At 69.7% G+C, this 230,686-nt stretch carries 199 protein-coding genes, 1 pseudogene and 1 riboswitch; of the genes and pseudogenes, 98 read left to right on the top strand and 102 right to left on the bottom strand.

Going from position 1 to position 230,686, the window contains the following annotated elements:
* Positions 1–77: 77 nt before the first annotated feature.
* Positions 78–1,010, top strand: a complete 933-nt coding sequence (locus tag Pka01_RS12395; RefSeq protein WP_239114927.1) for a potassium-transporting ATPase subunit C — start codon at positions 78–80, stop codon at positions 1,008–1,010.
* Positions 1,011–1,086: 76 nt separating this feature from the next.
* On the opposite strand, the gene Pka01_RS12400 is transcribed toward Pka01_RS12395, so the two are convergent.
* Positions 1,087–1,290 carry a cold-shock protein gene (locus Pka01_RS12400; RefSeq protein WP_203882851.1) on the bottom strand — a complete coding sequence of 68 codons (204 nt, stop codon included), beginning with the start codon at positions 1,288–1,290 and terminating at the stop codon, positions 1,087–1,089.
* Positions 1,291–1,670: 380 nt separating this feature from the next.
* Between Pka01_RS12400 and Pka01_RS12405 the strand changes: the two genes are divergently transcribed.
* Positions 1,671–2,453, top strand: a complete 783-nt coding sequence (locus Pka01_RS12405) for a DUF899 domain-containing protein (RefSeq protein ID WP_203882852.1) — start codon at positions 1,671–1,673, stop codon at positions 2,451–2,453.
* A 139-nt stretch (positions 2,454–2,592) separates the two neighbouring features.
* On the opposite strand, the gene Pka01_RS12410 is transcribed toward Pka01_RS12405, so the two are convergent.
* Positions 2,593–3,753, bottom strand: a complete 1,161-nt coding sequence (locus Pka01_RS12410) for a serine hydrolase domain-containing protein (protein ID WP_203882853.1) — start codon at positions 3,751–3,753, stop codon at positions 2,593–2,595.
* A 170-nt stretch (positions 3,754–3,923) separates the two neighbouring features.
* Between Pka01_RS12410 and Pka01_RS12415 the strand changes: the two genes are divergently transcribed.
* Together Pka01_RS12415 and Pka01_RS12420 are read left to right on the top strand one after the other, a co-directional pair.
* Positions 3,924–4,412, top strand: a complete 489-nt coding sequence (locus Pka01_RS12415; protein WP_203882854.1) for a hypothetical protein — start codon at positions 3,924–3,926, stop codon at positions 4,410–4,412.
* 172 nt (positions 4,413–4,584) lie between these two features.
* Positions 4,585–4,983, top strand: coding sequence for a hypothetical protein (locus tag Pka01_RS12420; protein WP_203882855.1), 399 nt, complete (start codon positions 4,585–4,587; stop codon positions 4,981–4,983).
* Between the two features lie 123 nt (positions 4,984–5,106).
* Here Pka01_RS12420 and fusA read toward each other — a convergent pair whose 3' ends face one another.
* Positions 5,107–7,233, bottom strand: coding sequence for an elongation factor G (fusA, locus tag Pka01_RS12425; protein ID WP_239114928.1), 2,127 nt, complete (start codon positions 7,231–7,233; stop codon positions 5,107–5,109).
* 393 nt (positions 7,234–7,626) lie between these two features.
* Positions 7,627–8,211 (bottom strand): GNAT family N-acetyltransferase, encoded by a 585-nt coding sequence (locus Pka01_RS12430; RefSeq protein ID WP_275414448.1) that lies wholly within the window; start codon positions 8,209–8,211, stop codon positions 7,627–7,629.
* A gap of 205 nt (positions 8,212–8,416) precedes the next feature.
* Between Pka01_RS12430 and Pka01_RS12435 the strand changes: the two genes are divergently transcribed.
* Positions 8,417–10,495 carry a phosphocholine-specific phospholipase C gene (locus tag Pka01_RS12435; protein ID WP_203882857.1) on the top strand — a complete coding sequence of 693 codons (2,079 nt, stop codon included), beginning with the start codon at positions 8,417–8,419 and terminating at the stop codon, positions 10,493–10,495.
* Positions 10,496–10,593: 98 nt separating this feature from the next.
* Here the strand turns inward: Pka01_RS12435 and Pka01_RS12440 are convergent, their stop codons facing one another.
* Positions 10,594–10,800, bottom strand: a complete 207-nt coding sequence (locus tag Pka01_RS12440) for an EF-hand domain-containing protein (protein WP_203882858.1) — start codon at positions 10,798–10,800, stop codon at positions 10,594–10,596.
* 124 nt (positions 10,801–10,924) lie between these two features.
* Positions 10,925–12,196: an APC family permease gene (locus Pka01_RS12445; RefSeq protein ID WP_203882859.1), complete on the bottom strand. Its 1,272-nt coding sequence runs from the start codon at positions 12,194–12,196 to the stop codon at positions 10,925–10,927.
* 233 nt (positions 12,197–12,429) lie between these two features.
* Here Pka01_RS12445 and Pka01_RS12450 point away from each other — a divergent pair, with 233 nt between their 5' ends.
* Together Pka01_RS12450 and helR are read left to right on the top strand one after the other, a co-directional pair.
* Positions 12,430–13,110 (top strand): pyridoxine/pyridoxamine 5'-phosphate oxidase, encoded by a 681-nt coding sequence (locus tag Pka01_RS12450; RefSeq protein ID WP_203882860.1) that lies wholly within the window; start codon positions 12,430–12,432, stop codon positions 13,108–13,110.
* Between the two features lie 227 nt (positions 13,111–13,337).
* On the top strand, positions 13,338–15,485 hold the full coding sequence (helR, locus tag Pka01_RS12455) for an RNA polymerase recycling motor ATPase HelR (protein WP_203882861.1): 2,148 nt from the start codon (positions 13,338–13,340) through the stop codon (positions 15,483–15,485).
* A 23-nt stretch (positions 15,486–15,508) separates the two neighbouring features.
* On the opposite strand, the gene Pka01_RS12460 is transcribed toward helR, so the two are convergent.
* The 3 genes from Pka01_RS12460 to Pka01_RS12470 all read right to left on the bottom strand — a co-directional run bounded on the left by Pka01_RS12460 (position 15,509) and on the right by Pka01_RS12470 (position 18,276).
* Positions 15,509–16,147 carry an MBL fold metallo-hydrolase gene (locus Pka01_RS12460; RefSeq protein WP_203882862.1) on the bottom strand — a complete coding sequence of 213 codons (639 nt, stop codon included), beginning with the start codon at positions 16,145–16,147 and terminating at the stop codon, positions 15,509–15,511.
* Positions 16,148–16,236: 89 nt separating this feature from the next.
* Complete coding sequence (locus Pka01_RS12465) at positions 16,237–16,656, bottom strand: YchJ family protein (protein ID WP_239114930.1); 420 nt, start codon at positions 16,654–16,656, stop codon at positions 16,237–16,239.
* Positions 16,657–16,740: 84 nt separating this feature from the next.
* Positions 16,741–18,276: a Na+/H+ antiporter gene (locus Pka01_RS12470; RefSeq protein ID WP_203882863.1), complete on the bottom strand. Its 1,536-nt coding sequence runs from the start codon at positions 18,274–18,276 to the stop codon at positions 16,741–16,743.
* A gap of 188 nt (positions 18,277–18,464) precedes the next feature.
* Here Pka01_RS12470 and Pka01_RS12475 point away from each other — a divergent pair, with 188 nt between their 5' ends.
* A complete protein-coding gene (locus Pka01_RS12475) occupies positions 18,465–19,292 on the top strand; it encodes a helix-turn-helix transcriptional regulator (RefSeq protein ID WP_203882864.1) in 828 nt (275 codons plus the stop codon).
* 34 nt (positions 19,293–19,326) lie between these two features.
* Here the strand turns inward: Pka01_RS12475 and Pka01_RS12480 are convergent, their stop codons facing one another.
* The gene (locus Pka01_RS12480) at positions 19,327–21,345 is read right to left on the bottom strand and encodes a WD40 repeat domain-containing serine/threonine protein kinase (RefSeq protein ID WP_239114931.1); all 2,019 of its coding nucleotides are present in this window, start codon (positions 21,343–21,345) and stop codon (positions 19,327–19,329) included.
* A gap of 115 nt (positions 21,346–21,460) precedes the next feature.
* A complete protein-coding gene (locus Pka01_RS12485; protein WP_203882865.1) occupies positions 21,461–22,342 on the bottom strand; it encodes a GNAT family N-acetyltransferase in 882 nt (293 codons plus the stop codon).
* Between the two features lie 284 nt (positions 22,343–22,626).
* Between Pka01_RS12485 and mdcA the strand changes: the two genes are divergently transcribed.
* The 7 genes from mdcA to Pka01_RS12520 are packed head-to-tail and all read left to right on the top strand — an operon-like array spanning position 22,627 to position 28,748.
* Positions 22,627–24,291: a malonate decarboxylase subunit alpha gene (gene mdcA, locus Pka01_RS12490; RefSeq protein ID WP_203882866.1), complete on the top strand. Its 1,665-nt coding sequence runs from the start codon at positions 22,627–22,629 to the stop codon at positions 24,289–24,291.
* Positions 24,260–25,177: a triphosphoribosyl-dephospho-CoA synthase gene (locus Pka01_RS12495; protein ID WP_203882867.1), complete on the top strand. Its 918-nt coding sequence runs from the start codon at positions 24,260–24,262 to the stop codon at positions 25,175–25,177. The genes mdcA and Pka01_RS12495 overlap by 32 nt, the downstream gene beginning before the upstream one ends.
* A complete protein-coding gene (locus Pka01_RS12500) occupies positions 25,165–25,458 on the top strand; it encodes a malonate decarboxylase subunit delta (protein WP_203882868.1) in 294 nt (97 codons plus the stop codon). Before Pka01_RS12495 ends, Pka01_RS12500 begins: the two co-directional genes overlap by 13 nt.
* The gene (locus Pka01_RS12505) at positions 25,455–26,378 is read left to right on the top strand and encodes a biotin-independent malonate decarboxylase subunit beta (protein WP_203882869.1); all 924 of its coding nucleotides are present in this window, start codon (positions 25,455–25,457) and stop codon (positions 26,376–26,378) included. The genes Pka01_RS12500 and Pka01_RS12505 overlap by 4 nt, the downstream gene beginning before the upstream one ends.
* Positions 26,375–27,181 carry a biotin-independent malonate decarboxylase subunit gamma gene (gene mdcE, locus Pka01_RS12510; protein WP_203882870.1) on the top strand — a complete coding sequence of 269 codons (807 nt, stop codon included), beginning with the start codon at positions 26,375–26,377 and terminating at the stop codon, positions 27,179–27,181. Before Pka01_RS12505 ends, mdcE begins: the two co-directional genes overlap by 4 nt.
* On the top strand, positions 27,172–27,804 hold the full coding sequence (locus Pka01_RS12515) for a malonate decarboxylase holo-ACP synthase (protein WP_203882871.1): 633 nt from the start codon (positions 27,172–27,174) through the stop codon (positions 27,802–27,804). The genes mdcE and Pka01_RS12515 overlap by 10 nt, the downstream gene beginning before the upstream one ends.
* Complete coding sequence (locus Pka01_RS12520; protein ID WP_203882872.1) at positions 27,789–28,748, top strand: acyltransferase domain-containing protein; 960 nt, start codon at positions 27,789–27,791, stop codon at positions 28,746–28,748. Before Pka01_RS12515 ends, Pka01_RS12520 begins: the two co-directional genes overlap by 16 nt.
* 19 nt (positions 28,749–28,767) lie before the next feature.
* Here the strand turns inward: Pka01_RS12520 and Pka01_RS12525 are convergent, their stop codons facing one another.
* Positions 28,768–29,217 (bottom strand): carboxymuconolactone decarboxylase family protein, encoded by a 450-nt coding sequence (locus Pka01_RS12525; RefSeq protein WP_203882873.1) that lies wholly within the window; start codon positions 29,215–29,217, stop codon positions 28,768–28,770.
* An 83-nt stretch (positions 29,218–29,300) separates the two neighbouring features.
* Between Pka01_RS12525 and Pka01_RS12530 the strand changes: the two genes are divergently transcribed.
* The 5 genes from Pka01_RS12530 (at position 29,301) to Pka01_RS12550 (ending at position 37,453) form a co-directional block, all read left to right on the top strand.
* Positions 29,301–30,185 (top strand): sigma-70 family RNA polymerase sigma factor, encoded by an 885-nt coding sequence (locus Pka01_RS12530; RefSeq protein ID WP_203882874.1) that lies wholly within the window; start codon positions 29,301–29,303, stop codon positions 30,183–30,185.
* Positions 30,186–30,600: 415 nt separating this feature from the next.
* Complete coding sequence (locus Pka01_RS12535; RefSeq protein ID WP_203882875.1) at positions 30,601–33,204, top strand: family 20 glycosylhydrolase; 2,604 nt, start codon at positions 30,601–30,603, stop codon at positions 33,202–33,204.
* A 695-nt stretch (positions 33,205–33,899) separates the two neighbouring features.
* Positions 33,900–35,570, top strand: a complete 1,671-nt coding sequence (locus Pka01_RS12540) for a flavin-containing monooxygenase (RefSeq protein WP_275414449.1) — start codon at positions 33,900–33,902, stop codon at positions 35,568–35,570.
* Positions 35,571–35,670: 100 nt separating this feature from the next.
* Positions 35,671–36,621, top strand: a complete 951-nt coding sequence (locus Pka01_RS12545; RefSeq protein WP_203882877.1) for an alpha/beta hydrolase — start codon at positions 35,671–35,673, stop codon at positions 36,619–36,621.
* Between the two features lie 166 nt (positions 36,622–36,787).
* The gene (locus Pka01_RS12550) at positions 36,788–37,453 is read left to right on the top strand and encodes a GntR family transcriptional regulator (protein WP_203882878.1); all 666 of its coding nucleotides are present in this window, start codon (positions 36,788–36,790) and stop codon (positions 37,451–37,453) included.
* A gap of 22 nt (positions 37,454–37,475) precedes the next feature.
* Here Pka01_RS12550 and Pka01_RS12555 read toward each other — a convergent pair whose 3' ends face one another.
* Complete coding sequence (locus tag Pka01_RS12555) at positions 37,476–38,198, bottom strand: glycoside hydrolase family 25 protein (RefSeq protein WP_203882879.1); 723 nt, start codon at positions 38,196–38,198, stop codon at positions 37,476–37,478.
* Between the two features lie 12 nt (positions 38,199–38,210).
* Positions 38,211–38,357, bottom strand: a riboswitch (cyclic di-AMP (ydaO/yuaA leader).
* Positions 38,358–38,645: 288 nt separating this feature from the next.
* On the opposite strand from Pka01_RS12555, the gene Pka01_RS12560 reads away from it, so the two are divergent.
* Positions 38,646–40,652 carry a hypothetical protein gene (locus Pka01_RS12560; protein ID WP_239114932.1) on the top strand — a complete coding sequence of 669 codons (2,007 nt, stop codon included), beginning with the start codon at positions 38,646–38,648 and terminating at the stop codon, positions 40,650–40,652.
* A gap of 208 nt (positions 40,653–40,860) precedes the next feature.
* Entirely contained in the window at positions 40,861–41,850 is a 990-nt protein-coding gene (hemC, locus tag Pka01_RS12565) for a hydroxymethylbilane synthase (RefSeq protein ID WP_203882881.1), read from the top strand.
* 33 nt (positions 41,851–41,883) lie between these two features.
* On the opposite strand, the gene Pka01_RS12570 is transcribed toward hemC, so the two are convergent.
* Entirely contained in the window at positions 41,884–43,068 is a 1,185-nt protein-coding gene (locus Pka01_RS12570; RefSeq protein ID WP_203882882.1) for an AI-2E family transporter, read from the bottom strand.
* A 274-nt stretch (positions 43,069–43,342) separates the two neighbouring features.
* Between Pka01_RS12570 and Pka01_RS12575 the strand changes: the two genes are divergently transcribed.
* Together Pka01_RS12575 and Pka01_RS12580 are read left to right on the top strand one after the other, a co-directional pair.
* Complete coding sequence (locus Pka01_RS12575) at positions 43,343–44,932, top strand: alkaline phosphatase D family protein (RefSeq protein ID WP_203882883.1); 1,590 nt, start codon at positions 43,343–43,345, stop codon at positions 44,930–44,932.
* A 233-nt stretch (positions 44,933–45,165) separates the two neighbouring features.
* Positions 45,166–46,155, top strand: a complete 990-nt coding sequence (locus Pka01_RS12580; RefSeq protein WP_203882884.1) for a PP2C family protein-serine/threonine phosphatase — start codon at positions 45,166–45,168, stop codon at positions 46,153–46,155.
* Positions 46,156–46,257: 102 nt separating this feature from the next.
* Here the strand turns inward: Pka01_RS12580 and Pka01_RS12585 are convergent, their stop codons facing one another.
* Positions 46,258–47,337: a phosphotransferase gene (locus tag Pka01_RS12585; protein ID WP_203882885.1), complete on the bottom strand. Its 1,080-nt coding sequence runs from the start codon at positions 47,335–47,337 to the stop codon at positions 46,258–46,260.
* 82 nt (positions 47,338–47,419) lie between these two features.
* Between Pka01_RS12585 and Pka01_RS12590 the strand changes: the two genes are divergently transcribed.
* A complete protein-coding gene (locus Pka01_RS12590; RefSeq protein WP_203882886.1) occupies positions 47,420–50,077 on the top strand; it encodes a LuxR C-terminal-related transcriptional regulator in 2,658 nt (885 codons plus the stop codon).
* Positions 50,078–50,165: 88 nt separating this feature from the next.
* Here the strand turns inward: Pka01_RS12590 and Pka01_RS12595 are convergent, their stop codons facing one another.
* Together Pka01_RS12595 and Pka01_RS12600 are read right to left on the bottom strand one after the other, a co-directional pair.
* Positions 50,166–54,158: an Ig-like domain-containing protein gene (locus Pka01_RS12595; RefSeq protein WP_203882887.1), complete on the bottom strand. Its 3,993-nt coding sequence runs from the start codon at positions 54,156–54,158 to the stop codon at positions 50,166–50,168.
* A gap of 286 nt (positions 54,159–54,444) precedes the next feature.
* Positions 54,445–55,659, bottom strand: coding sequence for a threonine synthase (locus Pka01_RS12600; RefSeq protein ID WP_203882888.1), 1,215 nt, complete (start codon positions 55,657–55,659; stop codon positions 54,445–54,447).
* A 242-nt stretch (positions 55,660–55,901) separates the two neighbouring features.
* Here Pka01_RS12600 and Pka01_RS12605 point away from each other — a divergent pair, with 242 nt between their 5' ends.
* From Pka01_RS12605 to Pka01_RS12615, 3 genes are all read left to right on the top strand, one after another.
* On the top strand, positions 55,902–59,252 hold the full coding sequence (locus Pka01_RS12605) for a S8 family peptidase (RefSeq protein ID WP_203882889.1): 3,351 nt from the start codon (positions 55,902–55,904) through the stop codon (positions 59,250–59,252).
* Positions 59,253–59,414: 162 nt separating this feature from the next.
* Positions 59,415–61,211 (top strand): HEAT repeat domain-containing protein, encoded by a 1,797-nt coding sequence (locus Pka01_RS41455; protein WP_308442239.1) that lies wholly within the window; start codon positions 59,415–59,417, stop codon positions 61,209–61,211.
* Positions 61,212–61,345: 134 nt separating this feature from the next.
* Entirely contained in the window at positions 61,346–62,317 is a 972-nt protein-coding gene (locus Pka01_RS12615; RefSeq protein WP_203882890.1) for an acyl-CoA desaturase, read from the top strand.
* Positions 62,318–62,337: 20 nt separating this feature from the next.
* Here Pka01_RS12615 and Pka01_RS41220 read toward each other — a convergent pair whose 3' ends face one another.
* On the bottom strand, positions 62,338–62,463 hold the full coding sequence (locus Pka01_RS41220) for a hypothetical protein (RefSeq protein ID WP_275414450.1): 126 nt from the start codon (positions 62,461–62,463) through the stop codon (positions 62,338–62,340).
* Positions 62,464–62,624: 161 nt separating this feature from the next.
* Here Pka01_RS41220 and Pka01_RS12620 point away from each other — a divergent pair, with 161 nt between their 5' ends.
* The gene (locus tag Pka01_RS12620; protein ID WP_203882891.1) at positions 62,625–63,602 is read left to right on the top strand and encodes an aldo/keto reductase; all 978 of its coding nucleotides are present in this window, start codon (positions 62,625–62,627) and stop codon (positions 63,600–63,602) included.
* Positions 63,603–63,632: 30 nt separating this feature from the next.
* Here Pka01_RS12620 and Pka01_RS12625 read toward each other — a convergent pair whose 3' ends face one another.
* The gene (locus Pka01_RS12625) at positions 63,633–64,862 is read right to left on the bottom strand and encodes an MFS transporter (protein WP_203882892.1); all 1,230 of its coding nucleotides are present in this window, start codon (positions 64,860–64,862) and stop codon (positions 63,633–63,635) included.
* Between the two features lie 169 nt (positions 64,863–65,031).
* Between Pka01_RS12625 and Pka01_RS12630 the strand changes: the two genes are divergently transcribed.
* Positions 65,032–65,841, top strand: coding sequence for a site-specific integrase (locus Pka01_RS12630; protein ID WP_203882893.1), 810 nt, complete (start codon positions 65,032–65,034; stop codon positions 65,839–65,841).
* Positions 65,842–65,849: 8 nt separating this feature from the next.
* On the opposite strand, the gene Pka01_RS12635 is transcribed toward Pka01_RS12630, so the two are convergent.
* Positions 65,850–67,028: an acyltransferase family protein gene (locus Pka01_RS12635; protein WP_203882894.1), complete on the bottom strand. Its 1,179-nt coding sequence runs from the start codon at positions 67,026–67,028 to the stop codon at positions 65,850–65,852.
* A gap of 150 nt (positions 67,029–67,178) precedes the next feature.
* Here Pka01_RS12635 and Pka01_RS12640 point away from each other — a divergent pair, with 150 nt between their 5' ends.
* Positions 67,179–68,369 carry a sensor histidine kinase gene (locus tag Pka01_RS12640; RefSeq protein WP_239114946.1) on the top strand — a complete coding sequence of 397 codons (1,191 nt, stop codon included), beginning with the start codon at positions 67,179–67,181 and terminating at the stop codon, positions 68,367–68,369.
* Positions 68,366–69,010 (top strand): response regulator, encoded by a 645-nt coding sequence (locus Pka01_RS12645; protein WP_275414451.1) that lies wholly within the window; start codon positions 68,366–68,368, stop codon positions 69,008–69,010. Before Pka01_RS12640 ends, Pka01_RS12645 begins: the two co-directional genes overlap by 4 nt.
* Positions 69,011–69,021: 11 nt before the next feature.
* Here Pka01_RS12645 and Pka01_RS12650 read toward each other — a convergent pair whose 3' ends face one another.
* Complete coding sequence (locus Pka01_RS12650) at positions 69,022–70,494, bottom strand: M1 family metallopeptidase (protein ID WP_203882896.1); 1,473 nt, start codon at positions 70,492–70,494, stop codon at positions 69,022–69,024.
* 506 nt (positions 70,495–71,000) lie between these two features.
* Between Pka01_RS12650 and Pka01_RS12655 the strand changes: the two genes are divergently transcribed.
* From Pka01_RS12655 to Pka01_RS12680, 6 genes are all read left to right on the top strand, one after another.
* Positions 71,001–72,767, top strand: a complete 1,767-nt coding sequence (locus tag Pka01_RS12655) for an ABC transporter ATP-binding protein (RefSeq protein ID WP_203882897.1) — start codon at positions 71,001–71,003, stop codon at positions 72,765–72,767.
* Between the two features lie 596 nt (positions 72,768–73,363).
* On the top strand, positions 73,364–74,437 hold the full coding sequence (locus Pka01_RS12660) for a hypothetical protein (RefSeq protein ID WP_203882898.1): 1,074 nt from the start codon (positions 73,364–73,366) through the stop codon (positions 74,435–74,437).
* A gap of 10 nt (positions 74,438–74,447) precedes the next feature.
* Positions 74,448–75,614 carry a transglycosylase SLT domain-containing protein gene (locus Pka01_RS12665; protein WP_203882899.1) on the top strand — a complete coding sequence of 389 codons (1,167 nt, stop codon included), beginning with the start codon at positions 74,448–74,450 and terminating at the stop codon, positions 75,612–75,614.
* Positions 75,615–75,618: 4 nt separating this feature from the next.
* On the top strand, positions 75,619–75,918 hold the full coding sequence (locus tag Pka01_RS12670; protein ID WP_203882900.1) for a hypothetical protein: 300 nt from the start codon (positions 75,619–75,621) through the stop codon (positions 75,916–75,918).
* Positions 75,915–78,050, top strand: coding sequence for a hypothetical protein (locus tag Pka01_RS12675; RefSeq protein WP_203882901.1), 2,136 nt, complete (start codon positions 75,915–75,917; stop codon positions 78,048–78,050). Before Pka01_RS12670 ends, Pka01_RS12675 begins: the two co-directional genes overlap by 4 nt.
* The gene (locus Pka01_RS12680; RefSeq protein ID WP_203882902.1) at positions 78,031–78,750 is read left to right on the top strand and encodes a C1 family peptidase; all 720 of its coding nucleotides are present in this window, start codon (positions 78,031–78,033) and stop codon (positions 78,748–78,750) included. The genes Pka01_RS12675 and Pka01_RS12680 overlap by 20 nt, the downstream gene beginning before the upstream one ends.
* Positions 78,751–78,840: 90 nt before the next feature.
* Here Pka01_RS12680 and Pka01_RS12685 read toward each other — a convergent pair whose 3' ends face one another.
* Genes Pka01_RS12685 through Pka01_RS12695 form a run of 3 tightly spaced genes read right to left on the bottom strand, consistent with a single transcriptional unit; the run spans position 78,841 to position 81,237 of the window.
* Complete coding sequence (locus tag Pka01_RS12685; protein WP_203882903.1) at positions 78,841–79,308, bottom strand: peptidase associated/transthyretin-like domain-containing protein; 468 nt, start codon at positions 79,306–79,308, stop codon at positions 78,841–78,843.
* Entirely contained in the window at positions 79,301–79,903 is a 603-nt protein-coding gene (locus Pka01_RS12690; RefSeq protein WP_203882904.1) for an RNA polymerase sigma factor, read from the bottom strand. Before Pka01_RS12690 ends, Pka01_RS12685 begins: the two co-directional genes overlap by 8 nt.
* 20 nt (positions 79,904–79,923) lie before the next feature.
* On the bottom strand, positions 79,924–81,237 hold the full coding sequence (locus Pka01_RS12695; protein WP_203882905.1) for a S8 family peptidase: 1,314 nt from the start codon (positions 81,235–81,237) through the stop codon (positions 79,924–79,926).
* Between the two features lie 104 nt (positions 81,238–81,341).
* Between Pka01_RS12695 and Pka01_RS12700 the strand changes: the two genes are divergently transcribed.
* Genes Pka01_RS12700 through Pka01_RS12710 form a run of 3 tightly spaced genes read left to right on the top strand, consistent with a single transcriptional unit; the run spans position 81,342 to position 87,294 of the window.
* Positions 81,342–84,011, top strand: coding sequence for a CHAT domain-containing protein (locus Pka01_RS12700; RefSeq protein ID WP_203882906.1), 2,670 nt, complete (start codon positions 81,342–81,344; stop codon positions 84,009–84,011).
* 11 nt (positions 84,012–84,022) lie between these two features.
* Positions 84,023–85,543 carry an ABC transporter transmembrane domain-containing protein gene (locus Pka01_RS12705; protein ID WP_203882907.1) on the top strand — a complete coding sequence of 507 codons (1,521 nt, stop codon included), beginning with the start codon at positions 84,023–84,025 and terminating at the stop codon, positions 85,541–85,543.
* Entirely contained in the window at positions 85,540–87,294 is a 1,755-nt protein-coding gene (locus tag Pka01_RS12710; protein ID WP_203882908.1) for an ABC transporter ATP-binding protein, read from the top strand. Before Pka01_RS12705 ends, Pka01_RS12710 begins: the two co-directional genes overlap by 4 nt.
* Before the next feature lie 50 nt (positions 87,295–87,344).
* On the opposite strand, the gene Pka01_RS12715 is transcribed toward Pka01_RS12710, so the two are convergent.
* The 3 genes from Pka01_RS12715 to Pka01_RS12725 all read right to left on the bottom strand — a co-directional run bounded on the left by Pka01_RS12715 (position 87,345) and on the right by Pka01_RS12725 (position 90,023).
* Entirely contained in the window at positions 87,345–88,106 is a 762-nt protein-coding gene (locus Pka01_RS12715; RefSeq protein WP_203882909.1) for an SDR family NAD(P)-dependent oxidoreductase, read from the bottom strand.
* 183 nt (positions 88,107–88,289) lie between these two features.
* Positions 88,290–89,189, bottom strand: coding sequence for a LysR family transcriptional regulator (locus Pka01_RS12720; protein ID WP_203882910.1), 900 nt, complete (start codon positions 89,187–89,189; stop codon positions 88,290–88,292).
* Positions 89,190–89,282: 93 nt separating this feature from the next.
* The gene (locus tag Pka01_RS12725; RefSeq protein WP_203882911.1) at positions 89,283–90,023 is read right to left on the bottom strand and encodes a haloacid dehalogenase type II; all 741 of its coding nucleotides are present in this window, start codon (positions 90,021–90,023) and stop codon (positions 89,283–89,285) included.
* Positions 90,024–90,361: 338 nt separating this feature from the next.
* Here Pka01_RS12725 and Pka01_RS12730 point away from each other — a divergent pair, with 338 nt between their 5' ends.
* Positions 90,362–92,308, top strand: a complete 1,947-nt coding sequence (locus Pka01_RS12730) for a Xaa-Pro dipeptidyl-peptidase (protein WP_203882912.1) — start codon at positions 90,362–90,364, stop codon at positions 92,306–92,308.
* Positions 92,309–92,435: 127 nt separating this feature from the next.
* Here the strand turns inward: Pka01_RS12730 and Pka01_RS12735 are convergent, their stop codons facing one another.
* Together Pka01_RS12735 and Pka01_RS12740 are read right to left on the bottom strand one after the other, a co-directional pair.
* Entirely contained in the window at positions 92,436–93,182 is a 747-nt protein-coding gene (locus Pka01_RS12735) for an SDR family oxidoreductase (protein ID WP_203882913.1), read from the bottom strand.
* A gap of 189 nt (positions 93,183–93,371) precedes the next feature.
* Positions 93,372–94,154: a thioesterase family protein gene (locus tag Pka01_RS12740; RefSeq protein ID WP_239114933.1), complete on the bottom strand. Its 783-nt coding sequence runs from the start codon at positions 94,152–94,154 to the stop codon at positions 93,372–93,374.
* A gap of 432 nt (positions 94,155–94,586) precedes the next feature.
* On the opposite strand from Pka01_RS12740, the gene Pka01_RS12745 reads away from it, so the two are divergent.
* Complete coding sequence (locus tag Pka01_RS12745) at positions 94,587–95,498, top strand: LysR family transcriptional regulator (protein WP_203882915.1); 912 nt, start codon at positions 94,587–94,589, stop codon at positions 95,496–95,498.
* A gap of 73 nt (positions 95,499–95,571) precedes the next feature.
* On the opposite strand, the gene Pka01_RS12750 is transcribed toward Pka01_RS12745, so the two are convergent.
* On the bottom strand, positions 95,572–96,093 hold the full coding sequence (locus tag Pka01_RS12750; RefSeq protein ID WP_203882916.1) for a cupin domain-containing protein: 522 nt from the start codon (positions 96,091–96,093) through the stop codon (positions 95,572–95,574).
* Between the two features lie 351 nt (positions 96,094–96,444).
* Here Pka01_RS12750 and Pka01_RS12755 point away from each other — a divergent pair, with 351 nt between their 5' ends.
* A complete protein-coding gene (locus Pka01_RS12755; protein ID WP_203882917.1) occupies positions 96,445–97,227 on the top strand; it encodes a GNAT family N-acetyltransferase in 783 nt (260 codons plus the stop codon).
* 225 nt (positions 97,228–97,452) lie between these two features.
* Positions 97,453–98,577, top strand: coding sequence for a uroporphyrinogen decarboxylase (gene hemE / locus Pka01_RS12760; RefSeq protein ID WP_275414452.1), 1,125 nt, complete (start codon positions 97,453–97,455; stop codon positions 98,575–98,577).
* 130 nt (positions 98,578–98,707) lie between these two features.
* Here the strand turns inward: hemE and pip are convergent, their stop codons facing one another.
* On the bottom strand, positions 98,708–99,682 hold the full coding sequence (gene pip, locus Pka01_RS12765) for a prolyl aminopeptidase (RefSeq protein ID WP_203882919.1): 975 nt from the start codon (positions 99,680–99,682) through the stop codon (positions 98,708–98,710).
* Positions 99,683–99,798: 116 nt separating this feature from the next.
* On the opposite strand from pip, the gene Pka01_RS12770 reads away from it, so the two are divergent.
* The gene (locus Pka01_RS12770) at positions 99,799–100,338 is read left to right on the top strand and encodes a GNAT family N-acetyltransferase (protein ID WP_203882920.1); all 540 of its coding nucleotides are present in this window, start codon (positions 99,799–99,801) and stop codon (positions 100,336–100,338) included.
* Positions 100,339–100,535: 197 nt separating this feature from the next.
* On the opposite strand, the gene Pka01_RS12775 is transcribed toward Pka01_RS12770, so the two are convergent.
* Positions 100,536–100,688 carry a hypothetical protein gene (locus Pka01_RS12775; RefSeq protein WP_203882921.1) on the bottom strand — a complete coding sequence of 51 codons (153 nt, stop codon included), beginning with the start codon at positions 100,686–100,688 and terminating at the stop codon, positions 100,536–100,538.
* A complete protein-coding gene (locus Pka01_RS12780) occupies positions 100,670–101,044 on the bottom strand; it encodes a hypothetical protein (protein ID WP_203882922.1) in 375 nt (124 codons plus the stop codon). Before Pka01_RS12780 ends, Pka01_RS12775 begins: the two co-directional genes overlap by 19 nt.
* Before the next feature lie 59 nt (positions 101,045–101,103).
* Between Pka01_RS12780 and Pka01_RS12785 the strand changes: the two genes are divergently transcribed.
* Together Pka01_RS12785 and Pka01_RS12790 are read left to right on the top strand one after the other, a co-directional pair.
* The gene (locus Pka01_RS12785; protein ID WP_239114934.1) at positions 101,104–101,550 is read left to right on the top strand and encodes a MarR family winged helix-turn-helix transcriptional regulator; all 447 of its coding nucleotides are present in this window, start codon (positions 101,104–101,106) and stop codon (positions 101,548–101,550) included.
* A 67-nt stretch (positions 101,551–101,617) separates the two neighbouring features.
* A complete protein-coding gene (locus Pka01_RS12790) occupies positions 101,618–102,454 on the top strand; it encodes a helix-turn-helix transcriptional regulator (RefSeq protein ID WP_203882923.1) in 837 nt (278 codons plus the stop codon).
* Positions 102,455–102,593: 139 nt separating this feature from the next.
* Here Pka01_RS12790 and Pka01_RS12795 read toward each other — a convergent pair whose 3' ends face one another.
* The 4 genes from Pka01_RS12795 to Pka01_RS12810 form a co-directional block, all read right to left on the bottom strand.
* Entirely contained in the window at positions 102,594–103,427 is an 834-nt protein-coding gene (locus Pka01_RS12795; protein WP_239114935.1) for an oxidoreductase, read from the bottom strand.
* A 127-nt stretch (positions 103,428–103,554) separates the two neighbouring features.
* A complete protein-coding gene (locus Pka01_RS12800; protein ID WP_203882924.1) occupies positions 103,555–104,640 on the bottom strand; it encodes an acetamidase/formamidase family protein in 1,086 nt (361 codons plus the stop codon).
* Between the two features lie 257 nt (positions 104,641–104,897).
* Positions 104,898–107,084, bottom strand: a complete 2,187-nt coding sequence (locus Pka01_RS12805) for a phosphocholine-specific phospholipase C (protein ID WP_203882925.1) — start codon at positions 107,082–107,084, stop codon at positions 104,898–104,900.
* A 186-nt stretch (positions 107,085–107,270) separates the two neighbouring features.
* Positions 107,271–107,573: a hypothetical protein gene (locus Pka01_RS12810; protein ID WP_203882926.1), complete on the bottom strand. Its 303-nt coding sequence runs from the start codon at positions 107,571–107,573 to the stop codon at positions 107,271–107,273.
* A 125-nt stretch (positions 107,574–107,698) separates the two neighbouring features.
* On the opposite strand from Pka01_RS12810, the gene Pka01_RS12815 reads away from it, so the two are divergent.
* Genes Pka01_RS12815 through Pka01_RS12825 form a run of 3 tightly spaced genes read left to right on the top strand, consistent with a single transcriptional unit; the run spans position 107,699 to position 110,497 of the window.
* The gene (locus tag Pka01_RS12815) at positions 107,699–109,123 is read left to right on the top strand and encodes a DHA2 family efflux MFS transporter permease subunit (protein WP_203882927.1); all 1,425 of its coding nucleotides are present in this window, start codon (positions 107,699–107,701) and stop codon (positions 109,121–109,123) included.
* Positions 109,120–110,106: a sigma-70 family RNA polymerase sigma factor gene (locus tag Pka01_RS12820; protein WP_203882928.1), complete on the top strand. Its 987-nt coding sequence runs from the start codon at positions 109,120–109,122 to the stop codon at positions 110,104–110,106. The genes Pka01_RS12815 and Pka01_RS12820 overlap by 4 nt, the downstream gene beginning before the upstream one ends.
* 28 nt (positions 110,107–110,134) lie before the next feature.
* Positions 110,135–110,497, top strand: a complete 363-nt coding sequence (locus Pka01_RS12825; RefSeq protein ID WP_203882929.1) for a nuclear transport factor 2 family protein — start codon at positions 110,135–110,137, stop codon at positions 110,495–110,497.
* Here the strand turns inward: Pka01_RS12825 and Pka01_RS12830 are convergent, their stop codons facing one another.
* From Pka01_RS12830 to Pka01_RS12875, 10 genes are all read right to left on the bottom strand, one after another.
* Complete coding sequence (locus Pka01_RS12830; protein ID WP_203882930.1) at positions 110,498–112,357, bottom strand: ABC transporter permease; 1,860 nt, start codon at positions 112,355–112,357, stop codon at positions 110,498–110,500.
* Between the two features lie 5 nt (positions 112,358–112,362).
* A complete protein-coding gene (locus tag Pka01_RS12835; RefSeq protein WP_203882931.1) occupies positions 112,363–113,109 on the bottom strand; it encodes an ABC transporter ATP-binding protein in 747 nt (248 codons plus the stop codon).
* A complete protein-coding gene (locus tag Pka01_RS12840; RefSeq protein ID WP_203882932.1) occupies positions 113,106–113,633 on the bottom strand; it encodes a PadR family transcriptional regulator in 528 nt (175 codons plus the stop codon). The genes Pka01_RS12835 and Pka01_RS12840 overlap by 4 nt, the downstream gene beginning before the upstream one ends.
* 117 nt (positions 113,634–113,750) lie before the next feature.
* Entirely contained in the window at positions 113,751–114,443 is a 693-nt protein-coding gene (locus Pka01_RS12845) for a 3-oxoacid CoA-transferase subunit B (protein WP_203882933.1), read from the bottom strand.
* Positions 114,440–115,117, bottom strand: a complete 678-nt coding sequence (locus tag Pka01_RS12850) for a 3-oxoacid CoA-transferase subunit A (protein ID WP_203882934.1) — start codon at positions 115,115–115,117, stop codon at positions 114,440–114,442. Before Pka01_RS12850 ends, Pka01_RS12845 begins: the two co-directional genes overlap by 4 nt.
* Entirely contained in the window at positions 115,114–116,301 is a 1,188-nt protein-coding gene (locus tag Pka01_RS12855; protein ID WP_203882935.1) for a thiolase family protein, read from the bottom strand. The genes Pka01_RS12850 and Pka01_RS12855 overlap by 4 nt, the downstream gene beginning before the upstream one ends.
* A gap of 120 nt (positions 116,302–116,421) precedes the next feature.
* Positions 116,422–117,225, bottom strand: coding sequence for an ABC transporter ATP-binding protein (locus tag Pka01_RS12860; protein ID WP_203882936.1), 804 nt, complete (start codon positions 117,223–117,225; stop codon positions 116,422–116,424).
* A gap of 36 nt (positions 117,226–117,261) precedes the next feature.
* The gene (locus Pka01_RS12865) at positions 117,262–118,035 is read right to left on the bottom strand and encodes an ABC transporter permease (RefSeq protein WP_203882937.1); all 774 of its coding nucleotides are present in this window, start codon (positions 118,033–118,035) and stop codon (positions 117,262–117,264) included.
* Positions 118,032–118,880, bottom strand: a complete 849-nt coding sequence (locus Pka01_RS12870) for an ABC transporter permease (protein WP_203882938.1) — start codon at positions 118,878–118,880, stop codon at positions 118,032–118,034. The genes Pka01_RS12865 and Pka01_RS12870 overlap by 4 nt, the downstream gene beginning before the upstream one ends.
* Positions 118,877–119,842, bottom strand: a complete 966-nt coding sequence (locus tag Pka01_RS12875) for an ABC transporter substrate-binding protein (RefSeq protein WP_203882939.1) — start codon at positions 119,840–119,842, stop codon at positions 118,877–118,879. Before Pka01_RS12875 ends, Pka01_RS12870 begins: the two co-directional genes overlap by 4 nt.
* Before the next feature lie 340 nt (positions 119,843–120,182).
* Between Pka01_RS12875 and Pka01_RS12880 the strand changes: the two genes are divergently transcribed.
* Positions 120,183–120,968 (top strand): IclR family transcriptional regulator domain-containing protein, encoded by a 786-nt coding sequence (locus Pka01_RS12880; protein WP_203882940.1) that lies wholly within the window; start codon positions 120,183–120,185, stop codon positions 120,966–120,968.
* A 45-nt stretch (positions 120,969–121,013) separates the two neighbouring features.
* On the opposite strand, the gene Pka01_RS12885 is transcribed toward Pka01_RS12880, so the two are convergent.
* Positions 121,014–121,769, bottom strand: coding sequence for an IclR family transcriptional regulator (locus tag Pka01_RS12885; RefSeq protein WP_203882941.1), 756 nt, complete (start codon positions 121,767–121,769; stop codon positions 121,014–121,016).
* A 197-nt stretch (positions 121,770–121,966) separates the two neighbouring features.
* Between Pka01_RS12885 and Pka01_RS12890 the strand changes: the two genes are divergently transcribed.
* Complete coding sequence (locus tag Pka01_RS12890) at positions 121,967–123,511, top strand: tannase/feruloyl esterase family alpha/beta hydrolase (protein WP_203882942.1); 1,545 nt, start codon at positions 121,967–121,969, stop codon at positions 123,509–123,511.
* A 45-nt stretch (positions 123,512–123,556) separates the two neighbouring features.
* On the opposite strand, the gene Pka01_RS12895 is transcribed toward Pka01_RS12890, so the two are convergent.
* The 11 genes from Pka01_RS12895 to Pka01_RS12940 form a co-directional block, all read right to left on the bottom strand.
* Positions 123,557–126,697: a glycosyl hydrolase 2 galactose-binding domain-containing protein gene (locus Pka01_RS12895; protein ID WP_203882943.1), complete on the bottom strand. Its 3,141-nt coding sequence runs from the start codon at positions 126,695–126,697 to the stop codon at positions 123,557–123,559.
* Positions 126,698–126,737: 40 nt separating this feature from the next.
* A complete protein-coding gene (locus Pka01_RS12900) occupies positions 126,738–128,504 on the bottom strand; it encodes a right-handed parallel beta-helix repeat-containing protein (protein ID WP_203882944.1) in 1,767 nt (588 codons plus the stop codon).
* A gap of 151 nt (positions 128,505–128,655) precedes the next feature.
* Complete coding sequence (locus Pka01_RS12905) at positions 128,656–130,320, bottom strand: type 2 periplasmic-binding domain-containing protein (RefSeq protein ID WP_203882945.1); 1,665 nt, start codon at positions 130,318–130,320, stop codon at positions 128,656–128,658.
* Positions 130,321–130,343: 23 nt separating this feature from the next.
* Positions 130,344–131,282: a carbohydrate ABC transporter permease gene (locus Pka01_RS12910; protein WP_203882946.1), complete on the bottom strand. Its 939-nt coding sequence runs from the start codon at positions 131,280–131,282 to the stop codon at positions 130,344–130,346.
* Positions 131,279–132,304: an ABC transporter permease gene (locus Pka01_RS12915; protein WP_203882947.1), complete on the bottom strand. Its 1,026-nt coding sequence runs from the start codon at positions 132,302–132,304 to the stop codon at positions 131,279–131,281. Before Pka01_RS12915 ends, Pka01_RS12910 begins: the two co-directional genes overlap by 4 nt.
* Positions 132,304–132,507, bottom strand: coding sequence for a hypothetical protein (locus Pka01_RS12920; protein WP_203882948.1), 204 nt, complete (start codon positions 132,505–132,507; stop codon positions 132,304–132,306). The genes Pka01_RS12915 and Pka01_RS12920 overlap by 1 nt, the downstream gene beginning before the upstream one ends.
* A 73-nt stretch (positions 132,508–132,580) precedes the next feature.
* A complete protein-coding gene (locus Pka01_RS41225; RefSeq protein ID WP_275414453.1) occupies positions 132,581–132,715 on the bottom strand; it encodes a hypothetical protein in 135 nt (44 codons plus the stop codon).
* Between the two features lie 252 nt (positions 132,716–132,967).
* Positions 132,968–133,108, bottom strand: a complete 141-nt coding sequence (locus Pka01_RS12925; RefSeq protein WP_203882949.1) for a hypothetical protein — start codon at positions 133,106–133,108, stop codon at positions 132,968–132,970.
* Between the two features lie 60 nt (positions 133,109–133,168).
* Positions 133,169–133,666, bottom strand: coding sequence for a winged helix-turn-helix transcriptional regulator (locus Pka01_RS12930; RefSeq protein WP_203882950.1), 498 nt, complete (start codon positions 133,664–133,666; stop codon positions 133,169–133,171).
* 17 nt (positions 133,667–133,683) lie between these two features.
* Complete coding sequence (locus tag Pka01_RS12935; protein ID WP_203882951.1) at positions 133,684–134,265, bottom strand: NAD-dependent epimerase/dehydratase family protein; 582 nt, start codon at positions 134,263–134,265, stop codon at positions 133,684–133,686.
* An 82-nt stretch (positions 134,266–134,347) separates the two neighbouring features.
* Positions 134,348–135,103 carry an SDR family NAD(P)-dependent oxidoreductase gene (locus tag Pka01_RS12940; protein WP_203882952.1) on the bottom strand — a complete coding sequence of 252 codons (756 nt, stop codon included), beginning with the start codon at positions 135,101–135,103 and terminating at the stop codon, positions 134,348–134,350.
* A gap of 130 nt (positions 135,104–135,233) precedes the next feature.
* On the opposite strand from Pka01_RS12940, the gene Pka01_RS12945 reads away from it, so the two are divergent.
* Positions 135,234–135,668 carry an Rrf2 family transcriptional regulator gene (locus tag Pka01_RS12945; RefSeq protein ID WP_203882953.1) on the top strand — a complete coding sequence of 145 codons (435 nt, stop codon included), beginning with the start codon at positions 135,234–135,236 and terminating at the stop codon, positions 135,666–135,668.
* A gap of 63 nt (positions 135,669–135,731) precedes the next feature.
* Here Pka01_RS12945 and sigJ read toward each other — a convergent pair whose 3' ends face one another.
* Entirely contained in the window at positions 135,732–136,658 is a 927-nt protein-coding gene (gene sigJ, locus Pka01_RS12950) for an RNA polymerase sigma factor SigJ (RefSeq protein WP_203882954.1), read from the bottom strand.
* A gap of 173 nt (positions 136,659–136,831) precedes the next feature.
* Here sigJ and Pka01_RS12955 point away from each other — a divergent pair, with 173 nt between their 5' ends.
* Positions 136,832–137,230, top strand: a complete 399-nt coding sequence (locus tag Pka01_RS12955) for a hypothetical protein (RefSeq protein WP_203882955.1) — start codon at positions 136,832–136,834, stop codon at positions 137,228–137,230.
* Between the two features lie 34 nt (positions 137,231–137,264).
* Entirely contained in the window at positions 137,265–137,612 is a 348-nt protein-coding gene (locus Pka01_RS12960) for a VOC family protein (protein ID WP_203882956.1), read from the top strand.
* Between the two features lie 36 nt (positions 137,613–137,648).
* On the opposite strand, the gene murD is transcribed toward Pka01_RS12960, so the two are convergent.
* Positions 137,649–139,055 carry a UDP-N-acetylmuramoyl-L-alanine--D-glutamate ligase gene (murD, locus tag Pka01_RS12965; protein ID WP_203882957.1) on the bottom strand — a complete coding sequence of 469 codons (1,407 nt, stop codon included), beginning with the start codon at positions 139,053–139,055 and terminating at the stop codon, positions 137,649–137,651.
* Positions 139,056–139,392: 337 nt separating this feature from the next.
* On the opposite strand from murD, the gene Pka01_RS12970 reads away from it, so the two are divergent.
* The 3 genes from Pka01_RS12970 (at position 139,393) to Pka01_RS12980 (ending at position 143,104) form a co-directional block, all read left to right on the top strand.
* Entirely contained in the window at positions 139,393–140,508 is a 1,116-nt protein-coding gene (locus Pka01_RS12970; protein WP_203882958.1) for a branched-chain amino acid aminotransferase, read from the top strand.
* A gap of 77 nt (positions 140,509–140,585) precedes the next feature.
* A complete protein-coding gene (gene murC / locus Pka01_RS12975; protein ID WP_203882959.1) occupies positions 140,586–142,019 on the top strand; it encodes a UDP-N-acetylmuramate--L-alanine ligase in 1,434 nt (477 codons plus the stop codon).
* Entirely contained in the window at positions 142,016–143,104 is a 1,089-nt protein-coding gene (locus tag Pka01_RS12980) for a serine hydrolase domain-containing protein (RefSeq protein WP_203882960.1), read from the top strand. Before murC ends, Pka01_RS12980 begins: the two co-directional genes overlap by 4 nt.
* Positions 143,105–143,130: 26 nt before the next feature.
* On the opposite strand, the gene Pka01_RS12985 is transcribed toward Pka01_RS12980, so the two are convergent.
* Both Pka01_RS12985 and Pka01_RS12990 read right to left on the bottom strand, forming a co-directional pair.
* Positions 143,131–143,772 (bottom strand): nitroreductase family protein, encoded by a 642-nt coding sequence (locus Pka01_RS12985; RefSeq protein WP_203882961.1) that lies wholly within the window; start codon positions 143,770–143,772, stop codon positions 143,131–143,133.
* Positions 143,773–143,837: 65 nt separating this feature from the next.
* Positions 143,838–144,089: a hypothetical protein gene (locus Pka01_RS12990; RefSeq protein WP_203882962.1), complete on the bottom strand. Its 252-nt coding sequence runs from the start codon at positions 144,087–144,089 to the stop codon at positions 143,838–143,840.
* 221 nt (positions 144,090–144,310) lie between these two features.
* Between Pka01_RS12990 and Pka01_RS12995 the strand changes: the two genes are divergently transcribed.
* Together Pka01_RS12995 and Pka01_RS13000 are read left to right on the top strand one after the other, a co-directional pair.
* Positions 144,311–144,940, top strand: a complete 630-nt coding sequence (locus tag Pka01_RS12995; protein WP_203882963.1) for an HNH endonuclease family protein — start codon at positions 144,311–144,313, stop codon at positions 144,938–144,940.
* 247 nt (positions 144,941–145,187) lie between these two features.
* Positions 145,188–145,697, top strand: a complete 510-nt coding sequence (locus tag Pka01_RS13000; RefSeq protein WP_203882964.1) for an NUDIX hydrolase — start codon at positions 145,188–145,190, stop codon at positions 145,695–145,697.
* 143 nt (positions 145,698–145,840) lie between these two features.
* On the opposite strand, the pseudogene Pka01_RS41740 reads toward Pka01_RS13000, so the two are convergent.
* Both Pka01_RS41740 and Pka01_RS13005 read right to left on the bottom strand, forming a co-directional pair.
* Positions 145,841–145,996 (bottom strand): annotated as a pseudogene (locus Pka01_RS41740) (IS701 family transposase); the annotation flags it as partial.
* 95 nt (positions 145,997–146,091) lie between these two features.
* Positions 146,092–147,405 carry an alpha/beta fold hydrolase gene (locus Pka01_RS13005; protein ID WP_203882965.1) on the bottom strand — a complete coding sequence of 438 codons (1,314 nt, stop codon included), beginning with the start codon at positions 147,403–147,405 and terminating at the stop codon, positions 146,092–146,094.
* Between the two features lie 114 nt (positions 147,406–147,519).
* Between Pka01_RS13005 and Pka01_RS13010 the strand changes: the two genes are divergently transcribed.
* On the top strand, positions 147,520–147,885 hold the full coding sequence (locus Pka01_RS13010) for a MerR family transcriptional regulator (protein ID WP_203882966.1): 366 nt from the start codon (positions 147,520–147,522) through the stop codon (positions 147,883–147,885).
* Between the two features lie 63 nt (positions 147,886–147,948).
* On the opposite strand, the gene Pka01_RS13015 is transcribed toward Pka01_RS13010, so the two are convergent.
* Positions 147,949–148,398 (bottom strand): MarR family winged helix-turn-helix transcriptional regulator, encoded by a 450-nt coding sequence (locus tag Pka01_RS13015; RefSeq protein ID WP_203882967.1) that lies wholly within the window; start codon positions 148,396–148,398, stop codon positions 147,949–147,951.
* A gap of 57 nt (positions 148,399–148,455) precedes the next feature.
* On the opposite strand from Pka01_RS13015, the gene Pka01_RS13020 reads away from it, so the two are divergent.
* On the top strand, positions 148,456–148,863 hold the full coding sequence (locus tag Pka01_RS13020) for a VOC family protein (protein ID WP_239114936.1): 408 nt from the start codon (positions 148,456–148,458) through the stop codon (positions 148,861–148,863).
* Positions 148,864–148,905: 42 nt separating this feature from the next.
* Positions 148,906–149,331, top strand: coding sequence for a hypothetical protein (locus Pka01_RS13025; RefSeq protein WP_203882968.1), 426 nt, complete (start codon positions 148,906–148,908; stop codon positions 149,329–149,331).
* A gap of 263 nt (positions 149,332–149,594) precedes the next feature.
* On the opposite strand, the gene Pka01_RS13030 is transcribed toward Pka01_RS13025, so the two are convergent.
* Positions 149,595–153,737 (bottom strand): hypothetical protein, encoded by a 4,143-nt coding sequence (locus tag Pka01_RS13030; protein ID WP_203882969.1) that lies wholly within the window; start codon positions 153,735–153,737, stop codon positions 149,595–149,597.
* 829 nt (positions 153,738–154,566) lie between these two features.
* Here Pka01_RS13030 and Pka01_RS13035 point away from each other — a divergent pair.
* Positions 154,567–155,208, top strand: a complete 642-nt coding sequence (locus Pka01_RS13035) for a protein-L-isoaspartate(D-aspartate) O-methyltransferase (RefSeq protein ID WP_203882970.1) — start codon at positions 154,567–154,569, stop codon at positions 155,206–155,208.
* 42 nt (positions 155,209–155,250) lie between these two features.
* Here Pka01_RS13035 and Pka01_RS13040 read toward each other — a convergent pair whose 3' ends face one another.
* The 3 genes from Pka01_RS13040 to Pka01_RS13050 form a co-directional block, all read right to left on the bottom strand.
* Positions 155,251–155,565: a hypothetical protein gene (locus Pka01_RS13040; protein WP_203882971.1), complete on the bottom strand. Its 315-nt coding sequence runs from the start codon at positions 155,563–155,565 to the stop codon at positions 155,251–155,253.
* A 172-nt stretch (positions 155,566–155,737) separates the two neighbouring features.
* Positions 155,738–156,574, bottom strand: coding sequence for a carbohydrate deacetylase (locus Pka01_RS13045; protein ID WP_203882972.1), 837 nt, complete (start codon positions 156,572–156,574; stop codon positions 155,738–155,740).
* Positions 156,574–157,962: an MFS transporter gene (locus tag Pka01_RS13050; RefSeq protein WP_239114937.1), complete on the bottom strand. Its 1,389-nt coding sequence runs from the start codon at positions 157,960–157,962 to the stop codon at positions 156,574–156,576. Before Pka01_RS13050 ends, Pka01_RS13045 begins: the two co-directional genes overlap by 1 nt.
* Positions 157,963–158,228: 266 nt before the next feature.
* On the opposite strand from Pka01_RS13050, the gene Pka01_RS13055 reads away from it, so the two are divergent.
* On the top strand, positions 158,229–158,465 hold the full coding sequence (locus Pka01_RS13055) for a hypothetical protein (protein WP_203882973.1): 237 nt from the start codon (positions 158,229–158,231) through the stop codon (positions 158,463–158,465).
* 47 nt (positions 158,466–158,512) lie between these two features.
* On the opposite strand, the gene Pka01_RS13060 is transcribed toward Pka01_RS13055, so the two are convergent.
* Both Pka01_RS13060 and Pka01_RS13065 read right to left on the bottom strand, forming a co-directional pair.
* Positions 158,513–159,343, bottom strand: a complete 831-nt coding sequence (locus Pka01_RS13060) for an ABC transporter permease (RefSeq protein WP_203882974.1) — start codon at positions 159,341–159,343, stop codon at positions 158,513–158,515.
* Positions 159,340–160,278: an ABC transporter ATP-binding protein gene (locus Pka01_RS13065; RefSeq protein ID WP_203882975.1), complete on the bottom strand. Its 939-nt coding sequence runs from the start codon at positions 160,276–160,278 to the stop codon at positions 159,340–159,342. Before Pka01_RS13065 ends, Pka01_RS13060 begins: the two co-directional genes overlap by 4 nt.
* Before the next feature lie 225 nt (positions 160,279–160,503).
* Here Pka01_RS13065 and Pka01_RS13070 point away from each other — a divergent pair, with 225 nt between their 5' ends.
* From Pka01_RS13070 to Pka01_RS13095, 6 genes are all read left to right on the top strand, one after another.
* Positions 160,504–161,703 carry a sensor histidine kinase gene (locus Pka01_RS13070; protein ID WP_203882976.1) on the top strand — a complete coding sequence of 400 codons (1,200 nt, stop codon included), beginning with the start codon at positions 160,504–160,506 and terminating at the stop codon, positions 161,701–161,703.
* A complete protein-coding gene (locus Pka01_RS13075; protein ID WP_203882977.1) occupies positions 161,700–162,401 on the top strand; it encodes a response regulator in 702 nt (233 codons plus the stop codon). Before Pka01_RS13070 ends, Pka01_RS13075 begins: the two co-directional genes overlap by 4 nt.
* A gap of 197 nt (positions 162,402–162,598) precedes the next feature.
* The gene (locus Pka01_RS13080) at positions 162,599–163,552 is read left to right on the top strand and encodes an ABC transporter ATP-binding protein (RefSeq protein ID WP_203882978.1); all 954 of its coding nucleotides are present in this window, start codon (positions 162,599–162,601) and stop codon (positions 163,550–163,552) included.
* 26 nt (positions 163,553–163,578) lie between these two features.
* On the top strand, positions 163,579–164,373 hold the full coding sequence (locus tag Pka01_RS13085; protein WP_203882979.1) for an ABC transporter permease: 795 nt from the start codon (positions 163,579–163,581) through the stop codon (positions 164,371–164,373).
* A 41-nt stretch (positions 164,374–164,414) separates the two neighbouring features.
* Complete coding sequence (locus tag Pka01_RS13090; protein WP_239114948.1) at positions 164,415–165,209, top strand: ABC transporter permease; 795 nt, start codon at positions 164,415–164,417, stop codon at positions 165,207–165,209.
* 209 nt (positions 165,210–165,418) lie between these two features.
* Positions 165,419–165,865 (top strand): hypothetical protein, encoded by a 447-nt coding sequence (locus tag Pka01_RS13095; RefSeq protein WP_203882981.1) that lies wholly within the window; start codon positions 165,419–165,421, stop codon positions 165,863–165,865.
* A 95-nt stretch (positions 165,866–165,960) separates the two neighbouring features.
* On the opposite strand, the gene Pka01_RS13100 is transcribed toward Pka01_RS13095, so the two are convergent.
* On the bottom strand, positions 165,961–166,128 hold the full coding sequence (locus tag Pka01_RS13100; protein ID WP_203882982.1) for a hypothetical protein: 168 nt from the start codon (positions 166,126–166,128) through the stop codon (positions 165,961–165,963).
* A gap of 141 nt (positions 166,129–166,269) precedes the next feature.
* On the opposite strand from Pka01_RS13100, the gene Pka01_RS13105 reads away from it, so the two are divergent.
* Positions 166,270–167,874, top strand: coding sequence for a pentapeptide repeat-containing protein (locus Pka01_RS13105; RefSeq protein ID WP_203882983.1), 1,605 nt, complete (start codon positions 166,270–166,272; stop codon positions 167,872–167,874).
* Positions 167,875–167,903: 29 nt separating this feature from the next.
* Here Pka01_RS13105 and Pka01_RS13110 read toward each other — a convergent pair whose 3' ends face one another.
* Positions 167,904–169,868 (bottom strand): CHASE3 domain-containing protein, encoded by a 1,965-nt coding sequence (locus Pka01_RS13110; RefSeq protein ID WP_203882984.1) that lies wholly within the window; start codon positions 169,866–169,868, stop codon positions 167,904–167,906.
* Between the two features lie 127 nt (positions 169,869–169,995).
* On the opposite strand from Pka01_RS13110, the gene Pka01_RS13115 reads away from it, so the two are divergent.
* Together Pka01_RS13115 and Pka01_RS13120 are read left to right on the top strand one after the other, a co-directional pair.
* The gene (locus tag Pka01_RS13115) at positions 169,996–171,009 is read left to right on the top strand and encodes a sensor histidine kinase (RefSeq protein WP_203882985.1); all 1,014 of its coding nucleotides are present in this window, start codon (positions 169,996–169,998) and stop codon (positions 171,007–171,009) included.
* 165 nt (positions 171,010–171,174) lie between these two features.
* Positions 171,175–172,929 (top strand): glycoside hydrolase family 15 protein, encoded by a 1,755-nt coding sequence (locus tag Pka01_RS13120; protein WP_203882986.1) that lies wholly within the window; start codon positions 171,175–171,177, stop codon positions 172,927–172,929.
* Between the two features lie 144 nt (positions 172,930–173,073).
* Here the strand turns inward: Pka01_RS13120 and Pka01_RS13125 are convergent, their stop codons facing one another.
* From Pka01_RS13125 to Pka01_RS13160, 8 genes are all read right to left on the bottom strand, one after another.
* On the bottom strand, positions 173,074–174,783 hold the full coding sequence (locus Pka01_RS13125) for a serine/threonine-protein kinase (RefSeq protein WP_203882987.1): 1,710 nt from the start codon (positions 174,781–174,783) through the stop codon (positions 173,074–173,076).
* Positions 174,784–175,807: 1,024 nt separating this feature from the next.
* Positions 175,808–176,797 (bottom strand): CE1 family esterase, encoded by a 990-nt coding sequence (locus Pka01_RS13130; protein WP_203882988.1) that lies wholly within the window; start codon positions 176,795–176,797, stop codon positions 175,808–175,810.
* Positions 176,798–176,857: 60 nt separating this feature from the next.
* Positions 176,858–177,625, bottom strand: a complete 768-nt coding sequence (locus Pka01_RS13135; RefSeq protein WP_203882989.1) for an amino acid ABC transporter ATP-binding protein — start codon at positions 177,623–177,625, stop codon at positions 176,858–176,860.
* Positions 177,626–177,629: 4 nt separating this feature from the next.
* Entirely contained in the window at positions 177,630–178,412 is a 783-nt protein-coding gene (locus tag Pka01_RS13140) for an amino acid ABC transporter permease (RefSeq protein WP_203882990.1), read from the bottom strand.
* A 10-nt stretch (positions 178,413–178,422) separates the two neighbouring features.
* Positions 178,423–179,328 (bottom strand): substrate-binding periplasmic protein, encoded by a 906-nt coding sequence (locus tag Pka01_RS13145; RefSeq protein ID WP_203882991.1) that lies wholly within the window; start codon positions 179,326–179,328, stop codon positions 178,423–178,425.
* A gap of 53 nt (positions 179,329–179,381) precedes the next feature.
* Positions 179,382–180,164 carry a creatininase family protein gene (locus tag Pka01_RS13150; RefSeq protein WP_203882992.1) on the bottom strand — a complete coding sequence of 261 codons (783 nt, stop codon included), beginning with the start codon at positions 180,162–180,164 and terminating at the stop codon, positions 179,382–179,384.
* Between the two features lie 132 nt (positions 180,165–180,296).
* Positions 180,297–180,995 (bottom strand): FadR/GntR family transcriptional regulator, encoded by a 699-nt coding sequence (locus Pka01_RS13155; protein WP_239114938.1) that lies wholly within the window; start codon positions 180,993–180,995, stop codon positions 180,297–180,299.
* A 278-nt stretch (positions 180,996–181,273) separates the two neighbouring features.
* Entirely contained in the window at positions 181,274–181,894 is a 621-nt protein-coding gene (locus Pka01_RS13160) for a TetR/AcrR family transcriptional regulator (RefSeq protein ID WP_203882993.1), read from the bottom strand.
* A gap of 82 nt (positions 181,895–181,976) precedes the next feature.
* Between Pka01_RS13160 and Pka01_RS13165 the strand changes: the two genes are divergently transcribed.
* The 4 genes from Pka01_RS13165 to Pka01_RS13180 all read left to right on the top strand — a co-directional run bounded on the left by Pka01_RS13165 (position 181,977) and on the right by Pka01_RS13180 (position 186,859).
* Positions 181,977–182,930, top strand: a complete 954-nt coding sequence (locus Pka01_RS13165; protein WP_275414454.1) for an NAD(P)-dependent oxidoreductase — start codon at positions 181,977–181,979, stop codon at positions 182,928–182,930.
* 592 nt (positions 182,931–183,522) lie between these two features.
* Positions 183,523–184,560 (top strand): TerC family protein, encoded by a 1,038-nt coding sequence (locus Pka01_RS13170; RefSeq protein WP_203882995.1) that lies wholly within the window; start codon positions 183,523–183,525, stop codon positions 184,558–184,560.
* A gap of 125 nt (positions 184,561–184,685) precedes the next feature.
* The gene (locus Pka01_RS13175; protein ID WP_239114940.1) at positions 184,686–185,438 is read left to right on the top strand and encodes an MBL fold metallo-hydrolase; all 753 of its coding nucleotides are present in this window, start codon (positions 184,686–184,688) and stop codon (positions 185,436–185,438) included.
* 317 nt (positions 185,439–185,755) lie between these two features.
* The gene (locus tag Pka01_RS13180; protein ID WP_203882996.1) at positions 185,756–186,859 is read left to right on the top strand and encodes a pentapeptide repeat-containing protein; all 1,104 of its coding nucleotides are present in this window, start codon (positions 185,756–185,758) and stop codon (positions 186,857–186,859) included.
* Between the two features lie 578 nt (positions 186,860–187,437).
* On the opposite strand, the gene Pka01_RS13185 is transcribed toward Pka01_RS13180, so the two are convergent.
* Positions 187,438–190,842 (bottom strand): GH92 family glycosyl hydrolase, encoded by a 3,405-nt coding sequence (locus Pka01_RS13185; RefSeq protein ID WP_203882997.1) that lies wholly within the window; start codon positions 190,840–190,842, stop codon positions 187,438–187,440.
* A 388-nt stretch (positions 190,843–191,230) separates the two neighbouring features.
* On the opposite strand from Pka01_RS13185, the gene Pka01_RS13190 reads away from it, so the two are divergent.
* The gene (locus tag Pka01_RS13190; RefSeq protein ID WP_203882998.1) at positions 191,231–191,473 is read left to right on the top strand and encodes an AAA family ATPase; all 243 of its coding nucleotides are present in this window, start codon (positions 191,231–191,233) and stop codon (positions 191,471–191,473) included.
* Between the two features lie 55 nt (positions 191,474–191,528).
* Here the strand turns inward: Pka01_RS13190 and Pka01_RS13195 are convergent, their stop codons facing one another.
* The gene (locus Pka01_RS13195) at positions 191,529–191,915 is read right to left on the bottom strand and encodes a hypothetical protein (RefSeq protein ID WP_203882999.1); all 387 of its coding nucleotides are present in this window, start codon (positions 191,913–191,915) and stop codon (positions 191,529–191,531) included.
* Between the two features lie 416 nt (positions 191,916–192,331).
* On the opposite strand from Pka01_RS13195, the gene Pka01_RS13200 reads away from it, so the two are divergent.
* Complete coding sequence (locus tag Pka01_RS13200) at positions 192,332–192,793, top strand: hypothetical protein (RefSeq protein ID WP_203883000.1); 462 nt, start codon at positions 192,332–192,334, stop codon at positions 192,791–192,793.
* Positions 192,794–192,939: 146 nt separating this feature from the next.
* Here Pka01_RS13200 and Pka01_RS41565 read toward each other — a convergent pair whose 3' ends face one another.
* From Pka01_RS41565 to Pka01_RS13215, 3 genes are all read right to left on the bottom strand, one after another.
* Positions 192,940–193,347 (bottom strand): NUDIX hydrolase, encoded by a 408-nt coding sequence (locus Pka01_RS41565; RefSeq protein WP_373318130.1) that lies wholly within the window; start codon positions 193,345–193,347, stop codon positions 192,940–192,942.
* 218 nt (positions 193,348–193,565) lie between these two features.
* The gene (locus Pka01_RS13210) at positions 193,566–194,831 is read right to left on the bottom strand and encodes a hypothetical protein (protein ID WP_203883001.1); all 1,266 of its coding nucleotides are present in this window, start codon (positions 194,829–194,831) and stop codon (positions 193,566–193,568) included.
* The gene (locus Pka01_RS13215) at positions 194,831–195,346 is read right to left on the bottom strand and encodes a SigE family RNA polymerase sigma factor (protein ID WP_203883002.1); all 516 of its coding nucleotides are present in this window, start codon (positions 195,344–195,346) and stop codon (positions 194,831–194,833) included. Before Pka01_RS13215 ends, Pka01_RS13210 begins: the two co-directional genes overlap by 1 nt.
* A gap of 385 nt (positions 195,347–195,731) precedes the next feature.
* On the opposite strand from Pka01_RS13215, the gene Pka01_RS13220 reads away from it, so the two are divergent.
* Together Pka01_RS13220 and Pka01_RS13225 are read left to right on the top strand one after the other, a co-directional pair.
* Positions 195,732–195,887 carry a hypothetical protein gene (locus Pka01_RS13220; protein WP_203883003.1) on the top strand — a complete coding sequence of 52 codons (156 nt, stop codon included), beginning with the start codon at positions 195,732–195,734 and terminating at the stop codon, positions 195,885–195,887.
* Positions 195,888–195,891: 4 nt separating this feature from the next.
* Positions 195,892–196,911 carry a COG1361 family protein gene (locus Pka01_RS13225; RefSeq protein ID WP_239114941.1) on the top strand — a complete coding sequence of 340 codons (1,020 nt, stop codon included), beginning with the start codon at positions 195,892–195,894 and terminating at the stop codon, positions 196,909–196,911.
* A 469-nt stretch (positions 196,912–197,380) separates the two neighbouring features.
* On the opposite strand, the gene Pka01_RS13230 is transcribed toward Pka01_RS13225, so the two are convergent.
* Complete coding sequence (locus Pka01_RS13230) at positions 197,381–197,866, bottom strand: hypothetical protein (protein ID WP_203883004.1); 486 nt, start codon at positions 197,864–197,866, stop codon at positions 197,381–197,383.
* A 148-nt stretch (positions 197,867–198,014) separates the two neighbouring features.
* On the opposite strand from Pka01_RS13230, the gene Pka01_RS13235 reads away from it, so the two are divergent.
* Positions 198,015–198,164, top strand: coding sequence for a hypothetical protein (locus Pka01_RS13235; RefSeq protein WP_203883005.1), 150 nt, complete (start codon positions 198,015–198,017; stop codon positions 198,162–198,164).
* Complete coding sequence (locus Pka01_RS13240) at positions 198,161–198,367, top strand: hypothetical protein (protein ID WP_203883006.1); 207 nt, start codon at positions 198,161–198,163, stop codon at positions 198,365–198,367. The genes Pka01_RS13235 and Pka01_RS13240 overlap by 4 nt, the downstream gene beginning before the upstream one ends.
* On the opposite strand, the gene Pka01_RS13245 is transcribed toward Pka01_RS13240, so the two are convergent.
* On the bottom strand, positions 198,360–198,677 hold the full coding sequence (locus tag Pka01_RS13245) for a hypothetical protein (protein ID WP_203883007.1): 318 nt from the start codon (positions 198,675–198,677) through the stop codon (positions 198,360–198,362). The two genes, Pka01_RS13240 and Pka01_RS13245, sit on opposite strands and share 8 nt — an antisense overlap.
* 162 nt (positions 198,678–198,839) lie before the next feature.
* Positions 198,840–199,094, bottom strand: coding sequence for a hypothetical protein (locus Pka01_RS13250; protein ID WP_203883008.1), 255 nt, complete (start codon positions 199,092–199,094; stop codon positions 198,840–198,842).
* A 33-nt stretch (positions 199,095–199,127) separates the two neighbouring features.
* Between Pka01_RS13250 and Pka01_RS13255 the strand changes: the two genes are divergently transcribed.
* Positions 199,128–199,679 (top strand): NUDIX domain-containing protein, encoded by a 552-nt coding sequence (locus tag Pka01_RS13255; RefSeq protein WP_275414458.1) that lies wholly within the window; start codon positions 199,128–199,130, stop codon positions 199,677–199,679.
* Between the two features lie 173 nt (positions 199,680–199,852).
* Here the strand turns inward: Pka01_RS13255 and Pka01_RS13260 are convergent, their stop codons facing one another.
* Positions 199,853–201,742, bottom strand: a complete 1,890-nt coding sequence (locus Pka01_RS13260) for a polysaccharide deacetylase family protein (protein ID WP_203883010.1) — start codon at positions 201,740–201,742, stop codon at positions 199,853–199,855.
* 193 nt (positions 201,743–201,935) lie between these two features.
* Positions 201,936–204,581 (bottom strand): glycoside hydrolase family 2 protein, encoded by a 2,646-nt coding sequence (locus Pka01_RS13265; protein ID WP_203883011.1) that lies wholly within the window; start codon positions 204,579–204,581, stop codon positions 201,936–201,938.
* Between the two features lie 620 nt (positions 204,582–205,201).
* Here Pka01_RS13265 and Pka01_RS13270 point away from each other — a divergent pair.
* Complete coding sequence (locus Pka01_RS13270) at positions 205,202–205,870, top strand: alpha/beta hydrolase (RefSeq protein ID WP_203883012.1); 669 nt, start codon at positions 205,202–205,204, stop codon at positions 205,868–205,870.
* Between the two features lie 752 nt (positions 205,871–206,622).
* Positions 206,623–207,054 (top strand): hypothetical protein, encoded by a 432-nt coding sequence (locus Pka01_RS13275; protein WP_203883013.1) that lies wholly within the window; start codon positions 206,623–206,625, stop codon positions 207,052–207,054.
* A gap of 166 nt (positions 207,055–207,220) precedes the next feature.
* Here the strand turns inward: Pka01_RS13275 and Pka01_RS13280 are convergent, their stop codons facing one another.
* The 3 genes from Pka01_RS13280 to Pka01_RS13290 form a co-directional block, all read right to left on the bottom strand.
* Positions 207,221–208,081, bottom strand: a complete 861-nt coding sequence (locus Pka01_RS13280) for a class II glutamine amidotransferase (protein WP_203883014.1) — start codon at positions 208,079–208,081, stop codon at positions 207,221–207,223.
* Between the two features lie 627 nt (positions 208,082–208,708).
* On the bottom strand, positions 208,709–211,321 hold the full coding sequence (locus Pka01_RS13285; protein ID WP_203883015.1) for a glycoside hydrolase family 2 protein: 2,613 nt from the start codon (positions 211,319–211,321) through the stop codon (positions 208,709–208,711).
* Positions 211,321–212,883 carry a beta-N-acetylhexosaminidase gene (locus Pka01_RS13290; RefSeq protein ID WP_275414455.1) on the bottom strand — a complete coding sequence of 521 codons (1,563 nt, stop codon included), beginning with the start codon at positions 212,881–212,883 and terminating at the stop codon, positions 211,321–211,323. The genes Pka01_RS13285 and Pka01_RS13290 overlap by 1 nt, the downstream gene beginning before the upstream one ends.
* A gap of 217 nt (positions 212,884–213,100) precedes the next feature.
* Between Pka01_RS13290 and Pka01_RS13295 the strand changes: the two genes are divergently transcribed.
* Positions 213,101–214,126 carry a M36 family metallopeptidase gene (locus Pka01_RS13295; RefSeq protein ID WP_203883016.1) on the top strand — a complete coding sequence of 342 codons (1,026 nt, stop codon included), beginning with the start codon at positions 213,101–213,103 and terminating at the stop codon, positions 214,124–214,126.
* A gap of 89 nt (positions 214,127–214,215) precedes the next feature.
* Here Pka01_RS13295 and Pka01_RS13300 read toward each other — a convergent pair whose 3' ends face one another.
* From Pka01_RS13300 to Pka01_RS13310, 3 genes are all read right to left on the bottom strand, one after another.
* Positions 214,216–215,286 carry a glycosyl hydrolase family 18 protein gene (locus Pka01_RS13300; RefSeq protein ID WP_203883017.1) on the bottom strand — a complete coding sequence of 357 codons (1,071 nt, stop codon included), beginning with the start codon at positions 215,284–215,286 and terminating at the stop codon, positions 214,216–214,218.
* A 592-nt stretch (positions 215,287–215,878) separates the two neighbouring features.
* Positions 215,879–216,022 (bottom strand): hypothetical protein, encoded by a 144-nt coding sequence (locus Pka01_RS13305; RefSeq protein WP_203883018.1) that lies wholly within the window; start codon positions 216,020–216,022, stop codon positions 215,879–215,881.
* A 182-nt stretch (positions 216,023–216,204) separates the two neighbouring features.
* On the bottom strand, positions 216,205–216,885 hold the full coding sequence (locus Pka01_RS13310; protein WP_203883019.1) for a hypothetical protein: 681 nt from the start codon (positions 216,883–216,885) through the stop codon (positions 216,205–216,207).
* A gap of 965 nt (positions 216,886–217,850) precedes the next feature.
* On the opposite strand from Pka01_RS13310, the gene Pka01_RS13315 reads away from it, so the two are divergent.
* The 3 genes from Pka01_RS13315 (at position 217,851) to Pka01_RS41230 (ending at position 219,492) form a co-directional block, all read left to right on the top strand.
* Positions 217,851–218,027 carry a hypothetical protein gene (locus Pka01_RS13315; RefSeq protein ID WP_203883020.1) on the top strand — a complete coding sequence of 59 codons (177 nt, stop codon included), beginning with the start codon at positions 217,851–217,853 and terminating at the stop codon, positions 218,025–218,027.
* 470 nt (positions 218,028–218,497) lie between these two features.
* Positions 218,498–219,244, top strand: coding sequence for an SDR family oxidoreductase (locus Pka01_RS13320; RefSeq protein WP_203883076.1), 747 nt, complete (start codon positions 218,498–218,500; stop codon positions 219,242–219,244).
* 125 nt (positions 219,245–219,369) lie between these two features.
* On the top strand, positions 219,370–219,492 hold the full coding sequence (locus Pka01_RS41230; RefSeq protein WP_275414456.1) for a hypothetical protein: 123 nt from the start codon (positions 219,370–219,372) through the stop codon (positions 219,490–219,492).
* 790 nt (positions 219,493–220,282) lie between these two features.
* On the opposite strand, the gene Pka01_RS13325 is transcribed toward Pka01_RS41230, so the two are convergent.
* Together Pka01_RS13325 and Pka01_RS13330 are read right to left on the bottom strand one after the other, a co-directional pair.
* Positions 220,283–221,578, bottom strand: coding sequence for an MFS transporter (locus Pka01_RS13325; protein WP_203883021.1), 1,296 nt, complete (start codon positions 221,576–221,578; stop codon positions 220,283–220,285).
* Between the two features lie 372 nt (positions 221,579–221,950).
* A complete protein-coding gene (locus Pka01_RS13330) occupies positions 221,951–222,256 on the bottom strand; it encodes a DUF427 domain-containing protein (RefSeq protein WP_203883022.1) in 306 nt (101 codons plus the stop codon).
* A 1,530-nt stretch (positions 222,257–223,786) separates the two neighbouring features.
* On the opposite strand from Pka01_RS13330, the gene Pka01_RS13335 reads away from it, so the two are divergent.
* The 4 genes from Pka01_RS13335 (at position 223,787) to Pka01_RS13355 (ending at position 227,614) form a co-directional block, all read left to right on the top strand.
* Positions 223,787–224,341 carry a carboxymuconolactone decarboxylase family protein gene (locus tag Pka01_RS13335; RefSeq protein WP_203883023.1) on the top strand — a complete coding sequence of 185 codons (555 nt, stop codon included), beginning with the start codon at positions 223,787–223,789 and terminating at the stop codon, positions 224,339–224,341.
* A gap of 546 nt (positions 224,342–224,887) precedes the next feature.
* Positions 224,888–225,715 (top strand): isocitrate lyase/PEP mutase family protein, encoded by an 828-nt coding sequence (locus Pka01_RS13345; RefSeq protein ID WP_203883025.1) that lies wholly within the window; start codon positions 224,888–224,890, stop codon positions 225,713–225,715.
* Between the two features lie 60 nt (positions 225,716–225,775).
* Positions 225,776–226,423 carry a nitroreductase family protein gene (locus tag Pka01_RS13350; protein ID WP_203883026.1) on the top strand — a complete coding sequence of 216 codons (648 nt, stop codon included), beginning with the start codon at positions 225,776–225,778 and terminating at the stop codon, positions 226,421–226,423.
* A 621-nt stretch (positions 226,424–227,044) separates the two neighbouring features.
* On the top strand, positions 227,045–227,614 hold the full coding sequence (locus Pka01_RS13355; RefSeq protein WP_239114258.1) for an MmcQ/YjbR family DNA-binding protein: 570 nt from the start codon (positions 227,045–227,047) through the stop codon (positions 227,612–227,614).
* Between the two features lie 467 nt (positions 227,615–228,081).
* Here the strand turns inward: Pka01_RS13355 and Pka01_RS13360 are convergent, their stop codons facing one another.
* Complete coding sequence (locus Pka01_RS13360) at positions 228,082–228,627, bottom strand: DUF6247 family protein (RefSeq protein WP_203883027.1); 546 nt, start codon at positions 228,625–228,627, stop codon at positions 228,082–228,084.
* Positions 228,628–228,712: 85 nt separating this feature from the next.
* On the opposite strand from Pka01_RS13360, the gene Pka01_RS13365 reads away from it, so the two are divergent.
* Entirely contained in the window at positions 228,713–229,309 is a 597-nt protein-coding gene (locus tag Pka01_RS13365; RefSeq protein WP_203883028.1) for a hypothetical protein, read from the top strand.
* Positions 229,310–229,437: 128 nt separating this feature from the next.
* On the opposite strand, the gene Pka01_RS13370 is transcribed toward Pka01_RS13365, so the two are convergent.
* Entirely contained in the window at positions 229,438–229,815 is a 378-nt protein-coding gene (locus Pka01_RS13370) for a hypothetical protein (RefSeq protein WP_203883029.1), read from the bottom strand.
* A 466-nt stretch (positions 229,816–230,281) separates the two neighbouring features.
* Between Pka01_RS13370 and Pka01_RS13375 the strand changes: the two genes are divergently transcribed.
* Positions 230,282–230,500 carry a hypothetical protein gene (locus Pka01_RS13375; protein WP_203883030.1) on the top strand — a complete coding sequence of 73 codons (219 nt, stop codon included), beginning with the start codon at positions 230,282–230,284 and terminating at the stop codon, positions 230,498–230,500.
* The last annotated feature ends 186 nt before the right edge of the window (positions 230,501–230,686 follow it).

The raw sequence follows: 230,686 nt of genomic DNA on the forward strand, positions 1-230,686 counted from the left end.
GCCGGTTCAGTTCCTTCCGGGGATGTCATGAGGACGCCCCGGGAGATCCCGCAGGACGATGCCGAAGGCGGACGCCGATGGCGCCCATGACCCGCGCGCCCGGCTGGCTGGTGCGACTGCTGGCCGCGGTCCGCGCCCTCCTCGTGATCACGGCGCTGACCGGAGTGATCTATCCGATCGCCGTCTGGAGCGTCGCGCTCCTTCCCGGCCTCCACGACAGGGCCCAAGGCTCAATGGTCACGAGCGGCGGCCGTACCGTCGGCAGCGAGATCATCGGCCAGTCGTTCGCCGGCAGGAGCGGCGACCCGCTCAGGCGGTATTTCCAGAGCCGCCCGTCGAACGCCGGAGCCGGCTATGACCCCACCTCGACCGGAGCCGGCAACCTGGGCCCGGAGGACATCGTCGACACGCTGCCGGAGAACCCGGCGAGGAAGGCCGCGGAGATCGTCGCCCACAGGGCCAGGGACAGTCTGCTCACGCAGGTGTGCGCCCGCAGCAGGGCGGTGGGCGCACTGGAGGGCGTGGACGGCTCCCGGCCGTTCTGCACCCCCGGAGGCGCAGGCGCGGTCCTGTCACTCATCGGACCCCGCGACCGGACCGGGCACGTGACCAGGCCGACGCGCGTGGTCAGCGTGAACGAGCAGTGCGGCGTCGTGGCCAGGCCGTTCATCGCGTCCTACGCCGGCCGCCCGGTGGAATGCGCCCGGCATGGCGGTGACTACCGGACGGGCGAGATCGTGCCGATCCGCGGCGGCGCCCCGGCCACGCCCGTCGTGCCTGCGGACGCGGTGACGGCGAGCGGAAGCGGCCTCGATCCACACATCTCCCCGGCGTACGCGCGACTGCAGGCCCCGCGCGTCGCCAGAGAGCGTGGCATCCCGGAAGCCGAGGTGCTGAAGGCGATCGCCGCCGTCGAGGAGGGCCGGGTGCTGGGCTTCATCGGCACGCCCCGCGTCAACGTCCTGCGGCTCAACATCGAGCTCGACCGGCGGCATCCCATCCGCGGGTGACGTCCCGGCCTGAAACCAGGCGTGAACGCGGAAGGGCCCGCGCCTCAGCGGCGCGGGCCCTTCCGGGACAGGCTTGTCAGGCGGGGACGATGTTCTCCGCCTGCGGGCCCTTCTGGCCCTGGGTGACGTCGAACGACACCTTCTGGCCTTCCTGGAGCTCGCGGTAGCCCGACGAAGCGATGTTCGAGTAGTGAGCGAAGACGTCGGGGCCGCCGCCGTCCTGCTCGATGAAGCCGAAGCCCTTTTCCGAGTTGAACCACTTCACGGTTCCGGTTGCCATGTCTGATCTCCTTCGATGAGGGGGCAGATCCGAAATCCGCACCTTACGGATTCCGCGTCGCCGCAATGAGCCCATCCGGAGATGACCGGCCAAACAGAAGTGCACCCCCGGAGTCCTGCCCCGTAGGTGCACATAGCGTTCTATGGGTACCACAATTGCAACTGGCCATAGCCTAGCAGGCCTCCAGGCCATTGCGACATAGACCCGTTCGATCATTTAGAGCGCCTCTGTGAACCCGCCGGCGACGTGGCCGATTCCCCGGCTCGGCCGAGGGCAGTCCCCCCTGCCGCGATGAGTTCCGGCCGGGTCACGGGTCTTACCGGTGACCGCCGTACGAGCGTCGTACGACGCCGCCGGCACGAGACACCACGGAGGACACCATGACGACCACGCCGAGTGACCCGACCACCGCGCTGCCCGGCCGCCCGCCTATCGTCGACCTGGCCACCTGGCAGGCCGCCCGTGACGATCTTCTGATCCGCGAGAAGGCCCACACCCGCCAGGGCGACGCCCTCGCCGCGGCCCGCCGCCGGCTGCCGATGGTGGAGTTCGACGGGACGGTCGAGATCGTCGGGCCCGACGGCCCGGTCCCGTTCCTGGACCTGTTCCAGGGTCGCGAGGAGCTCGTGGTCTACAAGCACATGTGGCACGACGGCGCGCCGCACCAGGGGCAGTGCGAGGGCTGCACCACCGCGGCCTGGCATCTGAAGGACGCCGTCTACCTCAACGCGCGAGGCGTCTCGTTCGCGATCCTGACCACGGGCCGGTGGGACGAGGTGGCCTCCTTCGTCGAGTTCATGGGTTACACCCAGCCCTGGTACTCGGTGCGCGGGGTGGAGGCACCGGTCGGCGACAGCATGGGTTCCGTCACCTGCTTCCTGCGCGACGGCGACCGCGTGTTCCTCACCTACTCCACGACGGGCCGCGGCAACGAGCCGGTCAACGGGACCTTCGCCCTGCTCGACATGACGCCATACGGCCGCGGCGAGGCGTGGGAGGACAAGCCCGAGGGCCGGCCCGAGGGGGGCCACCCGTGCTGGTACTGGCGCTCTGACGCGGACGGGACCGCCACCTGGGGCCCGACCAGCCGCCCGGTGCCGCAGTGGACCCGCCCCGGCGCGACTCCCGTGGAGACCCTCGGCCGGCACGGCCACCACCACTGACAGGCCTTCGCCGCCGGCGTCGGGCGGCCGGCCACCCTCTGCCCCGCATGAGCAGATGATCATGGTTGCCAAGGGGGACGTCGTCTGCGGCGTCGCGGACGTCGGTCCTGCGACGCGGGCTGGGCTCAGGGTCCGGGGATCAGGTCCTGTCTCCCCAGCCGGCGGCGTACCGCCAGAAGTCGCGCATCAGGGCGGGCGCGGTCGGCCCGCCCGTCTCCTTCTGGCTGAGCAGGATGGCGACCAGGCCGGTGGACGGGGTGACGTGCGCCGCCGTCCCGGTACCGCCGACCCAGCCGTAGCGGCCAGGAGCGTTCCAGGGATCGATGTCCTCGATGTCGACCGATCCGCCGAATCCCCAGCCCTGGCCTTCCAGGAAGAGCACGGCGGCGTCACGCTGGGACGCGGTGAGGTGGTCGGTGGTCATCTGCCGGACCGAGGCGGGTGACAACAATGAGCGCCCGCCGACGGAGCCGCCGGCGAGCAGCATCCGGGCGAAGGAGTGCCAGTCGTCGGCGGTCGAGACCAGCCCGCCCGCGCCGGAGGGGAACAGCGGAGGGCGGCTCCACTGCCCGTCTGGGGCGTCGACCAGCTCGAGACCGCCCGCCGGATCGGTGCGGTAGTAGCCGGTGAACCTGCCGAGCTTGGCGACCGGCACCTCGAACCCGGTGTCGGCCATGCCGAGCGGCTCGAACAGCCGCTCGGCCAGGAACTCGGGCAACGGGCGTCCGGAGACCCGGGCGATCAGCACGCCCTGGATGTCGGAACAGGTGTTGTACAGCCAGGCGTCACCCGGCTGGTGCAGCAGGGGGATGTGGGAGAGCGCCGCCGTCCACTCGTCCGGTGCGGCGACGTGCTGCGGCTGCGGTGGCCCCTGTCCCAGCTCGCTGAACAGCAGCCCGACCGCCGGAAGGGAGAAGTCGGATGGGAAGCCGTACCCGGCTCGGAAGGTGAGCAGGTCGTACACCGTGATCGGCCTGCCCGCCGGTACCACGTCGTCGACGGGCGACTTGGGCGTGCGGACGACGACGGGTGCGGCCAGTTCCGGCAGCCACCGCCCGACCGGGTCGTCCAGCGCGATTCCGCCGTCCTCGACCAGCATCATGACCGCGGCGGCGATGATCGGTTTGGTGATCGAGGCGACGCGGAAGATCGAATCCCTGGCCATCGGGGCGCCGCCGCCGGCGTCGGCGGAGCCGACGGCCGCCACCTCGACCCGGTCGCCGCGGGCCACCAGGCCCACCGCTCCCGGCGCCGATCCTTCGCCGACGTGTCGCCTCAGGACGTCGTGCAGGCCGCTCATCGCTTCACCTTTCGCGTACGCGGTCGAAGGTGGGACTCCCCCGACACGCTAGCCGTAGGTCGCGGGAGCCCGCCCGCCGAACTCTTCGGAGAGGTACCGGGAGAGCCGGTTGGCGCACCTGCCAAGTGACCCGTGGCGAACCTTTCCGTACCGATGGTCGTCTCAATTACGTGGGCGCCTGGTTTCCTGCCGGGTATTTCCGGCGCCATGTCCTGCTCCTGCTGGGCATCGCAATCGTGTCACTCGCGTTCGCGACCTGGTCCTACGCCGACGCCACAGCGTTCGCCCGCCGCGCCCTGATCACGACGGCGACGATAGAAGAGGTGCTGCGCAGGCCTGCCTACGGCGTCGACGGGCTGACGGGCACGGCGATCTCCGCCCGGGTCCGCTACACGGCGGGCGGCGAAGAGATCGTCAAGGTGATCCCGCTGAGCCATTGCGACGGAGCCGGGCAGGTGTGCTTCCTGGACAAGCCAGGAGACATGATCCGGCTGGCCTACGATCCGGGCGACGTCGGCCGCACCGCGCTCGCCCCGCGAGGCGAGCCGCCCGCGTGGCCGTGGCCCGGCCTCCGGACCGGGATCGGGCTCCTCGTCGGTGTCGTCTGCCTGGTCGCCGCCGTGATCAACGTCGTGACGATGAGGCCGATCCGGCGCTGACGCCGGCCCGCCCGGCCTGCCCGCCCGGCCTGCCCGCCCGATTCCTGCGAGGCGGGATTCCGCGATCTCATGGCGACGAGAAGCACCAGCGGCGATCATGCTGGAGTTACAACTCGACGCCGGTCACTGGAGGATGTCGGTGCGACTCCCGCGCTCCCTTTCGGGATGGACCATGGCGGTGTTCGGCGCCATGGCCTTCGTGCTCGGCCTGGTCGGGCTGGTGGCGCCCGACGCGCAACTGGCCATGCTCGACTTCGTGGCCGTCGACCCGGGGCAGCGCGCCTCGGGCGACTACACGAGGGTCTTCATGACCGCCTCGTCGATGGCGTCGGTGAACATGGGCGTCTACTACGTCCTGGCCGCGGCCGTCGACTTCCGGGCGTTCTTCTTCTGGACCGTCCCCTTCCGGCTGGTCACCTTCACGGTCTTCACCACGCTCGTGCTGACGGACGTGGCGCCGGGCAGCTTCATCGGCGTGGGGCTCTGGGAGGGCGTGGGCGCGCTGGTCACCGGCGCGGCCCTGTGGCGGGAACGCCGGGCCAGGGCCGCCGGCGACGCGGCCCTCGCCTGACCGCCGGCACTCGCTGACCGCCCACGCTCGCTCACCGCGGGCGCTCTGACCCCGGGCGCTCTGACCCCGGGCGCTCTGACGGCGGAGCGGTCCCGCCCGCGAATGGGCGGGACCGCCGTCGTGCTACCGCCGCGCCGTCCCTTCGGACACGGCGCCGGGCGCCAGGGCGTACCCGGCGGGCCGGCTGGTGAAGGTTCCCCTGCCGTGGGTCCTGCTGCGCAACCGGGTCGCGTAGCCGAACAGCTCGGCGAGCGGGACGGTCGCGGTGATCACCACCGTGCCCGCCCGCACGACCGAGCCCGAGACGTGCCCGCGCCGCGCCGACAGATCGCCGAGCACCGCGCCGACGGCGTCGTCGGGCACGGTGACCGTGACCTCGGCCACCGGCTCGAGCAGCGCCATCGTGGCGGCGCGCAGCGCCTCCCTCAGCGCGAGCCGGCCTGCCGTCCGGAACGCCGTCTCCGAGGAGTCCTTGGGATGGGTGGCTCCGTCGGTCAGCGTGACCAGCAGACCCGTCACCGGGTGCCCGCCGAGAGGCCCGTCGGCCAGGGCGTCCCGGCATCCGGCCTCCACCGCCCGGACGTACTCCCTCGGCACCCTTCCGCCGGCGACGGCAGAGCGGAACACGAACTCCGCCGCCCCTTCGCCGCGGACCGCGTCCGGTGCGCCGTCCAGCGGCGCCACGTCGAGGACCACGTGGGCGAACTGGCCGGCCCCGCCGTCCTGCTTGACGTGCCGGTAGAGCAGGCCGGACACCCCGCGGACGACCGTCTCCCGGTAGGCCGCGCGCGGCCGGCCGACGGCGACGTCGAGTCCGCCGGCGCGGCGGATCTTCTCCACCGCGACCTCGAGGTGCAGCTCACCCATCCCCGACAGCACCGTCTGACCGGTCTCGGGGTCGGTCCGCACCGCGAGCGAGGGATCCTCCTCCACCAGCCGGGCCAGCGCCGACGCCAACCGGTCGGCGTCGGTGCTCCTGCGGGCCCCGACCGCCACCGACACCACCGGGTCGGCCGCGGCCGGAGGCTCGAAGACCAACGGCGCCGAGGGGGCGCACAGAGTGGCACCGGTGCGGGCGGCCTTGAGCCCGACGACCGCGACGATGTCGCCCGCCACCGCCCGGTCCACCTCCGTGTGCCGGTCGGCCTGCACCCGCAGGATCCGGCCGATCCGCTCGGCACGCCGCGCGCCGCCGTCCAGCACCGTGTCTCCTCTCTCGACCGTGCCCGAATACACGCGCAGGTAGGTCAGCCGCCCGGTGGCGCTCGAACTCACCTTGAAGACCAGCGCGGCGAACGGCGCCGCCGGGTCGGCGACCCGCTCCCGCACCACGCCGTCATGGACGCCGCGTACGGCCGGCACGTCCAGCGGCGAGGGCAGATAGGCGACGACGGCGTCCAGCAGCGGCTCGATCCCGCGGTCGCGGTAGGCGGAGCCGCACAGCACCACCAGACCCTCGCCGCTGAGGGTCAGGTCGCGCAGGGCGCCGGCGAGGGTCCGCGCGGACATCGCCTCTCCCGCGCAGAACTCCTCGAGCGCGGCCGGATGGAGCTCGGCCACCGCCTCCTCGAGCAGCCGCCGGCGCCGGTGCGCCTCGTCCCACAGGACGTCGGGCACCGGCCCCTCGGCGACCGTGTCGTCGCCGTCCGCCCAGACCAGCGACCGCATGCGCAGGAGGTCCACCACGCCGGTGAATCCCCGCTCCCGCCCGATGGGCAGCTGGACGACCAGCGGGACCGCCCCCAGCCGCTCGCGGATCGACTCGACCGCCGCGTCGAGGTCGGCGCCGGAGCGGTCCAGCTTGTTGACGAAGGCGATCCTCGGCACGCCGTACCTGTCGGCCTGCCGCCACACCGATTCGCTCTGCGGTTCGACTCCCGCGACGGCGTCGAAGACGGCGACGGCGCCGTCGAGCACCCGCAGCGAGCGCTCCACCTCGTCGGAGAAGTCCACATGGCCCGGGGTGTCGATCAGGTTGATCCGATGGCCGTCCCACGCGCAGCTCACGGCCGCGGCGAAGATGGTGATGCCGCGATCGCGCTCCTGGGAGTCGAAGTCGGTGACGGTCGTCCCGTCGTGGACCTCGCCGCGCCTGTAGGTGGCGCCCGTCACGTACAGCATGCGTTCGGTGACGGTGGTCTTGCCCGCGTCGACGTGGGCGAGGATGCCCAGGTTGCGGACGCCGCTCAGCGGGTCAGTGAAATGGTCGGCGTGATGGTCGGGGAGATGGCGGTGCAGGTCGGTGCGCACGGTCCGTGGCCCTTCGGGGATATCCGAACAGGACAGCGCAATTCCTGACAAAACGCCCACACTTCGGCCGTGCTGTCACCACCCTGGTGGCACGCGCCGGGACACGCCCGGTCGACTGCCGGGCGGACGGGGTCAGGCGTTCGTCATGAACGGCCGATGCCGGCCGCGCGGCCGGCGTCGGTCAGCGACGAAGACACCAGAATCACCTCATAACGGGACGAGGGAACGACGACGACGATGCGGTGACGCATGGCCGGCCCCCCTCCGTCGTCAAGGTGCGCGCTGCACAATCGGCAACGCGTGATTCGTGGCGAATGTACCGAAACGAGGGTGGCTGAGAAACCGATTTATCTCCGCGGTGAGCCCGCCCGGGCGGGCTCGCCGGCCGATCCGTCAGCGGACGGGCAGCGTCGGATGCGGATCACCCGCGAAACCTTCGATCATGGACGTGGTGATGGCCCAGCGTTCGTGATCCCGCCACGCGCCGTCGATGAACAGCAACTCGGGCGAGTTCCCCTCGTATCGGAACCCGAGGCGTTGCACGAGCTTCAGGGAGGCGTGGTTGCCGGGCTGGATCTGGGCTTCCAGCCGGTGCAGCCGCAACTCCTCGAACGCGTGGCGCAGCACGAGACCGAGGCCTTCCGACATGTATCCCTGACCTGCGGACGGGGCGAACGCCGCGTAGCCGATCGAGGCCGACTGGAAGCGTCCGCGGATGATGCTGTTGACGGCCACATAGCCGACGATGGCGCCGGTGTCCCGTCTGCAGACGAACAGGCCCTCCGCCGACTGACCATCGAACCGGCCGAGATGGTCCTGGAAGTCCTCCGGCGTGACCGGCAGGGACATCCACGGCTGGTGCAGGTCGGCGCTGGCGCGGACCAGCTCGATGAACTCCTCCTGGTCGTGGGTGGCCATCTGCCGCAGGGTCACGCGGGAGGAGTCGCCCGATTGCCCAGTAAGGAAGCCGTCTGTCACCGTCGCCGTCCGTTCTGTCGTCGTGTCGTACGGCGTCCAAGTGTGGCACCGGCACCTGTGCATGATCAGCCCGGGCCGCCGGCGAAGCCGTTCAGACGGCCTTCCGAATGATGTTCCGTTCTGGTCCCGAGGCGTTCGTCATCGCCTGATGACCATTGGTGCGGCCGGCTGTCAACGCTGAACCCCCTCACAGGAGAGGCCTGCTATGACCGGAATTGGTCGTCGTCGCTTCCTCCAGCTCGCGGGCGGCACCGCCGCCTTCTCGCTGCTCCCCCAGACCATCGCCCGTGCCGCCGCCGTCGCCCCCGCCGTACGAACCGGCACCCTGCAGGACGTCGAGCACATCGTCGTCCTGATGCAGGAGAACCGCTCCTTCGACCACTACTTCGGCACGCTCCGCGGCGTACGCGGCTTCGGCGACCCGCGCCCGGTCGTGCTGCCCAGCGGCAAGCCGGTCTGGTACCAGTCCAACGGCACGAAGGACGTGCTGCCGTTCCATCCCACCGCCTCCAACCTGGGCATGCAGTTCCTGCAGGACCTCAACCACGACTGGAACGGCGGCCACAAGGCCTGGAACCAGGGCAGGTACGACCAGTGGATCCCCGCGAAGACGGCCACGACCATGGCCTATCTCACGCGGGCCGACATCCCCTTCCACTACGCGCTGGCCGACGCCTTCACGATCTGCGACGCCTACCACTGCTCGTTCATCGGGGCCACCGACCCCAACCGCTACTACATGTGGACCGGGCACACCGGCAACGACGGCACCGGCGGAGGCCCGGTGCTCGGCAACGACGAGGCCGGCTACGGCTGGACGACCTACCCCGAACGGCTCGAGCAGGCCGGGGTCTCCTGGAAGATCTACCAGGACGTCGGCGACGGGCTGAACGCCGCCGGATCCTGGGGATGGGCCGGCGATCCCTACATCGGCAACTACGGCGACAACTCGCTGCTGTACTTCACCAGGTACCGCAACGCCCAGCCGGGCAGCCCGCTCTACGACAAGGCCCGGACCGGTACGAACATCAAGGCGGGCGGCGGGCTGTTCGACGTCCTCAAGGCCGACGTCCTCGGCGGCAGGCTCCCGCAGGTGTCCTGGATCGCCGCGCCCGAGGCCTACACCGAGCACCCGAACTGGCCGGTGAACTACGGCGCCTGGTACATCGCCGGCGTGCTGGCCGCGCTGACGGCCGATCCCGACGTGTGGAGCAAGACCGCCCTGTTCATCACCTACGACGAGAACGACGGCTTCTTCGACCACGTCGTGCCGCCGTACGCTCCGGGCTCCGCCGCCCAGGGCCGGTCGACCGCGGACGTCAGCAAGGAGATCTACACGAATGCGGGCAGTTATGTGGCCGGGCCGTACGGCCTCGGCCAGCGCGTTCCGATGATCGTCGTGTCGCCGTGGAGCAAGGGCGGCTGGGTCTGCTCCCAGACCTTCGACCACACCTCGATCATCCAGTTCGTCGAGAAGCGGTTCGGCGTGCACGAGCCGAACATCTCACCCTGGCGGCGCGCCGTCTGCGGCGACCTCACGAGTGCCTTCGACTTCGCGCAGACGGACACCACCCAGACGTCGCTGCCCGACACCTCCGGCTACGCTCCCCCGGACCGTAAGCGGCACGCCGACTACGTCCCCACACCGCCCGCCACTCCCGTCCTGCCGAAGCAGGAGGCCGGGCTGCGCCACACGCGGCCCCTGCCGTACGACCTGAGGGCCGACGGCAGGACCGACGCCGCCGGCGGGACGTTCGCGGTCGACTTCGCCAGCCGGGGCGCGGCGGGCGCGACGCTCTACGTGACCTCCGCCAACGGACTGGGCGGACCCTGGACGTACACGGTGGAGGCGGGCAAGACCCTGACGGGCTCCTGGACTCCGCCCAAGAAGAACCAGGGCGCCTACGACCTGTCGGTGTACGGGCCCAACGGCTTCCTGCGCACCTTCACCGGGCGCGTCCCGGCGAAGGGAACCAGCCCGGCGGCCCCCGAAGTCGCCGTCGACCACGACGCCGCCCTCGGGAACGTCACGCTGACCCTCACCAACCGCGGGGGCGCGTCCTGCCGGGTCACCGTCACCGACGCGTACGGCAACGCCTCCCCGGCGACGTACCAGGTGCCGGCCGACGGCACCGTGGTCCACACCGCCGTGTTGAGCGGCAGCTACAGCTGGTACGACCTCAAGGTCACCTCCGACGCCGACGCCGCGTTCGTCCGCCGGGTCGCCGGGCACGTGGAGACCGGCAGGCCCGGCATGAGCGACCCCAAGACGAGCACCGTCTGATCGTTGCCTTCCTGGCGGATGCCCACGGGTGACACCCGCGGGCATCCGTCACCGGATGCCGGGCCGGCGGGCGCAGGCCGCCCGCCGTTCGGCGGCCGTCAGGCGTTCCACGCCTCCGTGAACTCCGCCAGGTTGATGCGCCCGTCCTGGTCGTCGTCGGTGTGCGCGAAGATCGACTCGAGGTCGTCGCCGCTGACCTCCTCGCGACGGGCGTTCATCGCGAGCTTGAACTCCTCCGCGGTGATGTATCCGTCGTCGTCGCCGTCGAATTCCTCGAACGTCCGTGTGGCCTCGTCGTCGGCCATATTTCACCCCTCCTGATGACGTCGTTGATCTCAGGACAGCATGAAAGCAGACATGTACGACTCTTGTGGGACAACACCTGAGTTGAAGGGGAATCGGCGGGTCTTCGTGACACGACTGTCCTGATCACGCCCGGCGCTTGGCGACCGCTCGGCGCACGCCGTACGCCGCGGCGCCCACGGCCAGGACAGCGGCCCCGGCCACCACCGAGGAGAGCGGCAGGGCGAAGGCCAGCACGAGGCAGCCCACGCCACCGAGCACGGGCACGATCCGGGGCGGCCGGCCCTCCGCCGGGGCGAGGGTCCACGCGGCGGCGTTGGCGACGGCGTAGTAGACCAGCACACCGAACGAGGAGAAGCCGATCGCGCCGCGCAGGTCCACCGTCGCCGCCAGCACGGCGACGACGCCGCCGACGGCGAGTCCGGCGCGGTGCGGCACCTTGAACCGCGGATGGACGGCGGCCAGGGCTCCCGGCAGGTGACGGTCGCGAGCCATGGCCAGCGTCGTGCGCGAGACGCCGAGGATGAGCGCCAGCAGTGACCCGAGCGCCGCCACCGCCGCGCCGAAACGCACCACCGGCCCCAGGCCGGGCAGCCCGGCGGCGTCGACCGCGTCGGCGAGCGGCGCGGCCGCCCCGCTCAGCCCGGCCTCGCCGAGCACGGCCAGCGCCGCGACCGCGACCGCCGCGTAGACGGCCAGCGTGACGCCCAGGGCGAGCGGAACGGCCAGCGGAATGGTGCGGGCCGGGTCGCGGACCTCCTCACCGAGTGTGGCGATGCGGGCGTATCCGGCGAAGGCGAAGAACAGCAGGCCCGCCGCCTGCAGCACGCCGCCGACCCCGGCGTCCGAGCCGACCGCCAGGCGCGCGGTGTCCGCCTCGCCGGATGTGAGACAGGCGGCCACCACCGCGACGAGGACGGCCAGCACCACGGCGACGATCACCCGGGTCAGCCAGGCGGACTTCTGCACCCCGGCGTAGTCGACCGCGGTCAGCGCCACCACCGCCGCGACCGCGACCGCGTGGGCCTGGCCCGGCCACACGTACGAACCGACGGTGAGCGCCATGGCGGCGCAGGATGCGGTCTTCCCCACCACGAAGGCCCACCCGGCGAGGTAGCCCCAGAAGTCGCCGAGCCGTTCGCGTCCGTAGACGTACGTGCCGCCTGACGCGGGATGGCGGGCGGCCAGCCGGGCGGAGGAGGTCGCGTTGCAGTAGGCGACCACGGCAGCGAGCGCGAGGCCGAGCAGCAGCCCGGAGCCGGCCACGTGCGCCGCCGGCCCGAGTGCGGCGAAGATCCCGGCGCCGATCATCGCGCCCAGGCCGATCACCACGGCGTCGGTCAGGCCCAGGCGACGTTCCAGCCGCGGCTGCCCGGCTCCGGTCGGGGTCCCGGCCATGTGGCAGGCCCTCCGTTCGTACGAGGTCTTCGACAGTCGGCGACGATACCCAGACCACCGACCACGGGAACCGGTCACCCCCGCCCGTGGGAGGACACGCACGGGGGCGAGAATCAGCGCAGGCGTCCGCCGGCCCGGTCGCGACGGCAGCGCCGCCGCGGACACGGCCGCGGCGGACGCCACGGACGAAGACAGACCGCGCGCGGTCGCGACGGTCAGAAAGGGGCCACCCCATGCCTCAGGAGAGCCCGGCGGAGCCGGGCGGCGTCAGGCGCCTGTTGCGTTCGCTGCCGGTCTTCGCCTTCGACCTGCCGGATTTCCGTCCCGGGACCGCGCCGGATGAACCCGTCTCGCTGTTCGTCGAGTGGCTGATGTCGGCGATAGAGGGCGGGGTCTTCGAGCCGCACGCGATGACGCTGTCCACGGCCGACGAGGGCGGACGGCCGTCGGCGCGCGTGCTGATCTGCAAGGACGTCGACGACGAAGGGAACTGGTACTTCGCGTCCAGCGCGGCCGGGAGGAAGGGGCACGAACTGGAGGCCAACCCGCATGCGGCGCTGACCTTCTACTGGCCGCAGCAGGGCCGCCAGATCCGCGTCCGAGGACCCGTCACCACGGCCGGCGCCGAACGAAGCGCGGCCGACTTCCTGGCGCGCTCCCCCGGCGCACGGGCCGAAGCGCTCAGCAGCCGCCAGTCGCAGGTCCTCGACGACCCCGCCGAGGCGGAGGCCGCGCTGAGGACGGCTCTGGACAGGATCAACGCCGAACCTGACCTGGTCGCCGCCGACTGGACGCTCTACGCCCTGGCCGCGTCGGAGGTGGAGTTCTGGCAGGCCGACGCACAACGCCGTCACACCCGCCTGCGATATGAGCGAACCGGCGGAGACTGGATTCGTCACCTGCTCTGGCCGTAGGCACCCGGCATCAGGGACGACGCTCTCGCGGGGCGGGGAGGGAAAGAGGAGGATCCACTCCTTTCCACTCCCAACGTATAGCGCGCCCGGGGGCTTGCGGCAAGACCCCGGTCGTGCCGCACAATCGTCGGCCGAGGTCACAACCTGCGGAAACCGGGGGATGCGAAATGGGTGTGTTGTCGTCGACGCATGGGTCGGGCGGGGACGGTCAGACCGGAGCCGATGGCGTGGGCCCTCTGTTCACCAGCGCTTTCGACCTTCCCGACCGCCTGTCGGCCAAGGCCGACCCGAAGCTGATCGCAGGCGACGAGCGGCACTTCGCGGCCATCGCCGAGAGCCTCGAGCGGTCGATCGCCGAGCTGTCCGACCGCCTCGACGCCGAGCGCAGGGCGCCGGGCGGCCAGGGCCGGCAGGCGTTGGACCGGGATCTGGAGGTCCACCGGCTGACCGCCCGCCTGCGCGCGCTGCGCCGTTTCGGGCTGGACCTGTGCCTCGGGCACATGGTCGGCGCGGACGACCCGGAGCCCCTGTACATCGGAAGGCTCGGCCTCACGGACAGCGCGGGCCGCCGGCCGCTGCTCGACTGGCGCTCCCCCGCGGCCGAGCCGTTCTTCGGGGCCACCCACGCCAACCCGATGGGACTGGCGAGCCGCCGCAGGTATCGCTGGACCCGCGGCCGGATCAGCGACTACTGGGACGAGGTGTTCACCTCGGACGGGTTCGAAGGGCACGCCGCGCTCGACGACCAGTCGGCGTTCATCGCCAGCCTGGGCGGCGACCGGTCGCCCCGGATGCGAGACGTGCTGGGCACCATCCAGGCCGACCAGGACGCCATCATCCGCGCGGGATCCCGCGGCGCTCTCGTCGTCGACGGCGGGCCGGGGACGGGGAAGACCGTCGTCGCTCTGCACCGCGCCGCCTATCTCCTCTACTCCGACCCCCGCCTCGGTCACCACAGGGGCGGCGTGCTGTTCGTCGGCCCGCACCAGCCCTACCTGGCCTACGTCGCCGACGTCCTCCCCAGCCTCGGAGAGGAGGGCGTGCAGACCTGCACCCTGCGGGACCTCGTCGCCGAGGGGGCAGCGGCGGCGGTCGAGACCGACCCGGACGTGGCGCGCCTCAAGTCGGCCGCGGACATGGTGAAGGCGATCGAGCCTGCCGTCAGGTTCTACGAGAACCCGCCCGCCAAGGGGATGACGGTCACGACCCACTGGTCCGACGTCTGGCTGAGCCCCGAGGACTGGGCCGAGGCGTTCGAGGCGCCGGAACCCGGCACTCCGCACAACGAGGCGCGCGACCAGATCTGGGAGGAACTGCTCACGATCCTGGCGGACAGGCACGACGCAGACGTCTCGGCCGAACTGCTGCGCAGGTCGCTGCTCCAGGACAGGGAGCTCCTCACGACCTTCAACCGCGCGTGGCCGCTGATAGAGGCGGCCGACCTCGTCGGGGACCTGTGGTCGGTGCCCGCCTACCTGCGGCTGTGCGCCCCCTGGCTCAGTCCCGACGAGGTCCGGAGGCTGCAGCGCGCGGACGCCCAGGCCTGGACGGTGTCCGACCTGCCGCTCCTGGACGCGGCACGGCAGCGGCTCGGCGATCCTGAGGCGTCACGGCGCACGCGCAGGCGGGAGGCCGCTCTCGCCGCCCAGCGCGAGCGCATGGCCCAGGTCGTCGACGACCTGATCGAGGCCGATGACGACGGCGAAGGCCTCGTGACGCAGCTGCGCCGGGAGGACCTCCAGCGGAACCTGGTCGACGAGTCCGAACTGCCCACCCTGGACCCGGACCTGCTCGCCGGCCCGTTCGCGCACGTCGTCGTGGACGAGGCGCAGGAACTCACCGACGCGCAGTGGCAGATGTTGCTGGCCCGCTGCCCGTCCAGGAGCTTCACCGTCGTCGGGGACCGCGCCCAGGCCAGGCACGGGTTCACGGAGTCGTGGCAGGAGCGGCTCGAGCGGGTCGGGCTCGACCGGATCGACCTGGCCACCCTGAGCGTCAACTACCGGACGCCGAAGGAAATCATGGCGGAGGCCGAGCCGGTCATCCGGGCCGTGCTCCCGGACGCCAACGTGCCGACCTCCATCCGCGGCGGCGGCCTCCCCGTCGTCCACGGATCCGCTTCGGATCTGGGCTCGATCCTCGGCGCCTGGCAGGCCGCGCATGCCGAGGGGATCGCCTGCGTGATCGGCGATCCCGCGTTCCAGACGACGTCCCGCGTCCGGTCGCTGACCCCGGAGCTGGCGAAGGGGCTCGAGTTCGACCTGGTCGTCCTCATCGATCCGCAGGCGTTCGGCGAGGGAGTCGAGGGAGCGGTCGACCGCTACGTCGCCATGACCCGGGCGACCCGGCAGCTCGTCGTCCTCACGACCTCGTGACGCCGGCCGGACGGCGGGCCGGCTCAGTGGCCGCGCGCGATCCACTCCTCCAGGTGGGGAGCCTCGGCGGCGATGGTGGTCGACTCGCCGTGACCGGTGCGCACGCGCGTGTGCGGCGGAAGGGCCAGGAGGCGGTCACGGATCGAGTCGATGATCGTGGGGAAGTCGGAGAACGACCTGCCGGTGGCGCCCGGTCCCCCGTGGAACAGGGTGTCTCCGGTGAACACGGTGCCGTGCTCGTCGAGGTCGGGCGCGTGCAGGCAGACGGCGCCGGGAGCGTGGCCGGGGGTGTGCAGCACGGTGAGGCCGACGCCCGCCACCGACAGCACCTGCCCGTCGGCCAGGTCGGCGTCGGGCAGCCGGTCCGCGTGGGTCTGCTTCCACAACGGCAGGTCGCCCGGGTGCAGGAGGATGGGGGCGCCCGTGCGGGCGGCCAGCGCCGGAGCGGCGTCGATGTGGTCGTTGTGCGCGTGCGTGCACACGATCGCGCGGAGGGTCCGCCCGCCGAGCGCCTCGGCGATGGCGTCCGCGTCGTGTGCGGCGTCGATCACGATCGCCTCGGTGTCGTCTCCGACGATCCAGACGTTGTTCTCGACGTCCCAGACGCCTCCGTCGAGCGAAAAGACGCCCGCGGTGACCAGGTGCTCGATACGGGCCGCCATCGCTGTTCTCCTCGTGCTGCGGGTGCGCTGCGTACGGCTCCTGATCATATGAGCCCGGGCCCCGGCGCCGGGCCGGCGGCTCCCCCGGCTCAGGCCGTGACGACGGCGTCGAGGTAGACCCAGGCGCCCTCGTGCCGGGTGAACCTGCTCTGCTCGCGCTGCTCACCGGGCTGCCCGCGATGGGTGTAGGCGGCGCGGAAGGTGACGGTGCCCGTGGTGTGGAAGGGGCTTCCCCCGGAGACCTCCTCGATCTCGAGCCCGGTCCACCGAAGGCCCCGCTCGAAGTCGACGCGCGCCGGCCTGGTGCTGGGATGCCACGTGCGCAGCAGGTAGGCCTCGTCCTCGACCGCGAAGGCGGCGTAGCGCGAGCGCATGAGCGCCTCCGCCGACGGCGCGGCCTGACCGGCGTGGAACCGGCCACAACACTCGTCGTAGGCGGCGGGCAGGCCGCAGGGACAGGGCGCGGCGGCGCGGGCGGGCCGGCGACCGGGACGCGATGTGCCGTTCACCCCGCGAGGTTATCCGGTTCACGGGCACGCGGGGCGGGCCGTCCTCACGATCATCACCCCGGGAGGGAGCCGTGAACCGGAGTGTCAGGGGTCGGTGAAGCGCTGGTCCTGCCGGTCGAAGTGGCGCTGGAGCCGGCGGTGCGTCTCCGGCCCGATCTCGCCGTCGGCGTACATGCGCGTGAGCGCGTCGCTCTGCACGGCGAGCACGTCGCGGCGCATCCGGCCGTAGGCGCCGGTGAGGTCCTCGGACTCCTGGTCGAGATCCATCTGCGCCTGCAGCGAGCGCCGGACGTGTGCCAGCACCGCCGGAGGAGCGGCCTCGAGGTCCTCGATCTGCTCGATGTAACCGGCGGCGATCTCGGTGAGCCGCCGCCGCGCCCGGACGTACTCGGCCTGGGTGTGGTCAGGGCTGACCGCCAGGCCGGAGAGCCTGACCAGGGGCGCGAGCGTGAATCCCTGCGCGATCAGGGACACGACGATGACGCCGGTCGCCAGGACCATCAGCAGGCTGCGATGAGGCAGCGGCAGTCCGGAGGCGGTGGTCAGTGGGATGGACAGGGCCGCGGCGAGCGGCACCACGCCGCGGGCGCCCGCCCAGGAGACCACCGCGGGCACCTGCCAGGACGGGCGCAGGCGTCCTCCCGAGCGCCACTGCTGGAACGCCGCCAGGGGCAACATCCAGGCCACCCGGACCACGACCAGCGTCAACGCGATGGCGAGGACGGCGGGGGCCCATGACTGCTCGGCCGCGGACAGATCGCGGATCTGGCCGGGCAACTGCAGTCCGATGAGGCTGAAGACGACGCTTTCCAGCAGGAAGATCAGCGTGCCGTACACGGCGGACAACTGGAGCCGGGTGCCGGGGTTGGTCAGCTCGTGCTGCCGGATGCCGAGGATGACGGCGGCCACGATCACCGCGGTCACCCCGGAGGCGTGGACGGCCTCGGCCGACACGTAGGCCAGATAGGGGACGATGAGGGCGATCACGCTCTCCACGATCGGATCCTCCGTGCGGCGCCGCACCCACCCGACGCCTGCGGCGACCACCGCTCCGGCCAGCACCCCGCCACCGGCCAGCCGGACGAAGTCGACGGCGACGCCGGTCCAGCCGACCGCGCCGCCGGCCACCGCGGCCGCGGTGGCGATCCGGAACAGGATGAGGCTGGTGGCGTCGTTGAACAGGCTTTCCGCCTGGACGAGGGTCTGCAGCCGGGGCGGCAGCGCGAGCCTGCGGCCCAGCGCGGTGACGGCCACCGGGTCGGTGCTCGCCAGGACCGCGCCGAGCACGAATCCCAGCGCCGGCGAGAGCGGAGTCAGCATCGCTGTGACGAACCCCACAGCGGCGGCGGAGACCAGGACGAGCCCGACCGCGAGCAGGGTGACCGGCCGCCAGAGCCGCTTCAGCTCCCGCCAGGACAGCTCCTCTCCCGCCGCGTAGAGCAGCGGGGGCAGGACCACCAGGCTGACGAGCTCCGGAGTGACGTGAATCCGCCCGGCGATGGGGAAGAGCCCGACGATCAGGCCCGCGACGACCAGTAGCGACGGGGCGGGAACGCTGACGCGCTCGGCGAACGTCGCGACGACCGTCGCCACCGCCACCAGGAAAAGGACGATCTGCACGCCTTGCACGACGTCTCCTCGGAAGTCCCGATGCCGACCAGACTTCCCGGCGAACCCGGCACCAAAGTACAGGAATGGCGCAAACCCCCGCTCTGAAGTGACCGCCGTCACCGTCCGGAAGGCAATCTGAACCTGCGCCTACCAACCTTTTGCCCTGGTTTGAGATGAATGTTTCTAGCCTGTCCGGTATGAGGAACCATCTTGGTGAGTTCCTCCGCGCTCGGCGGCAACTCATGACCCCTGACCAGGTCGGGCTGCCGCCTACCGGCGACCACCGCAGGACACCCGGACTGCGCCGCGACGAGGTGGCCATGCTGGCCGGCGTCAGCACCGACTACTACGTCAGGCTCGAGCAGGGCAGGGACCGCCATCCGTCGGACCAGGTGCTCGACGCACTCGCGCGCGTCCTGCGACTCGACCGCGAAACGAGCGAGCACATGTTCGAGCTCGCGCGCCCCCGGAGCCGGGTCCCGATCCCCGGGCCTGAGGACCGGGTCGATATCGAGGTGGCCCGGCTCATCGAGCGGTGCGAGCACGCGCTCGCGTTCGTGGTGAACCGCTGGGGGGACGTCCTGGCCGTCAATTCACTGACCACCGCCTTCTACGCGGGGATGGACGGCAGCGACAACCTGCTGCGGATGACCTTCCTCAACCCCGCGTCACGCCAGTTCTACCGCGACTGGGAGCAGGAGGCCCGCGCCAAGGTCGCCCACCTGCACGCCGTGGCGGGGTCGGACTACGACGACCCGGACCTGGTCGAACTGGTCGAGGAACTCTCGGAAGCCAGTGACGACTTCCGCCGGATGTGGGCCCGCCATGAGGTGCGCGCCAAGACCAACCCCTCGATCCGCTTCCGCCATCCCGAAGTGGGCGCCGTGACGATTCACTTCCAGATCTTCGACATCCCCAGCGACCCCGGCCAGAAGCTCATCGTGGGTCAGGCCACCCCCGGGAGCCCCTCCGACCACGCGCTGGCCCGGCTGCGAGTGCCCGTCGACGACCACGCGGAGGCGTGACACGACGCGGTGGTCCGGCGCACCGGGGCCGACGTCACTGCCGCACGTCCCACAGGCGCACGGTCAGGTCGCCGCTTCCGCTGGCCAGGGTTCCTCCGTCGGGGCTGAACTCCACCGACAGGACGACGTCGGTGTGTCCGTTCAGAACCCGGGTGGGCCGGCTGAAGGTCATGTCCCACAGGCGGACGGAGGTGTCGAAGGAACTGCTGGCGAGCGTGCCACCGTCCGGGCTGAACTCCACCGAGGTGACGCTGTCGGTGTGTCCGAACAGGGTGCCGATGACGCGCCTGGTGCCGACGTCCCATAACACGACCTCGTCGCCGCTGGCGCCGGCGAGCGTCCTGCCGTCCGGGCTGAAGGCGATGTCGTCGACCGTGTCCGCTTCTTCGGGGAACACGGCCACCGGGCGGCCCGTCGATGCGTCCCACAGCCGTACGGTCGCGTCGTCGCTGCTGGCGATGATCTCGCCGTCGGGGCTGAAGGCGGTTCCGAAGGCGCTGGTGTCGGTGGTGAGCACGTCGACGGTGCGCCCCGTCGCGACGTCCCACAAACGGACGCTGTCGTCCCATCCCGCGCTCGCCAGCGTCTTGCCGTCGGGGCTGAACACCACCGTCCAGACGTAGTCGAGGTGCTCGTCGAGGACGGAAGTGGTGCGCCTGGAGGCCACGTCCCACAGCCGGATGGTCCCGTCGAGGCCGCCGCTGGCGAGCGTCCTGCCGTCCGGGCTGAACGCCACGGATCTGACGGCGTCGTCGTGGCCCTCCAGGTCGCCGAGGGACCGCCGGGCGGCCACGTCCCACAGGCGGACGTCGCCCGAGCCGTTCCCGCAGGCGAGGATCTTGCCGTCGGGGCTGAAGTCCATCTGGGTGACGGAGGGGTCGCCGGGCGAGCCTTCGTAGGTGAGGACCGCGGCGGGCGGGCTCACGACGACCTCGGTCTGGGTGGCGAACTCGGCCCGGGCGGTGATCTTCGGTGTCGCGGAACGGCTCGGCGCGGCGCCGGCCGCCCCTGGATCGCCGGAGTTCGCGAGCACGACGACCACGGGCACGGTGACCGCGGCCGCGGCGGCGAGCCCGCCGACAAGGAAGGCACGACGCCTGATCAGCGAGGGAGCGCGCTGCGGCTGCGGCGGCGGCTCCAGGTGCTCCGTCGCCGCATGGCCGCCGGACCCCTCGAGGGCGGCGCGGGACTGCGACTCCTTCGAGGTGATCATGTCGACGACGGTGGGCGGCAGGTCTCCCGCGCCGGGTTCGCTCAGCCGCATCAGGACGTCGCCCATGGACGGCCTGCCCGCCGGGGCCTTGGCCAGGCAGGCTTCGATCAGATCGCGCAGCCCGTGGTCGGCGGGCACGCCCTCGAGGTCGGGCGCCTCACTGGTGACGCGGTGCACGACGGCGGCGATGGACCCCGCGTCGAAGGGGCTGTGACCCGTCGCGGCGAAGGCCAGGACGCACCCCAGGGAGAAGGCGTCGCCGGCCGGGCCCACCGGTTCCGCCCGCACCTGCTCGGGCGACATGTAGGCGAAGGTCCCGACGACGGCGCCGGTGTGCGTGACGCCGCCGGCGCCGTCCAGGGCGCGGGCGATGCCGAAGTCGATCACGCGTGGGCCGTCGGAGGCCAGGATCACGTTGGCGGGTTTCAGGTCCCGGTGTACGAGCCCGGCCCTGTGGATGGCGGCCAGGCCCTCGGCCAGTCCCGCGCCCAGGGACCGGATCGCCTCCGGCGGCAGGGCGCCGTACCGGACGACGGCCTCCTGCAGCGAGGGCCCCGGAATGTAGGCCGTCACCATCCACGGCGGGTCGGCGGCCGGGTCGGCGTCGACGACCGGCGCTGTGTGGAATCCGCCCACGCTCCGGGCGGCCTCGACCTCGCGGGCGAACCGGGTGCGGAACTGCTCGTTGCCGGCGTGCTCGGGACGGATGAGCTTGACGGCGACCGGGCGTCCCCCCGGTGAGCGGCCGAAGAAGACCTGCCCCATTCCCCCCGCGCCGAGACGTCCCAAGAGCCGGTACGAACCGACCTGTGCCGGATCGCCCGGCTGGAGAGGATCCATCCGCGCTCGCCCATCTTCGGAAACGAACAGAGGTCACCGATGACCGCCCATGTTGGATCTTGTCAGGAAACCGGCTTTCCCGGAAGCGCTCCCGGCACGATCCAGGCGGCACTTTCTAGAGATCGAGTTGGTACTCGAACGTCGTGTGCGTCGGCGTGTAACCGAACTCGTCGTTGATCCTTCTCATGGGGGCGTTGCCGTCGGCGGTGTCGGCCAGCAGGCCGCCGAGGTCGGGGTGCCGCACACGGGCCAGCCGGATCGCCTCGGCCTTCATCCACCGGCCGAGGCCGCGCCCGCGGTGCTCGGGGAGCACGCCGGTGCCGTAGTGCTGCGCGTCGCCCCTGCCGTCGCCCGGCACGACCAGTTCGGTGAACCCCGCGATCGTGCCGTCGGACTCGTCGACGGCGGCGACGGTGTGCAGGAGGTCACCGCGCTTTTCGACGGCGTGCGCCGCGTCCCGGACCCGCTCGACGTCCCAGACCACCGTCCCGTAGTCGGTCTCGTCCATGGGCATGTCGTCCATGGCCCGGCGCGAGGCGGTGAAGGTCTCCGCGAGGTCGTCGGGGACGACCCCGTCCCAGGCGGCCAGCCTGTAACCGGGATGCGGACGCTCGACGATCTCGGTCAGGGCCGCGAGGTCCACGGTCGCCAGCGGCAGCCGGGTGAACCTGAGGGTGAGGACCCTGCGGAACCCTCTGGCCGCCAGGAACAGGTCGCCGGGCGAGCCGGCCTCGGCCTGGGTGATGACGCAGCGCCTGCCCTCGCCGCGGGCCGCGGCCACCGCCGCGTCCAGGAGGAGCGAGCCGACGCCCCTGCGCCGCTCGGCAGGGTGGACGCGCAGGTCCAGCTCGGCCCGGTGGCTCTCGCCGTCCCGGGTGAACAGACGCAGGAACGCCGCCCCCAGCGGGATCGCGTCGGCGTCGGACGCGAGCCAGGCCAGGCGGTGGCCGTTCGGGGTGCGGTCGGGGTCGGTCAGCGGGGTGACGCGGATCGGCACGATGTCTCCACGGTGAAGGGGATGATGTCGGGACCTGGCCTCGGCCGCCGGGCGCTTCCGCGCATGCTCCGCCCACCTCCTCATCCACGGCGCCGGTCCAGAACGATGGACGGCCCGGGGACGATATCGGCCTCGCAAAGCGGGTCGCAAAGGGTTTACTCCACTTCTGAAAGCTTTCTGATCAGCTGCTTCCGGAACCGCGCGTCCAGCGCCGTCCCACCCACAGCGGGGACGTTTTAACCCCATTTGAGTTAATCGCGACGCCGTTCGAGCATCACGGACGGATGACGGCATCGCGCGGTCCCACCAGGGCGGCAGCCCGCGACTGGACCCGGCGGCGCACGGCGAAACGGGAGCGGCTGGAGGCCGTGCGGCCCTTCGTCTCAGGCCGGGTGCTGGACGCCGGGCGGATGCGCGACGCCCTCCACGCGTTGCTGCGGCCGGGCGACCGGGTCGCGCTCGAAGGCGACAACCAGAAACAGGCGGACTTCCTCGCCGGGGCGCTCGCCGACTGCGATCCGGACGTGGTGCACGACCTGCATCTGCTGATCTCCTCGATCAGCCTGCGTGAGCACCTGGACGTCTTCGAGCGCGGCGTGGCCCGGCGCCTCGACTTCGCCTACGCCGGCCCGCAGAGCGTCCGCATGGCGCAACTGCTCGCCGACGGCACGGTCGACGTGGGCGCGATCCACACCTATGTCGAGTTGTACGCGCGGATGTTCGTCGACCTCACGCCCGACGTCGCGCTGCTGTGCGCCGAACAGGCCGACCACGAGGGGAACCTCTACACCGGCCCGGGCACGGAGGACACCCCCACCATCGCCGAGGCCGCGGCGTTCCGCGGCGGTGTGGTGCTGGTCCAGGTCAACCGGCTGGTGGACAGGGTGCCCCGGGTGGACATCCCCGGCGACTGGGTGGACCTGGTCGTGGAGAGCCCCCGGCCGTACGCACTGGAGCCGCTGTTCACCCGGGATCCCCGCCACATCGGGCAGGTGGACATCCTGATGGCCATGCTGGCCCTGCGCGGGATCTACGAGCGGCACGGGGTGACGACGCTGAATCACGGGATCGGCTACGACACCGCGGCGATCGAACTCATCCTGCCCACCTACGGCGAGCGGCTGGGACTGCGCGGGAAGATCTGCAGGCACTGGACGCTCAACCCGCATCCGACGCTCATCCCCGCCATCGAGAGCGGCTGGGTCGAGTCGGTGCACTGTTTCGGCGGGGAGCCGGGGACGGAGCGGTACGTGGCCGCCCGCCCGGACGTGTTCTTCACCGGCCCCGACGGATCGCTGCGGTCGAACCGGGTGTTGTGCCAACTGGCCGGCCAGTACGCCGTGGACATGTTCATCGGATCGTCCCTGCAGATCGACGCCGACGCGAACTCCTCAACCGTCACCGAGGGCCGTCTGACCGGCTTCGGCGGAGCACCCAACATGGGCCACGACCCGCACGGCCGCAGGCACGCCTCCCCCGCGTGGTTGAGCCTGCTGACCGGTGAGGCACCCGCGCTGCGGGGACGCAAGCTCGTCGTGCAGATCACGCAGACGTTCCGCTCAGGTGGCACTCCGGCGTTCGTCGAGTCGCTGGACGCGGTCCAGGTGGCCGAGGACGCGGGCATGCCGATCCCGCCGATCATGATCTACGGCGACGACGTCAGCCACGTGGTGACCGAGGAGGGCGTGGCCTACCTCCACAAGGCCACCAGCCTGGCCGACCGGCGCGAGGCGCTGGCCGCCGTCGCGGGCGCCACCCCGATCGGCAGTCACATGAAGGAACGGCACGTCGAAGCGTTGCGCCGCGACGGTCTGGTCGCGCTGCCCGAGGACCTGGGGGTCGACGTCCGGGCGGCGAAGCGCTCCCTGCTGGCGGCGCGCAGCGTCGAAGACCTCGTCGCCTGGTCTGGAGGCCTCTATGACCCGCCCGCCCGGTTCCGGACCTGGTGACGAGCCGATGATCGCGGGCGGAGCTCCGGCGCCGTCCGCGGCCCTGCTGGCCGAGACGGCGGTGCGGGCGCTCCGTGCGGAGGCCCGGCTGGGTCCCAAGCCCGGCCTGGTCGACCACCGTGGCGGCGGCGCGCACGACGACATGGATCTGCCGCTCCTCCTGGCCTCCGCCGAGGCGCTGCGCCCGGTCTTCCTGGCGGTCGCGGACGCCTCGGAGCGTACGGCCGTGGGCGTCGAACTCCGCGAGGAACTCGGCAGGCTCGGCCGTGCGGGCGACCGGGCCATGCTCCGGGCCACTCGGGGGGTGAACACGCACCGCGGGGCGCTGTGGGCGCTCGGGCTCCTGGTCGCGGGCGCGGCCGGCGCCCGCGACGAGCGGGAGGGCGTCCGCCGTGCGGCCCGGCTGGCCGCCCTCCCCGACCGGCACGTGCCGGCGGGCGCCCCGTCCAACGGAGAACGGGCACGGCGGCGTCACGGGGTGCGCGGGGCTCGGGGCGAGGCGGCGGCCGGCTTCCCGCACGTCACGATGGTCGCCCTGCCGCGGCTTCGCCGGGCCGCGGCGGCGGGGACCGGCCGCGACGTGGCCCGGTTGGACGCGTTGCTCGAGGTGATGAGCCTCCTGGACGACACCTGCGTCCTGCACCGCGGCGGGGCCGAGGGCCTGCGCATGGTCAGGCGCGGCGCCTCACACGTGCTCGCCGAGGGAGGCGCGGGCACGGACTCCGGCCGTGCGGCGCTCATGGATCTGGACGGGCGGCTCCGGGCGGGCCGGCTGTCACCGGGCGGGAGCGGCGACCTGCTCGCCGCCGCTCTCTTCCTCGACATGGTGCCGTGGCCGGAACCGTCGGCCGGAACCGGACGAGGGGAGGTCGCGTGCAGACGCTGAACTTCGAGTTTCCCGCCGACCGGCCGGCCGCCCGGCGGGCGCACGTCGGGGTGGTCGGCTCAGGGGATCTGGAGGTGCTGATGACGCCCCAGACGACGGGCACGGCCCGGGTGCGCGTGCGCACCAGCGTCGACGGGTTCGACACGGTGTGGCGGATCGTGCTGGAGCGGTTCTTCGCCCGCCACCGCGTCGCCGGCGCCTTCGAGCTCAACGACTCCGGAGCCACCCCGGGCGTGGTCACCCTGCGCCTGCGTCAGGCCATCGAGGAGGGCAGGTCATGACGTCGCCGGCGCCCACGGGAAACGGGCACACGAACGGGCAGACGAACGGGCAGACGGGGTGGAACGCGATGCTGGCGCGCGTCGGCTTCATAGAGCTCGACGCCCGGGCCCGCGCCGCCGCTCTGCTCGACGACGGCACCGCGCGCGAGCTGTGCGGGCCCTTCGACCGCATCGAGTCGCCCTGGCTGGAACCCCAGGATGTCGTCCCGGCGTCCGACGACGGTGTCGTCGTGGTCAGGGGACGCCTCGACGGACGGCCGGCGGTCGTGATCGCCATCGAGCAGGCGTTCCAGGGCGGCGGCATTGGCGAGGTATCCGGCGTGAAGATCGCCGCCTCGCTGTCCCTGGCCGCCCGGGACACCCGCGAGGGCGCACCGACCGTCGCGGTCCTGCTCCTGGAGACCGGAGGCGTCCGCCTTCAGGAGGCCAACCTCGGCCTGGCCACGGTCGCGGAGGTCTGCTCCGCGCTGCTGGAGTTACGCGCCCTTCAGCCCGTCGTCGGCGTCATCGCGGGAAGCATGGGCTGCTTCGGCGGAATGAGCATCGCCGCCGGGCTGTGCTCCACATTGATCATGACCAGAGAGGGCCGTCTCGGGCTCAACGGTCCCCAGGTGATCGAGTCCGAGGCCGGCGTCGCCGAGTTCGACGCCTCCGACCCCACGCTGATCTGGGCGATCGACGGCGGCGCGCAACGCACAGGGACCGGTCTGGCGGACGTGCTGGTCCTCGACGACGTCGCCGCCGTACGGTCCGCCGTGATCGAGGCGGCGGGGCGCGGCGCGCCGGGTGAGCACCGCTCCCGGCGGCTCCGCGAGTCGCGGACGCGCCTCGACGCCGTCGACCCGGCCGATCCGCCGGAGCCGGCCGATCTCGCCGCCGTCTGGGCGCGAGCCGTACCGGCGGAGGGTGACAGGCGATGAGCCGCGGCAGGAACTGGACCCGTGCCCTCGCCGACGGCGACGTGACCGCCGTGGTGCCCTCGGTCGTCACGGGCGACGTCACGCTCGGGGCGGACACCGGGCGCCTGGTCGCGGTCGTGCCGGACCCGCACAGCCCCTATCCCCGGGCGCGGAGAGGCGAGGTCGGTCTCCGTGAAGGGCTCGCCCTGGCGGAGACGGTGACCGAGGCCCTCACGGAGGACGCGCATTTGCCCGACGGACACCGCCGCCCGATCATCGCGGTCGTCGACCTGCCCAGCCAGGCATACGGACGGCTCGAGGAGCTGCTCGGCATCCACCACGCGCTGGCCGCCGCCGTGGACGCCTACGCGTCCGCGCGGTTCGCCGGACACCCCGTGATCACACTCATCGTCGGGACGGCGCTGTCGGGCGGGCTGCTCGCGCACGGAATGCAGGCGAACCAGATCCTGGCGCTCGACGACCCCGGCGTCGTGATTCACGCCATGCACAAGAAGGCCGCGGCGAAGGTGACCCTTCGCACCGTCGACGAGCTCGACGAGCTGGCCCGGCGGATCCCGCCGCTGTCCTACGACGTCAACGACTGGGCGCGGCTCGGCCTGTGCGACGGACTCCTGAACGTGGAGAACGCGGACGACCCCACGGAGCGGGACACGCGAGCGGTGAAGGGCGAACTCGCCGCCGCCGTCGAGCGCGCCCGCCGCGGCCCCCGCGACCTGGGCAACCGCCTCAACTCTCCCGGAGCTCGACAGACCCGGACGGCCTCCCGTCGCGTCCGCGAGGCCCTCGCCGATCAATGGCGGTGACCGTGCTGCCGCACGACCTGCTGCGACTCACCGGGGCCGCGGCGCTCGATGCCGCGCTCCCCGCCTGGGCCCGCGCGGCGCTCGCCGCCTGCCCCTGGGTCGTCGTACGGCGGGCGCCGCGGCCTCCCGGCCTGATCCCGATCGGCGTACGCGGGCCCGCGCGCGGGCAGCGTCACGCCGCCCTCGTCGCCGCCGGCGCGGTGACCCTCCGCGTGCCGCCGGAAGAGCTGAGCCCGCGGCGGCCCGGCCTCCCCCGGCTGGCCGCCACCCTCTGCGCCGTCGCCCGGGTGCTGGCCGGCGAACCCGGGCTCGGAGAGGAGCCGGGCGCCGTCGCCTCCTGGGGCCCGATCGGAGGCGTCGGTTTCGAACTGGCCAGCGGCCATCGGGCCACCCACTCCGGAAGCGACCTGGACCTGCTGCTGCGGGCGCCGCGGAGACTGGAGCCAACCGAGGCCGCGGAGCTGGTGACCGCGTTCAGCGCTCTCCCCTGTGCGGTCGACTGCCAGGTGGAGACCCCGTGCGGGGGGATCAGCCTCGTCGAATGGGCCCGAACCGGCGGTCCCGTCATGGCCCGCACCGCCGGCGGCCCGCACCTGGTGGACGACCCGTGGCACCGCGGATGACGGTCGCGTTCCTCTACCCCGGCCAGGGCGCCCAGCGGCCGGGGATGCTCCGAGACCTGCCCGGCCACCCGGCCGTCGCCGCGGCCCTCGCCGAGGCCGAGAACGTCCTGCCCGGCTCCTCCCGGTGCGACGACGCGAAGGCGCTGGCGTCGACCGTCACCGCACAGGTCGCGCTGTGCGTCGCCGGGGTGGCCGCGACCAGAGCCCTCGCCGCGGAAGGCGCCGTCCCCGACGCCGTGGCCGGGCACTCCGCCGGGGCGTTCCCCGCCGCCGTCGCCGCCGGGGCGCTGACCTTCGAGGAGGCCCTGTCGGCCGTCCGCCGTCGCGGCGAGCTGATGCGCGACGCCTATCCCTCCGGGTACGGCATGGCCGCGGTCCTCGGGCTGGGAGTGCCGCAGGTCCGGCGCCTGGTCGCGTCGGCCACCACCCCCGGCGACCCGGCCTACCTGGCCATCGTCAACACCGACCAGCAGGTCGTGGTCGCCGGGAGCGTCCGCGCCCTTGACCGCCTCAGCGCGGCGGCCGACCGGGCAGGCGCCCGGCGCGTCCGGCGTCTGAGCGTCGGCGTCCCCTCCCACTGCCCGCTGCTCGACTGCGTCGCCGACGCGATGGCCGATCACCTCGGCTCGATCCCCCGGCGCCTGCTCGCCGTCCCCTGCCTCAGCGGCTCGACCGGCCGTGTCCTCCACGACTCCGGCGCCGTTCTCGGCGACCTCGCCCGCGGCGTCGCCGTCACGCTGCGGTGGCGTGACGCCACCGCCCTGCTCGGCGAACTCGGCACGACCCTGTTCGTCCAGACGCCCCCGGGAGACGTCCTCGCCCGGATCGCCCGGACCGTGTGCCCGCAGGCCCGCGTCCTCGCCCTGACCGACACCGCCGGGATCGCCGACGCGGCCGAGCTCACCCGCCGCGTCCGGGCACGGCGGCCCGATGTGGCGTGGTAGATGGGCGCGCTTGCCGGGCTCACCAGGCCTTACCGGCCTGCTCCTGGATCGTCCGGTTGATCCGGTTGAAGAAGTTGGTCAGCGCGATCTCCAGGTTGATCGCGGACAGTTGCCCCTCGTCGAAGTGGGCGGCGGCGGCGTCCCAGATCTCGTCGGTCACACCTGGCGCGCCGTCCTGGATCCGGGTGGCGGCCTCGGTCAGCGCGAGCGCGGCTCGCTCCGCCTCGGTGAAGAAGGGCGTCTCGCGCCAGGCGACCACGTTGTGCAGCCGCTCGTCGGTCTCCCCGTGCTTCTTGGCCGCCGCCACCCCGGCGAAGACGCACGGGCTGCAGCCGTTGATCTGGCTGGCCCGCAGGTGGACCAGCCCGAGCACGAGCGGGTCGACGCCGCCGGCGTGGATCGCCTTGTAAAGGTGCTGGATCGCCGTCATCACGTCGGGATTCGCCGGGCTCTTCAGGCGTGCTTCCATCGGTCTTGCTCCCTCATCGGTTACCCGGGCCCCTCTGGGCCCGTCATCACCCATGACGGAGCAGATCCGAGGAAGGTAACAACATGTCCGACATCAGCCCGGCGGACCCGGTGGGCGAGGCGTTCGAGGCCCAGCGCGACCGGTTGCGCGCGGTCGCCTACCGCATGCTCGGATCGCACGCCGACGCCGAGGACGTGGTCCAGGAGGCCTGGCTGCGCCTGGCCCGCCACGACGCCGCGACCATCCACAACCTCGCGGGCTGGCTGACCACGGTGGTCGGCCGGATCAGCCTCGACGTCCTGCGGTCGCGCCAGACGCGTCCTGAGGCGTCCTACGACGACCGGCTGCCCGAACTCGTCGTGGCGGCCGACGACGGCCCCGCGCCGGAGGACGACGTGGCGCTCGCGGACTCGGTCGGGCTCGCGCTCCTGGTCGTCCTGGATTCGCTCGGGCCGGGAGAGCGGCTGGCGTTCGTGCTGCACGACCTGTTCGGGGTGCCGTTCGACGAGATCGGCCAGATCCTCGGCAGGTCCGCCGACGCCGCCAAGATGCTCGCCAGCCGCGCCCGCAGGAAGGTGCAGGCGGCCGAGCGGCCGACGTCCGCCGGTCGGGAGCAGCGCGAGGTGGTCCAGGCCTTCCTGGCGGCGGCTCGCCGCGGCGACTTCGAGGGGTTGCTGCGCGTGCTCGATCCGGAGGTGAAGCTGACCGTCGACACCCCCAACGGTGTGGTCGTCATCCTCGGCGCCACCAAGGTCGCCGAAGGTGCATCCGCGCGAGTCGCCGCCGGCGCGGCCGCGAGAGGGCGAGCGGTGCTCGTCAACGGCCTTCCCGGGTTCGTCTCCTGGCGCGAGGACGGGACTCCGCTCTCGGTCATGGCGTTCACCGTCGTCGACGGCCGGATCGTCGCCATCGCGACCGTGATCGCCCCGGCCAGGCTCGCGTCGATGAACCTGCCGGATCCGGAGTGAATCACTGCCGAGCATGAGATCGCGCGGCGCTCCCCACGGCAGCCGCGGCCGTCACCGGTATAGACCGGCAGTCCCAGAAGCCGCCGTCGTTGCGAATCCGATACACGGCGGTCTGGACCAAAACTTTGCCGTCTGTTTACCCTGACACCCTGAGATCCCTACATACGGGGATCTATCCGCCGCCCACGACCGCCAACCGGTATAGACCAGTCACCCCCCACGAGCAAGGCGGTAACCGAGATGAGCAGAAGGATCGCCGGGACGGTCGGTCTCCTGGCCGCGTGACACTCCCCCATCACTCAGGAAGCTGCACGGACGCTGCAGCGTCGAGCGGATCCGCACGGACATGTCCCACCAATGCCCGAACGCGGTCCCGCGCTGGAGATATGCGGTACCCCCCGATCTAAGGAGTGACGTGAAGATCTCGTTCCTGCCGGCGAAGCGCGAGCAGAGGAGGAACCGCGGCTCCGGTCCACGACCCCGGTCCCGCGCCTTCTCCGCCTTGACCATCGGCGCGCTCCTCGCCACCTCGCTCACCGGCGTCGTCGCGACCGGTGCGGCACACGCCGACACGGCCTCGACCTCGCCGGCCTCACCCCAGATCGTTCCTCTCCCGGTCTCGCTGGCCGCCTCGGCCGGGGAGAGCTTCACGCTCGGATCCGGCGCACGCATCGTGGCCGACGATCCCGCCGCCGCCGGGGTGGCCGACCAACTGGCCGCCGTGCTCCGGCCGTCCACGGGCTACGCGCTGCCGGTGTCGCAGGGCTCCGCGGCGACCGGCGACATCTCCCTGGTCGTCGGCGACCCGGGCGTCCCCGCCGACGAGGGCTACAAGCTGGCCGTCACGCACAGCGGAATCACGATCACCGCGGCCAACGGGCACGGCCTGTTCAACGGCGTGCAGACGCTCCGGCAGTTGTTCCCCGTCTGGATCGAGAGCAGGACGCCGCAGCCGGCCGCGTGGACGGTCCCCGGGGTCCAGATCTCCGACTATCCCCGGTACGGCTACCGCGGTGCGATGCTCGACATCGGACGGCACTTCGAGCCGGTGTCGGTGGTCAAGACCTACATCGACGAGATCGCGGCGTACAAGGTGAACACCCTGCACCTGCACCTCAGCGACGACCAGGGCTTCCGCATCGCCATCAACGGTCGCCCCGAGCTCACCGACATCGGCAGCCAGTACTCCGGCGGCACCAGCAGGGCCTCCGACGGGACCACCAACGCCGACCCCGGCGGCTTCTGGACCCAGGCCGACTACGTCGACGTCGTGAACTACGCCGCGTCGCGGTTCATCACGGTCGTGCCGGAGATCGACAGCCCCGGGCACAACAACTCGATCATCATGTCGTACGCCTCCGCGGAGGCACAGGCGTACAGGGGCGGCGCGATCTACGACCCGAGCATCAACTGCAGCAACAAGAAGCCGCCGGTCTGGAACCTCAGCAATGCGGTGAACTACAGCGCCCTGTGCCCGGACAGCCCGCTCACCTGGCAGATCACCACGGACATCATCGAGCAGTTGTCCGCCCTGACCCCCGGGCCGTACTTCCACATGGGCGGTGACGAGGTCTCGACGGCGCTGCTGCCCGCCTCCGCGTACCAGAGCTTCATCACCCGCGAATCCAAGATCGTGAAGGCCCAGGGCAAGATCGCGATGGGCTGGAACGAGATCGGCGAGGCACCCTTCGGGACCGACCCGGAGATGCCCCAGGGCGTCGTGCAGTACTGGGGCACCTCCCCGAACGGGTCGGGCGGCGACTCGGGGCGCACCGCGGTCCAGAAGGGCATGAAGATCGTCATGTCCCCGGCCAACAAGACCTACCTGGACATGAAGTACAACTCGGGCACGCCGCTCGGGACCACCTGGGCCTGCACCTGCGACATCGACGTCTTCTACAACTGGGAGCCGAGCACGCTCATCCCTGCGCGCACGGTGGGCGGCAACACGCTGCCCGCGGTGACGGACGCCAACATCATCGGCGTCGAGGCGCCGCTGTGGACGGAGACCGTCAAGAACCTCGCGCAGATCGAGTTCATGGCCTTCCCCCGCCTCACGGCCATCGCGGAGATCGGCTGGTCCCCGAAGGCCGGACCCGACCACCCCGACCGCACGACGGCCTCCTTCAAGGTCCGCGACGCCGCGCAGGGCGGACGCTGGCAGGCGCGCAACCAGAACTTCTACGCGACGCCCAACGTGCCGTGGGGCCTCGACCTGGTGGCCGGGGACCGTTCGCTCAGCGACCGGAACACGATCACCGGGGCGCTGGCGACCCTGGCCGCTCCCGGCAAGACGCTCGGCGCGCTGACCGCCACCATCGAGTGGGGCGACGGCACCAGCTCGACCGGCACGCTGAGCGGCAGGGAGGCCACCAACCAGACCGTCAACGGCCTCTACACGGTCAGCGGCGACCACACGTACGCCGGGTCCGGGGTGTACGAGGCGAAGGTGACCGTGTCGAGCGGCGCCGCCACCGTGACCGCCGGCTTCACGGTCGACGCGACCGGCGTCCCGGCGTGCACGACGACGGTCACGGGGACCCACAACGGACCGCTGACCGTCTCCTCGGGGGTCACCTGCCTGGACGGCGCGACGGTCAACGGACCCGTGACCGTGCGGTCCGGCGCCGGGCTGTACGCGTCCGGTTCCCAGGTGCGCGGGCCGCTGACGGCGTCAGGGGCCGTCGACGTCCTGCTGTGCGGCACCACGGTGTCCGGCCCTGCCACGTTGACCGGCGGGGTGCGGGTCTGGCTCGGCAACGGGAACGGCGACTGCGCGCCGGCGACGGTGAAGGGCCCGGTGACGGTCACCGGCACGACGGGCCAGGTGACCATCGACGGCTCGACGGTGAACGGCCCGCTCGTCGTGCAGAACAACAAGGTGCCGGCGGCGCCCGTCGTCTCCGGCAACCACGTCGGCGGGCCGCTGTCGTGCACCGGGAACTCCCCGGCGCCGAGTGACGGCGGCGTCTCCAACACCGTCGGCGGGCCGAAGGCGGGGCAGTGCGCCACCCTGTAGTCCGGCGAGTCGGCCACCCGGGCGTGCGGCCCGGCAGGTGAGGGCGGCCGCCCGCCGATCCTGAGAAGCCGATTCTGCGACACGGCCGGGTCTTCCGTGCTCCGCGAGGAGCTTCGGGGGGCCCGGCTCGTGCCTTTCTCCCCCGTCCTCACAACCGGGAATCCCAGCCCGTTGACGCGCTGCGTGATGCATTTTACTTTGATGTCACTTCCACATAGATGTGCGTGATGTCCCCTGATCACGCGAGGTGACGCGAATGGCGCTACGCACGGCAGGGACCAAGGACCTGAGACGAAACGCGGCCGCCGCCGGTCGGCCGCCGCATGAGACGCCCCCGGGCCGGGCGCACAGACCGGCCGCGAGGCACGGGGACCACACCACCTCCCCGCACCTGCCGCGAGCCGCGGTCAGGGCCCGCGCCGTCGTCTGAGGCGGCAGACCCGCACCGCGTAGCGCATCGAAGCCGCCGCGCTCCTGTAACTCCGGCGCTCCGGCGCAGGGGGTTCCGCTTCCCCCTCGCGCCGGTCCGTGATGTCAGCCCCGGCCCCTCGGGACCGCTCGGGCTCGGTCAAGCACGTCTCGCCGTCCAGGTGGCGTGCGAGGGAGCTCCCTCGGGCCACCCGGTGATGACGCACGCCCTCATGAGCGATCGACTCCACACCCGTACATCGTGTCCACCGCCCCCAGGAGGACCAGTGTCCGCACCTGACGAACAAACGCAGTCCGGCCCACGTGCCGTGCCCGGCTCCGTGGACGTCGCCGTCGTCGGCGCCGGTTTCTCGGGCATGTACCTGCTGCACCGGCTCCGCGAGATGAACCTGTCCGCCGTCGTGTTCGAGGCCGGGACCGACGTCGGCGGCACCTGGTACTGGAACCGCTATCCCGGTGCCCGCGTCGACGTGGAGAGCCTCGCGTATTCGTTCTCGTTCTCGGAGGAGCTCGAGCAGGAGTACGAGTGGGAGGAGCGCTACCCCACGCAGCCGGAGATCCTCCGGTACGCGCGGCATGTCGCCGACCGGTTCGACCTGCGCAGGGACATCTTCTTCGGAACACGCGTGACGGCCGCCGCGTACGACGAGCGCGACGCTGCCTGGCTGGTCCGCACGGACCGGGGGGACGCCGTCACGGCCCGCTTCCTGGTCATGGCGACCGGCTGCCTGTCGTTCTCGAAGCTGCCCGAGGTCCCCGGCCTCGAAAGGTTCCGCGGCGCCACCTTCCACACGGCGCACTGGCCGCACGAGGACGTCGACTTCGGCGGCATGCGGGTCGGCCTCATCGGCACCGGGTCCTCCGGCGTGCAGTCGATCCCCGTCATCGCCGAGCAGGCCGCCGACCTCACCGTCTTCCAGCGCACGCCTGCCTACAGCCTCCCGGCCCGCAACCGCAGGCTGCGCCCGGACGAGATCGCCGACATGAAAGCCGGCTACCGGGCCTTCCGGAAGGCCCAGAGAGAGTCGGGATTCGGCGTCCCCGTCGCGCCCGCGACGAAGTCCGCGCTCGAGGTCTCCGACGAGGAGCGCGACACCGCCTTCGAGGCGGCCTGGGAGAGCGGCAGCCTGGTCAACCTCCTGACCGCGTACACCGATCTCGCCGTCGACCTCGCGGCCAACGACACGGCGAAGCGGTTCGTCCACGGCAAGATCCGCCAGATCGTCAAGGACCCGCAGACCGCCGAGGACCTCTGCCCCGCATACCCCTTCGGGACCAAGCGCCCCTGCCTGGACACGGACTACTACGAGACCTACAACCGGGACAACGTGCACCTGGTCAACCTGCTGCGCACGCCCATCGTCGAGATCACGGAGAAGGGCGTCCGCACCTCGGCCGGGGAGTACGCGTTCGACGCGATCGTCTACGCGACCGGATTCGACGCGATGACGGGATCGCTGACGAACGTCGACATCAGGGGCCGGGGAGGGGTCTCACTCAAGGAGGCGTGGAGCGCCGGCCCCCGCACCTACCTCGGGATCAGCTCGGCGGGTTTCCCGAACATGTTCATGATCACCGGACCGGGCAGCCCGTCGGTGTTGTCCAACATGGTCGTCTCGATCGAGCAGCACGTCGACTGGGTGGCGGACGCGATCGACCACCTCGACCGCCACGGCCTCACGACGATCGAGCCCGAGCCGCAGGCCCAGGACGCCTGGGTGGACCACGTCAACCTCGTCGGCGGCTTCACCCTCTACCCGAAGGCGAACTCCTGGTACATGGGGGCGAACGTGCCGGGCAAGCCCCGGGTGTTCATGCCGTACGCCGGCGGTGTCGGGGAGTACCGCAAGAAGTGCGACGAGGTCGCCGCCCGGGGCTACGAGGGCTTCTCCCTGTCCCCCGACGGCCCGGCGCAGCAACGCCCGGCCGACGACTGACACGCAGCACCCGTCCGCCGGCCGAACCAGCACTCCCGTCCGCCCATCACGACCGTTCGACGCCGCATCCCACCGGATTCCCCCACCCCATGGAGGGCTCATGTCCCGTCGTGACCTGATCGATCCCGAGAGCCGCGTGCCCCTGGACGCGCTCCGCGAGCTGATGCCCGGAGGCTTCAACGCCATCCCCGACATCGTGCAGCGCAGGGCCGCCGTCGAAGGCATGCTGGGCGCCCTCGAGGTGCCCGACAACCCCGGCGTCGCCAAGGAGGACCGGACCGTCCCCGGACCCGCCGGGGAACCCGACATCACCGTGCGCGTCTACCGGCCGGTCCACGCGTCCGGCACGCTGCCCGGCATCTACTACATCCACGGCGGAGGCATGATCCTCGGCAGCGTCGAGGGCGAGGACCCGAACGCGACGATGATCTGCGACCGGGTCGGCGCCGTCGTCGTCTCCGTCGAGTACCGCCTCGCCCCCGAGCACCCTCATCCCGCGCCGGTCGAGGACTGCTACGCCGGCCTCGTGTGGATGGCGAAGAACGCGGCCGAGCTGGGTGTCGACCCACGGCGGCTGGCGATCTACGGCGCGAGCGCCGGCGGCGGGCTGACCGTCGGCACGGCGCTGCTTGCCCGCGACCGCGGCGGCCCGTCGCTGTCGTTCATGATGCCGATCTATCCGATGCTCGACGACCGGAACGAGACGTCGTCCAGCCACGAGATCACCGACATCGGTATCTGGGACCGGGCGGGCAACATCGAGGCCTGGGCCTGGTATCTCGGCGGCAAGGAGGCCGACCAGTACGCGGCCCCGGCGCGGGCCGTGGACCTGTCGGGCCTGCCGCCGTCCTTCATCGACGTCGGCACGGTCGACCTGTTCAGGGACGAGGACATCGCGTTCGCACAGCGGCTCATGCAGGCGGGTGTGCCGACGGACCTGCACGTCAACCCGGGCAGCTACCACGCCTCGGAGACGTTCGCGCCCGAGGCCGCGCTGTCGCGGCGGATCTGGGCCGCGCGGATCGACCGTCTCAAGCGGGCCCTCGCCTGAGTGCCGGCGCCGTGGGCGGACCGCGTTCCGCCCACGGCCGCCGGGCCGTACCTGTATTGATCCGGGACGGACGGCGAACGTGCGGGAGAGCCGCCGACGCGCCGGGGAACCCGGGCGGGAGATCGTAGTATGGCCGCGTCAGCTCCCCCTGACCGAGAGCAACGCCATGTCCTTTGCGCTACCGCTCACGCGGAAAGAAGCAGTCCTCCGCCGACTGCGCGAGGAGATCATCACCGGCCTGCTGAAGCCGGGCGCGCTGATCAAGGACGCGGAGATCGCGGCACGACTGGGCGTCAGCATCACCCCGGTGCGGGAGGCGATCACCCAGCTCGCGGCCGAGGGCCTGATCGACATCTCCCCCAACCGGACGCGGCAGGTCACCCAGGTGACGCAGAAGAGCGCGCTCGAACTGATCGACGTGATGATGGTGCTGGCCTGCGCCGGTTTCGAGTGGGGCGTCGACAACATCACCGGCGAGCACCTCGCGACCCTGCACGTCAAGCTCGACGAGTTCGCCGACAACCTGCGCCGGGGCAACCTGACCGCCGCCACCGCCGCGGGGGCGGACTTCAGCACGGTCGTCATCATGGCGAGCGGCAACAGGGAACTGCAGACCCACGTCGACCTGGTGGTCGCCCGCACCCTGCGGGTGCTCGCCCTCACCACGGAGAGCGACGTGTGGACCGTGTGGCTGGACGGCTACCGGCAGACCCTCGAGTTGCTCGAACGGGGCGACCGCGCCGGCGCCGTCGAGCGTTACCGGCAGATCTACCACGACTACCGGCGGCGGGTGGAGACCATGTTGTTCGACGATCCCGGCGAGCCCCGCTGACGTGCGGACCGCCGGGAACCGCTCAGGGGCGGCCGAGGGCGCGCAACTGCTGAGGGGTCAGGGCGGAGACGTTCTGGTCGATGGGGGTGTCGGTGTACTGGTGGATCGTCCAGGTCTTCCAGTCGGCCGGCGGTGTCACGTCGCCCTTGGCCCTGCCGTAGTAGGCCACCCACAGGGGGTAGCCTGCCAGGCCGTGGCCGTAGGTGTCGGCGAAGTCCCAGCCGCTGTAGAACATCGGTGTGACGCCGGTCTTGGACTTCACGTACTCGAGCCACCTCTTCGCCCAGGCGTTGACGTCGTCGACGGACTCGCCGTCGGTCGTCTCGAGGTCCAGGACCAGCAGGTCGCCGGGCTTGGCGGGCTGCGCGTTCACCACGGAGAGGAAGTGGTCGGCCTCCGCGACGGGATCGTTGGACGGGTGGCCGTAGTGGTACGCGCCACGCACGATTCCCTTCTTGTCCAGCTCCTGCCAGTGCCGGACGAACGCGGAGTCGAGGAAGTCCAGGCCTTCCGTGGCCTTGACGATGCCGAACTCAGCAGAGCTCGCATTCCAGTCGTGGTCCGACTCGTAGCCGGAGACGTCCTGTCCGTAGGTGAGCGGGGTGGCGTGCGCCGGGACGGCGACGGCGGCCACGGCGACCGACGCGGCGGCGGCCACACCCGCGGCGGTGCGCAGGCGCCTGCCGGCGCGGCGGAGACGGTTGGTGAGGGGGCGGGTGGTCGAGAAGATCCGGTGGGTGGACATGTCGGGGTCGACTCCTTGCTTCCATGCCGCCTACCGGGTTAGCTGACGGGTTCGGGCAGGAAGTGCCCTACGGCGGGCCGACTGGGGGTCAGCGCTCCGATTCACCCCAGAGAGGTGGGTCCCCGGTTCCGTGAGGTGCGGATTCGGCGGCCGCTCGCTCCGGGCGGGACGGGTCCCGCCGGTGGCTCGCGGTCTGGGCAACGAACCGGCAACGAATCCGACGACGGGGGTCATCGTTACGTGTGCCGTGGTCGCTAAAGGTACACACAGCACCATAAGGGTGTAAATAGGACAAAGCGCCTGTTTACCAACCCAGCCGACCGGCTGTTCTGTGTCAGATCATTGCAATCTGATCATTTCAGGCGAAAGATCTCAGCGCAGGTGTCACCTTCAACGGAGAAACACGGACCGGGAGGGCATGTGCGCTTAAGACGAGCACTCTCCATCTTGACCCTGGCAGCATCGATGATCGCGGGCTCGGCCGCACTCGCCCCGTCCGCGTCCGCCACATCCCCCACATCGGCTCGATCCGCCCCGTCGCAGCCTCCACCCGGCTCCGGTTGCGATCCCATCGCGGGAGCCGACTGCCTGCTCCCGTTCCCGAACGACTGGTTCACGACGGGCGCCCACACCCCGACCGGTCTCCGGCTCGACCTGTCCAGCGCGATGACGCCCAAGAACGCCGCGGGCAGGGGCATCGACCCCGCCGCGTGGAACCTGTCCGACGGCTTCTCGCCGGGCTCGATGTTGCTGGCGCACATTCCCGGCCTCGACCTCGGCGCGACCGGCGCCGCGCCGGTGACGGACGTCGCGAGGTCGCTGAAGCGGGACGCACCGATCGTCATCGTCGACACCCGGACGGGTGAGCGCTGGCCGTACTGGGCGGAACTCGACGCCAACGCCACCGACCCGGCGCGGCAGGCGCTGATCATCCGTCCCGCGAAGAACTTCAGGGAGGGCCACCGCTACGCGGTCGTCTTGAGGAACCTCAAGGACGCCTCCCGGTCCACGATCGCCGCCCCCACCACGTTCACCCGCCTCGCCGGCAGGACGCTCCCCGCCAGGGATCCGCTGGCCCGCCGGCAAACCGCGCTCCGGCGCACCCTCCACGACGTCGCCCACGCGGGCGTGAGCACCAAGAACCTCTACCTGGCCTGGGACTTCACCGTCGCCAGCGAGCAGGGGCTCGCCGGGCCCGTGCTGCGCATGCGGGACCAGGCGCTCAGCCCGTTGCGCGGCCGTTCGCCCGAGTTCACCGTCACGACGGTCACCGACTTCACCCCCCAGCAGGACCCGAACATCGCGCGCGAGGTCACCGGCGAGTTCCTCGTCCCCAACTTCCTGAACCAGCCGGGCGGCCCGCCCGGTTCGGCGCTGAACCGCGACGCGTACGGCAGGCCGAAGCCGTTCGGCGACGACCTGCGCGCCCAGTTCCAGTGCGAGATCCCCCGCGCCGCGTTCAGCAGGCCGGCGCGCCCCTCCCTGTACGGCCACGGCCTGCTCGGCAGGGCCACGGAGGTCAGGGCCTCCAATGTCAGGGCCATGGCCGGCGAGCACGACTTCCTGTTCTGCGCCACCAAGTGGATCGGCATGGCCGATGAGGACATCCCGAACGTCAGCGGGGTGTTCGCCGACTTCTCCCGTTTCGACACCGTCGCGGACCGGCTCCAGCAGAGCCTGGTGAACTTCGTCTTCCTCGGCCGCATGATGATCACCAAGGACGGGCTGGCGGCCGACCCCGCGTTCCAGGACGACAAGGGCCGCTCGCTGATCGACGTGCGCGCGGACCTGGCGTACGACGGCAACAGCCAGGGCGCCATCGCCGGCGGCGCGCTGGTCGCCGTCTCGCCGGACGTGAGCCGGGGAGTGCTCGGCGTCCCCGGCATGAACTACAGCACCCTGCTCAACCGGAGCGTCGACTTCCAGCCGTTCCAGCAGGTCATGGATGGCTACTATCCCGACAAGCTGGACCAGCAGCTCTGCTTCGCGCTGATCCAGATCCTGTGGGACCGGGCCGAGACCAACGGATACGCGCAGCACCTGGGCGACGATCCGCTGCCCGGTTCGCCCCGCCACCAGATCCTGATGCACGTGGCGTTCGGCGACCACCAGGTGTCGACGGTCTCGGCCGAGGTCGAGGCGCGGACGATCGGCGCCCGCATCCATCAGCCCGCGATCGCGGCCGGCCGCAACCCCGACGCCACGCCGTACTGGGGCATCCCGGCGCTGCCGGGCCGGCCGTACCGGGGATCGGCGATGGTCGTCTGGGACAGCGGCACGCCCGCTCCCCCGGTGACCAACACCCCTCCGCTGGGCGCGCAGTACGGCACCGACTCCCACGAGGACCCGCGAGCCGACGCGAACGCACGCCGGCAGAAGGCGGACTTCCTCAGGTACGGCGTGGTGGTCGACGTCTGCGGCGGCCGCCCCTGCACGGCACAGCACGCGGGCTGACCCGACCCGGCACGATCCCCGCCTCGCACCTGGTCGGGGCGGGGATCGTCATCACGGCCATACACGGAACGACCTGTGGCGATCCTGCGACAGGCCGGGCACCCGCCCTGGCCGAGGAGGCGAGCCCACCCGCCGGGATGATGGTCACCGCACTCGCGCCGCCTGATCGGCAACGCGACAAAGCGCCCAGCACCGGGAGAGCATCCTCATGAACATCGACGCCGCGCTCGCCGAACGTTTCGCCGGCGCTCCGTTGCGGATCGGCACTCGCACATCCGTGCTCGCCATGACCCAGGCCGAGCGTGTCGCCGCCCTGATCGGCGAGTTCGGCGTCACCACCGAGATCGTGCCCATCCAGGTGACGAGCGATCTGTGGGCCGGCGACCTGTCCGAGATCGGCGGCAAGGCCGCGTTCAGCAAGCAGATCGACCGGGCGCTCATCGGCGGGGAGATCGACGTCGCCGTGCACTGCGTCAAGGACGTCCCCGGCGACGTACCGCTGCCCGAAGGCACAGCGTTCGGGGCGTACCTCGAACGCGAGGACGTGCACGACGTCATCGTGTCCCGCGACGGCACCCCTCTGGCCGACATCCCGGCCGGGTCGCTCATCGGCACCAGCTCGGTGCGGCGGCGCGCGCAACTGTGCATCCACCGGCCCGACCTGCGCACGGAGCGGATCCGCGGCAACGTGGACAGCCGCCTGAAGAGGCTTCGCGAGCAGGACGGCCCATTCGCGGCGCTCATCCTGGCCCGCGTCGGTCTCCAGCGCCTTGGCCTGGTCGGCCAGGTCACCGAGGTTCTGCCCGTGGAGTTCCACACCCCCGGCGAGGGTGTGGTCGGCATGGTCCCGCCGGTCGGGGCCGGCGCCCTCGGCATTCAGGCGCGCACGGCCGACACCCCGGTCATGTCGATGCTCGACGAGCTCAACCACCCGGCGACGGCGGGGCACATCCTGGCGGAGCGGACGATGCTGCACATGCTGCGCGGCCACTGCAACTCCCCGATCGCCGGGTACGCCACCACGACCCCGGACGGGCAGCTGTCGCTGTTCGGGATGGTGTTCGACCAGGACGGCTCCCGGTTCGTCCGCTCCCAGGCCTTGGGTGACCCGGCCGACCCGGCCGCGCTGGGCTCGCGGGTCGCGGCCGACCTGCTCCACCAGGGCGCCGGGCGACTCATCACCGCCACACGTAAGTGACCGTCATGGACGGCCGGCCGTCGGCACCCAGAGTCACGATGCCGCGGGCGCCGGGCCCGGAGTCGCGGGCGGCTGCGCGGGCCCGGCGGGCGTTCCAGACGGGGCGGCGGGCGGCTGCGCCGGACCGGCGGGTTGCCCGGGTGGAGCCGCGGGCGGTTCCGGCGGACCAACAGTCGGCTCGTGGCCGTGCCGGGCACGGATGAGCGCCACGATGACGGACGCGACGGGCGCGGCCAGGAACGCGCCGATGATGCCGGCGACCACGCCGCCGACGGCGATGACCACGAGGATGACCGCACCGGGCAGTTCGAGCGCCCGCCCATAGATCTGGGGCGCCAGCACGTGCCCCTCGAGCTGCTGGACCAGAACGGTGACCGCGATCACGATCACCGCGACCAGCCAGCCCTTGGCGACGAACGCGACCACCGCCGCGAGCAGCCCGGCGAGGAACGCGCCGATGACGGGAAGGAAGGCCCCGACGAAGGTGAGGACGGCCAGCGGCAGCGCGATCGGCACGCCCAGGATCCACAGGGCGGTGCCGATGAAGAACGCGTCGACGAATCCCACGATCGCCACGCCGCGGACGTAGCGGCCGACGACGTCGAACACCACCCGGCCGGTGGTGAGGATGGGCGCCCGGTGCCGCGGGGTCAGGTCGGTGATCCAGGTGGCCAGCCGGTCGGCCCCGTGGACCAGGTAGATGGCCAGGATGAACGCAAGCACCGTGCCGACGACGATCTCACCGACCGTCCGCGCGCCGGCGAGGGCGCCGGAGGCGATCTGACCGCCCTGGTGGCTGAGGTACTCGCGGACCTGGGTGACGAGGTCGGCGAGCTTGGCCTCGTTCAGGCCGACGGCGGCGGCGAGGGACTGCAGGTTGGCGGTCGCCTTGTCGACGCTTGTGCTGAGCTCGGACAGGCCGCTCACGGTGGGCGGCACGAGCAGCGCGAACAGGCCGGCGACGAACACGAGGCCGCCGAAGAACACGGTCGCGGTGGACAGCGCGCGGTTGAGCCCGCGTGTTCTCAGCCAGCGCGCCGGAGGGAGCAGCAACGCGGAGATGAACACCGCGAACACCATGGAGATGGCCACCGTGCGGACCACGTAGAGCGCCCAGACGATGACCGCGACGAGCGCGAACACCAGGAGCAGCCGACCGGCCGTGGCACTCACCCGACGCAGTGCCCCGCCGTCCTCGGTCTGCGGCACGAGCGGCATCCTTGGCTCCTCCTGTCGATGATCCCCTGCGGTGATAATCGCAGAGTCTCAGGTATCACTGAAGTGGCGACCGCACCACGCGTCCACGACCGCGGCCCACGTGGGGATGCCCGAAAAGCGAAACGGCACGATACCGCGCCTACAACAGAACGAGCGCGTCATATATTCACTTATCGCCCAATATGGGAGACCTTCACCCTTGTGGGCGAGGTGTCACGTCGGCGCCATTCCGAGTACGCCTGGCGGACAGCGGCGGTAGGTGGAATACCACTCCGTGACCTCTCCAGCGAACGCCCCCGCCCTGTCCGCCCTCAACCGCCGCCGCTTCCTCGTCGGCATCAGCGCCGTCACCGGCCTGGCCGCCTTCAGCCAGGTACCGCTCGAGGGCACCGCCCTCGCCGCACCGCCCATCCGCGGCGGCGAGTATCCGTTCAAGCTCGGCATCGCCTCGGGGGACCCGACGCCTGACGGCGTGGTGCTCTGGACCCGGCTCGTACCCGATCTGTTCAGCCCGGACGGCGGCATGCCGAGCCGTCCGGTGCCGGTCGAATGGCAGGTCGCGCTGGACGAGCGCATGCGGAAGGTCGTCAGGCACGGCACGGTGTCGGCCCTCCCCGAGTTGGCGCACTCGGTGCACGTCGAGGTCGAGGGGCTCGAGCCCGGCCGGGAGTACCACTACCGCTTCCGCTACCGCAACGACGCGTCCGAGGTGGGCCGCACCCGGACGGCGCCGCACGAGCACAGCATGGGGTCCTTGAGCTTCGCGTTCGCCTCCTGCCAGGACTGGACGCACGGCTTCTACTCCGCCTACCGGAACATGGCCGAGGAGAACCTGGATCTTGTGATCCACCTCGGCGACTACGTGTACGAGTACGGCGTCCCCGCCGACGGCGGCATGCGCAAGACGGCGATGCCGGACGTACTGCGCGAAGGTCCGCAGGACCTCGACAGATGGCGCATGCAGTACGCGCTGTACAAGTCCGACCCGGACCTGCAGCGCACCCATGCCCGCTTCCCCTGGCTGGTCACGTGGGACGACCACGAGTTCCAGAACGACTATGTCGGGGACTACGACGGCACGATCAGCACGTCCCGGGTGGCGGCGTACAAGGCGTGGTACGAGCACCAGCCCGTGCGCGGCCGCTCGCTCCCGCGCAGGGACGGCTCGCTCAAGCTCTACGGCAGGTCGAACTGGGGCCGCCTGGCACAGCTCGACCTGCTGGACACCCGGCAGTACCGCACCGCGCCCCCGTGCGGCTGGGGTGAGGCGCCGGCGTGTGACGCCGGCAACGATCCGGCGAAGGGCAGCATGCTCGGTGCGACACAGGAGAAGTGGCTGCTCAAGGGGCTGCACGAGTCGCAGGCCCGATGGAACGTCATCGCGACGAGCGTGATGATGGCGCGCCTGGACCACGACGGTCCGACCGGCGACATCATCTGGCATGACGCCTGGGACGGCTTCCCTGCTTCGCGGAAGGCCATCACCGACACGTTCGTCTCGGCCAAGGTGCGCAATCCGGTCATGGTCGCCGGCGACTGGCATTCGACGTTCGTCAACGACATCAAGAGCGACTTCGACCGGCCCGAGTCCCCCGTCGTGGCGACGGAGTTCGTCGGCACGTCCATTTCGACCAACGGTGACGACGAGGTCTACGGGCCGTACTACGGGCCGATGATGAAGTGGAACCCGCACATCAAGTTCTTCGACGGCGACCGCCGCGGCTACGTGACCTGCGAGCTGAACGCTCATGAGTGGCGGACGGACCTGCGGATGGTCCCGACGGTCAGCCGGGCCGACGCGGCCGCGAAGACGTTCGCCTCGTTCGTCGTCGAGGACCGCCGGCCGGGGGCGGTCAGAATCTAGCGCCGGCGTCCGATCAGCGCCGGAGCACAGATCAGGACAAAGCCCTCCCAAAGGACTATGGCGAGATAAATGCAGGCCAGTGGCCCCGACTTCGTGACCCGAAGTGGCCACTGGCCGTCCACCGCCATGCTTTAGTGGCGCCAGGGGGTTCCGGTCGGACGACGCGGAAAGGGGCTCTGGCGCCACTGCAGACGTATTCGCAGAAACTTCTCTGGTCGCTGCCGTTCGCCGTCATGGCCGTGGTGGCGCTCATCGATCTGCTCAACGGTCCCCGCCTCGGCTTCCTGTCGCTGCTCACGCTGGGCCCGACGTTCGCCTCGGTTTCGGGAAGCGTACGCCGCACCGCCCTGATCGGAGCGATCGCGCTCGCGTTGTCGCTTCCCCTGGCCGCCTACAACCACGTGCTGGGCAGGACGCAGAACTACGTCACCCTCACCACGATCATCGCCATCACCGGGGCGAGCATGCTCGCGAGCCGCCTGCGCATCGAGCGCGAACGGGAACTCGCCAACGTCCGCCTCGTCGCCGAGGCCGCGCAGCGCGTGCTGCTCCGCCCGGTCCCCCGGCAGGCCGGGAACATGCGCGTCGCCCTCTCCTACACCTCGGCCGCGGCGGAGGCGCAGATCGGCGGCGACCTGTACGAGGTGGCCACCACACCGCAGGGTGTCCGGCTGCTGATCGGCGACGTCCAGGGCAAGGGGCTCGACGCGGTCGAGACGGCGGCCTGGGTGCTCGGCGCCTTCCGGGAGGCCGCCTACGACAAGGAGGAGTTACCCGACGTCGCCGAGCAGATGGAGACCAGCATCGTCCGTCATCTGTCCGGGGAGAAGTTCGTCACCGCCATTCTCGCCGAGGTCCGCCACGGCACGATCTCCCTCATCAACTGGGGTCACCCCGCCCCTCTCGTCCTGCGCAGTGACGGCACGGTTCAGGTCGCGGAGCCTCCAGAGGAGGCCGTGCCGATCGGGCTGACGACGTTCGGGCACACCCGGCCCAAGCCGTACGAGATCCCGTTCGCCGACGGCGACCAGATCCTCTTCTACACCGACGGGGTGATCGAGGCCCGCGACGGCGGCGGCGCGTTCTACCCGCTCGCGGACCGGACGGACCTCCTGCGGTCCGAGGATCCGCAGGCGGCCCTTGAGTGCCTGCGAGCCGATCTGCTGAACCATGTCGGCGGCCCTCTGGAGGACGACGCGGCCATGCTGCTCCTGCGCCGATGACGACCCCATGGTTCATCTGACCCGGTGACCGCCTCCGCCGGACGCCGGCCGAGCATGGTCACCAGGGAGACGACCGCGTAGCGGTCCTGGACCTGCACCGGCTCACAGCGCGAGGCCGAGGTCGGCGAGGAAGCGGGCCAGTCCGACTCGCCTGCGGAAGAGCTCACGCGTCCGCGGCGTGACCGGGTCGCCCAGCCGTTCCACGGGGATGGCGGTGAAGGCGCTGCGGAGCACCATGGTGGTGACGTGGCCGGCCGCCAGGTGGTCGTCCGCCATGCCACCGTCCGCGAGGCCGTGTGCGTAGCCGGTCTGGATCGCCCGGTGGATGGCGGGCAGTTCGCCGGGCTCGATCGCGCCCTGGTGGGCGAGGCCGACGAGCAGTTGCCCGAGGTCGAACCCGATGGGGACGGGCGTCTGCCAGCCCCAGTCGATGGCGACGAACTCGCCGGGAGCGTCGGCGGGCACGAGCAGGTTCTCCGGGCTCGCGTCACCGTGCGCCATGGTGTGCGGCAGGCGGTCGGCCGCGGCGAGCAGCTCGGGGATCCGGTGGCCCAGGAGGTCGAGGTCCATCCGCAGCAGGCCGTCTCCGTACGGTGCGACGAGCGGATGCCGCCAGAGCGAAGGCTCGCGCAGCGCGGGCAGCGCACCCTGGACGACCCTGTTCCGCACGAACATCCGGAAGCCTGGCGCGGGGCCGGGACCGTCGGCGGGCCGCATTGCGGCCAGCCTGCCCAGCGCCCTGGCCGCCGCCGTGTAGCGGGTCAGATCCCATTCGCCGGGTGCGATCCGGACGTCCTCCATCCACAGGTCGAGCCGGTCGTCGCCCAGGTCGTCGACGAAGTACAGGCGCGGCAGCCGCAGGCCCTCGGGGAGCGGCAGGCCGGATTCGTAGACGTCGGCCTCCACCCGCCAGGGGAACTCGGCGACGAACGTCGCCCGGTAGGCCTCGGGGACCAGCGCGATGTCCGGCCAGTGCCGGGCCGCGTGGATGGACTTCACGAAGAACGACCAGCGCAGACCGCGGGTCGCCGTCCCCGACACCCGGCGCAGGGCTCCCGTGGAGGGCGTGCCGGAGACGTGGTCGATGACCTCGACGTGGACGGATTCGACCTCGGCGGCCTTGTCGTCGAGACAGGTGCGCACCAGATCGGTCAGGTCGACATTCGGCGAGAGCACGTTCATGTGTCGACTGTCGCCGCGTGAGCCGCGCTCCGCATGAGTACGGCCCTACTCAAGACCCGGCCCCCGGCTTACCATGCTCGCTGTGCGAACCATCTGGCCGTTCGAGGGCCGGGCGGCCCAGCTCGCCGCGATCCGGTCGGCGCTGAACACCGGAGGCGCCGTTCTCGCCGGGCCGGCGGGCGTGGGGAAGAGCCGCCTGGCGGCCGAGGCCGTCATGGGTGAGGTGGGCGAGCCGGGCGGTCTCGTCCGGGTCCTCGCCACCGCCGCCGCATCCGGGATCCCCCTGGGCGCGATGGCGCACCTCCTGCCGCCGCACCCGCCCGAGGGCAACATGATCCGATGGGCGGCCGACGCCCTCCCCGGGAACGAGCCCCTGCTGCTGGTGGACGACGCCCACCTCCTCGACTCGGCCTCGGCCGCGCTGGTGCTGCACCTGGTGGTCGGCGGGCGAGCCCGGGTGCTCGCGACCGTACGCAGCGGTGAGCGGGCGCCCGACGCCGTGACGGCGCTCTGGAAGGACGACCTGCTCGCGCGGATCGAGCTCGGCCCGCTGGAGCTCGCGGAGGCGGGACGCGTCCTTTCCGGTGCGCTCGGCGGCGAAGTCGAGGGCCCCACGGTCCGGCGGTTGTGGCGGGCCGGCGGCGGCAACGTGCTGTTCCTGCGTGAACTCGTGCTCGCCGGCGAATCGAGCGGGGCGCTGGCCGAGCGGCACGGCGTGTGGCGCTGGCAGGGTGAGATCTCGATGACGACGCGGCTGCGCGAACTGGTGGAGGGCCGCGTCGGCGACATCACCCCGGCCGAACGCGAGGCACTGGAATTCACCGCCTACGGCGAACCCCTCGCGGCCGGGCTGCTGGCCGGGCTCGCCCCGATGGAGACGGTGCGCGGGCTGGAGGACCGGCAACTGGTCACGGTGTCCCCCGAGGACCTGTCCGTACGGCTCGCGCACCCGCTCTACGGCGAGGTGATCCGGGCCGGATGCGGGGAGCTGCGCACCCGGGAGGTGCTGAGCCGCCTGGCCGACGCGGTCGAGGCGACCGGATCGGACAGCGGCGAGGACGTGCTGCGGGCCGCCGTCTGGCGGCTGGACAGTGCGACGGCGCACGATCCCGCGCCGCTCATGCGTGCCTGCCACAGCGCGAGGTCCCTCCGCGATCTCGAACTGGCCGTCCGCCTCGGCCGCGCCGCGCTGGCGGCCGGAGGCGGAGTCGCGGCGGGCATCCTGCTGGCGAGCGTGCTCACCTACTCCGACAGGTACGACGAGACCGAGGCGGTGTTGCGCGGCCTCGCCGCCGAGCCGATGGGCGACATGACGCGCGTCGAGTTCGCGAGAGTGCACGCCCTCAACCTCCTGTGGGGGTACGGCCGAGCGGAGGAGGCGTGCGAGGTGCTGGAGGCCGCGGCCGCGGCGATGACGGAGGCGGAGCCGCGCCAGGGCGCCCTGATCATCAGAACCTCGATCGAGCACCTCATGGGAGGGTTCTCCCAGACCAGGCAGGCGATCGAGCGGGTGCGCGAGATGGGACCGCCCAATGCGGCGGTGACCATCGGGCTCGCGGCGATGGAGGCCGACGTCCTGCCCTACGAGGGCCGGGGCGCCCAGGCTCTGGCCCTCGTCGACGGGACCCTCGCGACGATCGGCGAGCTGCCGGAGCCGCTGCCCTCGATCACGATGGCCCTCGTCATGCCCGGCGCCGTCGCCGCGGTGATGACGGGGGATCTCGCGGCGGCCTGGCGGTACGCCGACATCGGATACCGGATCGGCGAGGACCACGGCGGCTGGAGCCGCGCGGTCGTCAGCGCCGGCGCCCTGCGGGCGCAGGTCTGCAGGCTCCGCGGGCGGCCTGCCGAGGCGATCCGGTGGTGCAGGCAGGGGCTGGGAGGGTTGCGGGGCCGGACCCTGCACGCCGGGCCGTGCCTGGCGGAGCTGGCGCACGCCTACGCGCTGACGGGTGACGTGGCGGCCGTCGAGGCGACCATGCGGCTCTCCGACGAGCTCGCCCTCAAGGTCGGCCACCATGTGGAGTTCGCCTTCCGGCTCGCCGAGCCGTGGGCGCTGGCCGCACGCGGCGACGTCGCGGGGGCGGTGGCGGCGGCGCACGGCACCGCCGAGGCGGCGCGCGACCTCCCCCCTTACGCTTTGTTCGCCCTGCACGATCTGGTCAGGCTGGGGGCGGCCGACCTCGTCTCCGATCGGCTCGACCGGTTGGCCGGCCGGATCGACGGCGCGCTGGCGCCGGTGTTCGCCCGCCACGCCCGGGCCATGCGTGATCCCGGGAAACCCGTCGTACGGGAGCTGGACGCGGTCTCGGAGGCGTTCGAGCAGCTGGGCCTGCTGCTGCACGCGGCGGAGGCGTCCGCCCAGGCGGCGCGCGGATACCGGCTCTTGGGCCTGGTCAGGGCCGAACGCGTCGCCGAGACCCGGGCCTGGGCGCTCGCGGGGCGTTGCGACGGCGCCCGCACTCCCGCGCTGGCCGGTCTGGCCGTCCCCGAGCTGACCGCCAGGCAGCGGGAGATCGCCCATCTGGCCGCGTCCGGTCTGAGCAACCGGGACATCGCCGAACGGCTCACGCTCTCCATCCGGACCGTGGCCAACACCCTGGTCCACGTCTATGAGCGGATCGGCGTCAACCGGCGCGATGAGCTGGGCGCGATCCTCCGGGTCGTGGACCGCGGGAGCGGCCCGGATCCGTCGCCGACGCGCGGCCCGGTTCCCCGTCATCCGGGAGCGCCGTCCTGAAAACGGCGGGAACGGCATCGGCCTGAAACGGCGGGGACGCCCGGCGGCCGCTGCCGCCGGGCGTCCCCGTACTACTACTGCTGGTGTTCTACTGCGTGCCGCCCCCGACTGTGACCGCCACGGTGGCCGCCGCCGCGGGCGTGCGGGTCACGTCCTCGGCCGTCGCGGTCAGCGTGTGCGGCCCCTCGGCCAGCGCGACGGTCGAGGAGCAGGTCCACGTGCCGTCGTCCGACGCGGTGGCCGTGCAGACCGGTGCGCCTTCGGCGGTCACGGTCACCTTCGCGTCCGGCTCGCTCGTGCCCGAGACGGCCGGACCGGAGGTCACGGTGGCGCCCGGCTCCGGAGAGGTGATCGTCACCGGCGGGGCGAAGCGGGTGACGTTGGCCACCCCGTTGCCGCTGATCTTCACGACGACGCTGTGCACCGTCACCTGACCGCCGCCGTTGCGGAGCCGGAAGTCCGCGGCGGAGTGCTGCTTGCCGCCGAAGTAGGCGTCGGACGCGCTCACCGTCGCCGTCTTCCAGGTGTTGGTCCCGGTCAGCGGGATGCTCGACGTCGACTTGTACGGGTCGGAGCTGCCGTTGTCGTAGTGCACCGCGAACGAGCCGGTGCCCTGGTCGTAGTAGGAGACGGTGAACGTCGCCGAGTAGAACCCGGCGTGGGCGATCGTGTCGTCGATGTCGAAGTAGATGTTGCTCTGGGTGCTGGTGCGCGCGGTCAGGCCGTCGATCACCGAGGCGGTCGTCGGCCCGTCGAAGCCGCCCGAGGGCCGCTCGTCCTCGCTCATGCCGTACGCGTAGTTGGTCGGGCCGACGACCGAGCCGACCACGGCGGTGCCGGGCGGGAGGTCGGAGGCCTCGAAGGCGACGGCCGCCGAGGAGTCGCCGGCGAGCCCGGTGGTGTCGGCGACCGTCGCGGTGATGGTGTGCCGGGTCGCCGTCAGCCCGCCGCCCGGAGCGCAGCTCCACGCGCCGTTGCCGTCGGCCGTGCCGGTGCACAGCACGGTCTGCCCCTCGCGGACGGTCACGACGCCGTTCGGGATCGTCGTGCCCGCGATGGACGACGCGAGCTTGACCGTCTCACCGCCGCGCGGGGTGGTGATCGCCGGCGCGGGCGGGTACACGCGCCTGTTCGGCACCCACGGCCCGGTGACGGTCACTCCCGTGCTGTGCACGGTGATCGGGTGGTCGGCGTGCAGTCGCAGGTCTGCGCCCGAGTTCTGCAGGCCGCCGAAGTAGGCGCCGGTGAAGGGCACCTCGGCGGTCTTCCAGGTCCCGCTGCCGGTCAGCGTGATGACGCCGGCGGCGTGGTAGCGGTCCTTGGCCCCCGCGTCCACCTGCACGGAGATGTCTCCGGTGCCCTCGTCGACGTAGGAAACCGTCACCTTGCCGTTGTACGCGCCGGTCGCGGCCACGTCGTCGCCGACGTCGAAGTACATGTCGCTGCCGTCGCTCCCCGTTCCCGTGGTGCGGGCCGTCAGGCCGCTCACCACGCCGGCCGTCGTGGTGGCGCCGGCCGAGCCGCTGTAGTCGACCTGGGTCAGGCCGTACGCGCGGTTGGTCGAACCGAGGACGGTGCCGACCGTGGCGGTGCCGGACTGGGCGGTCGCGTCGAGGCCGAGCTGCACCTTGCCCAGGTGCTTCGCCGCGGTCGCCGCAGTGCCGGTGACCTGCGCGTACGGAAGGTCGGTGGTGGGCGCGGAGACCTGCTGCACGAGGTACGACTTGCCCGACTTAACCGGGACGTTCAGGATGTCCTGGCTGCCGGACGCCACCACCTTGCGGCCGTTCTTGCCGTCGACGACCTCGACCTGCTGCCCCGGCCACGGGTTCTTGACCCGCAGCGTGCCGGTGGCCCCGGCCTCGATCGCGGCGGTGACGAGGCGGCCGCCCTGCACCTGGACGTCGACCTTGCCCTTGTCCCGGATGTAGACGCTGCCGCTGACGTCCCAGTCGGACGGCCACGCGGGCGCGAAGCGGATGATGCCGTCGTAGTCCTGCGCGAGCGCCTCGTTGACCGCGGTCGCGACGCCGGACTCCTGCTCGATGTAGGGCTGGTATCCGACGGAGTTGCCGAGGTCGGCGAACCCGTTCGGGTACACCTGGTGCCCCTCGGTGATCGAGATCAGGTTGTCGCGCACCTCGGCGGGGTTTTGCAGCCGCGCCGCGTGGATCGCGTCCATCGTCCAGTCGTTGCCGCCCTTGTTGGGCCGGTGGGCGTAGCTGCGCTGCTCGAGAGCGAACATGCCGGCGTCCTGGTCGCTCACCGTGTTCCACGGCCAGAGCGGCTCAAGCTCGATGTTCTCGCCGTTCCTGCGCGCCGCGGCGGGCTCGTAGGAGATGGCGATCATGTCGGTGCCGGTCGCGTCGGCGGCCTGCGTCTCGGCCGCGGTGTAGTGCGGGTTCAGCAGCTGCGTACGGGTGGCCTGGTCGGTCCGCGGGTACGGCGGGATCTGCGTCAGGGCCTTCCTGACCTGCTGGACCAGGCCGGCGTCGGCCTTCCTGTCGGTGCCGAGCTCCTTCGCGGCCTGCTCGATGATCGGGAAGAGTGTGAGGTCCGCGGCGATGTCGGTGGTCGGGTCGTTCACCGACCACTGGGTCTCGTGCGCGTTCGCGTTGGCGTGCAGCAGGCCGTCCTCGCCCACCTTCTGGTACGCCAGCAGGAACACGGCGGTGGACTTGATGAACGGCCAGTACTTCTTCAGCATCTTGCGGTCACCGGTGGCCTGGTACTGCTGCCACATGTACATGGCGACCTCGGGACCGCTGCTGATGTTCAGCGCGTTCCAGTTGGGCGCGCTCGCCTGGCTGCAGCTGCCGTTGCCGTTGATCTCGATGCCGTTGCCGTTGAAGCGCATGGTCTCCGACACGCAGGCGCCGGGCAGTCCGCCCATCGCGAGCTTGGTCCAGGCCTCGATGTCGGCCAGGTCGTCGGAGTACATGTCGAAGATCGGCGTGTTCAGGTCGTAGTTGCCCGAGCTCATGTTCGCCGCGATCTGCGTGCGCAGGTTCCACAGCCAGTACGCCGACGGCGTCCAGGTCTGGGTGTCCTTGTTCCAGGCGAACATGTCCGCCTCGCCCGCCTGGCTGCCGGGGTAGATGCCCTCCTTCATGGAGGCCGCTTCCTCGTAGAGGTAGAGCGTGCGCAGGTTCTCGATGTAGGCGGCCCTGCCGTCCGCCGAGTCCATCCTGACCAGGCCGGTGTGCGACCAGAAGCGGTCCCACCAGCGGTCCTGGGCGCGCATCAGCTTCTCCACGCGCGCGGTCGCGTCCTTGCCGATCACCTTGGACGCGGTCTCGGCGGCGTCGCCACCGGTCCACGCGGGGGACGCCACGACGACGCGGAACGTGCCGTCGGCGTGCGGCTTGAATGCGACCTTCACCTGCGTGGGGCTCGCGACGGTGGTCGTCACGTCCCGGCCGCCGGCGGTGATGGCGGCCAGCGTGCCGAACGTCTTGCCGCTGCCGATCGAGGGGGCTCCGTCCACCCAGGTCTCGGCGAGGGTGCCGATCGTGCCGGACACCGCGGCGGCGGGCTTGCGGCCCTGCCACAGGTTGATCGTGGCCGTCTGGGCGATGTCGGGGTCGGCGCCGGAGACCTCGACGATCAGCTCGTCCTTCTCCGCCGCCACCCACGCCTTCAACGACATGCCGCCGCCGGACTCCCGCAGCACACCGTCAGTCAGATCGAGCCGCCCGCTGAAGTCGGCGGCATGCGTGATCGCGGACAGGCCCGGAATGTTGAGCTGACCGGGCGACTTGCGGTCCGGCATGGTGTCCGACCGGTTGAGCTGCGCGGTGAAGCCGCCCGCCGCCCACGCCGACACGCCCAGCGACCCGTTGCCGAGCGGCATGGACGCGACGGGGTCCACGTTCGGCGACCCGAGCACGATGTCGGAGCGGCTGACGACTCCGGCCGGATCGAGCTGGAACGCTCCGTCCAGCCAAGCCGTCGTCGCCGCCGCCGCGGCCTCGGCCGTGCCGAAGTCGACGACGACGAGCCCGGCCAGCGCGGCGAGCAGCGCCGACCAGAGCGAGAGGATGCTCCGGAGTGGGACCCGGCGACGGGGGGTGATCTGCACAGTGCCCTCCAGGGCTGACGCGCGATGGAGCAGTGATCCGATGAATGCGTCACATCCCGGGCATGGTTCACCGTAATCATGGCTTCGCAGCCCGTGATGATCTGACTAACATCGGATGAATCTCGTTCTAATCCATTCGCCGAGCCGATGTAAAGACCTGCGACACACAAACGTTTCACTGAGGGAATCCAGCCGTCACACCGGCGAAGCGCCCGCCGCGGTCGCGCCGAGCGACCGCGGCGGGCGCTTCGCCGGCGCATCGGACGAGGTGGGCGGGGTCGTCCGGTCAGACGAGATGGCCGTCCGCGGCCAGGACCGGCGCGTCCACCGGGACGGTCCCCGGATACTTGATCCCGGCCCCGGTGTTCAGCACTACCACCTGCTCGTCCTGATCGATCCAGCCCGACCGGCGCAGCTTTCGGGCCGCCGCGAAGGCCGCCGCCCCCTCCGGGCAGACGAACGCTCCTTCCGCCGCCGCGACCTCACGCAACTCCGCGAGCAACTCGCCGTCGGTGACCGTGACCGCGGTCCCCGACGTCTCGGCCAGCGCGTCCAGGATGAGGAAGTCGCCGAGCGGCTTGGGCACGTTGATGCCGAACGCCACAGTCTGGGCGCCCTCCCAGTAGCGGCTCTCCCGCTCCCCCTGCTCGAACGCCCGGACGATCGGCGCGCACCCCTCGGCCTGGACGGCGACCAGCCGGGGCGGCGGGCCCGATATCCACCCCAGCTCCCGCAGCTCGCGCAGAGCCTTGTGAATGCCGATCAGGCCCACTCCGCCGCCCGTCGGGTAGAGGATCACGTCGGGCGTCCGCCAGCCGAGCTGCTCGGCGATCTCGAGCATCATGGTCTTCTTGCCCTCGATCCGATAGGGCTCCTTGAGCGTCGAGGCGTCGAAGACCCTGCCCTCCGCGGCCGCCACCACCTCGCCGACGATCCGCCCGGCATCACTGATCAAGCCGTCCACCAGGTGCAGGTCCGCCCCCGAGGCCACGCACTCCCGCCGGGTGATCTCCGGCGCGTCCACGGGCATGACGATGGTGGTCGCCAGTCCCGCCCTGGCGCCGTAGAGGGCCCAGGCGGCGCCGGCGTTGCCGTTGGTCGGCATGGCGAGCCGCTCGACCCCCAGCTCGGCCGCCCGCGACACCCCGACCGCCGCGCCGCGGGCCTTGAACGACCCGGTGGGGATCAGCCCCTCGTCCTTCATCAGCAGCCGCGGCAGGCCGATCCGCTCGCCGTACCGCGCCATCGGCGCCAACGGCGTCATCCCCTCGCCGAGGGTGGTCACCGCCTGCGGGCTCCTGACGGGGAGCAGTTCGTGGTAGCGCCACAGGTCGGGGGAACGGCGGGCGAAATCGTCCGGGGACACCGAGGCGCGGACGGCCGCCAGGTCGTACCGGGCGAGCAGCGGCGACCCGCATGCGGTGCACAGGTTCTGCGGGCGCTCGCTTTCGTGCTCGGTACCGCACCGGCCGCATTCAAGGTGAGACAAGTGGCTGAACACCGCTAACTACTCCTTTACACCTGTTTGTAGACGAAAATACCCATACTTCCCCTTGTCGCTCCGGCCGGGCCGTGCCGAGGCCCGCCCGCCGGAGCCGGACGCCCGCCCATCAAGGCGATCCAGCGTCCGCGATCAACACTGTTTCCTAGCCGAAATCAGCCTGATATAGGAGTAAATGGACATTACAAATATCTTGCTCCCGGCCGCGTACACGCGGTCAAGTAACCGAAGTAGGGAGCGAGATGCTCAAGCGAACGCGGTGGGCGCTACTGGCGCTCACCGTCACGGCCACGGTGCTGAACTCCGTGCCAGGCCACCCGGCGGCGGCACACCCCGCCGCCGGAGCCCCCGACGGCGGGAAGACGTACACCGTCACCCTCCTGACGGGTGACGAGGTGACCGTCGTGACCACCGGCTCCGGCTGTCCCAAGGTCACCGTCCGGCCAGCCGACCCGAGCGAGGTGGTCAGGAAGAGCTGCGGCCCCGACGGGCACGCCCGGGTCGTCCCCGCGCGCGTCGCGGCACAGGTCGGCTCGGTCCTCGACCCGGCGCTCTTCGACGTCACCGCGCTGATCCACGACGGATACGACGACGCCAGGACCGCGGAGCTTCCGGTGATCGTGCGGCCCGCGGCGAACGCGCGCGTCGCGGCTCTCGGCGGCGTACGGCCCCTGCCGAGCATCGGCGCGGTGGCCGGGCACATCCCCAAGAAGGGCGGGGCCACCGCCAAACTGGCCGGAAGCCCCCTCCTCGCGGGCGCCGCGAAGGTCTGGCTCGACCGCAAGGTCGCGGCCACCACGCTCGGCACCACCACGCTCGGCACCACCACGCTCGGCACCGCCAAGCTCGACCGCAATCTGAGCCAGGTCGCAGCGCCGCAGGCCTGGAACTCCGGCTACACCGGCAAGGGCACGCGCGTCGCCGTCCTCGACACCGGCGCCGACTTCACCCACCCGGACCTGGCCGGCCGGGTCGTCGACCGGGCCGACTTCACCGTCGACGGCGGCGACGCCGTGGACCACAAGGGTCACGGCACCCACGTCGCGGCGACCATCGCCGGCTCCGGAGCCGCCTCGCACGGCGAGCGCCGCGGCGTCGCGCCGGACGCCCGCCTGCTCGTCGGCAAGGTCCTCGACGACGACGGATTCGGCACGGACTCGCAGATCATCGCCGGCATGGAGTGGGCCGCCTCCCGGGCCGACGTGGTCAACATGAGCCTCGGCGGCACGGATCCGAGCGACGGAACCGACCCGCTCTCCCTCGCCGTCGACGCGCTGACCGAGCAGACCGGCGCACTCTTCGTCATCGCGGCCGGCAACACCGGCGGCGCGGTGAGCTCACCCGGCGCGGCCGCGGGCGCGTTGACCGTCGGCGCCGTCGACGGCGCCGACCGGCTGGCGGACTTCTCCAGCCGCGGCCCGCTGATGAACACGCGGGCGGCCAAGCCGGAACTCGTCGCCCCTGGCGTCGACGTCGTCGCGGCCCGCGCGGCCGGCACGACGCTCGGCCCGCCCGTCGACGCCCACTACGTCTCCTCCTCCGGCACCTCGATGGCCACCCCGCACGTCGCGGGCGCCGCGGCCCTCCTCGCCCAGCGGCACCCCGATTGGAAGGCGGACCGGCTCAAGGCCGCGCTCGTCGGCGCCGCCGACCCGCTGCCCGCCGCGGACCCGTACGCCGTCGGATCGGGCCGGCTCAACGCGGCCCGGGCGCTGTCCGGTCCGGTCAGCGACCAGCCGGTGGTCGCCCTCGGCACGTTCCGCCATCCCCAGGCGGGAACCGCCGAGACGGAGCTCGGCTGGACCGGCGACCCGGGCCCGGAGTCCGTCACCCTCGACCTCGGCGTCACCGTCTCCGACCACGCCGGCAGGTCCGGACCGCGCGGCGCCGCGTCGTTGTCCACGAACCGGGTGCGGCTGAGCCGCGGCGTGCCCGGCGGCGCGACCCTGCGGATCGACCGCTCGGCGTTCGCGGGCGCGCCCGGCCTGTACACCGCCACCGTCACCGCCCGCACCTCCGGCGGGAAGCTCGTGGCGAGCACCCCGGTGACCTTCTACGTCGAGCCGCCCAGCTACGACCTGACCGTCAACACGGTCGACATGCCGGACATGTCGCCCACGTCATCGGACTGGGTCAACGTGCTGGTGACCAACCTCGACGACCCGATCGTCTACGGCGGCGGCGCGTTCCTCTCCCCCGGCGAGACCGCCACGCTGCGGGTCCCGGCCGGCCGGTACGCCGTGACCGGCGCCTATTCCGCGTACGACCCCGAGACCAGCGAGCAGTGGGGGACCTTCGTCGGCGACACCGACGTCACCATCGCCGCCGACCGGACCATGACGCTGGATCCCGCGCAGGCGAAGCGGGTGACGGCGTCGGTCGACGGCGTCACCACCAGGACCACCAGCGCCGACTTCACCTACCTGCAGACCTCGCGTAACGGCCTGACCTGGTTCGACGTCGTCTCCGGCTGGGGCGAGAAGGCGACTCTTTCCGTGGGATCGCTTCTGCGTCCCGGGATCGGGAGCATCCGCGCCTACACGGCGTTCAGCCTGGAGTCGCCGGAGAACACCGCCGCCCCGTACCACTACGACCTGATCCGGCAGTTCGGCGACGGCGTCCCGGCCGATCCCGCGTACCGGGTGAGCAGGGCCGAGCAGGCCAGGCTCGCGCGGATCGACCAGCGGTTCAGCCAGATGGACTCGCCTGGGATGGTCACCTCGCTGCGGCGCTACGGTTACACCCCCGACGGGTGGTACCTGACCCAGAACCGCACCTACGACCTGCCGGTGGCGCGCACCGACTACGTCTCCCCCGGGTTCCTGTGGCAGGACGAGGGGATCTACGGCGGCCTCCTCGCCCAGGAGGGCGCGCGCAGTTACCCGCCCGGCAGCCGGCAGGCCAAGGTCTGGGCGCGGCAGCCGCTGCACTCCGACTGGTACGACGACCCGGCCGGCGCCGAATTCGGCTGCGCCTCGCCCCCTTCACGGACGCGTGGCAACCTGCACGTGGATCTGGTCATGCTCACCGACCGGCACCAGCGGGCCGACTGTCTCGCGGGCGGCACCATCGGCGTCACCCGCAAGCTGTCGCTCTACCGGGACGGCAAGCTCGCCGGCGAACAGGCCGCCTCGCGCGCCAACTTCACCGTGCCGGAGAAGGCGGCGGACTACCGGCTGACCCTGGACGTCGAGACCGGTCTCGTACTGCCGATCTCGACCCGGGTCACCACCTCGTGGACGTTCCGGTCGGCCGGCCCGAGCGGCACGGGAAGCATCCCGCTGCCGCTGCTGTCGGTCGGCTACGCGTTGCCGCTGGACGCCGCGAACCACCCGGCGGGCGGGCAGGCGGCGTTCGACGTCCGGCAGGCGGCGGGCGTGCCGGCCCAGCGGATCACCTCCTTCCAGGTGTGGAGCTCGACCGACGACGGAGCCACCTGGCGCCCGGCCCGAGTAAACGCCGACGGAGCCGGCTACCGGGCCGATCTGCCGGCGGCCGCGGCCGGGCAGGCGGTCTCTCTGCGGGTGAAGGCCGCCGCCGGCGGTGGCAGCGGCATCGATCAGACGATCATCCGGGCCTACCACGCCGGCTGACGTCCACCGCGATGGCGCGGTCCGAGGCCGGGCCGCGCCATCCCGCCGGAACCGGTCTCCTCGGAACCGGCCCTCAGCACCGCGGTGACGTCTCGCCCCCCGTCTGGGGGGTCAGGAAATTCAGTGGTCGGAGGACCGGCAGGATCGCCAGACTCTGGTCTCGTGACCGATGAGCAGAGCGGCGGGCGGGCCACCGTGAGGTTGTGGCACCCGGTGGGGCCGGCGGAGTTGTCGTCACTCCGTGCGTCGGGGTGGCGGGCCTGGCCGCCTCGGCTGCCCGATCAGCCGATCTTCTCCCCGGTGCTGAACGAGGCACATGCGACGAAGACCGCTCGTGACCAGAACGTGCCGGAGTCCGGAGCCGGTTTTGTCACGCGTTTCGAGCTCGATGCGGACTTCGCCCGCCGCTATCGGGTGCGGCAGGCGGACGGGCGGACCGTCGTGGAGTTGCGGGTCCCGGCAGAGGAGCTGGCGGAGTTCAACGCTCATCTGGCTGGGAGGATCCACGTGGTCCGCGAGTTCCACGCTCCCGGCCACGGCCGGCTGGCGACGCGGGTCGCCGCGGCCGCCGACGGCAGAGGACCGGCGGACGAGGTTCTGGCGATGTTGTCGGTCGCCGGGGCGCAGACCTGGATCGGGCTCGACCGGGCGCTGCGCACGCCCGCGGTCATGTACGGCGGAGATGCGACGAACACGTGGCTTCGGGGGGTCAAGCGGCTGTCGTCACTCGTGGCGGGATGTTCCTGGGACGGGCGCCGAAGGGAGTCGGCGGTCGCGGGCCTGGCCATGTGTGCCGACGGGTTGCCGCTGCCCGTCCTTGTGCTGCGGACCGCCGACTGGGCGCCTCAGGTACGTGAGCGCGCACGCAGGTCGTTGACCGCCGCGTTGACGTCGGCGGACACTTCGGCGTTGCTGACGGCGGCGGGCGTCGCCGTGGCGATCGGATCGTGGGCGCGTGGTGACCATGCCGTGGAGGCCGTCACGGAAGCACTGCGTACGGCCTCAGACGACGTGCTGGCGTCGGCCCGCAGGCACCGGGACACAGGGGTGCGGCGTCTGGCATACCGATTGTGGCTGGAGTCGGGCCGTTCCCGGCACGAGGAGGTCACGCGCGCCGCCCTGAGCGAACAAGACGGGGTGTGCCGGCTCCTGTGCGCGGACTGGCTCGTCGCCCACGCCGTCCGAGACCGGCGCGTCGACGTGCTGGAAGGGTTGCTGAGAGAGGGAAGCGCGAAGGTCGGGATCGAGGCGCTCACCGCACTGGTGCAGCTCGGTCACCCTGAAAACGGTGTCGCTCATCTTGCGGATCGATCGGCGATGATGCGCGCCACCGCCCAGTGGGCGGTCCGGCGCGCGGACCTCAGCCCTGCCGCGATCTACCGGGACGCCCTGGCCGCGGAGTCGCCGGTGGGCCCCGCTCGCGCGTTGGTGGCCGGCCTCGGCGAATGTGGCACGCGTCAGGATGTCGAGGTGATCCTGCCTTTCCTGGAGCACCCGAGTTCCAGGGTGCGGGCGGAAGCCGTACGCGCCGTCCGCCGCCTGGGTGGGCCCCTCACCCGGATCACCGGAATGCTCGCCGATCCTGCCCCGGTGGTCGTCCGTGCGGTCAAGCAGGCACTGCGCGGCGCACCTGACGTGGTGCCGGCCGCACGGCTGTGGGAACTGCTGGCCGCCGGTTCACCGCCGCATGTTCGGCTGGGGGCCTATGAGCAACTTCTGGCGACAGACACCTGGACCCGCCTGCACGTCGACCTTCACCTCCTGGCCGGCCGTGACGAGGAACTCGGCCGCCGAGCACACGCCGATCTGATCGACTGGACACGCCGCGGCGCCGTGACCGCCTACCGCACGCCGACCGAGGAGACGGCGCTGCGACTCGCCCGGCTGATCGACGCGACCGAGCCGCTGATCGGCTCCCAGCAGGCCCGTCAGCTGCGCTGGATCCTCGGCATCGGCTGATCGCGCCCGTCCGTCTGGAGATCCGTTGTACGACGCGTTCATGTGCTGACCCACTACGGTTCGTCAGACAGCGCAGTGCCGGACGCTCCGGCGGGCTACGGTCTGCTTGACCACTGCGGAGCAAAGGTGACCTGATGGCCGATGTCGTTGCCCAGCCCATGTCAGCAGAGGGGACCGTGCCCGGCCCGAAACCGCTCCTCGACGGCAGGCGTCCGCTCCCGGCACATGTGGCGGTCTACGCTTTCGTCGCGGTGCCGCTGCTGGCGGTCGTGGTGGCCGTGCCGGTCGCCTGGGGATGGGGACTCGGCTGGGTCGACGTCATCCTCGCCGCGTTCTTCTACACGGTGACGTGCCTCGGCGTGACGGTCGGCTTCCACCGCTACTTCACCCATGGCGCCTTCAAGGCCCCCCGCGGCGTCCGGGTCGCGCTGGCAGTGGTCGGCAGCATGGCGGTGCAGGGCCCGATCCTGCACTGGGTCGCCGACCACCGCCGCCACCACGCCTTCTCCGACAAGGAGGGCGACCCGCACTCACCATGGCTGTTCGGCACCTCCCCGGCAGCGTTGGCGCGCGGCTTCTGGCACGCCCACCTGGGCTGGGTGCTCGACCGTGACCTGACCAACCAGCGGCGGTTCATCCCCGACCTGCTGGACGACCGGGACATCCGCCTGGTCCACCGGCTGTTCGGCCCGTTGACCGCCGCCACGATGATCCTTCCGGCCGTCCTCGGCGGCCTGCTCACCTGGACGTGGTGGGGGGCGGTGACCGCCTTCTTCTGGGCCGGTCTGGTCAGAATCGCCTTGCTCCACCACGTCACCTGGTCGGTCAACTCGATCTGCCACATGATCGGCGACCGGCCGTTCACGACGCGGGACAAGTCGGCGAACTTCTGGCCGCTGGCGATCCTGAGCATGGGCGAGTCGTGGCACAACCTGCACCACGCCGACCCGACGTGTGCCCGGCACGGTGTGCGGCCCGGCCAGATCGACGTTTCGGCCCGGCTCATCTGGGTCCTGGAGAAGCTCGGCCTCGTCCACGACGTGCGGTGGCCGACGCCGGCTCGGCTGGCCCGCCTCTCACGCGTGGAGCACGCGCGAGACGCATGATTTCGGAGCGGCTTCGCTCCTCAGTCGTCGTAGTCGGCGCGCGGCTGAACGATCCCGGGGCCGCCGGCGTGCGGTGTGGGCACGTGGTCCTCCGGAGGAGTAGGCAGGGCTGCGACGCAGGCCGGTGAGGCGGCCTCGTCCTCCATGGACGCACGGTAGCGCGATCATCCGCTTCCCGATCAAGGTATGGCCTCGCGGAGGGACGGGACCCGGTGCCCTCGATCTCCATGAGCCGCTCCTATCCTGCTCGGGCAGATCTACTCGGGCAGGTGTGCTCGGGCAGGCCGTCGAAAGGGGAGCCGCACTCATGGAACACACGCGTCTGGGAACCTCCGGTCTCGAGGTCTCGAAGGTGGTGCTGGGGTGCATGAGCTTCGGCGATCCGAATCGCGGCACCCATGCCTGGTCGCTCGACCTCGATCAGGCCAGGCCGTTCATCCGCCAGGCGATCGAGGCGGGAATCACCACCTTCGACACCGCCAACGTCTATTCGGCCGGGACCAGCGAGGAGATCACCGGGAGGCTCCTCGGCGAGTTCGCCAGGCGTGACGAGGTGGTCATCGCCACGAAGGTCCACGGCCGGATGGGTCCCGGGCCGAAGGGCGGCGGCCTGTCCCGGGCCGCGATCCTCACCCAGGTCGACGAGAGCCTGCGGCGGCTGAACACGGACTACATCGACCTCTACCAGATCCACCGCCGCGACCCGGCCGTGCCGATCGAGGAGACGATGGAGGCGCTCCACGATCTCGTCCGGGCGGGAAAGGTCCGCTACATCGGCGCCTCGTCCATGTGGGCCTGGCAGTTCGCCCAGGCGCAGTACACCGCCGACCTCAACGGCTGGACCCGCTTCGTGTCGATGCAGGACCAGTACAACCTGATCATGCGGGAGGAGGAGCGGGAGATGCTTCCGTTCTGCCTCGACCAGGGCGTCGGGGTGCTGCCGTGGAGCCCGCTGGCGCGCGGGCGCCTCACCCGCGACTGGGACGCCACGACCCGGCGGAGCGAGAACGACGCGTTCGGCGGCAGGCTCTACCGTCAGGCGGAGGAGTCCGACCGGAGGATCGCCGAGACGGTCGGCGCCATCGCCGGGGAGCGGGGGGTTCCCCGCGCCCAGGTCGCCCTCGCCTGGCTGCACCACCAGCCGGCGGTCACCGCGCCGATCGTCGGCGTGACGAAGATCGAGCACCTGACCGACGCGATCGCCTCGGTCGACCTTCGGCTCGACGCCGGCGAACTCGAGCGGCTCGAGGAGCACTACGTCCCCCACGCGCCCGAGGGCTTCTGACAGTCCGGGACGACGGGTGCGGGCCCGACCTCACCCGAGCCTGCGCACTGCCGGTACGACGAGCACGGCCAGGCCGGTGGTGATCTGCCAGATCGCCCCGAATCCCAGCACGGCCGTGGTCCCGGCCAGGGCGGCCACCGGTCCGGCCAGGGCCAGGCCGAGCGGCCCGAGGGCGAACGCCCCCACGGTGGTGAGGGAGGTGATCCGGGCCATGACCTCGGCCGGCAGGTGCCGCTGGTTGGTGGTCGCGTAGAGCATCCCGCAGACCGCCGAGCCGATCCCGGCCACGAACGCGGCCCCGGACACCGGCAGCACCGGGAGGCCCGCGGCGATGGCGCCCGAGGGCAGGGCCCAGCCCGCCGTGGCGACCGTCGCGACGACGAGGGGCCGGCGCGGGGTGCGGCGGCCCAGCGATCCCAGGCCGCCCACGACCGCGCCCGAGCCGTAGAACGCCATGATCACCCCCCAGTCGCGGGCACCGCCGAGACGCTCGTGCGCCACGACCGGTCCGAGCACGAGGAAGGGCGCCCATACGAGCAGGTTGAACAGCGTGAACTGCAACGTCGTCACCCACAGCCAGGTCCTCGACCGAAACTGCGCCCAGCCTTCGAGCAAGGACGCCGCCCCTCCCCCGGTGCCCGCCGCCCGCGAGGGCCGCTCCTGGACGCGCAGGGCGAGGAGGGCGACGGCGCTGACCACATACGTGAGCGCGTCGACCGCGACGACCACGCCGGAGCCGGCCGTCGCCACGGCGAGCCCGGCGAGCGCCGGCCCCGCGACGGACGCCAGCGACCCGGCCATGCCGGCCAGCGCGTTGGCGTCACGCAGCTTGCCTTCGTACGGCTCGCCCGAGGCCGCGATCTCCGGGATGAGCGCACCGCGCGCGGGGGCGTAGAACGACTCGCCCGCTCCCCACATCGCGAGCAGCACCACGAACGTCCAGACCGCGGGCCGTCCCGTCAGCAGCGACACGGCCAGCACGGCCTGCACGGCGCAGCGCAGCACGTCGGCGGCGACCATGACCCGGCGGGGCCCGAACCGGTCGGCGACCGCGCCGCCCACGAGCATCAGGACCACCATGGGGACGATCCGCGCCGCCATCACGTAGCCGAGGTCGGCCTCGGTCCCTCCTCCGTCGAGGACGGCGAAGGTCACCGCGACCGTCGCCATCGACGATCCCAGCAACGACGCCGACTCCCCGATGAAGAACAGCCTCAGGTCGTGATGTGCCAGTGCGGCCAGCCGTCGTGTCCTCGCCATGCCTCCTCACCCTGCGGGGTCACGGGCGGTCCTTCAAGATTTCGGCTCAACAAGGTTGAGTCCCTTTACTGCATAGCGACGAGAGTGGCCGGACAGCCGCTGGGAGCTGCCGGGTTAGACTCCACATGCGCACCTGCGATCCGGTCATTTACTGCGGAAGGGGCAATGGATGACGTCGCCCCCGGCTCCCGTCGAATACGCGGTGGCGGTCGAGCACTACCTCGCCGCGCTGCGCCTGAGTGCGGCGTCCCGCCGCGTCTATCGGATCGCCCTGGCCACGTGGGCGTGGGCGCTCGTCGCGCGGACGCCGCCGGACGGGAGGGCACGCCGGGGCGCCGCCGCGCCGATCGTGCCGATGGCCCTGCTCGACGCCTCCGGCGCCGCGGGGCGGCTGGAAGACGCCCTCGCACGGCGGGCCGCCACGGCCGACCCGCGCACCGTCAGCAGGGAGTTGTCCATCCTGCGCGGGGCGATCTCCTGGTGGCGGATGCGGGGCTGGATCGACGCGGATCCACTGGACGGGCTGCGCCCGCCCGCAACGCCGTCGTCCGCGCCCTCCACGCTGACGCCGGCGCAGGTGACGGAGATCTTCGCCCTCCCGGCCCCGCTCCGCGAGCAGACCTGCTGGCGCCTGCTGTACGAGACGACGGCCCCCATCGAGCGCGTGCTCGCGCTGAACGCCGACGACCTCGACCTGATCAGACGACGGGTGCGCGGAGAGCCGGGCATCCGCTGGCGAGCCGGTTCGAGCCGCCTGCTCCCCCTGCTGCTGGCCGGCCGTACGGCGGGGCCGGTGTTCCTGACGAGCAGGCAGGCGGCGGCGGGCACGGCGGCCCGCGACCGCTGCCCGGTCACCGGGCGGGGGCGGCTGTCCTACCGCCAGGCGGCCGAGCTCTTCGCCGCGGCCACCAGGCATCTCGACCCGGCGGGACGTGGCTGGACCCTTCGGCGGCTCAGGGCCGCCGGCGCGTCGGCGTAGCCGGACGTTCAGGTCCGCCCGGGAGCGGCCCGCCGCCGCGGCCCGGGAAGCTCGAACAACCACCTCGCGCGTGCCGCCAGGAGGCCGCGGTGGATCGCCAGGCTCAGGCCGATCACCACGGTGGTCAGCAGGATCGGGTATCCCGCGACCGCGAGCGCCTGGCCGTCCCCGCCCAGCCCGGACATCGGGCCGACGAGGAACCGGTGCAGCAGGGCGAGCAGCGGCATGTGGATGACGTAGATCGGCAGCGTCCGGCGGCCGAGGGCGGCGAGCGCGTCGCCCACGGCACGCCACCGGCTCACCCGGGCGGCGGCGGTGACGCCGAAGGCCACCGCCGCGACGGACACCGCCGGCCACACCCCCACCCAGCGCTGGGCGCCGGCCACGGCCATGGCCGTCAGCGCCGCGGCGTACACGACGAAGGTCAGGGCGAGACGGCGGTTCGTCGCCGTCGCCGCCCACCGCTCGACGTGGGGCTTGAGGTACAGGCCACCGAGGAAGAACACCAGGTTCTGGTAGAAGCCGCCGCGGTCGCCCGGGGTGGCGAGCACGCCGGCGGCGGTGATGACGGACAGGGCCGCGGCGGCGGCGAGGACCACGGGCCGCGGCACCCGTCGCACGGCCTTGGCGAACGCGAAATAGAGCGCGAGGGCGTACAGGTACCAGAGGTTGGACGGGGTGATGGTGAGCTGCTCCACCAGTTCGGAAACGGAACCGGCGCGGGCGGTGAGGAAGTCCGGGACCGCCGCCAAGATCGCGGTATGGATGAGCAGCCAGACGGCGTACAGGTAGAGGAACTTCGCGATCCTGGACCTGCCCAGCACCCGCCACGGGCGGTTCACCGCGTTCGCGGCGAACACCCCGGAGATCGTGAAGAACAGCGGCATCCGCAGCGGCAGGAGCTGCTCGCCCAGCGTTCCCCACGCACTGGGGACGGGCAGGCCGACATGCCAGCGGATCTGCAGGTAGTCCTTGACGATGACGTGCCACAACACCACGAGGATGATGCACGCGCCCTTGGCGGCGTCCGCCCACTGCGCCCGCTGCCGGGGCGCGGCGGCGCCGGGCGAGGTCCGGGCGTTCCCTGCCTCCTCCACGCCGGGCGACCGGTCCCCGCCGGTCGGTGACCCCGCGAGGGCCGGCGGGCCGCCGGCGTTCCGGGCGGCGGTGCTGCCCTGCGTTCCCATCGATCCTCCAGCGGCTGCTCATCGAGACTGGAGAAGCGTCGCCGCAGGGCGTGGGACGGCACATCGGCCCACGGCGGGGTTCAATTCGGCGCCGACTATGACTTTCGACCGATATGGGATGTTCGCGCGCTGACTACTCTGGTCCCGGTGATGACTCCGCAGGTCCGGCACGGCTGGCGGCGCCTGGGCCAGGTGACCGGGCTCATGGTGATGGCGGTGCTCGGGATCATCGACCTCCGCTTCGGCATGCTCCAGCTGTATGACGACGCCGGCCGTCTGCTGTCCCTGATACGGGTGGGGCTGGCGGTCGTCACCGTGCTGGTCTGGCTGCCCGCGCACCCGCAGGGGTCCCGGCGCCTGCCGACGCTGGCTCTGCTGGTCGCCGCGGCGTCGATCGTCGTCACCGGAGCCACGATGGCCGTCGGGTTCGGCGCGACGGGGGTCTGGGGCTTCGCCGAGACCTGCGGCCTGTTCGCGAGCCTCTACGTGGTGGCACGCCGGGCGGCCCCCAGGCCGGCTGTGGGCGCGGTTCTGGCCCTGGGGCTCGCCCTCATAGTGCTGCCGTCGCGCGGTGTCACCGACGACTCGTACCTCATAGCCGCGCTCCTCCTCTCGCTCGGCGCGGCCGGCGCGACCGCCGGCGGGGCCTACATGCGGTACCTGGACCACGGGCGGGAGCGGGCTCTCGCCGCGGTCCGGGCCGAGCAGCGCGCCGAGTTCGCCAGGGAACTGCACGACTTCATCGCCCACCACGTCACCGGGATCGTGGTCCAGGCGCAGGGCGCGCGGTTCATCGCCGAGCAGGACCCGCGGCGGGTGATCCTCGCCCTGGAGCAGATCGAGCAGGCGGGCGCGGAGACGATGAACTCGATGCGGCGGATGGTGGGCGTGCTCCGCGACCCGGACGCCGCGCCGGACGCGCCGTTGGCGCCGCTGGCCGGACTGGCGGATCTCGACTCGCTGCTGGCGGGCTTCAACGGTTCCGGCGCGCCGGCGGCCCGGCTGCACGTCGACGGAGACCTCAACGTGGTCCCCGTCGAGGTCTCCACCACGGCCTATCGGGTGGTGATGGAGGCGTTGACGAACACCCGCAGGCACGCGGACGGCGCCCGGTCGGTGGACGTGCAGGTCTTCCGCGGCCCGGAGTGGCTCTTCGTCCGGGTGACCGACGACGGCGCCGCCCCGCGCGCGGCCGCGCCTCGTGGGCAACAGCGGTACGGTCTCATCGGCCTGACCGAACGGGTCCGGACGCTCGGCGGCCGGATCTCCGCCGGGCCCGGCGCCGCCGGCGGCTGGGTGGTCGACGCGGCGCTGCCGCTCAATCAGGGGGTGGCGCGGTGATTCGCGTGATAGTCGCCGACGATCAGGCCATGGTCCGGACCGGTTTCGGCATGATCATCGACAGTCAGCCGGACATGGAGATGGTCGGCGAGGCGGCGGACGGCATGGCCGCGGTCGCCCTGGCCAGGCGACTGCGGCCAGACGTGGCGCTGCTGGACATCCGGATGCCCCGGATGGACGGCCTGGAGGCGCTGCGGCTGCTGGCGGGCAAGGGCGTCACCGACCCGATCAAGGTGGTCGTGGTGACCACCTTCGATCTGGACGAATACGTGCACACGGCGCTGAGCACCGGCGCGTGCGGGTTCCTGCTCAAGGACTCCGGGCCGTCGCTGCTCGTGGAGGCGGTCCGGGCCGCGGTGTCCGGCGACGCCCTGATCAGCCCGTCGATCACGGTACGGCTGCTGCGGCACCTCAGTCCCCCCGTCCCGGCGCACAACGACTCGGGCCTGTCGCCCCGCGAGCTCGACGTGGTGAAGCTGGCCGCCCGCGGCCTCACCAACGCCGAGATCGCCGAGCGCCTGTTCATCGCCGTCGGCACCGTCAAGACGCATCTGGGCAGCGTCCACATGAAGCTGGGCACGCGCAACCGGGTGGAGATCGCGGCGTGGGCGTGGGAACACCGCCTGGTCAACGAGCTCTAGGGAGACAGGACCTAGCGCCGACGGTCCTTCAGGGACTTCGGCGGGGTGGTCGGCGAGTCCAGCCAGGCGTCGATGAACGCGGTGAAGTCCTGGCCGGTCTGCTCGTTGACGAAGGCGGTGAAGGAGGCCCGGGTCTGCTGGGTGTTCCTGTGGTCCTGCGCCCAGTCGCGGGCGAGCGCGAAGAACTTCTTGTCGCCGATCACGCTCTGCAACTGACGGAGCATCGCCGCCCCGCAGATGTACACGTTGCTCATGGCGAACTCCGACGGCCTGGGGTGACCGGGCGGGCCGAACTCCTTGCGCAGGGCCGAGTCGGACTGCCGCAACCAGGCGTCCAGGGCGGCGTCCGTCGCGTGAGCCGTCTCCTTCTGATAGACCAGCTGGGCGTACTGCGCCCAGGCCTCGTTGAGCCACAGATCCCGCCAGTCGGCCGGGGTGACGGCGTCGCCGAACCACTGGTGGGCGTACTCGTGCACGACGTCCAGCTCGAACTGGTCCGCACCGTATGAGAACACGGCGGACCCCAGGGTGATCATCTGCTGGGTCTCCATCCCCGATTCGGAGTCCACCATGACGACGCCGCCGCTGGGGAAAGGATAGGGGCCGAACTTCTTCTCCAGCCAGGCCAGGTACTTCGGGGACTGCTTCAGGACGGGGAGGGCGCCCTTGTCGCCCGGCCGGTACCAGTAGGTCAGCGGCAGCCCGTGCGGGCCTTTCCCGGCGGCCTTCTTGTACTTCCCTACGGCGAGCGTCGTCAGGTAGGAGGCCACGGGATCGGTGCTCTGGTAGCGGAAGGTGTCGCCGTCCTGCCCCATGGGGGTGCCGCTCGCGATGCCGGACCAGCCCTTCGGCACCGTCACGGCGATGTCGTAGAGCGCCTCGTCGGACGGCTGGTCGTTCGCCGGATACCAGGTGAAGGCGCCGTACGGCTCCTGCATCGTCCACAGGCCGCCGTCCTTGCCGACGGTGAGCCCGAGCGGCGCGGAGTCGCTGCGCTTGGACGGCATCGGGGTGGTCGTGGGCCTGCCGTGATAGGCCACGACGAGGGTGAACGGACTGTCCGCGGTGACGGGGGTGGCGACGGTGAGCTTCTCCTTGGCCACCTTGCCGGTCGCGGGGGCGCCGTCGACCGTCAGCGAGTCGATGTCGTAGGGCTTGAAGTCGAGGCTGAAGGACGCCGCGTCCTTCGTCGGCCGGACCTGGAGGGTCGCCGTGCCGGTCAGCACACGCGTGGACGGCGACCAGTCGAGCGCCAGGTCGTAGTGGAGCACGTCAAGGGCGTCGGTGCCCCGCTCCGGGTAGATCGGGTCGGCGACGGGCGTCGAGCGTCCGGCCTGCCAGGCCGCGTACGCGTCCCCGGTCGGCGTCGGCGTCGCTGACGCGCTGACAGGTGAGGCGGGTGAGGTGGGGGTAAAAGGTTCGGCCGTGCAGCCGGTCATGAGCAATGCCGGCACGAGAACGGCGTAAAGGAGAGGGCGATTCACGGACGAAACCGTATAGGCCACGGCAAAAAGTCCGATACGCATTAAATACCCAGGCCGGAATGCGGCGGAAAAAGGGCCGCGCCGACGATCACCGCCCGGGGACCTCGAGACGTCCGTCCCGTGGGGCGAATCCTCGCCAGGCGCGGGCGACCGGCGCACCGCCGCGGGAAATGGCCTCTATGCGTTCGCCGCACGCGAGGTGTTTCCATCGTTCAGACCCATCGGTGGAAGTGAGCCTCCTCACGCACTCCCCGCATGGCTATTTATCCCTTTCTGGGGTTAATGTCGGAATTGGACCTACTCGGGGGAACCAACCAAAGGGAGGGATCGATGAGCCTAAACAAGATCTTCCCGACGAACCTCAGCATGTCCGAGGACAGCTGGGGCTGTTGCAGGAGACGTCGGCGCAGGCGCTGGCGTCGCTGGCGTCGTAGGCGCTGGTGGTGGTGACAACATCTGGAGGACCAGAAAGGAGCCGGCGGGTCACCCGTCGGCTCCCCTCCTTCATGGGCTTCTCGGCGGGTGCGGGGACGGACGCCCCCACGGTGGCGCCCATCGTCTCCATCCGGAAGACCTTCCGGCGGTTCTGGCCCTACACCCGGGGCCTGCGCCGGCTGCTCGTCCTCGGCGTCGCCGCCGCGATCCTGGCCACCGCCTGCGAGATCGCGGCGATCCGGCTCTTCGGGCTCATCACGGACGAGGTCCTCAGCACCCACGACCTCACCGCCTTCTGGGCGCCCGCGCTCGCCTGGCTCGGCCTGGCCCTGGTCGCGGCCGTGGCGTCCTTCGTCAGCGCGTACGGCGCGGCCGTGGGCGGGGAGCGCTTCCTGCTGCGCCTGCGCGACAGCGTGTTCGACCATCTCCAGACGCTGACCCCTGACTTCTTCGAAAACCGCCGGCTGGGCGACCTGATGGCCCGGCTGACCGACGACATCGAGGCCATCGAGGAACTCGTGGCCTCCGGCCTGATCCGGCTGATCACCGCGGTGATCAGCGCGGTCCTGTTCTCCGCGGCCGCCTTCTGGATCAGGTGGGACCTCGCCCTGGTGACCTTCGCGATGATCCCGGCCTTCCTCCTGGTGTCCAAGGCCTTCGCCTCGCGGTTCAGGCGGGCGGCGGCGCGTGAGCGCTTCAGCAACGGCGTCATGAACAGCACCGTCGAGGAGGCCCTGTCGAACCAGTCGGTCGTCCAGGCCTACAACCGCCAGGCGGCCGAGGCGGGGCGTCTGCACGAGGCAGGCCGTGGCTGGCTGACCGCCAACCTCTGGCAGGCCAGGCTCTCCGCTCTGTACGGCCCCGCCGTACAGGTCATCGAGACCGTCTGCATGCTCGTGATCATCGGGTTCGGCGCGTGGGAGATCGCGGCGGGCCGGCTCACCCTCGGCGGACTGCTGGCCTTCGCCGCCTATCTGGCCTACCTGTATCCGGCGGTCCAGGGGCTCGGGGAGATCGCGCTCACCGTCTCCGAGGCGGGCGCGGGATCCGACCGCATCATGGAGGTGCTCCGCGCCCGTCCCGCCGTCACCGACCGGCCCGGCGCCCGCACCCCGAGCGCTCCGGTCCGCGGGCACATCGAGTTCCTCGACGTCGGCTTCACCTATCCCCGCCGGTCCCGGCCGACGCTGAGCGGCCTGTCGTTCAGCGCGCTGCCCGGCGAGCTCATCGTGTGCACGGGGCCGAGCGGCGCAGGCAAGTCGACCGTGGCCAAGCTGCTCCTGCGGTTCTACGACCCCACCGAGGGGCGGATCCTGCTCGACGGCACAGACCTGCGCGACCTGCCGAGCGACGTCCTGCGCAACCGCGTCACCCTGCTCCAGCAGGAGAATCTCGTCTTCTCCGGGACGGTGCGCGACAACATCGCCTACGGCCGCCCGGAATCGAGCCAGGCCGAGATCGTGGAGGCCGCGGTCACGGCCGGCGCCCACGACTTCATCCGCGGGCTCCCCCAGGGCTACAACACGCCCATCGGCCAGCGGGGGCGCCTGCTGTCCGGGGGCCAGCGGCAGCGGATCGCGATCGCCCGGGCGATCCTGCGTGACACCCCGGTGCTGGTCCTGGACGAGCCGATGACCGGACTCGACGAGCCGACGGCGGCGCGGATCATGGAACCGCTCCGCAGGCTGATGTCCGGGCGCACCACCATCCTCATCACCCACGACCTCCGCCTCGTGCCTGACGCCGCTGAGAAGGTGGTGCTCGAGGCCGCCAGGGACTCCGGGCGGATCCGGCTCCGGCTGTCCCGGCAACACGGAACATCCGTCCCCAGCCCCTGACCCCTTCCGCGTCCCCCTTCCGCCTGCCCCTTCCGCGTGATCATGCACAGGCTCGCGCAAACGGCCTCCCACCTGCCCGCCCCCAAGCCGTGATCATGCACGAATTCGGCGGCATGCCGTTCGACCTGCGCGAACGAATTTCGTGATCATGCAGAGAAGGCGGCACCCGTTGATAGAGGAGTGCCACCTTCTACGTTTGGACCGCCACGCATCGCCCGCCGGCCGTACATCCGCAGGACGGCTCGGCTGCTCACCGCCAGTGCATGATCACAGAGGCCGTCGATGCAGCTCTGCGCACGTCTTCCCGAACACGCGCATGATCACGAACAGCATCGGCGCCGGTCAGCGCCCATGTCCGCGAACCCGCGCATGATCACCCACACCGTAAGCGCCGGTCAGCGCCCATGTCCACGAACCCGTGCATGATCACCCACACTGTCGGCGCCGGTCAGCATGCACATCCACGAACCTGTGCATGATCACCCATTGTTCTCCACGACCCACATCACCGCGACTTTTCCTTGATCCGATGTATCAGCCGGTCTCCCCGCCCTCTCTGAATAGGTCAGAGGAACTCAGCAGATGGAGGCTGGATCATGACGGACAAGCCAACGCCCCGCCCCGCGAGAACGGGAGCCGGCAAGCAGGCCGAGCCCACGGGAGCCGAGGCCGCGGAAGCGGCCCTGGCCGTACCGGGAACCGTTCCCGGTGACGTCTCCGCCACCATGGAGGCCATCCGCGAGATGGGCGTGGCGACGGCAAGGGCGGAACCGCTCACGGTGGGCGAGACGGCCGCCGACTCGAACGTGGCCGACGAGATGACAGGCAACGGCGTCGCGTTCGGCGAGCTGGTGAAGAGCGTCGGGCTGGCCGTGGCCGCCGCGCAGTCGGAGCTGGACAAGAACCTCAGGGAGACGGCGAAGGCGCTGTCCGAGACGCAGATCGACGTCATCGCGGTCTTCGAGCAGCAGATCAAGGACGACGACGGCACGATGGACAAGGGCGAAGTCCACATGCAGAAGCTGCCCTTGATCAACTACCTGATGCCGACCGCGTACCAGTGGAGGCGGGTCTACCTCGAGGCCGACGCCAACGTGCAGGAATTCAATTCCCGCAGCGGCTTCAACGTCCAGCAGCGCGCGTTCTCCGCGGGGGCGAGCGTCAGCGGCGGGTTCGGGCTCTTCGGCGGCGGGATGAACGCGTCCGCGAGCACCTCCTACAGCAACACCTCCACCGGCGTCGACGCGTCCGTCAGCCAGGACCTCGCCGCGGGCAAGCTGCACATGGAGGCGACCCTCGAGCCCCGCTCCGACGTGCAACTCCCCCGGCCGTTCGTGCTGCAGAAAGGGCCCAGGCTCGAACTCCAGGTCGGCGCGCGTACCGACGTCCATCAGGACAACGACGAGACCAAGCCGGTGACCGCCCACAAGGTCGCGATCACCGCCGTGCTCAAGAAGACCGACGGCAGCCCGAACAACGACAAGAACCTGTCGATCACCATCAGCGAGCCGACGCTCAACTTCACCAGCCCCGGCAAGACGAACGCCCAGGGCGAGATGTCGGTCGACATCACCAGGAAGGTGGCGGCGCCCGATCAGGACCAGCCCGTGCAGGCCCTGGTCCGGGTCAGTTTCGGCCTGGTCAGCCAGTCCGCGGCCATCTCGGTCTGAGGGGACGGGGATGGCCGGGCTCACCGACTTCCACGGCTACCAGGACAGCGTCACCTGGCGTCTGGTCTCCTCCGGCGTGGAGATCAGCGGCACCGGCGTCGAGCGGACGCAGGGCAGCCCGCGCACCGTCACCCGGGTCTGGGACGCCTACTCCCGGCAGATCAACGTCTCGGCCAGGGCGTACCGGGTCCCCGCCGAACTGATCATCGCGACCATCTGCACGGAGTCCGGCGGCAACGCCGACGCGGTCAGGGAGGAGCCCGGCTACACCTCGGACGAGGCCACTCCGCACCGGGTGAGCGCCGGGCTCACGCAGACGCTCATCTCCACCGCCAGCGAGACGCTCCAGCTCAGCCTGGATCGCGCGTGGCTGCTCGTGCCGGGCAACTCGATCACGGCGGGAACGGCCTACATCGCGAAACAGGCCCGCGAGACCTCGCTCGACCCGCCGCTGGTGGCTGCCGCGTACAACGCGGGGCGGCTGCACTACCAGGGGGGCATGGGCAACCGCTGGAAGCTGCGGCAGTACCCGATCGGCACGGGAGCGCACGTCGACCGTTTCGTCCGTTTCCTCAACGACGCGGTCGCCGTGCTCCGCGAGCATCCCACCAGGCCGGCCGTCGGCCTGGACGTCCTGCTCGGCGGCTCGTCCCCGTCCCCGCCACCGAGATCGGTCGCCGCCCCGCAGCCGACCGTCCGATGGGCGGAGCGGGCCGACCGCGCGGCGGTGCCCGCCTACGCGCTCGGCGTCCTGACCGACGTGCTGCGCGCGGCCGGGCTGTCCGACGCGCTGATCACCAGCACCCAGCGCTCACCGAGGGACCAGGCGCGGGTGATGTACGACAACTGCGAGCGGTACGGCCCCGCGGCGCAGAAGAAGCTCTACGGCTCGTACGGCGACCAGGTCGTCGACGTGTACGTCGCGTCGAAGGCCGCAGGCCGGGATCCCGCCACGATCAGGGCCGATATGGAGGGCAAGATCGTCGCTGTCGGGGCACAGAACGTGTCCAGGCACACGGCGGACCCGCGGGTGCTCACGGTCATCGACGTCGCCCCCAGCTCGGTGCGCGACCAGGCCGCCTTCGAGCGCGCGGTCAAGGCCGAGGGCCGGGTCGGGCGGTTCCTGCAACCTCCGACCGACCCCGCGTACCACCTCGAGATCCCGAGCCCGAGGTGACGGCATGGAAGTCGCGCTGACCGATCTGCTCGCGGCCGCCGGCGACGGGCTCGTCGACGCGCAGCTGGCTCTCGACGAGCGCGGGCTGGACAGCCTGGACGCCTTCGGGGAGACCGGGATCACGCCCACCGTGCTGACGTGGTCGGCCGTCCGTTTCAGGATCCCCGTCGCGATGCGGCTGCTACCGAAACGCGAACCGGGACAGGCGACGGCCGCACTGGTCGGCCTGCCGTCCGGTGCCGGTGGCCACCTGACCGTCGGCCTGCGGTACCTGCCCGCGGAGCAGGGAGAGGGGGACGGATGAAGGGCACGCTGCTGAACCGGTCCGACCGGGCCGGGGTCGCCGACGCCGTGGTGAGCGCCTGGCAGGTCGGCGACCGCCCGGGCCGTCACCTGCCGATGGCGGCCGGCCCCACCGACGCGGACGGCCGGTTCGCGCTCGACGTCCCCGCGCTGCGCGGGGACGTCGTGCTGCGGGTGCACCACGGCAAGGGGGCGGCCGACCTCGACCCGAGGGCGCTCGCCGCGGTCGTCCAGGTCCCGGTGGACGACCGGCGGGGCGGGCAGCCGGTGATCTGGCTGGACGACGGGGGCGGCCGAACACGGCCGATCTTCGGGCGTGCCCTGATCGGCGAGGATCCGGCTCCTGAGCAGCTGACCGTGACGGCCTCCGCCCTCTCCGGCGGACGGCAGAAGGCGCCGACCGGCCGGGGAGGGTGGTTCACCCTGCGGCTCACCGAGCCCGGCGTCCCCACCGAGCTGCGGCTCTCCCTGGAGGGCGACCGGCCTCGTGTGGGGACCTGGTCCGTCACCGAGCACGACGTCGAAGCGGACGTGGTCTTCTCCCCGGCCGGGAACTTCGCGGTCACGGGGACGGTGACGCGGAAGGCCGACGGATCGGGGCTTGGCGGTCTGCGGGTCGAACTGCTTGACCGGTCGGGTCTGTGGGCCAACCCGGTCGGCGACGCCACGACGAGCGATTCCGGCGACTTCGCGCTCGGCTTCGCCCAGGTGCTCGACACCCCGCCGGCGCCGACCTTCGCCGTCTGGTCGGGAGACCAACGCGTCGCGAGCGTCGACTGGCCGGCCGCGTGGGAGGACCGCGGGCTGCGCGCCGTCCGCCTGGTGCTCGACGTCGCCCCTGACCGGCCGGCCGCATACCAGCTCGACGGCCAGGCCCTGGACCGTGCCGCCCGTACCCCCGTGCCGGGTCTGCGGGTCGAGGTGTCCGGCGTCCGGTTCGACGTGCTGCTGAAGCAGGCCTCCACCGACGGCGACGGCCGGTTCTCCGTGAGCGTGCCGCCCGGCCCCGACGGCGGCCCGCCGGAGCTCGGCCTGCGTCTCTACCGGGGTGGAATCCGCGTCGGGGAACAGCAGGTCGCCACGGCCGCCTGGCACGCGGACGCCGCCACCGTGTTCTGCGAGGTGGACGTGCCCGCCGCCGCGCCGGCCGTCTTCCGCGTCTCCGGGCGGCTGGTCGACCAGGTCACCAGGTCCGGGGTGGCCGGCCTGCGCGTCGAGGCGTGGGACAAGGCCCCCCGGCCGGGTGGCCTGCTCGGCGCCGCCACGTACACCGCTCAGGACGGCACCTTCGACCTGGCCCTGCCCGCCGACGTCCCTCCCGCTCTGTTCTTCCGGCTCTACACGGCGGACGCCCTCGTGGCCACCCTCGACGACGAGGTCGGCTGGGACGCCGCGGGCACCGGCACGGTGCTCCTGGAGATCGCCGGTGTTCCCCGCCCCGACGGGGACGTCGTGCTGCACGAACTCGGCGAGACCATCGCCACGGCCGTCAACCGGATGCAGAGCGAGCTCGCCCGGTATCCGAGCACGGTGGGCGCGTACGTGGTGGACGAGCTCGACCTCAGCGTTCCCGTGGCGGTGCAGCTCGACCGTCTCGGCCAGGTGCGCGCGAAGGTGGTCGACCGGGCGCCGGCCGACGAGCAGCTCGGGCAGATCCGGATGCGCGTGCGGCCCGTCCTCGGGGCGCGGCTGCCGAGCGCGGACCAGCTCGACCAGCCGCTGTCCGTGCTCACCGAGCTCAGCGCGGACGCCGTCGCCCGGCTCAACGCCCTGCGGGTCTACTCGGTGGAGGACCTCGCCAGGCTCGCCTGCGCCCCGGCGGGATCGGCGGCGCTCGCCGGCCTGAGCCTCGGCGTCGACCTCGCCGCGCTGCTCGACAAGGTGGCGCTGCTCTCCCTGACCGTCCTGCCGAGACCGGTGAGAGAGGCCCTCATCCTCCTCGGCGTCTCCAGCCCTCGGGCCTTCGCCGATCACCCGGACCCGGCGGCACTCGCCGCCGCGCTCAGCGTGCGGCTCGGCCAGGACATCGGCGTGGACGCGGTGACCGCCTGGGCCCGCCTCGTCCGCGACGGACTGGCCATCCCCCTCCCCACGATCACGGAAGAGACCATCGATGAACATCACGAACGGTGACCGGACCGGTGCCCCTCCTCTCGGCAGGCGCGCGCCCGCCGACTGGCGGCACGTCGAGCGCTACCCCTACTCCGCGGTCGCCCCGGAGACGGTCGCGACGGTCGAGCGCGCCCTGCCGCTCCCGGCCTTCCGCCGCCACTACGACCAGCGGCGGGAGGGCGCGTGCGTCGGCTTCTCCTCGTCCTGGATGATGTCCGTGCTCAACCGGCCGCTCTACGACGCGCGCTGGCTGTGGTCGCGCGCCAAGGAGGTCGACGAATGGCCGTCGACCAATCCCGGTGACGACCAGGGCACCTCGGTCAGGGCCGCCATGGACGTCCTGCGCGACGAGGGCCACTGCCGGCTCTTCCGCGGCCTGCGCCAGGCCGTCTCGCTCACGGACGGCATCGCGGCCAACCGCTGGGCGACCACGGTCGACGAGGTCCGCACCTGCATCGCGAACGGCACCCCGGTCGTGCTGGGCTGCAACTGGTACTCGAACTTCGACCGTCCAGGCGACGGCGGCTGGATCGGCAAGGGCGACCTCGGCGCCGTCCGCGGCGGGCACGCCATCTGCGTCTACCGAGCCTCCGACAGCCGCCAGGCGGTACGGCTGGTCAACTCCTGGGGGACCGCCTACCCGCTGGTGTGGCTGCCGTACGAGGTCCTGCAGCGCCTGATCGACGAGGACGGGGAGGTGACGCTGGTCACCGATCGCTGACCCGCACGACGGCAGCGGGCCCGCGCGTCGCCGCGCGGGCCCGCTGTCACGTTCGCCCGGATGACCCCGCGGGTCCCCCGCGGACCGCCCTCAGATGTTGATCCAGCCGGTGGCGATCCTGGTCCCCGTCTCCGTACGGCAGTGCAGGGAGAAGGGGCCGGCCGGAATGGGACGGATCGTGAAGCACCCGACGTCGTCCGTGGTCACCACGACGTCCTCGCCGGACAGGACCCGCACGTGGACGTCGAGCACCTGGCACGGAACCACCTGACCGAGCACGGCGTCGGGGATGATCTCGAGTTCGAACGTCACCTCCGCGGACGAGAAGGTCAGCGCCCTCAGGGGCGCGGACTCGTCCCTCCGGAGAGCGCCGGCACGGTCACCGTCGTACTCGGAGTCGTAGATGAGCGCGGCGAGCTCGCCGTCGATGTCCCGCCAGGCGAACATCGCCTTGCCCAGCTCGACGAACTCGGGCGGCACCTCGTCCGCCCCCAGAGCCATGGCGAGTTCGGCCAGCAGTTCGTCGTCTCTCCACTGTTCGGGCATGTGCTCAGGCATCTCCGCCGCCTCCCGCGCTCCCGGCCGCGGGACCGAGAAAACCCTTCAGATGGGGGCTTCTGCGGAGCCTGGCGAGGCATCTGCCCCGGGTGGGACCGATGCCTCCGATGGACACGCACAGCCGTTCGGCGATCTCGCGGTACGACAGCTGCTGTTCCTGCGCGAGCAGGAGCAGCAGCTGCCGGCAGTGCGGGGGCAGCTGCGCGAAGGCCGCGCGAAGGGCGGCCCGGCGTTCGAACCTCTCCAGTTCCCGGCCGATCATCACCGACTCGTCGCCCATCTCCCTCTCGAGGTCGAGAGCGTGCTCGTTGCTCTCCCGCCTGCGTACTGCCCGCGAAGCGTGGAGGCATTCCCGCTGGGTGACGGTCGCCAGCCAGCCCGCGAACGCCTCCGGCTGCTGAAGCGATCCCAGTTTCTCCACCGTGCGCAGCCACACCATCTGAGCGACGTCATCCCTGTCCTGCCGGTTCAGCCGGTAACGATTGCAGATCGCCCACACGAAGGGCGCGTAGCGCTCCACGATGCGGCCCCAGGCGTCCTGATCGCCCTTCTGCGCTCGTACGACGAGGTCGGCGAGGGTGGAATCCTCTGCCATGGGACCTCCTATGCGGAAACTCAGTGTTCGACGACGAAGGGCCGGACGTCTCCCTGGGACAGCGGGGAGGTCTCGCCGGGCTCGCGGACGAGCCGGATCGCCTCCTGAACGCCGATCCGCCTGTCCTGAGCCAGCCGGGCGATCTCCCCGCTGGCGGCGGCCGCGGCGAACGAGGTCCCGCTCCAGATCGCGAACCCGGCGAAGCGGCTCAGCCCGGAGTCGACGAGCCCGCCCTCCTCGCGCACGCGGAGGCGGACGTCACCGTCCAGGTAGAGGCTGCGGACCTGTTCGCCCGGCGCGATGAGGTCGACCCAGGGCAGGTTGGGGCTGAAGGGCGCACGCTCCTCCAGCGAGCCGGCGGCGAAGGAACCGACGGCCACGACCTCGTCGCACGCGGCGGGCCAGACCGGCGTCGCGGCCGTGACCTGCCCGTCGTGCGACGGACGGGCGGCGCCGTGGTTCCCCGCGGCGGCGACGAGCAACATGCGGGGGGCGAGCCGCTCGACGGCCCGTGCGAGCACGAGCGGCACGGCGTGGTCGACGGTGGTGCAGCCGAAGGAGAGGTTCAGGAGATCCACGTCCTCGTCGAGGAAGCCGATCATCTTCTTGGCGACGTCCCATGAGCTGACGCTGACGCCGTCGTCGCTGAGCACGGACCGGATCAGCAGTTCGGCGTCCGGCGCCCGCTGGAGGATCAGCCCGGCCACGAACGTGCAGTGCCCGGCCAGAGACGACGGCGGCTCCTGCGCGCCGGCAGGCAGCAGGGCGCCGCTCGATGCGAGATATCTGCCCGCCAGGGCCGGATGGGCGGCGATCCTGCTGTCCAGGATCGCGACCCGCACGGGCCGCGCGCCCGCGTCCGTCGAGCCGGGCAGCGCGAAGGCCTCGGCGGCCTGGGGGACCTCGATTCCCGCGCCCCCCGTGTACGGCGACCCCTCGACGCCGTCCAGCAGCCGGTGTTTGCCGACGGTGACGTTCCACCCGCCGTACTGGTCGCGGGCCCGCTTGCGCAGCGCGAACAGCAGCAGGTCCACCGCGGGCACCATCTCCCCCAGGTAGCCCCGGTCCTGCGCCGCCTGCGCCTCAGCGAGGAGCTCCGGATCAGCGCGGAGAACGGAGTCCACCGCCGGGAGACCGGGCAGGTCCAGCAGGGCCAGGCCGAGCGGTTCGCTCCTGTCGTGCTCCGCCCAGGCCTTGTCCGGGGCCGGATCGCCGCCGCGACCCGCCCATTCCTCGATCATGTCCGTGACCATCCGCTGGTGCGCCAGCTCCACGACGAACTGGTCGTCCGCGTAGGCCTCGCAGCCCGTTCGTATCTGCCGCTCGACGTTCACGTGAGGTCCCCTTCCGCGAGACGGAATACCCGCACTCATACAGAGGAGTGTTATCTCCGGTTTGATACATCACGGCCCGAGAACTATCCGGCACACTTCGGGAAGTGAACACGACGGAGGCCGATCCCGCCAGAGAGATGCTGCGGCTGGCCGAGGCCGACCCCGCACGGCTGACGGCGTGGGCGGCCGACGTCACCGCCGGGGCGCGCGCGAAGGGCGACCTCATCCTGGAGTCGATCGCCGAGCGCGCGCTCGGCATCGCCGCCGTCCATCTGTACGACCTCAGGACCGCGACCGGACATCTGCGCGCGGCGATCAGGCTCGGCCGGCGGGCCCGGTCGCCGGCGACCGCCGCGGAGGCGAGGATCAGGCTCGCCTTCGTGCTGAGCCTGAGCGGCCGCCCCCACCAGGCGCTGCGCGAGATCGACACCGCGCTGCCCGATCTGCAGGGCACGGCCCGCGCGCGGGCGGACGCCCAGCGTGCCGCGGTCTTCAACCATCTCGGCAGGCTCGGCGACGCGCTCGCGTGTTACCGGGCGGCGGTACCCGTCCTGCGCCGGGCGGGTGACCACCTGTGGCTGCAGCGGGTGTTGTCGAACCGGGCGATCGTGCACGGGTACCGGCACGAGTTCTCGGCGGCGGAGGCCGACCTGCGCGAGGCCCAGGAACTGTGCAGGGAACTCGGCCTCGACCTGTCACTGGCGATCGTCAGGCTCAATCTGGGCTGGGTGTCCGCCGTGCACGGCGACATCCCGACCGCGCTGAGCCATCTCGACGTGGCCGAGGAACGTTTCCGCACGCTCGGCACCCACCAACTGGGCTGGTTGCTGATCGACCGCAGCGAACTGCTGCTGTCGGCCGGCCTGGTCGCCGAGGCCAGGGCCGCTGCGGAGGAGGCCGTCGAGGAACTCCAGCGGCGCAACCGCGTGATCGGCCTGCCGGAGGTACGGCTGCTGCTCGCGCGCGCGGCGATCCTGCAGGGCGACCACGAGCGTTCCCTCCAGGAGGCCCGGCGGTCCGTCGTCGAGTTCGGCCGGCAGCGACGGCGCGAATGGTCCGTCCTGGCGCGATTCGTCGTCCTGCGGTCGGAAGCGCTCCGCACGCCGGGCGACCCGGCTCTCGTCGGCGCGCTGGAACGCTCCGCGACCGCGCTCGCCGCCGCGCACTGGCCCGCGAGCGCGGTCGAAGCCCGGCTGCTCGCGGCTCAGACGGCCTTCGATCGCGGGGCGACCGCCCGGGGCCGCCGCTCGCTCGAGGAGGCGGCCAGGCGACGCCTGCACGGGCCGGCACTCCTCCGCGGCCGCGCGTGGCAGGCCGAGGCGCTCCTCCGCATGGACAGGGGCGACGTTCGCGGTGCGGCCACCGCCGTCCGGGCGGGCCTGCGCGTGCTCGACGAGCACCGTGCCACCCTGGGCGCCACCGACCTGCGCGCCTACGGCTCACAGTTCCGCGCCGAACTGGCCGCGGTCGGCCTGCGCATCGCGCTGCGTGGAGGCAGGCCGGAACGGGTCCTCACCTGGGCGGAACAGGCGCGGGTGAGTCATCTGCTCACGCGCCCCGCCCGGCCTCCCGACGACCCCGCGCTGGCCGCGACGCTCACCGAACTGCGCGCGACCGTGCACGAGATCCAGGACGCGCGCGAGGCGGGCCGCGACAGCGCCCACCTCGTCCGGGACCAGATCTCGCTGGAGCGCAGGATCCGCGACCACTGCCGCCGCCGGCCACCGGTCAGAACGCCGGCGAACCGCCCCGTGCCCGTCGCCCTCCTGCGCGAGCGGATCGGAGACGGCGCGCTCATCGAGTTCTTCCAGCTGGCCGGTCGCCTGCACGCGGTCGGCGTCGTCGCCGGGCGCCTCCGGGTGGAGTCGCTCGCGCCGCTCGCGCCGGTCCGCGACCTGATCGACCGGATTCCGTTCGCGCTGCGCCGCCTGACCGGCCGCGTCCCGGCCGCGAGCAGGTCCGCGGCCCAGGCGATGCTGCGCGACGCCGCCGCGCAGCTCGACGCGATGCTGCTCGGACCCTTCATGGACGCCGTCGCGGACCGCCCACTGGTCGTGGTCCCCAGCGGACCGCTGCAGTCTCTCGCGTGGTCGGTCCTGCCGTCGTGTTCCGGGCGCGCCGTGACGGTCTCCCCCTCAGCGACGTTGTGGCACGCCGCCGCCCAGGCTCGGGACGCGGGCGGGCACATCATGGCGGCCGCGGGGCCCGGGCTGCCCGGCGCGCGGGCCGAGGCGGAGACGGTCGCCTCCCTGCACGGGGCGCCCTGTCTGCTGGTCGGATCGGGGGCGACGGCGGACCGGGTCCTCGACGCCCTCGACGGATCCCTCTTGGCGCACCTGGCCGCGCACGGCCGCCTCCACGCCACCAACCCGCTGTTCTCCTCTCTCCTGCTCGCCGACGGCCCGCTGACCATCTACGACCTGGAGCGGCTGCACCGGCCGCCGCACATGGTCGTCCTGGCGGCCTGCGACAGCGGGAGGTCGGTCGTGCGCGCCGGAGACGAGCTGCTCGGCCTGAGCGCGACGTTCCTCGAGCTGGGCGCACAGACGATCATCGCGCCCGTCGTCTCCGTCCCCGACGCCGAGACCGCACCGGTCATGGTCGGCGTGCACCGGCTGCTGCGCGAAGGGCATTCCGCGGCGGAGGCCCTCGCCCGGGCTCAGCAGGCCGGCGGCAAGGACGCAATGGCCGCGTCCGCGGGCTTCGTCTGCATGGGAGCGGACACGACGTTGCCGCTCCAGGGCGGGCAAAGAGGGGCCAAAGCCATGCTCTAGCGTGATCGACCATGAAGGCGGCTCGGTACCTGTGCTGGCTGGCCTGGGCGCAGAAGGGCCGAGTCGCGCTGGGCGCGACGCTGGGAACCCTCTGGATGGTGGGCCTGACGCTCCCGCCGTACCTGCTGTCCAGGGCTATCGACGACGACCTGGCGCCCGGCTGGGTGCTGGCGCTGCTCGGCGCCGGCCTGGTCAACGCCTGGCTGGCGATGTTGCGGCACCGCACGATGACCAAGATCCGGATGGACGCCAACTTCCGCACCGTGCGCGCCCTGGTCGAGCAGATCAACAAGCTGGGCGCCGACCTGCCCAGGCGCACTTCGACGGGCGACGTGGTGACGATCGGCATCGGCGACGTCGTCACCATCGCCGCCTCGCTGACGGTGACCGGCCCCGGCGTGGGCGCGGTGATCAGCTACGGCGTGGTGGCGGCGCTGCTGCTGCAGGTCTCCGTGGTGCTGGCCGTGGTGGTGCTGCTGGGCGTGCCGCTGCTGGCGATCCTGCTCGGCCCGCTGCTCGGGCGGCTGATGAAGGTGCAGAACGGCTACCGCGAGAACCAGGGCAGGCTGACCACCCGCCTGGTCGACCTGATCGAGGGGCTGCGGGTGCTCAACGCCTTCGGCGGCAAGGACACCTACGCCGAGCGGTACCGCGCCGACTCGGCGAGCCTGCGCGAGCAGGGTTACCGGGTGGCGTCGCTGACGAGCTGGATCGGCGCGCTGGGCGCCGGATTGCCCGCCCTCTTCCTGGCCGCCGTCACCTGGCTGGGCGCCCGGCTGGCGGCCGAGGGGGCGATCACGGTGGGCGAACTGGTCGGGGTATACGGGTACATCGCCGTGCTGGTGGTGCCGGTCGCCTCCTTCATCGAGAGCAGCTTCCAGATCAGCCACGGCCTGGTCGCCGCCCGCCAGGTCACCCGCTTCCTCGCGCTGCGCGCCGGGGAGCGGCCCCGGCCCGCCGGGCCGGAGGTCGCGCCGGGGAGCCTGGTGGGTCTGGTCAGCGCCCGGCCCGAGGAGAGCGTGGCGCTGCTCGAAGGGCTGGGCGGGTTCGACGGCACCTCCCTGATCGCCGACCACGACGCCGCCCTGTTCGCGGGCACGCTGCGCGAGGTCCTCCAGGGCAGGGGCGAGGCGGACGACGAGGCCGTCCACCGCGCCGTGCACGTCGCCGCGGCGCAGGACGTGGTCGCAGGGCTGCGCCACGGGCTCGACTCGATGATCGAACCCGACGGCCGCAACCTGTCGGGCGGCCAGCGTCAGCGCGTGCGCCTGGCCCGGGCGCTGCTGGCCGAGCCCGAGGTGCTGCTGGCCGTGGAGCCCACCTCCGCCCTGGACGCGCACACCGAGTCCCTCCTCGCGGGGCGGCTCCGTGCGGCACGCGCCGGCCGCACGACGGTCGTGGCCACCACCTCGCCGCTGCTGCTCGCCCAGGCCGACCAGGTGCTGTTCATCGAGGATGGGCGGGTGACCGCCGCCGGCACCCACCGCGAGCTGATGGAGTCCACCCCCGCCTACCGGTCGGTGCTCGCATGAACCGCGACCTGCCCATCGCCGACCGCCGGCAGGTGCGGCGGGCCGCTCTGCGCCTGGTCAGGCGCGACGTGCCGGGCTTCACCGCGACGCTGCTGCTCAACAGCCTGGCGGCCGCGGCCGCGCTGGTCAGCCCGTGGTTGCTGGGCCGCATCGTCGACTCCATCAGCGCCGGAGGCGCGGTCGACCTGCTCGCCGCGATCGCCGTGGGCGCGGCGCTGGCCCAGCTGGTCCTGTCCAGGTACGCCGAGAAGATCGGCACCCGCTTCAGCGAGCGTGTCCAGGAACGCATCCGCGCGGAACTCCTCGACCGCGTGCTGGCCCTGCCCGCCGCCACGGTCGAGCACATCCGCACCGGCGACCTGACCGCCCGCGGAACCACCGACGTGGCCGTCGTCGGCCGCACCCTGCGCGACGCCGCCCCCGCGATCCTCGTCTCGAGCCTGCAGGCGCTCTTCCTGATCGTCGCCGTCTTCCTGGTCGACCCGGTCCTGGGCGCCTGCGGCCTGCTCGCGCCGGCCGGGATCGTGGCCGCCTCCCGCTGGTACCTTCGCCGCGCCCGCCCCGCCTACCTGGAGGAAGGCGCCGCCCGCTCGGAGCTGGCCGAGCACCTGGCCGCCAACGCCGCGGGCGCCCGCACCATCGAGGTCCTGGGCCTGCAGGCCAAGCGAACGCGGGCGGCGGAACGGGTGATCGAGCGCAGCCGGGCCGCCCAGTTGCGGACCCTCTTCCTGCGCAGCGTGCTCTGGCCCTCGGTGGAGGTCTCCTCGCTGCTGCCGCCCGTGCTGGTGCTGCTGCTCGGCGGGGTGCTCCTGGACCGCGGCCAGGTCACGCTGGGCGCGGTCGTCACCTGTGTGCTCTACCTGCGCCGGCTCGGCCAGCCGATCGAGACGATCCTGGTCTGGCTGGAGCAGCTGCAGAGCAGCGGCGCCTCCTTCGCCAGGATCGAGGGCCTCGCGACACCGGCGCGGGAGGAGGTCGCCGCCGCGGCTCCGCAGGGCGACCGCATCGAGGCGTGCGGCGTGCACTTCGCCTACGAAGGCGGCGACGACGTGGTGACCGGCGTCGATCTGACCGTGCGGCCCGGCGAGCGCCTGGCCGTCGTCGGCCCCTCGGGAGCCGGCAAGTCCACCCTGGGCAAGCTGCTGGCCGGCATCGACCGGCCCCGTCTGGGCACGGTCACCGTCGGCTCGGTGCCCGTCGCCGACCTCTCCCCCGCCCGGCTCCGCGAGCACGTCGTCCTGGTCACCCAGGAACAGCACCTGTTCCTCGGCACCGTCCGCGACAACCTCCTGCTGGCAGATCCGACGGCCGGCGACGACCGCCTGGGCAAGGCGCTGGCGGCGGTCGGCGCCGACTGGGTCGCCTCGCTCGACGACGAGCTGGGGTCCCAGTCGTCCGGCACCACTCTCGGCCCGGACCGGGTCCAGCAGCTCGCCCTGGCCAGGGTCATCCTGGCCGACCCGCACACCGTCATCCTCGACGAGGCCACCGCCATGCTCGACCCCCGTACGGCCAGGCGCGCCGAACGCTCGCTCGCCGCCGTCCTGGAGGGGCGGACCGTCATCGCGATCGCCCACCGCCTGCACACGGCCGGCGACGCCGACCGGGTGGTGGTCATGGACGACGGCCGGGTGGTGGAGGTCGGAGCCCACGACGAACTGGTCGCGGCGGGCGGGGTGTACGAGGCGCTGTGGAGGTCGTGGCACGGCTCGCGGAGTGTCGGCGCCGAACACGATTGTCCGCCGCGCTGACCGGCGGCCGGCCGGCGGGAACCGGCCGGCCGCCGAGCGGCTGGTCCGGGTCAGACGGCCCAGCGGCCGCCGTCCACGTGGAGGGTCGCCCCATGAATGAAGCTCGACCGCGGCGAGGCCAGGAACGTGATCGCCTCGACGATCTCCTCCGGCGTCCCGGGACGGCCGGCGGGCAGGGTCCGCGCGAGGGCGTCCAGGTCGTCACCCATGGAAGCGGTGCCCTCGGTGCGCGTCGGCCCCGGGCTCACGGCGTTGACCCGCACCCCCCGCGGGCCGAACTCCGCCGCCCATGACTTCGTCAGCAACACGACCGCCGCCTTGCTCGACCCGTACAGGGCGTAACCGGCGTGGCCGTACTCCGCGACCATCGTGGTCACGTTGACGATCGAGCCCCGGCCGCGCCCCGCCATGGCCGGGGCGAGCTCGGCCACCAGGAAGTACGGCGCCTTCACGTTGACCCCGTAGACCGCCTCGAAGTCGGGCTCGCTCGTCTCGGTCGTGGGCCCGAACGGGTAGATGCCGGCGTTGTTCACCAGCACGTCCACCTGCCCGAGCAGCCCGGTCGCGCTGTGCGCGAGCGAACGCGCGGACGCCTCGTCGCGCAGGTCGGCCGCGACGAAGTGCGCCCGGCCCCCGAGCGCCCGGATGTCCTCGACCGCCTGCTTGCCCCGCACCTCGTCACGGCCCGACAGGACCACCTCGGCGCCGAGCCCGGCCAGCGCCCGGGCCGCCTCCCTACCGATGCCGCTGGTGGCTCCGGTCACCAGAGCCCCCATGCCCGCCAGCTCCGCGGTCGCCACTCGTCCGGTCATGCCTTTCACCCCTGATCATTGGTTCGTGTTCCGCCGTCGCACTGCCTGCGGCGACGGCCTCGCGGGGTGTAAGGGCGAAGCCGTCCGCGAACTTCCGAAACTTTCATAGCGGCGGCTTATGGCGGCCATCGGCAAGGCTTGGAGCGCTCGCCGGCCGCCCCGTGCGACCGGCCGCCGCAGAGCTCAGGAGACTCCGGGCTCGTCGAAGCCCGCGATGAGGTTGGCCAGGTCGCGGCGGCGTGAGGCGGCGGGCCAGACCGCCCAGGTCCGCCGCACCAGGGGGTTGCCGATCAGAGGGGACCAGGTGACGGTGTCGGGCAGCGTCTGGGCCCAGTTCGGCGGCGCGAGCGCGAAGGCCTTTCCCGTGCCGACGGCGGCCAGTTTGACCTCCGCGATCAGCGCCTGGCCCTCGGGGGCCGGCGGGCCGATGTCCACGCCGTGGCTGCGGAGGATCGCCACCACCTCGTCGTACCACGCGGGGCTCCCGGACCGGGGGAAACTCAGCCATTCCAGACCACTGAGCGTCTCCAGGCGGATGCCGTCGGGACAGGAGATCTCCGCAGCCTGCTCGGCTGACAGCAGCACCCCCAGGTTCTCCCTGACCACCAGCATCGCGTCGAACTCGGGCCCTCCCGGCCGCTCGCGGAGCAGGCCCGCGTCGAGTTCGCCCGCCCTCAGGGCGGCAACCTGCGCGGCCGTGGACAGGTGCAGGGCCTGCACCCGGGTCTCCGGGCAGACGGCGGCCAGCCGGTCCAGCGCCGGACCGAGGAGATCAGTGGGCAGTTCCAGGGGAACCCCCAGCCGCAGGACCCCCGCCCCCTCGGTCGAGTACGCCGCCATCGCCCGCAGTGCCTGATCATGCCGTGCGAGGACGGCACGCGCCTCGGCGAGCAGGGTCGTGCCCGCCTCGGTGGGCGACACCCCGGTGCTGCTGCGTACCAGCAGCTTGACGCCCAGTTGGCGTTCCAGTGCGCTGATCGTCTGCGAGAGCGCCGGCTGGCTGACATGCAGCCGCCGCGCCGCCGCCGACAGTCCCCCGTCCTCGACCACGGCGACGAAGGCACGCAGTTCCCGCAACTCCATCCGCCCATGGCACCACACGCCCGCGAGGAGTCCGCAGGCAGGCGGCCTCCGGCACGCCGCGCGGCTCCGGAGCCCGGCTCACCCGGCTGCGCGTCAGGATCGGCGGCGGCCGACGAGCAGGTCCGCCATGGCCGGCAGGTCCGGCGCGACGAGGTCGGGCCGGGGCAGGGAGGCCACGGGCAGTGGCGCGTTGCCCGGCCGGGTGATCAACCCGGCGGCGAAGCCGGCGCTCTGCGCCCCGATGGTGTCCCAGACGTGCGCCGCGATCATGCGGCACGAGGACGGCGGCACGCCCAGTTCCCGTGCCACCAGGTGGTAGCACTGCGGGGCGGGCTTGTAGGCGCGGACGGTCTCGACGGTGAACTGCCGCTCGAAGAACCGCGCGAGACCGGCGTGCTCGAGCGGGGTCGGCCCCCGTGGGTCTGAGGGCGAGTTCGTCAGCGTGACCATGCGGAATCCGGCGTCCTGGAGCCTGGTCAGGCCGTCCTCCACGTCGGGATGGGCGGGCATGGTCCGCATCGCCCGCCTGATCTCCTCGACGTCGGCGTCGGTCACCTCCACGCCGTGGACGTCACCCACCATCTTGAGCAGGCCCTGGCCCAGGGTGAAGAACCCCTCGTACAGGCCCGACAGGGTGACGGTCATCGAGTACATGAACAGGTGGCCGAGCCACTCGCGCATGACGCGCCGGTCCCCGAAGATCTCCTCGAAGAGCGGGTTCATCGACTCGAAGTCGATCAGCGTCTCGTTGACGTCGAACACGAGCAGCGACGGCTCGCCGCCGCTCCACTCGTCGTTCGAGGGCCGGCTCGTCCGGGTCACGGCGTGATTCATGATCTCCCCCACGGCCGGAGGCGCTCATCCCGGCCACCGGCCGGTCGGCATCCGGCCTTCCCCCGGCCGTACCCGGGGGCCTCGCCGGAAAACTGCGGCACCGTCCGGCGGTGCGCGAGCCGCTCCTCCCAGTCCGTGCCCGGTGCCCGGGCGGCACGCGGCCTGCGAGCCGATCTCGACATTTGTAGAAAACGCCGCGATCAAGAGAGAACGGCCGTCCAAAGACATTCGGTGCCTTCAACCCATAGCGTCAAACGGGCCGACTTTACGGTCCCTTTACCTTCGCGCGAGGCCGGTCCCCGGCCCCGGGCGCCTGATCGCTAGGGGAAAGCTTGCCGATGTCCATACCGCGCCGAACGACGGGCCCTGCGGCACCGACCGCCCTACGGAGTCTTCGATCAGCACGTGGCGCCGCCGCGGCGCTGGGTCTCGCCGTCACCGCGACCCTCACGGGAGTCGCCGCGAGCCCGGCCCCCGCCACGGCGAACGCCGCCGTCGGGCCGGTCTTCGAGAACGGCATGGCCCAGCCGGTGTTCTCGACGAACAGAAACGACTGGATCCGCCAGGAGGTGTGGGTCGAGACCCCGATCGACAGCGACGGCGACGGCCGCAATGACCGGGTGCACGCCGAGGTCACCCGGCTCCAGGAGACCGAGACGGCCGGCCTGAAGTCGCCTGTCGTCTACGAGGCCAGCCCCTACTACGCCGGCGGCAACCCGATCACGAACCACGACGTCGATCACGAGCTCTACGAGCCGACGCGTCCCGGCAAGGGCGGGCACGACCACGGTTCGGTGCTGGAGCCGTGGGCGGACGAGCGGCTGGCCGCCGCGGGCTCCGACGGGACCGGCGCCTTCGCGAAGGCCGCGGACACGGGCCCGCAGCCGGCGATCAGCACCAGCCACGAGTCCAACTGGCTGCCCCGCGGGTTCGCGGTGGTCCACGCCGAGTCGCTGGGCAGCGGCAAGTCCGACGGCTGCCCGACCACCGGCGGGCGCAACGAGACCATCGGCGCCAAGTCCGTCGTCGACTGGCTGAACGGCCGCGCGAAGGCCTATGACGCCACGGGAGCGCAGGTCAAGGCCACGTGGACGACCGGCAAGGTCGGCATGATCGGCACCTCCTACAACGGCACGCTGCCCAACGCGGTCGCGAGCACCGGTGTCAAGGGGCTCGAGGCCATCGTGCCGATCTCGGCGATTTCGAGCTGGTACGACTACTACCGCGCGAACGGCGCCGTCGTCGCCCCCGGCGGCTACCAGGGCGAGGACACCGACGTCCTCGCGGAATACGTCTACACCCGCGCGGACAGTCAGATCTGCCGCAGTGTGATCGACGACCTGGCGAAGGCGCAGGACCGGACCACCGGCGACTACAACGCCTTCTGGGACGAGCGCAACTACATGAACGACGTGCGCAACGTCCACGCCGCGGTGCTGGTCGCGCACGGGCTCAACGACTGGAACGTCAAGACCAAGCAGGCCGCGCAGTGGTACGAGGCGCTCGCGGCCCGCAAGGTGCCGCACAAGATCTACCTGCACCAGGGCGGGCACGGCGGCTCCCCCAGCCTCGACGTGCTCAACCGCTGGTTCAGCCGCTACCTGTGGGGCTACAAGAACGGCGTCGAGAACGACCCCCGTGCGCTGATCCAGCGCGAGGACCGGACGCTGGTTGAGTACCCGGAATGGCCCGATCCTGCGGCTCACAACGCCACGCTCAACCTGGCGCCGGGAGCGGACGGGGCCGCGGGCGTCCTCACCCGTGACAAGCCGCGCCACCACGGCAAGCCGGTGACCGAGACGATCGTCGACGACGCGACCCAGACGGCCGAGACCCTCGCCGCCGCGGCGACGTCCGACAACCGCCTGGCCTACCAGTCGGGCACGCTGACCGGCGCGGTCAGGCTCAGCGGCACACCGCTGGTGTCGCTGAAGATGTCCTTCGGCCAGCCGTCTGCGAACGTCACGGCGCTGCTCGTGGACTACGACCAGACCGGCAAGGCGAAGGTCATCACCCGGGGCTGGACGGATCCCCAGAACCGCAAGTCGATCTCCCGGACCGAGCGGATCAAGCCGGGCAGCCCGTACCGGATCGACGTCGACATGCAGCCGCACGACTACGTGTTCGCGGCGGGCCACCGGATCGGCGTCGTGGTGCTGTCGAGCGACCACGACTACACCATCCGGCCCACCCCCGGCGCGACGCTCAACCTCGACACGGCGCACAGCACCGTCAAGCTGCCGATCGTCGGCGGAGCCGACGCGTTCACCTCGGCGAACGGCTGATCCCGATCCCGACGGCAGGGCGGGCCGCCACCCGGCGGCCCGCCCTCTTCCGCGCCCTCATCGCGCTGCTCGTCCTGCACTGATCCTGCGCTGATCCTGCGCTGATCCCGTGCGGATGCCACGGTCGTCACCCGTCGCCGCGCTCGGCGGCGCGGTGGCCGAGGACGACCTCGCCGTCGACGACGGTCCAGGAGAGCCCCTCGACGGGGCCGGAGAGCGCGGCCTTGAACCGCCGGCTCACGTCGTCGACCAGGACCTCGGCCTTTCCTTCTGTCAGGGCGATCAGGACGTCCCTGGCGACTCGGCGGGGGTCGTTCTTGACCACCGCGAGGCTGCTCGTCATCTCGGTGTCGGTGTAGCCGAAGTGGACGCCGAGCACCTGGGTGCCCTGCCCGGCCAGTTCGACGCGCAGCGCGTTGGTCACCGACCACAGCGCCGCCTTGGACGCGCCGTACGCCCCGGCGCCCGCGGCCCACGACAGGGCTGAGTGGATGTTCACCAGCGCGCCGCCGCCGTTCGCGGCAAGGACCGGCGCGAAATGCTGGGCGACGCGCAACGGGCCGAAGACGTTGGTGGCGAACACCGCCTCGACGTTCGCGACGTGCTCCGCCACGATCGGCCCCCTGGCGGGCAGTCCGGCGTTGTTGACCACGATCGAGACGTCGCGTGCGTGCCGGGCCAGCGCCGCGACCGCCCGCTCGTCCGTGACGTCGAGAGCGACCGGCTCGATCCGGTCGTCACCGGCCGGTACGGGCCGGCGCGAGGTGGCGTACACCTTCGTGGCGCCCAGGTTCAGGAACTCGGCCACGAACGCCTGGCCCAGCCCACGCCGTCCGCCGGTGACCAGCACCGCGGCTCCCTCGATGACGGTCATCGGCTTCGGGGGGCTCCGGTGCGGCCGAGGACGGCCTCCCCTTCCCCGCCCGGGCCGGTGGCGCCTGCATATGGCCTGTTCATGTGGGCTCACCCCATGGATTCGGCTGATCGGGGTTCCATCCTGCCCTCGACGCCGACCTCGGGAGATGAAGAGACACGCTGCCGATAATCGCGATCAGCGATGCCCTCAGGCCGGCATGCGGATCGCCGCGAGCTGTGTGGCCTGGGCGACCAGGCGGTCCTTGCTGTCCCAGGCGTACACGGTCTCGTCCATCCGCCCTTTCGTGACGTCCGCGGCGTACGTGCGGACGCGGAGCGGACCGGGCGCGGGGACCCGGCGGATGTAGGCGCTCATCTGGATGGTGGGAGCCCAGCCCGGGAGGTCGAGGTCGAAGCCGGCCGACGGGACGGGGTCGAGGGCGACGAGCAGCGAGAGCGGATCCCAGTCGGAGCCGTCGGCGAGGCGGTGCCAGCCCGCGACGACCCCGCGGCGGGACGGCGATCCGGACAGGAATCCGAGGTGATCGGGGTCCAGTCGCTGCTCGACCACCTCCATCAACGGCACGGGGAATTCTCCGCCAGGCACCACGAGCGGGGTGCGCGGGCACTCGTGCTCCTCGCGAAGGTCCACCGGCTCCAGTCCCGCCCACCAGGCTCCGGCCTCCTCCAGCCGCTCCAGCGTGATCAACGCCTCGACCCGGACGGCGCCGCCTTGGGTCAGGCGGGCTCGCGCCTGGGTGGTGCTCCTCCCGGTCCGCAACGACTCGACGTGGATCTCGGCCGAGCCCGGGGTGGGCGCGGCGACGAAGAGCCCGCTGACCACGCTCGGATGCGGATGATCTCCGCCGACGCCGTCACATACCGCGCGGCCCATCACCGCGAGCAGGTAACCGCCGTGCAGTTTCCCGCCCACGCTCCACTGCGGATCCAGGTCGGCCTCGTAGGCGTCGCCGCGACGCACGACCGACACAGCTTCCCGAAACGCGCCCATATCCATCCTCGTTTGTTCCTGAATACGACGTACACGTCATCCAACCGAACCTGTTTGGGACCGAGCCGCTTCTCCTCCGCCGCGGAGAAGGACTAGAGCCCCGCGCGTCATCGGACCCGGACGCCCGCCCGGAAAGATCCGGCCCTCCTCGACGAGGACCGTACTCGGCCCGTGCAGGCTCGTACCGTCGAACATCCGTCCGGCGTGGATCGCGAGAGAGATCATGATCGAAGACTGCCGGCGCTCGTTCCGCAGGGGTCGACCGACCCGATCACCGGTATCACCGTTGGCATAAATCCGCCTTTAATGACTAGTTCGGACATTGAGGTTCAAATGCTGTCGTGGATGGAGATCTCAGGAGATGAACAAATGAGCTATCGGTAATCGCCGCCGGTGATAGAGCCTGGAACGGTGGAGTTGAGACATCTGGCGGCCTTCGTCGCCGTGGCGGAGGAAGGCGGTTTCACCCGCGCGGGCGAACGGCTGCACCTGGTCCAGTCGGCGGTCAGCGCCGCCGTGCGCAATCTGGAGCGCGAACTGGGCGTCACGCTGTTCGAGCGGACCACGCACATGGTCGAGCTGACCGACACGGGCCGGCTCCTGCTCGCCGAGGCACGGCGCACGCTCAGCGCCGCCGAGGCCATGCGCGGCGTCGTCGACCAGTTGAGCGGCGGACTGCGAGGCACGGTACGGCTCGGCGTCATGCAGTCCCAGCGCCCGCCCTGGGTCAGCGTCCCCAGGCTGCTGGCCGGCTTCCGCGCGAACTACCCGGATGTGAACGTGGAACTGCGCTGCGGCGCCAGCGCCGCGCATGCGCGGGACCTGCGTGAGGGCCGCTTGGACCTGGCCTTCGTTGCGCTCCCGGCCGGGACGGCGCGCGATCTGACCCTCACGCCGATCACGAGCCAGGTCATGCGCCTGGTCTGCCCTCGTGACCACGGGCTCGCCGGTCGCGACGGCGTCGACCTGCACGAACTGGCCGACGAGGTGTTCGCCGACTCTCCCGCCGACTGGGGCCACAGAATCGCCGTCGACCGCGCCTTCGAGACGGCGGGCGTCGAGCGCAAGGTCCATTACGAGGTCGGCGACATGGCGAGCATCGTCGAGTTCGTTCACTTCGGGCTCGCGGTCGCCGTCCTGCCGCCATCGGTCGTCGACCCGGCGGCCGGCGTGTGTCTCGTCTCGATCCGCGAGCACGCGCCGTCCTTCTCCGCCTCGATCGCCGCTCCCGCCGACCGCGAGCTCACGCCGGCGGCACGCGCCGTGTTCGAGGCCATCCGGACGGCCGCCGCCGCCGAGCGCCGCGATTCGGTTCTCCCCTGAGCCGCGCCGGGCGGCGGCGGTCAGGACGGCCCTTCGGCCGGTCCTCGAAATCGTCAGGTGGGACCTTCCGCCCCTACAGGTTCTCCTCCGGGAGGAGGACGGAGCCGTAGCGCATGGCCAGTCGCGTCAGCGGCTCGTACCGCTCAGGCCCCCAGAGAGTGGGCTGTTCACCGGGCCGCGGGTCGTCTCCGCCCTCGACGAAGGCTCCCTCCGGACCGCCGGGTGTGAACAGGAACAACATCCGGGCAGGGTGCACACCGACGTTTTTGAACCGGTGGCGGTGTCCCCGTGGGATGAAGACGAAGTCACCCGGCTTGCCGATGAAGGTGCGGTCGCCGTCGAGGAACTCCAGTTCTCCGGAGAGCAGATAGAACGCCTCGTCGACGTCGGTGTGGATGTGCGCCACCGGCCCGGCGCCCGCCGGGATCGAGCCCTCGATGAATCCGAGCGAACCGTTGCTCTCCTTCGCGAGGATCTTGAGCGTGTAGACGTCGCCGACCACCCACTTGGTGATGCCCTCTCCCGCGGGCACATGGATGGCGCCGGGCCTGAACTGCTGGTCGGTCCCGTCCGGAACCTGGAAGGGAAGACTCATGGGATTCTCCTTGGCCGTGCGGTTCGCTGGTCGTCCGTACGCTTCAAGCGGGCGTGGTGAGATCTCGTCGGCGACGGGACGAGCGGGTGCCGCGTGACGGCCGAGTGCTCTCGCCGGCCGGCCGTATGGGCGTCGCGGGCGACTCAGGACCGCGGATGTGATGTTTCGGGCTATAAATGCTGCCGCGAACGGAAATCTCGCGAGATGAACAAATGCGCTACCGGCAATCGCGATCAGCGATGACCCGGTGCGCCGCGGACGGCAGGCGACCGGGTCACGCGCCGTGTGGCGTCACGGCGGTCCCCGAAAACCCGATTGCGCCGTTCATCCCATCACTGCTCGGATGTACGAATGAATCACGACGAGGTACTTGCGACGTTCGACGCCCAGATGCGCAGGAACGCCCGGCCCGACGGGCCTGGAGCCCGGGTCGACAGGACGGACACGACGACGCGGCAGACGGGCGGGGAGAGCGGGTGGAACGGCGTCCTGTGGTCCGGCCTCGACGCGGAGTCGGCGGACCCGGTGATCGCCGAACAGGTGGAGCACTTCACCGGGCTGGGGCTGGAGTTCGAATGGAAGCTCTACGCCCATGACCTTCCCCACGACCTGCCCCAGCGGCTTCTCGCGGCCGGGTTCACCGCCGAGCCGCAGGAGGCGCTGATGGTGGCCGAAGCCGATCGGCAGTCGACCGCCGCCACCCCTCCCGAGGGGATCACGCTGCGCGAGGTGACCGACGAGGCCGGGGTGGACCTCATGGCGGTCGTCCACGATCAGGCCTTCGGCACCGACGGCTCCAGGATCAGGCGGCAACTGCTCAAGCAGCTCACCGAAGCCCCCGAGACGGTCGTCGCGGTCGTCGCCATGGCCGGCGACGTGCCGGTCAGCTCGGCACGCGTGGAGTTCGTGCCGGGCACGGACTTCGCCGGACTCTGGGGCGGCGGCACCGTCGCCGCGTGGCGTGGTCGGGGCATCTTCCGCACGCTGGTCGCCTACCGCGCCCGCATCGCCGCCGAGCGCGGCTACCGCTACCTGCAGGTGGACGCGTCCGACCAGAGCAGGCCGATCCTCGCCCGTCTGGGTTTCGCCCAGCTGAGCACCACCACGCCGTACGTGTATCAGCCGAAGAGCTGACACGCCGCCGGGACGGCCAGGCCCGGGTGTCCTTCCATCGACCGACCGCCCTCGCGCACACCCGGGGGCCATGGCCTCCCGGAATCACGCACCGGCGAGCAGTACCAGACGGCCCAAGGGCCGTGGGCGGGCCGGCGTGGATAGGCTGTCAGCGTGTCCTCGCCACAGGTGGGGTTGTGCTGATCGGGCTGGTCGAAGCCCGGGTCTCTGACAGAACGGAAGAGCGTGGAAGCCGCTACGCGGGGTGACGTTGGTCTGGATCGCGTATCGGCTGGAACGCGGTCGAAGAAGCTGTTGTTGCGTGCGCTCGCGGGCGAGCGGACGGAGCGGCCGCCGATCTGGTTGATGCGGCAGGCCGGACGCTATCTGCCGGAGTATCACCGTGTGCGCGAGGCTGCCGGTGGGATGGTGGGGCTGTGCAACTCGCCCGAGCACGCGGTCGAAGTCACCTTGCAGCCGATCCGACGTTTCCCGCTGGATGCGGCGATCCTGTTCGCGGATCTTCCGCAGATCGCGGCCGCGCTCGGCCAGAGCCTGGAGTATCTGGTCGGTGATGGCCCGGTTCTGACGCCCCCGATCCGTTCGGCATCGGACATCACCGAGTTCTTGAGCGCGTCCGGCCTCCATGAGGAGTTGGCCCCGATTTACGAGACGGTCCGGCAACTCACGAGGGCTCTGCCTGAGGAGGTGGCGTTGATCGGCTATGCCGGTGCGCCTTGGACGGTCGCGACGTACATGGTCGAGGGGCGCGGGGGGGCCAGCTCGGAGCATGCCGTTGTCAAGCAGTGGGCGCTGAGCGACCCGGCGGGCTTCCAACCCTTGATCGACTTGCTGACCGCGGCCATCATCGAGTTCCTGGACCGTCAGATCCAGGCCGGTGCCGAGGCGATCCAGTTGTTCGAGAGCTGGGCTGGGATACTCCCGGACCCGTTCTTCCAACGCTGGTGTGTCAAGCCGGTCGCCGCCATCGTCGCGGCGCTGAAGGCGAAGCACCCTGGTGTTCCCATCATCGCTTTCCCGCGTGGTGCCGGGCTCGCGTACGACGGCTTTGTCCAGGCCACCGGTGTGGACTGCGTCGGGCTCGACTCGACGGTTCCGCTGGAATGGGCTGCGCAGAAAGTACAAGGCGAACTGGGCCGGTGTGTGCAGGGCAACCTCGATCCTCAGCTCTTGGTCGCGGGCGGCCCGGCGCTGGAAGCCGAAACCCACCGCATCCTGCACACTCTCGGCAGTGGCCCCTTCGTGTTCAATCTCGGACACGGCATCGTCAAGACCACGCCTCCGGAGCATGTTGCCGCGCTCGCCCAGCAGGTACGGTCCTGGGCCACACCCCTGGCGTATCAGGAGTGAACGGGGTCCGGTCGCGGCGGCACTGGTAGGGCTGCTGGGCCGGCTCTAGGCGATCATCTCCTGCCTGGTGTGGGCGAGCCGGTAGGAGTCGGTGCCGGTTTCGATGATGGTGCCGTGGAAGGTCTCTGATTCAGAGGTCTCGAATCGCCTGCCCATGTCTGCTCCCGAAGCCGTCCAGGGCGGCAAGGACCTCCTTGCGCATGGTGTCGCTGCCGGTGTGCCCTGAGTCGTCTACCACGACCAGTCTCGCGTCGGGCCAGGCTCGGGCCAGTTGCCAGGCGTTCTCTAGCGGCCCGCCCACGTCGAAGCGGCCATGGATGAGTACGCCGGGGATGCCGGCCAGCTTGTGCGCGTTTCGCAGCAAGACACCTTCCTCCAGCCAGGCGGCGTTGGAGAAGTAGTGGCTGCAGATGCGGACGAAGGCCAGCAGAGCGGCCGGCGGCCGGTCGCTGTAGGCGTTCGGCTTGCCGTTGACCTCCAGGGAGATCACCGCGTCCTCCCACGCCACCCAGTCGTGAGCGGCCTTGGCCCGTACGGCGGGGTCGGGGTCGGACACGAGCCGCGCATAGGCGGCGAGCAGGTCTCCGTCGCGCTCGGCCTCCGGGACGCCCTCGCGGAAGCGCAGCCACTGCTCGGGGAAGAAGCGGCCCACGCCGCGGTAGAGCCAGTCGATCTCGGATCGGCGGGTCATGGTGACGCCGGTGAAGACCATCTCCGACACCCGCGCGGGGTGGGCTTCGGCGTAGGCGAGCATCAGCGTGGACCCCCACGACCCACCGTAGAGCAGCCACCGGTCGACACCGAGGTGCTCGCGCAGCCGTTCCATGTCGGCGACCAGGTGGTGGGTGGTGTTGGTGGTCAGATCGGTGGCCGGGTCGCCGGCGTGGGGCAGGCTCCGGCCGCAGTTGCGCTGGTCGAACAGGATGATGCGGTAGCGCTCGGGATCGAAGACGCGGCGCTGACCCGGCCTGCAACCCGAGCCGGGGCCGCCGTGGACGACGAGCGCGGGCTTGCCCTCAGGGTTGCCGCAGACCTCCCAGTAGACCAGGTGGCCGTCGCCGGTGTGGAGGTGCCCGTGGTCGTGAGGCTCGATCGGGGGATACATCGCTCAAAAATACTTGTGCGCTCACCCCAACAGGCGCAGCATGGCGCGCCGCGCCGACCGGGCGGCGGTCGAGAGGAAATTATTTCCAGCGCCTCTCGGGCTGTTAGCCTGCGCGCATGTCAGACCTGGGGCCCATCGCCTGGCCGCCTGAGCCGATCAAGACCGAGAGACTCGTGCTCCGTGAGCCCGAGGCCCGGGACCGTGCGACGTTCATCGAACTGCTGGCGTCGCCAGAGGTGCACACCTACCTCGGCGGCCCCCGCCCGCGTGATGAGCTTGAGCGCGAGATGCCCGGAGCGCCCGAGCGGTGGCCCGGCAATTTCGTCGTTGATCTCGACGGGGCGATGATCGGCCAGATCCTGCTCAGGAGAGCAACGGAGCACCGTCGCCCGGCTGCCGCGGGGAAGGCCGATCTCGGCTACCTGTTCCTGCCGCGAGCGTGGGGATTCGGGTACGCCGCCGAGGCGTGCGCGGCGGCACTCGACTGGTTCGACGGCGTCCTTCCCGGCGAGCCGGTGGTGCTCACCACCCAGACCGCCAACGTCGGCTCGATGCGCCTCGCGGCAAAACTGGGGTTCACCGAGGTAGAGCGTTTCCAGGCCTGGGACGCCGAGCAGTGGCTCGGTCTGCGGTCCCCGGCCACGCCGTCCGCTTGAGCCCAAGGTCGCCAGGTCGGCCCACCTCCGCAACGTGGACACCTACGCCCTCCTGGCGTCAGGGTTCGCCATCGGCACCACCACAGAGTTCGAGATCCACCCGGCGCTCGTCGTCTACCTCCGCCACCGCGTGGCGCGCCAGTCCCCCTGATCCAGGCGATGCCGGCGCGCCGCAGGTGCCGTCGCGGACAGGCGGGTCACAGGTGCTGGACGGCCGTGCTGAGCAGATAGAGGGCGATGAAGACGGCCGCCGCGCGGCGGCCCCGGGAGGCGCCGAGGGCGGCGGCCCCTCCCCCGCACCATCGCGAACTCCTTGTGCAGGTGAGACAGATCAGTGGGAGGCGATCCACCAGGCAGAAAGCAGGTGGACGAGGGCGCACACTCCGGCGCCGACGGACATGCCGAGGTGGCGTCGCATGACGCCGAGCACGCAGTCGCCGACCTGGGCCAGGCCGAGGACGATCAGCATGGCGGTGAGTCCGGCCGAGTCTCCACGAGCGAGCATCACCAGGGCGACCGCGCTGAGCGGGACGGCGCGCACCGCGTACGCCCTGGCGTAGAAGTCGACACCTGCGGTGATCGGGGCGCCCTTGGGCAACCCCAGGCCCGGCCTCATGACCCCCGCCACGGAGGAGACCCCCGACAGGAGCGCCACGGCGGCGTTGGCGCCCGCGATCACATGGTGAGCGGCGAAGACGACGTTCATTCTATCTCCTCGTGAATCATTCAAACTCTGAACGATTCTGAAACGCTATCATTGCACTCATGGACGACGTCAAGGGTTCGGCCGGGCTGCCTGCGACGGTGGTGTTCCGCCTGGGCACGCTGGGCGCACTGGCCGGTGACCGGTTCGCGGAGAAGATCGAGGTCTATGACCTCAAGGTCAAGCACGTGGGGCTGATGACGGTGCTCAGCCTCGGCCCCGCCGTGTCGCAGCAGGACCTGGCCGCGAAAATGGGTGTCGCCCCCAGCCTCGTGGTCTCACTGGCCGACCACCTCGAAACGCTCGGGGCGGTCCAGCGAGTCCGCGATCCGCAGGACCGGCGGCGCCAGGTGCTCACCCTCACCGCGCACGGCCGGGATCTGCTGGACAAGTGCGCGACCGAGGCCCGCGCCCTCGACGAAGAGTTCACGGCCGCCCTCGCCCCCGATCAGGTCGCGGCGCTCCGGCAGGCGCTCTCGGTGCTCAGCGCGGAGGCGGGCCTGCCGTAAGGGCCGGCGCAACCGGCTCCGGCACCTGGGCGACATCCCCTGACTAGCGGGGTCGTAAGTTGTCAACATGGACGGCAAGAGTCCTCTTGGGGAGTTCCTGCGTGCTCGACGCCAGACCACGACCGTCGATCAGGTAGGGCTGCCGAACATCGGCAGCCGCCGGACGCCCGGATTACGCAGGGACGAGGTCGCCATGCTGGCCGGCGTCAGCGCCGACTACTACATCCGGCTGGAACAGGGGCGGGAACGCAATCCGTCGGATCAGGTGCTCGACGCCTTGGCACGGGTCTTCCAGCTCGACGCGGAGGCGACCGAGCACCTTCACGATCTCGCGCACCACCGGGCATCCCGACGCGAACCTGTCGGTCCAAGTGACCAGTTGCGCCCGTACGTCCTGCGGTTCATGGAGGGCTGCGATCACGCGGTCGCGTTCGTGCTGAACCGCCGCCTTGACTTCCTGGCCAGGAACCCACTGGCCGCGGCCCTCTACGACGGGATGGAGGGCCGCGACAACCTGCTGCGGCTGCTCTTCCTCAATCCCGTCGCGCGGGAGTTCTACCTGAACTGGAGACAGCAGGCCGAGGACTCGGTGGGCCATTTCCGGGCAGCGCTGGGAGCGGGCGGAGACGACCCGTTCGCCCAGGATCTCGTCGAGGAACTCTCGCGCGGGAGCGAGGACTTCCGGCGGATATGGGCCCGCCACGAGGTCCGCTCGAGGACACACTGGTCCATCTCCTATCGCCACGGTGTAGTCGGCGAAATGACCCTTCACTACGAGATGTTCCGCGTCGGCAGCCCCACCTCCCAGCAGCTCATCGTCGGCCAGGCCGAGCCGTACACCCCCTCCGAACGCGCGTTCCGCGAACTGGGCAGGCTCGCCGGGAAGACCGCCGATCAGCGTTGACGGGCGGCCTCGGCGACGCGCCATCAGCTGACGATCACGCACAGTCATCTGGAAATCCGGCGATCTGGGGCATCCCCGTATCGCCGGATCGCGGCCGAACTCCCCTGAGCGCCTGCCGTACGGCCCGGCGCCCGGGTGGTCAACGTGCGTCGATGTCGGTGCCGCTGCTGAGCAGGGCCCACGCGTCCAGGGAGGCCCGGTCCGCGTCGAGGCCCTCACGGAACGCGTCCACCGCGTCCCGGCCGAGCAGGAGAAGCGCCGGCGGCTCCGGCGACCCGACAGCGGCGATGATCGCCTGTGCCGCCTTCTCCGGGTCTCCGGGCTGGGTGCCGTGAATCGTGTCGTTCTCCTTGCGGCGCCTTCCCGCGGTCTCGGCGTAGTCCGCGATGGCCTCGGCGGACTGGGTGAGCGAGCGCCCGGCGAAGTCGGTGCGGAACGCACCGGGTTCGACGGCGAAGGCGGTGATGCCCAGGGGCGCCAGTTCCTTGCGCAGCGAGCCGGTCATGCCCTCGAGGGCCGCCTTCGTCGCCGCGTAATACCCGGAGCCCGGAGGCGTCGTCCGGGCCCCGATGGAGGAGATGTTCACGACGGTCCCGGAGCGCCGGGCACGCATCCCCGGCAGGACGGCCTTGATCATGGCCACCGCGCCGAAGAAGTTGGTGGCGAACAGGTGTCGCACGTCCGCGTCGTCCCCTTCCTCGACGGCGGCGCGATAGCCGTACCCGGCGTTGTTCACGAGAACGTCGACGGCGCCGAAGCGCTCCCCTGCGCGGCGCACCGCGTCCTCGACCTGGGTCTGCTCCGTCACGTCGAGGCTGAGGGCGAGGGCGGCTCCGGGGTGGGCGTCGGCGAGGTCGCGCACGCCCGACAGGTCGCGGGCGGTGACCACGGCGTTGTCGCCGCGAGCGAGGACGGCTTCTGCGAGGGCCCGTCCGAGGCCGGTCGAGCATCCGGTGATCAACCAGGTGGACATGATGATCGGTTCCTTTCCCTGCGGCGCCGGGTCGTCGTGGGCCCGCGAGGACATTCTTGGCGAGGGTGACGGGTGGCCTGGCACCGGGGGGCTGCCGGCGCCCCGCTCAGGAGCCCGGCTGCGCGCGTCAGGGAACGAGGGACTTGGCGATGTAGGCGACGACGACCTTGTTGCCGTCGACAGCTTCTGCGACGACGAAGTCCACGGCGATGCTGCACAGCGCGTAGGCGTCGGCGATCGTCAGCGCGCCCTCCGTGGCCTCGACGAGATGGGCGACGGCCTCCTCGACGGCGATCCGCAGCGCGACGTCGAGGTCGGCGTCGATCCCCATGCACCAGAAGTACTCGTCGCTCTCCGCGCGCGGCCACTCCAGGCCCCCGCCCTTGCGGACGACGAACTGCACGGTGACCGCCATCGAGTGCTCGACCGCGGTCTGGTCGACCTCACCGTGGCCCTGCGCGCCGTGCGTGTCGCCGGTGTAGAACATGCCGCCCGGCTGGAAGACCGGCAGGTACAGGGTCGTACCGGCGACGAGGTCGCGGAAGTCCAGGTTGCCGCCCCACCGGTCCGGCGGGTTGGCGGAGACGAAGCCTGCCGACGTGGGCGGTGCGACTCCCATGATCCCGGCGAACGGCTTGAACGGGACCTTGATTCCGTGGCCGAACGTGTAGTGGCGGCCCGACTCGTCCAGCCGGAGCAGGCGGGTCGACGCCGTGTCCAGCAGATCGCCGCAGACTCCCGCGCCCGGGCCGGTGCTGTTCACGCCGTACGGGACGCGCGGGGAGACATCCAGGATGCGGATCTCCAGGGTGTCTCCCGGTTCGGCGCCCCTCACGTGGATCGGCCCGGTGAGAATGTGGCCGCTGGAGCCGGCCGGGCGGGGGTTGGCCGCGACCTCCGCCAGTTCGGGCAGCACCTGGTCGGCGGGCACGCCCAGCCTTTCGAAGTAGGCGACCGGCCCCTCGGCGGCGGACACTCCGGCCTGGTTCACCGCGTCGATCCTGACGACCGTGCCGGAGTCCACTGTCAGCACCGGCATCCGGTCGGTGGGAAAGTGACCCCAGATCGCGGTCTCTGGGGTGGTCCTGAGCACGACAGGCTCCACCCGGCCGGGCGACGGCCACGGTGTGACCGCCTCCACGGCGCCGAGGGATTCCAGCGCGGGAGGCCGATCAGGCTCTGCGGGGGTCGCGGACGGCTTGGGCGGTCTCACGTGAGTCGGCCTCCGGAGGAGAGGAAAGGCGTCATGAGTTTCATCAGGGCGCGTTTCGTCATGATGTCGCCCCTTTGATACCGCATGACGAACGCGCCCCCGCGACTCACCCGGCCCGCCGCGCGTGCGGACCACGAACGCGCCCCCGCGACTCCCCCGGCAAAGTGACCTATTCGGTGGCCCGGCCCCTCCCCGCTGGCCCGGTCGCGGTGCGTCCGAACGCGCTGGGAGGGGCCGGCCGACGATGCGGCGGTGAATCAGCCGGTGATGCTGGGCTCACCGGTCTCGAGGTGGCCGACGAACCGCTGCGACCAGGACGGGTCGGAGCTGACCGTGACGGTCACGTCGTACCAGCCGTCGCTGTCCTTCAGCGGGTTCAGCGACCACTCGTGGCTGTCGTGCCCGCCGACCTTCACGGTGTGCGGCCTGCCCGACATGTAGTTGTTGTACGTGATCGTGAACGTCACGGACGTCTTGCCGTGGTTGTGCAGCTCCAGCGTCAGCTTCGGCTTCTTGTCCGACCTGCCGTCGTAGTAGGACGCCTCCACCTCGAGGTCCTTGCCCGCGGCCGCGACGTCACCGGTGAACCGGCGCAGGAAGCGGTTCGGCCCGGTGACGGTGAGGTCGTACTTCGTGTCACCGGCGGAGGCGCCCACGGCGCCGGTGCCCGACGCCGTCGCGTGGGCCCCGACGGTGTACTGGCCGGGGAACGCGGCCGGGTACTGCGCGAGCGTCGGGACTCCGGCCCGGTTGTTGTACACGGCGAAGTGGCTCGCCTTGGCCGCGAACGGGGCCACGTTGCTGAACTTCAGGTTCGCCACGACGCCGGACGGCCCGCTGGTGAACCCGGCCAGGTTGGCGTTCGGCTGGTACGGCAGCGGGCGGGCCGGCTTGGTCCCCTTCTCCTGAGTCGGCATCGTGTTGTCGCCCGGCAGCGGGGTGTACCGGGTCTCCGGGACGAGCGCCCCGGTCTGCGGGAGAAGCGGCATGCCGTAGACCGGCTTGTCGAAGTCGAAGGCGCCCGTCAGGTCGCCGCAGACCTTGCGCCGCCAGTCGCTGATGTTGGGCGAGATGGCGGGCTTGCCGAGCGCGGTGGTCCACTTCTCCATGAACTGGATGACCGAGGTGTGGTCGGAGACCTCCGAGGTCACCCAGCCGCCGCGGGTCCAGGGCGAGATGAGGATGAGCGGCACGCGGAACCCGAGCCCGACCGGGAGCGGAGCGGTGACGCCGTAGGCGCCCATGGTGCCGGAGACGAACTCGTCCGCCTCGCCCGGCGCCGGCATGGGCGGCGGGACGTGGTCGAACTGGCCGTCGTTCTCGTCGTAGTTGATGATCACCAGGGTCGAGTTGAACACGTCCGGGTCGGCGTTCAGGGCCTCCATGACGCCGCGCAGGAAGTACGCGCCGTTGCTCGGCGCCGTGACCGGGTGCTCGGAGAAGAACTGGTTGTTCACGACCCAGTTCACCTGCGGCAGCGTGCCGTTGACGACGTCGGCGCGGATCGCGGCGATGAGGTTGTCGGCGTTGCCCGACAGGCCGGTGATCGGCTCGGGGACGTTCTTCACGCCGTTGTCGTAGTAGACATTGCCCGGAGCGGCGGTCCCGCCCTGGGTGGGGTCGAGCTTGGCGAAGGTGTCGAAGTACTCCAGGCCGTTGTCGCCGTAGTCGTCGGCGCACTGGTAGACCCGCCAGCTGACGCCCGCCCCCTGGAGCGTCTCCGCGTAGGACTTCCACGGCAGGAACTTGCCGCGCTCGTCGCCGCCGTCGTAGGCGGTGAAGGCGCCGTGCTTGTGGTCGGCGTTGATCGTGCCGCTCCACAGGTAGGTGCGGTTGGGCCCGGTCGCGCTGAGCACGGAGCAGTGGTAGGCGTCGCCGACCGTGTAGGCGTCCGCGAGGGCGTAGTGGAACGGCAGGTCGTGGCGGTCCATGTAGCCCAGCGTGGTCGGGCCGCCCTTGGCGTAGTACCAGCCGTTCATCAGCCCGCCGTACCAGGCGCCGTGCTGGTCGGTCCAGCCGTGGCTGGTGCCGCCGTAGTTGGCCGCGCCGAGCTCGGCGCTCGGCGGCGTCGCCCCGCTCCAGGTCTTCGCCCCGCTCAGCCGCCACGGGTACTGCGTGTCAGCCCCGACCGTGATCGTTTTCGGCTGTTCCCACACGGTCTTGCCACCGGGGAGCATGATGGTCGAGCGGTCACCGAAACCGCGCACTCCCTTCATGGCGCCGAAGTAGTGGTCGAAGCTGCGGTTCTCCTGCATGATCACAACGACATGCTTGATGTCACGGATGTCGCCGTACGGCTTGTGATGGTGGCCAGGCTTGTGTTGGTCGGGCTCGTGCTGCGTGGAGGCTTCGGCGGCGCCCGCGGGCAACGCGGCGCCGACGGCGGCGGCTCCGGTCACGGCGGCGGCGGTGCCGAGGAAGTTTCTCCGGGACAAGTTGGACATTGACTCAAGACCTCCGGATACGAAAGACGTGCCCGAAGATCGTGGACCCCCGACCTTGCCCGGGAGCGACGGCAAACCGAAGCCCGAATTGCCGCTTGCGCAAGACCAGGGGTGACGCGAGCGCCGGATGGGGCTCGGCGAGCCGGGCGACGCCACGTGGGGACGGCCGGCTCGCGGGCCCTTCACCTAGCCGTTCAGGGGCACCACCCCGGCGGAGTACGAGCCGACCAGGGTGGCGTCGTCGCGGTGGGGTCCGGCGGCCAGCCGGTCGCCGAGGCCGCGCTGGAACTCCTGGAAGGCGGCCAGGCCGGGCAGTCCCTCACCATCGACCACGTGGACGAAGGTGACGCCGTCGGCCAGCCGGAACGAGCTGTAGTGCAGGCCGGGCGGCGCCGTGCTCGCCAGCTCAGCGAAGACGGCCTCGATCAGGCGCTGGTTCTCGTCGGCGGCCTCCGGCCTGGTCTGGTAGCGGATCACTGCTGTGGTCATCACGTTCTCCTCGGTCGTCGGTCGTCACTTCTTCTGACCACGGCGCCACCGCGATCTCATCGCCGCGATGAGTTCGCTCCCCCGCCGCTGTCAGTACCGGTGAGAGCGAACTTCTGGAGGACTTTGTGAGCGGCAGGGAACGGACGACCATGGAGCAACGCCGGGTGCTTGCCCTGGCCTCGGCCGGCTCGGTGATGGTGGCGCTCGACGCCTTGGTGGTCGCGGCGTCGCTGACCACCATCAGGCAGGATCTCGGCGCCTCGATCGAACAACTGGAATGGACGGTGAACGCCTACAGCCTCAGCCTCGCGACGCTGCTGGTGACCGCCGCCGCGGTCGGCGACAGGTGGGGCCGGCGCCGGACGTTCGCGGCCGGACTCGCCCTCTTCTCCGTCGCGTCGGGCGTCTGTGCGCTGGCGACCTCGGTGCCGATGCTGATAGCCGCACGGACCGTCCAGGGAGTCGGCGCGGCGATCGTGATGCCGATGGCGATGAGCCTGCTCGGCGCCGCCTTCCCGCCCGAACGCCGCGGGCAGGCGATCGGCGTCTTCAGCGGACTCACCGGTCTGGCGGTGCTCGGCGGTCCGGTGATCGGCGGCGCCGTGACCGAAGGGCTCGCCTGGCAATGGATCTTCTGGATCAACGTGCCGGTGGGTTGCCTGGCGATCGCCCTCGTGTTCCGGTGGATCCCCGAGAGCACGGGAGCGGCTCGCCGGCTCGATCCGGGCGGAGCGGCCCTGATCACTCTCGCCGTTCTCGGCGTCGTCTGGGGCGTCGTACGCGGGGCCGTGGCGGGCTGGAACAGCCCGGAGGTGATCGGCTCGTTCGTGCTCGGATGTCTCCTGCTGCTGGGGTTCCTGGCCTGGGAGAGCCGCGCGCCCCAGCCGATGGTGCCGCTCGCGTTCTTCCGGTCGAGGGCGTTCTCCGCCGGCAACGCGGCCGGCTTCCTCCTGACCGCGGCGCTTTTCGGCGCCGTGTTCTTCCTCGCCCAGTTCATGCAGGCCGCCTTCGGCTCCGGTCCGTCGCAGGCCGGGCTGCGGCTCCTGCCATGGACGGCCACGCTGTTCCTGGTGGCGCCCGTCGCCGGCCGTCTGGTGGATCGGATCGGTGAACGTCCGCTGGTGGTGACCGGGCTGGCCCTGCAGGCGGCAGGCATGTTCTGGATCAGCCGGATCAGCGGCGGCACCGTCCGGTACGCCGAACTGGTGCCGCCGCTCATCGTGGCGGGTTGCGGCGTATCGATGGCGATGCCCGCGACGCAGAGCGCCACCATCGGAGCGCTGCCCCGCGAGGCCGTCGGCATCGCCTCCGGCGTCTACAGCATGATGCGGCAGCTCGGCGGCGTCGTCGGAGTCGCCGTTCTGGCAGCGGTGTTCGCCGCCGCCGGAGGTTACGCGTCCTTCACCGCCGGATTCAGCCGAGCCTTGGCCGTCTGCGGCGTACTGTCGTCGCTCGGGGCACTCGCCGGACTCGGGATCGCCGTGCGGCGTACCACGACACGTCCGGGCGCACTGGTCGCCCGGCAGGAGCCGGTCGAGGAGTTGCGGTGAACCTCGAGGACGAGTTCGCACAGTACCGGGGCGAGCTGCTCGCCCACTGCTACCGGATGTCCGGGTCCCTGCACGACGCGGAGGACGCGGTGCAGGAGACGTACCTGCGGGCGTGGCGGGCCTTCGCGGAGTTCGAGCACCGCTCGTCGGTCCGGACCTGGCTCTACCGGATCGCGACCCGGGTCTGCCTGAACGCCCTGCAGCACAGCAGCCGCCGGATGGTGCCGTCGGCGTTGGGAGCCCCCGGCACCGACCCGGACGACCTGGAGACGCAGGCCCTGGAGACCGGCTGGCTGGAGCCGTTCCCCGACCTGCTGCTGAGCGCCGACCCGGCTCTGGTCGTGGGGACTCGGCAGAGCCTCAGACTGGCGATGGTCGCCGCGCTGCAGCACCTGCCGCCTCGGCAGCGCGCGGTCCTGATCTTGCGTGACGTGCTCGCCTGGCAGGCCTCCGAGGTCGCCGGTCTGCTCGACACGACCACCGCGGCGGTCAACAGCGCGCTCCAGAGGGCCCGTGCCGAGCTCGCCAGGCTCGCACCCGCCGAGGACCAGTTCAGCGAACCGGGCGAGCCCGCACGCCGCGCCCTGCTCGACCAGTACGCCAAGGCCTTCGAGACGGCGGACCTGGCCGCCCTGGAAGGTCTGCTGACTGAGGACACCAGGTGGGAGATGCCGCCGATCCCGACCTGGTTCCGCGGCCGCGCCGACGTGCTGCGCCTGCTCAGGGCGAAGTTGACGCCGGGAGAGGGTCTGCGCGTCATGGTGGAGACGACCGCGAACGGGCAGCCGGCGTTCGCTAAGTACACCCGCGGCCGCGACGGCGTCTTCCATGCGCACTCGATCCAGGTGCTGACCTTGACCGGAGCAGGCGTGTCCTCGGTGCTCGCCTTCCACCGGGCGGACCTGTTCAGCTCCTTCGGCCTCCCGATCGACCGTCCTCCGGAGAGCGCGGCCCCCCTTGAACACGTCCAGGCGGGGTTGTAAGACGGGTCGTGAGCGGAAGGAGCCCGGCATGGATCACACGGAGGCACGGCGGTTCGCCGAGGAGTGGGCGGCGGCCTGGAACTCCCACGATCTCGACCGGATCATGACGCACTACGCCGATGACGTGGTCTTCCGGTCGCCGCTGGCCGCACGGATCATCGAGGGGTCCGACGGCGTCGTCCGCGGCGCCGAGGCCCTGCGCGCGTACTGGGCCGAGGGACTGCGCCGCAATCCCGGCCTGCGGTTCGAGGTCGTCGCGGTGTACACCGGCCTGGACACCATCGTGATCGCCTTCCGGCATCAGACCGGACGACCGGCCGCCGAGGTTCTCACCTTCCGCGACGGCCTGATCGTCTCGGGCATGGGCGCCCTCGGCCCGGACGGTCCCTGATCACGCGAGCTCGGCCCGGAGAGTCTCGGTGACGGGACGGCGGCCGCCGAGGCGGGCGGGAACAGCGGTGAGCGCCGCCACCACGAGCACGGTCGCCGACACCACGGCGAGCAGTTGCCAGAGCGGCGGAAGCGTGACCCTGTCCCCGTCTCCGCCGGTGATCGCGTTGATGGCGTGGAACAGCGCGAAGCCTCCCGGGAAGACGCCCAGGACGGCTCCGGCGAGCGCGGGGAGCAGCTGCGCGACGGCCAGCGCCACACTCACTTGACCAGGGGTCGCGCCGAGGGCTCGCGCCAGGGCGGAGGACCGCCGGTTGTCGAGCGCCGTCGCCCACGTGATGAACACGACGTTGACCGCCGCCAGGGCGAACAGTGTGACCATCACGACAAGGAGCACCTGGCGCAGCCACCCGGCCTGGGCCTCGTCCACTCCCGCGGCGAGCGGGTCGGCGGCGAGGAAGGCGTCGAGTATCAGTGCGACGTAGATCCCGCTGACCGTGACCGCGACGCCGACCACATTCAGCAGGACCCGCCGCGGCCGGCGGGCGGCGACCCGCAGGCCGAGAAGCAGCGGGACGGGCAGCCGCGCCGAGATCGCGATCAGCCGACCGCTGCGGCGGGGCGGGCGTGCCGAGCCGGCCAGCGCGCCGACGGTGCTGGAGCGGGCGGCGCGCACGGCGGGCACAAAGGTCGCGACCACCGCGACCCCGAGTGCCACGGCGGTCACGGAAACGACCGTGGACATGGTCATCGGTGGTGTACCCGCCCTGCCGATGAGGCCGGCGCCTGCCTCGGCGAGCAAGGGAGCGGTGAGCGAGCCGGCGGCCAACCCGGCCGCGGCCGCGACGACGGCCACGAGGACGTACTCCGCGAGCAGCGCGGCCGCGACCAGGCTCGGTGTGCCGCCGACCGCCTTGAGGAGTCCGACGCGTCTGGTCTGATCGGCCATCCGGCCGCCGACCAGCACCGAGACACTGGCCACGGCGAGCAGACCGAGGAGCCAGGCTCCGAACAGCAGAAGGATCTGGGCGTCCGCGGCCGATTCTGTGGCCTCTTCGCGAATGTCCACCCAGGACTCCAGGCGTGGAGCGCCCCGGCTCTCCCGAGTGTTCGCTTCGGCGAACGCCTGGGCCTCAGCCGGGTCGGCAAGCTTCAGGTTCATCACGTACGACAGGGAACCCGGATCCGGGGAGAGGCTCCGCGCATCCGCCTGGGTGACCCAGACCAGACCTGGATTCTTCAACACGCCCGCAGGCAGCCCGGACAGCTCCTCGGGAGTCGCGCCGCTCGCGCAACCTGCGGCGACGAGGCAGGACGTCTCCGGATAGGGGGTGACGGCGGCGGTTACCGCCACGCCGATGACCTCGAACGACCGGCCGCCGAGAGTGACCGGATCGCCCACGCGCACATCGAGCGCGTTGGCGAAGGCGGACTCGACCACCACACCGCCGTCACTGACCCAGCCACCCTGGGTCACCTCGGGCTGGTCGACCGGCGCGGGCGCGGAGTCGCGCCCCATGACCTGCACATCCGACGTCCGGCCGGATGCCTGGAGTTCGGCCGGGGTGACGGGGTACGGCCCGCTGTGGTCGACGACGCCGGGAGCGCCGGCCAGTTCCGCCAGACCGGAAAGCTCGGTGGGCCGGCCGCCGGGGTTCACAGCGCTGCCGGCGACCACGTCGGGCCCGTTGGTCGCCCCCCTGGTGCTCTGGTACGGATCGTTGGCCGCCTCACGCATGACGAGCCCGAGCGTCAACGTCGTGGTGGCCGCCATGATGGCGAGCAGCAGCAGTACGGTCTCGACGCGGCGCCGCCGGAGGTCGCGCACGGCGAGGCGGCCTACGAGCAGGATGCGGCCCATCGCCCTCAGTCCTCCAGTCCGACGAGGGCGCCGAGCCGCCCGGTGGTGCCACCGGACAACCTGGTCTCGTCCACCAACGCGCCGTCGCGCATCGAGAGCATCCGGTCCGCGGTGGCCGCGATCCGCGCGTCGTGGGTGACGACGACCAGCGTCTGCCCGGACGCGTGGAGGCTCTCGAAGAGGTTGAGGACGTCCAGGGTGGCAGCGCTGTCCAGATTCCCGGTCGGCTCGTCGGCGAGGACGACCGACGGTTCGTTGCTCAACGCCCGGGCGACCGCGACCCGCTGCCGCTGGCCGCCGGACAGCGCGGAGGGCAGGAAACGCGCCCGGTCGGCGAGCCCGACCCGCTCGAGGAGTTCCTCCGCACGCCGCCGCGCGGCCCTCGGCGAGCGTCCGGCCAGCAGGGCCGGCAGTTCGACGTTCTCCACGGCTGTGAGCTCCTCCATCAGGTGGAAAGCCTGGAAGACGAAGCTGACGCCGGTCCGCCTCATCCGGGCCAGGGCCCTTTCGCCGATGTCGTCGATGCGACGGCCGTTCAGCGACACCTCCCCGCCCGTAGGCCGGTCCAGCCCTCCGAGCAGTTGCAGCAGCGTGGACTTCCCGCAGCCGCTGGGTCCCATCACCGCCACCGTCTCTCCCGCGCGGATGTCGAGATCGACCCCGTCGACGGCGCGCACCGCTCCCTCCCCCTTGCCGTAGTCCTTTCGCAACCCGCGGGCGCGAAGCACGGGCGTGTCGGCGGCGTCGCTCACGATCCACTCCTTCGGGGGGTCCAGTTCTTCTCACACGCCTCGAGCCAGCGCAGGTCCGCCTGCAGCCGGAGCACGATGCCCTCCAGCAACAGCGCCGCGTCCGAACGCCCCGGTTCGGCCATGGCGGCGCGCTGGGCGTCACGCAGCCGGCGCAGCAGCTCCCGACGCTGGGTGTCGACGATGGTGATCGGGTCGGCTAGCCCGGACATCGCGGCCGCGATCAGCTTGAGATGGAACTCCGCGAGGTCCGGCCTCGGCCAGCCCACCTCGGCGATCCACTCCGCGACGCGCCGCTGGCCCTCGGGGGTGAGCGCGTACACCTTGCGATCCGACCGGTCGGCGTGATCGGCGGACATGTCGACCGCCAGCAGGCCGGCCTTCTCCAGCCGGGTCAGCGTGACGTAGATCTGCCCGGCGTTCATCGCGTCACCGAGGGGTCCGAGCGCGTCGCGCAGCCGCGCGCGTAGCTGGTAGCCGTGCGAGGGCTCCTTGGCGAGCATCGCCAGCACGACTTCCTGCCGCATCGGGACCCCTCTAACCGTTAGCCGTTATATCTAACGGTTATCCGCTGATGCGCCACCGCTGTCAAGCCTGCGCCATCAGGCCGCCGCGCGGCCGGCGGAGGCGGAGGTGCCGTCGCGCTACCAGCCGCCGAGGGTGCGCAGGGCGACGTCCAGCCGGGAGGCCAGCTCCTTCACGGTCGTGCCGTACGTCTCGAGCACCGTGACGCCTTCCGGCCCGATCCGGAAGACCGCCAGATCGGTGTAGAGGCGGCTCACGCAGGCCGGTCCGGTGAGCGGATAGGTGCATTCGGGGACGAGCTTGGGCGTCCCGTCCCTGCTGAACAGCGTCATCATGACGAACACGTTCTTGGCGCCGATGGCCAGGTCCATCGCGCCGCCGACGGCGGGAATGGCGCCGGGGGCGCCGGTGTGCCAGTTGGCCAGGTCGCCGCGTTCGGATACCTGGAAGGCGCCGAGGACGCACACGTCGAGGTGGCCGCCGCGCATCATCGCGAAGGAGTCGGCGTGGTGAAAGTACGACGCGCCCGGCAGCTCGGTCACCGGGATCTTGCCGGCGTTGACGAGGTCGTGGTCGATCTCGTCGCCCTCGGCGGCCGGTCCCATGCCGAGCATGCCGTTCTCGGTGTGCAGAACGATCCCCGCGTCCGCCGGGAGGTGGTCGGCGACCATCGTCGGCTGGCCGATGCCGAGGTTGACGAATGAGCCGCGCGGGATGTCCCGCGCGACGACGGCCGCGAGCTCGTCCCTGCTGAGCGGGCCGCGGTCGAGGTGCTCCGCCGTACGGCCTGCGGGCTCCGGGGCGACGGTCATCGGGCGGCCTCCGCTTCGCTCAGGTCCAGGATCCTGTCGACGTAGATGCAGGGGGTGACCACCGTCTCGGGGTCCAGCTCGCCGGTCTCGACGACGCGGCCCACCTGCGCGATCGTCAGCGTCGCCGCGGTCGCCATGACGGGCCCGAAGTTGCGGGCGGTCTTGCGGTAGACGAGATTGCCCATCCGGTCGCCGATGTGTGCGCCGACGAGGGCGACGTCTCCCTTGATCGGGTACTCCAGCACGTAGTCGCGGCCGTCGATCGTGCGCGTCTCCTTGTTCTCCGCGAGCGGCGTGCCGACCCCGGTCGGGCAGTAGAAGGCGCCGATGCCGGCGCCGGCCGCGCGCATGCGCTCGGCGAGGGTGCCCTGCGGCACGACCTCCAGCTCGATCTTCCCGGCGAGGTAGAGGCCGTCGAACACCCACGAGTCGCTCTGGCGCGGAAACGAGCAGATCACCTTGCGCACCCGCCCGGCGGCGAGGAGCGCGGCCAGGCCGGTGTCGCCGTTCCCGGCGTTGTTGCTGACCACGGTCAGGTCGGTGGCACCCTGGCGGATCAGCGCGTCGATGAGCTGGACCGGCATGCCGGCCATCCCGAAGCCGCCGATCAGGACGGTGGAGCCGTCCGCGATCCCGGCGACGGCCTCGTCGGCGTCGCCGAAGACGGCGGTCATCGCGCGCTCACGTTTTCGAGGACCACGGCGAGGCCCTGGCCGACGCCGATGCAGATGGCGGCCACGCCCCATCGTTCGCGCCGCTCGCGCAGCACGTGGGCGAGCGTGCCGAGGACGCGCCCGCCGGAGGCGCCCAGCGGGTGACCGATCGCGATGGCGCCGCCCCTGGTGTTGACGATGTCCGGGTCGACCTGCCACGCGTCCAGGCACACCAGCGACTGGACGGCGAACGCCTCGTTGAGCTCCACGGCGCCGACATCGCGCCAGCCGACGCCGGCCCGGCGCAACGCCTGCTCGGCGGCTTCGACGGGCGCGTACCCGAACATCTGGGGCTCGAGCGCGGACGCGCCCCTGCCGGCGATGCGCGCGACGGGATCCACGCCGAGGCGGCCCGCGGCGGCCTCGGACCCGAGCACGACCGCGGAGGCGCCGTCGTTCAGCGGCGAGGCGTTGCCGGCCGTGATGGTGCCGTCAGGGCGGAAGGCCGGCTTCAGCCCAGCGAGCACCTCCGGCGTCGTGCCGGGCCGGATCCCCTCGTCACGTGCGAGGCCGGCGCCGTCGACCGGCACGACCAGGTCGTCGTAGAACCCGGCGTTCCATGCCGCGTCGGCCTGCACGTGCGACCGCACGGCGAAGGCGTCCTGCCGTTCTCGCGAGATGGAGAACCGTTCCGCCAGCTGCTCGTTGGCCTCGCCGAGAGAGACCGTCCACTCCTTGGGCATCCGCGGATTGACCAGCCGCCAGCCGAGCGTGGTCGAGACGGCGGTCGCGTCGCCCGCGGGGAAGGCGCGCGAGGGCTTGGGCAACACCCACGGGGCCCGCGTCATCGACTCCACTCCGCCGGCCACGACGATGTCGGCGTCGCCGCTCTCGATGGTCCGGGAGCCGATCATGGCCGCGTCCAGGCTCGACCCGCACAGCCGGTTCACCGTGGTGGCCGGCACGGTCACCGGCAGCCCCGCCAGCAGCACGGCCATGCGGCCGACGTTGCGGTTGTCCTCGCCCGCGCCGTTGGCGTTGCCCCACACCACGTCGCCGATCTCGGCCGGATCCAGCTGCGGGACCTTGGCCAGGACGCCGCGCAGCGCGGTGTCCGCCAGGTCGTCCGGTCGGATGCCGGCGAGCGCCCCGTTGAACCTCCCGAACGGTGTGCGCGCCGCGGCGTAGACGTAGGCCGACCCCATGCCTCCCCTTCCTCATCTGTTTGGCATGCGAACAATGGTTCTCTCAGTGAACGAACCCAGGGTATTCGAGCCCCTTCACGGTCGATTCCGACCAGAGCGCGAAGCGACGGCCGCCGCCGGTCACTCCTCTCCGTCACCCGCAGCCGAGGGCGAAGGCAGCCCCCGCTTGGCGGCCTGGATCTGCTCCTGGACGTGGGTGCGGAGCGCGGTGAACCGCGGATGGCCGCGCGTGTGCAGCTGGTCGCGGGTGTCCGGCAGGTCGACGGTGAGCTCCTCCCGCACGACTGTAGGCGAGGAGGACAGGATCAGGACACGCTGCCCCAGGTAGACGGCCTCGTCGATGTCATGGGTGACGAAGAGGATGGTCACCCCGAGCTTGTGCCACAGCGCGCGGACCAGGTCCTCCAGATCGGCCCGGGTCTGCGCGTCGACGGCCGCGAAGGGCTCGTCCATCAGCAGCACCTCGGGTTCGAAGGCGACGGCCCGGGCGATCGCCACGCGCTGCTGCATCCCCCCGGACAACTGCCAGGGGTAGGCGGACTCGGCGTCGGCCAGCCCCACCGCGGCGAGGGCCTCGGTGACGAGCTCCCGCCGGCGGGCCTTCGGCAGCCCCTTCTGGCGGAGCGGCAGATCGACGTTCTCACCGACACGCAGCCAGGGGAACAGGCTCCTGCCGTACTCCTGGAAGACCACCGCCATGCCGGGCGGCGGTCCGGTGACCGGCCTGCCCTGCAGCAGCACCTCGCCGGAGGTCGGCGTGAGCAGGCCGGCGACGCACTTGAGCAGGGTGGTCTTGCCGCATCCCGACGGTCCCACCAGGCAGACGAGCTCTCCGGCGGACAGCGTGAACGTGAGGTCGCGAATGGCCTCGACCTGGCGTGCGCCTCCGTTGTAGACCTTCTTCAGGCCGCGCACATCCAGCATGGGCGTTTTCCTTTCCGGGGAACTGGGAGGGCGTGGTCACGACCGCTGCGAGCGGCGCAGACCGTGGTACCAGCTGAGTGCGCGGCTCTCGACGAGGCGGAACACCAGGGACAGCAGGAAGCCGAGAATTCCCAGCAGCAGGATGCCGCTCCACATGCTCGGGATGGCGAAGCTGCGCTGGAACTGCACGATGGCGAAGCCCAGCCCGTTGCTGGCGGCGAACATCTCGCTGATGACCATCAGGATGATGCCGAGGGACAGGGCCTGCCGCATGCCGGCGAAGATCTGCGGGCTCGCCGAACGCAGCACCAGGTGCCGGAGCCGGGCCACGCCGCCGATGCCGTAGGAGCGGGCGGTGTCGAGCAGGACGCCGTCGACGGCGCGCACACCTTCCACCGTGTTCAGCAGGATCGGCCAGACACAGCCGAAGACGATGACCACGATCTTCATCACGTCGCCGATGCCGGCGAACAGCATGATGATCGGCACGAGGACGGGCGGCGGGATCGCCCGCAGGAACTCGAGCGCGGGCTCGGCGAACGCGCGGATCCGGGGAGAGGACCCGATGACGACGCCCGCTGTCACGGCGATGACCACGGCGGCCAGGTAGCCGCACAACAGGCGGAGCACGCTGGGCAGGACGTCGGTGACCAGCCGGTCGCCGGTCCACACCTCACCGAACGAGCTCAGAATCACCCGCAGCGAAGGGAAGTAGAAGTTCTCGCTGCTCCCGGTGGCCAGCCACCAGACGGCGAACAGGACCACAGGCAGTGCGAGGGCGGCGGCCACCTTGCGCGCGATCGCGGTCATGCCGCCACCTCTCCACGTACCGACTGGTGCCAGGCGAGCGTCCGGCGCTCCACCGCGCGAGCGCCGAGGTTGACCAGCACGCCGAGCAGCCCGGTGACGGTCACCAGCGCGTACATGTCGGGGACGGCGTTGGAGGTCTGCGCCACCGCGATGCGGGCGCCCAGCCCTGGTGCGCCGATGACGAGTTCCGCGGTGATGGCCAGGACCAACGCGACGGCGGCGGCCAGCCGGACACCCGTCATCACATAGGGCAGCGCGGTCGGCCACAGGACGTACCTGACCCTGGCGATTGTGGACAGCCCGTAACTGCGCGCCGTCTCGTCGGCGACCGGGTCCACGTCCTGCACGCCGTACAGGACCTGGACGAGCACCTGCCAGAACGACGCGTACACGACGAGCAGCAGGGTGGAGCGGATGTCCGTGCCGAACAGCAGTACCGCGAGGGGGATCAGGGCGACCGAGGGGATCGGCCGGAGGAACTCGATCGTGGAGGCGGTGTACTCGCGCAGCAGCGGGACCGCGCCGATCAGCACGCCGAGCGCCGCCCCGGCGACGGTGGCGATCAGCAACCCCAGGGCCCAGCCTTTGAGCGTGTCCCCCAGCGCGACCCAGAACGCCTGGTCGGTCACCTCGGCGGCCAGGGCCTCGGCGATGCGGCTGGTCGGCGGGAAGTACTTCGACGAGACCAGGCCGACCCGGGGAACGATCTCCATCACCGCGAGAAGCGTGCCCAGACCGGCCAGGCCCAGCCAAGCGGCGGAGCCTCGGCGCCGGCCGCGACGTGCGTCCCCCGAGGCGGGGGCGGCCGTCTGACCGCCCCCGCTCGTTCGCTCGATCAATGTCATGGAAGAAGCTTGTCCAGATCGGGGGCCTTCGTGAAGAGCCCGTCCTGCTGGCCGAGCTTGGCGAGCTCCTCCAGCGAGGCCCGGTTGGGCTGGGCCGGCCACTTGGGGAGGACCAACGTGGACAGGGTCGCGGCGTCGATCTTCGTGTACGTGGACAGGACCTTGCGCACCTCGTCGGGGTGGGCGTCGGCGTAGGTCAGCGACTCCTGCATGGCCTCCTGGAACCGCTTGACCAGGTCCGGGTTGTCCGCGAGCAGCTTCTCGGAGGTGAAGTAGAGCGCGACGGTCAGGTCCGGTGCGACGTCGACGAAGTTGGACGCGATGATCCTGCCGCCGGCCGCCTTCACCGCGGCCAGTGACGGCTCGACCACCCACGCCGCGTCGACCTGCCCGGCGTCCAGCGCCGCCGGCATCTGCGCGAACGCGATCTCGACGAACTCCACCGTGCTCGGGTCGCCGCCGGCCTTGCGCACCGACGCGCGCACCGAGGTGTCGCCGATGTTCTTCAGGGTGTTCACCGCGACCTTCTTGCCGGCCAGGTCCTTGGCGGACTGGATCGGGCTGTCGCCCTTCACCACGACGGCGCCGAAGTCCTCGCCGTCCTTGCCGGTCGAGTTGTTCCCGTTGGCGACACCCTTCAGAGGCACGCCCTGGGTCTGGGCGATCATCAGCGAGGTCACGTTGCTGAAGCCGAACTGGAACTGCCCGCTGACCACGCCCGGCACGATCGCCGCGCCGCCCTGGCCGCTCTCCAGCGTGAGGTTGATCTTCCTGTTGCTGAAGAAGCCCTTTTCCTTCCCCAGATAAATGGGCGCCACGTCGACGATCGGGATGACCCCGACCTTGACGTTGTCGACCTGGTTGCTTCCTCCTGTGCCGGTCGAAGGGCTGGAGGACCCGCATGCCGCCGATGCGGCGATGAGTGCCGCGGCGACAGCGAGTCGGGTGATCAGACGACGCATAGACCCTCCCTGGGCGATTCCCCCGCTGTCATGATTGTGTGCGTATGCCGCACGTAAGTTCTCAAACGGAACCTATGGTGCACCCTTTCCGGGGTCAATGCTCATGTCGAAGTTGTTACAGACGTGGATAATCGCCCATCTGAGGGAGGAGATTGAGGGTTTGACGCTCCGCCTGCACGGACCTTAGGCTCGCGACGAGATCGCACGAACGTGCGCGTGGCGAACTCATCTGGTGATCGGTCCCCCGACACGGGTCTCGCCGCCCGCGGCCGCGTGCGAAATCCGGTACGCGACCGCGCTCCAGTAGGCTGACAGCGCACTGGGGACAAATGGAGGCCCGATGACCGACCGGGAACGTGGCGCCCACTTCGTCCAGTCCCTGGAGCGCGGGCTCGCCGTGATCCGTGTCTTCGACGCGGAGAATCCGGCCCTCACACTCAGCGAGGTCGCCGCCAGGTCGGATCTCACCCGGGCCGCCGCCCGACGGTTTCTGCTCACCATGGTCGATCTGGGCTACATGCATTCGGACGGCCGGCTGTTCAGGCTCAGCCCGCGGGTGCTCGAGCTGGGGTATTCGTACCTGTCCAGCCTGTCGTTCCCGGAGATCGCCGAACCGCAGCTGGAGCGGCTGGTCGCCGAGGTGAAGGAGTCGGCGTCGATGTCGGTGCTCGACGGAGACGACATCGTCTACGTGACCCGGGTTCCGACCAGCCGCATCATGAGCGTGTCCATCATGGTGGGGACGCGTTTTCCCGCCTACGTCACGTCGATGGGCCGTGTACTCCTCGCCAATCTCCCCGAAGAGGAGGTGGACCGGCGGCTCAAGCAAGCCCGGCTGGAGTCGCGCACGTCCCGCACCATCACCTCCGAGCAGGCTCTGCGTACGGAGTTGCAGCGCGTCCGGACGCAGGGGTACGCGATCGTCGACCAGGAACTCGAGGAGGGGCTGCGCTCTGTCGCGGCGCCCATCCGCTCCCGCACCGGCGCCGTCATCGCGGCCGTCAACATCCCCGTGCACGCGGCCCGTTACACCGTCGATTCGATGCGGCGGGACCTGGTGCCGCCGCTGCTGGCCACGGCGGCGCGGATCGAGGCCGACCTGCGAGTGATAACCCCGCACCGCTGAGCACCGGCGGCTCGTGCCTGATCACCCTCGAGAGATGGCGGACGGTCACGCCGCCCCCGCGGACCTCCGTGAGCGAAGATGCGCGCTGATCGCGGACGCCGCCGCCCGGAGCGCAGGCAGCCCGGAACCGACGTTCGTCCGATGACTGGGGATGACGAGACCCACGGCGGCGACGACCGAGCCGGCGGCCCCCGTGACGCCCACGGCCACCGAGGCGGCGCCGAGCGTCATCTCCTCCCGCGTCCAGGCGACCTCGGTGCGCCGGATCTCCGCGAGCTGGGCCGCCAGGCGGGTGGGATCCACGACGGTGTAGGGGGTGAGGCGCTCCAGCCTGCTCAGCGCCGCGCGCTGCTCGTCGGCGGGCGCCCAGGCCAGCAGCGCCTTGCCCACCGCGGTGGCGTGGAGCGGCAGCGTCCCGCCGGGCCGGGACACGACTCGGACCGATCGGACCCCGCCCAGGCGCTCGACGTAGAGCGCCTTGAAACCGTCGCGGACCGCGAGGTGGACGGTGTCGCCGGTGACGGCGCAGAGATCCTGGAGGTACGGCAGAGCCGCCTCCCGCAACTCCACGTGCATGGCGGACAGCAGCCCGAGATGCCAGAGCCGGGTGCCGATCTGGTACGTGCCGTCCGCCCTCCGTTCCAGGGCGTGCCAGTCCACGAGTTCCTGGACATGCCGGTGGGCGGTGGCCAGTGGCAGGTTCGATCGCCGGGCGATCTCGGTCAGGTTCAGTCGCCGATGACGCACGTCGAACGCGTCGAGTATCGAGAGAGCACGAAGCGTCACGGACCTGCCGGCCATGGGCGGCCTCCTCTCCATTCGCGCCCGCATGTGGCGCGCCGTCCGCAACATACCTGAAACACGTCGCATTTGGTACGGCCTACGGACGGCCGTGCGCAAGCCGAACTTTTTGCGCCTTCCATCTTCCGGAAGCCCTTCGTTGCCGCGATGCGCCGGGCGGGTGACGGTGTTCACCACCCCCCACAGGAAGGACGAGGATGAGACGCAGACGCACGCTTCTCGCGGGCTTGGCGGCGCTGCTCGGCGCCGTGCTGGTCGTGACGAGCGGAGCCGGCGCGAGCGCCGCCGGCTCCAGTCGGCCGGCCCGCTCCTGCGCGAGCCTGGCAGCGGTGAGCCTCCCCCACACCGTCATCGTGAGCACGACGTCGGTGGCGGCCACCACGTCCGTGCCGGGGTACTGCGCAATCCAGCTGGTGGTCACCAACCCTCCGGCGAACGACCAGGTCAAGGTCGGCGTGTGGTTGCCCAGCGAGAACTGGAACGGCCGCTTCCAGGCGGCAGGCGGCGGAGGATTCTCCGGCGGCTCGCCCACCGCCGTACCGGCCGCGGCCCTGCGGGACGGCTACGCCGCCGCGGCGACCGACACCGGGCACGCGGGCGCGAGCGGAAGCTTCGCGCTCAACTCGGACGGCACGCTCAACTGGCAGCTCATCGCCGACTTCGGCTACCTGGGCGTCCACGAGATGGCCGTGGCGGCGAAGGAGCTCGTCAAGAGGTTCTACGGCACCGCCTCCTTCTACAGCTACTTCAACGGCTGCTCCACGGGCGGCAGGCAGGGGCTGATGGAGGCGCAGCGTTACCCCACCGACTTCGACGGGATCGCCGCCGGTTCTCCCGCGGTCAACTGGACCAAGGTGCACCCCGCCCAGTTCTGGGGCCAGTTGCAGATGATGCTCGCGGGCAACGCCGTCCCGCAGTGCAAGCTCGCCGCGGCCACCCAGGCGGCGATCACCTCCTGTGACCCCCGCGACGGGGTCACCGACGGGATCATCGGCGACTGGAAGGGCTGCCGGTTCGACGCCCGCACGCTGATCGGCACGGAGACGGCCTGCGGCACCGTCACCGCGTCCGACGCCGACCTGATCAACAAGATGTGGGAGGGCCCGCGCGACGCCGACGGCGAGTTCCTGTGGTACGGCCTCGAGCGCGGCGCCAGCCTGTCCAGCCTGAACAACACCGCGGGCGGCACGGGCGTGCCGTTCGGCATCGGGCTCGACTGGTTCAAGTACTTCCTGACGCAGAACCCGGGCCTCGACTGGCGGACCATCACCTACGACCGGTACCTGCTGCTCTTCCAGCAGTCAGTCCTCCAGTACCAGGCCGTCATCGCGACCGACGACCCCGACCTGTCGGCGTTCCGCGACGCCGGCGGCAAGGTCGCCTTCTGGCACGGCACCGCCGATCCGCTCATCTTCTTCCGCGGCACGGTGGACTACTACCAGCGACTGGAAGAGGCGATGGGCGGAGCCAAGAGCACGGAGAAGTTCGCGCGGTTCTTCGTCGCTCCCGGCGTCGGGCACTGCGGGGGCGGCGACGGCGCCGCTCCGGCCGACCTGATGAACGCGGTCGTCCAGTGGGTCGAGCACGGCAAGGCCCCCAAGCAGCTCACCGGGCAGAAGACCGACTCGTCGGGCAACGTCGTGATGACCCGCCCGATCTGCCAGTACCCGACCGTGGCCAGGTACAAGGGACACGGCGCCACGACGGACGCCAGGAACTTCACCTGCGCCAAGAGTTTCTAGCCCGTCCCGACGTGGCTCCGGCGGTGTGACGCCGGAGCCACGTCCTTACGGCCGGGTCACCGTGCGGGGGACGTTGTAGCCCTCCACCCGCAGGGCGGGCCGGTCGGAAGGCAGCGCCTCAGCCGGCCAGGAGAGGGTGACTGCCCGCGACTCCCCGGGCAGCAGCCACAGGTAGTTGTCTCCGTAGAGGGTCGGCAGCACCCGCCCACCGGTCCGGTCGTCCAGGAGCGACAGCCGGACCATCGCCGCGACCACCGGGCCGTCGTTCGTGACCGTCGCGGTGAGCGAGCGGCGCGTCCCGGTCGTGGCCTCCCGCGCGGCGCGGGCCGACACCTGCGCCTGAGGGACGTCGTTGAGCGCCCTCATGTGGGCGGCCTCCCGGTACCGCCAGTACACGTTCTCCGACAACACGCGGCCCTCGGCGTCCTCCAGGGTGAGCCGGAGGAGATGGAGGTCGGGCATGCCGGGCGCCCACCCCGCAGTGAACGCCCTCTCCGTGGCCGACGGTGGCACGTCGACCCGCGTCCGCCGGGAGGCGCCGAGCGGCCGGCCGGCGAGGTCGAAGGCGGCCGCCGTCACCGTCACGCCGGTGAGCGCCCGAGGGGTGTGGTTCACGGCGACGACCCGCCACTCCTGCGGATCGGCCTGGACGTGGACCGGCTCGCACGCCTTTCTGGCTCCGAAGTAGGCGCCGTTGACGTCGAAGTCGTAGTCGTACGTCTGCCAGACCGTGCTGTGCCAGGCCGGGTGGGACATCCAGAGCATGAGGCCGCTCGCGTCCCGCCACAGGTGGGCGTTCCACGCCTCGAACATGGCGCGGAAGTTCTCGTAGTTCACGAACTGGGCCTTGCGCGTGAAGTCGTCCAGCCCGGAGGCCGCGCCGAGACGGACCTCGATGGCGGCCTGGTAGTCCAGCGTCGCCTGGTTCCCCTTGGCACTCCAGTCGTGGTGGTACCACGGGCCGCCGATCGGCCACTCCGGCCCGCCGCCGACGAGGGAGCGCATGCTCTCCGCCGTCGGCACCACGGGCATGCCGATCTCGGTGTGGAAGCCGAAGACGCCGCCGTACGTGGACGGCGAGTGATAGCGGTCCGGCTCGATCCAGCCGTACGGGCCGCCACCGCTGACGACGCCTCCGGCCGAGTTGCTCTGGTACAGCGCGGCGGGCGCCTCCCCTTCGACGGCCTCGCGCATGCCCTTGTCGACCGGGCCGGGCGGGTCGCCCTCGTTGGCCCCGCACCACACCGCGACGCTCGGGTGGATGCGGTAGCGGCGCACGGTGTCACGCGCCAGATCCAGGAACGCCTGGTGGTCCGGCGGATCCATGGCCCACGCGTTGGGGAAGTCGTTCCACACGAGCAGGCCGTGCTCGTCGCAGGCGGCGTAGAACTCCTCGCGGGTGCTGCTGCCCACCCAGTTGCGGATCATGGTGAAGTTCATGTCGCGGTGCATCCGCACGGCCGCGTCCATCCGCTCGGGCGGCATGCGGCGCAGCAGTTCGTCCCAGCCCCAGTTGCCGCCCCGGCAGAAGACCCGGACGCCGTTGACGCTGATCTTCAACGGGACCGTGCCGCCGCCGGAGGACGGCGGTTCGTATTCGTAGCCGAACTGGCGGATGCCGAACCGGGTGGTGCGCCGGTCGCTCTCCACGCCGTCGACCGCGGCGACCACGGTCAGGTCGTGCAGGACGGGCTCGCCGTATCCGTTGGGCCACCACAGCTCGGGATCGCGCAGGCGCAGCCGCCCGTACGCGGCGGGGGTGAAGGCGACGTCGGCGGTGGCGCCGGCGGGAAGGGCGACGGTCTGGGAGAGCTGGACGTCGCCGAACGCGGCGGACACGGTCATCCGCCTGTCCGAGGTGCCGGCGTTGCGCACCGGTACGACGATCGTGACCTCGGCGGTGCGGGTGTCCGGCAGGTCGGGGAGCGTGGTGTCCACGCGGGGGTCGCCGATGACCGCGTCGCCGGTCGAGCGGAGCCGCACGTGGTTCCAGATGCCCGCGGCGCGGTCGCGTACGGCCGGCATCCAGTCCCAGCCGGAGGAGGCCAGGTAGGTCGGCGAGTTGCGGTTCATCATGTCGGCCCCGGCGTCCACCCATGACCGGCCGGCCGGTCCCTTGTCGGCGGGGCTGCCGGGGAAGGGCATCGGGGTGATCTTCACCGCCAGGACCTGTTCACCGCCGGCGGCCAGCAGCTCCGTGACGTCGTGCGCGGCCCGCGCGAAGGGGTAGGTGAGCGTCCCGGTCCTGCGGCCGTTGAGCCAGATGTCGGCCGTGTGGTTGACGCCGTCGAACTCCAGCCAGATGTGGCGGCCGGGGCCTGCGCGCAGTTCGACGGGCAGGCGGAAGCCGCGCCGGTACCACCACGAGTGCCGCGAGAGCGCCTCGGGGATGTGGAGGTTGCCGAACCCGGCCACCGGGTCGGGCAGGCGGCCCTGGTCCACCAGCGAGGTGAGCACGGTTCCGGGGACGGTGGCAGGCAGCCAGCGGCTGGTGTCCACGCCCGGCCGGGACAGGTCGGCGCCCTGGCCGCCGGCCCGGTCGTCCATGGTCAGCGTCCAGCCCGACTCCAGCGGCACCGTGCCGTCGGCCGCGACCAGCAGTTCGGGCGCCTCGTGGTCACGGGTCCCCCAGTCGGTCCAGCCGGTGGCGGACGGCCGGGGCTCGAGCGGGGTGCCGTACACCTCGAAGCCGTTCAGCCCGAGGGGGTTGGCGGTGGAGAGCCTGCGGACGGTCATCCGCACCCAGCGCGCGACCAGCGGGGCGGCCAGGCCGATCTCCACGACGCCGCCGGTGCCGGAGTCGGTGCTGTGGACGGTGGTCCACGAGCGGCCGTCCCGCGACGTCTCGACCGTGAAGTCCACCGCGCAGCTGGACAGGATCTCCTGGCCGGTCGTGCCGCCGCGCGGGTTGCCGCCGTCGGCGGGGACGAAGACCGGGTCGTCGGCCGTGGCCTCGAAGGTCAGCCGCACGGACTCGACCCGGCAGTCCGCCTGCAGGTCGACGGAGATCCACTGAGGGACGCCGTCGGCGGCCCGCCATCCGCTGCCCCGTACGCCGGTGGAGGTCAGCCCGTCCACCGCGAACTCGGCCTGCGTGGCGGCGTAGTCGGTGGACGACACGGCGACGGGGCGGTAGAGGGCGAGGTCGGCCGACGGGGCCGCACCCGGTTGTGGCTGTTCTGGCATTATCTGACGCATTCGGTTTCAGGTGATCGGAAAACGCTCATCAGGCGTGGGATTCGCCCGCCGGCGATTGCACCGGGGATTCAGGCGGCTGCGCGTCTTCGAGTTCGACGCCCGCCTCGATGTCCGCGTCGGAGCACGAGCGCAGGACCACGTCGGGCGTCGCCGGGCCATGCCTGACGATGCCGTTGCCCCTGAACCGGATGCCGCGGGTGCTCTTGGCATCGAGCGCGGGCACCCCGTCGAGCATGAATCGGTTCTCCGCCACGACCACACCGCTGTGGACCGGCTGCCCGGGATCGCATCGGGTGTTCCTCGGGTCGAGGAAGATCGCCGGACCGCCCGGTTCGATGAACTCGTTGCCGCGTATCGTCAGGTCGCGCACCGGCCCGGACTCCCACCACTCGTCGGCGTCGCAGGAGACGTAGATTCCGGCCATCTCGGTGCGTTCGAAACGGTTCTGCTCGATCAGCACCGCGCGCCGGGTGGTCACGAGCACCCCACGCGTGGGGACGTTGCGGAAGATGTTGCCGACGATCCGCACGGCCGGCGTCAGCGTGATGTTCTCCGCCGCGGCCCGCCCGACGAGTTCGTCCGGGAGTTCCGCGTCGACGGTCACGACGATCCTGCGCAGCGGCCGGTCATGGTCGCGGCCGCTCGGCTGCCGGACGGTCCGGACCGTGGCCGAGGTGATCGCCTGGAGCGTGGTGCGATCCACGAGTTCGATCTCGTCACCGGGCGAGAACTGGGGGAAGCCCGCCGTCTCCGGATGCGGGTACTCCAGTTCGAGGGTGTGGCGATCCGGCCGGCCGGTGACCCGCAGGTAGGTGCCGTGGATGTTGATCGGATCGTCGTGCGGGCCGTCGAAGAGGCAGTCGCGCACGACCGCCTGTCCGGAGCAGCCGGAGAACTGGACGAAGTCGGCGAAGCCGGCACTGTGCCGCCCGCTGTCCGGCGGAGTCTGAAATTCGCACTCTTCGACGGTGACGTCCCGGCTCGTCTGGGCGACCACGCCGAATCCGTGCAGGAAGCAGAACCGCACCCCCGACAGGGTCACATCGGAGCTGTCGAGGACGAGCCCACCGGGGTGGTCGCGGGTCGTCGACCGCATCGAGTAGACGAGTCCCAGGTCGGACGGTTCCTCGGCGTGCTCGTAGTCGATCCGCACGTCCCGCTCCCCCGCCGGCCGGATCGACCGTACGCGCTCGAAGAGGGGGTTGGAGCCGCGCCACGTCCGCCGGCCGGCGGGGTCGTGGATCTGGGTGTACTCGAGCGCGTCACGCCCTGACCAGGCGACCTCGCCGGAGCCGAGCGTCTCCCCATGCCAGCGGATCGAAGCACCTTCGACGGAGAAGAGCGTGGCCGCGGGCACCCGGATGCGCCGGTAGGCCCGTCCCTCCTCGACGCCCGCGTCCACGACGGTCGCGTCGACGACCGTCGGCACCGCGAAGTCGAACTCGAGGCCCTCGACGCGTATCCGGCGCGAGTCGATGACGGCGAACGTCGTCTGCACCCCATGCAGGACCAGCCGGGCCCCCTCCCCCGCGACGACGAGATCGTCCACCGACTCGACCAACAGCGCGATCGTCTTGACCCGGAACGCCGGATCGTCGCCCACCGTGTTGGACACATACAGCTCACGCCGCGCCGCACCCTCCGACCACAGGTGATACTCCCCCGGCGCGAACCGCACCACCACAGGCCCGCCCACGGCGGCGGCGGCCGCCAAAGCCGCCGCCACCGCAGGCCCCGCATCCGACCGGCTCCCGGGAACCGCCCCGAAATCGGTGACGTCGAGCGATGTCGGCATGCGCGTCATGCCTCCGCCGGACGAGGCTGGCGTCCCCGCGACGCCGCGCACCGGTGGGTGCGCCGTGCGGGCGCCGCCGGACGCCGTCGCGCCCAGCCGGCCGTCGTCGGCCGCAGTGGCCCCGGCCCGCTCCGGCCGGCTGGGCGCGGTGTCACTGACCGGCCTTGTACTTGTCGTAGGCCTGCTGGTTGAGCTCCAGATACCGCTTCAGGCCGACGCCGTCGAGCCCCTGGACGAAGGCGTCCCAGTCGCTGTCGAGGTTCTTGGAGCCGGTGATGAAGGCCAGCTGGCCCTGTGCGACGTAGCTCTCGAGGTTGGTCTTCAGCGTCGCCATCTCGCCGCTGACGCTCGGGTCGATCCAGACCGAGACGGTCGGGAAGAACTGCGCCTTGTCCTCGTGGCCCTCATAGAGCTTGGTCGCCTCGAACAACCGACGCTCGTATCCGTCCTCGGCGTAGATGTCCTTCGGCGTCACCTGGGCGTTGCGGTAGTCGAGGGTCAGGTTGTACTGCGCCATCGCGTCCCAGGAGAGGTTCTTGGGGGCCTGGGAGCCCGGCGTGCGCTTGTAGAGCGGCTTGATCGATTCGTCCAGCGCGATGTCGTCGGGTCCCGGCTTGTTCCAGCCCACGCCCTCCGGACCCATCACCGCGGTCTCGGTGCCCTCGGTCGTGAAGATGTAGTCGAGCATCTTGATCGCCGCGACCTGCGCCTCCTTGCTGGCCTTGTTGGTCAGCATGAAGGTGAAGGTGCTGGAGCTCGGGTAGTTCAGGCCGCTGTAGCTCTTACCGGACGGCCCGGTCAGCGGCGGCGCGGCGTCGTACTGCTTGTCGCGGCCGTCCTTGGAGCCCAGCTGCACGAAGATGCCGGGGTGCAGGAGCGGCGCCGAGCCGACCATGACCGCGTCGGGGTTGTTGCCGGTCGCCTGGAGCGCCTCGGCGTTCTGCGTGAACGCCGCCTTGTCGATCAGGCCGTCCTTGACCAGCGAGTTGATGTACTTCAGGCCTTCGCGCCACTCCGGCGTGGTCACCGGGGTGGTGACCTGGTCGCCGTTGAGGGTGAGCAGCCCGACCCCGCCGTTGTTCGCACCTGCGGGCGGATAGGCGAACGCCCCCATCAGATACTCGATGAGGTGGCTGTCCTGCACGTCCGTGGTCATCGGGATCTCGTCGGCCTTGCCGTTGCCGTTCGGGTCCTTGGTCTTGAACGCCTTCAGGACCGTGCGCAGCTCCTCGGTGGTCTTCGGCATCTGCAGGTTGAGCTTCTTCAACCATGCCGTGTTGATCCACAGCTTGTCCGGATAGCTGCAGTGGAAGCAGTCCGACCACTGCGGCAGCGCGTAGATGTGCCCGTCGGGAGCGGTCGACATCTCCTTGAGCGTCTTGTTGGAGTCCAGCGCCTTCTGGATGTTCGGCGCGTTCTCCTTGATCAGCTGCTCCAGCGGGACGGCGACGCCCTGCTTGCCCAGCTTCAGCACCTCGGCCTGGGAGAACCCGTCCACCCAGGGGATCAGCATGAACAGATCCGGGTAGTCGCCGCTGGCGAGCGCGATCTGCCGCTTCTCCTTGGCCGGCCCCGCGTCGAACGTGGTGGTCTGCCAGCGGAACTGGATCTTGAACTTGTCACTCATCAACTTCGTGACCGGGTTGGTGTCCAGGTTCGTGTCCGCGTCGGCGGGCGCGAGCGTGTCGATGATGACCTTGCCGCCCGCACCGAGCTCCGGCTTGCTGGATTCGTCCTCGCCTGAGCTGCACCCCGCGACGACCAGAGTCGCGGCGATCGCCAGAGCGGCGGCTTTCCTGATGGGGGGTATTTTCATGGTTCCTTCCAATCGGTGAATTGCTAGCCCTTGACGGCGCCGACCATCACGCCCTTGGTGAAGTGGCGGGCGACGAAGGGATAGATGATCAGTACGGGCAGGCTCGAGACGACGATGAGGGCGTACTTCAGGACGTTGGCCAGCTGTTGCTGCTGGAGCTGCTGGGCCACGTCCGCGACGCCGACGTTGCGCTGGTTCAGGATCAGCACGTTCCTGAGCACGATCTGCAACGGAAAGAGATCTTGATCCTTGAGATAGACCAGGGCGTCGAAGTAGGTGTTCCACTGGAAGATCACGTACATCAGCGCGAGGACGGCCAGCAGCGGCTTCGACAGCGGCAGGACCACCGACCGGAGATAGCGGAGCTCGCTCGCCCCGTCCAGCATCGCCGCCTCGTGCAGGTCCTCCGGGATGTTGGCGAAGAACGTGCGTGCGATGATCACCTGCCAGACGCCGATCGCGTTGGGGATCAGCAGCGCCCAGCGGGTGTTCAGCATGCCGAGGTCCTGGACCACCATGTACGTCGGGATCAGGCCGCCGGAGAACAGCATGGTGAAGATCAGGGCGGTCATCAGCACGTTGCGCCCGAAGAACCGCTTGCGCGACAACGGGTAGGCGATGGCGACGGTCAGCGTGACGCTGATCAAGGTGCCGAAGACGGCGTAGATCAGCGAGTTGTAGTACCCCCGCAGGATCTGCGGGTTGCTCAGCGCGACCTCGTAGGCGCGCAGCGAGAAGTCGACCGGCCAGAAGGTCACCCGGCCTGCGGAGACGGCACTCGCGCTGCTGAACGAGTTGGCGACGATGTAGATCAGCGGCAGCAGCACCAGCGCGAGGATGACCACCAGCATGCCCGTGACGGTGATCAGGAACACCCGGTCGCGGAACGGCTCGCGGACCCGCTCCTTCGCCGCCGGCTTCCGTCGCAGTCTGGACAGCGGCGACGTCGTCAGCGCGCTCATCCCCACAACCCCTTCCCGGTGATCCGCTTGGCGGCGAAGTTGACGAACAGGAGCAGGCAGAGATTGACCACCGAGTTGAACAGCCCGACGGCGGTCGCCATGCTGAAGTCCGCGTTGACCAGGCCGGTCTTGTAGACGTAGGTCGCGATGATCTCGGACTGGGCGAGGTTCAGGTCGTTCTGCAGGAGGAAGGCCTTCTCGAACCCGATCGCCATCATGTTCCCCACGCCGAGGATCAGGATGATCACGGCAGTGGGCATGATCCCCGGCAGGTCGACGTTCCGGATCCGCTGCCAGCGGCTGGCGCCGTCGATCTTCGCGGCCTCGTGCAGCGCGGGGTCGATGCCGGCGAGGGCGGCCATGTAGATGACGGCGGAGTAGCCCGTCGTCTGCCACACGTCCGACCACACGTAGATGTGCCGGAAGTAGTCCGGGTCGCCGAGGAAGTCGATCGCCGGGATCCCGAACAGGCCGATCGCGTCGTTCACGATGCCCAGCCGCGGCGACAGAATGAGGATCGTCATCGACACCGCCACGACGGTGGAGATGAAGTAGGGCGCGTAGGTGAGCATCTGCACCGTGCGCTTGAACAGGCCGCCCCGGATCTCGTTGAGCGCGATGGCCAAAATGATCGGAATCGGGAAACTGGCCAGCACCAGGTAGAACGCCAGGATGAAGGTGTTCTTCAGCAGCGTGCCGAAGACCGGGTTGCTGAAGAACAGCTCGAAGTTCTTGAACCCGACCCAGTCGCTGCCCCAGATGCCCTTGATGACGTTGTAGTCCTTGAACGCGATGACGGCGTTGCTGATCGGGATGTACTTGAAGATGACGAAGTACGCCAGCGGCACGATCACCAGCAGGTACAGCTGCCAGTACAGCCGCCAGGACCGCCGCGCATCGGTCCAGCGGCTGTGCAGGTAGCGCTCGACCGCGTTCCTGCTCCGCCGGGAGCCGGGCGGCGGCTCGGTCGGCGGCCGGGTGGTGCGGACCTGTGAGCCCGGGGACCGTGTGGTGATCTCCATCAACGCACCCTCAGGTCGGCGGCGTCGAGATCCCTGTCGACGCCGGCGGCGGGTGTGCACGGCGGCCGGAACCGGCCGTCCCTGATCACCGGTTCGGTACGGATGATGGCGCCCAACTCCGGAATGTGCTCGGCATAGCTGTCGTTCGGCATCGCGCCGGCCGGCACGTGCAGCAGCTCCATCAGGAAACGGGGTGACGTCACAGTCACACCTCCTGTTGAGGGTGGGGGTGGTACCTGTTGCGATATGGCCGGCCGTGGCCGGATAGAGGTCGGGTCAGGGTACGGCGAGCGACCGGACGCTCACCGCGGGCGCTCCCCCCACCCGCTCCTCGGCGAGGAGCACGCGGACGGACGCGGACGATCGTTGCCACAGGTGCCACAGCGGAGCCATGCCGTTCCCGGGAAACATAGGCGAAACGTAGGAGCAATATTTAACTTCGTCAAGTATTGATTTCCGATCCGCAGTCGCCCTACGCTCAGCGGCACCTATCACCTGCAGGCTCGCCGCCCCGAGGACGTGATGCTTCAGTGCCGGTCGACCCCGAACACCCGACCTAGGGCAGGCACCGAGAGTGGATCTCGACCGCCGGCTCGCGGCGCATGGAGATCCGATGAATCCGCAACGGGTGGCACCGGAACCCGCCGTCGCCCGCGAATGCCGTCAGTTCGGGGCGCGGCGTTCGATGCGAACCTGGGCGATGAGGCTGATGAGCGCGAGCAGGACGGTCAGCGCCGTGTAACAGACGACCGCGGGCACCTCGCCGAGAGGGCCGGTGAGGTAGCCCTCGATGACGATGGGCACTCCGAACGCGACATAGGAGACGACGTGTGATGGCCGGCGCGGACCAGGCCGGACGAACACTCAACCGCTCTGCGGGCCGGCCCAGTCGCCGTGCGCCACGATCGCGAGGTCCTCGAGGTCGAGATCCCTACCGGACACGGTGCGCGGGCCGATCATGACCGGTTCACCGGTGCCCCGTTCCACCAGGCGCAGGGGCCCGCCGTCCTCGCCCTGCAGGTGCTTCTTGCCCCACTGCATGAGTGCGAACACGGCGGGAACCAGGTCCCTGCCCTTCTCGGTCAGGATGTACTCGTAGCGGCTGCGCCTGCCAGGGACCTGATATGCCCGCTTGGCGAACAGACCGATGCCGGTCAGTTCCCTGAGCCGTGCGGCGACGATCGCGTCGGTCATCTTCGTCCGCCGGGCGAAGTCGTCGAACCGCGTCGTGCCGTAGAAGGCCTCGCGAAGGATCAGCATCGACGACCGCGTGCCGATGACGTCCATCGACTTCCCGATCGAGCAGTTGTCCAGCCGCCACGTGCTCCGATCGGCCAGAACGCCTTCGAATGTGAGCGACATGACTCCGCCTGACGCCGTTAGTCGGTGATGAGGACGACGCCGGACGGCTCGTCCAGCAGTTCGACCGTCCGGTCGGCGGCGCGGTCGATCTGGACGCGAGGCTCCGCGGGGATCCGTTGTTCGTTGTAGGTGCCCGGCCCGTAGAACTGCCCGTAGCTCAGTACGACGCCGCCTACGGCGAGGACGGAACGTTCCAGCTCGGCGACGGCCCGGGCGTCGGGCCCGTCCGGCAACCCCCAGGCGACGGTCTGCGCAAGGATCTTCGGCGATCCGCTCCGCCGTGCCGCCTCGATCACGTTCTGGTTGCCCTCGGTCCGGATGCGGGCGTTGAGCTCCACGTGATCACCGATCTTCTCCACCTCGTCCGGCAGATCGGTCAGCTCGTTCAGGATGACGTCCGGGCCGAAGTCGCGAACCGCCTGGATCAACGCGTCCCGGTCGAAGACGTCACACACGATCGGCTCGGCGCCGAGATCGGCCAGCAACTCCGTCTTGGCGGGCGAGCGCGTCATGCCCCCGACCACGTGTCCCGCCCGCACCAGCCGGGGAATCAGCCGCTGGCCGATCACGCCGGACGCACCGGCGAGAAACACCCTCACAACCCCTCCTAGCTATAGGATTTGATAGCCAGAACCTAGATGCTGACTGTGCCGACGTCAAGCCAGGTCTCTTGTGACGGATTCAGGCGTTGTAGCCGCCGTGTGCGTCCAGCACGGCGCCCGTTATGTACGAGGCGGCGGGGCTCGCCAGGAAGGCGATCGCCACGGCGATCTCGTCGGGATGGCCCATGCGCTGCAGGGACAGCGAGCCGACCAGGGCCTTGAGAATCTCGGGATCCGGCGGCTCCATTCCGCTCACCATCAGTCCGGCCTCCACGACGTTGGCAGTGATGCCGCGCGGCCCGAGGTCCCGCGCGACGCCCATGGTGTACCTCTCGATCCCCGACTTCGTCGCCGAGTAGTCGGCGACGCCCGGGACGCCCACCCGGGTGCCCAGCCCGGAACTCACCGTGATGATGCGGCCGTCGGCGCGCAGAACCCGGGAGGCGGCCCGGATGACGGCGATCACGCCCAGGTAGTTGGTGGCGTGCATCCGGTCGAGCGCGGCCGTGTCGGCGTCCGGGTCGTCCACCGTGCGCCCCTGCTCCGGTGAGATCGCCGCGTTGTTGACGAGGATGTCCAGGCCACCGAAGTACGCGACCACGTCGTCGATCAGCGCCGGCGCCCGGCCCGTGTCCGCCTGGTCCGACTTGAAGGCGACGGCCTTCGCCCCCTTGCCGCGCACCTCCTCGACGACGGCGTGCGCCTGCTCGTCGGAGCTGACATACGTGAACGCGACGTCGGCGCCCTGCTCGGCCAGCAGCCGTACGGTCGCGGCCCCCAGCCCGCGGGACCCCCCGGTGACCAGGGCGACCTTGCCCGTGAGCGGCTTGTTCATTCTTCTCACCCCATTGCTCGATCCCTCGTGGATGGTCGTAACCGTAGTCGTTACGACATTTTGATCGCAACATTTCTTGTTACGACAGTGCGTCGTAACATGGATCGTTACGGCCGAGAGGAGCAGGTCCATGAGCGCCAACAGCAGGTTGACCATCGCCGCGCACGCGCTGGCGTGGATCAGCCTCTACCAGCGCCAGGGCCATGAGGTCGCCACCTCAGAACAGATCGCGACCAGCGCGAACACCAACGCCGTGGTGATCAGGCGGTTGCTCGGCGAGCTGCGCAGGGCGGGGCTCGTGGAGTCTCGGAGAGGCGGGGGCGCGGGCTGGTCGATGGCACGCGAGCTGGAGTCGATCACCCTGCTCGACGTGTACGAGGCGGTGGAACCCGGCCCGCTGTTCGCGATGCACCGCGCCACCCCGGACCAGGAGTGCGTGGTGGGCTACGGCATCCAGCCGGCGATGCAGGGCATCTACGAGGTCATCGAGGAGACCCTGCGGCGCGAGTTGGCCCGCGTCACGCTGGAGGACGTGCTCCGCGACATCCTCGCGGCACCACGCTAGACGGCCCGTGATCTTACGTCGCGGCGCCCGCGGCAGGCATGCGGATCCCGGTCGTCCGCACCCCTAGTGCTGTGGCTCCGCCGTCCACGGACGGAGCTTCTCGGGGTTGCGTATCGCCCAGAGGTGCTTGATCCGGTCACCGACGACGTCGAACGCCAGCACCACCACGGTCACGCCGTCTCGCTGGGCCACCAGACCGGGCCGGCCGTTGACCGTACGCTCCAGGATCGTCAGGCCGGGTATCCGGCCGACGAGCTCGATGGCGTACCTCGCGACCTTCTCCCCGCCCTCGACCGGGCGGAACACGGCGCTGACCAGCCCGCCGCCGTCGGCGACGCCCGTGGCGTCGGGATCGAGGAGGCCGATGAGGGTCTCGATGTCCCTTGCCTCCCACGCCTCCTTGAAGTCCCTGACAATTCCGGCACTCCGGGCCGTCGGAGTCGCAAGGGTCTGCGACTCGCGTACGCGACGCCGGGCCGACGAGGCCAGTTGGCGGCAGGCGGCAGGCGTACGGCCGACGATCCCGGCCACCTCGGGGAAGGTGTAGCGGAAGACGTCGTGGAGGATGAACGCGACGCGCTCGGCCGGGGTCATCGATTCGAGCACGACGAGGAAGGCCATGTTGACCGACTCGTCGAGAGTGACCCGGTCGGCCGGATCGACCGGGGCGCCGCCCTCCGTTGGTTCCGGCAGCGGCTCAGGGATCCATTCGCCCACGTAGCGCTCTCGCCGGGCCCGCGCGGAACCGAGCAGGTCGAGGCAGATGCGGCTGGCGACCGTCGTCAGCCAGGCGCCGGGGGATTCGATGGCCTCCCGCTGCGGCCGCGACATGGCGTACCAGCGGGCGTACGTCTCCTGCACGACGTCCTCGGCATCGGACAGGGAGCCGAGGAGGCGGTACGCCAGATTGATCAGCTGACGCCGCTCGCTCATGATCGCGCTCAGGCTCGGATCTGGCCGGTCGTCCGCCGGCTCGGATCGAGTGGTCATGGTGACTCCCTTGGTGCCGCATCCGTCTTCACCGGTTCGACGAGACACCACGCCGAACTGTCAGGCCGGCGCGTCGCCTCACACTCCCGGCGGTCGCGTCGTCGGATCACTGAAACCCTCCGGCAGACGGGCCGTCGCGTCGACGCCCGTCTCGCAGCGTCAAGGAGCCACCCATGTTCTTGCGTGTCGCGATCACCGTGCAAGCCCTGGCCCTCTTCGTCCAGGCGATCACCGCCGGGCTGCTGTTGTCCTCGCCCGGCGGACACACGTTGCACAGCATCGGGGCGTACACCGTGTTCTTCGTGACGCTGTTCCACCTGCTCGTCGCGATCCTGGTGTGGCGGCCGGGCGGCGGCTCGCCCAGGCCGATCCTCTACGCGGTCGTGTTCTTCGGGCTCACGCTGGCCCAGATAGCGCTGGGCATCGCGCACGTGAAGACCCTGCACGTCCCGCTGGGCGTGCTGATGTTCGGCATGAGCGTCCTCCAGCTCAACCAGGTCTGGGCCGGGCGTCGGCACGTGGCCGCCCGGCTGCCGGCCGGGTCCGAGGTCCGTACCGGCCAAAAGGTCTGAACTCGTACGCCTGGCTTGAGACAGGATGGGCCACATGAGCATTCGCCGGGTCGTGCCCGACATCAGCAGTGAGGCGATCGACGAGAGCCGCGAGTTCTACGAATTGCTCGGTTTCGAGGAGGTCATGAACGCGGGCTGGGTGGTGACCCTGGCGTCACCGGACAACCCGACGGCGCAGGTCACGCTCATGGGCCCCGATGCCTCGGCGGCCGTGCAGCCCGATCTCAGCGTGGAGGTGTCGGACGTGGACGCCGTCCATGCGGTTCTGGTGGCGGCCGGCGCCGAGATCGTCCACCCGCTCCAGGACGAGACCTGGGGCGTGCGCCGCTTCTTCGTCCGCGACCCCAACGGACGCGTCGTCAACGTGCTCGGCCACCGCTGACCGGGAAGACCTGCACGCCCCGGTGAACGAGCCGGGTCAGCTCAGCGGGGCGGGCAACGCCAGCACGGCCCGGGCGAACGCGTCCCCTCGTTCGCCGTAGCCGGCGAACATGTCCAGCGAAGCGGCGGCCGGAGCCAGCAGCACGGTGTCCCCGGAGGCGGCGAGGCGGGCGGCTTCGGCGACGACGCGCTCCATGACCCCGCCGTCCCGGTCGGCCACCTCGATGACGGGAACACTCGGGGCATGGCGCTCGAGAGCCTCGCGGATGCGTTCCCGATCCACGCCCAGCAGTACCGCGCCGCGCAGCCGCGACGCGGCCTGCCGGACCAGATCGTCCACGTCGGCCCCCTTGAGCTGTCCCCCGGCGATCCACACGACCGAACGGAAGGCGGCCAGCGAGGCCGCAGCGGCGTGCGGGTTCGTGGCCTTGGAGTCGTCCACGTAGTCGACTCCGCCGACGCCGGCCACGTGCGCGATCCGATGCGGGTCCGGCACGTGCCCGGCCAGGCCCTGCCGTACGGCGGCGGCCGGGATCCCGTGCGCGCGGGCCAGCGCGGCGGCGGCGAGCGCGTCGGCCACGTTGTGCGGGGCGGGCGACCGGATGTCGGTCACGCCGGCGAGTTCCACCGCCTCATGCGCCGGGCCGGCCGCGAACGCCCGGTCCACCAGCACGTCGTCCACGACCCCGAGCTGCCCCGGACGCGGGGACCGCAAGGTGAAGCCCACCTTCAGGCCATGGGGGCCCTCCTCCGCGAGCCGGACAGGCCACGGGTCGTCGGCGTTGAAGACGAGCACCGGGGCGCGGGCGAAGATCCGTCCCTTGGCCCGCGTGTAGGCGTCCATCGACCCGTGCCAGTCCAGATGGTCGGGCGCCACGTTGAGCACCGCCGCCGCCTGTGGCGCCAGGCTGGACGACCAGTGCAGCTGGAAACTGGACAGCTCCACCGCGAGCACGTCGTACGGGCCGTCTACGGCCTCGATCACGGGCGTGCCGACGTTGCCGACGGCGAGCGCGTTGCGGCCGGCGGCGGTGAGCATGGCTGTCAGCATGCGGACCGTCGTGGTCTTCCCGTTGGTGCCGGTCAGCGCCAGCCACGGCGCGGCGCCGCCGGGACGCAACCGCCAGGCCAGTTCCACCTCGCCGATCACTTCGACGCCGGCGGCGGCCGCCGCGGTGAGCACCGGGTGGTCGGGGCGCCAGCCCGGTGAGGTGACCACCAGTGACACGCCTTCCGGCAGGTGCGCAGGCCCGAACAGGACCCGTACGCCGAGTTCGGCGAGGTCGGCCGCGGCGGCGCGGCGCTCCTCGCCGTCCCGCGACTCCAGCACGATCACCTCGCACCCGGCCTGGGCCAGGCGGCGCGCGGCGGCCCGCCCGGAGATCCCGAGACCGGCCACGCAGACCAGGCCGCCCATCCCACCGCAGGCAAGGACCCCCCGCATGTCGCTCCAATCATTTCCTTGATCGATCCGGTTCCCGGCGACCACGCACCTCGCCACTGCGCCGGCCGAGGCGAGCCAGCTTAGGGTCGACGGCATCGGTCCCTCATCCGCCTGATCGGCACGCGGCAGCGGCCGTTCCGGCCGGAAAGTGCGAGCGTGGCGGGGGTCCCCCCGCCGGCGAGCCGCCCCGGTGATACGTCGCCGATACCTGATGAAGCGGACATTGATGTGCGATTCAGGCAGGGCTGATACCCCCCTTGCGGACAGTGGGTCTGTGCGCGAAACCGCGCACCGGTCCTGGAGACCGTCACCACACGACGTAAGGAACACGCCTCGCATGACCCTGCCCGTGATCGAACGCAAGCCGGCCTCTCGCCCGCTCCCGGCGGAGCAGAGGGAGGAGGTCCTCGCGAGTCCCGGCTTCGGTGACCACTTCACGGACCACATGGTGACGATCACGTGGACCGAGGACGCCGGCTGGCATCGCGCCAGGCTCGTGCCCTACGGGCCGCTGCCGATCGACCCCGCGAATCTGACGTTGCACTACGCCCAGACCGTCTTCGAAGGGCTGAAGGTCCATCGGAGACCCGGCGGCGCCCTGGCGGCCTTCCGGCCGGAGGACAACGCCCGGCGCTTCCAGGCGTCCGCCCGCCGGATGGCCATGCCCGAGCTGCCGGTGGAGACCTTCGTCGCGGCCTGCGAGGCGCTCGTCCAGCAGGACAGGGCGTGGGTGCCCTCGCATCCCGGGCACGCCCTCTACCTGCGGCCGTTCATGTTCGCGACCGAATCCGGGCTGGGCGTCAGAGCGGCACGGGAGTTCCTCTTCGTCGTGATCGCCTCACCGACGGAGGGCTACTTCGCCGGCGAGATCCGGCCGGTGTCGGTCTGGGTGGCCGAGGACCACGTACGGGCGGCCCCCGGCGGAACCGGAGCCGCCAAGACGGGGGCCAACTACGCCGCCTCTCTCATGGGACAGGCACAGGCCGCCGCACAGGGTTGCGACCAGGTCGTCTGGCTGGACGCGCTGGAACGGCGCTGGGTGGAGGAGATGGGCGCGATGAACCTGTTCTTCGTCTACGGGGAACGCGTCGTCACGCCCGGACTGACCGGCACCCTGCTGCCGGGCATCACCCGCGCCTCGCTTCTGACCCTCGCCCGCGACCTCGGTCACGAGGCGGAGGAGGCCCGGATCTCCCTCCAGGACTGGCGGCGGGACAGCGCGGACGGTTCGCTCACCGAGGTGTTCGCCTGCGGCACGGCCGCGGGGGTCGTCCCCGTCGGGTCGGTGAAGACCGCTCACGACCGGTGGACCGTCGGCGACGGGCGTCCCGGCAGGGTGACCATGCGCCTGCGCGAGGCGCTGCGTGCGATCCAGTCGGGCACGGCGGCCGACACCCGCGGATGGATGCGCGAAATGGCCCAGACGGGTCACCGGGCACCCGGCCGCTCCTGACGCGCCCCCCGCCGGATCACGCACCCGCGCGGCCTCTGCCCTTCTCCCGACCAGCCTTCTTCAAGGAGAGACTCCGCATGTCCCCCAGCGTTCCCGCCCTGCCCGTGAACCTGCTCCGGCCGCACTTCATCGGCATCGGCGGAGCCGGAATGTCGGGTATCGCGAAGATACTCAACCGGCGCGGCGCCCGAGTGACGGGCAGCGACGCGCACGCGTCCGCCTCCACCGGAGCCTTACGCGACCTCGGCGTCACCGTACGGGCCGGGCACGACGCCGCGAACGTCCCCGCGGACGCGTCCTGTGTGGTCGTCTCCAGCGCCATTCCCGCCGGCAACCCGGAACTGGCCCTGGCGACGGAACTCGGCATTCCCGTTGTGCACCGCTCCCAGGCCCTGGTCGCGTTGATGGAGGGCCACCGCACGATCGCGATCGCCGGCACCCACGGCAAGACGACCACCACGTCGATGCTGGCCGTGGCGCTCACCGTGATGGGCGCCGATCCGTCGTACGCCATCGGCGCCGATCTCGACGTGCCCGGCTCGAACGCCCACCAGGGCGATGGCGGGATGTTCGTCGCCGAAGCCGACGAGAGCGACCGCAGCTTCCAGATCTACACGCCCGAGGTCGCGGTCGTGCTGAACGTGGAGTTCGAGCACCACGCGAACTACGCCTCGCTGGAGGAGATCTACGAATCCTTCGCGGCCTTCGCCGGCCGGATCATCCCGACCGGCTCACTGGTGATCTCAGCTGATCACGAAGGCGCCCGGGAACTGACCCGGCGGCTCGCCGGTCGCGGCGGCCCGCGGATCGTGACGTACGGCCGGTCGCCCGAGGCCGACGTCCGCATCCTCGACATCACCCTGCGAGGCATGACCAGCCGGGTCGTCGTCCTGATCGGCGGCGAGCGGCTCACCTTCACCGTCTCGGTGCCCGGCCGCCACTACGCCCACGACGCCGTCGCCGCGCTGGCCGCCGGGCACGCCTTCGGGCTGCCTGCCCGCGAACTCGCCCCGGCCCTCGCCGCCTACACCGGCGCCAGGCGCCGGCTTGAGCCGAAGGGCGAGGTCGCCGGCATCAGGGTCGTCGACACCTACGCCCACCATCCGACCGAGATGACGGCCGACCTGGAGGCGCTGCGCGAAACCATGGGCGGCTCACGCCTTCTCGTCGTCTACCAGCCCCACCTGTTCTCCCGGACCCTGCACCTGGGCGCCGCCATGGGCGAGGCGCTGGCCCTGGCCGACGCCTCGGTGGTCCTCGACATCTATCCGGCCCGGGAACAGCCCATACCCGGTGTCACCAGCGATCTGGTCGTCGCCGCGGCCAGGGACGCGGGGGCCCGCGTGACCCCGGTGCACGACATGGCGGCGGTCCCCTCCGTCGTCGCCGCGATGGCCAGGCCCCATGACGTCGTCGTCACGATGGGCGGCGGCGACGTCACGACGCTCGGCCCGCGGATCCTCGCCGCGCTGAGCCGCAGCGGCGCCGACGCCGGCCGGCTGCCACGGTGACCACGACAGGGAACCTGCCGCTGGGCCGATCCAGGAGGTCCAGGCCCTGCCACTCCGACCCCGTCACGCGGCTGCTGGAGGACGGAGTGCGCCACAGGACCTTTCCCGGCGCCGTTTGGGCGACCGGCGACGCGGACGGCCTGGACGGTTCCGGAGCGGTCGGCGTGCCTGACCCGGCCGTCCCCGGCGCGCCCATGCGGACCGGCACCGTCTTCGACGTGGCGAGTCTCACCAAGATCCTCGTCACCTGGTCGTCGATCGGCGCCCTGTGGGAGACGGACCGGCTCGACATCGACGCACCGCTCGACGCCTTCTGGCCCGAGGTGACAGGCCATCCGGTGGGCGGCCTCACCACCCGCCACCTGCTGACCCACACCGCCGGCCTCCCTCTGCGGGCTCAGCTCAGGCACCTGTACGGCATCGACCGCGCGGACATCCGCGAAGGTGTGCTGCGCGAGCCGCTTCGTCGTCCGCCCGGCCAGGCCGTCGAGTACACCGACCGGGCCGCCATCATCCTCGGTTTTCTCGCCGAGCACCTCACCGGCGTACGGCTTGACGAGCTCGCCGCGGCGCAGACCTGGCGGCCGCTCGGCATGACCACCACCTGCTACGGCCCCCTGGCACCGGAGATGCGATCCCGGTGCGCCCCGACCGAGGCCGACCCGGACACCGGCCTGCACGTCAAGGGGTCCGTGCACGACTTCTCCGCCCGGCTGCTCGGCCCCTCGTGCGGCAGCGCCGGCGTCTTCTCCACCACGGAGGACCTGGGCGTCTTCCTCCGGCACGTGCTCGGCGGAGCGACGTGCACCGGCCGGCCGGGATTCGGAGCGGCCTGGACCTCGCTCTCGCTGCGGGTCCAGACCGGTGACCTGCGGCCCGTACGGGGACTGTTCTGGCAACTCGCCCCCGGCACCGACCCGGCGGACGACACCTGGGTCCACTACGGCTTCACCGGCGTCGGCATGTGGGTCAGCCCCCGGCTCGGCCGCTGGGCGGTCCTGCTGACGAACAAGGTGTACTACACCCGCGACAAACAGCCCCTCACCGATGTCCGCGACCGTTTCCGCAGCCTCGTCTTCGGCTGACTCGACTCCGCGGCCGAGATCGGCGGCTACCAGGTGTCCCAGTGGATCACCTGGTCGGGGTGGGGACGGGCGGCCGGCCGGAAGTCGGTCCCCTTGGTGTACGCGAGGGGCGACAGCACGGCCTGCGCGACGGTGTCATAAGGAATGCCGAGGATCTCCGCGACGTCCCGCTCGCGGGCCACGTGCATCGACGTCCACGCGGTGCCGAGCCCGCGCGCCCTGGCCGCCAGCATGAAACTCCACATCCCCGGCAGGATGTTGCCGATCCCCGCGCTGGCCGAGGCCCGATCCGCACCCTCGGTGCAGCCGAGCACCAGCACGGGAGCCTCGCCCATGTGCTCACCCAGGTAGTCGGCCGAACTCGCCACCCTGCCCTGGATCCGATCACGCTCGGCGTCACCGGTGGTCAGCCTGCCCGCGTAGCCGGGCGACGCCTTGTACATGGCATACACCTGCCGGTACACCTCGCCGATCGCGCGCCGTTTCTCCTCGTCCCGGACCACCACGAACCGCATCGTCACCACATTCGACCCGGACGGCGCCTGCAACGCCATCGCCACGCACTCCCGCACCGCGTCGTCGGGGACCGGACGGGTGAAATCGAGCCGCCTGCGCACCGCACGCGTGGTGGAGAGCAACTGGTCAGGGGTGAGATCGAGCAACGTCATGGCGACGAGTCTATGGATTCACGCCCGGGCGTCCCGCCGGGGACCCTTCGAGATCAGGCCGGAGATCAGGGTGTCCATCCCAGGAACGCCTCGCCGGCCGACATGCCGCCCAGCCAGATGCCCGTCGCCGCGAACGGAACCGCCAGGCCCCAGGCGGAGCGTCTGTACACGGCCCGTACGGCCAGGCCGAACAGCACGGCCCACGCCACGAGAAGGACGATGATCGCCCAGAGCGGGGCCACCAGCCCGCTCGCCAGGTAGAAGGGCAACGTGCCCAGGTGACCGACCAGTCCCAGCCAGCTCGCCACACGGGACAACCCGGGACACCTCCAAAAGGATCAGATCGCGCCTCGTTCACCGTACAGGTGATCCGCGCCGTGATCGGGCTAAGCCGCAATCAGGTCGCTCGCGCTCGTTAACTTGATCTTTACGGATTTGCCAGACGTGCATGTAAATGTCCTTTTTGGCCGCATCCTTGCCCCCGCCCAGGAACCCCTCACCTGGCCGAGGACGCAGGCCAGAAAGGGACCGGCTCGCCATGCGCCGAGTTGTCTCTGTGGTGTCAGCCGCCCTCGCGGCTCTCGTCATCTCCGGACTGACCGCTGGACCCGCCTCCGCCACCCCGCCCGGAATCCCGTCGGCGAGCACCGCGAAGTCGGAGCTGGCGGCGCTGACCGTCGCCGCCGAATCACACGCCTCCACCTACGACCGGAGCCTGTTCCCCCACTGGATCACCATCTCGGGCGCGTGCGACACCCGTGAGCAGGTGCTCAAGCGCGACGGCACCAGCGTGGTCACCAACTCGTCCTGCGCCGCGACCTCGGGCCGCTGGTACAGCCCGTATGACGGGGCCACCTGGACCGCCGCCTCCGACGTCGACATCGACCACATGGTCCCGCTCGCCGAAGCCTGGCAGTCGGGCGCCTGGAACTGGACGACCTCGCGACGCCAGGCGTTCGCCAACGACCTGAGCAGGCCGCAGCTGTGGGCGGTCACCGACAACGTCAACCAGTCCAAGGGCGACCAGGACCCGGCCACCTGGAAGCCTTCGCTGACCTCGTTCCGCTGCACCTACGCCAGGGCGTGGGTCCAGGTGAAGTCCACCTACGGCCTCTCGGTGGACAGCGCCGAGAAGAGCGCCCTGAACAGCATGCTCGCGGCCTGCTGACGACTCGCGTGGCGCCGCCGACCGGCGGCGGGAGCGGCCCCCGACCAGCACTGCGCGGGTCGGGGGCCGCCGTCGTTTCCCGCCTTTCTCAACATGCCGCGGATCCGTCACTCCCCACGCAGCCCGTGCGCCCAATTCAATTGTCGCCGCCGGGCCGCATACATATCGCGTTTGAAATTGTCCACTTCCCCGAACACGGCAATGGCGACGGCCGCCGTGTCCAACGCCCGTGCTACAGTCCCCAGTCGTGGAGGAATGGAGATTCTGCCCGGTCTGCGGCCGCGACCTCGACCATCTCGGCAGCAGAGAGAACCCCTACGTGAAGTGCAGGGAGTGCGAATTCTTCAGATACAACAACCCTCTCCCCACGACCATCGGGGTCATAGAAGATGAGGGAAAGTATCTTCTCGTGCGACGCGCCATAGCGCCTGAATTGGGAAAATGGGACTCGGTGGGCGGTTTTCTGGCGCCCGGCGAGCGAGCAGAGGAATGCCTGGCACGAGAAGCCAGGGAAGAGATCGATTGCGAACTCGAGAACATCCGCCCGATAGGCAGTTATGCGTCGATATACGGATCGACCGGGCTGCGGACCGTCGGGTTCGCCTTCACCTGTTCTCTCGCCAGAGGCAGCCGCATAAAACTCTCCTCGGAAAACAGCGAATACCACTGGTTCCGGCCCGAAGAAATTCCGGTACTGGCGTTCGAAGACGTCCGACGGGCGGTCGCGGATGTAGTCGGCGGCAGACAGCACGGATAGCGTTCACTCCGGCGCGGCAAACGATTCGCGTTTCCAGTTTCCGAGGCTCGAGGAAATCGCGTCCCGTCGGCGGGCTGCGGCCCTGCGCTTCAAGCGCCCTAGTACTCCAGCCGCACTTATTGATCTTTGAGTTGTCGCCGCTGCTAGTGAGACTGTTGAGCGTGGATCTGGTGGCGTCGCCACCACAGGGCCCAGCGGTGAACGTGGCCTTCGTTGGTCGGTGGTCGGGTCAGTAGGGCGAACAGGCGACGAATCTCGTTGGCGGAGATCGCGATCAGGTGGTCGCCGTGAGTGATCGGTGTTGGGCCCTTCTGCGGGGCCGATGTGCGACTGGAGTACTAACGCTCCGTCACCACCGAAAGAGAGACAGAGCCGTTCAATGGACAGACCCCGCTCACGGGAGCACATCCGTGCGCAGGCGGGTCTGGACGAACTTCTCTATCCGCCAGGAGCCATCGACCTTGGCGAACTCGCCGTGATAGTGGCCGTAGCCGCGCACCTTGAGGGTGCTGCCGTCGATCCAGTCCTCCATGTTGATGGTCGAGGACGCAGCCACCGGCGAGTGGACCTCGGTGGTGAAGGAGAACAGGTGGTGGATCGCGGTGGCGTCGCCGACGCTGGTGGTGATGACGTCCTCGATCTCCTTCGGGCCGGTCATCTGCATAACCTGGACGCCTTGCGGGTCATAGATCGTGAAGGTCGCCTCCGGTGCGAACAGCCGCGCGAGCTGGTCGAACTGTTTGTGGTCGGCGTAGTAGGCGTACTGGGCCATGAACTGGCGGATCTCGTCGACGATGACCAGCCGCTCAGTATCGGACACCGCGAAGAATCGGCGGAATCGCTCCGCGGTGGCCTGCGGGTTGTCGAACGCGTACGCGTGGGAAGCCTGCGCAATGACATCGGTTTCGATGTTCTCGGCGACCTGCCGGGCGCCGGCCAGCAGTTGGCCGCGGTAGTAGCCGTGGTCGCCGTTGAGCACCAGGACCGGCATCGGGAGCCGGGTCGTGAACTCGGCCCGGTTGGCCTTGCCGTCCTCGATCATGGCGCCGTAGTGCTGGAAGCCGCCGCGGATGCCGTTCGGGCCGGTGAAATGCGGCAGATAGTGGGCGACGCCGTATTCCTCGGCGTCCGGCCGCACCGAGGTCAGCCGGTAGAACGGTGTGAGGTATTCGGTTTCCTTGCCCTGGGTGAGGAACGTGGCGAGGTCGACCTGGCCGCTGAACCCGAAGCCATAGGTACCGCCCTCGACGGAAGGGTTCATCATCTCCTCAAGGCCGAAGCCGGGGATCAGCGTCTCGGAGAGCACCAGCCGGCGGACCTCGTCAGGGTGCCGTGACGCGTACGCGTAGACCACCATGCCGCCCACGTCCATGCCGACCAGGTTGATCGGTCCGAGACCCAGCCCGAGCACGATCTGCCGGATGTCCTCGGCGACGTTGGTCTTGGCGAAGGTGTCGCTCTCGGCTGGGTCGGAATCGCCCATGCCGCGCAGGTCGGGGGCTAGCACGGTGTAGCCCTGGGCCGCCAGCATCGGCATTAGCTCACGCCATACCGCCCAGGTGAACGGGAAGCCATGCACCAGCACGACCGCCGGGCCGGCGCCGCCGATCACGTAGTGGATGCGGGTGCCGTTCACTTCGGCGTAGCGGTGGTGGAAGCCGTGCAGGCCGTCTACCGCAGTTCCCGGTTCGGGATGAGTCACAGTCATCGGAGCCTCCTAGATTGTCGGTCGGCTCGAACGTAAACCTTGGAGTATGCTCCAAGGTCCAGGGTGATCCGCGTCTCACTCCACTCCGCTCGGATCGACAGGGAGGCTCAGCGTATGTTGATCGGCGAATTCGCAAAACGCGTCGGCGTCAGCACCGACACGATCCGCTTCTACGGGAAGGTGGGCTTCTTCTCCAGTAGCCGCAGCGAGAACGGCTATCGGCACTACACCGAGAAGGACATCGAAACGGCCGACCTCATCGCCTCCGGGAAATCGATAGGTTTCTCCCTGCGCGAGATCCTGGCCTTCTCCCAGGAGATGACCGACGGCGTGCTAGATCACGCGCGAGCACAAGAGAGCCTGCAGTCCAAGATCAACCTCATCGACGAGCGGATCGCATCACTGAAACGAGTCCGGAAGCTGGCGCAGCAGCAACTCGACTATTGCCGGGCGGTGGAGGCGCAAGAGCTCTCTGTGTGAAACGCCGCTCTGGGCAGATAACGAACGGCAACAACTCAAAGATCAATAGGTGCGGTCGGAGCACTAGGAGCGGCCGAGCCCGCCGTACACCTTCCGCAGAAGGGTGTGCAGCCGGAGCCGGTCCTCCCGGCTCAACGGAGCGAGGATCTCGTCCTGCACCCTTCTGGCGTCGGCGTCCAGCTCGGCGAGTGCCGTACGCCCGGAGTCCGTCAGGGTGACGGCGACCCGGCGCCGGTCACCGGGGTCACGCGAGCGGTCGACGTAGCCGGCGACGGCCAGCTCGTCCACCACCTTGGCCACGTCGCTCGGGTCCATCGCGAGCCGGGTCGCCAGGTCACGCTGCGCGTGCGGGCCGAAGTCCGCCAGGGCCGCCAGCGTCGCCATGTGCCAGAGCCGGAGCCCGCGGGCGGCCAGCCGCTCGGCGAGCCCGGCTCGCGCCGCCTTGCCCGTCAGAGACAGCAGATAGGTGCTGAGCCCGAGCAGGCTGGGCGGCCGACCGGTGGAGAGGTCCATACGGGCAATTGTAGGGTTAGCCCTATAGTGGGTCTTCACCTACTATTGGAGGACATCATGGACGCCCTTCACCCCCGGCTGCTCGTCACCCGCTTCTCCCCCAGCTTCGCCTTCTACGACGCCGTCCTTCCCGAACTGCTCGGCGCCGAGCTGGCGAGAGGCGACGCGAGCGGGCCGTACGCCGCCTGGGACGTCGACGGTCAGGGGGTGCTGGTCCTGTTCGACCGTGCCGCGATGGCCGCGGTCGCGGGGACGGCGAGCCTGCCCGCCGACGGCTCCCCCGCGCAGGACGACGTGATGTTCGTGTGCCGGGTGGCCGACGTGGACGCCGCGCTGACGCTCTGCCTGCGCCATGGCGCGACACCGGCGGCCGCCGCGGCCGACCGTCCCGAATGGGGTCCGGGCCTCCGGACCGCCCACGTCCGCGGCCCCGAGGGCATGCTGATCGAGCTGCAGTCCTACTGAGCGGCCTCTTCACAATCGGTGCGCCTGCCTCGTCGTACAGGTATGACCATCACCTTGCGTCGCCTGGTGCTCGTGGTGATGACCGCGGCCAACGCGGTCACCGGTGGCTGGGCCTACGGCGCTCCGCGACACTGGTACGAAAACTTCCCAGGAATGGGCCGGAGCTGGCTGCCCCAACTTGGCCCCTTCAACGAGCACCTGGCCAAGGACGCCGGGGCGATGTTCCTGGCCCTCACGGTCTTGGGCCTGATCGCGCTGTGGCAGGTGAAGAACACCATGTTCATGCAGGTCACCGCGCTCGTCCTGCTGACGTTCAACGTGCTGCACCTGATCTACCACATGCGTCATCTGCACGTGTACGGAGATCTCGACAAGGCGCTCAACGTCGTCGTACTGATCCTGCTGGTCGTCCTGCCCCTCGTGCTGCTGGTGCCCGAGCGGACCAGGAAACCGGTCGCCGCGGGCTAACGCACGGCCGGCAGCACGCGATTCGAGAGCACCTGCCAGATGGCTTCGACCTCACGGAAGCCCGCATCGCGCAGCGCCGCCACGGGGACGTCGAATCCCGGCGGCGACTCCTGCCGCCGCTTGCCGGCGAACCGCCGAGTCCGCTCGGTCAGCAGCGCGGTCGGCGGCTCACGCCCGGTGCGCCGGGGACCGCCCCGACTTCGGCCGGCCAGGAAGGGCCCCCTTGCGGTGGGCCCTTCCGGTCAGTGCGTCCGAGCGCCCGATCACCTCTTCTTGATGAGCGTCACCTCCACGGACCGGCTCGCGCTCCGACCGGTCGCGTTCTCGAACGTGATCGTGAGATCGACGGCAAGCCTGCCCAGCTTGATCAAGGTTTGGCGGTACGCGGGCGCGACCGTCACCTTCATCGTGAACGTGCTCCCCTCGCGCACCTGACGGGTGACCGTGGCCACCTTGTCGCCGGACAGGGTGACCGTGCCGGCCGTGTTCACCGTGGTGGTGATCGTCGCCGCGCCCGCGTCGGCGTCGGTCTCCACCTTGCCGATCTTGATCGTGGGCGGCGGGGTCACCGGGGCGACGGTGTAGGTCACCGGGCTGGAGCGGGTCGCGTTCCCGGATGAGTCGACGACCAGCGCCTGGAACGTGACGTGCCTGCCGGCGTCCTTCGGACCCGGCGTCCAGCTGAGCAGATACGGCGCGGTGGTGGTGCTTGCGACCTTGGTGCCGTCGACGAGCAGGCTCGCCGACTGGACGGCGAAGTCGTCGGCGCCACGGATGAGCGGATGCACCGTGGATCCCACCTGGAACACCGATCCACGCCCCGGGTCGGCCACTTCGGCCGTCGGCCCGTGGTCGGCGACGCGACCCACTCCGGTCGGCACCCCCCGCGGCGGCGACGAGCGGAGACCGGTGACGGCGACCGTGGCCGCGCCCGTGCTGTCGGGGCCGGAGACGGCCTTGAGCCCGGTTCGTGTCTTGTGGCCCGTACCCAGGTAGCTGCCCGACAGGGCGAACGGTGCGCCTTCGCGCACGGCGGTGTTGCCGGCGTCGGCGTTGTACACCGCGAACCCGTTCCCGGTGAGGATGTCACCCGAAGCGGTGAGCGCTCCGGCCGTATCGGTGCCGGCGTCGGTCAGCAGGATGCCGTACGACTGCGACGGCGCGGGCGTGTAGTAGTTCCCGGTGATCCGGCTGTCGTTCACGAAGCCGGTCACACCGCTGGTGTACTTCACGCCGGCCTGCGGGAACAGGCTGTTCGGCTTGCCCGTGACGACCGTACCGGTCACGTATCCGTGATACCGGATGCCGGTCCGGACGGTGTTGTCCGGGCTGCCGTCCTTGCCGCGGGCGCCGTCGAACAGGATGCCGCCCGATTGGTAGCCGGTGATCACGCTGTCGGTGACGGTGAGCTCGCTCTCGACCGTGCCGGGGCCTGCACCCTGGATCACGCCGGTCTTTACGACACCCCAGCCGTGCGGGTGCCCGGCCAGCTCCTGCGCGTCGGCCGCGACCTTCATCGGGCCGACGACGCTGTTCGCGACCCGTCCGGCCGCACCGAAGTAGGCGATGCCCGCCTCGGCCCAGACCTTGCCCGAGGTCACCGTCACGCCCGAGATGTCGACGAACATCTCGTTGGTGTCGGTCGAGCCGAGAGACTGCCTGGACACCGTGATCACGTTGCCGCCGCCGTCACGCAGGTACGGCTGGTCGCCCGCCAGCGTCCCGAGCGACTGGTCGGGCTCGATGGTCACCTTGTCGGATCCCGCACCCTTGATCTTCAAGGGCTTGTTGATGGTCAGGCCGTTCCTCGCGCCCGTCTGAACGGGGTTGGACGTGCTGTTCACCGGAGTCGAAGACTCCTGGTATACGCCCGCGCACACCACGATCGTGTCCCAGGGCGCCGCGTGGTCGACGGCCGTCTGGATCGAGGTGAACTGGGCGTTCGGGCACTGCTTCCTGTCGTCGTCGACGGTCCAGGTCGTGTTCCCCTGCGGGTTCGCGACCACGTCGTTGAGCTTGACGTCGCCCGGAGTGTTGTCGTAGGCGGCGAGGTACGCCGCCGGGTCCGGACCGGCCGTCCTGCCGTAGCCGGCGCCGTTCGCCCTGTCGCCGTCCGAAAGGATCTTCGATCCCGCCTCGCTCTCCTGGAAGCGCACGTCGGCCAGCTCGATCGAGCCGGACTTCGGCATGTCGCCCACGCCGAAGCGGAACTCGAGCTTCGACAGGGAGCCGACGTCAACGCCCTGTGCGGCGAACTCACCGAGCGGGACGCGGATCTGGTCGAGGACGATGTGCGTGTTCGGGGTGTTCGTTCCGGTCGACATGTGCAGGGCGTTGCCCCAGCGGGGGTCCCCGGCGTCGACGGTGCCCTCGTGGCCGGCCGTGTCGCTCAGCGCGATCACGAAGTTCTGGGTCGTCGAGGCCGGGTCGTACGACGTCGGCAGTTCGTTCGGCCACACCGGGTTCGCCGGGGTGCCGTTCACCGTCGTGTCCCGGGTGTTGTCGCCGCGATTGTCGGCGCCGGGGTTGCGGGTGTCGAAGAAGTTGACGGCTGCGCTCAGAGCCAGGGCCTTGAGGTCGCGCATGTCCTTCGACGCGGCCGGGATCTGGGCGGTGAGCGTGGCGGCCGAGTTCCGGTCCCACGCGAGGGTGAGCTGGCGGCCGTAGGAATGGTTGATCGGGCTGTTCTCGCGGGTGCCGTTCTGCCCGCCGAGCGCGCTCGCCGTGGGCAGCGGGCAGGGCTTGGCCGCGGTCGGCAGCCTGCTCTTGCCGAGTTGCGACGGCGCGAAGTCCTGAGGCTCCGGGTTGCACCAGTCGTACCCGCCCGCGGTCCTAGCCGGCTTCGGTGCGACACCGGCGGCCTGCGCGTACGGGTCGGCGAAGCCGCCGCCGGTCAGGGAGCCGCCGAGGGCGTTGAGCGTGAGCGGGTTGCCCACCTCGGGACGTATCACGTCGACCCGCTCCTGCGGCGCGGCGAAGTAGGTCGTGTTGACCCGCTCGTTGCACGGGATGGCCGTGCCGGACGGACTCGTGGGACACGCCGCCGGCGGGACCTGCAGCCCGGTGGAGGTGTCCGAGAGCTCACCGGTCATGTACGGCTGGAACGCGCCCTCGCCGCCGACGTAGCGGCGGAGGAAGGCGGCCATCGTGGCCAGTCCGAGCTTCTCCTGGTCGCCCATGCGTGCCGCGTCACCCGAGATCTTGGTGTTCACGGCGGGGTTGAGCGGATCGGAGTTGTCGATCGCGTAGTTCAGATTCGGGTCGGTGTAGCTCGCCGCACCGCTGAGCCGCAGGTTGTGCGGGTGGATGTTGTTGGTCGCGAACGGCGCCGAGTTGCCGCACGCGGCGTCGTTGTTGCTCTGGCCGTCCGCGCCGCCGTCGGCGTACCACACGGAGTTGTACCAGTTGTGGATCGCCCCCAGATGCTCCACCTGGATCCGCGGGAAGGGGTCGCCCGGGTTGACGTACTGGCTGCGCTCGAACAGGCGGGCGCCCTGCAGGTTGGAGACGTCGCCGTCGCACATCGGCAGGATCGCCATGAACGGCATGCCGTACGGCGCCTTGCGTTCGTAGTCGACCGGCGCCAGCGAGATGACACCGCGGATCGGGTACCGCGGGCCGTCGGTGCGGATGCGGTTGTAGTCGAGGAAGTTCGCGACGGCGTCGCCACCCCGCGAGTGCCCCATCAGGCCGATGCGGGTCAGGTCGAGGTGGCCGGAGAGCGTCGTGCCGATGGTCGTGTGCGGGTCGACGGGCAGGCCCTTGGCCCGGGTCGCCGCGCTGATCGCGTCGAGAGCGGCGGCGATGAGCATGCGCCGGTTGTGCATGCCCTTGCCCTTGTTGTTGTCCTGCCGCATCATCAGCTGGTCCTGCGAGATGGAGAACGTCGTGTAGCCCCACGTGGCGAGGTTCTCCGCGAGGTACGCGTAGCCGTTCTCGTTGTGCTTGAACTGGGCGCACGTGAGGTTCACGCTGTCCTGCCCGGAGTCGCACGAGCCGTGGTTGCCGTGCACCAGGATGATCAGCGGTGAGGGCTTGGTGCGCCGGGCCCAGTCCGGCATGTAGAGCTGACCGCGGATTTCGACCTGCTCCGGCGCCTGGGCCGTCCCTGCCGTGGGGGCGGCGCCGTCGGAGTTCGGCTCCTCGATGGCCGCCAGGCCGAACTTGGCCTCCTCGATGACCCGGTGCCCGAACGGCCCGCGGGCCATCGGGTCGGGCAGGTCCGCCGAAGTCGTCGTTCGCGTCGCTGCTGCCGTCGTGGACGCCGTGGTGGTCGCACTGGTGGTCGCACTGGTGGCCGCTCTGGCCGGCGCCGCCGTCACCAGCGAGGTCAGGGCCGATGAGACCGTCAGCGCGGCGATCACCCGGAGAAGCAGCCGGGCACTTCTCCGTGTTCTTTCTTTCACAAAGCTCTCCCGAAAAAGGAGTTGAGAAGTATTGCAATCGGGACGTTAGTCAGCCCACGTTTCTTGAGTGTTTCCCGAGGCATACGTCTCATTTGTTGAGATCTTTGGCCGAGGACGCGGCAACTAGGACGGCCCCGCCCCTGGATCGCCGCCCCGGATTTCACGCACACTGACGACATCCGCGCCGCGGCCCCGACCTGCAGAAAAAGGAATGGGAGCCGCATCACGGCTCCCGGCTCGCCGAATTCACCGGCATGCCCGACCGCTCACCCTGGCCCCGCGAGACGGGACGGCACCGGTTCCACCGCGCGATCGGACCGGGTTCACAAGAAAGTCCAGGTTAAGCCGCACCTCGATGCCCATAGGCCGGAATGGCGCTCCACGATGCGCCCTCGTTTCGTTACCATGCGTCACGAAGCCGCGCCCGGGCGGCCCGGTTCATTTAACCTCGAATAAATATGTGCGTAACAAATTCCGGCGTAACCTGGATCAGGCTCGGATCACGAATTCGGAGCACCGGCATTTATTCGGTCGCGTCCGTGGAGCTGCTCGATTTCCGGCCCGGCCACGTCTTAATGCGAATGGAAAGACGTTCGCGATCCCGGGCGCCTTCAACGCATCCGGCTGAAGGCGGATCGCCGCTGCCGGGCCATGGGGACGCCGTTACTCCACGCGCCCTCCCCCAGAGGGTTCGGCCGGTCCGCGGGTAAGCTCATCAGGCCAGGCAGTGCCCTTGCGCCAGGTCGTTCGCCGAGAACCTCGGCTCCCTCCGGGCCGGCCTCAGGCGCACCGGCGTGATCACTCTCCGGTGAGCGGAAGGGGGGTCCACGTGGCCGGACCCGCTTCCCCCGAGGATCTTGTCCGAGCCGTCCGGGCGGCGGGGGTCCGCGACGAGCGACTGCTCCAGGCGTTCCGCGCCGTACCGCGAGCAGGATTCATACCTGCCGACGATGCCGCAGCCGCATACGACGACGTTCCCCTCCCGATCGCTCACGGGCAGGTGACCACGCAGCCATCGCTGTCGGCGAGGATGATCGAGGGCCTCGGCCTCACCGGGGACGAGCATGTGCTGGAGATCGGCACCGGAGTCGGCTTCCAGACCGCGCTGCTCGCTCGCCTGTCCCACGATGTCGTGAGCATCGACATGTGGCCAGATCTCGTTCAGCAGGCTCGGCGGAACCTGGCCCGCAATGGCGTGGACAATGTCGAACTGCTGCTCGGGGACGGGAGCGGCGGAGTTCCGGAGCACGCCCCGTACGACGCCGTCGTCGTGTCCGCGGCGTTTCCCGAGGTTCCCCCGCCGCTGATCGGACAGCTTGAGCACGGCGGCCGCCTCGTACAGCCCATCGGACCGGGCGGGCGGGAGGAGGTCGTCCTGTTCCGGCGCACCACCACCGGGCTGGAGCGCCAAGAGGTGCTGACGCCGGCCAGCTTCGTCCGCCTCCGCGGACGGTACGGCTTCACGTCCTGACCAGAGCAGGCAGGCGGCGGCACCGTTCTCTCAGGACGTCGCTCAGGACGTGGTCTCTCTCAGGACGTCGTCGGCCATGGACGCGAGCAGGGCGGCGGCGGCTGAGATCTCCTGCAGCTGCTCGGCCGTCAGCGCTTCGAGGGCGGCGCGCAGTTCGTCGAGGTCACCGCGGTAAGCAGACCCCATCGCGCCCTGCGCGGCCAGGGTCTGCCGCATCCGGGCGAGTTCCGCCGCCGCCCTGCGCGCGGCAGGTTCGGCCATCTCGAGCGCCTCGGACAACGCCCGGCCGGCGCGGCCCATTACCTCGGAAATCTCCCGCAGCCACTCGGGGCTGCCACCAGGTGGATGTTCGCTCATGCACCGATCTTCCCTCCTGGCCGACGCGTGAGCACGTCATCGCGGCCGTATTCCGCCATTCCCGTCGTTGTGGCGGCGGCTGATGGCGCCCTGTCCGCGGTGCCGCCGAGTGCGCATTGATGGTCGCCGGGGGCGAAGACCGGCGAGGCAACGCCTTTACATCGTAGATTTATTACGATCCTGTCCACCAGTCTCCGACGACTTCGACGCCCTCGCTCTCGAGGGCCCTGTGCCACACCGGGTCACGCAGCAGCCGCGCCTCCCAGGTCCGCACGATGCCGTCCGGTCCCGTGACCGCGTCCTCGCGGGACGGGTGGAGGAACAACTCGCTCGTGCCCTCGGGGAGGGCCACGAGCCGGTGGAGGTAGTCGTCACGCAGCCGCTCGTAGGCGCCGAGCTCGTGTGCCGGGCGCCGGTTGGTCGCGATCGTCTGCGGGATCGACACCCCGAGCGCGTCGGCGAGGGCGACCCCGCGCTCGTGCGCCGCCGACAACTGCGGCGGCAGTGGCCCGCCGACGTACGGCTCCGGGTCACGGGGCAGCCGGAAGGCGAGGCCGTGACGCGCGCACCACTCGAGCGTCTCGGTGAGCCACGATCGGCCGTGCAGGCCGTACAGGGTGCCGGCATGGGAGTCCGCCCCTTCGGGCGTAAGGCCCCGGTCGCGCATCCATCGCAGCTGCGCGCCCGCCTCCCGGATCACGTCCTCGGCCTCGCCGCGGGCCCCCAGAGCCGAAGGTTCGTCAGTGAGCGTCCCGTCCGGATCGACAAGGCTCGCCGCACCGTCCAGGGGCCGCCAGCGTGGAAGCCCGCGCTCGCTCGTGAGCGTCACGTGCAGCCGCGGCACGACGCCGAGCTCCCGGACCCGGTCCGCGGCCCGCTCCGCGGCCGGCGAGACGGCGATGAGCGTCGTCGCGCTGACATGCCCCTCGGCGAGCAGCGCGACGACGACCTCAGTCGTCCCGGGCTCACGGCCGAGATCGTCGGCCGTGATCACGACCCTTCGGGTCATCAGCTGCGCTCCGCGGCGGACTCGTTCACGGGACCGTCCGGCGGCGGCTCGGCCGGGGCATCCGCCGCGGGCGGCGTCTCGAGCGGCACCGAGACGAATCGCGCCGCGACGGCCCCGATCGCCGTCAGCACGAACGGGTAGACGCACAGGTACACCCGGAACGCGAGTCCTGCGTCGGTGCCGGGATCGTCACCTGAGTTGTAGCCGAAGAACACGCCCAGGGACGTGAGCGCGAGTCCCGTCACGATCCCGTTGAGGCGGCTGAAGAAGCCGAACGCGGACAGGAAGAGCCCTTCGCGGTGCTCCCCGTTGCGTGACGCGTCGGCGTCCAGCACGCGCGCGACGATGAGGTCGTTCGTCGCGAGCATCCCCGACCACCCGACGCCGACGAGCGCACCCGCGGCGATCGCCGTGACGAGGTCGACAGCGAAGAACAAGGCCGCGAAGCCGGCAGCCAGGACCGCGAAGGCGAGTCGCCAGGTCCACAGGGCGCCGCGCCGCGCGACGACGCGCGTCCACACCGCGAGGCCGCCCGCCGAGATGAGGATGACGATGCCCTGAAGGTAGAGCGCGTTCCCGACCGGGAGCCCGAGCGAGTAGCGCACGTACAGCTGGATGCCCGAGAGCACGAGTGCCATGGCGATCCCGTAGCAGGCGCCGGTGAGCCCGACCGTCCAGAACATCGGGTTGCGCACGATCGACCACACGCTGCGCAGCAACTGCGGCCGCTCCCGCGTGGAGTAGCGGGGACTCTCGCGCGCGCCGAGCGCCATGAACACGATCACGACGAGCGCGACCGCGCCGTAGATGATCGCCGTGATCTGGAACCCTTCGGTGGATTCCTCGGTGCCGAACACCTCTGTCGTGAGCAGCGGGGTGACGGCGAGCGAGATCACGAGCGCCACGAGCTGGAAGCCCTGGCGCAGGCTGTTGGCGACGGCGCGGTCGCGCTCCCTCGGGTACAGCTCAGGGAGCAGCGCGCCGTAGTTCGCGTTGAGCATCGAGTCGAAGGCCTCGCACAGGATCGCGAACACCGCGAACCAGAGCAGGAGTCCGACACCCTGCAAGGTCGCCGGCGCGGAGAAGAACGCGATCATGCAGGCCGCGAGCATCGGCGCGCCGACGAGCAGCCACGGCCGGCGTCTGCCGAACCGGCTTCGGGTGCGGTCGGACAGGTGGCCGAGCACCGGATTGTCGAGCGCGTCGATGATCGCGTAGATCACCATGACCGCGCCGTACGCGCGGACGTCGAGCCCGAGAATGTCGACGTAGAAGAGGATCATCGATCCCTTGATCATGTTGATCGGGATCGAGGTGCCGAACATCCCGATGGCGTAACGCCACGCGGGAGTCCTTTCCTGGGTGGAGGCCGTATCGGGCTGGGACACGCGATGACCCTCCTCGCTGGTGCCGTCGGTGTGCGCGGCATCACCTTCCTACTCCAAGGAGAACGCCGGGTGAAGTGCCGTCCCCCGACGACGAATCGTGATGCCCCGGACTCCGCTTCGCGACAGCCGGAGCACCTGGCGATGAGCCTCTGGCGTGGAACTCTTCAGTCAGACGGCACAGCTTCGACGTCGCCGTGGCCGAGAAGTTCGTCGCGACCCGGCCCGGGAAGACGTGCACCGCACCGGTGCACGTGCAGACGAGAAGCATGACCACCGGATCTGAGCGCGAGCGGCTGGCCAACCGGATCCGCACGGGATTCCGCGCGATGCCGGCCGGGCGCGGCGCAGATCTGGCCTACGGACGGCGGCTTCCCGGGCTGCTCCGCGCCGGCGGCCACGCGACCGAGGAGGAGATCGAGCGCCACCTGGCCAACGTGGCGGCCGGCGGCATGGACCTCGCGACCGCGCCGATGGTGTCGGCATGGGGACGCCGTCCGGGGTGAATCGCGCCGCGTTCCCGGGCCGCCCCGGAGACGGCTGGACGGCGGTGTCACGAGTCGCGGCGAGAGAAGCTGAGACTCGCCGCCCCCAGTGCCACGACCACATATACCGTCAGGACCGCGATGGCCGCGGGAGGTGACAGCAGATACGCCGACTCCTGGCCCGCGATCTGGGGAGCGAGGTTGGGAATCAGCACCGAGGCCACCCACAGATGGACGGGCTCGGGCAGCATGTGCGCGAACATCGGCACCACCAGGGTGAGTGCCCCCATCACCGCTGTCGTCGCCGCCGCCGACCGCAGGACCACTCCCAGTCCCAACGCCACGAGGCCGGTGGCGAGGGTGGTGACGGCCGTACCGGCCGCGGAAGGGACCGACTCCCACCAGTGAGCCCAGGGATTGAGCGGTGCGGGCCGGTCACCGAGGATGAGCATGGCGCCGATCTGTGACAGGCCCGCGAACAGCACGCCGCCGGCAAGGGCTACGCAGGCGACCACCACGGTCTTGGCGGCCAGCAGCAGCCGCCGCTGGGGAACCACGACCAGGCTGGGCGCGATGGACCCGGTCGAGTACTCGGACGTGATGGCCAGGACACCGAGCGAGCCGATGAAGAACGCCACGAGCGGCATGACGGCGACGGCTGGATCGGCGCTCTCGAAGGACGCCTGCTCCTGCGGTGTGGCCTGATCGTAGGAGGCGACGTGGCTCATGATGACGACCAGGCCGATCAGGGTGCACGCGGCCGCTCCGGCCCAGACCGCCCACGTGGAGCGCATGGTCCGGAGCTTGAGCCATTCCGCCGCGACGACGTCCATCACGGATGTGACCCCGGCCACGGCCGTTTCGGCCGGGGCATTCCTCGGCGGTGCTGTCTGCGTCATGCGGATCCCAGGCCCTTTCTGCCGCCGCCGCGATGGTCGGCGGTGCGATGGTCGGCGGCCTCGTCGGTCATTTCGAGGTAGATGTCCTCGAGCGTGGCGCTGCGCTGCGTCAGCTCGTGAATCGGGATGCGCCGCTCGGCGGCGAGATCGCCGATCGTGGCGGTGTCGGCGCCCGTCACGACAAGGCGGTCCTGCGGCCCTGACGACACCGACATGCCGGCGGCCTGCAGGATCCCGCCCAGTTCCAGGTGCCTCGGGGATCGGACCAGGACGTCGCGGTAGAAACGCTTGGCGAGGTCCTCCATCGAGGACTCGGCGATCAGCCTGCCCCGTCCGATGATGAGCACGTGGTCGACGGTCAGGGCCATCTCGCTCATCAGGTGACTGGACAGCAGAACCGTCCGGCCTTCCGCGGCGAGCGTGCGCATCAGGCCGCGCATCCAGCGGATGCCCTCGGCGTCCAGGCCGTTCACCGGTTCGTCCAGCAGGATGACGCCGGGATCGCCGAGCAGTGCCGCCGCGATGCCGAGCCGCTGCCGCATGCCGAGCGAGAATCCCCCGACACGCTTGTGCGCCACGCCCTGCAGCCCCATCTGCTCCAGCAACGTCATGATCCTGGCGGAGGCGATGCGGTGACTGCGGGCCAGGCAGGCGAGATGCTTGAACGCGGTGCGCCCCGGATGCAAGGTGCCGGCGTCGAGCAGCGCGCCCACCTCGTACAGCGGGCGGCTGATCTCCGCGTATCGACGCCCGTTGACCAGGGCCACGCCGGACGTCGGGCCATGCAGGCCCACGATGACGCGCAAGGTCGTGGATTTCCCCGCGCCGTTGGGCCCGAGAAAGCCCGTCACCCTCCCGGGGGAGACCTGGAAGGACAGCCGGTCCAAGGCGAGCGTGGAGCCGTATCGCTTCGTCAACTCTCTTACTTCGATCACATGAACACGGTGACGAATCCACCCCTCCCGGCGCGTCTGGCCGAGGTCGGAACTTCCGCGTCCGTCTACGGGCGTACACAGGCGACTACCGGCTCAGGCCTGGGGTGCATGCGGCGCGGGGCGGCGGCGCGGCGTGCACGAGCCGGCGGTATGGCCCCGGGTGGATGCGGGATGTCCTACCACGGGCAGATGCCGGATGATCTGGTGAGGGGATACCTTCTCGTCATGACGTGGGCTCGGCGGCTTGACGGGCGGGACGTCGCCGACGTGGCGGCGGCGGTCCTCATGGCGCTGATCGTCGCGTACACCCTCGTCGATCCGCCGGGGCAGTTGTCATCGTGGCCCACGTGGTCCGCCTGGCCGGTGGCGGCGGTCGTCAGCTTTCCGATTGCGATGCGGCGGCGCCGGCCACGGGCCATGCTCGCCCTCGCGTGCACCACGGGGGTGCTCGCGACCGTGACCGGTGCCGCCGTGGTCGGCGCGATCTCGGTGACTTTCACTCCCACCGTGTTCGTGCTCTACATGGTGGCGGCCACCACCTCGGTCGTCTGGTCGTTGACGGGCTTGGCGGCCTGCCTGTCCGCCGCGGTGACCGCGGTCCTGATCTTCTATGCGCAGGTGCTCCCCGGTCTCGCCCCCGCGGCGTCGCCCACTGAGCTGCCGCCGTACTGGCCGGTCGAGATCGGCGTGATCGGTGTCCTCCTGACCGCCGTGTGGGCCGTCGGGGCCGTCGTCCGCTGGAAGCGGGAGACGACCGCTCGCCTCGTTCGTCACCTCGCCGAGGCCGCGGTGGCCGACGAGCGCAGGCGCATCGCCAGGGAACTGCATGACGTCATCGGCCACAGCATGAGCCTGATCACCGTCAAGGCCACCGTGGCCAACCATGTCGCCGACGCCCGTCCGCAGGAGGTGCGCGCCGCGCTGGCCGTCATCGAGCAGACCAGCCGGAGCACGCTCAACGAGATCCGCCGAGTGCTGAACCTCCTGCGCTCCGACGGCGATCCCCAGCAGGCCCATGTGCCCGTTCCCGGCATGGCGGACCTGCCCGAGCTGGCCGCCCACGCCCGCTCGGCCGGAGTCGAGGTGGACCTGACCGTCCGCGAAGAGGTGGCGCTGCCTCCCGCGGTCGCGGTGTCGGTGTACCGAATCGTGCAACAGGCCCTGACCAACGTCGTCACCCACGCCGCGCCCACCCGCTGCTCGGTCACCGTCGACGTCGACGGGCGGGAGGCCGTGATCGAGGTCGTCGACGACGGCTCCCGCCATGCCCGGCCGCCGCGAGCGGGCCGAGGCGGTCACGGCCTCATCGGCATGCGCGAGCGCGCCAACATGTACGGAGGCACGTTCAGCGCGGGCCGCCGGCCCGAAGGAGGCTTTCGCGTGTCAGCACGTCTGCCCTACGACCCGACCGGCACCGAGGCATGACCGCCGGCACCGCTTCGCACCCGCCACCGCCCGTCCGGGTCCTGCTCGCCGAGGACCAGGTCCTGGTCCGCGACAGTTTCAAGGTGCTCATCGACGCCACACCGGGGATGACCACGGTGGGCGAGGCCGGCACCGGCGTCGAAGCCGTGCTCATGGCCCGCCAACTGCGACCCGACGTCGTTCTCATGGACGTGCGCATGCCGGACATGGACGGCATCGAGGCGACCCGGCAAATCTGCGCCGACCCCGCGTGTTCCGGCGTGCGCGTGCTGATCGTCACCACGTTCGACCTGGACGAATACGTGTACGCGTCCCTGCGGGCAGGTGCGAGCGGCTTCCTCCTCAAGAGCGCCACCGCGACCGAACTCCTGGCCGCCATCCAGGTCGTCGCCTCCGGCGAAGCCCTGCTCGCGCCCACGGTGACCCGCCGGCTGATCACCGAATTCCTGCAGGGCCCTCCCCTCGCCCCGGTCGTGCGAGACCTCGGCGCCGTCACCCCGCGCGAGCGGGAGGTGCTCACCCTCATCGGCAGGGGAATGTCCAACTCCGAGATCGCCGAATACCTTCACCTCACCGTCGGCACGGTCAAGACCCACATCGGCCGTCTCCTGGCCAAGCTGCACGCCCGGGACCGGGCCCAACTCGTCATCGCCGCCTACGAAGGCGGGCTCATCGCCATCCCGGACGGACGCCGGTAACCGGTCTCCGTGCGGGGCGGGCTTCGTCTCCATCTCTGCGCGGTTCACCTTGCACGCACATGCGTCTGACGGTCGACCGAATCACTTAAATATCCAACTGATCGACGAATCAACAGGGCGAAATCTTGAAATAAGTCTGCACGCTGAGTACATTCGGGCTCCGGCGCGCCCGTAATTCCCGCTGCGGAGGAGCATGGATGACCGACTCGTCGACAGTGCTGATCGATGCGCAGGGGCTGCGGAAGGTCTACGGCCGGCCGGGAGACAAGGCGGGTTTCACGGCCGTCGACGGGATCGACTTCCAGGTGCGCCGGGGAGAGGCCTTCGGGGTGCTCGGCGCGAACGGAGCCGGGAAGTCGTCGACCATGCGCATGATCGCTTGCGTGTCTCCGCCCACGGCGGGGAGTCTGCGCATCCTCGGCTACGACAGTGGCGCCGACGGAGCGAAGATCCGGGCGCGACTCGGCGTCGTGCCACAGGACGACACGATCGACACCGAACTGACCGTGCGCGAGAACCTCCTGATCTACGGCCGCTATTTCGGGCTGTCATGGAAGGTTCTGCGCGAGCGGAGCACGCGACTGCTGGAGTTCACCCGCCTGTCCGAGAAGGCCGATGACGCGGTCGCGACCCTCTCCGGCGGCATGCGGAGGCGGCTCACCATCGCACGCGCCCTCATCAACGAGCCTGAGATCGTGCTGCTCGACGAGCCGACGACCGGGCTCGACCCGCAGGCCCGCCACCTGCTCTGGGAGCGGTTGTTCCAGCTCAAGCAGGACGGCGTGACCTTGTTGCTCACCACGCATTACATGGACGAAGCCGAGCAAATATGCGACAGGCTGGTGGTGATGGACGCCGGCAAGATCGTCGCCGAGGGCGCGCCCGCCGAGCTGATCGCCCGCTACACCCTGCGCGAGGTGCTGGAGTTGCGGTTCGCCCCGGGAGAGCGGCAGATCATGACCGACAAGTGCCGCGGCCTCGCCGAGCGCATGGAAGAACTGCCTGACCGGCTTCTGCTCTCCACTGACAACGGCGAGGAGACACTGAGCGCCGTGCACCGGCAGGGCGTCCAGCCGCTGACGGCGCTGGTCCGGCGGTCCAGCCTGGAGGACGTCTTCCTCACCCTGACCGGACGTTCTCTTCTCGACTGATCCCCCAGCGACCGCACCGAGGAGACATGCACACACTCGCCAGGGCGTTCTCGGCGCCGGCGTTCCGCGAGCTCGGCTACTGGCTGTTCCGCTACCGCCGCACGTGGCGCGGCTCGATCGTGATCAGCATCGGCAATCCGCTGCTCTTCCTGACCGCGCTCGGGCTGGGGCTGGGCACGCTGGTCGACCGCGAGGACAGCGCGTACCTGCACGGCCATTCGTACCTGACGTTCATCCTGCCGGGCATACTGATCGCCGGCGTCATGCAGACCGCCTTCCTCGAAGCGTCCGGCCCCGTCATGCAGAGCGCCATGTCACGCGGCAGCTACCGCGCCGCCGCCTCGACTCCGCTGGAGCCGGCGGGCATCCTGTACGGGCACCTGATGTACTGGATCCTCCGGGCCACGCAGAACGCCGTTCTGTTCACCTGCGTGAGCATGTTCTTCGGCACCGTCGATCCTGCCAGGGCGCCGTTGCTCGTGCTGGTCGCGGTGCTGGTCGCGGTGGCCTTCGCCGCGCCGGCGGCGGCCTGGGCGGTGACCGTGACCCGCCCCTCCCAGATCAACGTGATGTTCCGGTTCGTGGTCCTGCCGCTCTACATGTTCTCCGGCACGTTCTTCCCGATCGAGCAGTTGCCGGTCTCGCTGCAATGGGTGGCGTGGGCGACACCCCTTTGGCACGGCGTCGACCTCGGCCGCACGGTCGCGCTGGGCACGGCCACGCCGTACGGCGTGCTGATCCACATCGGCTACCTGAGCGTGATGGTGGTCATCGGCCTGTACGTGGCCCGCCGTACCTACCGCCGCAAGCTGTACGTCTGAGAAGGCCGTACGTCCGAAAAGAAGGAGGCTTCGTGACGGCGATGCCGACCGGCGCACCCGCCGGGAACCCCGTGCGCCCGGGCCGCGCGTGGACGATGGTCGAGCGCAACCTGATGATCTACCGCCACACGTGGCCGGTCCTGCTCGCCGAGATCTTCGAACCCATGTTGTACCTGCTGGCGTTCGGCGTGGGCGTCGGCCTGCTCGTCGGCGACGTGCCGGGCCTGGGCGCCTCGGTTTCCTATCCGCAGTTCGTGGCCCCGGCACTGCTCGCCACCGCCGCGATGAACGGGGCCATGAACGAGACCACGTTCAACATGTACGGCAAGCTCACCACGGACAAGACGTACGAGTCGATCCTCACCACGCCCATGTCGGTCCGCTCTGTGGCGCTGGGCGAGGTCTTCTGGGCCCTCGTGCGCGGGGCCATCGTCGCCACCGTGTTCCTGGTCGTCGTGAGCATCTTCGGCCTGGCCGAACTGCCCGGGGCGCTCCTGGTCATCCCGAGCGCTCTGCTCATCGGATTCGCCTTCGCCGCGATGGGGCTGCTCACGGTGACGTTCCTACGGAGCTGGCAGGACTTCCAGCTGATCCAACTGGTGATGCTCCCCATGTTCCTGTTCGCCACCACCTTCTTCCCGCTGAGCGTCTACCCGCGTGCGGTCCAGGTGTTCGTGGAGGTCCTTCCGCTCTACCACAGCGTCGAGTTGGTCCGGGCGGCCTTCCTCGGCACCGGCGGCGGGTACCCCGCCATCGCCGTGATCTATCTCGCCGTGCTCGGCGTCGTGGCGCTGGCCATCGCCGTACGCCGATTGGAAGACACGTTGCGTCCCTAACGTGACAACGGCTTCCGGCCGGCGATCCGGCAGTTCCTCTGGCCGATAATCCGGACGACCTTTATGAGGGAAAAACCCTGAGAACGACACGATAATTAGCAAATGGCCAGATGTGGCCATATTTCAATAGATGTCGAGTCCTATGGTCATTGAGCGTTAGAGTCACCATGCGTAAACCCTCCAGTCAGCGACATCTCGCAAGGAGCCGCATGAGACGCAAGATCGTCACCGGCCTGACCACGCTGGCAGCTTCCGTCCTCCTGCTCGCGATCCCGACGCCCGCGCACGCGGTGATAGGCGGCGACGTGATCCGTCACGACAGCATCCAGAATCTGATCATCGCCAAGGGCCTGTCCTTCTCCCCCAACGGCCAGGGTGGCAACTGCGACGTCTGGAACAAGAACGGCGGATCCACCTACACCTACCTGGACACGAACAACAACTGCTCGACGGCCAGCATGAACGGCAAGACCTACAGCTGGACGGTCTGGAACGACACCGACGTCTTCACCATGCAGTTCGAGGCCTACTGGGTGAGCATGCACGGCACCTGGAGACGCGTCGGCGCCAACGTTTACACCAGAATCCACGACAACGAGAACGCGGTCTGCGAGCTCGAGTCAGATGGCGTCAACTGCTACGTGAGCTACGGCTGACCGTAGGGCGACCCGGTTCAGACCGCCCTCCCGCGGATCCGGTGACCCGCCCGCGCGGGGACGGCCTGGCCTGTACAAGCGTTTCGCTCGAACACTTACCTTTCCGGTAACCGGCCACCGGAATCGACACGAGTGATCCGCCCGAACATTTTCTGGTTCACCAACGCGCCGGAAAAGAAAACACCGCTACCGGTTCGGCTGCGCCACAGTGCGTCATTCTCGATCTTGACGGACAGGCCCGGAACGGGCGGCGTGTTCTCCATCAAAGGTTTATCAAGAGGCTATTTCTGCCTCTCGGGCCGAACAGTTCCATTACTCACCAGATAGTGATTATCTGGATACACCGTGTTACCGTTCGATGGTCATTCAGCGCCTCGATACGCGACCTTGGGTGCCACGTTGCCATGACATCCCGGCTGAAGCTCGCTCTGCTCGACGCCGCCTGGACGACGTGCGGCCTCTCGCCCGACTGCCTGGGCGCGGCCTGGGAGCCGTACGACCGATGCCTCGCGCATCTGGACCCGGTGGAGCTGGAGAGTGTGCTGCGGGGGTTGCTCCCCGGCCAGGGCATCGATCTGCGCGGCACCACTCTGGAAGAGGACCTGCTCACGCACGTCCTCGAGCGCGTCGAGCGCCGCCTGGGCAGAGCGCGGTTCGACCACGCGGTCTTCACAGGGCCGGCGCGCTTCCGCGAGGTCGCCTTCGCCGGCGACGCGACCTTCGACCACGCCCGCTTCGATCACCTCGCCTCGTTCTTCGGGACGAGCTTCTCCGGAAACGTGTCTTTCGGCGAAGCCCGGTTTCACCGCGAGTTCTCCCTGCACGGCGCCCAGGTACGCGGTCATGGCCGCTTCGACCGCATTCTCGTCGCCGGCGACGCCCTCTTCGGCGAGGCCCGGTTCGACGAGGACACCTCGTTCCGCGGCGCGGAGTTTCGTGGATTCGCCGCGTTCGACGGAACGGCGTTCGCCGGGGATGCCGCCTTCCGTGGTGCCCGTTTCCGCCGGGCCGTCTCCTTTCGCGCCGCGGTCGTCGGGAGGATCGCCGGGTTCGACGGCCTGCGCTTCCACGGCCCGGCCTATCTCGGTCCGATGGTTGTCGGGCGGCGACTGTCGCTCTCGGACGTACGCGCCTGCGGGCCGCTTCATCTCGACACCGGCGGTTGCCGGGTGACCCTGCGCGCCGCGGTCGTCACCGGCCCGTTCACCGCGCGCCTGTCAGCCGCGGAGATCGACCTGCGGGGCGCGACGCTCACGGGGACGTCGGACATCACCCGGAAGTCGGGACGGTTGCGTGTGACGTCACTCGACAACCTCGACGCCACCACACTCACGCTCAGCGGTGCCGATCTCCGTACATGCGGCCTCGGCGGGCTCCGCCGACCCGAGGGGCTGCGTCTGTCGGAATGCCTGTTCGACACGACCCCGGCCGGTGTGAGCTGGTGCCTCGGCTGGCCGCCCGTCCGGTGGTGGGGACGCCGAGTCGTCCTCGCCGACGAACGCCTTTGGCGGGGCTGGCCGCTGAGCGATCCGGAGGGGCGCGATGCCGCCGCCGAGCGCGTAAGAGCGAAGCGGCCGGGTTCGGCGCGGGCAGACGCATGGCGCGCCTCCGCGACGAGCCAGGGGAATGAGAGCCATGGTGGCCGGCGCAGTGCGCAGTCGCTCGACGCCGACTGGCTCGGATCTCTGTACGAGCGGCTGCGGCCGGGCGTGCGCGACGCGAAGACCTCGACGGACTTCGCGTTCGGGGCGATGGAGATGCGGCGGCTGAGCAGCCGGCGTGTCCGGGCCAGGGTGCTGCTGTCGCTGTACTGGCTGGCCTCCGGATACGGCCTGCGCGTCGGGCGCGCACTCGGCTGGCTCACGCTGGTGGCGGCACTGGCCGCGGGAACCGTGTGGTGGGCAGCGGGCACGCGTCCGACAAGGCATCGGATCAGCCAACACCCTCACATCGCTGTCGTACGTTCCAAGGCGGTCGTCTCCCCGGATCCAAGAGCACTGCACAAATAGGACGGCCATGCCGACGCCGCGAGCAACGATCACATGCCGTCGATCGGAATCGTCACGAACAGTGACGTGCCTTTCCCCGCGGGACTCTCGATGTGGATCTTGCCGCCGATGGCCTCGACCCGGTCCATCAGACCGACCAGTCCCGATCCATGCCGGGGGTCGGCTCCCCCGACCCCGTCGTCGCGAACGGCGAGCCGCAGCACCGCGTTCTTCACGTTGTCGTCCACATTGAGGTCGACGTGCACCACGGAGGCGTGCCCGTGTTTGGCCGCGTTGGTCAGCGCCTCCGACACCACGTAGTACGCGGTCACCTCGAAGCGTTCCGCCAGGCGCCGGCCGACGTTCACATTAAGCTCGACCGGGACGGCGGAACGGCGTGCGAGTGCCTTGAGCGCGAGCCCGAGGCCACCCTTCGACAGGATCCCCGGATGGAGACCACGCGAGATCTCCTGCAACTCCTCGACGGCGGCGGCCAGACCCCAGGCCGTATGGGACAACTGTTGTTTGAGCGCGTCCTGTTCGGCCGTGACCGCTGCCTCCGCCGTCCGCAGTTCGAGCGCGAGCGAGACGAGGCGCTGCTGCGTACCGTCATGCAGATCGCGCTCGATGCGGCGGCGGGACTCATCGGCGGCCGCGACGACCCGGGCACGGGAGGCGGCGAGTTCGGCGCGGCTCTCGGTGTTGGCGATCGCGGTGGCGGCGAGCTCGGTGAATTCGAGCATGCGCTCCTCGGTGTCTTCGGGCAGCGACTCCGGCGCGGTCGTGCAAGCGAGCAGCACCCCCCAAAGGCGGCCCTCGACCATGATGGGGCTGCCGACCGACATGGTGATCCCCCGCTCTCTCGCCCAAGCGGAGATCGCGCCGGTCGCACACGTGTTGGTCGTCCCACGCGCCGGCCGCCCGGTCCGCGACACCAGCGCTGAGACGCTCTCATCCTCGATCGGCCAGCTCGAGCCCAGCGGCAACATGAACTGCGGGGCGACCGGCTTGCTCCACGCGCCGACGACCGTCATCGTCCCGTCAGGCTCATATCGCTGTATGGCCGCGCAATCCGCAGTCAGGATGTGGCCGATCTCGGCGGCGACCGCGCCGAACACCACGGCCGGCGAGACTGAGCGGGCGACGACCGTGGCGACCCGCCGCAACGCGGCCTGTTCCTCCGCGATGCGACGGAGCTCGTCGCGGCTGTCCTCCAGGGAGCCCGCCATGGTGTTGAACGCCTGCTCGAGTGCGCCGATCTCGCCTGGCGAGGTCGCGGGCATCCGGACGCTCAGGTCCCCCGTAGCGAGGTCGGCGGCCATGAGGGACGCGCGGCGGACCGGCCGGACGATCGACCGGATCATGTAGCCGTTGAAGGTGAGGACGAGGAGGATCGACGCCGCGACACCGGTCGCCGCCGCGATGGTCGCCCGGCGACCGGCTGCGGCGGCGCTGTCCTGGTTCTCCGCGAGAAGCTGCCGATTGAAGGCCACGAACCGGTCGAACTGCCGCCGAATCACGTCGAGGCGGCGTCGCCCGTCTTCGGTCACCGCGGCAGTGCGCACGGATGCGGGGTCTCGTCGCGCCGCCTCCACCGTCGGTATCGAATAGTCGCGAATGTAGGCCTCGATGGCGCGCGTGATCTGGCGCGCCCGTTCTCCCTGACCAGGGTGGCGGGCCGCTGAGAGCCGCTGAAGGGCGGCGGTCTGCTTGGGGATCACGGCCCGAGCGTGGTTCCACGGCTGGAGAAAGCGCTCCTCGCCCGTGAGGACGAACCCGCGCTGACCGGTTTCAAGGTCGACGACGAGCCTTTCGACGTAGTTCGCGCTTACCAGCATCTCCCTGGACTGTCTCCGGAGATCCACCGCCTCGCGCAGACCCGCGAGCGCCAGAACGAGGACCGCGAAGGCGCCGCTGATGAGGATCAAGAGCAGCGCACTCGCGACGACGGTGCGTCCGGTCAGTCCGCCTCGCCAGTCAGCCCATCGCGTACCTCGCCAAACGCGTGCCCCCATGGCGCATCCTCTTGACAAAGACTGTCACCTGTGCTCAGCCTACGCCGCCGGAAACGGTGAACCGAGCCCGGCCGGAACCGTTCCTGCTGGCAGGGAGCGTTCAAGGGGGCGCTGGCATGGAGTCGAAATGGGGGCTGACGGCGAAGACGACGACCGCACCTCCGACGATCGTGGAGGTATGGAGAGCGACTGCCGCACTGACCGACTGCCAGGGGAATCGCGGAGGGACGCCCCGGCCACCGTGCGGACGACGGCCGCGGATCCCAGGAACCCCCTGGGTCCCGTGGACATGGCGCGGGCCGTCCAGACGCGGCTCGCCCAGATCAACGACACCAGGAATCCCGGCGCGCGGGTCCCCGTGCCCGCAGGCCACGGTGAGATCGCGCTGCTCGCCCAGACCATCAACGCCACATTGACGCACCTGGATCACGCCGACGATCAGGCCACCGCGGTGCTCGACCGGCTCGGCCGGTTCGCCGCCGACGCCTCGCATGAGTTGCGCACCCCGGTCGCCGCGCTGCGCGTGGAGCTGGAGGAGTCCCGGCTGCACCCCGAGCTGATGGACCCGTCCGAACTGCTCGACCGCGCGCTGAAAGGCGTCGAGCGGCTGCAAACGATCATTTCGGACCTGCTCCTGCTGGCCCGGCCCGACCTCGTCGCGCTCCCCATGCCCCAGCACGTCGACCTGACGGAACTGATCCTCGACGAGATGTCCCGGCACCCGCGGCACCAGAAGATCCAGCTGTCCGTCGAGACCGACGAGGGAATCATGGTCAATGCCGACCACCTCCAGATCCGCGGGATGCTGGCCATCCTTCTGGACAACGCCTGCCGTCACGCCGAGGGCACGGTGCTGGTCCGCATCCGCCTCCAGGGTGGAGTGGCCGAACTGTCCGTCTCCGAGGACGGCCAAGGCGGCGCGGAAGCCGACCGGCAGCGGAACTTCGAGCCGTTTTCCCGGCTTGACGGCACTCGCTGCCACAGCCATGACGGCAGCGGGCTGAGCCTGGCCATCGCACGGGAGATCGCCCATGGCTGTCAGGGATCCCTGTGGGTCGACGAGGCGCCGGAGCGGGAGGCGCGGTTCGTCGCCCGGATCCCGGTGACCCGGGCAGTCCCCGCACCGGCACTGGGACTGTGAGTCCTCGCCGTCTGCCGGCTTCTCAGCAGGACCGCCGGCATGGGGACGATGGGCTCCTCGGCCCGGCCGACCAGGTGACATGGGCCCCACATGAGGACACGTGCAGGACACGGGCAGGACACGGGCCCCACGATGACGCGCAGCCCGACGAGTAGCGTGGTCCCCATGCGGATCGAGGACTATGCCCTCATCGGCGACACGCAGTCAGCCGCCCTCGTCGGCCGTGACGGATCGATCGACTGGCTCTGCCTCCCCCGGTTCGACTCCCCCTCATGTTTCGCGAAGCTCCTCGGCGACGAATCCAACGGCTTCTGGCGGTTGGCCCCCACCGGGCACCAGATGGCCACGCGCCGCGCGTACTCCAATGACACGCTGATCCTCGAAACCGTATGGGAGACCTCCACGGGAACCGTCAAGGTCATCGACTTCATGCCGCCGCGGCACGCCAACCCCGCGCTGGTCCGGATCGTGGAGGGCGTGTCCGGGACGGTGGACATGACCGCGGAGATCAGCATCCGGTTCGACTACGGCAGGATCGTCCCCTGGGCCCGCCGTTTCGACGGACGCCTCCACGCCATCGGCGGACCCGACTCGGTCTGGATCGACGCGCCCCTCCGCTTGGAGGGCAGCGGCGACCGGCACACCGGCACCTTCACGATCGCCTCAGGGCAACGCCGGTCGTTCGTTTTCACGTGGCACCCTTCGCACCAGCCGCAGCCCTACGGCATCGATGCCGGCGAGCAACTCGCCAAGACCAGCCTGTTCTGGGAGGAGTGGGTCTCCCGCTGCTGGCTCCCGAGTCCCTGCCGCGCCGCCGTAGTCCGCTCCCTCATCACGCTCAAGGCGCTCACCTACAGCCCGACCGGCGGCATCGTGGCGGCTCCCACCACGTCGCTGCCCGAACATCTCGGCGGGGCGCGTAACTGGGACTACAGATATTGCTGGCTGCGCGACGCCGCGATGACACTCGACGCCCTGACCGAATCCGGATACATCACCGAGGCGGGCGCCTGGCTCGACTGGCTGCTCCGCGCCATCGCGGGCCGCCCGGAGGACCTCCAGATCATGTACGGCGTGGCAGGCGAACGGCGCCTGCCGGAGCAGGCGCTCGACTGGCTTGCCGGCTACGAGGGCTCCCGCCCGGTGCGGATCGGCAACGGCGCGGCCGGTCAGCTTCAGCTCGACGTCTACGGCGAGGTGCTCAACTGCTTCTACCGGGCCCGCAAGCTGGGGATGCCGCCCTACGACTACGCCTGGTCCACCGTCTGCAGGCTGATGGACTTCCTCGAGCGCAGCTGGGACCAGCCTGACGAGGGGTTGTGGGAGGTCCGCGGCCCGCGACGGCATTTCGTCCATTCCAAGGTCATGGCGTGGGTGGCGGCCGACCGGCAGGTACGGGCGATCGAAGAGCTCGGCCACACCGGTCCCCTCGACCGCTGGCGGGCCATGCGTGACCGGATCCACGCCGAGGTCTGCGGCAAGGGCTTCGACCCCGATCGCGGCACGTTCACCCAGTCGTACGGCTCCCGCGAACTCGACGCCGCGCTGCTCCTCATCCCGATCGTCGGCTTCCTGCCCCCTGAGGACCCCCGGGTCATCGGCACGATCGACGCGATCGAACGCGAGCTGATGCCCGACGGCTTCGTGCTGCGCTATCCGATGTCCGAGATCAACGACGTCGACGGGCTTCCCGGAGCCGAGGGCGCCTTCCTCGCCTGCAGCTTCTGGCTGGCCGAGGCGCTCGTCCTGATCGGCCGCAAGAGCGAGGCGATGGACCTGTTCGAACGGCTGCTGGCCCTCACCAACGACGTGGGCCTGCTCGCCGAGGAGTACGACCCCGTCCGGGCGCGCCAAATGGGCAACTTCCCTCAGGCGTTCACCCACATCCACCTGATCCGTACGGCCCAGGCGCTCAGCTAGGCCGCTGGAACCACGGAGGTAACGCGATCCACATGCGCCTCGGCACCACCGTGTTCACCGTCGCGTTGGCAGTCCGCCGCACGCTCAACTGGGCCGCCTGCCGAGCGCCTGCCTTCCAGGAGCTTGGGATCGCGCCGACGAAGGTCAGCGTGACAGCCGCAAGCGGATACCGCCGCTGAGAGCCGAATCGTGCAGCTCGATCAGCGCCGGGCGGAAGTTGCCGGGAACCTCGAAGATCAGCGTGCCGGTGAACGATTCGCCGGGGTCGAGCTTCCTTGCACCCGTTTCTGCTCCCACCTTGTCCAGGAGCCTTCGCGCGGAGTACTCGTCCTGCGCCGCGTTGAGGACCTTCTGCTCCGACGCCCCGAACGTCCGGCTCTGCTCTCCGGCGTTGGTGACCTTCACATTGATCCGGCAGGTGCGTTCGGTCGTCACGCGACCGGCCCGCGTGCAGTCGGCCGCGCTCACGGTGAATCGGAACTGCCCGTCGACGCCCGGGCCGGCGGAAGCGGCACCTGGGTCGTCCTTGCGGACCACCGCCGACACGACGGCGGTGACCACGAGGACGAGGACGAGCCACAGCAGGCAGCCCCGGCACCCTCGCCGTTTGGGCCTGGCCGCTGGGGGCCGGGGTGCCGGCTGCGGGACGACAGGCGGCGTCCAGCCGGGCGGTGGACCGGCCGAGGGAGCCGGTACCGGTCCCCCTGCGCCTCCGTGTCCCCACACGCCAGGCGGACCGCTACGGGGCCGGCCATGGTCGTGGGCCGGCATGGCGCCCGGGTAGCCCTGCGAGGGCGCGCCGCTCCGAGGTCCCCACGCGGGCGGGTCGCCGTGAGGTGCGCGCCCAGGCAGGTCGCCGTGAGGTGCCCGCCCAGGCATGCCTCCCTGATGGATGAGCGGAGCCATCACCACCGAGTCCCACGCCTGAGTGAGATGCCGGGTGGCGGCGAGCTGAACCGGCTGGTCGCCCGGCGCGTCCGGGGATCCGACGAGTTCGAGCAGGAGTCGGCGCGCCGACGGGCGTCGCCCTGGATCCGGGTTCAGCGCCTCGGCCACGAGACGGTCAAGCGGGGCCACCAGACCGGAGAGGTCTGGCTGGGCGTGCCGCATTCTGGCGGCCATGACCATCGCGTCCCCTTCGCCGAAGGGATGGCGGCCGAGGGCCGCGTACGCGATCATGCAACCCCACGCGAACACGTCTGCCGCGGGGCTGACGTGGTCGTCGAAGAGTTCCGGCGCCATCCATCCGGCACTGCCGACCACCAAGCCGGCCTGAGTGTGGCCGGAGCCCGCCTCAGCCGAGCGGGCGATGCCGAAGTCGATCACACGGGGCCCGCCCATCGAGAGCAGGACGTTGGATGGTTTCAGGTCGCGATGGATCAGCCCTGCGGCGTGGATCGCGGTGAGCGCCGCAGCCACCCCGACCGCTGTGGCGTGCAGGACGGAAGCCTGAAGTGGCCCGCGCTCGCTCACATAGGCATCAAGCGCCACACCCTCGATGAACTCCGTGACCATGTACAGCATCCCGGCGTCCTCACCATGATCGAGAACACCGGCCGTGCAGAACGAGGCGACCTTCTTCGCGCTGTCGACCTCGGAGAGGAACCGTGCGCGGTATGCCGGATCCACGGCCAGGTCCGCGCGGATGACCTTCACCGCGACGGGTTGGCCGCCGGGCGCCTGCCCCAAATACACGACGCCCATGCCGCCGGAGCCGAGCCGACCGAGCAACCGGTAGTCGCCGATGGCCGCGGGATCTCGGGGCGTCAGGGGACCTTCAGCGACCTGCCGACCCTGGCCCTGGGCCCACTGACCCAAGGCCAGCGTTTCATCCCGCTGGTCGTCCCGATTCAACCCTGAGCCTTCGCATTGCAACTGGTTTGTCCGCACCCTAGCGTGTCCATCGCGTACGCGGATCCGACCGAGCCGCCTCGCAAGACCGTCGGTTCGGCGCCTCACACTGCCGGCTTGGGAACTGACACCACGCGCCCGAGCTGCGGAAACGGTGAGCAGCGCATGCGGCTCGGCTCGCCGCGAGTCCCGGCGAGCAACAGAAGACAGATCGGTATGCCCAATAGACTGCCGCAATGTCGCGGAGAAGCCGGTGGGTGGTTACACCAATAGCCGCAGTCGTGGTCTGCGCATTAGGCGCCGTCGCGTGGGACTGGGGCATCATCCCGCCGTTTCAGCGGTACACGGTCGCCATGCCTCCCGTCACCGCGACTCCCGAGCAGGTCACGTTGGCGTACTTGAGAGCGTTGGACGCGCACGACACGAAAACCGCGCGCGCCCTGTCGACGAAGGACCATCGCCCCGTGACGGACCTGTGGCTTCAGGGGACCACAGGGATATCAGACATCGACATCACGGATTCCCGGGGCGAGAGCGGGGCCACCGTGGCCACCTCGTTCACCACCCATGGAAGTGACGACAGTTTCGTGGATGGGTCCTATTGGGTGTACACCCTCACAAGGGACTCTCGCAGTGGACGTTGGCTCATCAACTCGGAGGGGATGGGCTGATCGCGATCGAAACATTCGGCGCGGTCCGGGACATCACGGGTAACTAGACAAAACGCACGCCGTCGTGCTGACTTACCGCTGGCGCGCCCTCGCTCAGGGCGTCGAACACTCTGACCGCGAAGGCTTCTGTGACGATTTCTCGCACCTCGGCGGGTGTGGCCCAGTGGAACTGCCGGACCTCATCGTTGAAGGAGAGTTGTCGTGAGGCGTACCGCCGGAAGTCGTGGAGTCCGCTTTTCGCATTCAGTCCCCCCACTCGCCCTGACGCCGCATGCGCTCGTCGGGATGTGCGGGAGGACCAGCGGAAACGCAGGCGAGGCCGGGGCACGGCCATCGTGCCCCGGCCTCGCCACGACTCAGTGCAGCGGGTGGGCCCGGAAGAAGTCCCACATCACGGCGGTGGCGGAGATGGTCTGGGTGACGTGCCCGGGGCCGCTGTCGGCCAGTTCGCCGGGCCACGTGTGGCCGCCGCCCTCGATGCGGTAATGAATGACCGCCGAGTGGGCCCGGCAGCCGGTCCACTGGAAGGCGGTGATGTCGTCCTCGGCGAGGATCGTCTGCGGGGCGCCGTCGCAGCCGTCGCGCTCGGCCCACGCGGCGGTCCAGTCGAACACCGGCGGGAGGCCGTCTTCCGGCTCACCCAGGTAGTCGACGATCGAGTCGGCGGTGCCGTGGAAGTCGAGGATCGGCACGGCCCGCCGCGGAGCGCAGTTCTGCTCCCCGGCCTGGTAGAACGCTCCCGAGACCGGTGCGGCGGCCGCGATCCTGCGCGAGAGGCGGCAGGCCAGGACACCGGCGAAGCCTCCGCCGTTGGACTTTCCCGTGACGTAGATGCGGGCCGGGTCGACGCAAAGGGTGCCCTGCAGTTCGTTGAGAAGGTCGCTGACGAACAGCACGTCGTCGGCGCCCGACGCGTAAGGGGCGCCCTGCCACGCGGTGTGGCCGCCCTCGCCTATCAGGCCCAGCGGGTAGACGGCGATCGCGTCGAGCGCCGAGATGCCGGTGAACCCTTCGATCTGCTCACTGCTGCCTTTGCGGCCGTGGAACGCCATGACCAGCGGCGTCTTCCTCCCGGGTCGGTAGCCCTCGGGAAGGTGCAGAACGTAGGAGCGCGTCACGCCGCCGGAGACGATGGTGCGCTGCTCCGAGACCCCGGGCTCCGCCGTGGGCGCCCGCCGGCAGCCTCGGGTCGGGACCGGGTGGTCGACGACCCCGGCCTCATGCCCGCGCGGACCGGCCTGCCGTACGGGTTCCGCCGACGCGGGCGTCACGGCGGCCGCGGTGAGTCCCACGACGAGCGCGGCCGACGCCGCGACGCGTAGGAGTTTGGGGGTGAACGTGCGCATGCTGAACCAGCCTTCCGCCGAAGGTTTGCGGGTTGGGGGGTGCGGTGAGCGCGGCGGGGATCAGGTGACCGCGCTCAGGAACGCCTGGAGGCGCGGACTTTCCGGTGCGCCGAAGAACTTGTCCGGAGCGGCCTTCTCGATCAGCCTGCCGTGGTCGAGGAAGACGACCTGACCGGCGGCCTCCTGCGCGAAGCGCATCTCGTGCGTCACCACGATCATCGTCATTCCCTGCCCGGCCAGGTCGCGCATGATGGACAGCACGCCCTTGACCAGCTCAGGGTCGAGCGCGGACGTCGCCTCGTCGAACAGCATCACCTCCGGTTCCATCGCCAGCGCGCGGGCGATCGCCACGCGTTGCTGCTGGCCTCCTGACAGTTGCGCCGGCCGCCGGTGCTCCAGGCCGGCCAGGCCCACAGACGCCAGCTGCGCGCGTGCCCGCTCCGCCGCCTCCTCGGCCGGCAGCTTGCGTACGCGCCGGAGTGCGAGCGTGATGTTGTCCAGCGCGGTGCGGTAGGGGAACAGGTTGAAGGTCTGGAAGACCATGCCGACCCGAGCGCGGACCGCGTCGATGTCCGCCGACCCGTCGGTCACGTCGGTGTCGCCGAGGAACACCCTGCCCTCGTCGGGTTCCTCGAGCCGGTTGGTGCAGCGCAGCAGGGTCGACTTGCCCGAACCCGAGGGTCCGACGATGCACGTGGTCTGACCGCCCGGGACCTCCAGGCAGATGTCGTGGAGGACCTGGGTCCGCCCGAATCTCTTGTTCACGTGGTCGAAGGTCACCGGGGTGCCGTGGGTCGCGGGTGCCTGCGATGTGGTCTGTGCCGTCATGGGGTCATCCCGTGCCTTGGTGTGCGAGTGCCCGGTCCCTGTCGGTTGCGCTGTCGGTCGCGCTGTCGGCCGGAGCGTCCTTCCGCCCGTCCCGGAGCCGCCGTTCCCAGGCGTTGACCGCGTAGGTCATCGGCACGGTGATCGCCAGGAAGAGGAGGCCCGCCGCCACGAGCGGCGACAGCGACGCGTTGACGATCGCCGTGTCCTGCGCGATCGCGAACATCTCCCGCTGGCCGGCCGTCAGGCCGAGGAGGTAGACCAGCGCGGTGCCCTTGATGACGAGGATGAACTGACCGGTCAGAGGCGGCAGGACGCGACGGGCCCCGGTCGGGAAGACCACGAACCGCAGCGTCTCGAGGTGGGAAAGGCCGAGGCTGCGGGCCGCCTCCGTCTGTCCCTTCTCCACGCTCTGGAATCCCGCCCTGAAGATCTCGGCCATGTAGGCGCCTTCGAGCAGGCCGATCGCCAGCGCGGCATATCCGTAGGTGCTCTCACCGAACAGCGTGATGCCGGCGAGCGGCAGTCCCTGCCCGACGAGGTAGACGGTGAGGATGTGTGGCAGCCCTCGGAGGACGTCGACGTACACCCGGCACGGCAGACGGACCGCCACCTTGGACGACATCAGCCCGGCCGCGATCACGACGCCGACGACGACGCCGATCACGCTGGCGAGCACCGCCAGGAGCAGCGTGTTGAGGAGGCCGACTCGCAGCAGAGTCGGCAGGGTCTGCCCGATGAGGTCGAGGTTGAAGAACGTCTCCCAGACCCGCTGAAGGCCCTCGAACATCGCAGGCCTCCTACGAGCTCGCGGACGGCGCCACGGACGCCGCGGCCCCGGCGGGGGCGGTCGTCGGCATGCCCGGGTGCTCGGTGACCAGTTCCTCGGGTATCTGGGCGTCCGCCGGGTTCCACTTGTAGAACAGCCGGGTGTACGTGCCGTCCTCGATCATGCTGTCGAGGTTCTTGTTCACCGCGTCGAGGAGCTTCTGCTTGTCCTTGGCGACCGGGAACGCCGTCTTGCCCGACGTGATCACCTCGGAGGCGGTGAAGTCGTCATGCTGGGCGAGCAACTCGCGCACGGTGGCGGTGCCGGAGAACAATCCGTCCACCTGCCCCGCGGTCAGGGCGTTCGCGCTCGACGCGATGTTCGGGAACTCCTTGATGACCACCGTGGGAGCGGTCTTCTGCAGCAGCGGGATGAGCGCGCTTCCGCGGGTGATGGCGACCGTCTTGCCCCCGGAGGCGCTGATGGTCGCGAGCGGCGATCCCTTGAGGGAGATCAGCTGCGCCTCGCCGTACGAGACGGCGGCGGTGAAGTTCGTGACGGCCTCGCGTTCCGGCGTGACCAGGACGCCGAACGCCGCGGTGTCGTACCGGTGATTGCGGACGCTGGGGAGCAGGCTCGCGAAGTCGCTGGAGACGTACGTCGTCTTCAGGCCCATGCGCTTGGCGATCTCATCCATGAGGTCGACGTACATGCCGGTGGCCTTGCCGTCCTGCAGGAACGACGCGGGCTTGTCGTCGGTGCGGAAGGCGATCGACAGGGTGCCCGGCTTGATCAGCCCCAGATCTGCGCCGTTCTGTGTGGCGGCGTCGGTGGCGTCGGCGCCGCCGCAGGCTGAGCCGGCCAGCGCGACCGCCAGGGCGATCGTGGCCAGCCGCAAGGAGGTCCGACGTCTGTCGCGTACGGATGCGGGGGGCATGGTGGCTCCTTGATGTGGTGAACGAAGGGTTTGTGCGTAGGACAGACCGATGCTCAGAGGGGACGGGGGCCGGCCGCCGAGCCGGCATCCGGCGACGGCAGGGCGATGAACTGCTCCAGGAACGAGGTGAGCCGGTCGAGGGCGACCGACACCTGCCGCTCACCGAACTCGGCGCTGGCGGCGGTGGCGTCGCCGAGGGCTCCGTTCGGGTCGAGGCGGTGGTACGGCTGGGGAAAGTGGATCGCGGGATGCATCCGGCTGAGCCGTCCCGCCGCGTCGAGGTCCGCCCGCCGGTTCGTGCCGCGGACGAGGCTTTCCTTACGCACCAGCTCAGGTGCCAGGTAGAGCGCCTGCGAGGTCTCCACCTCACACGAATGACCGCGCAGTTCGCTGACCCCCTCCTGGCTGATGACGTCCGGTACCAGGGCGGAGATGCCGCTGGAGGCCAGGTGCAGGTCGGGGAAGTCGGTGCGCAGGCGGACCGAGACGACGTCGACCACCGCATTGTTGCCGCCGTGGCCGTTGAGCAGGAACACCTTGCGCCAGCCGTGCCGGTACAGGCTGTGCACCATCTCGTAGACGACCTGCTGCAACGTCTGCGGCGTCAACGTGATCGTGCCGGGAAAGCCCATGTGGTGCTCGGACAGGCCGACCGTCGTCTCCGGTGCGATCACCGCGCGCGGCGCCATTCGTTCGGCGACCAGCTTGGCCAGCTCGACAGCGCGGACCGTGTCCGTCTGCAGGGCCATGCCGCGGCCGTGTTGCTCGCATGAACCGAGCGGCACGATCACCAGCGGCGCCGCCTCGCGGGCGGCCTCCACCTCGGGCCAGGTCATCTCGGCGAGAAGGTAACCGCTCCCCCGAGTGCGACTCCGCTGCTGCGGCCCTACGCCTTGCAATGTGGTTCTCCAGTCTTTCTCGATACAGCCGGAGCGCCCGCGAACACCGAGCCGGGGCGCGATTCGATGTCAGGACAGGCGCGATGCGACCGCGTTGCGGATTTCGGTCAGGTGCGCACGGGTCAGTTCACCGGCTCGTTCCGCGTCCTGCTCGGCGACCGCCTCGAAGATGGCGACGTGCTGGCCGTAGTCGGCCCGGTGGTCGTACATCTGCCGCACCTCCCGCTGCTCCCGCCTGCGTACGGCGAGCAGCGAGTCGATCACCTCGTAGATGACGGTGTTGCCCGACGCCGCGGCGAGTTCGCGGTGGAAGTTCAACCGCGCGTCGGGCCGGTCGGCGTCGCGCGGCTCCAGCGCGGTCGCGAGCGCCGCCCGGAGCCGGTCGAGGTTGTCCGACGTGCGGTGCAGCGCCGCCCGCATGGCGATGGTGGGCTCGATCATCAGCCGGGCCTCGACGAGCTGCAGGGTCGCCTCGGTGGTGATCCCGGTCGTGTGGGGGTTGGCGAGAACCATCCGGGAGACGCCGGCTCCCACGTAGACACCCGAGCCGTGCCGCAGCTCGACCGCTCCGGTCGCCTGCAGGCCGCGAAGCGCCTCCCTGATGGTCGGCGCCGTGACCGAGAACCGCTTCGCCATCTCCCGGACCGTGGGAAGCCCGTCGCCGTAGCCCAGGTTCTCCTGCCTGATGATCTCCAGGATCTGGGTCATCAATCCGTCGGTGAGGCTGGGCCTCATCGACGGGGAGACAGGCGCGTCGTACTCCGCCATGCTTCCGCCATCCGTTTCGAGCTCGTAACGACCAAGTGAACTAGTCAATTGGTGACTTTGGCAGTAGGGCGATCTTCTGTCAACGCCACGAAACGCGGAATTTCCTGAAGCGATGGAGAGCCGCCACCTCAAGTGCAGCGACGGCGACCGGCGAGGCGGCGCCCGACGCCGGATGCCGTTAGGGGCGGACGACCTGGGACACGGGGGCCACGGTCGGCCTCGGGTGAAGGTGATGCGGGAACGTCAGCTGCTGAGGCGACCCAGATGCCGGTGCCCGTTCAGTGGGACTCTCCGGTGGACCCTCGGCGAGCGTCGGATGACGCGGCATCGAGGAGCGGTCCGAGCTCTCGTGCGACGGTGAGCAGGGCGCGTACATCCTGCTCCGCTCTGGCGATCAGTATCGCTCCCTCCAGGGCGCTGATCATGAGCGTGGCGAGCGAGCCGGCCTGCTCGGCCGGCACGCCCATGTCCGTCAGGGCCTGGGCGACAGGCCTGCTCCAGGCCGCGAACGCGGCTGCGGCGGCCTGCCTGGTGGCGTCGGTGGCATGAGCGCAGTCGACCGTCGCCGCGGCCACGGGGCACCCGCCCGCGAACCCTGTCGTCTGGTATTCGTCGGTCCACTGACGCACCATCGCGGCGAACAGCAGGCTCGGCGACGGCTCGGGCATCTCAGACAGGAAACGGGCGATCCGCTTGGCGGCGTAGCGGCCGGCCCAGTCCACCGCCTCGTTGACGAGCTGTTGTTTGCCTCCGGGGAAATGGTGCTGAAGCGACCCCCGCGGCGCCTGCGCGTGCGTGACGACGTCGCGCATGCCCGTCGCGGTCACCCCGTCGCGCCGTATGAGCTGGGCGGCGCTGAAGACCATCCGCTCGCGCGATCCTCGTACGGGCCCCGTCATGATCGACCTCCAGGCGACGCGACTGACCAGAACCAGTGTCCCGCCTCGTGACCCGTTCCCGTGCGGCACGGCGGCAGCTACTATGACGGCTGTCATAATCGGATCCGGGCGGCGGTGCAGGGTGGTCACAGGCTTCATCGGACTGGGTGTGATGGGGCAGCCCATGGCACTCAACCTGGCCAAGGCGGGGACGGATCTGGTCGTGTGGAACCGTACCGCGGCCAGGAGCGAGGCCCTCGGCGCGGCGGGTGCGACGGTGGCGGAGTCTCCCGCGGAGGTCTTCGCGTCGGCCCGCCTGGTCCTCCTGATGCTCGCCGACGGCGGCGCGATCGACTCCGTTCTGGGTCGCGGCACGCCGGAGTTCGGAGTGAACGTCGCAGGGCACACGATCGTCCACATGGGGACGACGTCTCCGGAGTACTCGCACGCGCTCGAAGCCGACATCCGCGCGTCCGGGGGCGCCTATGTGGAAGCTCCGGTCTCCGGCTCGCGCGAGCCCGCGGAGGCGGGACGTCTCGTGGCGATGCTGGCCGGAGAGCCGGCGGACGTTGAGGCGGTTCGCCCGCTGCTTCAACCGGTCTGCCACGCGACGTTCTCCTGCGGGGCGGTGCCCAACGGGCTGGTCATGAAGCTGGCGGTGAACCTCTTCCTGATCACCATGGTGACCGGCCTCACGGAGGCGTTCCATTTCGCCGAACGGCACGGGCTGGACAGGGAGCGGTTCCTCGCCGTGCTCGACGCCGGTCCGATGGCGAGCGGCGTCTCCCGCATGAAGGCTCCCAAACTGCTGGACCGGGACTTCGCCGTGCAGGCCGCGGCCCTGGACGTCCTGAAGAACAACAGGCTGATCGCCGAGGCGGCCAGGCGGTCGGGCCTGGCCTCACCGCTGCTGGACGTCTGCCACGCGCTCTTCGACGAAACCGTCGGGCTGGGACACGGCGGGGCCGACATGGTGGCCGTGCTGCAGGCCATCGAGGCGCGCACCGAGGCGGCCGATCGGCACCCGGAGCCTGACGGCGCCTCGTCGATTTCCTGAGGGATCTTGTTTCCGGATCATTCGCGGTGCCGGCGCAGGCGCGGCGGAGCCGCACCCCGGTGCCTTGTGCCGGCCACCGGCGGACGGGATGGAGCAAGCGGCTTTGGGGCGGACGGCGGCCGGGGAGGCGGCCGCACCGGCCACAGGGCGGCGATGGTAACGATCGCGGAGATCGTCAACAGGACGCCCGCCAAGATTTCGAGAAGCACAGTGGTCGGCATCGCGCCCTCCCCGCGACCTCGCTGTGGACATGTGACCACGAGGACGTAGGTCTTCCCGCACTCACATGCCGGGCGGGAAGGTCACCCGCCGGCTCCCATGCTCGGGGTGGCGATCGGAGTCTCGAACGGCGGGTACTCCCCGTACTGATTCCACTATCCGCGCAGGTCAGGACCTAGTCAAATCCCCGCGCACCCGTTCCAGGCTCCTGCCCGGGGCGCAGCGAGTGCCCTGGCTTAACCTGATGACGAGGGGAGTACTTCCCAAGTGCCGATCCGGTCAGTACGGACGTGGCATGAACGTCCCCGGGCGGCCGCCCGCACAGTGCAGGTGAAGGAGACCTCGAGCAGCCGAGTGCGTTCGAGGAGGTCCCGTGCCAGCGGAGGTGGTCCTGTCGGGAGCCGATCTTGAAACGATCGGTTCGCCGAGCCTGTGGACGATCACCATCGCCGGCCTGGTGCTGCTGCTGGCCGTCGACTTCATCGTGACCCGCCGCCCGCACGAGGTGCGGATGCGCGAAGCGGTGGGCTGGTCGCTCTTCTACCTGGCCCTGCCTGTGATCTTCGGCGTCTTCATTTGGGGGGCCTTCGGGTCCCGCGTGGCGACGGAGTTCTTCACCGGCTACGTCGTGGAGAAGTCGCTCTCGGTGGACAACCTGTTCGTGTTCATGCTGCTGCTGTCCGCCTTCGCGGTCCCTCCCGAGCTGGCCCGCCGGGTCCTGCTGTACGGCATCGTCGGGGCGCTGGTGCTACGCGGGATCTTCATCGCGCTGGGCGCGGCCGTCCTGCAGAGCGGCGCATGGGCGTTCCTGCTGTTCGGCGGGATACTGATCGTCACCGCAGGGAAGATCATCAAGCAGGCGTTGAGCGGAAAGGAGCAGGAGGTCGACATCGCCTCCATGCGCACGATCCGGCTGCTGCGGCGCTTCATGCGGGTCACCGACGACTTCCGCGGCTCCCGCCTGGTCGTTCGCGAGGACGGACAGCGCGCCCTGACCCCGCTGGCGCTGGCCATCGTGGCCGTCTTCGCCACCGACATCGTCTTCGCCGTCGATTCTGTGCCCGCTGTGTACGGCGTGACCCAGGACCCCTTCCTCGTCTTCGCCACCAACGCCTTCGCCCTGCTGGGCCTGCGGGCGCTCTACTTCGTGCTCCTCGGCGTCCTGACGAAGCTGCGGCACCTGAACCACGGCCTCGGCGTCATCCTCGCCTTCATCGGGATCAAGCTCGTCCTCCACTGGGCACACGGCCTGTGGGCGTGGGTTCCGCAGATTCCCACTCTGGTCTCACTGGGGGTCATCGTCGCCGTCCTGAGCACCGTCACGATCACGAGCATGCGCGCCAACCGCCGCGATGCGAAGCCCGCTTCCCCACCCGCCAAACGTGAACCCCGCTCTCGGCCGACGCGCTAGGAGCACCAGCTCAAGTACGGATCAGGCCGCGGCTTCAAGGCTGGACAGCCTCACCGACAAGATCAGCTGCGCTGAACAAGCGAAGGTCCCGGATGGAAGCCGACAAGGCCTGGCATCCTGTGCGAATGCGACAGGTCACCGTGCTCGGCAGTTGCGGCGCCTTTCCGGAACCAGGCCGTGCCTGCAGCGGTTTCGCGGTGGACTGGGACGGCTACCGCTTGGTGCTCGACCTCGGATACGCCACGCTGCCGCGGCTCCTGACGCACTGGCCGGACGGCGCCGTGGACGCCGTCGTCATCACCCACGAGCACCCCGATCACTGCATCGACCTTCACGGGCTGTTCCGGATGCGGTTCTACGGCGACTCCGGTGGACCGCGACTGCCGTTGTACTGCCCGCCGGGCGTGCTCGACCGCATCGGCGGCCTGGAACCCGACGCCGACCTGGAAGCGGTCTTCGAAGTGCATCCGCTGCCCGGCAGCCACCGGATGGGGCCGTTCGACCTGACGGGACTGTCGCTCCCGCACTACGTGCCCAACGCGGGCGTCCGCGTACAGGCCGACGGGATCGCCTTGGCCTACTCCGGGGACACCGGCCCGACCTCCGTGCTGGCCGAGCTCGGCCGCGACGCCGACCTGTTCATCGTCGAGGCCACCGACCGCGAAGGTGAGACGAGCCGCCCCGTACGCAATCTCCTGACCTCCACCGAGGCCGGTCACTGGGCCCGCCGGGCGGGCGCCCGCCGACTGATGCTCACCCACTTTTGGCCGGGCAACGACCGGGCCGCCTCAGTCGCCGCCGCTCGACTGGCGTTCGACGGAGAAGTGCTGGCCGCCGAGGAGGACCTCACCGTCACGCTCGGGACCACCGATCACTGAAGGCTGTTCGCACCGTCACGGAGCCCACGTAGGTGAGGCGCGTTCCTGACTGTGGCCTGCGCCCCATGCCGCGGCGGTGTGCTTCGGCGAACTTGGGATCGAACCGCCGAACGCGTTGAACGCGGGCCGTGCCGCTGCGCGGGTACCCCTGCCATCGAGATCCGCTACCCCGCACCGCCTAGGGTCGGAAACCGTACAGTCCCGGTCCTGGCCATGTACCTGCGCACGCGAGACAGTGGAACCCGCTCCCATTGCCGATCCCTCGGGTGCCCATGAGCCGCTTCGAAGATCGCATACCTCGTCTCCCCGGCCACCCTGTGCGAACAGACAAGATCGCACGGGGACGCGCCCCATGGCGATATTGGATATCGGCGCCCTTCGTCTTCACCGCGCTCTTAGGACTCATCACACTGGCCTGCGCCCTGTTCCTCCCCCGCTATGTCCTCGCATGGGACCTGGGCACCGCCAAGCCACCGGACGACTACGCCGCCGCAGTGAACGGCATCCGAACCGCCCTGCTCCAAGGCGTCGGTGGTTTGGTACTTCTGATCGGCGCCTATCTGACCTGGCGTCAACTACAGCTCAGCCGCCACGGGCAGGCCACGGAGTCCTTCGCCGCCGCCATCACCCATCTGGGCGATCCAAACCTGGACGTCCGCCTCGGCGGCATCTACGCCCTCGAACGCATCTCCCGCTCCTCCTCGGCCGACCGCCGGTCCATCTCGGAGATCCTCTCCTCGTTCGTCGGCAACCGCACCCGCGATCCTCAACGAGGTGCAGGGCACGCGCGGCAGGCCGGCACACCGCCGGGCAGCGAGGTCAACCTTTCCCTGCGAGCCCCCGACATCCACGCAGCGCTGACCGTGCTCGGCCGCCGGGCCCCGATCCGAGGTCAGGTGCTCCTTCTCGACCGCCTGGTCCTTCCCAAGGCCAACCTCGCCTCCGTTCGGCTCCGGGACGCGGATCTCCACTTCAGCGACCTGACGGAGGCCTCCCTCATCGGAGCCGATCTGACCCGAGCGGATCTCACCGGAGTAAGACTGGCGGAGACGAACCTCATCGACGCCGTTCTCTACCAGGCCGACCTGCGCGACGCCGTCCTGACCGGGGTCATCGCGGAGGGCGTTGATCTCCGTGGAACGGATCTGACCAGGGCCGACCTGCGGAATGCCAACTTGCGCGGCGCTCGCATGGACTACGCCGACCTTCGAGAGGCCACGCTGGCCGGCGCCGACCTGACAGGCGCCTCGCTGAAACGAGTGGTCTTCGACGAGAAGACCGAATGGCCCGAGGGCTTCGACGCCTCACGTATCAAGCCGACGCGCCGACGGAATCTTCCACCCATCAGTCCCCGCACCTACGATGAGTTCGCCGTCCCAAAGGTGGCCGCCAAGAACGGGCAGCCATCCGACTCCGCGTAACCTGCCGTAATCATTCCATCTGCCACGTCGCGCGGGGATACCCGACGAGTCCGCACAGTAAGTCGTCGTGTAGACGGTCGGGGCTGTGATCACCCTTGCGGTTTCTTCCGGTTGGGCTCCCGGGAAGCCCGAGATCAGGCAGAGGTCCACGATGTTGACCTCATTGGTCGTCCCCACCTCGGAGATCGTGTCGAGAATGCGCACCGTGCCGCCGCGCTCGAAGTCCGCCCATCCGGCGGTGCCCTTGATCGTCACCTCGTAGCTGCCGCCGGCCAGGCTCGTCTCCTGAGGTCGTTGTCAGCACACGCCATGGCCGCTTTCTCCTCGTTCGTGCTTGTGGCAGACCGATCAGGCCTCAGCATCTGATGAGCGAGATTGCGAAACACCCGAAAAATACGGATTTCAGTGCCCGGGACCGCCTGGCCGCCGCCGGCGTCGCCAACGTCACCGTGTTCCTCGGCGACGGCGCACTCGGCCGCCCCGAAGGTGCGCCGTGCGCGGCGGCCGCCCCTGAGGGGGGCGGCCCCCGCTATGTGCGTTACGTCCCGTCAATCCACGGTCAACGCGGTCCTCCGGCGCTAATCACGCAGGGTTGCGGGATCAGTGGCGGCTTCGCCCGCCAGGTTGGTGAAGACCGCGCGGAACCGGGTGCCGTCGGGATGGTCCTGCGGGCTGGTCAGTGTCAGGGTGGTGCTGGTCGCGCCGCTGACGTCGGCCCAGTCGCCGCCGGGCGGGCTCGCCTGCCACCGCACCGCCGGCTGCGGGTCGCCCGTCGCCGCCGCCGTGAAGGACACCGGACCGCCGTTGGCCGTCGCGTCCGCGGGCTGGGTGGTGACTGCCGGAGCGACCGGTTGCGCCGACGCCAGGTGCATGGCGAGCACATTGTCGCCGGTGACGGCGAACGCGACACGGCCGATCACCTGGCTGCCGGCGCCGATGTTCAGCCGCAGGTCACTGCCACCGTTCTCACGGCCGCTCAACGCGGCCTCGGGCAGCGGGATCGCCGCGGTCTTCCAGGTGCCGGTGTTGGTGTTCGTCACGCGGGCCGAGTCCCGGTAGGCGTTGTTGTTCACGTTGCCGTAGGAGTCGTACTGGATGCCCCAGCTGCCCGTCCCCTGGTCGAAGTAGCTGATGTACGCGGTCGCGTCGTACTTGCCGCCGGGAACGAGCGAGTTGTCGATGTTGAAGTACATGTAGAACGACCCGGTCCCCGTGGTGGTACGGCCGGGCAGGCCGCCTGCCGTGGTGGCGGTGGTGTGGCCGTCGCCCTCCTCCTTCACGGTGAGGCCGTTGGGGACGTCGGGGTTGCCGAGATCGTCGGCCACGATCGCGGTGTGGTCGGCGGCCTGCACGGTCGTCACCACCACACCGCCCGGCAGTTCCTGCCCTCCGCTGGTCGTGAAGCTGAACGTGACCGGGTAGAAGCCCGAGTCGGTCGATGCCGGGACGGACACCGCGGCGTCCGTACTGGCGCGGCCGTCGGCTGCCACGTGAAGCGTGCCGGAGGAAGGGCTGACGGTCATGCCGCCGGAGGCGTGCGCGGTCCACTTCACGTTCGTGGCGTGCAGCCCGGTGCCCTGCGCGCCCACGGTGACCTGCTTGGTGTCGCCCGCGGTCACAGTGATCGGACCGGACGGGTCGGTGAACCCGATGGCCGGGTCCTGGCCGGTCTGGTACGAGGGCGGGGCGTCATGCGGGCCGGTCGCCCATCTGGTGTCGGGTGAGCTCGACAGGCTGAAGTCGAGCCGGCCGCCGCGGGTCACGACCGACTCAGGCAGCCCGGTGCTGTCGAAGCGGTGCCCGTTCAGCCGCACACTGGTGACGTACGGAGTGTCGTCGCCGGCGGCGGGGGCGTGGATGTCGATCGCCCGCCCGTTGCCGAGGTGGACGACGGCGTGGGTGAACAGCGGGCTGCCGAGGGCCAGGTCGGCCCGGCCGGGCGTCACCGGGAACATCCCGAGCGCCGACCACACGTACCAGGACGACATCGCGCCGAGGTCGTCGTTGCCGGGCAGCCCGTCCGGGGTGGGCGGGTACAGTTCGTGCTCGATCTTCCGTACCTGGGCCTGGGTCTTCCACGGCTGGCCCAGGTAGTCGTACACGTACGGAACGGAGAGGTCGACCTCGTTGCCCATCCACATGTACGGAGCGTTCGGGCCGGCGTTGATCTCGCTGAAGAACGTGTCCAGGCGCGGGATCGCGACGTCCTTCCCGCCCATCGCGGCGATCAGGCCCGCCATGTTCTGCGGGACCTCCCAGCCGTAGTCGGCGGCGTTGCCCTCGTCGTAGCCGTCCTGGCCGAAGGCGTTCGCGGGCGGAGCGACGAACGCGGGACCGTTCGGGAACGCGCCGCGTTCGTCACGCGGCTGGAGGTAGCCGGTCGTGGGATTGAAGGTGTTCTGCCAGTTCTGGCTGCGCAGCTGGTACTGCGCCGCGGTGCGCTTGTCTCCGATCGCGGCCGCCAGCTGCGAGATCGCGAAGTCGTCGATGGACCACTCGAGCGTCTCGGAGACCCCCTGCCGGCCGTGCGCGCCCTGCGAGCAGGCGTCGTTCGGTGCGTAGCCGAGCTGGACGTACTCCTCCACGCACTGGCGCTCCTGCCAGCCCCAGCCCAGCTCCTCCGAGTGGTTGGCCCCCTTGAGCATGATGGGCAGCACGCGCGCGATGTCGACGTTCCGGCCGCCGAAGGCCACGGTGTTCGCGATGAGCGGCACCGCGCTGTCGCCGTTCATCGTGCCGGTCGTGCTCACGTTCGCCAGCGGCCAGCGCGGCATCCAGCCACCCTGCTGCTCCGCATCGCGGATCAGCGAGTTCGCCATGTCGCCGGATTCCTTGGGGAACAGCATGGCCTGCAGCGGCGCGAGGGCGCGGTAGGTGTCCCAGTCGGAGAACGTGGCGTACTGCGTCTGCCCGGCCGGCACGTGATGGACCTCGTCGTCGAAGCCCATGTAGCGGCCGTCCACGTCGTTGAAGACGCTCGGGAACTGCAGCGAGTGGTACAGAGCGGTATAGAACGTGGTCAGGTTCGCGGCGGTGCCACCGCCGACCTGAACGGTGTTCAGCGCCCGGCGCCACGCGGCGCGGGTCTGCTGCTGCACCGGCGTGGGGTTCCAGCCGTGGATCTCGGAAGCCATGTTCTTGCGCGCCCCGTCGACGCTCACATACGACATCCCGACCTTCGCGCGCACCGTCGTGGAGCTGCTCGTGTCGAAGGTCAGGTAGGCGCCGGACCCCTTCCCGCTCGCGCCGGCCGACCCGGCGGTGACGGTCTTTCCCTGCCAGGTGCCGTGGGCGGTGAACGGCTGCGAGAACTTGATGTCGAAGTAAACGGTGTAGCTGCCCAATCCGCACAGCCCGTTCGCCGTCGCCGAGCCTGACACCTCGTCGTCGCCGTCGACGGTGACGGACGCGGCGCTGTTCCCGCCGAGACTCGCACCCGACTTCACCAGCACCTGCGCGGTGCTGCCCGCGGGATATGCGAACGAGAGCAGGCCCGTACGGCTGGCGGCCGTCAGGTTGACGTTGACGCCCGAATCGGTGAGCAGCACGTCGTAGGAGCCGAGAGTGGCGTGCTCGTGCTCGTGGGAGAACGTCGCCGAGGCGTTCCCCGGGTCCGTGCCGATGGGGCCGGTCGTGGGCAGGATCGGCACGTCTCCGAACACGCTGCACCCGGCGGACGCGTGGTTCAGGCTGAATCCGCGGATCGATGACTTGCCGTAGGAGTAGCCCACGCCCGAGCCGACCGTGTCCGGGCTGAGCTGCATCATGCCGAACGGCGTGTCCACCCCGGGGAAGTCGTTGATGTCGCCGACGACATCACCGCCGTTACCCGTCCCGATCAACGGATTCACGTATTGCACCGGGTCGGCGAACACGTCGGCCCGCGCGGGCGGAGATGCCGCAACTGCCTGTGTGGTGCCGCCGATCAGCACGGCGCCGCCGAGCGCAGCGGCGAGTGCCGTGCGAGTCAGCGTGGTCAACATGGGAGACCTCCATATAGGTCGGGACCCGCGGCACGGCCCGCCAGCTGGTCCAGCTGAGCGGAACGGGATGGTGGGCTCGCGGAGGGGCGCACCCGGACAGAGACAGCGGTTAGGGTGTCCCTCGCAGACAACGTTGTCAAGATCTATTCGCGCAGCCGCTACGAAACTGTCCGCCTGTTTTTCCCGGCTTACTCCCGGGCAAGGTGGGCGAACGAGGCAGGATCAGGCCGCCCGTCGATGGAGGCCGCGAGGTCCAGCACCCCCTGTTCTGCCGAAAGACGCCGCGTCCGATATCGGGGAGCCGGTCGCCCCTGCGCCCGACGACCATTCAGCCGGGGACGCTCACACCGGTTGGACACCGGACGCCGGCGGCTGGATGCTCGACTCCATGAAGGCGACCACCCGCCGGCCCCTCGTCGGGCGCGACGACGAACTGCGGTCCCTGTTCGGACATCTGGACGGCGTCGATTTCCGTGGTCGCGCGATCGGGCTGCTCGGAGAGCCCGGGGTCGGCAAGAGCGCACTGCAGGCGGAGGCGGTGGAGCATGCGCGGTCCCTCGGGTTCGCCGTGCTCACCGCGCGGGGCAGTCAGTCCGAGACGCACCTTCCTTTCGCCGGCGTCGGCACGTGAGGGACCGGACCGCCAGGCCGGCGACGAGATCACATTCGAAATGAGCGAGGTCGGATTAGATCGGAATGAAATTCGGCCACCAGGGCGGCACATTCCCCGGGCATATAGGATCCGGGTATGTGCCATCCGCGCCGAAATATGCGATCAGGAACCAGAGAAACCACAGATTAAAAACCGTCCCGACGATCAGTGCTGCTCGACGGTTGAATCTTGCGATCACGCCGTACAGAACCGCCCAGGAAACAGTCGTTGCGAACCAGATCAACGGTGATGCAATATACATGAGGAACCCGGCGTTGGCCTGAGCATTCACACCGACATCACACGAGGCCCATATATTGCCGATGGCAACGATCGCAACGAGAGCTGTCGGAAATCCGGGAACGAAGACCAGATACCCGCGTGGCCGCCGAACCTCCGATAAATTACGCACTTCTTCCATGACACACGTTTCCTTTCCCACCACCTGGGGGCTTGACGCATCGCTGCGGTGGTGCTGAATCGGCGGGGCAAGATCAGTCTGGAGGGCAATTACACTGGCCCGCCAATTCGGGAGGGGCTCCGCCCCTGCACGCGATTCTCCCTCCTCCGTGCACCTTGCGTGAGGGTGGGCCATGGTGACGATCTGGCAGCGCACGCTGTGTTCCCCATCCTCGAACACCCCCTGCGGTGTCCCCGGAAGCAGCCCCGAAAACAACCCTCGCCGATCCGTCCTCCCGGCGTGCCCGTCCCCCGCGGTCCGCCTTCTCCTCTGGATCGTCGAGATTCCCCCTCTCCCCCGGCGACTGGCTGTCCACCGAAGGCGGCTTGGCCACGGATGGAAATCTTTAACAGGTCTGCGGCCTGTACCCTGCCTAGGTGGATAAGCAGCCCGAAGAAGACCTGATGCGTCTCGGTTTCGAGCGAGTCCATATCGAGCTGGACTGGTATGACGGCCCCCGAAGTGGGCTCGCGGATGTTTGGGGTGCGGTCCACTACTTTCAGGCCCTGCACGACTACAACCATGGAGATGCGGGCGATGACGAATACTTCGTCTGGCCGGCTGGCCCGGATGCCTTCGCCATGGAAAGTGAGTCGTGGCAGATATACGTCAACTTTGCTCAGCGTCACGACGCGGGCGAGGTTGGCATCGAGAGCCATCCCGGAGGGGGTGGCGTCAACGATCGGTATGACGAACTTGAGCGCCTCCTCGCGCCGCATCGGGTCACGCCTGCCAACGGCCTTCGCCTGATCGCCGAGTGGCGCCCCTTCGACCGACCAAACCGGTCCGCCGACTCCGGACCCGGCTACATGGTGAAGTGGCGTCGGGCGGACCAGTGAAATGAAGGGCGCCTGCATGCTCCGGGGAAGCGCCGACCACAGACGTTGTGGAAGTTGACGTCGGAGATGGACAGTGAGCAGGATCCCTCATGCTCATATGTCCGGTCTGCGGCAAGAATATCGATCCTGACGGCCCGGGGGTCGGGTCACATCCGATTGACGGGGCTGTAGAGGGCGCATGGCGGGCCTACTGGATTCCCTTCCTCTCCGACCTGCGCGGCTCGCCTCGCCGACTCGTCCATGCGGAGTGTTACGCCGAGGAGCATGGAGTCCCGGCCTTGGTGGCCCTGTTCCACCGCACCGATGAGACGCGTCGAGCACGGGGCTGCCAGCACGGTCCGTGATCCGGCCGCCCACAGCAGTGTCAGCCAGGTCGATTCCAGGGCTCCATCGCTCGGCCGCGGTTCCCCGCCTATGGGATGGCACCGGAAGGTGAGGGACACGACACCAAGGTTCATGTTCTTGTAGACCCCGGTCAGCACTTCAGGCTTGACCCGAATCCCGGTCTCCTCGAGAACTTCGCGGACAACCGCGTGCTCCAGGGTCTCGTCCAACTCGACCACTCCCCCCAGGTGGAACCCAGCGTCCGTCATCTTCCCGACGAATCGCGAGGACGCGTCCGTCTTCGTGGAAGCGGCCGGAAGCCGGCCGAGGAACTCGACGCCGGTCTGATTCCGACGTGGCGTCCTCATCGCCCCTACGAGCGGCAGCTATGGGGCGTATGTCCCGCCGCGCGTACCAGCTCGGATGTACGGCACGCGCAAGACGGCCCTCAGCGGTGAGTGAACAGCGGCACCCACGAGCCTTCCCGGTCCGAACGGTGGTACCCGGTGAGAGGTTTGATCTCGCCCTTGAGATTCACCAGGAGCAGCCGGTTGTGGAACTCGCCCGTGCCCTTGCACCGTTTTGGGTCGCAGCCGACCGCGAACAACTGGTGGTCATCGGCCCAGGCCTCGGCTCCCTCAATCGGCAGAACCGCGACGACCTTGCCGGTGGTCACGTTCCTGACGGTGACGGCGGGACCGGGGCGCGGCCCGAACTTGGGCAGGAGAGTGCCGTTCGGGGAGAGCCCGGCCGGCTCCGCGTCATCAGCCTCGTGCGCCGGCGCGGGTCGCTGCTCTCCGTCCGGGGTGTAAAAGACCTTCGTGGGCGCGGTCGCAGTGGGCGCCCAGATCAGCGTGCCGTCCCTGCTCCAGCCAAGGTCCTGCGGCAGGTTGCCATTGGCGGGATCCGGCGGCAGGGCGTGGAAGGTGGTGTCTCCTGATTCGTCGACGATGTAGTAGCCGAGTCGCGAACTCGCATGATCGGGCCCGCAGGGCTTGATATCGCCATGTCCGGCACGCGACGCCGCGTCGACGGAACCGCTCAGCAGGCACGGGCCGGGTGCGGGGATCGTGTAGGGGTTACGCGCATAGGCCGTCATGATCAGCCGGCGCCCGTTCGGCGACCAGGACACACCCCCGACCGGGTGTTCGACCGATATCCAGCGGGTCACCTTCTGGGTCTTCATGTCGAGCAGGCCGACGCGTGAGGTGGGCAGCGGGCCTTCCAGCACGGCGGCCTGGTGCATGCCCGGCGCGACGTCCAGGTTGGCCCAGGGGGTTTCCTCGTACGTGCCCGACGTCGGGTTGTACAGGTACCACGTGCTTTCCACCGTCTTTGCGCCGCCGGCCGAGGCCCGCAGCCGATCGGTGTGGTACGCGGCGACGGCGACGTGACCTGCCGCGACGAGGCGGCGCGGGAACGTACTGCCGAGATCGGTGCGCACCGCGGTGTCCGCGGACAGGGCCACGGGTTGGAAGGCGAGCTGGGGCGTAGGCGGTTGTGTCGGCTGCCGCTCCGCGATCGGCGTCGCCACGGTGGAGCCGACCACCACTGCTGCCCCCGTGAGAAATGCGGCCAACGCTGCGGCAAGCGCTGCCTTGACGGCCCGCCGACGGCTACGCCCCCGTAGTGCCAGGTCGGCCAGTCCCACGGGCATCTGCGCCTTCGCCGACCAATCCTCGCAGGCGTTCTTGATCAGCCTGTCAAGCTCCACTATCGGACCTCCTCGATGAGCCTCAGTTCGTTGAGTTCGGGAGCCAGCTCACGCAGCCGTGCCAGCGATCGGTGAGTGGTGCTGCGCACCGTTCCGACACTGCACTCGAGCAGGCGCGCGACCTCCCCTTCAGGCAGGTCCTCGAAGAACCGCAGGACCAGTACGGCCCGTTGCCTGGGCGTGAGCCGAGCCAGAGCGCCGTGGACGACGATCTTCAGGTCCGATGCCGGAGTGTCGTCGTGCCGAGCCTTGTCGGGGAGGACCGCGACATGGGTCTCGCGCCGCCTCCACTTGAGCCGCCACCAGTCGACCTGCTGGCGGTACATCACTCGCCGGACATACAGTTCCGGGCTCTTCACCGTGGACCAACGTGTGGCCGTCTTCGTGAGTGAGATCTGGAGCAGATCTTCGGCCGCGTGCTGATCACCTCCGCTGAGCAGATACGCCAAGCGCAGCAGTGCGACCGAATTCGCCACCACGAACTCACGGAATCGTGCCTCCGCCGCTGAATCCATCGTCACCTCCAAAGTGCAATCGCCCTCTAGACGGCTGGAGGCGCCCCCCGGCTATGCCTCCGCGGAGCAACATTCCGCAAAGCGGTGGGAATGAGACAGGCACAGGAAGGCTGTAGGGAGCCATTTCCGTCGTGATCATGCTGGTCATGGTGACGGGGTCAGGGCCAGATGCGGGGTGAGATGAGGCTCCCGATTAGGGCAGCACACCCCCTTGCACGGGTCAGGGTCGCGACTACGTGCCGCCATTGCCCTGCGAGGACGACACGGATCTCGCCGAACTCACCTGCCGTATCCGACACGGGGCCGACCGTGTCGTCTTTGCACGTCAGAACGTTGATCAACACTTGACTTCAACACGTCAGGCGATATTTCCCCACGTGTTAACTTGACGGCGTCGCTGGACACGTCGCGTACGGCATACAGCCACACCGGCGGCACGGGCAACAACTCGGCCACGTGGGACCCGCTGATCACGGCGGCGATCGCCCTCAGCAATGTTGCGGGCACCTACACCGGCACGATCTCCCACACGGTGGCGTAGCCGGGTGGCACTACGCACCAGGCTGTTCGCCGCGATCGGGGCGCTGCTGGCGATTCATGTCGCCGGCGGCGCCCCGGCGTTCGCGTTGCCACCCGCCGCCCACGCCGGGGAAGCCGACGGCTCCCTCGGCATCCGGCTGCTCGAAGCCTCGTCCAACCGGAGCGACGACTCGCGGGCCCGGCTCTACATCGTCGACCACATCAACCCGGGAACGACGATCTCGCGTCGCTTCGAGATCACCAACACCTCGAGTACGGCCCAGCACATCGCGATCTTTCCCGGCGCGGCCGAGATCCAGGGCAACGCGTTCGTGCCCTCCGCGGACCGCGACGCCAACGAGCTGAGCACGTGGGTCACCGTCGACCGGCCCCAGGTGGTGGCCCCGCCGCACAGCCGCATCCCCTTGACTGCGACGATCAGCATCCCGGAGTCCGCCAGCCGCGGAGAGCGGTACGGCGGCATCTGGGCCCAGGTGCGGTCCGCTCCCGCCGGCCCGGCCTCCGGCTCGACCATCCGGGTGGTCAACGGAGTGGGCATCAGGATCTATCTGGATGTCGGTCCCGGCGGCGATCCCCCGTCCGACTTCCGCATCGAGAGCCTGCTGCCCGGCCGTACCGAGGACGGCCTGCCGACCGTGCGGGCGACCGTTCACAACACCGGTGAACGCGCCCTCGACCTCAGCGGGCAGATGTGGCTGTCCGAGGGTCCCAACGGGCTGCAGGCCGGACCGTTCGCCGCCCAGGTCGGCACGACGCTGGCACCGGGCTCCAACGCCCCCGTCTCCGTCATGCTGCGCCAGCCGTTGCCCGACGGCCCCTGGAAGGTGGCGCTCGCCCTGGAGAGCGGCCGAGTCCATCGAACGGTCACGGGCACCCTCACGTTCCCGCCGCGAGCGGCGAGTTGGGGCCTTCCCGCGCTCCTGGATTCGGCGCCGCCGTGGATGCTCGTCGCCGGCGGGGCACTCGCCGCCGTGGCCATCCTGATCCTTGCCGTACGCCGCCTGCGACGCAGACTCGTCTGGTAGCGGGGACACGACACCGGATGAGGTGCCTGCATCCGCCACAGAATTCGGGAGAGGTTCTGGCATGCGGGTGCGTCGAGAACGGTGCGATCCCACCGCTCCTTCACAGCCACAGCCTTGCCTTCCTGGTCAACGGGAGCGAAGCGATGTGCTGAGCGCGGCGATGGCGTCGAGGATGCGGCCGAGCCCGTGCTGGAAACGCTCGTCGGGAGCGAGATGGGCGGTGCGGGAGTCCAGAATCGATCGGTTGAACAGCGGGAATGCGCCCGATTCGACAACCCTGCCGCGCCCACGTCAGGACCCGCTATTCAGGCCGGGGTCGGGGCCGGGGCGTCGGAACGCGCGGCCCAGACGCCCTGTGGGGTGGATGACGCCGCGTACGGCGTGCTGGTAGATCAGGCGGCCCTGACGTTGTCGTGCCATCCGGACCATGAGGTCCATGAGCGCTGTCTAGTGGCACGACGCGCCTGGATCACTCGGCACGCCGAACTCCATGACGAGAGGATTTGCTTAAAGATGTAAGAAATGCGACGAGGCCGACACCTAAGAAGACGGCAGGGAGCAACATCGCGGCACCCACGGCCCACAAGCCACTATCGTCCGAAATGGCGGCATTGACTGACCAGGACAACCACATCACACCCGCGATACTGAGCGTGCCGATCCGGGGGTGACCGCGCCGCCCGGCGAGTCCGGCGAGGAATCCCAGACCGACGACCAGCCCCGCCACCTGCCAAGGCTGATAGGGCCCGCTGAGACTGCCGTCCGGCTCGACATCCCATTCATGGTCCCACCCCAGCCAAGCCATGTAGTTCACAAAAGACGCCACAGCCAGGATCACACCGATCCGAGCGCCGGCCCCGATGCGGCGAGCCCGTGATTCTCCCTCTTTTGCCACAATCCCCACCTCGACGGCTCCGGTCGTCCGCAGCATATTGCGTTGCCGAACTACTTTCATCGGGATCAATAGTCTGGGATGTAACCCCTCCTCCTATCTCTGTTCGAGGCCTCGAAGGCCTGGATGAGGTGGTCCGTCCGAGACGGACCGGATGGGGGGGAACATGTCGACGTCATGCCGTTTCCGTCGTCCGGATCGACGGTGGTCTGTGACGCTGACGGCCGGGGCGGGGGCGATCAAGAATTTCGCGTTCGCGCCCGCGGCCGTCACGGTTCCGGTGGGGACCACTGTGACCTGGACGAACACCGACGAGGAGCCCCACACGGCGCTCCGCTACCTGACAGGAGGAGGATCGTGAGGATCTTCGCGCTTCTAGAACCGGGGAGAACCCAGCGGCGGCCTGTGCTCGCGCTCGCGGTGGCCTTCCTGACAGTCGGTGCCCAGCACGCCGCGGCACCCGCCGCCCATGCCACCCCCCTCGCGACCGCGCACGTCCTCGCACAGCCGGCCCGGGGCAACGTGGTGATCGAGTGGAACCGGACGCTGGGCTCGGTCAGGTGATTCCTAGCATGAAGCTGGTCCAGCCAGCCGCTACACACGTGTCGTTCCTGTAGGGCCTCAGGCCTTCCCGGGCAAGGTTCATACCTTCGTCGAACTGCGATCGAAGGTGTGGATGCAATGTCAGCCAACGCCGAAGCACGACGCCGGCCAGCGAGTGTTCGCCCTTGCTGGCCAGCCATTCGATCAGAGCGGTTGGGTAGATGCTTAGCGTCACGACCGGGGCCTCGGCCGCGAGCCGCTGCGGAGATGCCGTAGTGGCAAACCACGGGAGCGCTACGGTCCGGATCAGCGAGACGAAGTTGTCGAGCACTTCGACCCGCCTTTCTCGACTGGTGATGTCGACCTGCCCGTTCGCTGGGGGTGTTCGTCAGCACCTCGAGCGGGTGTCCGCACACGAAATCGTCGACACCGCCCGCGAGGACGTGGTCCGGGTTGGTGCGCCGCCATGTCCGCAGCGCCCCGTCACGGACGTTTAAACAGCTCCGAACGCGATCAACTGCCCGGTGCGGTTCCCAGCCGAGTTTTGCAGGTAAATCCGCTCGCTGCGCTTACCGCCCCGGTGCTCCAACTTGCCCTGCGACCTAACCCAGGTGAAGCCTTCGTCGGCCAACTGAGCGGCCAGCCATTCCCCCGCCTTCCGGATCACGTCGCCGGGTTGATCCAGTCCAACCAGGTCCGCAACCAACTGCGACTCGCTGACTCGCCCGGAACTCGCCTCGATACCCACGACCGAATCCTGCCATTTCGGCGACAAACCGGCATGCGCTCGCGAACCTGCCGCATCCACGCAGGAGTGAGGTCGGCCGGTCCAACACAGTCGGTCTGTACGCCGGGTTGTGATCACAGCGTTTCTCTGACCTGCGGCCGATCTCCAAAACCTGGCGACAGCGACGGCCGCGTGCTGCTCGTACAGCCCGCCTACAGGTGCGACACCTGGGAAATCCCCGGCGGCGCCCTGGAGCATGGCGAATATCCGTGGGACGCCGCTGCCCGCGAAGTAAGTGAGGAGTTCGGCCTGAACCTTCTGCCAGGCCGGCTGCTTGCCATCGATATCGTCCCCGCCCAGAACGACGGGCGGCCCCCGCTGATCAACTTCCTGTTCGACGGCGGCGTCCTCAGCCCGGCCGAGGCCGCCGCCATCCACCCCCACGACGACGAACTAACCGCCGTCGCCTGGTCCTCCCGCCAGGAGTGGACCGACCGCCTGGCCCCCCACCTGGCACGGCGCATCACCGCGTGTGCGGACGCCGCCAACGCCGACCGGACTGTCTACCTGCAGAACGGCTGGCCGCTCAAAGACACCAACGGATAGCACACCGCTGCATCACATGACCGGTGTCCTCAAGGCACCCGCCATCCGCCTCACCCACGCCTCTCTCCGCAAAGAGGAGACTCGTCGCTTGCCGCGCGGGGTCGACCGTTTCGGGTCGACCCCGCTTGCACAGTTGCTCCGACTACACCGGTCCGGGGATCGGCCCCGTGAGGCTATGGCCGAGCAACGCTGATCGTGTCACGGGCCTGGTCCTTCCACGCTTGCCCGTGAGCTGTGACCGTGGGGTCGTTCACGATTGTCGTCGGAGCATTGTTGCTTACGTTCACGGTGATCGTGATCGGCGGATAGTCCGAATACGGACCCAAAGTGTCGCTACGGGTGCACGTTCTCGTCCGCGATCCACTGCAGGTCCAACCTGGACCCGACGCCGCCGTGGCCGTGAGGCCGGCTGGAATCACGTCCTGTACCGTGACCGTGCTTCCGCCGATGGGATCGGGATCGCTCGGCTGGCCGCTGGTGTTCGTGACAGTCAGCGTCAGTGTGCCGGTCTGTCCCGGCACGAACGTAGAAGGGCCGTGGGTTGCGGAGATTGCTATGGGGTCCGGAGCGACGAACCAGGGCTCCGGAGGCGTGCCGGGGCGTTCCAGGAAGTTGTACGGCACGGGGTTGGTGATCTGCGGAATGGGTTTGCCGGAGGAGACATACCGATCGGCCACGACCTGGCCGGTGTGATCGACCTTGCCCCAGCAGTAGCCCATGGCGCGGGCCGCGGGGAGGATCTGTCTCACGGCATCCACCGTCGCGGCACCGGCCGGCGTGTCGATCGGGCCATCGTGCAGACCGATGATGGCTCCTGGATGCAGTTGGCTGAGGATCGAGTCGCGCGTCTGCTCCGCGGTCGTAGCCGGCTCGTAGTCGGCACCCGTTTCGATTCTGGTGAGGAAGTAGGTGTAGCCCTGCGAGCTCACGACCTCCTGCGTATGGGTGTTGGCGCTGCCGAACGGTGTTCGGATCCCCTTGAAGGTGAAAGGGGCACCAATCGCATCGAAGGCGGCCTCGTTGTGTTGCACTTCCTCGATCTTCGCCGCGTCGGAGAGCGCGTTCATATCGGTGTGGTTATACGTGTGGTTGAGCAGGACGTGGCCCTCGCTCCGCGTAAACCTCTCGATCTGCGGGTTGGCCTCTGCTCTCATGCCGAGATCGAAGAACACTCCATGAACCTGGTTGTCACGGAAGATCTGCAGGGTCTGGGGTCGGTAGAACGATGGCCCGTCGTCGAAGGTGATCGCAAGGCGGTTGGGGCACGAGTTGGGGATCTGGTTGTCCTTTTTCGTACCCACGTCCGAGCGTGAGGCGGCCCCTTGGATCGCGCGTTGCTGGGCCGGCGACAGGAGCCCTTTCTTGACGAACTCATTGGTCGCGTGGGCCACGGTGGAGACAAAGCTGCCGTGGTTCTTGAATGGTTCCGCATTCCAGATGACGTCGAGCAGCGTGCACCCGTCGGCGCGCTCGGGGTTGCGGACGCCCGAGTCAATCGCCGGTACTGGCGGCGCGAACGACACCGCCTCCTCCGGCGACCACCCATTGGGACAGGCGTCCCCCGTCACCGGGATGGAATCGGTGTCGGAGCCAGGGGTCTCGTCCCCGCCACCGGCAACCGTGGGGGTGTTGGTCAGCAACGCCGCTGCATTGGTGGCCACTTTCACGGTGATCGCGATCGGAGGGTAGGAGGACCGCGCGCGCAATGGGTCGCTGCGCGTACACGTGACGGACGTGGAGCCGGAGCAGGTCCACCCGTTCCCGGACGCGGCGACCGGCCCGGCACCGAACCCAGCGTTGTTGACAAGCGCCGACAGGCCGGCCGGGAGCACGTCGGACACGGTAACCGCGCTTTGGGTCGGGCCGTCTCCGGAGTTCGTGACCGTCAACTGAAGAGTTCCGGAGTACACGGTTGTGTTGTCGGGCTGCCCTTTGAGAAATGTGTCGAGGCTGTGGGTTGCGGAGATCGTGAGACTCGGGGCCGCCAGCGCAGAAGATGCCGGCACGTGCACAAACGAAACCGCGAAGACCGTGGCGATCAGGAGGCTAAGACGCGAAGCCAAGCGTGTCCCTCGACCTCGCGCCCTAGAGAAACGTCTCATGCGAAGTTCTCCCATCTTTATCTGACTGATCTGGCTGCCGAGGTTTGCATCGGTTGGTAACCATCGCCGGCCCAGCCGCTCGTGGATCCGGGTCAAAGGGCGGGTCCCTGCGTCGATGCCCAGGGACCCACCCTCGTTTATGGCGCCGTGCTGGTCAGAGCCCTGACAGGGTCATGGTCGGCGTGTTCCAGCCGGATACGTCGACGCTGGGGGTCTTGCCGGCCAGGTCGGTCCGACGGTACGTGGCCGTCACAGTGAGTGACTCTCCAGGCCAGATCGACACGTAGTTGTCGCTCCACGTGACCGGTGTGACGGTGTCTCCGCCGGGGCCCTGGCGAAGGGTGAGGTTCACGAAAAACGCGATCTTGTCGGAGCTGTTGGTGAGGGTGACCGTCGTCTCCGCGGTGCCGTCGCGGCTCTCGCGTGAACTCGTGCTCGTGCTCACCGTGGCCGGAGCCAGGTCGGCGAGGTCGGACAGCCCGGCGTACTGCGTCGTCGGCGTGTAGTACCAGTCCGACTTGGCGTAGTTGATGACGTCGGGTTGCGTCGACAGCCAGTAGACGTTGCGGCTGACGGTGGCCCCGCCGCGGTCGGTCATGACGAGCTTGACGAAGTACGTCCGCGATAGATCATTCAGCTGCGGAAGGGTCAGCAACCTCTCGGACCGGTTGGCAGACAGGCTGACGTCGCCGACCCGCTTGCTGTACCGCAATGTCCCGTCGAGGTTGTAGACCTCCGCCGAGATGGTCAGGTCCTTCGCGGGTTCGGCGGTGTGGTTGACCCCGACGACGGAACGGTCGTCGTAGGAGTACTGCACGTGCAGGTTCTCATTCGCCTTCTTCGCCCCGAAGTACGAGCCTGCCGGGTTCAGGTAGTAGTCGTAGAGGTGCCAGTTCAGCGACGGCCAGGCATTGTTGAGCATCCAGTAGACGAGTCCGGTCGACGGCTTGCTGGTGTCATTCATGTTGCGGATATATGCCTCGAACTGCGCGCGCACGTTCTCATAGTTCGCCAGCTGCGCCTTGGCGACGTAGTCCTCAAGGCTCTTCGGCGCGCCGTAGCGGCCCGCCAGCGCGTTGCTGAAGAGCTTGAGATTGGTGAACGTGGACGATGGTGCGGCGTGATACTGCGCGGCGTTGAAGTCCTGCCACAAGGCGTCCTGTTCGGCTGGGGAGAGCATCTTGCGCAGGCTGTCGAGCGTCGGGATGCTCTTGCCCGCGCTCAGTTCGGCGTTGAAGCCCTCTGCGCCCCCAACCTGCTTGTTGTACCAGTAGTTCGGCGGTACCCAGTCGTATGGGCCGGACATCTTCATTCCCGACTTGCCGGTGATCGCCCCCGTCGTGGTCGCGGCGGAAGGGATGATCGGGTTACGCCAGTCGTTGTCGCGCAGCGTGTCGACGTAGAGCTTTTCGATGTCCGCCGGCGGAACCTTGTCGCTGCCGATCAGGAAGGCGATGACGCTCGGGTGGTTGCGCAGCAACTTCGCCTCGCTGGCCATCAACTCCCCGGCGACCCGCCGGTCTTCATCGGTCCACTTGTTCGTGCCGGTCCACTTCTCCCACTTATGGCAGCATTCCCAGCCCGGCATGATCATGATGCCGTAGCGGTCGGCGAGTGCGTAGAACTCGTCGCTCTCCAGCTTGCCTTCGGTGCGAATGGTGTTCAGTCCGAGGTCGACGGCATAGCGGAACTGGTCTTCCATCTTGCCGAGCTCGGGCCGCAGAAGGAGGTCGGACGCCCAGCCCCCGCCCCGGATGAGCAGCGGCTTGCCGTTGACGACGAACTGGCGACCGTTGTCGGAGTTGACGTGCGAGGTGACGTCGCGGATACCGAAGGTGGTGTGCGCCCGGTCGGAGAGATCTCCGTCCACGTGCGCCGTCAGATCGAGGTCGTAAAGTGGCTGCTTGCCCATCTGCGCGGGCCACCAGATCCGCGGGTTGTCGATCGAGAGCTGACCGAACTCCTCAGGGGTGAAGACGACCGTCCGCATCTCCCGCGGCGTCAGCGTGACCGTCTTCTTGACGACGACGTTGTCGATCTTGCCTTCGACGGCCACGGTGCGGGGCTGGTCACCGGCGTTGCGCACGTCTACCTTGACGGTCAGGTCGGCATGGTCCAGGCCTGGCAGGGAGACGTCGGTGAGCACCCGCGGTTCGGTCAGCGACACCGGCCCAGAACGTACGATCTCCACGTCACGCCAGATCCCCATGTTGTTGTCCGGAGGGGACTGCGCCCAGTCGATCCAGCCGATGGACAGGTCCCGGTCGGGATCTGCCGGATACGACTCGATCGCCAGCGCGTTCTTGCCAGGGCGGACGAGATCGGTCACATCAAGTTCCTTGATGTTGTACGCGCCGACGACCTCATCCTTCGTGGCCACCTGCTGTCCGTTCAGCCAGATGTCCGCCCGGGAGATGATGCCGTTCAAGCGGAGAGTCGTCGTCAGGCCCGGCTTTCCGGTGACAACGAACTCCTCGCGGTACCACCAGGGGACCTTGAAATCCGCTTTGTCCACGTTGTCGCGCATGTTCGTGGAGTAGAACAGGTCGGGATAGCGGCCGTTCTCCACCAGGCCGGCGAGCACCGTCGAGCGCGGGGACACCGGCAGCCACCCCGCGTCCTTGAAGTTGGGCTGAGATACGTCCTCACCGCCCGACCTCACAGCGCTCGACGACTTGAGCTTCCACCCGGCGATCGGGGTGGCGTTCCCGACCGCTCCTTGAACGATTGTGGGCTGACCGGCTCCCACGGGAGCCCCGTCGGCCGCGCCCGCGGCCGAGGTGATACCGATTGAGCTCACGCTCATCGCCAGAACGGCCGCGAAGGCCGTTCTACGGCGGAGGCTGCGACGCGCCGATAATGATCGCGGACTCTTCAACAGCAACACTCCGATCTCCGTTGAACGGGGGCGAGATCCGGAAAGGAGAAGGCTGGGGCGGCGTTCGCACCTGATGTGACGCGGCAACCTCCGTTCCCAGGTCTGCGACTACCGAGGATGTGTCCCAGCAAAACCGACGTTCGTTGATAGTTTGTAAGCCTTACTAACGAATGTCAACGATCTTTCCGTGCCCAACTCGCCCGAGAATCGGGACTGTCCGAGCCCTCGGTCTCGTTCGCGCTCGCCACTATCGAGCGTGGTCGGGCTCGCACGTGTCGCGGTGCCGTCACCGGACGGCGTGGTGATTGAGGCGTATTTCTGAGGGACGGGCGAGAGCCGGCGCGCTCTGCTGAATCGTCCGGATGACGGTGGAGGCACCTCAACCATGGCCGAGTGCATACAGATGTTGCCGCGCCTCGTGGAGATCGTCTCTTACTGGCGTGCTGCGCCGGCGGGACTCCATCCGGCGCCCGTGGCGGAGCTTCACCCGGTTCGCCGCCTGGTGCGCAGACGACGATTCCTGCGCCCTCCACGGACAGGACGTGAGAAGGACATGGCGCGCGCTCATCGAGAGGACCACGCGGCACCCGGTCACCTACACGTCGCCCGGGCTCGGCACGGTCCGACTGAGCGACCTGCACCTGAGGTTCTTCGCCGGCGGAGGGCACGCCAAGCGGATCTCCCCCGGCTTCGGCGGCGGCGCCACCGGCTGGGAGTCACTGGCGTGTGCCGGATGGAGCCGGGCCGCGGCCAACCCGCCCCGGCCGCTCCCAGCCGGCGGCTTCCCACCCGCACTCGGCATCGGCGGTTACAGCAACTACGCCAATACGGCGGCCCTGGTCCGGAAGATCCCCGGCTCGGTCTCCGTGCCGTACGAAGGATCCGGTCATGTCATGTACCTCGCGGGCAACCGGTGCATGACCGGGCACGCCGACAGGTACCTGGCCGAGCTGAGATTCCTCGGGCCGGAACGGTCTGCGGGCCGGCGGGCTGACCGGCGGTCAGGAGCAGAAATCCGTGATGGCGGCGGTGAGGATGTCGGTGAGCCGGCGCACCTGCCCGGTCTGCTCCTGCCACCAGTCCGCGAACATGGTCCGGTGACACCAGACGCCTGCTTTGTCGAGCCGGTCGAAGCACAGCAGGACCAGCCACCGGCCGGGTTCGAGCCGCGCGGCGATGCCGGCAAGCCTCCGCCACCGGGCCCGTCGTGACGTACTGTGCGACGGCCGCCTCAGCCCCAAGAAAGAGAAGCCGTAGGTGCCCGGCATCGCTCGGGGAAACGCGACAGCGTGCGGGTCGCCCCCGAGCGCGGCACCGCTGATCGACGGTCCCCCCGGGTACGGCAGGCCGAGCAACCTCGGCCTGTGCCGTGCAAAGTACCTGTCGCGCGGATATTTGGGGAGCTCAAGCATGCTGTCCGGCCGCGCGGTGGCCCCCGTCCCCGTCTCGGTGGGACGGGGGCCCGTCTGGCAGTGTTCCTCTCGAGCGCCCGCCGCTCCCCCCGAATGGCGTGCGCTCGCCACGAAGATCCCCGCTGCGGCACCTACCGATACCGCTGGCCTGGGCAAGGCCTGATCAAGGACCGCGTTGCCCCCGGCGCCTTACAGGACCTGTGCCCGATGAGCTTCGCCCCCGGACCGCCACCCTCCAAGGGGTGGGCTGGCGCGCGTCTTAACTACATAGCGACGTACGACCGGTCGGCGTGACCGATTTTTGGCTTGCTGGTGGACATGTTGCAGGTAGCAGCGCTGAGGCTGTGGGTATGGGGCGACGATGACGCGGTGGCCGCGATTCGGGCCGACGTCACGATCAGCGGTCGCCCGTTGATCGATCTCTGAGTCGTTCCGCAAGGCAGCCGGGCCAGGGATTGGCAGGCCGGCCACCCAAGCGGCTGGGCCACCGATCGGTGGGCTGTCCCTTCGACGGACGGCCCTGCCTACTGGATTACAGAGAAGGGGTGACCATGGCGCTCACCACAAGGGTCAAACAGTTCACCGAGTCCAAGCCGTTTTACGCCTTCGCGGGCGCCACCAGCTACGCGGTCGAGAAACTGCGCAAGGTGCCCAAGCAGCTGCGCACGGGCCGTCACGAAGTCGGCGAGACCGCGAAAGAGCTGCCAAGTAGGGCCCGCAAGACCGTCGCCGAGAACCTGCCGGAGCCGGCGCGTGAGGTCACCGACACCGTGACCGCTCTGCTCAACGTGGTTTATGACGAGCTGGCGGTCCGAGGCCGGAAGGTCGTGAAGCAGGTGAGCAGAGAGGCTGCTCAGGAACTCGGCAAGGTCTCCGAGACCGCCAAGGCCGCGACCGCCCGCGACAAGCAGGAAGCTCCGGCCAGGAAGCCTGGCCGCCCTGCATCGCGGACCCAGCGAACCAAGACGGCGTCCAGGGCGTGAAGCAGCGCCCCGCTCTCCTCGCCGAAAGAAGAGCGGGGCATTGAGTGTCCCGCCTTACAGCCGCATCACTCGGGGCAGATCTCGGCGAGGTCCACTGAGCGACGTATCCGTGGCGGACGGCCTGCGCCGCCACCGCGGCTGCATGTGCCGTCCAGTCGCATCTCCGCTACTCAGGCTTCGGATGGAATGGGTGCATTTCGAATAACCCGTGGCTAATCACCGTGAAGGTCGACTCCGGAGCCTCGATCCACAGGCCGGGCAGGTCACGCAGGGGTTCGGACACAAGGACCCGTGCGTCGCCGGACAGCTCCGCACGCATGAACACCTCGGGGTGCAGGTCCCGGAGACACTCTGTGGTGGTGCTGTGGAAAAGTGATCGCGAACGACGCTCGGTGGAGTAGCGAAACGCCCACAGCCGCTCGCCGTCCGATGTTGCCACCGTCATCTGGACCGGGTGCTCTACGCCGTGCGCCCGTCCCGTCTCCTCCACGAATCCGACCATCCGCTCCACCGCGCCCGGCGGGTCCTCGCGCAGCCCGAACGTGAGCGCCAAGAAGAACATGACCTCAGAATCCGTGGACCCCTCGATCGCCGGAAACAGCTCCGGTTCGACGGCCAGTACGAGGTCGCGTTTGAGCCGGCCGAATTGAGAGATCGCGCCGTTGTGCATCCACAGCCAGTTGCCGTGGCGGAACGGATGGCAGTTCGTCTGCTGTACGGCCGTCCCGGACGACGCGCGCACGTGGGCCATGAACAACGGCGACCGGACGTGGCGCGCGAGTTCGCGCAGGTTCCGGTCGCCCCAGGCGGGCTTGGTGTCCTTGAAGACCGCGGGCGGCACCTCGACGTCGTCGTAGTAGCCGACCCCGAACCCGTCGCCGTTGACCGTCTCCGCGCCGAGTCTGGCGTGGAGGCTTTGGTGAATCAGCGAGTGCTCCGGCTCGTAGAGCAGCTTTTCCAGATTGATCGGCGAGCCGGAATAGGCGAGCCAGCGGCACATATGTGCTGTTTTACCCCCGAACGTCACGCGCGGAACTGTGCCTGACTCCCTGGCCGGCGCCTGGCGTGGACGGCACCCCGGAGGCCGATCCTGTGGAGAACGTGCATCACCTGGCCGGCCCTTCGCCCTCCCGCGCTCCGTACCGTCTAACTAGAACAAGCGGGACAAGAAAAGAATTATCCGTGCAATTCAGTAAATAAACAAGGTGGGGCGGGCAAATTCGCCATCCGCTGCGAACGGCCATATTGCATCAGCAATACGGGAGAATTCCAAGTCCCGCCACCCGGGGCATTTGGGCAGGTCGCAGCAGGGTACGGGCACACATTTGGCGTTTGATCGCCCTAGGGCGAGTCAAATTCACTGGACGCGCCCCGAATGACCCGGATGGAGACGACTACCAGCCCGGCGATCCGGACGGAGTCGCTCAGTGTCCGGTGGTGACGGGCGGCCGCTGAAGTAGAGAGAACAGAGGGGCACGAGCGTTTTCGCCGGTGCCCCTCTGTCGTGCTCTTGTTGCGCGTCAGGCGGTTCAGCTCAGCTCTCCGCCTTCAAGTTCGCGAGTTCGGCTTCGAGCTGGTCGCGTTCAGCCACCAGGCCGTTCAGGGCTCCGCGCAACTGTGCCACCTCGTCGAGAGCGGCGTTATCTGGGGAGACCTAGGAAACAGGGACGGATGAGGTGGGGATGTTGTAGCCGCGTAACCGCAGGTAGGGGGCTTGTCCGCCGAGGTCGGCCGTCTGGTAGGCGGCGGTGACGGTGGTCGACTCCCCCGGCCAGAGGGAGATGTAGTTGTCGGTGTAGGTGACCGGCACGACCTCGGTGCCGCCGTTGCCCGCGGTGATCTCGGGGCGGACGAAGAAGGCGAGGTTGGTCGCGCTCGTGTTCGTGAGGGTGATCGTGACTGTTTCCTGGCCGCCCGAGGTGGCCCTGGACGTGGTGGCGTTCAGGTTGGGATTGCTGGCCAGGCTGTTCAGCCCGGTGAGGTTGGCGGAGTTCTTGGGCGTGGTCCGGTACCAGTTGCTCTTGTTCCCGAGCGTGTCGGCCGTCGTGGAGTACCAGTACAGGTTGTTGCTGACCGTCGCCCCGCTCGCGTCCTTGACCTGGAGGCGGATGAAGTAGGTGCTGGACAGGCCGGTGACGGTGGGGATGGTCGAAACCTGGGTGGAGGAGTTGGCCGCGGCGGTGACGGGCACCGACGTGGTGTACTTCTGGGCCAGGTCCGGGATGTTGTACAGCGTCGCCGTCGCGGTCAGGCCGCTGCGGGCCGTGAGGGTGGAGTTGACCACGAACACCTTCTTGGTGGCGTAGTCGTAGGCGATGTGCACCGGCTCGTTGGCCTTCTTGCTGCCGAAGTAGCCGCCGCCGGGTTTGAAGTAGTAGTCGTACAGGTTCCAGTGCACCGACGGCCAGGCGCTGTTCAGCATCCAGAAGATGGTGCCGAAGGACTGGGTGTACTCATGGGAGTTCCACGCCTCGAAGAAGGCCCTGGTGTTCTCGTAGTTCTGCAGCTCTGCCTTGCGTGAGTAGTCGGCCGCGCTGGTGGCCGTGCCGTACCGGCTGTTGAGCCCGGAGGTGAACGGGGCGGTGTTGTCGAAGACGCTGCCGGCCTTGCCCGCGTGGTAGTTCCAGGCGGTGCCGAGCGGCCACTGGTCGGCGGGGGCCAGGAAGCGCTGCACGCTCTCCAGCGGCGGCGGCGACTCGGTGCCTTCCTCGCCCGTGGTGCCGAAGGCGCTGCCCGCCTTGGTGGTGTCCCACCACAGGACCGGCGGCTCCCACACGTACGGACCGTCCATCTTCATGCCGGCGTTCGCGTTGGACCAGGTGGCGACGTTGTCCAGGGTCGGGTTCTGCCAGTGCAGGGCGGTTGCGCGGTTCTTGTAGGCAGTCAGGTGGGCGGCGGTCGGCGGCTGGTCGCTGCCGTAGGTCCACAGGAATGTGCTGGCGTGGGCGCGGGTGGCGCGCATCTGGGTGTCGAGGGAGGCGAGGGCGACCTGGGCCTGCTCGGCCGACCATCCGCTGTCGTTCTCCCACGCGCTGCAGCAGACGAAGCCGGGCATCACCATGATGCCGGCCTTGTCGGCCAGGTCGTACAGCTCCTCGTTGCCGAGCGTGCCCTCCAGGCGGATGGTGTTGAGGCCCATGTCCTTGACGTACTTGATGTGCGCGGCGTTGGTCTTGGTGTCCCAGCGCTGCAGCATGTCCCACATGTAGCCGCCGCCGCGGAACATGATGTTCTGGCCGTTGACCTTGTAACCGGCGAACGACGTGCCGTTGACGGTGGTGCGGTAGTCGGTGAACTGGCGGATGCCGAAGTCGATCGCCTTGGTGTCGGAGGTCGCCCCGCCCGCGGTCGCCGAGACGCTGAGCTGGTAGAGCTCCGGCGACCCGAACTGGTAGGGCCACCACAGGACGGGGTTGGTGACGTGGACCGGGGCGAAGGAGACCTCGCGGCGCTCGTTCGCGTTCAGGGTGACGGTCTGGCTGAGCGGGATGCTCGGCTGCCCCGCCTTGCTGATGGTGGCGTTGATCGTGGTGGTGACCGGCGCCGCCGTGGCGTTGACCGCGTCGACGTAGACGGTCAGATCAGCGGCGTTGGTGGCGGGCAGCGGCAGGACGGTCTTGACGTAGGGGTCGCGCAGAGCGACGGGCCCAGTGGTGTCCAGCAGCGTCTTGCCCCACAGCCCGGCGTTCATGTCGGGGGCTTCGGGATTCCAGTCGACGGTGCAGAACGACAGGTCCTTGCAGTCGTGTGCCGGGGGCGTGACGCGAATGGCCAGGGCGTTGACCGCGCCGGGGTGGATCACGCCGGTTGCGTTGTACTCGTGGCCGACCATCGTGCCCACCGCGTTGGCGTCGAGCTGAGTGCCGTTCAACCAGATCTGCGCGCGGTAGCTGATGCCCTTGAAGCGCAACCAGTAGACCTGCCCCGGGGAGGTGGCCGCGGCGGTGAACTCGCCTCTGAACCACCAGTCCTGCCCTGTCAGGTCGGGGACGTTCTTGAGGTTCTGACCGAAGAAGATGTTCTGGTAGACGTTGTTCGCCACCAGCCCGGCCAGCACCGTGGACGGCAGTGAGACAGGGTTCCAGCCCGAGGTGGAGTAGCCGACCTGTGAGATGGCCGCGCCGGAGTCGGACAGTCCGGTGGCCGAGCGCAGTGCCCAGCCGGAGGTGAGCTCGGTGGAGGTGACGGTGGCCGCGCGGGCGTCGACGACGCCGATGGCCAGTACCAAGGTGAGGGTGGAGGCGAGGATCGCGAGGAGTCGACGCATCAGGAACCGCCCGGCCAGGAGATCTGCGTGGAGTGGTAGTAGTTGACGCCCATGACGTGCCAGCGCGGGCCCTGGGCGCCGAGCCGCTGCTTGAAGGCCGTCCAGTTGTGGGTCGCCTGCGGCGACCAGCCCAGCTCCGCCACCGCCGGGAGCCTGGGGAAGGCCATGTAGTCGATGTCGGCGCCCGTGACGATGGTCTCGGTCCACAGCGGCGCCTCGACTCCGAGCACGGATGCGGCGGTCACACCCTTGAGGTAGGCGCCGGGGTCCCAGTCGTAGGCGGTCTTGACGTCGATGTAGCCGGCCCAGTTCTGCCCGAGGGTCGTGCGTGAGTTGTATTTCATGTCGATGTAGGTCCGGCTGGCGGGCGACATGATGAGCCGCGTGCCGCGTTGGGCGGCCGTGGCCACCGCGGAGTCGCGGGTGGTGGTTCCCCAGTACTGCGCGACCGTCGAGGGGAGCGGTGTGGCGTTCACGATGTCGTGCCAGCCGGTGACGGTCTTGCCGTGCGCCGCGACGATCTGCTGGACCCGGTTGACGAACGCCGCGTAGTCGGCGGGCGCGGTGGAGGCGGCCTCGTCGCCGCCGATGTGCAGGTAGGGGCCCGGTGTGAGGGCTGCGAGCTCCCCGAAGACCTGGTCGATGAAGGTGTAGGTGAGCTCCTTGGAGGTGCACAGCGAGCTGAAGCCGACGTCGGTGCCGGTGTAGAGCGGTGGAGCGACGCCGTCGCAGTTGAGCGCCGGGTAGGACGCCAGCGCCGCGTTGGTGTGGCCCGGCATGTCGATCTCAGGGACGACCGTGACGAAGCGTGCGGCGGCGTAGGCCACGATCTGCTGGTAGTCGGCCTGGGTGTAGTAACCGCCGGGGCCTCCGCCTACGGCGGTGCTGCCGCCGTACGTCGCCAGATTCGGCCAGGAACCGATCGCGATGCGCCAGCCCTGGTCGTCGGAAAGGTGCAGGTGCAGGTAGTTGATCTTGTAGAGGGCGAGCTGGTCGATGTACCGCTCGACCGCGGCCACCGTGAAGAAGTGCCGGGCCACATCCAGCATGGCGCCGCGATAGCCGAACCTCGGGTAGTCCACGATGTGGCCGCCGGGCACCGGCCACGGGCCCGGCTGGACCGTCGCGCTGTCGGCCGCGACGGGCAGAAGCTGGTGCAGGGTCTGCACGCCGTTGGCGAGGCCCGCCGGCTGGTTGGCCCGGATGACGATGGACGTGCCGGTGACGTCGAGCTGGTAACCCTCGGGTCCGACCGTGGCGGGGGCGCCGGACAGCAGGAGGGAGATGCCGCCGGTGCCGGGTGCGGGGGCGACGGGGATCGGGTAGCCGGTGGAACGGCGCAGGAGTGCGGCGAGCCGGTCGCCGATGCCGGCCGCGGCGGGGTCGGTGTAGACAGCGGTCGAGGTGGTGATGGCGTAGCTCACCCCGGGGGTCGCGGTCGTGGTGACGGGTACCGGGACGACCGAACCGAACGCGACCGCTGTGGCGGCCACCGCGGGAGGCGTGGCCAGAGAGACGAGGAGAGGGACGAGGAGGATCGCGAGGACACGACGGACGTTCAACAAACGCCTCCGCAGGGGTCCGATGCTGCGTGGTCACTGCTGTCCCCCGTGAGCTCTCGGCCCCACGATAAGCGGGCGGCATTCGTTCGTAAAGGTCTCTTCCAATAATCGCAGGAGTGAGCTTTCCGCGTTTTCTGACATCGGTCAGGCGGGTGACAGCAGATCGTGTCGGCCGTAGATTCGCCATGTTTGTTCCTGATTCAAGGAGGATTCTTCGGTGAACGCCCCCCGACGCCGTATTCCTGTCGCCTGCCTTGCTCTCGCCTGTGCGACCGGGCTACTCACTCCGAGCGCGGCCCAGGCCGCCGCCGATCCCACTGCCACCGTCTTCTCCCCCAACCCCGTCCAGAGCACCGGCGACGAATCTCTCACCGATGACAAGGACCGCGACGGCGCCGCCTTCGCCGGGGCCTACCGCACAGTCGCACTTACCGACCTGGACGGTTCGGGCACCCTCACGGGGCGCTACGTCACGGTCAAGAGCGAGACCGGCAAGGCCGCCCGGGTCGTGAACGGGGCCTTCCCCGCCTGGCACCGGGACAGTGACCAGTTCGAGCAGGTGATGGGCTACTACTGGGTCACCACCGCGCAGCAGTACATCCAGTCGCTGGGCTTCGGGTCCCGGCTGCGTCCGGTCAATCAGCGCCGGATCGAGCTGCGGATCAACCAGTACGGCGGGGACAACTCCTTCTTCAGGGACGACAAGGCCAACATCACCCTCGGCAAGGGCGGCGTGGACGACGGCGAGGACGGAGAAGTGATCGTCCACGAGTACGGCCACTCGGTGCAGGACGGTCAGGTCACCGGATTCGGGACCACCCTGGAGTCAGGTTCGATCGGCGAGGCCTTCGGCGACTATCTCTCCGTCGCCGTGACCAGCTGGAAGGCCGGCACGCCGACTAAGACCCCCGAGGCGTGCGTCGCCGACTGGGACTCCGTCTCCTACACCTCTGGCGTCCCGCATTGCCTGCGCCGCCTGGACGGCACCAAGCACTACCCCGAGGACGTGGTCGGCGAGGTGCACGCCGACGGTGAGATCTGGTCCTCGGCGTTGTACGAGATCCACACCAAGCTGGGCGACCGTTCGGCAAGCACGATCATCATCGACGCGCAGTTCGACTTCACCAAGGACATCACCTTCCACGCGGCGGCCGAGGCCACCGTCGCCGCCGCTCAGCGGCACGGTGGCGCCACGGCGGCCGGCGTGGTGCGTGCCGCGTTCACCTCCCGCGGCCTGCTCTGAAGCTGCGCCGACTCTGAATTCGTCCGACCCTCGGCCCGCGTTGATCGGGATCGCCGGGAGCCGCCGGTGCACGGCGGCCCCCGGCGCGCTCAACTCTGCCGCAGGGCGGGCATCGGAATCGGAACGGAGTAGGCCGTCGCGCCGCCGCCCACGCCGCCCTCACACGTGTTGGGCGGCAGGGTGGTCACGCCGCGGGTGGAGGGCCGTTCCGCCGCCCAGAACATGTAGCCGAGCAGTCCCGAGCTCGTTCCCGCGCCGTTCGGCGCGGCCGTCTGCACGAAGGTGCCGGTGGTGTTCTGCAGCGACGCACCGAAGGCGGTGCACTCGGGAAGGACCTTGTTCCCCTCGGCGATGTAGAGGCTGCCGGTGAACTTGGCGGGAGCCAGCGGCGGGATCGGCGGGGCGTAGGTCGGCTTGCCGTCCAGGTGCTCCTGCCAGTTGGCGATCGCGGCGGAAGCACTCGGCTGGCGGGCGGGAACCATCGCGTTGGCGTAGTCGAGGACCGGCGCGGTGGTGCGCAGCCAGTCCGCCGTCGCCTTTCTGCCGATGTCGATCAGCCATCGATCGCCTGCGGCCAGGTCGATGGTCAGGCGCGCCGCGTGGTTGGCTCCCGTGGCGTCGTACGGCAGGACGGCACGGTAGGCGTCGATGAAGGACTGCAGGCCCGCGAGGTCGGCGCCGCTGTTCTCCTCGTAGTCGATCTCGATGCCGACGCCGAGCCGCTGGGCCACCTCGGCGGCATTGCGGCCGAACTGGGCCGCGTTCTCCGCCAAGGCCGCGTTCCACGCGTCGGTGTAGGTGATGCCGCCGATGGACAGCATGACCCGGATGCCGCGGCTCTTGAAGTAGTTCACGATGTCGGCGGTCATGCCGCGTGGAACGCCGTCGAGGGTCTGGGCGTCGGTCGTCTTGTGCAGCAGCTTCACCGGATGGACGAAACTGAGCACTACGACGTTGACCGAGGGATGGCCGTCGCCTCGGTCGATGAGCCAGTGGTTCTTCTGGTCGAACTCGCTCACATCACGGACGGCGCCCCAGATGCAGGCGTCGTTGCCGCAGTGCCATGACCCGTAGACCTGCATCGGGGTGGCCGCGGCCCTGGCAGGGACCGCGATGAGGAGGGGGACGAGTAAGCAGACAAGAGCGGCCAGACGGCGCATGCCAACCTCCCGTGAAAGGAATTGTAAAGAAGGTTAGCTGTTGCGGGCGCGGCGGTCCCTCACCAAAAGGGAAGCAAGCACGTGGGGCACAAGGTTTGTCCGGCACCGAGCTCGACGCGGGCAACGTGCGGCGGGCCTTCCGCACCGGACCTCAAGAAGGCGGACGTCAACCCGCGGACGACTGGACGCCTCGGGAGATGCGGCACAGCTTCGTCTCGCTACTGTCCGAACTGTCCCATCCTTGAGAGTCCGGCAACGTTCAGGGCAATACGGCGTGGTTGTCACCCAGTTCGTCACTCAGGCTTAGAGGGCCGGGGCGAGCCTCGGGTTTTCTCCCACCGCCCCCATACCTCCGCCACACCGGGATCGAATACGAGAAGGGACTCTACCGGTCACTACTCCGGGAGTCCCTGTCTCTGCTGCGCAGCACGTTCGGGTCGTACTCCGCGATCGCGCGCTGTCATCCGGTCGGGTCTTGAGGGCGGAGCTGATCCAGTCACGGCTTGATGAACACCACGAACTCATGCTCGCGGTGTAGCTGCACCTGATAGCCGACCTCCAGCCAGACGGCTTGGGTGTGGGTCTTGCTATCTCAAATCCACCAGGCGTAGTTGCGGGCACCGTCTGGCAATGGCGCGCCGATGATCTGCTCGATCTGTGAGAACGTCAACTCGACGCGGTCGCGGCCGTCTTCCTGAAGGTGACGACCAAGCGGCCCGTACTTTCGTGAAGCCATGCGGCCATTGTGGGTCGAGGTGAGGCTCGAGCCTGGGGAGTTCTCCGACCGCCATCACGGGCCGCCGCACCCAGTGACCGGCAGGGTGCAGCGAAGCGGGGACGCCGGCGGTCGACGTGACGTCGAACACCCCCTTGGCTGTGGTTCCGCCCCCGCAGCCAAGGGAAGTGGCCACATGGATGTCAGACGGGACAGGCCCGGAACGAGCACCGCCCGTCCGTCCACCCCTGGAGCTTTTCCTCGACTTCCGCCAGCGGCACGCCATGGACCCGGTGGAGGTTGATGGCCACCGGCGTACCGAATGCCAACTCGTGCGAGAGCAGGTCGACATCGACGTGCTCACCATCCGCAGAGGCGGCCCGGGCCAGCTCCTCAGCGACCTCCCGGGCGCGGTTCGGTGCGACGGGCCTCACGTAGATCGAGGCGGGTACCGAGTCCACCACGGCGGCGGGGTGGAGGTCGACGCACCAGAAAAGATGCCCGTCGCCATTCGGCCGGTAGCCGCAACCCTCGACCAGGCCCCACGGAACGTGAAGCGGAAACGTGCCGGTGAAGGCGCCACTGTAGTCCAGGCCTGAGGGAGTCAACCGCATCGCCGGAACCCCTCGCCGCCGCCAGTACGCCCAGTTCACGAGGAACTCCACATGCTTGCCCACCACCCACAACACCAGCAGGAGGAACACGCCTCCCGCCGAGTAGGCCGAGCCGAGGGCCAAGCCGTCAACATGTTGTGAGACCCACCGGAGCGCCGGGTACCCCCCGGCGAGCACGGCCCCGGCCAGGCAGAGGATCACGACGCTCGGTAACGGCCGGTCCTTGCTGGTGATCAGCAGGTACTCCTCGCCGGGTGAGCTCGTCTCCATCGCCCTCCGTCCGGGAACGATGCTCGACCGTTCCAGCGCTCGCCACCGTTCGCGCGGTGCGACCGGTGCGGAGAACCTCTTTTATCTCACGACGACACAGACCGGCAAAGATCGAATACGCGAACGATTGATCTAGAGTTCGGAAGGCGGGGCGCCCACGTAGACAGTGGGATCACCGCTGATCTGCGCGTATGTCGGTCGAATGACCGTGAGTCCCCGTGATTCCCCGCTGTTGGCCGACCGTACGGGCACGCAACGGGCACGCCGGCGCCCCGGCTCCGGTTCGCCGATAGCGCGGGTCGGCCCCAGAGCTTCACCAATATGTGACCGGTCGGCCAGAACCTTGGCCAGCTCGCACAGACGTCCGGCTGGACGGCACAGGAAGCAGGCGACGACGGCAAGGCCCAGCGCAGGTACTTGACCGGCCTTCGAGCCGCGCACTCGGCCGGCGATCCCAACCTGGCGAGCAGCATCATGGCGTTGATGAGCTACCAGGCCATCACGCTGAGAAAACTCCGAGACGGCCTGCAACTGGCCGCCGTCGCGACCAAGACCGCCGCCCGCGCCCCCCATCGTCCATGCGCTCATCACCGCACGCAGCACCCTTGTGCAGCCATCCACAATACTGGTCGAAATAGTCCACTTGTTAATCCAGGAGTGGTAGGCCACTCAAGCAAGTCGTGCCGTCGGCAGCTACACGCGAACGACGAACGGCATGATTCTTCGAGGTCAGCCGCTAGGGACACCTTGCGCGGCCAGCCGACCAGACAACAGGACCAGATGAGAAGTCATGGACGAAAAAGTCCCAAAAAGGGGTATCCTCCCGCGCCTGGCACTGGTAGCGTCGACTGCTCAACCAACACGAACAGGAGACCCTGATGTCCTAGTCCTACTCACTCCCCACTGAACCCGAAGGCATTGCCGCGTCGCTGCTTGAGTGATTTAACTCCGGCAAGGTCAGCGCGATGATGACCTTGTACGACCCGGAGGCCGCGTTCATCGCGAAAGACGGGCGAACCGTCACTGATCGCACCGAGATCGCTGCCGAACTCGAGCGCGATATCAGCCTCGGCCTGCCGCTGGAGGCCAAGGCGCGCCATGTGTTCATTGCCGGCGATATCGCCCAGATCGTGCTGGACTAGTCAATTGATGGCACAGGTCCCGACGGTAAGCACGTGCACCTCGAAGGCTCGGCAAGCGACATCGAGTACCGCGGCGCGGATGGACTCTGGCGATACCTGATCGACAACAATCTTGGGACGGCGGTGCGACAGCCCGCCTGACACACGTGCGCCACGGCAGCTCTCGGCGATGGACCCACTCTTCAGCGTGGCGTCGACGATCACCGCCACGTAGTGCCTAACGCCGCATCGGAGGTCACCGCGATGCCCGCGGTCCTGGCGACCGCACGCGCAATCAGCCAAGCGTTCCAAGCCAGCACTGTGTCGCGAGGGCTTCGCTAATCATCGGCGCGGCTGTGTCGGGGATTACCGCCCTTGTCACGAGACTCCGTCTCGCTGAACGGGAATCGATGCGGCCTTGTCATGTCCTGAGTGTCATTACGGTCTACAGCGATGACATTCACTGCAATAACTAATGTGGAGTGATCATCATGTCGGCACGTGCAGCTCTGATCACCGGTGGCACCAGCGGGATCGGGAAGGCGACTGCGGAGGTTCTGCATAGTCGTGGTTACCGGGTCGCGGTCACCGGACAACGTCCGGAAAGCGTCGCCCGGGCACGCGAGGAACTACCCGAGGACGTCCTGGTATTGCGTGCTGACGCGCGCTCGCTTGCTGACACTGACCGGGTGGTATCCGAAGTCAGCGAACGATTCGGGACTCTGACAACGCTGTTCCTGAACGCCGGCATCAGCCGTCCCATGGCGCTGGACGCCTGCGACGAAGCCACCTTCGACGACGTGTTCGCCGTCAATACCAAAGGACAGTTCTTCACTCTGGTAAAAACGCTCCCACTGCTGTCTGACGGCGCTTCGATCATTGTCACCGCGGGTATCGGAGCGACGCGCGCCCTGCCCGGCAACAGTGTCACAGCCGGGTCACGAGGCGCACTGCTGACCATGATCCCAACGCTGGCCCTGGAGCTCGCCCCACGCCGCATCCGAGTCAACGCCGTCAGCCCGGGATTCACCGACACCCCCATGATGCGGACCACACCCGGCATGGGATCCGATGAGGTCGCCGCGATGCTGGCCGCTATGGCGGCAAAGAACCCGTTCGGTCGCGTCGGCATGCCTGAGGACATCGCCGAGACCGTCGCGTTCCTCGCTTCGGACGGAGCCGCGTACATCACCGGGCAAGAGATCGTGGTGTCCGGCGGGGCCGGATTGGCCGTCTGACCGAACTATCGGCAATCGACGGACACACTTCCGTCCGTGCCCGGTGCCACGGACTTCGCAGTGACCAAACCGGGATTCGACAAAGCCGGCCAGCACATCAGGAGCCGGAGCCCGAGGAGCGAACCGTGACTGATCGCACCGAGATCGCTGCCGAACTCGAGCGCGATATCAGCCTCGGCCTGCCGCTGGAGGCCAAGGCGCGCCATGTGTTCATTGCCGGCGATATCGCCCAGATCGTGCTGGACTAGTCAATTGATGGCACAGGTCCCGACGGTAAGCACGTGCACCTCGAAGGCTCGGCAAGCGACATCGAGTACCGCGGCGCGGATGGACTCTGGCGATACCTGATCGACAACAATCTTGGGACGGCGGTGCGACAGCCCGCCTGACACACGTGCGCCACGGCAGCTCTCGGCGATGGCCCCTCCCCCACTTCGTCGTCGGGGAGACGCTGCGCCCGCTCACCGAGAACGCCAGCTCCGAGCAGATCCCCATTCGACCTGGCCGATGTGATCCGGGTACGACGAGCTCTGGTGACCAACCCCTCCGATGACCGCCTCCAGATCAGGGCGAAGGAACAGCGCCTCGCTCGCTTACTCGCCGGGGACGACTTCACCCGGCTTCAAGCCTTGGTGGACTGGTGGATCGCGCCCTTCTTCGAGAATAGGCTGATCTTCGACCGCTCGGATCTTGTTAGCCGTACCGGAAAGCGGACGTCCCCGCTACGGGGGAATGGCCAGCGCTGGGCGGTGTTCCGCAACGTGCTGAATCGTGGTCATGACCTTCCCGACCTTCACGAATCGCGTCGGCGGCGATCCGGGAACACATCCGCCCGTTCCTCTGGGAGATCGAGTTTTCCGAGGTCTTCTTCGACACCTACGGGCGGAGGCGGCCCGACGCGGGCTTCGACGCCCCGCTCGGCAACCCCCTGTGGGAGGGCGTGAAGTCTCAGCGAGCCCGATCACTGTCGCTCCCAAGAGCGCCGAGTGCGCCCGGGGCTCTGAGCGCCCGGCCACTCCCTGCCTCGCTTCGGTCTCCTCATTCCCTCCGGGCGAGTGTTACGAACCGCGCCGCCACCGCGGCGAGCACGGCGGAGGCAAGGACGATGAAGCCCGCTGTGAGGAAAACCGTCTGCAAGGTTGTCGACGAAACAAGGATCGCGCCGAGGCCAGACCCTGCCGCCACGGCTATCTGAAGGTTCGTCACATTCACCGCCGACGCGGCCTCTGGGGTTTCTGGGGCCGCGTCGAGTATCCAGACCAGCGTTCCCGGGTTCACAATTCCCCAGAACAAACCCCACAGCACGAGCAACAGGCCAGCCAGCCAGGGTAAGCTGCCCGCGCTCGCCAGCCCGATGAGCAATGCGGCCACCACCGCCGCCGCCCCGGCGAAGCTGCCGATCACTCCGCGCTTGAACAGCGATCCGGCGATGAGTGAGCCGACAATGCCACCACATCCGTAGATGACGTACAGCAGGGAGATCACGCCGCTGGACAGATGCGTGTGGTCCATCAGGAACGGGGTGACATAGGTCCAGGCGGCGAACTGTCCGATGAACACCATCGCGCCCGCTGCCATCCCAAACCGGGCGGCCCGCCGCGTCACGACTCCCAAAAGATCACGCAGGTGCGTACGCCCGTCCGGCGGAATACCCGGCAGCACGACCGTCTGCACAACCACGACAAGCAGTGTCGCCGCCGCCGCAATGGCGAAAGTGAGACGCCAGCCGACGAGGTCGCCGAGGAACTGTCCCGCAGGCAGCCCCACCACCGTCCCACCCGAAATACCGGCCGCGATGATGGTGATGGCGCGAGTGCCGCAGGCTGGGCCCACCAGCTTGGGTCCGACCGGTGAGACCACGGTCCAGAAGGCTCCGAGGGTGGCGCCGAAGAGCATACGGGCGATCAGCACCAGGACGAAGTTCGGCGCCACCGCGACGACCATGTTCGACACCAGCACCGTTAGACCCAGGACGAGGATGACCGAGCGCCGGTTGAAGCGGCCGGAGCTGCGGAAGAACAGCGGCGCCGACACCGCGGCGCTGAAACCCGGCACGAGCACCATCAGCCCCGCGAGGCCGAGCGAGACATGCAGTCCGTCGGTGATCTGCGGCAGCAGCCCCACTGGCAGCGTCTCCGTCATGACGATGACGAACGCGCCGAGCGCGACCGCACCGACGGACGCCCAGCCCCGCCTGCTACCGGGCTCCGCAGCAGTGGCGACCGCGCGGGCGGCTGCAGGCTGGGTCGGGACGGCCGCGCTGCACGACGATCCCGTGACCAGGCGCACCTGCGGTGCGTGGTGTGTCGGCGTCGCCTCTTCGTTTTCGATCATGTGTTCTCTTCACTCATGGCATGCTCCTGACCGGGCTCTGCTCTGTAAGCACCCCGGGGTGTATCTGCGCGAGTCACGCGGACAGTCAACACAGCTCACGTTGCGATCTAGCTCCATGCGCCCAGTGCGCGGCTGCGCGGCCGTGTTAGCCCTCGATGAGGTCGATGATGTGGCCGAAGTTGAGATTTGATGCGAGTGCCGTCAGGTCTCCCTTCGCAAGCTTCGCCGCGGCCGCCTGTGGCCGCGAAGGCGTGCGTGTAGGGGTCGACCCCGAGGCTGATCCGGCGGACACCGATCGTCTGCAGTTCCGCGAGGGCAGCCGTATCCCGAGGGCTGACTAGGACGTTGACCGGCTTGGGGGCGACAGCTCGGTCAGATCTCGATCCGAACCTGGCGCCCATCGAAAGCGACATAGCCACTGAAGTCGCGGCCAACACGGGCCGCCGCCGACTCCTTGATGTCCGGATAGGACCAAGCCCCGTCCCTGAGCACCGTCTCACCGACCAGGACGTCGTGATACTGCGCCCTCCCCTTCCAGGGGCAGGTGTAGGGCGTTGGGCTGTCGAGGAGCACGCCGGCCACAACTGAGTCCGGCGGGAAGTAGGCATTCCCCTCCATCCTGACCACCGCCTCGTTCGCAGCCTCGGCCACGACGGTCTCCCCAACCACTGCCTTCATCCGTTTCCCCTCATCGATCCTTTGGCTGGCCGCATTCGCCCTCGTGACTGGCCGCGTGGGCACCAGGAAGCACCCACCCCGCACCCCTCGATGGCCTCTCCACGTCGAGACCACCGGCGGAGGCGACGGGCCGTAGCCGGGCGCTCGAGTTGGTGCAGTCAGAGTCAGCTTGCGCGTTCAACTAGACGTTGGTATCGGGGAGGGCTCTCCTTCTTACCCGTGTCTTGAGAACGCGCAGCCGGACGGATGAGAAGTGACCTCATCGCGTTGGCCATCCGGCGGTCGCGGTTAGGCGGGACCTGGGGTTGGCAGAAGCAACCACGAGCTGGAGCCCGAGATGTCGAGCCACGTGCCCCGTGTGTCCGGGCCACTCGGGCGAACAAAACCACCAGCAGCGAGCGGGAAGAGCTGGCCGCGTTGCGGCGGGAGAACCGCCGGCTGCGCGAGGACGTCGACGTCCTCAAGCGGGCCACGGCTTTCTTCGCGTGAATGGGAGGGATCAAAAGCGTTCCGGCGGGTTTGCTCGTTTCTTTGCTGCCCCGGCAGATGCCGGCGGCTTGTCGTGATGTGCGGCCCGCCGGGCTCTCATCCTCCCGGCGTGGCTTGATAGGTGCGTGCGAGCAGCTCGATTTAGGCGTGCCCGCCGGGCGGTCGGAGCCTGGATCGCCCAACTATCAGCCCGTATCCGGGAGGCACGCTTGGTCGTCATCGGAATCGACGCCCACAAAACGGACTCACACCCTGGTCGCCATCGATCAGGTCGGCCGCAAGCTCGCCGAGCGCACCGTCCGGGCGACTCCAGAGGGGAACATCGAGGCGGCCGCCTGGGCATCGCAGTGGCAACCGGCGTAACCCAGGCGTCCGGCGGCGGTCGACAACGCCCGTCAGCCCCACCTGGTCAGGGGCCGTGACCTGGCGCCGAGCGCGCAGGAATTCACCAATGCCCCCCATGAGTAACTCCAGGCTCTTGACATCCCGACTTGACAACCTTGGACAAGCATAGATTGGCCGGACTAAATCGTCCAAATCTCCTCGTGCTAGCGACTGCATGACCAGGCGCGAGCAGCCCTGGAGATTCCGTGCGGTCCGCCAGCGCCATGCGCCGAAACCGGGATGACGACCGGCCACCGGGCAGCTCTGCGGCCGCAGGTGGTGCCTGATCAGTAGAGGGACGGCGGCCACCCGAAGAGGAACTCCCAGATGCTGTTCCTGAGCCAACTCGGCATCCGGGATGCACGCCGGGGATCCGGATGGCGTCGCCCCGTGCGGCTGGAGACTTTCGTTACGACAAGTGGTTGTAACCGCAGCTTTTGGACTATATAGTCCCACTTGCACGGTTCCCCCGCTGTGAAGAGATCCGGAACTCGGCGCGACCGAGTCACCCCTCGCAATGCAGGTCACCGGGCGCCCGGCGCAACCGGCGAGGTTGCGGCCAGCGCAGGTAAGGCCTGCGGCGGAACTCTGAAGCACTAAGACCCCGACTTGGGCTCGACGACGACTACTCACACCGCGACCGGAGGTCGATTCGCTGTGTCACGACTGAATGTTCCCGCCCCAGAGGATGTGCCCGCCGGCGCGCAGCGGATACTCGACAACGTTGGTACGCAGCTCGGCTTCGTCCCGAACATGTTCAAGACCATCGCGTCGAACCCGACCGTTCTCGAGGTCGTCACGACTCTGCAAGGCACCTTGAGCCGAGTTCTGGACGCGAAGACCCGGAACAGCATCGCGCTGGCCGTGTCGCAAGCCAACGACTGCAGTTACTGCCTGGCGATACACACCCACGTCGCGACCAAATTCAGCGGCATGTCAGGCGACGACATCGAGCTCGGCCGCGTCGGGAGCTCTGTCGATCCCAAGCGCGCCGCGGCCGCTCGCTTCGCGCAACGGGTAGTCGACAGCCGCGGGCAGGTCAGCGACGCCGAGCTCGCGGGTGTGCGAGGCGCCGGGTACACCGACCCGCAGATCCTGGCGATCGTCGCGTTGGCAGTGCAGTTCCTGCTCACCAACTTCATCAACAACGTCAACCAGACCGACCTCGACATCCCCGCCATCGGCTCGGTCGATACGGTCGTGGCCCAGTAAACCCGCACCCGGAGCCGACGGCGCCCGACGCGGCGAGCGAGAGCGCGATCGAGCATGTGTTCCGCGCCTGGCACGAAGCCGTGCTGGCCCAGGACGCGGACAAGATCGCCGACCTCTACGCGGCCGACGGCGTCATCGAAACACCCACCGCCGTGCTTTTGTCGGGAGACATGGGGTCTGGAGTGGTCCAGGGCCGCGAGTCGATCCGTGCCTTCCTCGCCGGCGACTTCGCCGCCCGTCGCCGCGAAGGAGTCTTCGAGAACTGGGTGGCGTACCGGGACCTACCTCACCGACGGGCATCAGTCGATCTAGGAGTACCCGCGCCAGACACCGACGGGCGAACAGACCCACCTCGTAGAGCGCATGGACATCATCGACGGACTCATCGCGCGTCATCTCGTCTGTTAGGGCCGGGTCGGCTTAAGAAGCTCCACGCAGCCGCCAACAACACCCCACCAACCGGTTGATCGCCGGAACCTGGACGCGCTCCACGCACCCAGCCGCAAACCCCTCACCGACTCAACGATCATTCAGGAAAGGCTCGACATGCCGGGCTCCGAACTCTATGAGAAATTCATGGCGCTGCACACCCGCGACGGTGGCCTCGTCATGCCGAACGCCTGGGACGGCCTCTCGGCGTTGATGCTGGCCGATGCCGGCTTCGAGGCGATCGCGACATCGTCGGCGGCGCTCGCCGCCACGCTCGGCCGGTCCGACGGACGTCACGAAGTCACCCGCGACGAGCATCTCGAGCATGCACGACTGCTCGGCCGACTCGCCGGGCTGCCGGTCAACGGAGACTTCGAGGACGGTTACGGCGACACGCTTGAAGACGTCGCCGCGACCGTTGAGGCCGCCGTCGAGTCTGGCTTGGCCGGTATCGGGGTCGAGGACACCTCGGGCAATCCCGATCGACCGATCCGCGACTTCGACGAGGCAGTCAATCGCATACGTAGCGCCGTCGACGCGGCCAAGGGGCGCATCGTCGTCACCGGCCGCACCGACAACTTCATCCAGGGGCGGCCCGATCTCGACGACACCATCCGGCGTCTGACGGCCTTCGCCGAGGTCGGCGCGGATGTGCTCTACGCCCCATTCCCACCCGACCTCGACGCCCTCGTCGCGATCGTCACCGCGGTCGCGCCGACACCGGTCAACGTCCTCGTGTCACCGTCGGACAAGGTGCTGACCGTGGCCGAACTGCAGAAGGCCGGGGTCAAGCGCATCAGCTTGGGCCCATTGCTCTACACCCAAGCGATGGGCGCACTCGAACAAGCCACGAAGGCGCTCGTCGCGGGCGACCTCGCCTCGGCGACGACAGGTGGTATGAGCTTCGACCGCATCAACGAACTGCTCGCCCGCACCACGAACTAGCCCGAACCCCACGATTCACCGGCTCCTCACCCACTGATCGCAAGAAGAAGGCAGGTTGACATGGATCTCGACAAGCTCATGAACAAGCACCTCACCAGGTACTTCGACGCCAGCAAGACCATCCCGGAGGAGACACTTCAGCAACTGCTGAGGTTCCTGCGCTCGACGCCGTCGTCGACGAACGTACAGGCCAACCACTTCTACGTCCTCGCCACGCCCGAAGGCAAGGAGCGGCTGGCGGCCAACCTGGGCGAACGATTCCAGGACAACAGCGAGAAGATCCTGAACGCCTCACACACCATTATCCTCACCACCCGGGCAGATCTACCCGAGAGCCACATCGAAGAGGTGTTCAACAAGGAGAGGGTCGACGGGCGGTTCCCCGACCCGGCAAAGCACGAGCTGTGGGAGTTCATGACCCGCGACTTCCTCAACCTGCGCAACTACGGCTACAAGGACCTGAACCACTGGATGGAAAAGCAGACCTACCTGGCTATGGGTCTGACCATGATGGCGGCTGCTGAGCTCGGCGTCGAAGCCATGCCGCTCGAAGGGTTCGACCCGACCAGTGTCGACAAGGCCTTCAAGATCCGCGAGACCGGCCACACCACGACAGTGCTGCTGGCCCTCGGCTACCCTGACCCCGCGAAGGTGTACACCACCCCGATTTCGCGCTTCGAAGCCGACCAGCTGTTCACCTTCGCCTAAACATCCCCGGCATCGGAACGACTGTCGCCAAAGTACGAGGACCGCGGACACCTCGGTCCTCGATGTCGGCCCACCCCGGACAACCAGCCCGGCGGCAGGCGCCGCCGGTCATCACGGCCCGCGCGATGTCGGTCGCGGGTCGCCGGTCGGCTCCCCAAATCGTTGGTGGCCAGGATGCCCCAGCGGCGTCCGCGGTCGCCCGACATCGGGTTCTCGACCTGCACTGTCCGATGCGAGAGGACTGTTTCCCTCTCCCCGTAACACCAGCCGCGACGTCGAGTTGGCGTCCAGGTCTCGGGAAAGTGGGCCGCAGAGTGTGCCTGGAGGCCCCAGGGCGACCGCGTTCTCGGATGCTGAGACGCGGGGATTGGGTCACAGAGTGATCGCGGAGGGGGGTCGCGGCCCTTACGTGCAGCAAGGCCCCATAGAACGGGTGATTGTCGAAGATCATCTCGTTCGCCGGAGCCTCGTTGTCGTTGCAGTCTGTCATGCCCGCGGCCGTCTCGGCCGTCGCCACTGTCCTGGTCGAGCAGAACGGCCCTGTGGCCCAGAAGCCGATCTTCGGCAGGTGTGGGCGCAGATCACCGATCCGCGGGATCGGCGGGGCGGCGTCATTCGCTGGTGGTGATCCTGGCGCTGGTGCAGGCCGCGGTGGTGGCCGGTCCGACGAGCTTCGCCGCGATCAGACGCTTCCGTCACTGTTGCCGGCGTGCGGGCGCCGCCGTTCGTGGCGGCCATGCGGGAGACGCCACCTTGGGCCTTGGCCGGGCGGTCAGGGCACTCGAATCGATAGAGGAGTTGATCACCTTGGACGGACAGGAGCTGCAGAAGATCGCGGGCGACTGCACCGTGGAACTGCCCGGCGCCGACCTGGAGCGTCGTTTCGGCCCCGACTGGGAGCTCTACAAGGTACGCGGCAAGGTCTTCATGCTCATGACCGACATGCCGGGGCGCCCCGTCGTGATCCTGAAAGCTGATCCGGACGACGCCGCAGCCCTGCGTGAGCGGTACGCAGACATTACCCCCGGCTATCACATGAACAAGAGGCACTGGATCACGGTGGAAGGCGGGGGCACCATCGACGAGAAGCTAGTGAAGGAGCTCGTGATCGACTCCTACCGTCTCGTGGTCGGCGGGCTTCCCAAGACCGAGCAGCCCGTGGATCCGCGCACCTACGGCCGACGCGCCTGACCTTCGTCATGCCCATCAGCGGCAAGAAGCTCGAGGACAGAGCACGCGACAGGCACTGGCGCTGCCCGGGGTCAGCCACGGGCGTCCGTTCACAGCAGCTGGACGTCTACAAGGTCCCGGGCAAGGTACGTTGGCGCGACGGCGCGCCACCTGCTCAGCCGCCGACGGGGCGATAGGACTCGAACCTGGCTCTCCCCGTGTCGATCAATTCACGCTGATCCGGATGCGAGACCAGGCCAGTCAACTGAGTCCAGACCCGTTCGCACTGGTCCACCGCGTGTGGCTCCCGACTTGGCTCCCGACTTGGCTCCCCCTCTGGGTGCTCAGCCAATCACGCTTCTGGAAGTGCGGGGTGACCCGCCCGCGCGGTCAGCTTGAGAATCGTGGTTGTGCCTTCAGCAGGAGTGGCGCAGCAACCCACCAGCCTCTATCAGCACCCGATGTCATACTCACGGGTTGCCGTCACATCAACGCTGTAGTCCGTCCCGGTGCCGGAGGTGCTGGTGTCGGAAACTGACACCGCCCCACGCAACCAGGTGCCGGAGAGAGCGGCTCAGTGACCTCAGGGCGGTGGCTGTCGTCTGGTCCCACGGTCCAATCACGGTCCAGACGACGAAAGGCCGGACCCGCAGGAGCGAGATCCGGCCTTTGATAAGCGGAAACTTGGTGGGCGATACCGGGATCGAACCAGTGACCTCTTCGGTGTGAAGCGTCTTGGCCACATCGCCCACGTCGGCCGAAAGCGCCCTTAACCTGCGCCAACCGACGAACTCCTCGCGCCGGCCCTCTCGAACCGCCCGCTCCGCCGTGTCGAAATCGGGATCGGAGACCGCAGCCGCATGCAGTCGCCACACGCGCAGGAGCTCCCGAAGTTGCTGGAACCGCCACACCTCGTGGGCCGCGTCCACGGCACTGTGATACTCGCTGAGGAACTGCTCGTGCCACCGCTCCGGCAGCACACGCAAGATCTCCGCCGGATCGTCCTTGGCGTGATGCAGCGGCTCAGCAGTCATGCCATCAGGCTACCGCCGCCTCCCACAGCGGCCTCTGGATATCCACAACCCCGAATCGGTCATCAGCATCGTGGAGACTGTCGGCATGCACGAACACGATCATGCGTCCGCGGATATCGAGGCCCTGCTTCTCGATCCTGATTCACAGGTACGCGCCGCTCAGAGCGAAGGCCCCTGGGCCGGAGGGTCTGAAGCAGTAGAGAGTTACCTCCGCCGGGTCGTCGCAGACCTTAATCGGATCCCCGAACTTGTCGTTGAGCACGCGGAATTTGCACACTATGACGCCGGCTATGCATCGTATGTCGACGTCTTCCTAACCAGGCGAGACGGATCCGCCCGGCACCTTGAACCAGACGGCTATGTCACGGTCGAAGGATTCACGGTGGTGTTGTGCCGTCTGGCCCCGATCGCCTGCGTCCTGTCCCCCGGCGAGCGCTCCACTCACCCCGATGGTCGCGGGACGCACTCCATGCCATGGCTCGACGCCGTCACTGAACTGCCGATCCCCGCATGGGAGAGAGGCTGTGAGCAGATCTCCCACGTCCTGGATCGACATCACATCGCCATCGTCGGCCCTCACCTGCTGAGCCGGCAGGCCCTGCCGCATCTCACGATCGACACGAATCTCGGTGATGGTCAGCCGCATTCGATCTTCGACGTCTGGTTCCACTGGAGAGACTGATCACGCAACCGCTGGCCCGTCCATGGCGATTGTCACTCGGATAGTCACTCAGTCGACTCCTCGCCAGTCTCAGTTCGTCAAGTCACTTCAACCCCCATCCAAGTGCCATCGATCTGAAGGTTCGTGACTCACGGATCTTCTCCGTCGTTGTGCCAGACGACGCCGGTCCAGCGCTCACCTGTGGCGAGGAAATGATCGACGATCGATAGAACGTGATGCGCATTGACCGTGTCGCGGTCGTCGTACTCATCGACCTGGCCGTTGCTCAGGGTGTAGGTATCCGACGGTATCGGCGCAGCGGTGAGATCCACGGCGTGGTAGCCGGCGTCGCCTGCTTCCTCCAGGCGCAGGACCATGGCGCGCGTCTGGCCGAGCACGATGCCCAGCGCGGGGCCGTCGGGATGCTCCAGCCAGATCTCTCCTTGGCCGTGGCTGGTAGCAGCCTGGATAGCTCTGAGCATGGTGTCGCGGCTCGGGGCTCGCACGGTGTCGGTTCCTGCGTGCATAACCCACATGCTGTTCCCCTCCCGCGCCTTTCGTGGACTGGCGCAATCATGGCGGGAAGCGACTTCGGCACCGCTATCGGGGTGCGCGCAGTCGGGTCCGAGACCCTAACCTCGGTCGGGTACGCGAGGTGATTGAACATCATGGATTGGCAGACACCATGCTGAGAGTCGAAGAGCTGGAGGCCACGCTTCCGTCGATGACGCAGTGGCGTGCGCCGGCGCGCCGTAGCGTGGACTGGGCGGCCCTTGAAGCGGACCTGGGTACGGCGCTGCCCTCCGACTACCGTTCCCTGGCGGAGGCGTACCCGCCGCTGGTTGTCGACGATTTCCTCTTCGTGTCCGTTCCGCGGCCCGGGGCCGAGGCGTCATGGGCGTCCGGGCGCCGGTACTCATCCGAGATCCTCCAGGATCTGTACGAGATAGGCGACACGAGGACTACGTTCCCTACCCGGAGCCGGGTGGCCTGTTGTGCTGGGCGGAGTCCAATGAGGGGGACGGCTTCTACTGGAAGATGAGCTCCCCCGACCCGGACGCCTGGCCGGTGGTCGTCCGCGGAGCCAACGGCGACTGGTCGGAGTTCCCGGTCGGCGCCGTGGAATTCCTGGCCGGCGTGTACCGGCGCACCATCGACGTGCCGGGCATGCCCAGGAGCTTCCCGGGTGACGACCCGAAGGTGCTGGGGTGAGCGACCGGATCGACTGATCGGCTACAGCTCCGCAGGCACATGTGAACTGCGATCGCCCTTCCCGGCACACTGTCAGCCATGAGGTTGGACCGTGCGGTGGCGATCGGCTTTGTTGCCTGAGCCGGCGGAGGAGACGGGCACATACCCGAGGTCTGAGGCTTAACAGCGGACGAGTCGGCCTGTAGG

The organism is Planotetraspora kaengkrachanensis (assembly GCF_016862895.1).
In the GTDB taxonomy this organism is placed as follows: Bacteria; Actinomycetota; Actinomycetes; order Streptosporangiales; family Streptosporangiaceae; genus Planotetraspora; species Planotetraspora kaengkrachanensis.

Coding starts and splice junctions, on each gene's coding strand:
- Pka01_RS13140 (WP_203882990.1), bottom strand. CDS start 178,412: ATGTTCGAGGGCCTTCAGCGGGTCTGGGAGACGTTCTTCAACCTCGAC.
- Pka01_RS12860 (WP_203882936.1), bottom strand. CDS start 117,225: ATGCTGGATGTGCGCGGCCTGAAGAAGGTCTACAACGGAGGCGCACGC.
- Pka01_RS13370 (WP_203883029.1), bottom strand. CDS start 229,815: ATGCACGCAGGAACCGACACCGTGCGAGCCCCGAGCCGCGACACCATG.
- Pka01_RS12785 (WP_239114934.1), top strand. CDS start 101,104: ATGGACGACGTCAAGGGTTCGGCCGGGCTGCCTGCGACGGTGGTGTTC.
- Pka01_RS13085 (WP_203882979.1), top strand. CDS start 163,579: ATGCACACACTCGCCAGGGCGTTCTCGGCGCCGGCGTTCCGCGAGCTC.
- Pka01_RS12735 (WP_203882913.1), bottom strand. CDS start 93,182: ATGACCGTCATCGAGGGAGCCGCGGTGCTGGTCACCGGCGGACGGCGT.
- Pka01_RS12620 (WP_203882891.1), top strand. CDS start 62,625: ATGGAACACACGCGTCTGGGAACCTCCGGTCTCGAGGTCTCGAAGGTG.
- Pka01_RS12585 (WP_203882885.1), bottom strand. CDS start 47,337: ATGAACGTGCTCTCGCCGAATGTCGACCTGACCGATCTGGTGCGCACC.
- Pka01_RS13190 (WP_203882998.1), top strand. CDS start 191,231: ATGAAGGCGACCACCCGCCGGCCCCTCGTCGGGCGCGACGACGAACTG.
- Pka01_RS12725 (WP_203882911.1), bottom strand. CDS start 90,023: ATGAATCACGCCGTGACCCGGACGAGCCGGCCCTCGAACGACGAGTGG.
- Pka01_RS13305 (WP_203883018.1), bottom strand. CDS start 216,022: ATGGCTTCACGAAAGTACGGGCCGCTTGGTCGTCACCTTCAGGAAGAC.
- Pka01_RS13070 (WP_203882976.1), top strand. CDS start 160,504: ATGACGTGGGCTCGGCGGCTTGACGGGCGGGACGTCGCCGACGTGGCG.
- Pka01_RS12515 (WP_203882871.1), top strand. CDS start 27,172: ATGGCGGTGACCGTGCTGCCGCACGACCTGCTGCGACTCACCGGGGCC.
- Pka01_RS13080 (WP_203882978.1), top strand. CDS start 162,599: ATGACCGACTCGTCGACAGTGCTGATCGATGCGCAGGGGCTGCGGAAG.
- mdcE (WP_203882870.1), top strand. CDS start 26,375: ATGAGCCGCGGCAGGAACTGGACCCGTGCCCTCGCCGACGGCGACGTG.
- Pka01_RS12905 (WP_203882945.1), bottom strand. CDS start 130,320: ATGAAAATACCCCCCATCAGGAAAGCCGCCGCTCTGGCGATCGCCGCG.
- Pka01_RS13025 (WP_203882968.1), top strand. CDS start 148,906: ATGACCATCACCTTGCGTCGCCTGGTGCTCGTGGTGATGACCGCGGCC.
- Pka01_RS13120 (WP_203882986.1), top strand. CDS start 171,175: ATGCGGATCGAGGACTATGCCCTCATCGGCGACACGCAGTCAGCCGCC.
- Pka01_RS12945 (WP_203882953.1), top strand. CDS start 135,234: ATGAGCGCCAACAGCAGGTTGACCATCGCCGCGCACGCGCTGGCGTGG.
- Pka01_RS12555 (WP_203882879.1), bottom strand. CDS start 38,198: ATGTCCACCCACCGGATCTTCTCGACCACCCGCCCCCTCACCAACCGT.
- Pka01_RS13175 (WP_239114940.1), top strand. CDS start 184,686: ATGCGACAGGTCACCGTGCTCGGCAGTTGCGGCGCCTTTCCGGAACCA.
- Pka01_RS12710 (WP_203882908.1), top strand. CDS start 85,540: ATGAACCGCGACCTGCCCATCGCCGACCGCCGGCAGGTGCGGCGGGCC.
- Pka01_RS13255 (WP_275414458.1), top strand. CDS start 199,128: ATGCGCTCGCGAACCTGCCGCATCCACGCAGGAGTGAGGTCGGCCGGT.
- Pka01_RS12410 (WP_203882853.1), bottom strand. CDS start 3,753: ATGAGCGGCCTGCACGACGTCCTGAGGCGACACGTCGGCGAAGGATCG.
- Pka01_RS13010 (WP_203882966.1), top strand. CDS start 147,520: ATGTTGATCGGCGAATTCGCAAAACGCGTCGGCGTCAGCACCGACACG.
- Pka01_RS13055 (WP_203882973.1), top strand. CDS start 158,229: ATGACCACCGGATCTGAGCGCGAGCGGCTGGCCAACCGGATCCGCACG.
- Pka01_RS12780 (WP_203882922.1), bottom strand. CDS start 101,044: ATGAACGTCGTCTTCGCCGCTCACCATGTGATCGCGGGCGCCAACGCC.
- murD (WP_203882957.1), bottom strand. CDS start 139,055: ATGCGGGGGGTCCTTGCCTGCGGTGGGATGGGCGGCCTGGTCTGCGTG.
- Pka01_RS13315 (WP_203883020.1), top strand. CDS start 217,851: ATGATGACCTTGTACGACCCGGAGGCCGCGTTCATCGCGAAAGACGGG.
- Pka01_RS13330 (WP_203883022.1), bottom strand. CDS start 222,256: ATGAAGGCAGTGGTTGGGGAGACCGTCGTGGCCGAGGCTGCGAACGAG.
- Pka01_RS12440 (WP_203882858.1), bottom strand. CDS start 10,800: ATGGCCGACGACGAGGCCACACGGACGTTCGAGGAATTCGACGGCGAC.
- Pka01_RS13100 (WP_203882982.1), bottom strand. CDS start 166,128: ATGGAGAACACGCCGCCCGTTCCGGGCCTGTCCGTCAAGATCGAGAAT.
- Pka01_RS13150 (WP_203882992.1), bottom strand. CDS start 180,164: ATGACCTGGCCCGAGGTGGAGGCCGCCCGCGAGGCGGCGCCGCTGGTG.
- Pka01_RS13310 (WP_203883019.1), bottom strand. CDS start 216,885: ATGGAGACGAGCTCACCCGGCGAGGAGTACCTGCTGATCACCAGCAAG.
- Pka01_RS41220 (WP_275414450.1), bottom strand. CDS start 62,463: ATGGAGGACGAGGCCGCCTCACCGGCCTGCGTCGCAGCCCTGCCTACT.
- mdcA (WP_203882866.1), top strand. CDS start 22,627: ATGACGGCATCGCGCGGTCCCACCAGGGCGGCAGCCCGCGACTGGACC.
- Pka01_RS12870 (WP_203882938.1), bottom strand. CDS start 118,880: ATGACATTGATCGAGCGAACGAGCGGGGGCGGTCAGACGGCCGCCCCC.
- Pka01_RS12715 (WP_203882909.1), bottom strand. CDS start 88,106: ATGACCGGACGAGTGGCGACCGCGGAGCTGGCGGGCATGGGGGCTCTG.
- Pka01_RS12400 (WP_203882851.1), bottom strand. CDS start 1,290: ATGGCAACCGGAACCGTGAAGTGGTTCAACTCGGAAAAGGGCTTCGGC.
- Pka01_RS13285 (WP_203883015.1), bottom strand. CDS start 211,321: ATGCGTCGACTCCTCGCGATCCTCGCCTCCACCCTCACCTTGGTACTG.
- Pka01_RS12545 (WP_203882877.1), top strand. CDS start 35,671: ATGTCCCGTCGTGACCTGATCGATCCCGAGAGCCGCGTGCCCCTGGAC.
- Pka01_RS12940 (WP_203882952.1), bottom strand. CDS start 135,103: ATGAACAAGCCGCTCACGGGCAAGGTCGCCCTGGTCACCGGGGGGTCC.
- Pka01_RS12830 (WP_203882930.1), bottom strand. CDS start 112,357: ATGGGCCGCATCCTGCTCGTAGGCCGCCTCGCCGTGCGCGACCTCCGG.
- Pka01_RS13350 (WP_203883026.1), top strand. CDS start 225,776: ATGGATCTCGACAAGCTCATGAACAAGCACCTCACCAGGTACTTCGAC.
- Pka01_RS12810 (WP_203882926.1), bottom strand. CDS start 107,573: ATGACCACAGCAGTGATCCGCTACCAGACCAGGCCGGAGGCCGCCGAC.
- Pka01_RS12670 (WP_203882900.1), top strand. CDS start 75,619: ATGGAAGTCGCGCTGACCGATCTGCTCGCGGCCGCCGGCGACGGGCTC.
- Pka01_RS13215 (WP_203883002.1), bottom strand. CDS start 195,346: ATGGATTCAGCGGCGGAGGCACGATTCCGTGAGTTCGTGGTGGCGAAT.
- Pka01_RS12480 (WP_239114931.1), bottom strand. CDS start 21,345: ATGGATCCTCTCCAGCCGGGCGATCCGGCACAGGTCGGTTCGTACCGG.
- Pka01_RS12750 (WP_203882916.1), bottom strand. CDS start 96,093: ATGAGTCTTCCCTTCCAGGTTCCGGACGGGACCGACCAGCAGTTCAGG.
- Pka01_RS12685 (WP_203882903.1), bottom strand. CDS start 79,308: ATGCCTGAGCACATGCCCGAACAGTGGAGAGACGACGAACTGCTGGCC.
- murC (WP_203882959.1), top strand. CDS start 140,586: ATGTCCCCCAGCGTTCCCGCCCTGCCCGTGAACCTGCTCCGGCCGCAC.
- Pka01_RS12475 (WP_203882864.1), top strand. CDS start 18,465: ATGAGGAACCATCTTGGTGAGTTCCTCCGCGCTCGGCGGCAACTCATG.
- Pka01_RS12770 (WP_203882920.1), top strand. CDS start 99,799: ATGTCAGACCTGGGGCCCATCGCCTGGCCGCCTGAGCCGATCAAGACC.
- Pka01_RS13365 (WP_203883028.1), top strand. CDS start 228,713: ATGCACGAACACGATCATGCGTCCGCGGATATCGAGGCCCTGCTTCTC.
- Pka01_RS12955 (WP_203882955.1), top strand. CDS start 136,832: ATGTTCTTGCGTGTCGCGATCACCGTGCAAGCCCTGGCCCTCTTCGTC.
- Pka01_RS12845 (WP_203882933.1), bottom strand. CDS start 114,443: ATGACCGTCGCCCCGGAGCCCGCAGGCCGTACGGCGGAGCACCTCGAC.
- Pka01_RS12525 (WP_203882873.1), bottom strand. CDS start 29,217: ATGGAAGCACGCCTGAAGAGCCCGGCGAATCCCGACGTGATGACGGCG.
- Pka01_RS12630 (WP_203882893.1), top strand. CDS start 65,032: ATGACGTCGCCCCCGGCTCCCGTCGAATACGCGGTGGCGGTCGAGCAC.
- Pka01_RS12985 (WP_203882961.1), bottom strand. CDS start 143,772: ATGACGTTGCTCGATCTCACCCCTGACCAGTTGCTCTCCACCACGCGT.
- Pka01_RS13160 (WP_203882993.1), bottom strand. CDS start 181,894: ATGACGGGGCCCGTACGAGGATCGCGCGAGCGGATGGTCTTCAGCGCC.
- Pka01_RS13135 (WP_203882989.1), bottom strand. CDS start 177,625: ATGACGGCACAGACCACATCGCAGGCACCCGCGACCCACGGCACCCCG.
- Pka01_RS12825 (WP_203882929.1), top strand. CDS start 110,135: ATGGATCACACGGAGGCACGGCGGTTCGCCGAGGAGTGGGCGGCGGCC.
- Pka01_RS12625 (WP_203882892.1), bottom strand. CDS start 64,862: ATGGCGAGGACACGACGGCTGGCCGCACTGGCACATCACGACCTGAGG.
- Pka01_RS12930 (WP_203882950.1), bottom strand. CDS start 133,666: ATGTCGCTCACATTCGAAGGCGTTCTGGCCGATCGGAGCACGTGGCGG.
- Pka01_RS13130 (WP_203882988.1), bottom strand. CDS start 176,797: ATGCGCACGTTCACCCCCAAACTCCTACGCGTCGCGGCGTCGGCCGCG.
- Pka01_RS12680 (WP_203882902.1), top strand. CDS start 78,031: ATGAACATCACGAACGGTGACCGGACCGGTGCCCCTCCTCTCGGCAGG.
- Pka01_RS13115 (WP_203882985.1), top strand. CDS start 169,996: ATGGGGGCTGACGGCGAAGACGACGACCGCACCTCCGACGATCGTGGA.
- Pka01_RS12875 (WP_203882939.1), bottom strand. CDS start 119,842: ATGCGTCGTCTGATCACCCGACTCGCTGTCGCCGCGGCACTCATCGCC.
- Pka01_RS12605 (WP_203882889.1), top strand. CDS start 55,902: ATGCTCAAGCGAACGCGGTGGGCGCTACTGGCGCTCACCGTCACGGCC.
- Pka01_RS12880 (WP_203882940.1), top strand. CDS start 120,183: ATGACCGACCGGGAACGTGGCGCCCACTTCGTCCAGTCCCTGGAGCGC.
- Pka01_RS12655 (WP_203882897.1), top strand. CDS start 71,001: ATGGGCTTCTCGGCGGGTGCGGGGACGGACGCCCCCACGGTGGCGCCC.
- hemC (WP_203882881.1), top strand. CDS start 40,861: ATGAACATCGACGCCGCGCTCGCCGAACGTTTCGCCGGCGCTCCGTTG.
- Pka01_RS13145 (WP_203882991.1), bottom strand. CDS start 179,328: ATGCCCCCCGCATCCGTACGCGACAGACGTCGGACCTCCTTGCGGCTG.
- Pka01_RS12435 (WP_203882857.1), top strand. CDS start 8,417: ATGACCGGAATTGGTCGTCGTCGCTTCCTCCAGCTCGCGGGCGGCACC.
- Pka01_RS12395 (WP_239114927.1), top strand. CDS start 78: ATGGCGCCCATGACCCGCGCGCCCGGCTGGCTGGTGCGACTGCTGGCC.
- Pka01_RS12420 (WP_203882855.1), top strand. CDS start 4,585: ATGGCGGTGTTCGGCGCCATGGCCTTCGTGCTCGGCCTGGTCGGGCTG.
- Pka01_RS12910 (WP_203882946.1), bottom strand. CDS start 131,282: ATGAGCGCGCTGACGACGTCGCCGCTGTCCAGACTGCGACGGAAGCCG.
- Pka01_RS13040 (WP_203882971.1), bottom strand. CDS start 155,565: ATGAGCGAACATCCACCTGGTGGCAGCCCCGAGTGGCTGCGGGAGATT.
- Pka01_RS12890 (WP_203882942.1), top strand. CDS start 121,967: ATGAGACGCAGACGCACGCTTCTCGCGGGCTTGGCGGCGCTGCTCGGC.
- Pka01_RS13110 (WP_203882984.1), bottom strand. CDS start 169,868: ATGGGGGCACGCGTTTGGCGAGGTACGCGATGGGCTGACTGGCGAGGC.
- Pka01_RS12915 (WP_203882947.1), bottom strand. CDS start 132,304: ATGGAGATCACCACACGGTCCCCGGGCTCACAGGTCCGCACCACCCGG.
- Pka01_RS12505 (WP_203882869.1), top strand. CDS start 25,455: ATGACGTCGCCGGCGCCCACGGGAAACGGGCACACGAACGGGCAGACG.
- Pka01_RS12640 (WP_239114946.1), top strand. CDS start 67,179: ATGACTCCGCAGGTCCGGCACGGCTGGCGGCGCCTGGGCCAGGTGACC.
- Pka01_RS12405 (WP_203882852.1), top strand. CDS start 1,671: ATGACGACCACGCCGAGTGACCCGACCACCGCGCTGCCCGGCCGCCCG.
- Pka01_RS12660 (WP_203882898.1), top strand. CDS start 73,364: ATGACGGACAAGCCAACGCCCCGCCCCGCGAGAACGGGAGCCGGCAAG.
- Pka01_RS12795 (WP_239114935.1), bottom strand. CDS start 103,427: ATGTCCACCTGGTTGATCACCGGATGCTCGACCGGCCTCGGACGGGCC.
- Pka01_RS12580 (WP_203882884.1), top strand. CDS start 45,166: ATGGCCGTGGTGGCGCTCATCGATCTGCTCAACGGTCCCCGCCTCGGC.
- Pka01_RS12530 (WP_203882874.1), top strand. CDS start 29,301: ATGTCCGACATCAGCCCGGCGGACCCGGTGGGCGAGGCGTTCGAGGCC.
- Pka01_RS13300 (WP_203883017.1), bottom strand. CDS start 215,286: ATGCGCCGTCTGGCCGCTCTTGTCTGCTTACTCGTCCCCCTCCTCATC.
- Pka01_RS12885 (WP_203882941.1), bottom strand. CDS start 121,769: ATGGCCGGCAGGTCCGTGACGCTTCGTGCTCTCTCGATACTCGACGCG.
- Pka01_RS12495 (WP_203882867.1), top strand. CDS start 24,260: ATGACCCGCCCGCCCGGTTCCGGACCTGGTGACGAGCCGATGATCGCG.
- Pka01_RS12855 (WP_203882935.1), bottom strand. CDS start 116,301: ATGGGGTCGGCCTACGTCTACGCCGCGGCGCGCACACCGTTCGGGAGG.
- Pka01_RS12970 (WP_203882958.1), top strand. CDS start 139,393: ATGACCCTGCCCGTGATCGAACGCAAGCCGGCCTCTCGCCCGCTCCCG.
- Pka01_RS13185 (WP_203882997.1), bottom strand. CDS start 190,842: ATGTTGACCACGCTGACTCGCACGGCACTCGCCGCTGCGCTCGGCGGC.
- Pka01_RS13360 (WP_203883027.1), bottom strand. CDS start 228,627: ATGACTGCTGAGCCGCTGCATCACGCCAAGGACGATCCGGCGGAGATC.
- Pka01_RS12570 (WP_203882882.1), bottom strand. CDS start 43,068: ATGCCGCTCGTGCCGCAGACCGAGGACGGCGGGGCACTGCGTCGGGTG.
- Pka01_RS12665 (WP_203882899.1), top strand. CDS start 74,448: ATGGCCGGGCTCACCGACTTCCACGGCTACCAGGACAGCGTCACCTGG.
- Pka01_RS12900 (WP_203882944.1), bottom strand. CDS start 128,504: ATGCCGACATCGCTCGACGTCACCGATTTCGGGGCGGTTCCCGGGAGC.
- Pka01_RS12995 (WP_203882963.1), top strand. CDS start 144,311: ATGCGCCGAGTTGTCTCTGTGGTGTCAGCCGCCCTCGCGGCTCTCGTC.
- Pka01_RS13005 (WP_203882965.1), bottom strand. CDS start 147,405: ATGACTGTGACTCATCCCGAACCGGGAACTGCGGTAGACGGCCTGCAC.
- Pka01_RS12705 (WP_203882907.1), top strand. CDS start 84,023: ATGAAGGCGGCTCGGTACCTGTGCTGGCTGGCCTGGGCGCAGAAGGGC.
- Pka01_RS12550 (WP_203882878.1), top strand. CDS start 36,788: ATGTCCTTTGCGCTACCGCTCACGCGGAAAGAAGCAGTCCTCCGCCGA.
- Pka01_RS12790 (WP_203882923.1), top strand. CDS start 101,618: ATGGACGGCAAGAGTCCTCTTGGGGAGTTCCTGCGTGCTCGACGCCAG.
- Pka01_RS13105 (WP_203882983.1), top strand. CDS start 166,270: ATGACATCCCGGCTGAAGCTCGCTCTGCTCGACGCCGCCTGGACGACG.
- Pka01_RS12840 (WP_203882932.1), bottom strand. CDS start 113,633: ATGCGGCAGGAAGTCGTGCTGGCGATGCTCGCCAAGGAGCCCTCGCAC.
- Pka01_RS12895 (WP_203882943.1), bottom strand. CDS start 126,697: ATGCCAGAACAGCCACAACCGGGTGCGGCCCCGTCGGCCGACCTCGCC.
- Pka01_RS13015 (WP_203882967.1), bottom strand. CDS start 148,398: ATGGACCTCTCCACCGGTCGGCCGCCCAGCCTGCTCGGGCTCAGCACC.
- Pka01_RS13155 (WP_239114938.1), bottom strand. CDS start 180,995: ATGGCGGAGTACGACGCGCCTGTCTCCCCGTCGATGAGGCCCAGCCTC.
- Pka01_RS12445 (WP_203882859.1), bottom strand. CDS start 12,196: ATGGCCGGGACCCCGACCGGAGCCGGGCAGCCGCGGCTGGAACGTCGC.
- Pka01_RS13020 (WP_239114936.1), top strand. CDS start 148,456: ATGGACGCCCTTCACCCCCGGCTGCTCGTCACCCGCTTCTCCCCCAGC.
- Pka01_RS12850 (WP_203882934.1), bottom strand. CDS start 115,117: ATGACCGCCGTCTTCGGCGACGCCGACGAGGCCGTCGCCGGGATCGCG.
- Pka01_RS41225 (WP_275414453.1), bottom strand. CDS start 132,715: ATGTTTCCCGGGAACGGCATGGCTCCGCTGTGGCACCTGTGGCAACGA.
- Pka01_RS12805 (WP_203882925.1), bottom strand. CDS start 107,084: ATGTCCAACTTGTCCCGGAGAAACTTCCTCGGCACCGCCGCCGCCGTG.
- Pka01_RS12675 (WP_203882901.1), top strand. CDS start 75,915: ATGAAGGGCACGCTGCTGAACCGGTCCGACCGGGCCGGGGTCGCCGAC.
- Pka01_RS13345 (WP_203883025.1), top strand. CDS start 224,888: ATGCCGGGCTCCGAACTCTATGAGAAATTCATGGCGCTGCACACCCGC.
- sigJ (WP_203882954.1), bottom strand. CDS start 136,658: ATGACCACTCGATCCGAGCCGGCGGACGACCGGCCAGATCCGAGCCTG.
- Pka01_RS12690 (WP_203882904.1), bottom strand. CDS start 79,903: ATGGCAGAGGATTCCACCCTCGCCGACCTCGTCGTACGAGCGCAGAAG.
- Pka01_RS12865 (WP_203882937.1), bottom strand. CDS start 118,035: ATGACCGCGATCGCGCGCAAGGTGGCCGCCGCCCTCGCACTGCCTGTG.
- Pka01_RS12960 (WP_203882956.1), top strand. CDS start 137,265: ATGAGCATTCGCCGGGTCGTGCCCGACATCAGCAGTGAGGCGATCGAC.
- Pka01_RS12720 (WP_203882910.1), bottom strand. CDS start 89,189: ATGGAGTTGCGGGAACTGCGTGCCTTCGTCGCCGTGGTCGAGGACGGG.
- Pka01_RS12755 (WP_203882917.1), top strand. CDS start 96,445: ATGAATCACGACGAGGTACTTGCGACGTTCGACGCCCAGATGCGCAGG.
- Pka01_RS13060 (WP_203882974.1), bottom strand. CDS start 159,343: ATGACGCAGACAGCACCGCCGAGGAATGCCCCGGCCGAAACGGCCGTG.
- Pka01_RS12615 (WP_203882890.1), top strand. CDS start 61,346: ATGGCCGATGTCGTTGCCCAGCCCATGTCAGCAGAGGGGACCGTGCCC.
- Pka01_RS12460 (WP_203882862.1), bottom strand. CDS start 16,147: ATGGCGGCCCGTATCGAGCACCTGGTCACCGCGGGCGTCTTTTCGCTC.
- Pka01_RS13320 (WP_203883076.1), top strand. CDS start 218,498: ATGTCGGCACGTGCAGCTCTGATCACCGGTGGCACCAGCGGGATCGGG.
- Pka01_RS12450 (WP_203882860.1), top strand. CDS start 12,430: ATGCCTCAGGAGAGCCCGGCGGAGCCGGGCGGCGTCAGGCGCCTGTTG.
- Pka01_RS13275 (WP_203883013.1), top strand. CDS start 206,623: ATGGCGCTCACCACAAGGGTCAAACAGTTCACCGAGTCCAAGCCGTTT.
- Pka01_RS13230 (WP_203883004.1), bottom strand. CDS start 197,866: ATGAAAGTAGTTCGGCAACGCAATATGCTGCGGACGACCGGAGCCGTC.
- Pka01_RS13165 (WP_275414454.1), top strand. CDS start 181,977: ATGACGGCTGTCATAATCGGATCCGGGCGGCGGTGCAGGGTGGTCACA.
- pip (WP_203882919.1), bottom strand. CDS start 99,682: ATGTATCCCCCGATCGAGCCTCACGACCACGGGCACCTCCACACCGGC.
- Pka01_RS13045 (WP_203882972.1), bottom strand. CDS start 156,574: ATGACCCGAAGGGTCGTGATCACGGCCGACGATCTCGGCCGTGAGCCC.
- Pka01_RS13195 (WP_203882999.1), bottom strand. CDS start 191,915: ATGGAAGAAGTGCGTAATTTATCGGAGGTTCGGCGGCCACGCGGGTAT.
- Pka01_RS13095 (WP_203882981.1), top strand. CDS start 165,419: ATGAGACGCAAGATCGTCACCGGCCTGACCACGCTGGCAGCTTCCGTC.
- Pka01_RS12730 (WP_203882912.1), top strand. CDS start 90,362: ATGTCCATACCGCGCCGAACGACGGGCCCTGCGGCACCGACCGCCCTA.
- Pka01_RS13075 (WP_203882977.1), top strand. CDS start 161,700: ATGACCGCCGGCACCGCTTCGCACCCGCCACCGCCCGTCCGGGTCCTG.
- Pka01_RS13090 (WP_239114948.1), top strand. CDS start 164,415: ATGCCGACCGGCGCACCCGCCGGGAACCCCGTGCGCCCGGGCCGCGCG.
- Pka01_RS13325 (WP_203883021.1), bottom strand. CDS start 221,578: ATGATCGAAAACGAAGAGGCGACGCCGACACACCACGCACCGCAGGTG.
- Pka01_RS12635 (WP_203882894.1), bottom strand. CDS start 67,028: ATGGGAACGCAGGGCAGCACCGCCGCCCGGAACGCCGGCGGCCCGCCG.